210 protein-coding genes, 2 tRNA genes, 2 other RNA genes, 5 pseudogenes and 3 riboswitches (2 of these 222 cut by a window edge) are annotated in these 230,686 nt (G+C 55.5%); of the genes and pseudogenes, 108 read left to right on the forward strand and 111 right to left on the reverse strand.

Annotated features, from left to right (window positions below; translation table 11 throughout):
• A protein-coding gene (locus A7E78_RS08185; protein ID WP_235606720.1) for a TIGR03960 family B12-binding radical SAM protein crosses the window boundary here: on the reverse strand, positions 1–274 show its 5' end (the start). It extends 2,282 nt beyond the left edge of the window; 274 of the gene's 2,556 nt are visible here — the first part of the coding sequence; the start codon lies at positions 272–274; the stop codon falls past the left edge of the window.
• 207 nt (positions 275–481) lie between these two features.
• On the opposite strand from A7E78_RS08185, the gene A7E78_RS08190 reads away from it, so the two are divergent.
• From A7E78_RS08190 to A7E78_RS08220, 7 genes are all read left to right on the forward strand, one after another.
• Positions 482–1,204 (forward strand): phosphatase, encoded by a 723-nt coding sequence (locus tag A7E78_RS08190; RefSeq protein ID WP_072283764.1) that lies wholly within the window; start codon positions 482–484, stop codon positions 1,202–1,204.
• 76 nt (positions 1,205–1,280) lie between these two features.
• Positions 1,281–1,655, forward strand: coding sequence for a DUF4870 domain-containing protein (locus tag A7E78_RS08195; RefSeq protein ID WP_072283765.1), 375 nt, complete (start codon positions 1,281–1,283; stop codon positions 1,653–1,655).
• A 96-nt stretch (positions 1,656–1,751) separates the two neighbouring features.
• Positions 1,752–2,816, forward strand: a complete 1,065-nt coding sequence (locus A7E78_RS08200) for a branched-chain amino acid aminotransferase (protein WP_072283766.1) — start codon at positions 1,752–1,754, stop codon at positions 2,814–2,816.
• A gap of 273 nt (positions 2,817–3,089) precedes the next feature.
• Positions 3,090–4,361: an ammonium transporter gene (locus A7E78_RS08205; RefSeq protein WP_072283767.1), complete on the forward strand. Its 1,272-nt coding sequence runs from the start codon at positions 3,090–3,092 to the stop codon at positions 4,359–4,361.
• Positions 4,362–4,673: 312 nt separating this feature from the next.
• Positions 4,674–5,780 carry a class II glutamine amidotransferase gene (locus tag A7E78_RS08210; RefSeq protein ID WP_072283768.1) on the forward strand — a complete coding sequence of 369 codons (1,107 nt, stop codon included), beginning with the start codon at positions 4,674–4,676 and terminating at the stop codon, positions 5,778–5,780.
• Entirely contained in the window at positions 5,768–7,411 is a 1,644-nt protein-coding gene (locus A7E78_RS08215) for a glutamate synthase-related protein (protein WP_072283769.1), read from the forward strand. The genes A7E78_RS08210 and A7E78_RS08215 overlap by 13 nt, the downstream gene beginning before the upstream one ends.
• A 13-nt stretch (positions 7,412–7,424) precedes the next feature.
• Entirely contained in the window at positions 7,425–9,740 is a 2,316-nt protein-coding gene (locus A7E78_RS08220) for an FAD-dependent oxidoreductase (protein WP_072283770.1), read from the forward strand.
• 181 nt (positions 9,741–9,921) lie between these two features.
• On the opposite strand, the gene A7E78_RS08225 is transcribed toward A7E78_RS08220, so the two are convergent.
• The gene (locus A7E78_RS08225; RefSeq protein ID WP_072283771.1) at positions 9,922–11,598 is read right to left on the reverse strand and encodes a Na/Pi cotransporter family protein; all 1,677 of its coding nucleotides are present in this window, start codon (positions 11,596–11,598) and stop codon (positions 9,922–9,924) included.
• A gap of 673 nt (positions 11,599–12,271) precedes the next feature.
• Between A7E78_RS08225 and A7E78_RS08230 the strand changes: the two genes are divergently transcribed.
• Both A7E78_RS08230 and A7E78_RS08235 read left to right on the forward strand, forming a co-directional pair.
• Positions 12,272–12,535: a DUF211 domain-containing protein gene (locus tag A7E78_RS08230; RefSeq protein WP_072283772.1), complete on the forward strand. Its 264-nt coding sequence runs from the start codon at positions 12,272–12,274 to the stop codon at positions 12,533–12,535.
• Complete coding sequence (locus A7E78_RS08235) at positions 12,522–13,139, forward strand: VIT1/CCC1 transporter family protein (RefSeq protein ID WP_072283773.1); 618 nt, start codon at positions 12,522–12,524, stop codon at positions 13,137–13,139. Before A7E78_RS08230 ends, A7E78_RS08235 begins: the two co-directional genes overlap by 14 nt.
• Positions 13,140–13,296: 157 nt before the next feature.
• Here the strand turns inward: A7E78_RS08235 and rsgA are convergent, their stop codons facing one another.
• Positions 13,297–14,253 carry a ribosome small subunit-dependent GTPase A gene (rsgA, locus tag A7E78_RS08240; RefSeq protein ID WP_083552900.1) on the reverse strand — a complete coding sequence of 319 codons (957 nt, stop codon included), beginning with the start codon at positions 14,251–14,253 and terminating at the stop codon, positions 13,297–13,299.
• A gap of 12 nt (positions 14,254–14,265) precedes the next feature.
• Positions 14,266–15,495, reverse strand: coding sequence for a 30S ribosomal protein S1 (gene rpsA / locus A7E78_RS08245; RefSeq protein WP_072283774.1), 1,230 nt, complete (start codon positions 15,493–15,495; stop codon positions 14,266–14,268).
• Positions 15,496–15,698: 203 nt separating this feature from the next.
• Between rpsA and A7E78_RS08250 the strand changes: the two genes are divergently transcribed.
• Positions 15,699–16,034: a glutaredoxin family protein gene (locus tag A7E78_RS08250; protein ID WP_072283775.1), complete on the forward strand. Its 336-nt coding sequence runs from the start codon at positions 15,699–15,701 to the stop codon at positions 16,032–16,034.
• Positions 16,035–16,071: 37 nt separating this feature from the next.
• The gene (locus A7E78_RS08255) at positions 16,072–16,455 is read left to right on the forward strand and encodes a molybdenum cofactor biosynthesis protein MoaE (protein WP_072283776.1); all 384 of its coding nucleotides are present in this window, start codon (positions 16,072–16,074) and stop codon (positions 16,453–16,455) included.
• A gap of 42 nt (positions 16,456–16,497) precedes the next feature.
• Here A7E78_RS08255 and A7E78_RS08260 read toward each other — a convergent pair whose 3' ends face one another.
• The 27 genes from A7E78_RS08260 to A7E78_RS08390 form a co-directional block, all read right to left on the reverse strand.
• Positions 16,498–17,013 carry an RNA methyltransferase gene (locus A7E78_RS08260; RefSeq protein ID WP_072283777.1) on the reverse strand — a complete coding sequence of 172 codons (516 nt, stop codon included), beginning with the start codon at positions 17,011–17,013 and terminating at the stop codon, positions 16,498–16,500.
• Positions 17,014–17,168: 155 nt separating this feature from the next.
• Positions 17,169–17,660 carry an NUDIX domain-containing protein gene (locus tag A7E78_RS08265; protein ID WP_072283778.1) on the reverse strand — a complete coding sequence of 164 codons (492 nt, stop codon included), beginning with the start codon at positions 17,658–17,660 and terminating at the stop codon, positions 17,169–17,171.
• A 295-nt stretch (positions 17,661–17,955) separates the two neighbouring features.
• Positions 17,956–18,984 (reverse strand): LOG family protein, encoded by a 1,029-nt coding sequence (locus A7E78_RS08270; RefSeq protein WP_072283779.1) that lies wholly within the window; start codon positions 18,982–18,984, stop codon positions 17,956–17,958.
• An 11-nt stretch (positions 18,985–18,995) separates the two neighbouring features.
• Complete coding sequence (locus tag A7E78_RS08275; RefSeq protein ID WP_072283780.1) at positions 18,996–19,553, reverse strand: hypothetical protein; 558 nt, start codon at positions 19,551–19,553, stop codon at positions 18,996–18,998.
• Between the two features lie 54 nt (positions 19,554–19,607).
• Positions 19,608–19,990: RNase P RNA component class A (gene rnpB, locus A7E78_RS08280), an RNA gene on the reverse strand.
• Positions 19,991–20,040: 50 nt separating this feature from the next.
• On the reverse strand, positions 20,041–20,739 hold the full coding sequence (locus A7E78_RS08285; RefSeq protein ID WP_158516089.1) for a zinc ribbon domain-containing protein: 699 nt from the start codon (positions 20,737–20,739) through the stop codon (positions 20,041–20,043).
• 80 nt (positions 20,740–20,819) lie between these two features.
• A complete protein-coding gene (locus A7E78_RS08290; RefSeq protein WP_072283781.1) occupies positions 20,820–21,944 on the reverse strand; it encodes a Nif3-like dinuclear metal center hexameric protein in 1,125 nt (374 codons plus the stop codon).
• A 109-nt stretch (positions 21,945–22,053) separates the two neighbouring features.
• Positions 22,054–22,129 (reverse strand) — tRNA-Ile (locus tag A7E78_RS08295).
• 50 nt (positions 22,130–22,179) lie between these two features.
• Positions 22,180–23,940 (reverse strand): RNA polymerase sigma factor RpoD, encoded by a 1,761-nt coding sequence (gene rpoD / locus A7E78_RS08300; RefSeq protein ID WP_072283782.1) that lies wholly within the window; start codon positions 23,938–23,940, stop codon positions 22,180–22,182.
• Between the two features lie 73 nt (positions 23,941–24,013).
• Positions 24,014–25,831 (reverse strand): DNA primase, encoded by a 1,818-nt coding sequence (gene dnaG / locus A7E78_RS08305; RefSeq protein WP_072283783.1) that lies wholly within the window; start codon positions 25,829–25,831, stop codon positions 24,014–24,016.
• Positions 25,828–28,197, reverse strand: a complete 2,370-nt coding sequence (locus A7E78_RS08310) for an endonuclease MutS2 (protein WP_072283784.1) — start codon at positions 28,195–28,197, stop codon at positions 25,828–25,830. Before A7E78_RS08310 ends, dnaG begins: the two co-directional genes overlap by 4 nt.
• Positions 28,194–28,811, reverse strand: coding sequence for a CvpA family protein (locus A7E78_RS08315; RefSeq protein WP_235606721.1), 618 nt, complete (start codon positions 28,809–28,811; stop codon positions 28,194–28,196). Before A7E78_RS08315 ends, A7E78_RS08310 begins: the two co-directional genes overlap by 4 nt.
• A complete protein-coding gene (locus A7E78_RS08320; RefSeq protein ID WP_072283786.1) occupies positions 28,765–29,211 on the reverse strand; it encodes a GatB/YqeY domain-containing protein in 447 nt (148 codons plus the stop codon). Before A7E78_RS08320 ends, A7E78_RS08315 begins: the two co-directional genes overlap by 47 nt.
• 93 nt (positions 29,212–29,304) lie before the next feature.
• Positions 29,305–29,628 (reverse strand): phosphoribosyl-ATP diphosphatase, encoded by a 324-nt coding sequence (locus tag A7E78_RS15760; protein WP_072285094.1) that lies wholly within the window; start codon positions 29,626–29,628, stop codon positions 29,305–29,307.
• A 341-nt stretch (positions 29,629–29,969) separates the two neighbouring features.
• Positions 29,970–30,737: an imidazole glycerol phosphate synthase subunit HisF gene (gene hisF / locus A7E78_RS08330; RefSeq protein WP_072283787.1), complete on the reverse strand. Its 768-nt coding sequence runs from the start codon at positions 30,735–30,737 to the stop codon at positions 29,970–29,972.
• Positions 30,738–30,798: 61 nt separating this feature from the next.
• Complete coding sequence (hisA, locus tag A7E78_RS08335) at positions 30,799–31,530, reverse strand: 1-(5-phosphoribosyl)-5-[(5-phosphoribosylamino)methylideneamino]imidazole-4-carboxamide isomerase (RefSeq protein ID WP_072283788.1); 732 nt, start codon at positions 31,528–31,530, stop codon at positions 30,799–30,801.
• Entirely contained in the window at positions 31,531–32,151 is a 621-nt protein-coding gene (gene hisH, locus A7E78_RS08340; RefSeq protein ID WP_072283789.1) for an imidazole glycerol phosphate synthase subunit HisH, read from the reverse strand. It lies immediately after the preceding gene.
• Between the two features lies 1 nt (position 32,152).
• The gene (gene hisB, locus A7E78_RS08345) at positions 32,153–32,743 is read right to left on the reverse strand and encodes an imidazoleglycerol-phosphate dehydratase HisB (protein WP_072283790.1); all 591 of its coding nucleotides are present in this window, start codon (positions 32,741–32,743) and stop codon (positions 32,153–32,155) included.
• Between the two features lie 210 nt (positions 32,744–32,953).
• Positions 32,954–34,243, reverse strand: coding sequence for a histidinol dehydrogenase (hisD, locus tag A7E78_RS08350; RefSeq protein WP_072285095.1), 1,290 nt, complete (start codon positions 34,241–34,243; stop codon positions 32,954–32,956).
• Positions 34,244–34,268: 25 nt separating this feature from the next.
• Positions 34,269–34,931 (reverse strand): ATP phosphoribosyltransferase, encoded by a 663-nt coding sequence (hisG, locus tag A7E78_RS08355; RefSeq protein ID WP_072283791.1) that lies wholly within the window; start codon positions 34,929–34,931, stop codon positions 34,269–34,271.
• Positions 34,932–35,021: 90 nt separating this feature from the next.
• Positions 35,022–36,281 carry a UDP-N-acetylglucosamine 1-carboxyvinyltransferase gene (gene murA / locus A7E78_RS08360; protein ID WP_072283792.1) on the reverse strand — a complete coding sequence of 420 codons (1,260 nt, stop codon included), beginning with the start codon at positions 36,279–36,281 and terminating at the stop codon, positions 35,022–35,024.
• A gap of 26 nt (positions 36,282–36,307) precedes the next feature.
• On the reverse strand, positions 36,308–37,171 hold the full coding sequence (gene prmC / locus A7E78_RS08365) for a peptide chain release factor N(5)-glutamine methyltransferase (RefSeq protein WP_072283793.1): 864 nt from the start codon (positions 37,169–37,171) through the stop codon (positions 36,308–36,310).
• A 2-nt stretch (positions 37,172–37,173) separates the two neighbouring features.
• On the reverse strand, positions 37,174–38,241 hold the full coding sequence (gene prfA / locus A7E78_RS08370; RefSeq protein WP_072285096.1) for a peptide chain release factor 1: 1,068 nt from the start codon (positions 38,239–38,241) through the stop codon (positions 37,174–37,176).
• A gap of 45 nt (positions 38,242–38,286) precedes the next feature.
• Entirely contained in the window at positions 38,287–38,973 is a 687-nt protein-coding gene (gene thyX / locus A7E78_RS08375; RefSeq protein ID WP_072283794.1) for an FAD-dependent thymidylate synthase, read from the reverse strand.
• A 151-nt stretch (positions 38,974–39,124) separates the two neighbouring features.
• On the reverse strand, positions 39,125–39,331 hold the full coding sequence (gene rpmE, locus A7E78_RS08380; RefSeq protein ID WP_072283795.1) for a 50S ribosomal protein L31: 207 nt from the start codon (positions 39,329–39,331) through the stop codon (positions 39,125–39,127).
• A gap of 123 nt (positions 39,332–39,454) precedes the next feature.
• Positions 39,455–40,702, reverse strand: coding sequence for a transcription termination factor Rho (rho, locus tag A7E78_RS08385; protein WP_072283796.1), 1,248 nt, complete (start codon positions 40,700–40,702; stop codon positions 39,455–39,457).
• 427 nt (positions 40,703–41,129) lie between these two features.
• The gene (locus A7E78_RS08390) at positions 41,130–41,924 is read right to left on the reverse strand and encodes a hypothetical protein (RefSeq protein ID WP_072283797.1); all 795 of its coding nucleotides are present in this window, start codon (positions 41,922–41,924) and stop codon (positions 41,130–41,132) included.
• 190 nt (positions 41,925–42,114) lie between these two features.
• Here A7E78_RS08390 and A7E78_RS08395 point away from each other — a divergent pair, with 190 nt between their 5' ends.
• On the forward strand, positions 42,115–42,921 hold the full coding sequence (locus A7E78_RS08395; RefSeq protein WP_072283798.1) for a hypothetical protein: 807 nt from the start codon (positions 42,115–42,117) through the stop codon (positions 42,919–42,921).
• A gap of 2 nt (positions 42,922–42,923) precedes the next feature.
• On the opposite strand, the gene gluQRS is transcribed toward A7E78_RS08395, so the two are convergent.
• The gene (gene gluQRS / locus A7E78_RS08400) at positions 42,924–43,841 is read right to left on the reverse strand and encodes a tRNA glutamyl-Q(34) synthetase GluQRS (protein WP_072283799.1); all 918 of its coding nucleotides are present in this window, start codon (positions 43,839–43,841) and stop codon (positions 42,924–42,926) included.
• 225 nt (positions 43,842–44,066) lie between these two features.
• Here gluQRS and A7E78_RS08405 point away from each other — a divergent pair, with 225 nt between their 5' ends.
• Positions 44,067–44,498 carry an RrF2 family transcriptional regulator gene (locus A7E78_RS08405; protein WP_072283800.1) on the forward strand — a complete coding sequence of 144 codons (432 nt, stop codon included), beginning with the start codon at positions 44,067–44,069 and terminating at the stop codon, positions 44,496–44,498.
• 98 nt (positions 44,499–44,596) lie between these two features.
• Positions 44,597–44,704, forward strand: a riboswitch (SAM riboswitch).
• Between the two features lie 97 nt (positions 44,705–44,801).
• Entirely contained in the window at positions 44,802–45,923 is a 1,122-nt protein-coding gene (gene metX / locus A7E78_RS08410) for a homoserine O-acetyltransferase MetX (RefSeq protein ID WP_072285097.1), read from the forward strand.
• Positions 45,924–46,081: 158 nt separating this feature from the next.
• Here metX and A7E78_RS08415 read toward each other — a convergent pair whose 3' ends face one another.
• The 6 genes and pseudogenes from A7E78_RS08415 to A7E78_RS08435 all read right to left on the reverse strand — a co-directional run bounded on the left by A7E78_RS08415 (position 46,082) and on the right by A7E78_RS08435 (position 50,411).
• Positions 46,082–47,311 carry an NAD(P)-dependent oxidoreductase gene (locus A7E78_RS08415; protein ID WP_072283801.1) on the reverse strand — a complete coding sequence of 410 codons (1,230 nt, stop codon included), beginning with the start codon at positions 47,309–47,311 and terminating at the stop codon, positions 46,082–46,084.
• A gap of 127 nt (positions 47,312–47,438) precedes the next feature.
• Complete coding sequence (locus tag A7E78_RS08420; protein WP_072283802.1) at positions 47,439–47,639, reverse strand: hypothetical protein; 201 nt, start codon at positions 47,637–47,639, stop codon at positions 47,439–47,441.
• 275 nt (positions 47,640–47,914) lie between these two features.
• Positions 47,915–48,415 (reverse strand): NAD(+) diphosphatase, encoded by a 501-nt coding sequence (gene nudC / locus A7E78_RS08425; protein WP_158516090.1) that lies wholly within the window; start codon positions 48,413–48,415, stop codon positions 47,915–47,917.
• Between the two features lie 17 nt (positions 48,416–48,432).
• A pseudogene (locus A7E78_RS15765) lies at positions 48,433–48,786 on the reverse strand (NUDIX-like domain-containing protein); the annotation flags it as partial.
• 94 nt (positions 48,787–48,880) lie between these two features.
• On the reverse strand, positions 48,881–49,750 hold the full coding sequence (locus A7E78_RS08430; RefSeq protein ID WP_083552915.1) for a diacylglycerol/lipid kinase family protein: 870 nt from the start codon (positions 49,748–49,750) through the stop codon (positions 48,881–48,883).
• Positions 49,751–50,051: 301 nt separating this feature from the next.
• Positions 50,052–50,411: a hypothetical protein gene (locus A7E78_RS08435; protein WP_072283803.1), complete on the reverse strand. Its 360-nt coding sequence runs from the start codon at positions 50,409–50,411 to the stop codon at positions 50,052–50,054.
• A 322-nt stretch (positions 50,412–50,733) separates the two neighbouring features.
• On the opposite strand from A7E78_RS08435, the gene A7E78_RS08440 reads away from it, so the two are divergent.
• Positions 50,734–51,396: a metallophosphoesterase family protein gene (locus tag A7E78_RS08440; protein WP_072283804.1), complete on the forward strand. Its 663-nt coding sequence runs from the start codon at positions 50,734–50,736 to the stop codon at positions 51,394–51,396.
• An 80-nt stretch (positions 51,397–51,476) separates the two neighbouring features.
• On the opposite strand, the gene A7E78_RS08445 is transcribed toward A7E78_RS08440, so the two are convergent.
• Positions 51,477–52,700 carry a peptidase U32 family protein gene (locus A7E78_RS08445; RefSeq protein ID WP_072283805.1) on the reverse strand — a complete coding sequence of 408 codons (1,224 nt, stop codon included), beginning with the start codon at positions 52,698–52,700 and terminating at the stop codon, positions 51,477–51,479.
• Positions 52,701–52,947: 247 nt separating this feature from the next.
• Between A7E78_RS08445 and ybgF (A7E78_RS08450) the strand changes: the two genes are divergently transcribed.
• The 14 genes and pseudogenes from ybgF (A7E78_RS08450) to A7E78_RS08515 all read left to right on the forward strand — a co-directional run bounded on the left by ybgF (A7E78_RS08450) (position 52,948) and on the right by A7E78_RS08515 (position 68,690).
• A complete protein-coding gene (ybgF, locus tag A7E78_RS08450) occupies positions 52,948–53,616 on the forward strand; it encodes a tol-pal system protein YbgF (RefSeq protein WP_083552918.1) in 669 nt (222 codons plus the stop codon).
• A 67-nt stretch (positions 53,617–53,683) separates the two neighbouring features.
• Positions 53,684–54,691, forward strand: a complete 1,008-nt coding sequence (locus A7E78_RS08455; RefSeq protein WP_072283807.1) for a LysM peptidoglycan-binding domain-containing protein — start codon at positions 53,684–53,686, stop codon at positions 54,689–54,691.
• 104 nt (positions 54,692–54,795) lie between these two features.
• Positions 54,796–55,908 (forward strand): DNA-processing protein DprA, encoded by a 1,113-nt coding sequence (gene dprA, locus A7E78_RS08460; protein WP_083553207.1) that lies wholly within the window; start codon positions 54,796–54,798, stop codon positions 55,906–55,908.
• The gene (locus A7E78_RS08465) at positions 55,905–56,390 is read left to right on the forward strand and encodes a Smg family protein (protein ID WP_072283808.1); all 486 of its coding nucleotides are present in this window, start codon (positions 55,905–55,907) and stop codon (positions 56,388–56,390) included. Before dprA ends, A7E78_RS08465 begins: the two co-directional genes overlap by 4 nt.
• A gap of 105 nt (positions 56,391–56,495) precedes the next feature.
• Positions 56,496–58,922: a type I DNA topoisomerase gene (gene topA, locus A7E78_RS08470; RefSeq protein ID WP_072283809.1), complete on the forward strand. Its 2,427-nt coding sequence runs from the start codon at positions 56,496–56,498 to the stop codon at positions 58,920–58,922.
• A gap of 51 nt (positions 58,923–58,973) precedes the next feature.
• Positions 58,974–60,359, forward strand: a pseudogene (gene trmFO / locus A7E78_RS08475) (methylenetetrahydrofolate--tRNA-(uracil(54)-C(5))-methyltransferase (FADH(2)-oxidizing) TrmFO); the annotation flags it as partial.
• A gap of 164 nt (positions 60,360–60,523) precedes the next feature.
• Positions 60,524–62,458, forward strand: a complete 1,935-nt coding sequence (locus A7E78_RS08480; protein ID WP_072283810.1) for a sensor domain-containing diguanylate cyclase — start codon at positions 60,524–60,526, stop codon at positions 62,456–62,458.
• A 183-nt stretch (positions 62,459–62,641) separates the two neighbouring features.
• On the forward strand, positions 62,642–63,277 hold the full coding sequence (locus A7E78_RS08485; RefSeq protein WP_072283811.1) for a Maf family protein: 636 nt from the start codon (positions 62,642–62,644) through the stop codon (positions 63,275–63,277).
• 56 nt (positions 63,278–63,333) lie between these two features.
• Positions 63,334–64,020 carry a YggS family pyridoxal phosphate-dependent enzyme gene (locus A7E78_RS08490; protein WP_072283812.1) on the forward strand — a complete coding sequence of 229 codons (687 nt, stop codon included), beginning with the start codon at positions 63,334–63,336 and terminating at the stop codon, positions 64,018–64,020.
• Positions 64,021–64,102: 82 nt separating this feature from the next.
• Complete coding sequence (locus tag A7E78_RS08495) at positions 64,103–65,491, forward strand: sodium-dependent transporter (RefSeq protein ID WP_072283813.1); 1,389 nt, start codon at positions 64,103–64,105, stop codon at positions 65,489–65,491.
• Between the two features lie 11 nt (positions 65,492–65,502).
• Positions 65,503–66,144, forward strand: a complete 642-nt coding sequence (locus tag A7E78_RS08500; protein ID WP_072283814.1) for an HAD family hydrolase — start codon at positions 65,503–65,505, stop codon at positions 66,142–66,144.
• Complete coding sequence (locus A7E78_RS08505; RefSeq protein WP_072283815.1) at positions 66,138–67,415, forward strand: hypothetical protein; 1,278 nt, start codon at positions 66,138–66,140, stop codon at positions 67,413–67,415. The genes A7E78_RS08500 and A7E78_RS08505 overlap by 7 nt, the downstream gene beginning before the upstream one ends.
• Positions 67,416–67,881: 466 nt before the next feature.
• Entirely contained in the window at positions 67,882–68,217 is a 336-nt protein-coding gene (locus tag A7E78_RS14835; RefSeq protein WP_418361395.1) for an arsenate reductase/protein-tyrosine-phosphatase family protein, read from the forward strand.
• Positions 68,218–68,309: 92 nt separating this feature from the next.
• On the forward strand, positions 68,310–68,690 hold the full coding sequence (locus A7E78_RS08515) for a hypothetical protein (RefSeq protein WP_072283816.1): 381 nt from the start codon (positions 68,310–68,312) through the stop codon (positions 68,688–68,690).
• Between the two features lie 211 nt (positions 68,691–68,901).
• Here the strand turns inward: A7E78_RS08515 and A7E78_RS15770 are convergent.
• A pseudogene (locus A7E78_RS15770) lies at positions 68,902–69,078 on the reverse strand (transposase); the annotation flags it as partial.
• 189 nt (positions 69,079–69,267) lie between these two features.
• Between A7E78_RS15770 and A7E78_RS08525 the strand changes: the two are divergent.
• The 4 genes from A7E78_RS08525 (at position 69,268) to A7E78_RS14940 (ending at position 72,583) form a co-directional block, all read left to right on the forward strand.
• Positions 69,268–70,107 (forward strand): mechanosensitive ion channel family protein, encoded by an 840-nt coding sequence (locus A7E78_RS08525; RefSeq protein ID WP_072283817.1) that lies wholly within the window; start codon positions 69,268–69,270, stop codon positions 70,105–70,107.
• Positions 70,107–71,837 carry a DASS family sodium-coupled anion symporter gene (locus A7E78_RS08530; protein WP_072283818.1) on the forward strand — a complete coding sequence of 577 codons (1,731 nt, stop codon included), beginning with the start codon at positions 70,107–70,109 and terminating at the stop codon, positions 71,835–71,837. The genes A7E78_RS08525 and A7E78_RS08530 overlap by 1 nt, the downstream gene beginning before the upstream one ends.
• A 52-nt stretch (positions 71,838–71,889) precedes the next feature.
• The gene (locus A7E78_RS08535; protein WP_072283819.1) at positions 71,890–72,234 is read left to right on the forward strand and encodes a nucleoside-diphosphate sugar epimerase/dehydratase; all 345 of its coding nucleotides are present in this window, start codon (positions 71,890–71,892) and stop codon (positions 72,232–72,234) included.
• Positions 72,235–72,367: 133 nt separating this feature from the next.
• Entirely contained in the window at positions 72,368–72,583 is a 216-nt protein-coding gene (locus tag A7E78_RS14940; RefSeq protein WP_145924868.1) for a hypothetical protein, read from the forward strand.
• Positions 72,584–72,696: 113 nt separating this feature from the next.
• On the opposite strand, the gene proC is transcribed toward A7E78_RS14940, so the two are convergent.
• Positions 72,697–73,509, reverse strand: coding sequence for a pyrroline-5-carboxylate reductase (gene proC, locus A7E78_RS08540; protein WP_072283820.1), 813 nt, complete (start codon positions 73,507–73,509; stop codon positions 72,697–72,699).
• A 288-nt stretch (positions 73,510–73,797) separates the two neighbouring features.
• Between proC and A7E78_RS08545 the strand changes: the two genes are divergently transcribed.
• The 4 genes from A7E78_RS08545 (at position 73,798) to speA (ending at position 79,094) form a co-directional block, all read left to right on the forward strand.
• Positions 73,798–74,349 carry a helix-turn-helix domain-containing protein gene (locus tag A7E78_RS08545; protein WP_072283821.1) on the forward strand — a complete coding sequence of 184 codons (552 nt, stop codon included), beginning with the start codon at positions 73,798–73,800 and terminating at the stop codon, positions 74,347–74,349.
• Between the two features lie 94 nt (positions 74,350–74,443).
• A complete protein-coding gene (locus tag A7E78_RS08550; protein ID WP_072283822.1) occupies positions 74,444–75,643 on the forward strand; it encodes a saccharopine dehydrogenase family protein in 1,200 nt (399 codons plus the stop codon).
• 183 nt (positions 75,644–75,826) lie between these two features.
• Positions 75,827–76,981 (forward strand): carboxynorspermidine decarboxylase, encoded by a 1,155-nt coding sequence (nspC, locus tag A7E78_RS08555; RefSeq protein ID WP_072283823.1) that lies wholly within the window; start codon positions 75,827–75,829, stop codon positions 76,979–76,981.
• A 205-nt stretch (positions 76,982–77,186) separates the two neighbouring features.
• Positions 77,187–79,094: a biosynthetic arginine decarboxylase gene (gene speA, locus A7E78_RS08560; RefSeq protein ID WP_072283824.1), complete on the forward strand. Its 1,908-nt coding sequence runs from the start codon at positions 77,187–77,189 to the stop codon at positions 79,092–79,094.
• Between the two features lie 94 nt (positions 79,095–79,188).
• On the opposite strand, the gene A7E78_RS08565 is transcribed toward speA, so the two are convergent.
• The 16 genes and pseudogenes from A7E78_RS08565 to pilM form a co-directional block, all read right to left on the reverse strand.
• Positions 79,189–83,076, reverse strand: coding sequence for a LamG domain-containing protein (locus tag A7E78_RS08565; RefSeq protein WP_072283825.1), 3,888 nt, complete (start codon positions 83,074–83,076; stop codon positions 79,189–79,191).
• A gap of 24 nt (positions 83,077–83,100) precedes the next feature.
• Positions 83,101–83,505, reverse strand: a complete 405-nt coding sequence (locus A7E78_RS08570) for a pilus assembly protein MshP (protein WP_072283826.1) — start codon at positions 83,503–83,505, stop codon at positions 83,101–83,103.
• Entirely contained in the window at positions 83,502–84,305 is an 804-nt protein-coding gene (locus A7E78_RS08575; RefSeq protein WP_072283827.1) for a prepilin-type N-terminal cleavage/methylation domain-containing protein, read from the reverse strand. The genes A7E78_RS08570 and A7E78_RS08575 overlap by 4 nt, the downstream gene beginning before the upstream one ends.
• Positions 84,306–84,396: 91 nt before the next feature.
• On the reverse strand, positions 84,397–84,861 hold the full coding sequence (locus A7E78_RS08580; protein WP_072283828.1) for a type IV pilus modification PilV family protein: 465 nt from the start codon (positions 84,859–84,861) through the stop codon (positions 84,397–84,399).
• The gene (locus A7E78_RS15395) at positions 84,858–85,325 is read right to left on the reverse strand and encodes a type II secretion system protein (RefSeq protein ID WP_072283829.1); all 468 of its coding nucleotides are present in this window, start codon (positions 85,323–85,325) and stop codon (positions 84,858–84,860) included. The genes A7E78_RS08580 and A7E78_RS15395 overlap by 4 nt, the downstream gene beginning before the upstream one ends.
• A gap of 134 nt (positions 85,326–85,459) precedes the next feature.
• Positions 85,460–85,849, reverse strand: coding sequence for a prepilin-type N-terminal cleavage/methylation domain-containing protein (locus tag A7E78_RS08590; protein WP_072283830.1), 390 nt, complete (start codon positions 85,847–85,849; stop codon positions 85,460–85,462).
• A 211-nt stretch (positions 85,850–86,060) separates the two neighbouring features.
• Positions 86,061–86,588 carry a hypothetical protein gene (locus tag A7E78_RS08595; RefSeq protein WP_072283831.1) on the reverse strand — a complete coding sequence of 176 codons (528 nt, stop codon included), beginning with the start codon at positions 86,586–86,588 and terminating at the stop codon, positions 86,061–86,063.
• The gene (locus A7E78_RS08600) at positions 86,588–87,823 is read right to left on the reverse strand and encodes a type II secretion system F family protein (protein ID WP_072283832.1); all 1,236 of its coding nucleotides are present in this window, start codon (positions 87,821–87,823) and stop codon (positions 86,588–86,590) included. Before A7E78_RS08600 ends, A7E78_RS08595 begins: the two co-directional genes overlap by 1 nt.
• Entirely contained in the window at positions 87,795–89,579 is a 1,785-nt protein-coding gene (locus A7E78_RS08605; RefSeq protein WP_072283833.1) for a GspE/PulE family protein, read from the reverse strand. Before A7E78_RS08605 ends, A7E78_RS08600 begins: the two co-directional genes overlap by 29 nt.
• A gap of 111 nt (positions 89,580–89,690) precedes the next feature.
• A complete protein-coding gene (locus A7E78_RS08610; RefSeq protein ID WP_072283834.1) occupies positions 89,691–91,064 on the reverse strand; it encodes a tetratricopeptide repeat protein in 1,374 nt (457 codons plus the stop codon).
• A gap of 60 nt (positions 91,065–91,124) precedes the next feature.
• Positions 91,125–91,967, reverse strand: a complete 843-nt coding sequence (locus A7E78_RS08615; protein WP_072283835.1) for an ExeA family protein — start codon at positions 91,965–91,967, stop codon at positions 91,125–91,127.
• Positions 91,968–91,998: 31 nt separating this feature from the next.
• Positions 91,999–93,732, reverse strand: coding sequence for a pilus (MSHA type) biogenesis protein MshL (gene mshL, locus A7E78_RS08620; protein WP_145924869.1), 1,734 nt, complete (start codon positions 93,730–93,732; stop codon positions 91,999–92,001).
• A 42-nt stretch (positions 93,733–93,774) separates the two neighbouring features.
• Complete coding sequence (locus tag A7E78_RS08625; RefSeq protein WP_145924870.1) at positions 93,775–94,122, reverse strand: MSHA biogenesis protein MshK; 348 nt, start codon at positions 94,120–94,122, stop codon at positions 93,775–93,777.
• Between the two features lie 7 nt (positions 94,123–94,129).
• Positions 94,130–94,807 (reverse strand): type II secretion system protein GspM, encoded by a 678-nt coding sequence (gene gspM, locus A7E78_RS08630; RefSeq protein WP_072283837.1) that lies wholly within the window; start codon positions 94,805–94,807, stop codon positions 94,130–94,132.
• Positions 94,804–95,409, reverse strand: a complete 606-nt coding sequence (locus tag A7E78_RS08635; RefSeq protein WP_072283838.1) for a PilN domain-containing protein — start codon at positions 95,407–95,409, stop codon at positions 94,804–94,806. The genes gspM (A7E78_RS08630) and A7E78_RS08635 overlap by 4 nt, the downstream gene beginning before the upstream one ends.
• Positions 95,406–96,065, reverse strand: a pseudogene (gene pilM, locus A7E78_RS08640) (type IV pilus biogenesis protein PilM); the annotation flags it as partial. The pseudogene pilM and the gene A7E78_RS08635, both read right to left, overlap by 4 nt.
• A 718-nt stretch (positions 96,066–96,783) precedes the next feature.
• On the opposite strand from pilM, the gene mepK reads away from it, so the two are divergent.
• Positions 96,784–97,371 (forward strand): peptidoglycan L,D-endopeptidase MepK, encoded by a 588-nt coding sequence (gene mepK, locus A7E78_RS08645; protein WP_072283840.1) that lies wholly within the window; start codon positions 96,784–96,786, stop codon positions 97,369–97,371.
• 99 nt (positions 97,372–97,470) lie between these two features.
• Here the strand turns inward: mepK and A7E78_RS08650 are convergent, their stop codons facing one another.
• The 10 genes from A7E78_RS08650 to A7E78_RS08695 all read right to left on the reverse strand — a co-directional run bounded on the left by A7E78_RS08650 (position 97,471) and on the right by A7E78_RS08695 (position 107,784).
• The gene (locus A7E78_RS08650; protein ID WP_072283841.1) at positions 97,471–98,061 is read right to left on the reverse strand and encodes a GTP-binding protein; all 591 of its coding nucleotides are present in this window, start codon (positions 98,059–98,061) and stop codon (positions 97,471–97,473) included.
• 11 nt (positions 98,062–98,072) lie between these two features.
• Positions 98,073–98,570, reverse strand: a complete 498-nt coding sequence (locus tag A7E78_RS08655) for a roadblock/LC7 domain-containing protein (RefSeq protein ID WP_072283842.1) — start codon at positions 98,568–98,570, stop codon at positions 98,073–98,075.
• A gap of 158 nt (positions 98,571–98,728) precedes the next feature.
• Entirely contained in the window at positions 98,729–102,313 is a 3,585-nt protein-coding gene (nifJ, locus tag A7E78_RS08660) for a pyruvate:ferredoxin (flavodoxin) oxidoreductase (RefSeq protein WP_072283843.1), read from the reverse strand.
• Positions 102,314–102,449: 136 nt separating this feature from the next.
• Positions 102,450–103,055, reverse strand: coding sequence for a recombination mediator RecR (gene recR, locus A7E78_RS08665; protein ID WP_072283844.1), 606 nt, complete (start codon positions 103,053–103,055; stop codon positions 102,450–102,452).
• Between the two features lie 200 nt (positions 103,056–103,255).
• Entirely contained in the window at positions 103,256–103,570 is a 315-nt protein-coding gene (locus A7E78_RS08670) for a YbaB/EbfC family nucleoid-associated protein (RefSeq protein WP_072283845.1), read from the reverse strand.
• Positions 103,571–103,635: 65 nt separating this feature from the next.
• Positions 103,636–105,366: a DNA polymerase III subunit gamma/tau gene (dnaX, locus tag A7E78_RS08675; protein ID WP_072283846.1), complete on the reverse strand. Its 1,731-nt coding sequence runs from the start codon at positions 105,364–105,366 to the stop codon at positions 103,636–103,638.
• Positions 105,367–105,429: 63 nt separating this feature from the next.
• Positions 105,430–105,528, reverse strand: an RNA gene (gene ffs, locus A7E78_RS08680) — signal recognition particle sRNA small type.
• 207 nt (positions 105,529–105,735) lie between these two features.
• Positions 105,736–105,823, reverse strand: a tRNA-Ser gene (locus tag A7E78_RS08685).
• Positions 105,824–105,937: 114 nt separating this feature from the next.
• Positions 105,938–107,143, reverse strand: coding sequence for a two-component system sensor histidine kinase NtrB (locus A7E78_RS08690; RefSeq protein ID WP_072283847.1), 1,206 nt, complete (start codon positions 107,141–107,143; stop codon positions 105,938–105,940).
• Between the two features lie 26 nt (positions 107,144–107,169).
• Positions 107,170–107,784 (reverse strand): PAS domain-containing protein, encoded by a 615-nt coding sequence (locus A7E78_RS08695; protein WP_072283848.1) that lies wholly within the window; start codon positions 107,782–107,784, stop codon positions 107,170–107,172.
• A gap of 230 nt (positions 107,785–108,014) precedes the next feature.
• On the opposite strand from A7E78_RS08695, the gene A7E78_RS08700 reads away from it, so the two are divergent.
• From A7E78_RS08700 to A7E78_RS08745, 10 genes are all read left to right on the forward strand, one after another.
• Positions 108,015–108,482, forward strand: a complete 468-nt coding sequence (locus tag A7E78_RS08700) for a Fur family transcriptional regulator (protein ID WP_072283849.1) — start codon at positions 108,015–108,017, stop codon at positions 108,480–108,482.
• Positions 108,483–108,579: 97 nt separating this feature from the next.
• The gene (gene rbr, locus A7E78_RS08705) at positions 108,580–109,119 is read left to right on the forward strand and encodes a rubrerythrin (protein ID WP_072283850.1); all 540 of its coding nucleotides are present in this window, start codon (positions 108,580–108,582) and stop codon (positions 109,117–109,119) included.
• A 148-nt stretch (positions 109,120–109,267) separates the two neighbouring features.
• Positions 109,268–109,426 carry a rubredoxin gene (gene rd / locus A7E78_RS08710; RefSeq protein WP_072283851.1) on the forward strand — a complete coding sequence of 53 codons (159 nt, stop codon included), beginning with the start codon at positions 109,268–109,270 and terminating at the stop codon, positions 109,424–109,426.
• A 237-nt stretch (positions 109,427–109,663) separates the two neighbouring features.
• Positions 109,664–110,848, forward strand: a complete 1,185-nt coding sequence (locus A7E78_RS08715; protein ID WP_072283852.1) for an FprA family A-type flavoprotein — start codon at positions 109,664–109,666, stop codon at positions 110,846–110,848.
• 182 nt (positions 110,849–111,030) lie between these two features.
• Positions 111,031–111,133: riboswitch (TPP riboswitch) on the forward strand.
• Positions 111,134–111,179: 46 nt separating this feature from the next.
• Positions 111,180–111,983: a sulfur carrier protein ThiS adenylyltransferase ThiF gene (gene thiF, locus A7E78_RS08720; RefSeq protein WP_072283853.1), complete on the forward strand. Its 804-nt coding sequence runs from the start codon at positions 111,180–111,182 to the stop codon at positions 111,981–111,983.
• Between the two features lie 13 nt (positions 111,984–111,996).
• Positions 111,997–112,197 carry a sulfur carrier protein ThiS gene (thiS, locus tag A7E78_RS08725; protein ID WP_201257996.1) on the forward strand — a complete coding sequence of 67 codons (201 nt, stop codon included), beginning with the start codon at positions 111,997–111,999 and terminating at the stop codon, positions 112,195–112,197.
• A 28-nt stretch (positions 112,198–112,225) separates the two neighbouring features.
• Positions 112,226–112,996, forward strand: coding sequence for a thiazole synthase (locus tag A7E78_RS08730; protein ID WP_072283854.1), 771 nt, complete (start codon positions 112,226–112,228; stop codon positions 112,994–112,996).
• Between the two features lie 2 nt (positions 112,997–112,998).
• Positions 112,999–114,123: a 2-iminoacetate synthase ThiH gene (thiH, locus tag A7E78_RS08735; protein WP_072283855.1), complete on the forward strand. Its 1,125-nt coding sequence runs from the start codon at positions 112,999–113,001 to the stop codon at positions 114,121–114,123.
• Position 114,124: 1 nt separating this feature from the next.
• Positions 114,125–114,766 (forward strand): thiamine phosphate synthase, encoded by a 642-nt coding sequence (gene thiE, locus A7E78_RS08740; protein ID WP_072283856.1) that lies wholly within the window; start codon positions 114,125–114,127, stop codon positions 114,764–114,766.
• Between the two features lie 192 nt (positions 114,767–114,958).
• Positions 114,959–116,728, forward strand: a complete 1,770-nt coding sequence (locus tag A7E78_RS08745) for an SLC13 family permease (protein ID WP_072283857.1) — start codon at positions 114,959–114,961, stop codon at positions 116,726–116,728.
• A 51-nt stretch (positions 116,729–116,779) separates the two neighbouring features.
• Here the strand turns inward: A7E78_RS08745 and lipB are convergent, their stop codons facing one another.
• From lipB to A7E78_RS08760, 3 genes are all read right to left on the reverse strand, one after another.
• On the reverse strand, positions 116,780–117,415 hold the full coding sequence (gene lipB / locus A7E78_RS08750) for a lipoyl(octanoyl) transferase LipB (protein WP_072283858.1): 636 nt from the start codon (positions 117,413–117,415) through the stop codon (positions 116,780–116,782).
• A 63-nt stretch (positions 117,416–117,478) separates the two neighbouring features.
• The gene (locus tag A7E78_RS08755; RefSeq protein WP_072283859.1) at positions 117,479–118,363 is read right to left on the reverse strand and encodes a radical SAM protein; all 885 of its coding nucleotides are present in this window, start codon (positions 118,361–118,363) and stop codon (positions 117,479–117,481) included.
• Positions 118,364–118,371: 8 nt separating this feature from the next.
• Positions 118,372–119,568, reverse strand: coding sequence for a rhomboid family intramembrane serine protease (locus A7E78_RS08760; RefSeq protein WP_072283860.1), 1,197 nt, complete (start codon positions 119,566–119,568; stop codon positions 118,372–118,374).
• 190 nt (positions 119,569–119,758) lie between these two features.
• Between A7E78_RS08760 and A7E78_RS08765 the strand changes: the two genes are divergently transcribed.
• Both A7E78_RS08765 and A7E78_RS08770 read left to right on the forward strand, forming a co-directional pair.
• Positions 119,759–120,367 carry a trimeric intracellular cation channel family protein gene (locus A7E78_RS08765; RefSeq protein WP_072283861.1) on the forward strand — a complete coding sequence of 203 codons (609 nt, stop codon included), beginning with the start codon at positions 119,759–119,761 and terminating at the stop codon, positions 120,365–120,367.
• A gap of 24 nt (positions 120,368–120,391) precedes the next feature.
• The gene (locus A7E78_RS08770; RefSeq protein WP_072283862.1) at positions 120,392–121,048 is read left to right on the forward strand and encodes a fumarylacetoacetate hydrolase family protein; all 657 of its coding nucleotides are present in this window, start codon (positions 120,392–120,394) and stop codon (positions 121,046–121,048) included.
• Between the two features lie 24 nt (positions 121,049–121,072).
• Here the strand turns inward: A7E78_RS08770 and nfi are convergent, their stop codons facing one another.
• The 10 genes from nfi to polA form a co-directional block, all read right to left on the reverse strand.
• Positions 121,073–121,762 carry a deoxyribonuclease V gene (nfi, locus tag A7E78_RS08775; protein WP_072283863.1) on the reverse strand — a complete coding sequence of 230 codons (690 nt, stop codon included), beginning with the start codon at positions 121,760–121,762 and terminating at the stop codon, positions 121,073–121,075.
• A gap of 209 nt (positions 121,763–121,971) precedes the next feature.
• On the reverse strand, positions 121,972–122,421 hold the full coding sequence (locus A7E78_RS08780) for a hypothetical protein (protein WP_072283864.1): 450 nt from the start codon (positions 122,419–122,421) through the stop codon (positions 121,972–121,974).
• Positions 122,422–122,564: 143 nt separating this feature from the next.
• Positions 122,565–125,225 carry a pyruvate, phosphate dikinase gene (gene ppdK / locus A7E78_RS08785; RefSeq protein ID WP_072283865.1) on the reverse strand — a complete coding sequence of 887 codons (2,661 nt, stop codon included), beginning with the start codon at positions 125,223–125,225 and terminating at the stop codon, positions 122,565–122,567.
• Positions 125,226–125,294: 69 nt separating this feature from the next.
• Entirely contained in the window at positions 125,295–127,361 is a 2,067-nt protein-coding gene (gene glyS / locus A7E78_RS08790; RefSeq protein ID WP_072283866.1) for a glycine--tRNA ligase subunit beta, read from the reverse strand.
• An 86-nt stretch (positions 127,362–127,447) separates the two neighbouring features.
• Positions 127,448–128,317, reverse strand: coding sequence for a glycine--tRNA ligase subunit alpha (gene glyQ, locus A7E78_RS08795; RefSeq protein WP_072283867.1), 870 nt, complete (start codon positions 128,315–128,317; stop codon positions 127,448–127,450).
• A 121-nt stretch (positions 128,318–128,438) separates the two neighbouring features.
• Positions 128,439–129,215 carry a DNA repair protein RecO gene (gene recO / locus A7E78_RS08800; RefSeq protein ID WP_072283868.1) on the reverse strand — a complete coding sequence of 259 codons (777 nt, stop codon included), beginning with the start codon at positions 129,213–129,215 and terminating at the stop codon, positions 128,439–128,441.
• A 74-nt stretch (positions 129,216–129,289) separates the two neighbouring features.
• A complete protein-coding gene (gene mgtE, locus A7E78_RS08805) occupies positions 129,290–130,645 on the reverse strand; it encodes a magnesium transporter (protein ID WP_072283869.1) in 1,356 nt (451 codons plus the stop codon).
• 174 nt (positions 130,646–130,819) lie between these two features.
• A complete protein-coding gene (locus tag A7E78_RS08810) occupies positions 130,820–131,404 on the reverse strand; it encodes a YdbL family probable chaperone protein (RefSeq protein ID WP_072283870.1) in 585 nt (194 codons plus the stop codon).
• 234 nt (positions 131,405–131,638) lie between these two features.
• Complete coding sequence (locus A7E78_RS08815; RefSeq protein ID WP_072283871.1) at positions 131,639–134,884, reverse strand: translocation/assembly module TamB domain-containing protein; 3,246 nt, start codon at positions 134,882–134,884, stop codon at positions 131,639–131,641.
• A gap of 163 nt (positions 134,885–135,047) precedes the next feature.
• The gene (gene polA / locus A7E78_RS08820; protein ID WP_072285104.1) at positions 135,048–137,723 is read right to left on the reverse strand and encodes a DNA polymerase I; all 2,676 of its coding nucleotides are present in this window, start codon (positions 137,721–137,723) and stop codon (positions 135,048–135,050) included.
• Between the two features lie 18 nt (positions 137,724–137,741).
• Here polA and A7E78_RS14945 point away from each other — a divergent pair, with 18 nt between their 5' ends.
• The 18 genes from A7E78_RS14945 to A7E78_RS15050 all read left to right on the forward strand — a co-directional run bounded on the left by A7E78_RS14945 (position 137,742) and on the right by A7E78_RS15050 (position 156,067).
• Entirely contained in the window at positions 137,742–137,960 is a 219-nt protein-coding gene (locus A7E78_RS14945) for a hypothetical protein (protein ID WP_145924871.1), read from the forward strand.
• A gap of 84 nt (positions 137,961–138,044) precedes the next feature.
• A complete protein-coding gene (locus A7E78_RS08825; protein ID WP_072283872.1) occupies positions 138,045–139,031 on the forward strand; it encodes a hypothetical protein in 987 nt (328 codons plus the stop codon).
• Positions 139,032–139,380: 349 nt separating this feature from the next.
• Positions 139,381–140,244, forward strand: coding sequence for a type II secretion system protein GspC (gene gspC / locus A7E78_RS08830; protein WP_072283873.1), 864 nt, complete (start codon positions 139,381–139,383; stop codon positions 140,242–140,244).
• Between the two features lie 80 nt (positions 140,245–140,324).
• A complete protein-coding gene (gene gspD / locus A7E78_RS08835; protein ID WP_072283874.1) occupies positions 140,325–142,874 on the forward strand; it encodes a type II secretion system secretin GspD in 2,550 nt (849 codons plus the stop codon).
• Between the two features lie 16 nt (positions 142,875–142,890).
• Positions 142,891–144,588 (forward strand): type II secretion system ATPase GspE, encoded by a 1,698-nt coding sequence (gene gspE / locus A7E78_RS08840; RefSeq protein ID WP_072283875.1) that lies wholly within the window; start codon positions 142,891–142,893, stop codon positions 144,586–144,588.
• 2 nt (positions 144,589–144,590) lie between these two features.
• Entirely contained in the window at positions 144,591–145,802 is a 1,212-nt protein-coding gene (gspF, locus tag A7E78_RS08845) for a type II secretion system inner membrane protein GspF (protein WP_072283876.1), read from the forward strand.
• Between the two features lie 55 nt (positions 145,803–145,857).
• On the forward strand, positions 145,858–146,298 hold the full coding sequence (gene gspG / locus A7E78_RS08850) for a type II secretion system major pseudopilin GspG (protein WP_072283877.1): 441 nt from the start codon (positions 145,858–145,860) through the stop codon (positions 146,296–146,298).
• An 82-nt stretch (positions 146,299–146,380) separates the two neighbouring features.
• Positions 146,381–146,911, forward strand: a complete 531-nt coding sequence (locus A7E78_RS08855; protein WP_072283878.1) for a pilus assembly FimT family protein — start codon at positions 146,381–146,383, stop codon at positions 146,909–146,911.
• A gap of 7 nt (positions 146,912–146,918) precedes the next feature.
• Positions 146,919–147,293 carry a type II secretion system minor pseudopilin GspI gene (gene gspI / locus A7E78_RS08860; RefSeq protein WP_145924872.1) on the forward strand — a complete coding sequence of 125 codons (375 nt, stop codon included), beginning with the start codon at positions 146,919–146,921 and terminating at the stop codon, positions 147,291–147,293.
• 9 nt (positions 147,294–147,302) lie between these two features.
• Complete coding sequence (locus tag A7E78_RS08865) at positions 147,303–147,905, forward strand: type II secretion system protein GspJ (RefSeq protein WP_072283880.1); 603 nt, start codon at positions 147,303–147,305, stop codon at positions 147,903–147,905.
• Positions 147,902–148,816 carry a type II secretion system minor pseudopilin GspK gene (gene gspK / locus A7E78_RS08870; RefSeq protein ID WP_072283881.1) on the forward strand — a complete coding sequence of 305 codons (915 nt, stop codon included), beginning with the start codon at positions 147,902–147,904 and terminating at the stop codon, positions 148,814–148,816. Before A7E78_RS08865 ends, gspK begins: the two co-directional genes overlap by 4 nt.
• A gap of 6 nt (positions 148,817–148,822) precedes the next feature.
• A complete protein-coding gene (gspL, locus tag A7E78_RS08875; protein ID WP_072283882.1) occupies positions 148,823–150,214 on the forward strand; it encodes a type II secretion system protein GspL in 1,392 nt (463 codons plus the stop codon).
• Positions 150,211–150,750, forward strand: a complete 540-nt coding sequence (gspM, locus tag A7E78_RS08880) for a type II secretion system protein GspM (protein WP_072283883.1) — start codon at positions 150,211–150,213, stop codon at positions 150,748–150,750. Before gspL ends, gspM (A7E78_RS08880) begins: the two co-directional genes overlap by 4 nt.
• On the forward strand, positions 150,747–151,616 hold the full coding sequence (gspN, locus tag A7E78_RS08885; RefSeq protein WP_072283884.1) for a type II secretion system protein GspN: 870 nt from the start codon (positions 150,747–150,749) through the stop codon (positions 151,614–151,616). The genes gspM (A7E78_RS08880) and gspN overlap by 4 nt, the downstream gene beginning before the upstream one ends.
• 116 nt (positions 151,617–151,732) lie before the next feature.
• Positions 151,733–154,180, forward strand: a complete 2,448-nt coding sequence (gene lon / locus A7E78_RS08890; RefSeq protein WP_083552931.1) for an endopeptidase La — start codon at positions 151,733–151,735, stop codon at positions 154,178–154,180.
• Positions 154,181–154,286: 106 nt separating this feature from the next.
• Positions 154,287–154,520, forward strand: coding sequence for a hypothetical protein (locus tag A7E78_RS08895; RefSeq protein ID WP_072283885.1), 234 nt, complete (start codon positions 154,287–154,289; stop codon positions 154,518–154,520).
• 271 nt (positions 154,521–154,791) lie between these two features.
• Positions 154,792–155,757: a tryptophan--tRNA ligase gene (trpS, locus tag A7E78_RS08900; protein WP_072283886.1), complete on the forward strand. Its 966-nt coding sequence runs from the start codon at positions 154,792–154,794 to the stop codon at positions 155,755–155,757.
• A 133-nt stretch (positions 155,758–155,890) separates the two neighbouring features.
• A complete protein-coding gene (locus A7E78_RS15050; protein ID WP_158516091.1) occupies positions 155,891–156,067 on the forward strand; it encodes a hypothetical protein in 177 nt (58 codons plus the stop codon).
• Between the two features lie 272 nt (positions 156,068–156,339).
• Here A7E78_RS15050 and A7E78_RS08905 read toward each other — a convergent pair whose 3' ends face one another.
• Together A7E78_RS08905 and asnS are read right to left on the reverse strand one after the other, a co-directional pair.
• Complete coding sequence (locus A7E78_RS08905; protein ID WP_072283887.1) at positions 156,340–156,522, reverse strand: DUF4177 domain-containing protein; 183 nt, start codon at positions 156,520–156,522, stop codon at positions 156,340–156,342.
• A gap of 58 nt (positions 156,523–156,580) precedes the next feature.
• Positions 156,581–157,987: an asparagine--tRNA ligase gene (asnS, locus tag A7E78_RS08910; RefSeq protein WP_072283888.1), complete on the reverse strand. Its 1,407-nt coding sequence runs from the start codon at positions 157,985–157,987 to the stop codon at positions 156,581–156,583.
• A 275-nt stretch (positions 157,988–158,262) separates the two neighbouring features.
• Here asnS and A7E78_RS08915 point away from each other — a divergent pair, with 275 nt between their 5' ends.
• On the forward strand, positions 158,263–158,667 hold the full coding sequence (locus A7E78_RS08915) for a helix-turn-helix transcriptional regulator (RefSeq protein ID WP_072283889.1): 405 nt from the start codon (positions 158,263–158,265) through the stop codon (positions 158,665–158,667).
• Positions 158,668–158,861: 194 nt separating this feature from the next.
• On the opposite strand, the gene A7E78_RS08920 is transcribed toward A7E78_RS08915, so the two are convergent.
• Positions 158,862–160,448, reverse strand: coding sequence for a peptide chain release factor 3 (locus tag A7E78_RS08920; protein WP_072283890.1), 1,587 nt, complete (start codon positions 160,446–160,448; stop codon positions 158,862–158,864).
• 282 nt (positions 160,449–160,730) lie between these two features.
• On the opposite strand from A7E78_RS08920, the gene A7E78_RS08925 reads away from it, so the two are divergent.
• The 4 genes from A7E78_RS08925 (at position 160,731) to A7E78_RS08940 (ending at position 166,657) form a co-directional block, all read left to right on the forward strand.
• A complete protein-coding gene (locus A7E78_RS08925; RefSeq protein ID WP_158516092.1) occupies positions 160,731–162,797 on the forward strand; it encodes a TOL_0244 family TonB-dependent receptor in 2,067 nt (688 codons plus the stop codon).
• 149 nt (positions 162,798–162,946) lie between these two features.
• The gene (locus A7E78_RS08930) at positions 162,947–163,417 is read left to right on the forward strand and encodes a YfiR family protein (RefSeq protein WP_072283891.1); all 471 of its coding nucleotides are present in this window, start codon (positions 162,947–162,949) and stop codon (positions 163,415–163,417) included.
• Positions 163,414–165,498 carry a bifunctional diguanylate cyclase/phosphodiesterase gene (locus tag A7E78_RS08935; RefSeq protein WP_072283892.1) on the forward strand — a complete coding sequence of 695 codons (2,085 nt, stop codon included), beginning with the start codon at positions 163,414–163,416 and terminating at the stop codon, positions 165,496–165,498. The genes A7E78_RS08930 and A7E78_RS08935 overlap by 4 nt, the downstream gene beginning before the upstream one ends.
• Positions 165,499–165,979: 481 nt before the next feature.
• On the forward strand, positions 165,980–166,657 hold the full coding sequence (locus A7E78_RS08940) for a hypothetical protein (RefSeq protein WP_083552937.1): 678 nt from the start codon (positions 165,980–165,982) through the stop codon (positions 166,655–166,657).
• A 144-nt stretch (positions 166,658–166,801) separates the two neighbouring features.
• Here the strand turns inward: A7E78_RS08940 and A7E78_RS08945 are convergent, their stop codons facing one another.
• Positions 166,802–168,052 (reverse strand): diguanylate cyclase, encoded by a 1,251-nt coding sequence (locus tag A7E78_RS08945; RefSeq protein ID WP_072283893.1) that lies wholly within the window; start codon positions 168,050–168,052, stop codon positions 166,802–166,804.
• 593 nt (positions 168,053–168,645) lie between these two features.
• On the opposite strand from A7E78_RS08945, the gene A7E78_RS08950 reads away from it, so the two are divergent.
• The 3 genes from A7E78_RS08950 (at position 168,646) to A7E78_RS08960 (ending at position 171,279) form a co-directional block, all read left to right on the forward strand.
• The gene (locus A7E78_RS08950) at positions 168,646–169,293 is read left to right on the forward strand and encodes a YigZ family protein (RefSeq protein ID WP_072283894.1); all 648 of its coding nucleotides are present in this window, start codon (positions 168,646–168,648) and stop codon (positions 169,291–169,293) included.
• 119 nt (positions 169,294–169,412) lie between these two features.
• The gene (locus tag A7E78_RS08955) at positions 169,413–170,051 is read left to right on the forward strand and encodes a retropepsin-like aspartic protease (protein ID WP_083552943.1); all 639 of its coding nucleotides are present in this window, start codon (positions 169,413–169,415) and stop codon (positions 170,049–170,051) included.
• A gap of 100 nt (positions 170,052–170,151) precedes the next feature.
• Complete coding sequence (locus tag A7E78_RS08960) at positions 170,152–171,279, forward strand: two-component system sensor histidine kinase NtrB (RefSeq protein ID WP_072283896.1); 1,128 nt, start codon at positions 170,152–170,154, stop codon at positions 171,277–171,279.
• Positions 171,280–171,300: 21 nt separating this feature from the next.
• Here the strand turns inward: A7E78_RS08960 and A7E78_RS08965 are convergent, their stop codons facing one another.
• A complete protein-coding gene (locus A7E78_RS08965) occupies positions 171,301–172,230 on the reverse strand; it encodes a bile acid:sodium symporter family protein (protein ID WP_072283897.1) in 930 nt (309 codons plus the stop codon).
• A gap of 376 nt (positions 172,231–172,606) precedes the next feature.
• Between A7E78_RS08965 and A7E78_RS08970 the strand changes: the two genes are divergently transcribed.
• Together A7E78_RS08970 and A7E78_RS08975 are read left to right on the forward strand one after the other, a co-directional pair.
• Positions 172,607–173,104, forward strand: a complete 498-nt coding sequence (locus tag A7E78_RS08970) for a DUF1847 domain-containing protein (RefSeq protein WP_072283898.1) — start codon at positions 172,607–172,609, stop codon at positions 173,102–173,104.
• 39 nt (positions 173,105–173,143) lie between these two features.
• Complete coding sequence (locus A7E78_RS08975) at positions 173,144–173,530, forward strand: hypothetical protein (RefSeq protein ID WP_072283899.1); 387 nt, start codon at positions 173,144–173,146, stop codon at positions 173,528–173,530.
• A gap of 81 nt (positions 173,531–173,611) precedes the next feature.
• On the opposite strand, the gene A7E78_RS08980 is transcribed toward A7E78_RS08975, so the two are convergent.
• Positions 173,612–174,400: a DUF748 domain-containing protein gene (locus A7E78_RS08980; RefSeq protein WP_072283900.1), complete on the reverse strand. Its 789-nt coding sequence runs from the start codon at positions 174,398–174,400 to the stop codon at positions 173,612–173,614.
• 387 nt (positions 174,401–174,787) lie between these two features.
• Between A7E78_RS08980 and A7E78_RS08985 the strand changes: the two genes are divergently transcribed.
• From A7E78_RS08985 to A7E78_RS09000, 4 genes are read left to right on the forward strand one after another with little or no spacing between them, the layout of a single operon-like run.
• The gene (locus A7E78_RS08985) at positions 174,788–175,537 is read left to right on the forward strand and encodes an HAD family hydrolase (RefSeq protein ID WP_072283901.1); all 750 of its coding nucleotides are present in this window, start codon (positions 174,788–174,790) and stop codon (positions 175,535–175,537) included.
• A 47-nt stretch (positions 175,538–175,584) separates the two neighbouring features.
• On the forward strand, positions 175,585–176,664 hold the full coding sequence (locus A7E78_RS08990; protein WP_072283902.1) for a cache domain-containing protein: 1,080 nt from the start codon (positions 175,585–175,587) through the stop codon (positions 176,662–176,664).
• Positions 176,622–177,539, forward strand: a complete 918-nt coding sequence (locus tag A7E78_RS08995) for a diguanylate cyclase (protein ID WP_072283903.1) — start codon at positions 176,622–176,624, stop codon at positions 177,537–177,539. Before A7E78_RS08990 ends, A7E78_RS08995 begins: the two co-directional genes overlap by 43 nt.
• A 26-nt stretch (positions 177,540–177,565) precedes the next feature.
• Positions 177,566–179,140, forward strand: a complete 1,575-nt coding sequence (locus A7E78_RS09000) for a bifunctional ADP-dependent NAD(P)H-hydrate dehydratase/NAD(P)H-hydrate epimerase (protein ID WP_072283904.1) — start codon at positions 177,566–177,568, stop codon at positions 179,138–179,140.
• 325 nt (positions 179,141–179,465) lie between these two features.
• Here A7E78_RS09000 and cydB read toward each other — a convergent pair whose 3' ends face one another.
• Positions 179,466–180,494 (reverse strand): cytochrome d ubiquinol oxidase subunit II, encoded by a 1,029-nt coding sequence (gene cydB, locus A7E78_RS09005; protein WP_072283905.1) that lies wholly within the window; start codon positions 180,492–180,494, stop codon positions 179,466–179,468.
• 1 nt (position 180,495) lies between these two features.
• On the reverse strand, positions 180,496–181,839 hold the full coding sequence (locus A7E78_RS09010) for a cytochrome ubiquinol oxidase subunit I (RefSeq protein WP_072283906.1): 1,344 nt from the start codon (positions 181,837–181,839) through the stop codon (positions 180,496–180,498).
• A gap of 414 nt (positions 181,840–182,253) precedes the next feature.
• Here A7E78_RS09010 and A7E78_RS09015 point away from each other — a divergent pair, with 414 nt between their 5' ends.
• Positions 182,254–182,826, forward strand: coding sequence for a nitroreductase family protein (locus A7E78_RS09015; protein ID WP_072283907.1), 573 nt, complete (start codon positions 182,254–182,256; stop codon positions 182,824–182,826).
• A 99-nt stretch (positions 182,827–182,925) separates the two neighbouring features.
• Here the strand turns inward: A7E78_RS09015 and A7E78_RS09020 are convergent, their stop codons facing one another.
• The 9 genes from A7E78_RS09020 to A7E78_RS09060 form a co-directional block, all read right to left on the reverse strand.
• Positions 182,926–183,555, reverse strand: a complete 630-nt coding sequence (locus tag A7E78_RS09020; protein ID WP_145924875.1) for a LysE family translocator — start codon at positions 183,553–183,555, stop codon at positions 182,926–182,928.
• A 207-nt stretch (positions 183,556–183,762) separates the two neighbouring features.
• Positions 183,763–184,416, reverse strand: a complete 654-nt coding sequence (gene ribB, locus A7E78_RS09025; RefSeq protein ID WP_072283909.1) for a 3,4-dihydroxy-2-butanone-4-phosphate synthase — start codon at positions 184,414–184,416, stop codon at positions 183,763–183,765.
• Between the two features lie 94 nt (positions 184,417–184,510).
• A riboswitch (FMN riboswitch) is annotated at positions 184,511–184,662 on the reverse strand.
• 274 nt (positions 184,663–184,936) lie between these two features.
• On the reverse strand, positions 184,937–185,251 hold the full coding sequence (gene ppnP / locus A7E78_RS09030; protein WP_072283910.1) for a pyrimidine/purine nucleoside phosphorylase: 315 nt from the start codon (positions 185,249–185,251) through the stop codon (positions 184,937–184,939).
• Between the two features lie 96 nt (positions 185,252–185,347).
• Positions 185,348–185,659, reverse strand: coding sequence for a GIY-YIG nuclease family protein (locus tag A7E78_RS09035; RefSeq protein WP_072285108.1), 312 nt, complete (start codon positions 185,657–185,659; stop codon positions 185,348–185,350).
• 32 nt (positions 185,660–185,691) lie between these two features.
• A complete protein-coding gene (locus A7E78_RS09040) occupies positions 185,692–185,949 on the reverse strand; it encodes a TIGR03905 family TSCPD domain-containing protein (RefSeq protein ID WP_072283911.1) in 258 nt (85 codons plus the stop codon).
• A gap of 36 nt (positions 185,950–185,985) precedes the next feature.
• Entirely contained in the window at positions 185,986–187,272 is a 1,287-nt protein-coding gene (locus A7E78_RS09045; protein ID WP_072283912.1) for a TRAP transporter large permease, read from the reverse strand.
• 206 nt (positions 187,273–187,478) lie between these two features.
• Positions 187,479–187,973, reverse strand: a complete 495-nt coding sequence (locus A7E78_RS09050; RefSeq protein WP_072283913.1) for a TRAP transporter small permease — start codon at positions 187,971–187,973, stop codon at positions 187,479–187,481.
• Between the two features lie 20 nt (positions 187,974–187,993).
• Entirely contained in the window at positions 187,994–189,091 is a 1,098-nt protein-coding gene (locus A7E78_RS09055; protein WP_072283914.1) for a TRAP transporter substrate-binding protein, read from the reverse strand.
• 174 nt (positions 189,092–189,265) lie between these two features.
• Complete coding sequence (locus tag A7E78_RS09060; RefSeq protein WP_072283915.1) at positions 189,266–190,366, reverse strand: TRAP transporter substrate-binding protein; 1,101 nt, start codon at positions 190,364–190,366, stop codon at positions 189,266–189,268.
• 190 nt (positions 190,367–190,556) lie between these two features.
• On the opposite strand from A7E78_RS09060, the gene A7E78_RS09065 reads away from it, so the two are divergent.
• From A7E78_RS09065 to A7E78_RS09090, 7 genes are all read left to right on the forward strand, one after another.
• A complete protein-coding gene (locus tag A7E78_RS09065; protein WP_072285109.1) occupies positions 190,557–191,342 on the forward strand; it encodes a TatD family hydrolase in 786 nt (261 codons plus the stop codon).
• 287 nt (positions 191,343–191,629) lie between these two features.
• The gene (locus tag A7E78_RS09070) at positions 191,630–192,373 is read left to right on the forward strand and encodes a tRNA threonylcarbamoyladenosine dehydratase (RefSeq protein WP_072283916.1); all 744 of its coding nucleotides are present in this window, start codon (positions 191,630–191,632) and stop codon (positions 192,371–192,373) included.
• Positions 192,370–193,125 (forward strand): sulfite exporter TauE/SafE family protein, encoded by a 756-nt coding sequence (locus A7E78_RS09075; RefSeq protein WP_072283917.1) that lies wholly within the window; start codon positions 192,370–192,372, stop codon positions 193,123–193,125. Before A7E78_RS09070 ends, A7E78_RS09075 begins: the two co-directional genes overlap by 4 nt.
• Positions 193,126–194,045: 920 nt before the next feature.
• Positions 194,046–195,311 carry a porin family protein gene (locus tag A7E78_RS09080; protein ID WP_072283918.1) on the forward strand — a complete coding sequence of 422 codons (1,266 nt, stop codon included), beginning with the start codon at positions 194,046–194,048 and terminating at the stop codon, positions 195,309–195,311.
• 125 nt (positions 195,312–195,436) lie between these two features.
• Positions 195,437–195,607 (forward strand): hypothetical protein, encoded by a 171-nt coding sequence (locus A7E78_RS15055; RefSeq protein ID WP_158516093.1) that lies wholly within the window; start codon positions 195,437–195,439, stop codon positions 195,605–195,607.
• A 170-nt stretch (positions 195,608–195,777) separates the two neighbouring features.
• Positions 195,778–196,800 (forward strand): SHOCT domain-containing protein, encoded by a 1,023-nt coding sequence (locus A7E78_RS09085; RefSeq protein WP_072283919.1) that lies wholly within the window; start codon positions 195,778–195,780, stop codon positions 196,798–196,800.
• A gap of 354 nt (positions 196,801–197,154) precedes the next feature.
• Entirely contained in the window at positions 197,155–198,996 is a 1,842-nt protein-coding gene (locus A7E78_RS09090) for a UbiD family decarboxylase (protein ID WP_072283920.1), read from the forward strand.
• Positions 198,997–199,421: 425 nt separating this feature from the next.
• On the opposite strand, the gene A7E78_RS15060 is transcribed toward A7E78_RS09090, so the two are convergent.
• Positions 199,422–199,574: a hypothetical protein gene (locus A7E78_RS15060; RefSeq protein ID WP_158516094.1), complete on the reverse strand. Its 153-nt coding sequence runs from the start codon at positions 199,572–199,574 to the stop codon at positions 199,422–199,424.
• A 29-nt stretch (positions 199,575–199,603) separates the two neighbouring features.
• Between A7E78_RS15060 and A7E78_RS09095 the strand changes: the two genes are divergently transcribed.
• The 5 genes from A7E78_RS09095 to A7E78_RS09115 all read left to right on the forward strand — a co-directional run bounded on the left by A7E78_RS09095 (position 199,604) and on the right by A7E78_RS09115 (position 208,254).
• The gene (locus tag A7E78_RS09095) at positions 199,604–200,533 is read left to right on the forward strand and encodes a PLP-dependent cysteine synthase family protein (protein ID WP_072283921.1); all 930 of its coding nucleotides are present in this window, start codon (positions 199,604–199,606) and stop codon (positions 200,531–200,533) included.
• A 420-nt stretch (positions 200,534–200,953) separates the two neighbouring features.
• Entirely contained in the window at positions 200,954–201,373 is a 420-nt protein-coding gene (locus A7E78_RS09100; protein WP_072283922.1) for a MarR family winged helix-turn-helix transcriptional regulator, read from the forward strand.
• 62 nt (positions 201,374–201,435) lie between these two features.
• Complete coding sequence (locus A7E78_RS09105) at positions 201,436–203,877, forward strand: TolC family protein (protein ID WP_072283923.1); 2,442 nt, start codon at positions 201,436–201,438, stop codon at positions 203,875–203,877.
• 175 nt (positions 203,878–204,052) lie between these two features.
• Complete coding sequence (locus A7E78_RS09110) at positions 204,053–205,153, forward strand: efflux RND transporter periplasmic adaptor subunit (RefSeq protein WP_072283924.1); 1,101 nt, start codon at positions 204,053–204,055, stop codon at positions 205,151–205,153.
• Complete coding sequence (locus A7E78_RS09115; RefSeq protein WP_072283925.1) at positions 205,150–208,254, forward strand: efflux RND transporter permease subunit; 3,105 nt, start codon at positions 205,150–205,152, stop codon at positions 208,252–208,254. The genes A7E78_RS09110 and A7E78_RS09115 overlap by 4 nt, the downstream gene beginning before the upstream one ends.
• A gap of 414 nt (positions 208,255–208,668) precedes the next feature.
• Here the strand turns inward: A7E78_RS09115 and A7E78_RS09120 are convergent, their stop codons facing one another.
• From A7E78_RS09120 to atpD, 9 genes and pseudogenes are all read right to left on the reverse strand, one after another.
• On the reverse strand, positions 208,669–209,559 hold the full coding sequence (locus tag A7E78_RS09120) for a F0F1 ATP synthase subunit gamma (protein WP_072283926.1): 891 nt from the start codon (positions 209,557–209,559) through the stop codon (positions 208,669–208,671).
• Positions 209,556–211,067 carry an alternate F1F0 ATPase, F1 subunit alpha gene (locus tag A7E78_RS09125; protein ID WP_083552950.1) on the reverse strand — a complete coding sequence of 504 codons (1,512 nt, stop codon included), beginning with the start codon at positions 211,065–211,067 and terminating at the stop codon, positions 209,556–209,558. Before A7E78_RS09125 ends, A7E78_RS09120 begins: the two co-directional genes overlap by 4 nt.
• Positions 211,067–211,849, reverse strand: a complete 783-nt coding sequence (locus A7E78_RS09130; protein WP_072283928.1) for a F0F1 ATP synthase subunit B family protein — start codon at positions 211,847–211,849, stop codon at positions 211,067–211,069. The genes A7E78_RS09125 and A7E78_RS09130 overlap by 1 nt, the downstream gene beginning before the upstream one ends.
• A 3-nt stretch (positions 211,850–211,852) precedes the next feature.
• Positions 211,853–212,134, reverse strand: a complete 282-nt coding sequence (locus tag A7E78_RS09135; RefSeq protein WP_072283929.1) for a F0F1 ATP synthase subunit C — start codon at positions 212,132–212,134, stop codon at positions 211,853–211,855.
• On the reverse strand, positions 212,127–212,831 hold the full coding sequence (locus tag A7E78_RS09140) for a F0F1 ATP synthase subunit A (protein WP_072283930.1): 705 nt from the start codon (positions 212,829–212,831) through the stop codon (positions 212,127–212,129). Before A7E78_RS09140 ends, A7E78_RS09135 begins: the two co-directional genes overlap by 8 nt.
• Entirely contained in the window at positions 212,831–213,142 is a 312-nt protein-coding gene (locus tag A7E78_RS09145; RefSeq protein ID WP_072283931.1) for an ATP synthase subunit I, read from the reverse strand. Before A7E78_RS09145 ends, A7E78_RS09140 begins: the two co-directional genes overlap by 1 nt.
• Entirely contained in the window at positions 213,129–213,500 is a 372-nt protein-coding gene (locus A7E78_RS09150) for an AtpZ/AtpI family protein (protein WP_072283932.1), read from the reverse strand. The genes A7E78_RS09145 and A7E78_RS09150 overlap by 14 nt, the downstream gene beginning before the upstream one ends.
• Complete coding sequence (locus A7E78_RS09155; RefSeq protein WP_072283933.1) at positions 213,497–213,880, reverse strand: F0F1 ATP synthase subunit epsilon; 384 nt, start codon at positions 213,878–213,880, stop codon at positions 213,497–213,499. Before A7E78_RS09155 ends, A7E78_RS09150 begins: the two co-directional genes overlap by 4 nt.
• Positions 213,877–215,294 (reverse strand): annotated as a pseudogene (gene atpD / locus A7E78_RS09160) (F0F1 ATP synthase subunit beta). The gene A7E78_RS09155 and the pseudogene atpD overlap by 4 nt, the downstream one beginning before the upstream one ends.
• 304 nt (positions 215,295–215,598) lie before the next feature.
• Between atpD and A7E78_RS09165 the strand changes: the two are divergent.
• Positions 215,599–216,588 carry a beta-ketoacyl-ACP synthase III gene (locus A7E78_RS09165; RefSeq protein WP_072283934.1) on the forward strand — a complete coding sequence of 330 codons (990 nt, stop codon included), beginning with the start codon at positions 215,599–215,601 and terminating at the stop codon, positions 216,586–216,588.
• A gap of 382 nt (positions 216,589–216,970) precedes the next feature.
• Here the strand turns inward: A7E78_RS09165 and A7E78_RS09170 are convergent, their stop codons facing one another.
• Positions 216,971–217,474, reverse strand: coding sequence for a transporter (locus A7E78_RS09170; protein WP_072283935.1), 504 nt, complete (start codon positions 217,472–217,474; stop codon positions 216,971–216,973).
• A 1,147-nt stretch (positions 217,475–218,621) separates the two neighbouring features.
• Here A7E78_RS09170 and A7E78_RS09175 point away from each other — a divergent pair.
• The 12 genes from A7E78_RS09175 to ybgF (A7E78_RS09230) all read left to right on the forward strand — a co-directional run bounded on the left by A7E78_RS09175 (position 218,622) and on the right by ybgF (A7E78_RS09230) (position 227,925).
• Positions 218,622–218,942 (forward strand): cytochrome C, encoded by a 321-nt coding sequence (locus tag A7E78_RS09175; RefSeq protein WP_072283936.1) that lies wholly within the window; start codon positions 218,622–218,624, stop codon positions 218,940–218,942.
• Positions 218,943–219,033: 91 nt separating this feature from the next.
• Positions 219,034–220,488, forward strand: coding sequence for a pyruvate kinase (gene pyk / locus A7E78_RS09180; protein WP_072283937.1), 1,455 nt, complete (start codon positions 219,034–219,036; stop codon positions 220,486–220,488).
• Positions 220,489–220,556: 68 nt separating this feature from the next.
• Positions 220,557–221,243, forward strand: a complete 687-nt coding sequence (gene queC / locus A7E78_RS09185; protein ID WP_072283938.1) for a 7-cyano-7-deazaguanine synthase QueC — start codon at positions 220,557–220,559, stop codon at positions 221,241–221,243.
• Positions 221,244–221,246: 3 nt separating this feature from the next.
• Positions 221,247–222,059, forward strand: a complete 813-nt coding sequence (folE2, locus tag A7E78_RS09190) for a GTP cyclohydrolase FolE2 (RefSeq protein ID WP_072283939.1) — start codon at positions 221,247–221,249, stop codon at positions 222,057–222,059.
• A 7-nt stretch (positions 222,060–222,066) separates the two neighbouring features.
• Positions 222,067–222,408, forward strand: a complete 342-nt coding sequence (locus tag A7E78_RS09195) for a TIGR04282 family arsenosugar biosynthesis glycosyltransferase (protein ID WP_072283940.1) — start codon at positions 222,067–222,069, stop codon at positions 222,406–222,408.
• Positions 222,354–222,722 (forward strand): TIGR04282 family arsenosugar biosynthesis glycosyltransferase, encoded by a 369-nt coding sequence (locus tag A7E78_RS14840; RefSeq protein WP_083553212.1) that lies wholly within the window; start codon positions 222,354–222,356, stop codon positions 222,720–222,722. Before A7E78_RS09195 ends, A7E78_RS14840 begins: the two co-directional genes overlap by 55 nt.
• Before the next feature lie 201 nt (positions 222,723–222,923).
• Positions 222,924–223,595 carry a protein TolQ gene (gene tolQ, locus A7E78_RS09205; protein WP_072283941.1) on the forward strand — a complete coding sequence of 224 codons (672 nt, stop codon included), beginning with the start codon at positions 222,924–222,926 and terminating at the stop codon, positions 223,593–223,595.
• Positions 223,596–224,030, forward strand: a complete 435-nt coding sequence (gene tolR / locus A7E78_RS09210) for a protein TolR (RefSeq protein WP_072283942.1) — start codon at positions 223,596–223,598, stop codon at positions 224,028–224,030.
• 15 nt (positions 224,031–224,045) lie between these two features.
• Positions 224,046–224,942 (forward strand): TonB C-terminal domain-containing protein, encoded by an 897-nt coding sequence (locus tag A7E78_RS09215; protein ID WP_072283943.1) that lies wholly within the window; start codon positions 224,046–224,048, stop codon positions 224,940–224,942.
• Positions 224,943–224,946: 4 nt separating this feature from the next.
• On the forward strand, positions 224,947–226,233 hold the full coding sequence (tolB, locus tag A7E78_RS09220; protein ID WP_083552956.1) for a Tol-Pal system beta propeller repeat protein TolB: 1,287 nt from the start codon (positions 224,947–224,949) through the stop codon (positions 226,231–226,233).
• Positions 226,234–226,495: 262 nt separating this feature from the next.
• On the forward strand, positions 226,496–227,068 hold the full coding sequence (locus A7E78_RS09225) for an OmpA family protein (RefSeq protein ID WP_083552959.1): 573 nt from the start codon (positions 226,496–226,498) through the stop codon (positions 227,066–227,068).
• A gap of 68 nt (positions 227,069–227,136) precedes the next feature.
• Entirely contained in the window at positions 227,137–227,925 is a 789-nt protein-coding gene (ybgF, locus tag A7E78_RS09230; protein WP_072283945.1) for a tol-pal system protein YbgF, read from the forward strand.
• 189 nt (positions 227,926–228,114) lie between these two features.
• On the opposite strand, the gene A7E78_RS09235 is transcribed toward ybgF (A7E78_RS09230), so the two are convergent.
• From A7E78_RS09235 to A7E78_RS09245, 3 genes are all read right to left on the reverse strand, one after another.
• Positions 228,115–228,543, reverse strand: coding sequence for a fasciclin domain-containing protein (locus A7E78_RS09235; RefSeq protein ID WP_072283946.1), 429 nt, complete (start codon positions 228,541–228,543; stop codon positions 228,115–228,117).
• Between the two features lie 159 nt (positions 228,544–228,702).
• Entirely contained in the window at positions 228,703–230,208 is a 1,506-nt protein-coding gene (locus A7E78_RS09240) for a hypothetical protein (RefSeq protein WP_072283947.1), read from the reverse strand.
• Between the two features lie 91 nt (positions 230,209–230,299).
• Positions 230,300–230,686, reverse strand: partial view of a hypothetical protein gene (locus tag A7E78_RS09245; protein WP_072283948.1) — the final stretch only. The gene runs 1,059 nt beyond the window's last position; only the last 387 of its 1,446 coding nucleotides appear in the window; its start codon lies off the right edge, out of view; its stop codon occupies positions 230,300–230,302.

Raw genomic sequence — 230,686 nt, forward strand, 5'->3', positions numbered from 1 at the left:
AGGGGAGACCGTTTTTGCGCAACTCGGCGGCCATATCGGGCCAGGGCGCATAAACGCGTTCTGCAACGGCCCAATCGAGGCTGTTGACCGCATGGTAGAGCATCGGCAGACCGATATGGCTCATGCCTACTTCATAGACGTCGGGAAAGGCCAGGACAAAACTAACTTCTACTGACGCAAGGTCCTTGGATACCGTTCCGAGCTCGCCGCCCAAATACCGACTGGGCCGACTGACCCGGTCAAACAACTGATCTTGATTTGTATAATTCTTCAAAAACCGTCTCACTTCTAAATTATTTGCAAACAATGCTTGTAGCACAAAAAAGACCCATAAAACAATCTTTTCCGGCCAGCAGGCGAAGCTATATGCTCCCACTTCCGTCACCTTCAACCGGTCATCAGCACTCTATTCAAGATGGCACGGACCGGAATCTTTATGTTAAGATGCGGCTCAACAAAACCTGCGAAAGGAACCACAACCATGTCACTGACGGGAACCCCGGAAGCAGACCTCCACACACATACGATCGCCTCTGGACACGCCTACAGCACGATCAATGAGATTGCTGCTGAAGCGGCCCGGCGCCAATTGCGCCTGGTCGGCATGACCGACCACGGACCGGCCCTCCCCGGCGGCCCTCACCTCTATCATTTCAAGGCCCTGCGCTTTATCCCAAAACATATTGGAGAAGTACGCATCTTGCCCGGCGTCGAGGCCAATATTCTTGGCGAGGGAAAACTCGACCTGGAAGACCAGCAGCTCGCTCAACTGGACCTGGTACTAGCCGGCTTTCATCCCGGCTGCGGCTATGTCGGCCAAGGCCAGGGGGACAACACCAGGGCGGTCATGACCATAATGAACAATCCGCAGGTCAACGTACTCTGCCATCCCGGAAACCCGGAGTTTCCCCTCGACTATCAGGCCATCGCTCGCCACGCTGCCGCTACCGGAACCGCCCTGGAGATCAACAACTCTTCCTTTGGCATGAGCCGGGCCGGCAGCGCAGACAACTGTCGGAGTCTGGCCGGGTATTGTGCCCGATATGGCGCCCCCGTTGCTCTGGGCAGCGATGCCCATATCGCCCAAGGGGTCGGACAACTCGACCAGGCCCTGAGCGAAGCCCTGCAGGCCGGCATTCAGCCGGAACAAATCGTCAACCTTACCCTGAAATCCACCCTGGCCTTTCTGGGCCTGGAGGAGTAATTTCCAATCTAACCGTCCGCAGGACTATCGACGCAAAAACCTTTTTGCCGGCTAATCTTCACCAGGAGAAACCGTCATGACCGAGCGCAGCCACGAGGAAAGCAACTGGGCCACTTTCTGCCATCTCTCAGCCCTGGCCGGCTACCTGCTACCCCTCACCTATCCCTTCAGTTGCGTTTTACTGGGCAACCTGATCGGGCCACTGATTATCTGGCTGCTCAAAAAGGACTCTTATGCCTCCGTAAACCAACAGGGCAAAGAAGCCCTTAATTTTCAGATCAGCATCAGTATTTACGCTCTCGCCGCCTCGGCCCTTATCGTGATATTGATCGGCATCCCCCTGCTGATCGGGCTAGCGGCCTTCAATTTCATCATGATCATTATCGCCGCGGTTAAATGCAAAAACGACAAAGCATTCCGATATCCATTAAACTTGCGCCTGCTCAAGTAAGGCTGCCACGCGGCAAAAGCCCTTGCCAGGCGGGGAGCCATTATGCTAAAAATTGCAGCTCCCATTAAAATACAATCCCGCCCGGAGACTGGTACCATGGATTTGCAAATCCTGCCCCTGACAGAACGTAAGCCACCCATCGAGGACGAAGCCTCCCTGGTCTTTGGCCGCACTTTTACCGATCGCATGTTCGTCATGGAATATGACACCGGTCGCGGTTGGCATTCAGCGCGCATCGCTCCTTATGCCCCCTTTACCCTGGATCCGGCGGCACTGGTCCTGCATTACGCCCAGGAGATCTTTGAAGGGCTCAAAGCCTTTCGCCGCCCTGACGGTAATATCGCCCTGTTTCGCCCCCGGGACAACATCGCCCGCTTCAACCGCAGCGCCCGGCGACTGTGCATGCCCCCTGTCGATGAAGACTTTTTTCTGGACGCGCTCAAAGAACTCATTCGCCTTGAAGCCGACTGGGTGCCACGAAGCGAGGGAACCAGCCTTTACATCCGCCCGACCATGATTGCCACCCAACCGGTGCTGGGAGTCAAGCCGAGCGACCAATACCTCTGCTACATTATCCTTTCACCCGTTGGCCCTTACTATAAGGGCGGATTCAAACCGGTGCGCATCTGGATCTCCGACGAATACATTCGCTCCGCACCGGGCGGTACCGGCGAAGCCAAAACCGGCGGAAACTACGCTGCCAGCCTGCTGGCCGCAAGGGAAGCGGCAGAGCGAGGATTCGACCAGGTATTGTGGCTGGATGCCGTGAAACGCCAATACGTCGAAGAAGTCGGCAGCATGAATATCTGCTTCGTCTATGACGATAAGATCGTCACTTCGCCTCTGCATGGAACCATTCTCGACGGCATCACCCGCCGCTCCATCCTTACCCTGGCCAAAGAAATGGGCCTGGAAATTGAAGAACGGGCCATGTCTATCGATGAAATAATGGACGGAGCCAGCAACGGCCGCCTGTCCGAAGCGTTTGGCACCGGCACCGCCGCCGTAGTAAGCCCCGTCGGCCAGTTCACCTATCGAGATCGCACCGTCACCCTGAGCAACAACCAGGTTGGGCCCCTGACCATGAAATTCTTTGAAGCCTTGACCGGCATTCAGTACGGTCGCCAACCCGATCCCCACGACTGGGTCGAACTCCTCTGACCCAATTTATTCATGAGGGCCAGCCCCTCTTGCTTAATCTTCTCCCAGCCCCTGCCTTTTGCAGGGGCTTTTTGTTGTTACAATAGAGACTCGGCGCCTATTCTCTGTGCAGCAGTGCCTTTTTTTTGATCACGCCTTCAATAGGTAGATTTATAACCTACTGAAACTATGTGCATATTTTTTTCGGCACGGGGTTTGCTGCTGCCAACTTGAGCAACGCTGTCCTTCGCACCGGCAGCACAAACTGACATCCCCATCGGAGGAAAGAAAATCATGCACAAGCTTCTGGCGACACTGCCCGCCCTGTTCGGGCTCACCTTGCTACCAACCCTATGCCTGGCGGCGGAAACCGCCGACACTGGCGATACCGCCTGGATGCTGATCTCCACTGCGCTGGTCTTGATCATGCTCCCGGGACTGGCTCTGTTTTACGCCGGCATGGTCCGCTCCAAGAACGTCCTCTCCACTACCATGCATACATTTGCCGCCATGGCCATCATCGGCGTGCAGTGGGTGGTCGTAGGTTACACCCTGGCCTTTGGCGGCGCCGGCCCCTTCATCGGCAGCCTGGAGAACCTCTTTCTTAACGGCATCGGTCCGGACTCTCTGAGCGGAACCATTCCGACCTATGTGTTCGTCATGTTCCAGGGCATGTTTGCGATCATCACTCCGGCCCTGATCTCCGGCGCCATTGCCGAACGAATGAAGTTTTCCACCTACTGCGTGTTCATTCTGCTGTGGAGCGTTCTGGTCTACGACCCCCTGGCCCACTGGGTATGGGGCGAGGGCGGCTGGCTGCTGGAAATGGGCGCTCTCGATTTCGCCGGCGGCACCGTAGTTCATCTTTCTTCCGGTATCTCCGCACTGGTACTCTGCCTGTTCCTCGGCAAACGCAAGGGCTTTCCCCATGAGCGCATGGCACCCCACAACCTGCCCATGACCCTGCTCGGTGCCGGCCTGTTGTGGTTCGGCTGGTTTGGCTTCAATGCCGGCAGCGCCCTGTCCGCTGGCGGCGGCGCCGCCCTGGCTTTCACTACCACCCAGACCGCGGCTGCCGCCGCGGCTCTTTCCTGGATGTTGCTCGAATGGCTGCTGGCCGGTAAACCGAGCGCCCTCGGCGTGGCCTCCGGTATCGTCGCAGGCTTGGTCACCATCACCCCGGCCGCCGGCTTCGTCACTCCAGGCTGGGCCATTGTGATGGGCCTGCTCGGCGGCGCCGTCTGCTACGGCGGCGTCATGCTGAAACACAAACTCGGCTATGACGACTCCCTGGACGTACTCGGCATTCACGGCATCGGCGGCGCATTTGGCGCCCTGGCCACCGGGGTCTTCGCCACCGTCGGTGCCACCAGCGTTCTAACCGGGGACTTCCACCAACTTTGGGTTCAGTTCGTCGGCATCGCTGCCGCAGCCGCATACGCGGTGGGCATCACCACCGTCCTGCTGCTGATCCTCAAGGCCACCATGGGCCTCAGAGTGGAACACGAGGACGAAATTATCGGTCTCGATCAGACCGCTCACTCGGAAACCGGCTACAACCTTTAAGCCTTAACTACAAGGCCCGGCTCTACGTCTAGAGCCGGGCCTTGTGCTGTGTAACCTGAACACACCCACCTGAGCACTTTTACTCATCCAACCTTCTTGCCCTGCCACGTCCCTTAATAACCCTTCACTTCCCGAACAATTCATCAAGCCAGCAAGCTACTGTTTTATTTGTACTTTTTCTTACCAAAGCAAATATTTACGACAAATGCAAATTGTGGCACTCTGTTTGCTACTGTGTAACGGTCCGACAATAATCATTGGACGTAGTCCGCAACCTTGCACCACTAAATCGCTTCTTGGAGGTAATCGCTCATGTGTCGTATTGGAGCTCTCAAAAGCCGCCACTACATGCACCCGAGTAAGGCCTTGCTGCTCATGCAATCGCAGCAAAAGGGTCATGACAACTCGGGATTTGCCATGGTCATGCAGGATCTGGGGGGGATCTTTGAAGATTACAAACATCTTCCGACCCTGTCCCTGGCTTGCACCGACGAAGGTCTGAAAATCGCCGAAGACCTGCTGCACGCTAAAGGCTTCCGCCGCGTTCACCAGTGGGTTCCGGAGACCAACCCCCAGCCAGGCCTGGACATTGAGGCCATGCCCAACTACGTATTTGAAACCTTCGACTATCCGAAGGAGTACCAGGACGCCAGCGACAAGGAAAAGGGTGAACTGCTTACCGATACCCGCCTGGAACTGCGCGCCGCCATGGAAGAAGACGAAAAGGGCTTTGCCTACTCCTTCTGGCCCGATGTCATTACCCTCAAAGAGATCGGTGACCCGAGGGCCATCGGCACCTACTTCAACCTGTGGGAGCCGAACGAAGACTTCACCGCCAAGGTTATCACCGCCCAGTGCCGGCAGAACACCAACTACGCCATCGTGCGTTACGCCGCCCACCCCTTCTTCCTGCAGGGCTACACGGCGCTGGCCAACGGCGAGAACACCTTTTACCAGAAGAACAAAGAGTTCCAGAGCAGCCTGCATCGAGGCTATATCGGTTTCGAGTCCGACTCCCAGTGCTTTCTCTATTCCCTGCACTACGTGCACAAGGAACTCGGCTGGCCACTCCCTTACTACAAGCATGTCGTCACCCCGCTGCCCTTCGAGGACCTGGTCAAGCGTGAAGACAAGGCCCAGTTGCTGGCCATGCGCCAGTCCCTGGCGCACCTGGAGATCAACGGCCCGAACACCATCATCGGCGTTTTGCCCGACAACACCATGTTTACCTGTTGCGACGCCAAGAAACTGCGTCCGGTAGTCGTCGGTCGAGACGAAGACACGGTTGCCATCTCCTCCGAGGTCTGCGGCATCAACGAAGTCCTGCCCGACCGCAACTGGGAAGTGGACATTTACCCCAACGAACGTGAAATCGTGGTCATCGACGATAATTTGGAGGTCAAAAGATGGAAACAATAAAAATTAACGACCTCGCCTGTAACGATCTGCCGTGGAAGATTTCCTACGACCCGAACCGCTGCACCCTCTGTGGTTCCTGCATTGCGGCCTGCACCTTCGACGCCATCGGCCCGAAGATGGAACGGCGGCGGATGATCTTTACCGACAGCGAGACTCCGGAACCGAAAACCCGTTTCTCCGCTCAACCGATCATTGCCCAGCGCAACGTGATCAAAAACTTCTGCCGCGGCTGCGGCGTCTGTGAGCGAGTCTGCCCCAACAGTGCCATCAGCGCTTCGCGTAATCCCGACTCCCGGTTCAACGTGGTCTATCCGGCCGCAACCGGCTCCGGTCCCAAGCGTGGTGGCCGTAACAACCTGGAAGTCAAAGAGCGCACCCTCGACACCCTTCGCGTCGGTCGCATTTCTCAGATGACCGACCCGAGCCTCGATGCTCAGCGCCACACCTTCGACTGCCTGGCGCCCCTGGGTCGTGTGCTGCCCTCCAAAGCTCTGCCCTTTCAGCAAAGCGCTGAGGGCAAGCTGATACAGGACAGCCAGACCCCGCCGGTGCATTGGATCTATCCGGTCATCATCGGCGACATGTCCATCGGCGCCCTGTCCTGGCGCATGTGGGAAGCCATCGCCATGGCCGTCGCCTACCTCAACGAGGAATGTGGCCTGCCGGTGCGTATGTGCTCCGGCGAAGGCGGCATGCCGGTGCGGCTGTTGAAGAGCAAGTACCTCAAGTACATGATCCTGCAGATCGCTTCCGGCCACTTCGGTTGGAACCGTATCATTCAGGCCATGCCCGACATGGTGGAAGATCCTGCCGGCGTTCTGATCAAGATCGGCCAGGGCGCCAAGCCCGGCGATGGCGGTCTGCTGATGGCGGCCAAAGTTGCCGAGCACATTCAGGCCATCCGCGGCGTACCCCGCACCGACCTGTTGTCGCCCCCCAACCACCAGGGCCTGTACTCCATTGAGGAGAGCGTGCAGAAGATGTTCCTCTCCTTCAACGCTGCTTTCAAGTTCCGCGTACCGGTGGCTATCAAGGTTGCAGCCAGCGCTACCAGCGTCTCGGTCTTTAACAACCTGGTCCGTGACCCTTACAACATCGTCGGCGGCTTCTTCCTCGACGGTATCGACGGCGGCACCGGTGCAGCCCACGACATTTCCCTTGACCACAGCGGCCATCCGTCGGTCAGCAAACTACGCGACTGCTACCTTGCTGCCGTAGCCCAGGGTCGTCAGGGCCAGATCCCATTGTGGGCGGCCGGCGGCCTCGGCAAAAACGGCAACCTGGCGGCGGACGCTTTCAAGATGATGTGTCTCGGCGCCAACGGCGTTTTCACTGGCAAGCTGATCCTACAACTGGCCGGCTGCCTTGGCAACGACCTTGGTCGCTGCAACGCTTGCAATACCGGCCTCTGTCCGGCAGGTATCACCACCCAGGAACCAGTACTCGCCAAACGCCTCGATCCCGAGCGGGTAGCTGAGAACATTGTCAACTACTTCCTGGGCATGGACATGGAACTGCGCAAGCTCATGGCCCCCATCGGTAACTCTGCCCTGCCTATCGGCCGCTCCGACTGTCTGATTTCCACCGACAAAGCGGTAGCCGATCGTTTGCAGGTTCAGTACGTCTGCTAAGGAGATTCAAGCAATGGCAGCCTATATTAATGGTTTTGATGAAAACAATCAGCGTATCTCCACGCAGCAATTGCTGCAGAAGATCTACGCTGCCCTGGAGGCCGGCGAGACCGAATTTGAAGTTCTCTCGTCGGGCCATCACGATATCGGTGGACCCCTTTGGAGCGAAGACGGCAAGCCTCTGAAGTTCACGGTCAAGAACCCCGGTCAGCGGGTCGGGGCCTTCGGCCTCGCAGGCACCGAAATCACCATCAACGGTCCCGCTCCTGCCGACGTCGGCTGGCTTAACGCCGGCGCTACCCTGATCCTCAAGGGCGACGGTGGTGACACCACCGGCCACTGCGCCGCCAGCGGCCAGATCTATGTCGCCGGCCGGGGCGGTACCCGTACCGGTTCCCTGATGAAGCATGACCCGGCCCACAATCCGCCGGAGATGTGGATCCTGAAGAACACCGGCTCTTTTTCCTTTGAATTCATGGGCGGCGGCATCGCCGTCGTCTGCGGCTACGACGCCGAGGAGTTCGAATCGGTTCTTGGCGACCGCGGCTGCGTCGGTATGGTCGGCGGCACCATCTACGTCCGCGGACCGGTCAAAGGCCTGTCCAACGATGTCTGGATGCTCGAACTGGACGACGGGGATCGCCAGTTTCTTACCGACAACATGCCGGTATTTCTCGACAAGATCGAAAAAACCCAGCTTTTAGAAGAACTGACCGACTTCTCCCAATGGAAGAAGATCGTTGCCAAGACCTATGAAGAACGTCAGTCGATTGAGCGCATCACCATGCGTGAATTTCGCCTCGACAAATGGGTTGAGGGCGGTATTTTCGGCGACGTAGTCACCGACGACTACGATTATGTAGCCGGCTTTGTTAACACCGACGAGGGTCGACTGAAGATCCCTCATTGGCAGAACAAGTCCTTTTCCGCCCCCTGTCAGGCGGCCTGTCCGACAGGCATTCCGACCCAGGACCGTATCGCCCTGCTGCGCGAAGGCAAGACCGCGGAAGCCCTGGAACTGGTTCTGCGCTACTCGCCCTTCCCGGCCAGTGTTTGCGGCCAGGTCTGCCCTAACCTCTGCATGGACGCCTGCAGCCGGCGCTACCTGGACAAACCGGTAGCCATGCAGGAGCTCGGCCGCCTCTCGCAGGACGTCGAAGCACCTGAGATGCTGCCGGCAACCGGCAAGAACGTCGCCGTAATCGGTGGCGGCCCTGCCGGTCTGTCCGCCGCCTGGCAGCTTGGCCTGCGTGGTCACAGCGTAACCATCTATGAAGGCGACGAGGAAGTCGGCGGCAAGCTGCGCCAGGCCATTCCCAGCGAGCGTCTGCCTCGTGAGGTGCTGGGCGCTGAAGTCGACCGAATCAAGAGCATTGGGGTCAATATCGAAACCGGCCACCAGATCGAACAGGGCAATTTCGATGAGATTCGTGCCAAAGCGGACGCTTTAGTCATCGCCAGCGGTGCCCACAACCCGGTGGTCATCCCCTTTCCCGGCCACGAGCGGATGCTTAAGGGCCTCGAATTCCTCAAGAAAGTCAACGCCGGCAAGAATCCTAAAGTCGGCCGCAAGGTGGTGGTAATCGGTGCCGGTAACGCCGGCATGGACGTTGCTATCGCTGCCTACCACATGGGTGCCCAGCAAGTCACCGCAATCGACGTACAGCGCCCGGCCGCTTACCAAAAGGAGATCGATCAGTTCGAAGCCCTCGGTGGCCAGATTCAATGGCCGGTCTTTACCGAGAAGATCTCCGAAGAGGGACTGCACACCAAGGACGGTCGCCTTATCGAGGCCGACACGGTCATTATCTCCATCGGTGAACGTCCCGACCTCTCCTACGTGCCCCGTGAATGGCTCACCGACCGAGGCATGATGGACGTCGACGACTGCTGGCAGTCCAAGCAGGCTCCCGGCGTTTTCGCCCTGGGTGATACCATTCAACCCGGTCTCCTGACCCACGCCATCGGCAGCGGTCGCGAGGTCTCCGAATATATCGACGACTACCTGAACGGCCTTGAGCTGGTCGCCAAGCACAAGCCCGAAATGATTCCTCAGTCGAAACTGAGCAAGGAGTCTTTCCAGGCCCGCAACCGTGGCCGCTTCCAAATCATGGACGCCTGCGAAGAGGTTCATCGCTGCATCAGCTGCGGTACCTGTCGCGACTGCTCCATGTGTCTGGAAAGTTGCCCCGAAGGGGCCATCGCCCGCAAAGAGAACCTCGACGGTTCCTTTGAGTACGTATCCGACAAGCAATACTGTATTGGCTGCGGAATCTGCTCCGGCATCTGCCCCTGTGGTGTCTGGGCCATAGAAAAGGTTATCGTTTAAGACGATAACGAAAGTACAATTAGCAAAAAAAAGCGGCGGAACCGATCGGTTCCGCCGCTTTTTTATATTCTAGGATTACCCTGTATCGTTCAAATCATCAGGCAACAATCTCCAAACCCTTTTCTGCAACGATCAACTTGTCGGGGCAACCTGTGAAATATGCGGCCACCAATGGCTCACCTTACTGGACTTCAATCGACAGAGCCTCGTGAAGATTGACCGTATGGTTCTTAATCCGGCGCAAAGCGATAGCCATATCACTGAATATAAGCGCCGACAGGGCGCTGCAGGAGCCGGACTTCATCCGCACGAGGTGCGAATCACGAATTGTGTCGGCCAAATCATTGAGTCGGCGGGCTTCCTTCAACACTTCGCTGGTGCTGACTTTATCCTCGCCATTAAGACTCTTTCCTGCCAGGGTGAAAAAGGCTAAAACCTCGGTGTGGAAACCCTCCAAATCCTTCCAGGCGCCTTCGCTAAAATTAAGTTCATTCTTTTCGAGCCGCTTCAAATAGTTGCTGACCGAGAAGGCATAGTCCGTAATGGTTTCAAGCTCGTCGGCGGCACGAATATAGGCATACGCACGATCCGCTTGCTCCTGGCTGGCCTTGCCGGCTTGCATCAGGGAGGCGGTGAAAGTGGTGATTTCCTTCTGCATGATATCAGCTTCTTCTTCGATCGCTTTTATCTTCTGGCTGAAACGATCCCGCCCCTTAAGGTCAGGCTGCAGCAGGCTGCCGACATGTTGTAAAGCCTGGAGGACGTCCCCTACCATCCGTTTGAGCTCCTCGTGGACCATCGAAACGCCCATAGCCACTGGCATACTGCCAGGTGGTCCGAAATATTTGAATGGACCTTTTCCTGCCTTTCCGGTCTCCGGTATGACTTTGACAACCACTTTTTCTAAATACTGGATGAAAGGCAACATGATCAGGGTCGCCGCAACATTGAAAAGGGAGTGGCCGAAAGCAATATGGGCAGCGATGTAGGGTCGGCTCCCTTCACTGTTGACGTAATTGGCAACACCGGGGACCATGGCCTCCACCAGGCTAATAAAGGGGGAAAAGAGCGAAATAATGATTAGCACTCCCAGGACGTTGAACATGCTATGGGCCATGGCGGTGCGCCGAGCAGTGCAGGTGCTGCCGAGGGCGGCCAGCTGGGCAGTGATAGTCGTGCCGATATTCTCCCCAAGGACCAGGGCAATGGCGGTCTGCATCGGTATGGCCCCCGTCGAGGCGAGGGCTATGGTGATGCCGAGCATCGCCGAACTGCTCTGGATGACCATGGTCATCAGGCAGCCGATGGCAACGCAGCCGAGAAGGCTCGGCAGCGACTGGGCATCGAGGATGAGCATCAGGTTCCTGAACCCCTCGGCACTCCGCAATGGCTTGAACGCCCCGCTCATGATTTCCAGGCCGAAAAAGATCATACCCAGGGCGACCAGAACCTTGGCGACTCCCGAAATACGCTCATTTTTCGCAAAGAGCATTGGAAAGATACCGAGACCGACCAACAACAGGCCGTACTTGCCTATTTTGACCGCAAGGATCCAGCCGGTAATGGTGGTGCCGATGTTGGCGCCTAAAATGACTCCAATCGCCTGACTTAACTGCATCAGGCCGGCGTTAGCCAGACCGACGACCATGACCGTGGTGATGGACGAGGATTGGACGAAGGCGGTGACGCTGAGACCGACCAACACAGCCAAAAAACGGTTGGTGGTGACGGAAGAGATCGCCTTGCGGATAAGCCCCCCCGAAAGCATCTGCAGGCTTTCCGACAGGAATTTCATGCCGAGGATGAAAATTCCAAGCCCGCCCAGGACGGTGTAGGCCATTTTAAAAGGTTCTATCATTTTCTGGATCCCGTAAGTAGGGGTTAACGGAAGCGCACATTCTCAACGAAATTTCAACCCGATAGTTTTACGATTGACGCGACTTTTGTGCAAGCCTTTTTGAATGATTTTGTCAAGAATTCAATCGATAGGAGTGCCGGAAAAATTGGCGGGCCTTTTTTCTTCCGCAGGGATGCCGGCAGCCACAATTACTAACTAGCTTCCATCCGGAAACGGGTCTTTTCCCCAATCTCCGCGTCAATCTGCAGGTTTGCGTATCTGGCGTAGACAGCTACACCTCCGTACAAACGATCGATTTTCTTGCCCCTGGAGAAAACTGCTCGGCTCCCTTATGAAAACGACGCGGTGCCATCCGAAGTTTCCGGATGGGCACTATCGATTTAAGACAATGAGCTAGACGACATGTAATCGATTGTGGGCAGGTGTTACGAATTAATGTCTGCCCAGCAAAAAAGTCTTCAATAATATTGAAATTGAACTTGGCCTGGAACAAGGTAAGATTTATTAAGAAACTGGTGTTTTTTATTCAATCAATGCTTTGAGGGATAGCCTCTCACCGCATGGTTGACTATAAAAATACAGGTGGGCGTAGTTTTGTATTGACGGCAAGTAAAAGAACCTCAATTCGCTGTTTTTCGGCAATCAATCAGCAACCTCCTCTAGCTGGTGATTTATGCTTTTAATAAAAAGAATCGTGCTGGACGTACTAAAACCTCACCATCCTAACAGCATAGACTTTACTTTATCTATTGCCGAAAAATCGCCAGGTTCCCGTGTCGAATTGACCGTTACCGAAGTCGATGAAAAAACGGAAACTGTTGTCATAGTTATCGTAGGAGAAAACTTGCACTACGATACGATCGCTGATGCAGTTTCGAGCATGGGCGGGTCAATACACAGCATCGACAAGGTAGAGGTAGAAAATGAGCCTGATTAGGCGGAACACGTCGTTAGTTAGAGGTCTGTTTGAACAGCTAAAATTGTTGCTGAAGATTACTCGTTCGCAAAGAATCGTACGACGGTACTTTATTGTTAATGGTTTTGACGGTGCACTTACGATGCTTGGCATAATCACGGGTTTTTATGTCAGTGACCAAACGAACTTTCCAATTATCATTAACGCATGTTTCGGGGCTGCCATTGCTCTCGGAATGAGTGGCCTGACCAGTGCCTACATTAGTGAAACCGCAGAACAAAAAAAGGAACTTCATGATCTTGAGCAGGCAATGCTTAAGGACTTGGACAACTCCACTTACGGACAAGCTGCGCGCCTGCTCCCTTTTGTGATTGCAATAGTCAATGGCATTTCACCTCTGCTTATTTCATTGATCATTATTTCGCCAATATGGGTGGCGACTTTTCCTTTAGGATTGCCACTTGACGCATTGGAACTCGCCTTAATGCTGGCGCTATGCCTATTATTCCTGCTGGGCGTCTTTTTGGGGCGGATTAGCGGCACGTTTTGGTTGTGGTCCGGGGCACGAACACTTATTATTGCCGCTGCTACGTCGGCCCTCATTTTTCTTTTAGCCGCCTCCTGATCAAGACTGCGTGGCCGCAAAAGGCAAGTTTATCAGCCATAAGGGAAAAAGCTTGGGAGCTAGTTTCAGGCAAGAACGGAGGAGGGGATGGTTGTTATGTAAACAGAGAGGTTGATTGGGGCAAGAAGAAACACTGAAACAGCACTGACTTCCATTCTCAGTTCTTCCACTCCCTGCGGCGTGCCTCATCTTGTGCGTTTTCAATCTCAGACAGCAGGTCGAGGTAGGCCTGATACCGACCTTCCGCCAAAGCCCCCTTTTCCACCAGAGCGGTCACGGCACAGCCGGGCTCTGCCCGGTGCCGGCAATCGCGGAAACGACAGCGGACCATCATGGCCTGCTCAAAACCGGGGAAGTGAACAATTAATTCGTCAACAACTATATCGACCAGGCCGAAGTCTCGAAACCCGGGTGTATCGATCAGTTCGCCGCCACCGGCAAGGGAATGCAGCGTTGCCACGGTAGTCGTATGACGGCCAACGCCGCGGGCTTCGCACAATTCACCGACAGCCAGGCCCAAGTCGGGGCAAAGGGCGTTAAGCAGTGAGCTTTTGCCGACACCGGTGGTCCCGACGAAGGCTCCTCGATGGCCTTCGGCCATAAACTGGCGCAACAGGTCGAGCCCCACTCCCGCCTTGGCGCTAAGGCTAAACACCGGCAACGACGCACCATAGAGCGCCCGCAGCTCCGCGGTCAATTCAGCGGCACCGTCCAGGTCCTCTTTGTTAACAATAATAAAGGGTTGGAGCCCAGCCGCACGGGCCGCCACAATCGCCCGATCGACAAAACCGGATGGAGGCAAGGGCCGCGGAGCGACCACCACACCGAGGACATCGAGGTTGGCGCCGACCAGATGCACCGCACCGCGCCCGTCGCGACGGCGCAGTTCCGTATTACGGGGCCGCCGTTCCAGTACTTCGCCGCGAACCAGTACCGAATCCCCTACCACATGACCGGAGCTGCGCTTAACCCGCACTTGGTGTCGCTCACCGTCATCAAAAAGGACCTCTACGGCTACCCCGAGATGGGCGACAATCACCCCTTGGCGGCCTGGCGTTTCTGCCGCTCGGGGTGATTTGCTGCGACCGGTATTCTTTTTTGGTTTGCGGCTCAAAAGAATTCCACCTCAACGCTTTTTCTTCTGTTCCAACTTAGCCTTGAGCATATCACCGAGCGTGCCCATGGAACCGCTTCCGGTCGGTGCGTCCTCGTAAGAACTTCGGCTGGGTTCAGCTTCAACCTCCGCGGTCTCCTGACCCTCTCCAGCTACCGGAACCAGAGAGATACGGCGCTGATCGGGGTCGATTTTTTCGATGGTCACCGTCAGCTTTTGTCCGGCCTTGACGGCTTCCTGAGCATGTTTTAAGCGCCGCCCGCCGCCAAGCCGGGAGATATGCAGAAGGCCGTCGATACCGTCCTCCAGGGTGACAAAAGCGCCGAACTGGGCCACTCGCGCCACGGTGCCGGGGTAGCTGGCTCCCTCGACATAAATGGAACCGACCTTGGACCATGGATCGGCCAGGGTATCGCGCAATGAAAAGGAGAAACGATTGGCCTCCCAATCGATCTTCTTGACTGCCACTTCCAGTTCTTGATCGACCTGCAACACTTGGCTGATATCTTCGATGCGACCGTAACCAACCTCGGAGATAGGCAGCAGGCCTTCGATGCCGCCGATATCGATAAAGGCACCGAAGTCACGCAGAGAGGTTACGACTCCCTTGACCACCATACCTTCTTTCAGGGTTTCCTTGAGAGCCTCCCGTTGCTGCGCCCGTTCCTCTTCAAGAAGCGCCCGATGAGAAACCACTACGTTGCGCCCCTGTTCACCAAACTTTATAACTCTGAAGGGCCGACTGGTATCGATGACTTCTTCAGGCATCTCCTGGCGACGCAGACCGAGTTGTGAAAAGGGGCAAAAGGCCCTCACTCCACCGGCCAGCTTGACCTCGTAACCACCCTTGGTTTCCTTTTCGATACGTCCATCCACAGGAATACCGCTGCGCCAGGCCTCTTCGATCTGGGCCGCTCCGGCAACACCGGAAGCAAGACGGGTGGTGAAACGCCACTCACCGCCAGCACGGGAAACAAAGTATGCATTGAGCTTGTCACCGACCGCGACCGTCAGGTTGCCTTCTTCGTCCTGAACTTCGTTGCGATCAAGAATTCCCTCGCCCTTTTGACCTACATCCAGGAAAACGCACTGTTTGCCGATTTGCAGTACCGTCGATGCAACCTGCTGCCCGGGCTTCAGCTCAACGGCGCCGATCAAACTTTCTTCCAAAAGGTCGGCAAAGCTTTCCTCACCGTCTTGCTCTTCGTTGATCCCTTCAGGATCAAGCTTGTTGTCTTCCATGTCAGCCTCTTTAAGTGGGTTTATGAGTCACCAATGGATTTTATAGCCTATTCAACTGATACGAGCAAGCAACTAAGAGTCAACAACGGAAGCATTGACAATTTCAACCTTTTTTCAGCCAGGATCTTATTCCGCTAAATATGTTATTCTGAGAAAACTATTATGGGGATATCTAAAAAAAAGAGAATCGAAGGAACCGGCCCGTGAAAAAAATCATATTGTGTATTGCCCTGCTGGCCCTCATTCAAAACTGGGGGCGCATCAGCAGCTTATTTGAATCGGCGCCGGTCGTCCCGGCCAGCTCCGGCGCAACGATCATTATGTACAGCACTGACTGGTGCGGCTACTGTAAACAGGCCCGCGCCCTGTTTGATTCCGCTGACGCAGCCTATCGCGAATATGATATTGAAAAGTCTGCTGAAGGGCTTGAACAATACCAGATGCTGGGTGGTCGTGGAGTACCGCTTATTGTCATTAACGGAAAGCTCTTACGAGGCTTCAATAAACGGCAAATCTTACGGGAACTGTCCATCGAATAACTAGAATGCCATACCATGAGCATCACAAGGAGGTACCATGATTCAGGTTGTCGAAGAACCGATTCATCCAGGTGTTATTTACGACCTGCTCTCCAAGGATAGAGCGGGCTCGGTGTTGCTGCACTACGCGGTGGTCAAGGAAACCCCACACAATCAGGCTGCGACCACCGGTGTCAAATACCAGCGAAAGGGTGACATGGAAGAGGAAATGCAAGCCATTGCCGAGCATCTGCAGGACAAGTGGGAATTGGACGATGTGCTGCTGATTCGCCGGCTGGGCTGCCTGAAGGCCGGAGAAATCATCTCTTTGATTGCGGCCTCATCTCCCAACAGCGCCGATGTCTTTGCCGCCTGTCAGCACGGCATCAGTCATCTGAAAAAGATGAAGACTTTTTGCAAGGTTGAAATCGGAGCCTCCTAGTCCTTCTTCTCTGCAAGACACAAAGCGACCCAGGCACTTGTCTTAAGCCTTAATTTTAACCTTGACGTTATTGTTCGTATCTCGGCTCTGGCGAATCAATTCGTCATTGGCAACGGTTAGGGACGACTTGGATATTCTGTCGTAAAGAACCACGTTGACCGTTGCAGCCAGATTCAGGCATCCGATGGTTGGCACATAGACAACGGCATCGGCCTTGTCTATAACCTGCTGGCTGATGGTGCCGTCTTCCGGCCCGAAAATATAGAATGCCTGGTCCGGATGCTGGTACTCAGGCAAGGGGACAGCTCCCTCAACCAGTTCAACACAGATGATCTTTGACTCCTTGGGGACCCCTTCCAACAGACAGCATACACCCGTTAGGGGAATCTTCTTGCTGACGTCCTTCGTGTCGGTGTTAAACCGCGCTGCCCGAACATAACGTTCACCGGTATAAAATACTGCGTCTGCCTGAAAACAGCCCGCCGCACGCATGACGGCACCAACATTGGATGGGCTCTTGGGATCACTTAGGCCAATAGTTATTTTTGATTCGTTCATCTGTCTGTTCCCATCGGAAATGCCCCTCCGAATAATTAGGGCTTAAGGAAAAGGCCTGATCTTTCGATCAGGCCTTTTGTTTGTGTGATGCCTGGAGCCAAAACGTGAGGCACATTACCCGCATCTAAACCCTGGGTTGTTCCCCCGTCATTCAACTATAGGGAATGCCCGTTGTAAAATGCCTCGCCGGCCTGCGCATGCAGCTCAAAAGCCATACCGGTCAACTCTCGGCGCACCAACCGCTCAGTGGTTTCATCGGTCGCCTCAAAAGGCGGCAGCATTGCTTCCCCCCGGGGCTTGGCCAGGCCGAAAATCAATAAGGTACCATCGGGAGCGCTGCGCACCTGGAATTCCCGAATTTCAGCAGGATCGATCCGGAGATGGGTTTCTTCCAAGACCTCGCGGGCGCCAGCCTCCTGCCAAGTCTCACCTAGGTCGACAAAGCCACCGGGAAAAGCCCACTTACCCCGGCCCGGCTCGATGCCGCGACGAATTTGCAACAGGCCATCATCCACCGGCACCAGCATAACCACCACCGGCAGCGGGTTGACGAAACTCATGCGTCCGCAGTTACCGCAGGTGCGAGGCCAGGGCTGATCGACGGCAAAGGGATGACCGCAGTGGGAACAGTGCGAATTTTTGGTCACGGACAGACTCCTTTCGCTACGCAATGCATGGATCGACTTGACAAGTGCCTGGATTGCGAAAATTATCCCCTACCCGCCCCATACGATCTTTGACCGTAGTCAAAAACCGGCCTGACTCCAGCCGCCAGCGGCCCGCAAACACTTAAATTTCTGCCTTGGCAAAACTCAACAGATGGCTAAGCCAAAAATTCGACCTGCAAGGCGTAGCAGTTTTCAGGGGTAAAGGCATACATCGCGTATGTCGAAGTCCTGAAAAACTGCTGCAACGCAGCAGGGCGGACTTTTTGCGACGCCATCAAAAGCTATTGATCTGGCGGATAAAGGCCTTGAGCAGTCCGTAGCTACGGCGATTGAACTCAAAGGTCAAGCGGGGCAGGGGCAGCAGGTCGGGCTGGTCCTTTTCCTGGGGCAACGGTCCGGAAATCTGCAATCGGCTGCCCGGTTCCTTGATTTCAGGAAACTCGCTTTCCAGAATGGCCAACTGCTCATCGTTCAGCTCTTTATTCAGGCGAATCACCAGGGTATTACCGACAAATCGCATGGAGTGATAGACGCGGTAAAATTCGTCAATAATCTGCACAGCCTCGGAAGCACTGCGGGTTATCGAAAAGAGGCTGAAATCCTCGCCGGAGATGAGCCCTCGCTTGAGCAGCGGATCCTTGATAAACTCCAGCCACTTCTCCCAGTAACCACCGTTTTCATCATCAATAAGAACCAGGGGAATAGGCGGGTTCTTACCGGTTTGTATCAGGGTCAGGGTTTCCATGGCCTCATCGAGAGTACCAAAACCTCCAGGAAACAGGGCCACGGCTTCCGCCTCTTTGAGGAAGGCAACCTTGCGATTGAAAAAGTATTTGTAGGTAATGACATTTTCACTGGCGGACATGACCGGATTGGTCTCCTGCTCAAAGGGCAGGCGAATATTGACCGCAAAAGAGTTCTCGGGACCGGCCCCTTCGTTGCCGGCCTGCATGATGCCGCCGCCACCGCCGGTGATCACCATGTAACCACTCTCAACGAGAAGGCGGCTGAACTCGACACACTTGCGGTAAATGGGTTCGTCTGGCTCGGTGCGAGCCGAACCGAAGATGGTAACTTTCTTGCGCATTCGGTGAGGACCGAAAACCTTGTTGGTGTAGCGCATTTCCTTCATGGTCGTGCGCATGAGCTTAAGGTCGGCCAGGTAGTCGGATTCGCGGCCTGCCTTAAGAGAACTAATAATCATTTCCCGGATCATCGCGGGGTGATGAACTTCGGTCTGCCGCATAAGGTCGTCAATCAAGTCATCAAGATGACCGTTTTTACGGTCAAAGTGGATATCCATAACATTTCCTTTTATCGGTCAAACCGAACAGCAGGAGGTTTTAGAAAGGAGCGACCGGCCAAACTCTCGCCTCGGATCAGCAACCCGCGCAAACTGGAACCGACATAGCGCTGATCGAAATTCAGATAACAGCGCCGCAGCTGGCCCTCAAGTTCATGGAAGGCATCATACCCCGCTTCCCCAAGGGGATCAAGAATGCCTTCACAGATAAAAGTAATGCAGTTGAAAGGCCTGCGAGATACTTCAAGTCGACAACCTGTTGGGCCGAGGAAGGGACAGGGAAGGGTAAAATCAGCGACGGGGGGCAATTCCTCGGCAGAGAGAAAGGCCAGGAGGTTAACCAGGCTAAAATGATTCTTGCCGCAATCGCAACAGGCACCGAGACAGCGGCGGCAGACGGCTGGGCCGTCGCCGCGGCGAAACAAATCGTCGAGTTGCTGCTGCAGGCTTGCAATGCGTGACAATTCCCTGTCGATCCAGCTCCGTTCCACAGCGGGAAGCTGCGCGTAATCGGTGCTCACCGAGTCCAGATAACTTTTCCAGCGCAGCTCGGTTCGGTTTACTGTCATAGGGCTCCTGGAAAAAGAAAACGGCAACGCAAAGCGTGCCGTTTTAAATAGAGTGGCCGGACAAGGACGTAAGCCGGGTTCTGTTCTTTAATGCAGTCACCTGCAAAAAAGCGATGATCATTCCTCTAGGACCGCCGTTGCCGACGGCCTCCAGCAGCCAACCCGGGAGTCTCGAACGGACCGCTCTCAAACACTCCTCTATTCGGCCTTGCTCCGGATGGGGTTTACCTAGCATCCGGCGTCACCGCCGGACCTGGTGAGCTCTTACCTCACCCTTTCACCCTTACCTCCCTGCACCGAAGTGCAAAAAGGCGGTCTTCTCTCTGTGGCACTATCCCTGGGGTCACCCCCGGTTCCCGTTAGGAACCATCCTGCCCTATGGAGCCCGGACTTTCCTCCCGCCCGTAATACGGACCGGCGATCATCTGTCCTTCTCCGACCACCTTATTTTGATGGAATCAAAACAAATCATGAGATGGCTAAGCCATCAGTCTTCCTTGACCACGTACAACAAGCGGCTGCAGTGAGGGCAAGTCTTGATTTCCTGAGCCAGAAACAGGCTGTTGAACAATTGGGGCGGCAAATGCATGTTGCAACCGAGGCAGGTTCCGTTTCGCGCCTCGACGACGGCAACCCCGGCACGCCGCTCCATGAGCAGCCGATAGCGTCTCTGCAGGTCTCTCGACAAGGGCTTGATCTGACTATCCCGCTCCTTAACAAGGCCTTGACGGGTCTGTTCAAAGGACTTAAGAGCCTCTTCGATCTCGCCGCAACGAACAGATATCTGCTCTTCCATTTCAGTCAAGCTCTGCTGCTTCTCCGTCGCCTCTTCGGTCAAGGCAGCGATTTCGGCATTTTTTGCCTCGATCTGATCGGAAAGATCCTTGTTGAGTTTTTTGGCCGTATCGACTTCCTTAAGTACCGCCAGATACTCCTTCTGGGTCTTGATCTCGGGCAGACGCCCTTCGGACTTCTCAATATTGGCCTGCTCCTGATCGAGGGCCAGGCGCAATTGACTACGCTGCTCCTCCAGTTCGGAAATAGACCCTTCAAGGCTAGCCACCATCTCCCGAATCCGAACGACTTCGGCGTCGATCCCTTCGCGCTCGGTTTCCAGCTTGCGCTGATCCTGGCCTATGGCGTTCAGCTTTTGATCAAGTCCTTGCAATTCCTTCAGAAGTATCATCTGGTCTTCCACTATATTGCCTCCCATCTTTCTCCTTACACGCCTTTCTCGGGGCCCAAATGCCCGAAAAAAAAGAGGAATCAGACCGTCTTAAACGGATCTTCCTCCCCTTTCATCTCTAAAAACTCTATATTCAAACTTCGCGCCGTCGCCGCTTGTGCCATAGCCGTGGCCAGGTGACCGGCCATCAGACGCTCGGTAGCAAAATGGCCAGCGTCGATGAGGGCTAACCCCAGGCTGGCAGCGGTGCGAGCTTCGTGGTATTTGACATCTCCCGTCACCAGCACATCGGCTCCCTGCCGGGCGGCCTCTTTCAACAAGGAAGCACCACTTCCGCCACAAACAGCGACCTTGCTCACCGAGTCCTGTTCATTGCCCACAATCCGTAGGGCTTCGACCTGTAGCGCCTCTTTGACTTTTTCGGCAAAGCTTGCGAGGGTTGTTGCCTGCGCCAAGCGACCAATCCGCCCCAGGCCGATTTCCTTACGGCGATTGGCCAGAGGGAACAGGTCGTAGGCAACTTCCTCATAAGGATGAGCGCGAACCATGCGATCGATCACCCGATTCAGTAATTCTTTCGGCACCACCGTCTCCAGACGCAACTCCCGAACGCTGCTGCGTTCTCCGACCCGGCCCATAAAGGGGGAACAGCCTTCGTGAGCACGGAAGGTACCGATACCTTCACCACGGAAAGAACAACAGTCGTAATTGCCGATGGCACCGGCTCCTGCCTTAAACAGAGCTCCGGAAACCTGGTCCTCATAACCGGCCGGGACATAAACAACCAGCTTAACCAGCTGATCATCGCCACCCAACAGAGGCTCGCACTCGTTCAGTTGAAGCGCAGCAGCCAACCAGTCGTTGAGGCCGTTTCTGGCGCGATCCAAATTAGTATGGGCAGCGACAATTGTTATTTTCTGCTGTACCGCAGCAAAGAGAATACGCCCGGCTTCGTCGCCGGGAGTCAGATTCTTCAAGGGTTTGAAAATAAGCGGGTGGTGACATAACAACGCTTCAGCGCCCTGTTCAACAGCTGCTTGCAGCGCTTGCTCGGTAGGATCTAAACAAACCAAAACTTTGCTGACTTGAGCTCGGGGATCGCCAACCTGGAGCCCCACATTGTCCCAGGCTTCAGCCAGGGTCGGGGGGTAAAGGGCATTGAGAAGCCCTATCAGATCGTGAATGCGAGCAATGCGTTGTTTCATACTTTAGAGGGGTGTTAAAAACGAAGAGTGCAACAGTCTTCGTTGCACTCTCGGAACTTCGTTTTTTTGTTTAAAGAATTCTGAGTTCTGGACTCATCGCTGTTCCAATTGGTGGGCCCACCAGGATTCGAACCTGGGACCGACCGGTTATGAGCCGGTGGCTCTGCCAACTGAGCTATAGGCCCGAAAATTAGTATTTCAGTTTAGGATGTTGCCTTATGCCTGTCAAGGATTTTTAGGTCGTCTCAACAAAGCTTTTCAGGCGCTTGGCCCGACTCGGGTGGCGCAGCTTACGCAGTGCCTTGGCTTCGATTTGGCGAATACGCTCACGGGTGACGGCAAAGTCCTGCCCTACCTCTTCCAAGGTGTGGTCCGACTTCTCGCCGATTCCGAAGCGCATGCGTAAAACCTTTTCTTCCCGGGGAGTCAGAGTCGACAAGACCCGAGAGGTCTGATCCGAAAGGTTGCCGGTGATAACAGCTTCCAGGGGAGAGACAACCCCCTTATCCTCGATAAAATCGCCGAGTGAAGAATCTTCTTCCTCGCCGATAGGTGTTTCCAGACTGATCGGTTCTTTGGCGATCTTAAGAACCCGTCGAACCTTTTCCAGCGGTAACTCCATGCGTTCGGCAATCTCTTCAGGCAACGGCTCGCGGCCGATCTCCTGCACCAGTTGTCGGCTGGTACGAATCAGCTTATTGATCGTTTCGATCATATGCACCGGAATGCGAATGGTGCGGGCCTGATCGGCAATAGCGCGGGTGATGGCCTGTCGGATCCACCAGGTAGCGTAGGTGGAAAACTTATATCCCCGCTGGTACTCGAACTTGTCGACGGCCTTCATCAAGCCGATGTTGCCTTCTTGAATCAGGTCGAGAAACTGCAAACCGCGATTGGTGTATTTTTTGGCAATAGATACCACCAGTCGCAGGTTGGCCTCCACCAGTTCGGACTTGGCCGCCTTGGCCCGCCACTCACCCTTCTGAACCTCCTTCAAAGAGGCCAGCAACTCTGCCGGGGCAAACCCCGACTCTTCTTCGACCCGCTTGAACTTGCGCTGGGCGCTTTTAAGACGTTTTTCCACCACCAACAGGGTGTCGATAGGGGCATTGAGTTCCTCGGAAACCTGAAGGGCATCGTCGTCGCTTTTGCGCATGCGACGCAACAGCCGCTTGATCTCACGATAGGGGCGGCTCAGCTCCCCTTCGCAGGCACTGACTTCGGCCTGGCCCTTTTTAACCTGCTTTGCCAGCTCCTTGAGGCGGTCGACGATTTTGTCGACCTGATAATCCTTCAGCCGGATTTCCCGCATCAACTCGCCGGTGGCAACTTTCAGCTCCTGTTCCTCGGCCAGCAGGGACTGCTTCTCCTCCTTGCTCGCCTCGAGCTGCTGATCGCGCAAAGCCATCAGTTTCTCGTTTTTTTCCCGAATCTGAGCCATCAGATTGAGGGTGCGCTGACGTTGCTTCTCTTCGACCTCGCTGCCCTCTTCTTCTTCAAACTCCTTGGTGATCTCGGCCACACCGATTTGATCTTTGGCCAGCTTGTCGCCAAGGATCAATACTTCCTTGAAAGCGATCGGGGTTTTCATGATAACCCGGGTCACCTGGGCTTCACCGTCTTCGATGCGCTTGGCGATCTCAACTTCGCCTTCACGGGTCAACAGCGAAACCTGGCCCATCTCCCGCAGATACATACGTACCGGATCGCTGGTCCGACCGAGCACACCGGCCTCGTATTCGGTTTCATCGTCGTCATCGTCATCGTCGGAACCAGCACTGCCAGTTTCTTTCTTTTCGCTGACAGAAACCTTGCTTTCCGAGTCGACCACCTCGATGTCCATCTCCCCGAACATACTCATCATATCGTCGAGTTGATCGGAAGAAACCATCCCTTCAGGCAGGATGTCGTTGACTTCATCGTAGGTCAGATAGCCTCTTTCCTTACCGAGGTCGATAAGTTGCTGAACCTCTTCCATGCCGGTTTTCTTGGACATGTGCGTTTTTTCTCCTCTCGATTTCCGCTGACCGGAAATAAGGTCGTTACATATCTGTACAAAATGTCTGTATTTAACGTTGCTTGATCTTTTTCGAAACATCTAGCGATTCACGCCACAAATTGGCCAGCGCGACGCTGTCACCATCTTTCTCGGCCTGCTGAATCTGTGCCTGCAAGACCAGGTTGCGCGCCTTAAGCCGCTCCCGCTCCATCGCTTTCTTGTAATCTGCAAAGATGCGGACGGGGTCTTCGGCCAGAGCCTCATCGTCCTTTATAATAATACCCGATAGAATCTCTTTTTGGTCTTCGCTTAAGCTGTTCAGCACGCGGTCTTCATCCACGCGACCCTCGGCAGTGCTGTACTTAATGAGGGCAATGGCAATAGCTCGTCGGTCATCGTCGTTAAACAGGGTCTCCGGGGTCGCCTCTGCGACCTTGATGCGGACCTCATTGTTGATCTTCATTAGATGCAACAGCCATTCCTGAATCTTACATTCTCCGTCCTGGCCGACAACTGGTCGCGAAGAAGGTCTCTGTGGCGGTGAAACAGCCGTCGAAAAAGTCGCTTTTGGGGGAGATGTTGTCACCCTCGGCCGCGATATCGCCTTCTTTTTAAGCAACGCCTCATCAAGCCCCGTACGCTGAGCCAACTCCTTGAGGTACAGATCCCTTTCCAGTTCGCTCGGCAACAGACGTAATTTACTGAGAACCTCTTCAGCAGCCCGCGCTTTGCCCTCGATACTGTCGCCATGCAGGGCCAGGCAATGCTCCAGATAGACCTGCAAAACCGGGCGGGCCCGGTCAAAATAGACTTGCAACTCCTCGGGCGCATGGCTCGCCAGATAAGAATCCGGATCCTCATCGGCCGAAAGCTCAACTACGGCCGCTGACACCCCCTCGGCCAGCAGCACCTCCATAGCGCGAAAGGTCGCCTTGCGACCGGCTTTGTCCTGGTCAAAGAACAGTAGCAGCTTTTTACAATAACGCTTCAGCAACCGCGCATGCTCGGCGGTCAGGGCCGTGCCGCAAGTCGCCACGGCATTCTGAAAACCGGCCCGATAGAGGGCTAGCTGATCAAAATAGCCTTCGACGACAATTCCCGTCTCGCTGCGACGCATCGCATCTTTGGCCTGGTAGAGACCATAGAGAATCCGCCCTTTGTGATAAATCGGCGACTCGGGCGAATTGATGTACTTGGGCAAGCTGTCATCCAACACCCGACCACCAAAGGCCACCACCCGACCGCGGCTGTCCTGAATAGGAAACAGCAGCCGCTTCCGAAACAGATCGTAATCGCTTCGACCATCACGACCGGCACGCACCAGTCCAAGCATATCCCTGGCCCATTTGGGCTCAAAACCCTTACCGGCCAGATGGTCGGCCAACGCCTGCCAGCTATCGGGCGCATATCCCAAGCCAAAGGCGCGAACCGTTTCCCCTTCATAACCGCGATGACGCAGGTAGCGGCGTCCTTCCGCCCCCCGGGGGTCCTCGAGCAACTGCTGATGGTAGAAGGCGGCAGCCACCTCGCTGACCCGCAGTAACCGATCCCGATCTTGCCGTTGCTGCTCTTCGGCCGGAGTCAGCTGTTCTTCTTCAATTTCAACTCCAGCTCGTTCGGCGAGACGACGGAGCGCTTCGGGAAAACTCAATCCTTCCATTCGCATAAGAAAGGAAAAAGCGTCGCCACCCACCCCGCAGCCAAAACAGTGAAATATCTGCCGGGGTGCGTTGACATTAAAAGACGGCGTTTTTTCGCTATGAAAGGGGCAGAGCCCCAGGTGATTGGCCCCCGAACGTTTCAGTGGCAGATAGGAGGATACCAGCTCGACAATGTCGATACGTTCGCGGATCTCCTGAATCTTATCTTCACCAATTCGTCCCGTCATGCCCTTCTCAGCTGTGCAATGGTCACATTGTCGCCACCACGCGCCAGATCGGCGGCGTGAAAAGCCTCCACCTCACGATGGCCAGCCAAAAACTCCCGCACGGCCCGACGCAGAATACCTTCGCCGCAACCATGCACGATTTCCAGCTCAGCCAAACCTTGCAGCAGGGCGTCATCAACGAAACGGTCGAGCAGCACCAGGGCCTCATCCACTCTTTTGCCGACCAGCAGCAGCCGACTTTGCGGAGCGTCCCTCTCCACTCGATTGCGCACCTTGCCACCATCGCTCTTTCGCCGTGCAAACCGCCGCGGCTGAAACTGTTCCAGGGAACTCAGGGACAGACGCAACTTTTTCCCCTGCACGGATAATTCGGCCTCGTCGCCGGCAACCCGCACCACCTCGCCTTCGCTAGCCAGTGCAGGAATACGCAATAACTCCCCGACGGCCACATCTTTTGGCACAGCAGTGGACTGGGGCTTTGTTGCCGGAACAGGCCGCATCGCCTCCCGGACCTGCCGGAGCTCGCCGGTCAACCGTGCTTGTCCCGCAACATCAGGCGCTTCCTGCCGCAGGTCCTTGAACAGCCGTTTGATTTTATCTTCGGCCTCCCGAACCAACCCTTCACCACGCCGGCGGGCTTTGTCGAGCAAGGCCTGGCGCTGGCCCTCAAACTCTTCCAGCAATTGCTTACGCTTGGTCCGTTCTAGACGGGCCCGCTTTCGCAATTGCTCGGCCTCTTCCAGCCGTCGGGATAATTCCTGTTGCTGCTGATTGATCTTTTCGATCAGATCCAGCCCAGCCTTTTCGCCCTCACCGAGATAACCTTCGGCGCGCGACAGCAAGCTCTCCGGCAAACCGAGCCGGCGGGCGATGGTAAAAGCTTTACTCGCACCGGGGATGCCGTAATGTAAGCGATAGGTCGGCTGCAGGGTCCGTTCGTCAAACTCGACAGCGGCATTCTCCACCCTCGATTCCAGCAGGGCATAGCCTTTAACCAGGTTCAGGTGAGTGGTCACCAGCGTCTTGGCTCCGGCACCACGCAATTCATCGAGTACCGCCATGGCCAGCGCCGCACCTTCAGCCGGATCAGTTCCCGTACCGGCCTCATCGAGAAGCACCAGGGAGTAACGATCGGCCTGTTGCAGAATCTGCCGCATCCGGCTTAAATGTCCTGAAAAAGTCGACAGGCTCTGCTCAATACTCTGCTCGTCACCGATGTCGGCGAAAACCTCATCAAACAGAAACAGCCGACTGTCTGGCCGACAGGGTACATGCAAGCCGGAACGAACCATCAACACCAAAAGACCGGCAGTCTTTAACGCAACACTCTTGCCGCCGGTATTGGGACCACTGATTACCAGCGTATCTTTATCGGCAGGCAACAGCAGGTCGATGGCCACCGCCTGATCCGGAATCGGGGTGCCATCAGCCTCAAACAGCAGCAAGGGGTGACGGGCACCCTTTAGTTCAATGAGCGGTTTATCCACTAACTGCGGCGCGCTTCCGTCGCTAAAGCGGGCAAATCGAGCAGCAGCAGCGCGCAAGTCAAGGCGAGCCAGAATCTGCTGATTTTCCCGCAAGGCATCGCCCTGATGTCGTACACCGTCTGCCAGTCGACGCAGGATGCGTTCCAGCTCCCGCTGTTCTGCTCGCTGCAGAGCCTGCAGCTCGTTGTTTTTGTCGAGTACCGCGGTCGGCTCAACGAACAGGGTTTGACCACTGGCCGATTCGTCGTGAACGAAGCCCTTGAGACGACCACGGTGATCGGCCTTGACCGGCACCACATAACGTCCGTTGCGCTCGGTCACCAACCGGTCCTGAAAAACCCCATCATAGCGGTCGGACAGCAGCAGCTCTTCGAGAATCTTGCGTATCCGTTCCCGCAAGCGGCGCAGCTGATATCGCAGGTCGCCCAACTCAAAGGAGGCGCTGTCGAGAATCTCTCCTCGCGGGCCGATGCTTTCACCAATTTCGCGACGCAGGGCCACGCAGGGTTGCAGACCGGCGGCCAAACCCGATAAAAGGGGCGCCTGCGGCCGTTCGGCCAGATAGTTGCGGCAGTCGTGAGCCGCCTCAAGGCTGCTCTGCACTTCCAACAACTGTTCTGCAGGCAGCCAAACCCCCTCGGTACTCAGCTGACGCAATGCCGGCAGCAGGTCGCAGCAAGCGCCTACCGGCGGCCGACCAACCTGTTCCAACAACTGACACATCTCCCCCACCTCGGCCAAAGCCTCGGCAACCGCCGTTTTTTCCGGTAAGGGCTGCAATTCCAGGGCCAGCTCCCGCCCCGGTACCGTGGAGGTGAAACGCGCCAGCAGACTGCGTACTTTATCGTATTCGAGTACTCGCAGAGTTTCTTTACTCATCGGCTCCCTGGCGATTGAACACTGTTACCGGCAGCCGAAGGCTTGACCACCGGCTGCTGCGCCAACACCTGGCTGCCCTGATGGAGCAGGGTATCGCCAAACCGGACGAGTGGCGGCGCCAATTGGGACTGTTCGAATAAATCACGAACCGGCGGCGGCAGGGGGCTGAGGCTCAGGCTCAGGCCATACAAAACCAGGGTCAATAACAGTCCGCCCTGAACCAAACCGAACAAGGCACCGGCCACGCGGTTGAAACCGCCGAGAAAGAGCAGCTTGATGAAACGGGACAGCACAAACCCCAGCAAGCCGAAGAAAATCACCGTCAGCAAAAACAACGCAGCGAAAGAAATCACCACGCACAGCTGGCTAGGCCAGGTCACTCGTTCTATCAAGAGCTCCGCCAACGGTGCATGAAAACGCACCGCCAGAAAGAGGCCGCCGAAGAGACCGCACAAGGAGCACAGCTCCCGCAAAAGCCCGCGCCACAGGCCCTTGAGAACGAAACCGGCCAGCAAGAGCAAAATAGCGATATCGAACAGGTTCATAGGAATGCCGAAGGCGTCTGGCTCAACCGGCCAGGCGTTCCTTAACCAGAACGCTGGCTTTCTTGCCATCGGCCCGGCCCTGGGCCCGCTCACCGACCAGCTTCATCACCGGCCCCATATCACGCATGGAGGTAGCCCCCAGCTCGCCAACGATTTCGTCGATCAAAGCGACCAACTCCTCGTCGCTTAGAGGTTCGGGCAAAAACTCCTGCAGTATGGCCAATTCGGCTTCTTCCTTTTCAGCCAGATCCAGACGCTGATTGTCTCGATAGACCTGAGCCGATTCTTTACGTTGCTTGACCAGAGTACCGAGAATGGCAATAACCCCCGGATCATCGAGTTCCTCGCGGGTGTCGATCTCGCGATTTTTGATGGCCGAGCGAATCAGTCGAATAGTACTCAGGCGTTCGCTGGCCTTGGCCTTCATGGCCTCTTTCATGGCGTCGGTCAGTTGTTGTTTGAGACTCATTGGCCTGTCAATCCTTACAAGGTTGGAAAAGCACAAAAAGGCGACCGGAAAACCGATCCCCTTGCAATCGATATAACACCCTAGGCTTTTAGCCTAACGGGCGTCACTCTTCTGGCTGCGGCTGGCCTTTTCGGTCAGCCCGGAGACCCCGAAGCGCCTCCGCAATTCGGCATAGATGCGCTCCGGTGGCAAATCGTAATAACCGAGCAGCACCAACACGTGAAAAAACAGGTCGGCTGTTTCGGATACCACTTCTTTGGGATCGCCACCCTTACCGGCAACAGCGGTTTCCGTCGCTTCTTCACCAATCTTACCAAGAATTTTATCGAGCCCTTTGGCAAACAGCGAAGCGACATAGGACTGATCTGCAGACTGATCGCGCCTCTGCTGTACGATGCGATAGACCTCATCCAGGATATCGACTGGTGCCGCCTCGCCCTGCGGATCTTGCCAGAGTACGGTGGAAAAACAATCGGGAGCCTCCTGAATCTCAACGGACAATAGCAGGCAATCACCGGAACAGCTCAGACGTGCTTCGCGAACCAGTTCAGGTGCATCCTCAGACGTCACCACCGCCCCCTTGGAGCGGGAGTAGCGGTGCAGTTGGCCGCTGGCTTCGGTCTTGGCGAAAGCCTCGGCATTAAGATGCGACAACATCAATACCGCACCACTGGCGGCATCTCGGACCACAGCCGGCACCAGGCCGTTCTTATCGAATTGTATTTGCTCCAGAAGAGCCATGATTCCTCCCCGGCACTCTATAAGCGAGCAGGCACGCCGTGCTTAAGCAGATATTCCTTGCACTCGCGAATAGTATATTCACGGAAATGAAAAATACTCGCAGCCAATGCAGCACTGGCACCGCCTTCGGTCAAGCCCTCGCGGACATGTTCAAGGTTGCCGACCCCCCCCGAGGCAATAACCGGAATATGCACCCGGTCGCTGACAGTACGGGTCAAAAGCAGATCATATCCGTCCTTGGTGCCGTCGCAGTCCATGCTGGTGAGCAAAATCTCGCCGGCGCCGTAGGCCTCCATTCGTTCCGCCCAATCGATAGCGTCGATCCCGGTCGGGGTACGCCCGCCGTGGGTATAGACTTCCCAACGCTGGGGATCGGAATCAGGCACCCGGCGAGCATCGATGGCTACCACGATACACTGGGAGCCGAACCGTTCAGCGGCCTCGCGAACGAATTCAGGACGATAAACGGCAGCGGTGTTAATGGAAACCTTGTCCGCTCCGGCATTCAACAGTCTGCGGATGTCCGCAATCTCGCGAATACCACCGCCGACGGTGAGGGGCATAAATACCCGCTCGGCGGTGCGGGACACCACGTCGAGGATAATGTCGCGCTTGTCGCTGGACGCGGTGATATCCAGGAAGGTCAGTTCATCGGCACCCTGAGCGTCGTAGATTTCCGCTGCCTCCACCGGATCTCCGGCATCGCGCAATCCCACGAACTGGACCCCTTTGACCACCCGGCCGTCCTTGACGTCAAGACAAGGTATGATTCGTTTACTCAGCATTAGTTATCCTGCAAAGATAAGAATGGTTTACCGCCATTACAAGGGGCGCGAAGATTTTTAATCAGCGCCCACGCTTGGTCAAAGCCACCGCTTCGCGTAGATCAAGGCTGCCGGTATAGATGGCCTTACCGGTGATCACCCCGGTCACGCCGGCCGACTCGACCGTCATCAAACGAGCGATATCGTCGAGAGACGAGACCCCGCCGGAGGCGATAACCGGCACGCTGATGGCTTCGGCCAATTGGCGAGTGGCCTCGATATTCGGGCCCTGCATCATGCCGTCGCGGGCGATGTCGGTATAGATGATTGCTTCGACACCGTACCCTTCCATCTCTTTAGCCAATTCGGAGGCACGCTTTTCGGTCACATCGGCCCAGCCCCGCACCGCGACCAAACCGTCCTTGGCGTCGATACCAACCACAATACGGCCCGGAAAAAGCCGACAAGCCTCGGCCACCAGGGCCGGATTTTCCTTGGCCACGGTACCGAGAATCACCCGGCTGACCCCGAGCTCAAGATAAGCCTCGACGGTGGCCAGATCGCGGATACCGCCACCCAGTTCGGTCGGCATGGAAACCGCCTCGACAATGGCCCGGATCGCCTCGCGATTGCGGGGCACGCCGGCAAAGGCGCCATCAAGATCGACGATATGCAACAGTTCACCGCCCTGCTCCTGCCAGGACAGGGCCTGACCGGCGGGATCGTCGCTGTAGACGGTGTCCTTGTCCATGAGCCCCTGCTCGAGGCGCACGCAGCGCCCTTCTTTTAAATCGATGGCCGGAATAACGATCATTTACAATTCTCCAAAGTTTTTCAGAATGTGCAGCCCTACCTGCTGACTCTTTTCCGGGTGGAACTGGGTCGCCATGACATTGTCGTGCCAGATGCTGGAGCAAAAACGCTGGCCGTAGTCTGTAGTGGTGGCCACCACCTCCGGATTCTCGGGATCGACATAGTAGGAGTGAACAAAATAGACTGCCGACCCGTCCGCCACACCACGCAACAGTGGAGACGGTTGCTCGATGGAGATCTGGTTCCAGCCCATGTGTGGCACCTTGAGCCGTTCCCCCGCAACTTCCATATCCTCGGCGAAACGCCTTACCTTGCCGGGTATAATACCGAGTCCCTGATGGCAACCGAACTCTTCGCTTTCGGTGAACAATAATTGCAGCCCAAGACAGATGCCGAGAAAAGGCCGACCGGTGGACACATGGCTATGAATAGCGTCAATAAAACCGCCGTTACGAAGATTATCCATGCAATCCTTAAAGGCACCGACGCCGGGAAGCACCAGTTTATCGGCTCGCTCCACCACACGTGGATCGGCTGTCACTTCGGCACTGAAACCGACCTTTTCGAAGCCCTTCTGCACACTGCGCAGGTTGCCCATACCGTAATCGATGATGGTAATCATGCTATTCCAGCTTTCCTTTACTCGACATAACCCCGACAATACGCTCGTCGCTGCCGGTGGCTTCATCCAAAGCGCGGCCAAAGGCCTTGAAGATCGCCTCAATGATGTGGTGCAGATTGCTGCCGTAAGCCAGGTTAACATGCAGGTTGACACCGGCGTGGTTACAGAAGGCAACGAAAAACTCTTCGGTCAGTTCAACATCGAAATCACCGACCTTGGCCTTGGGCAGGTCAACATTGAAAACCAGACAGGGCCGTCCGGAAAAGTCGATATCGACCGTGGCCAGCGCTTCGTGCATGGGCATGGTACAACGACCGTAGCGGCGCATACTCTGTTTATCGCCGATCGCCTTTTTAAAGGCTTCACCGAGACAGATACCGAGATCTTCGACGGTGTGATGAGCATCGACCTGCACATCCCCTTCGGCCTGCACGGTGAGATCGAAGAACCCATGTCGGGTCAACAAGACCAGCATATGATCGAGAAAGGGCACTGAGGTAGCGACCTCCCCTCGGCCGGAGCCATCCAGGGACAGGGTCAGATGAATCCGGGTTTCTGCGGTGTGCCGATCGATGGTCGCGCTGCGTGGCATATCCTTCCCCCCATAGTGTTCGGTTAGGTCCGCCATCGCCAGCGGACGCCATTGAATCAACTAAGAATTTCGCAAGCCATAAGATGGTTAAGCAAAATTTTCAACCTGCAAGGCATAGCGGCTTTTCAGAGACAAAGACATTCTTACGGGATATCGAGTTCCTGAAAAACGCTGCAACGCAGCAGGGTAAGCTTTTTGCGACGCCATCAATTATTTATCGATACGGATCGATACCGACCTGCCGTGGGCAGCGAGCCCTTCCAACTCCGCCAGTGTGACGACCGCCGGGCCAATCCGCTGCAAACCTTCGCGGCTCAAAGAAATCAAGCTCGATTTCTTAACAAAATCGTCCACCCCGAGAGGCGAGAAAAAGCGCGCCGTGCCACCCGTCGGCAGGGTATGATTGGGCCCGGCCAGGTAATCGCCGGCCGCCTCCGGAGTATGGTGGCCCATGAAGATCGCGCCGGCGTGACGAATCGACGGCAGCACGGCAAAGGGATCGGCCACCGCCAACTCGAGATGTTCCGGAGCAATGCGGTTGCTGAAGGTGATGGCTTCGTCGAGATCGGCCGCGACAACGATCGCCCCGTAATTGGCCAGGGATCGCTCGGCGATTTCTCTTCGCGGCAACACAGTCAGCTGTTCAGCGAGGGCCTCTTTGACCGCTGCGGCAAAAGCGCCGTCGGTAGTGACCAGAATGCTGGCGGCCAACTCGTCGTGTTCGGCCTGGGACAGCAGATCGGCCGCCACGTGCCGGGGGTCACCGCTACCGTCGTTGATGACCAGGATTTCACTCGGTCCCGCAATCATGTCGATATCGACCTGGCCAAAGACCTGCTTCTTGGCGGTGGCCACGTAGATATTACCGGGACCGGTGATTTTGTCGACTCGCGGTACACTTTCGGTGCCGAAGGCCAGGGCCGCTACCGCCTGGGCGCCGCCGATCTTAAACACGCGATCGACCCCGGCCAGCCTGGCCGCCGCCAGCACGTGAGGATTGATCTCACCTTTGGGCATCGGTACGACCATGACGATCTCGCCGACTCCGGCCACCTTGGCCGGCAGGGCGTTCATCAATACCGAGGACGGATAACTGGCCTTTCCGCCGGGAACGTAGATTCCGACCCGGTCGAGGGGCCGCACCAGCTGGCCGAGCAGCATATCCGGCTCGTCGGTGGACAGCCACGATTCCTGCTTTTGCTTGCGATGAAAGGCTTCGATGCGATCAGCAGCCAGTTGCAGAGCGGCACGGGAGTCATCGTCGATTTCAGCCAGGGCCTCTTCCAGTTCCTCGGCCGAAACCTCGACGGTGGCTGCGCTGAGGTCCAGTCCATCGAAACGGACGGTATAGTCGAATAAGGCCCGGTCGCCTTCTTGGCGGACCCGGGCGATAATTTCGCCAACGACGTCCTCGACACCGGCCGGAGGTTCCTCGCCACGGGCCACGATACGCTCAAGGGCCGCTTCGAAGCTAGCATCGTCAAAGCGCAGAAATTCGATCATGCTCTCTCCCAAACGATAGTTTTTAACCGGAGATGGTCACTTCGTCACCGATCACCTTTTCCAGATCGGTGATAATGCGGCTGATCCGCTGATGCTTGGTCTTCAGACTGGCCCGATTAACGATCAAACGGCTGGTGATTTCAGCAATGGTTTCTACTTCGACCATACCGTTATCGCGCAAGGTGGCGCCGGTGGAGACCAGGTCGACAATGCGCTCGGCCAAACCCACCAGCGGTGCAAGCTCAATGGAACCGTAGAGTTTTATGAGCTCCACCTGCACGCCGCGCTCCGCAAAATAGCGCTCAGTGATGTTGGGATATTTGGTGGCCACGCGAATATTCGACCAGCTGCTCGGGTCTTCTTCCTCAAGCAGGGCCTTAGGTTCGGCGACCATCAGCCGGCAATAACCGAACTTGAGATCAAGGGGTTCGTACAGGTCCTTGCCCTGTTCCAACAGGGTGTCCTTGCCGACCACACCGATATCTGCGCAGCCGTATTCTACATAGGTCGGCACGTCAGTAGCCCGCACCGCCATAAAGCGAAACTTACTTTCGCGGTTCTCAAAAACCAGTTTGCGGCTATCCCCAGCCATTTCCGGACAGGTGATACCGATCTTGCCAAAGAGTTCCATCGAGTCCTGCATGATGCGCCCTTTGGGCAAGGCAAAGGTGATAAAATCACTCATAGGTTAACCCTCGGTGAATCGTGGATGGTTTAAAAAAACAACAACCGGAACGAAAGCAGTATCAACTTCGTTGCCGATATAAATCAGCGGTTACGATTCTTCTCTGACCCGCTCAATACGGGCTCCCAGCTGACGGAATTTGTCTTCGATACGCTCATACCCCCGGTCGAGGTGGTAGATCCGTCGAACCTCGGTCGTATTGTCCGCCGCCAGTCCGGCGAGCACCAGGCAGGCACTGGCCCGTAGATCGGTAGCCATGACCGGTGCGCCAAGCAGTTCCTTGACTCCCTTGACCGTCGCCTGGCCTCCTTCGATAGAAATGTCTGCTCCCATGCGTTGCAATTCGCAGACATGCATAAAGCGATTTTCAAAGACATTTTCACTGATCACGCTGGTGCCATTGGCCAACACCATCAGAGCCATGAATTGCGCCTGCATATCGGTGGGAAAACCCGGATGAGGTCGGGTCTTGATGTCGACCGCGGCAATGCGGCGCGGGCCCTTGACCCGAATCCCCTCTGCTTCTTCGAATACCTCAACACCGGCTTCGCGCAATTTGCAGATCAACGCTTCAAGATGCTCGGCTCGAGCACCACCGACCAGCACATTGCCCCGGGTCAAAGCAGCGGCGACCATAAAGGTACCGGCTTCGATCCGGTCGGCCATGACCGAAAAATCCATGGGCTGCAGCTCATCCACCCCTTCAATGGTGATGCGATCGCTGCCGGCACCATGAATATTGGCGCCCATGGAACAGAGCGCGTCAGCCAGATCCACGATTTCGGGCTCGCAGGCGGCATTTTCCAATACCGTGGTGCCCTTGGCCAGCGCCGCGGCCATCATCAGGTTTTCAGTGCCGCCGACGGTGGGAAAATCGAGATAGATATGGGCTCCCTTAAGCCGCTTGGCACGAGCCTCGACATAGCCATGATCCAGCTCGATCCTTGCGCCCATGGCTTCCAGCCCCTTGAGGTGGAGATTGATCGGCCGGGCTCCGATGGCGCAACCGCCGGGCAAACTGACCCGCGCGTGTCCAAGTCGAGCCAGCAAGGGCCCCAGAGCCAGTACCGATGCGCGCATGGTGCGAACCAGCTCGTAAGGTGCTTCAACACTCTGAATGGCCGTTGCATCAACGGTGCACGTATTGTCCTGGCGTTCAACCTGTGCACCCAGAGCCCCCAACAGACGCTCCGCAGTGGTAATATCCCTCAGGTTCGGCACATTGCCAAGACGATGAATTCCGGGAGCAAGCAAGGTAGCAAAGAGTAACGGCAGGGCGGAATTCTTTGCGCCGCTGACCTGAACACTTCCGGAGAGTTTCCGGCCACCATGAATAATGATTTTTTCCAAAAGTCTCTTGCCTGTCAAAAAAAGGTTTATGCTTTGGCAGTAACTGCGCAACGGCCTCCGACTACCCGTGCCACACCGGCATAATCGTTACGGCAGAAGACTTCAACCAATCCCGCTTGCGTCAGCAGTTGCTGTACCGCCTGAGCTTGACCAACACCAACTTCCAGCAACATCCAGCCGCCAGCAGTTAAACACTGCCGCGACTGAGCCGACAGAATTCGATAGCAATCAAGGCCATCACTGCCGCCAGCCAGCGCCAAGTGCGGCTCGTAATCCCGCACATCGGGCTGCAAAGACGCCAAATCCCCCTGGGGTATATAAGGCGGGTTGGCCACTATCAGCTCAAAAGGGCCGGTCGGCAAAGACTGAAGATCCCCCTGCTGAAAGGAAATCCGCTCGGCAACATTATTGGACCGAGCATTTTCTTTTGCCACAGCCAGAGCCGCATCGGAAAGATCGATAGCTACAAGCTGCGCACCTGGCAACTCATGAGCCAAGGCAATAGCTATCGCGCCACTGCCGGTGCCGACATCCAGAATACGGCTTTCGCTGTCGGCCCTTTGCAAGGCCTCTTCTACCAGCACCTCGGTATCGGGGCGGGGGATCAGCACTTCGGGCCTGACCACCAGCGGCAAAGACCAGAACTCACTGCGACCGAGAATATAGGCCACGGGTTCCCGCCGGGCACGTCGACCCACAAGTTGACGATAGGCGGCCAGTTCCGTCGCCTCAAGGGGGCGGTCGTAGTTGACATACAGGCCGACCCGGTCGAGTTGCAGGACCTCGGTCAGCAACAGTTCTGCATCAAGCCGTGCCCCTTCAATGCCCTGTTCCTGCAGGTAGCCGGCTGTCCATTGTAAAACCTTGAGCACCGTCCACGGCTCGGCCAAGATCAGGCCTCCTGGCCGGCCAGAGCCTCGCTCTGGCAATGGGTGCTGATGGCGTCAACCAGCTCGTCGAGACCGCCCTGCATAATATTGTCGAGCTTATAAAGAGTCAGCCCGATACGATGATCGGTGCAACGGCCTTGAGGAAAGTTATAAGTGCGAATGCGCTGGGAGCGATCGCCACTGCCAACCTGAGTCTTGCGATCAGCGGCCATTTGCGCCTGCTGCTCGGCCATCAGGCTATCGAGGATGCGGGACTTGAGCACCTTCATGGCCTTGGCCTTGTTTTTGTGCTGCGACTTTTCGTCCTGGCAGGAAACCACCACGCCGGTCGGCACATGGGTGATACGTACCGCCGATTCGGTCTTGTTGACATGCTGGCCTCCGGCGCCGGAGGCACGATAGACATCGATGCGCAGATCGGTCGGGTCGATATCGACATCAACATCTTCCGCCTCAGGCAGCACAGCTACGGTACAGGCCGAAGTATGAATGCGCCCCTGGGTTTCCGTTTCCGGAACCCGCTGTACCCGGTGAGTGCCACTTTCGTACTTGAGCCGGGAATAGACTCGCTGGCCGCTGACCATGGCGATGACTTCCTTCATGCCACCGGCATCGGAATCAGAACAGCTGAGAATCTCGACCCGCCAGGACTGGCGTTCGGCATATCGGCTGTACATGCGAAACAAATCCCCGGCGAACAGGGCTGCTTCGTCGCCACCGGTTCCGGCGCGAACCTCCAGGATAACGTTCTTTTCATCGTTGGGATCTTTGGGCAACAACAGCAGTTTGAGTTCTTGCTCCAACTCGGTACGCCGCTCTTCCAGTGCCGGCAATTCCTCCCTGGCCATTTCCTTGAGATCAGGGTCGCTATCCTGCAGCAACTCGCGGTGTCCGGCAATCTCATCGCACAACTGCCGATAATTGTCGAAGGTTTCGACTACGGGGGACAATTCGGCATGCTCTTTGGTCAGCCCCCGAAATCGATCTTGATTGGAAGCCACCTGCGGATCAGAGAGCAACCCCTCGACCTCGCGCAAGCGATCAACGACCTCTTCCAGCTTTTCAAACATGGGATCCACGACCAACGACTCCTTACACGTCCCCTGAAAATCTGATCAGAGTTCGGAAAACTCCCGCCGCACTTGATCAATGGCACCACAAGTCATAGCGCCTTCAGGGCAGGGTTTGGTCAGACAAGCGGGGCCCGCTCCGGCAAAGAGCAGAGGTGCGGCAATTCGTGCCAAACGCAACATTTCGATAGCCATAGCGCGGATTTCCCACTGGGCTCGACGGCAACAGCGCAAGTTGAAAAAATGCAGCAATTCTCGCGCGTTCATGGTCAGCACCAGCTTGGTCTGTGCGGCATTGGGCAGCACAAAGCGAGCATCCTCTGCCGGAACACCCGACTCAAGCATCTCACGATACAACTCATGCACCTCATCAAAAAGCCGTTCGTATCGCTCCAACAACTCGGGCCGTTCGGCAATTGTCGGTGGTACTACAGCAGCAAAACGTTCCTTGTGGGAAACATAACGCTGACTTTGCTGTGAAAAGGATGCTAGACGATGGCGGACCAACTGATGGGAGCAAGCACGACTAATCCCCTCGACACCAAAGGAAAAGGAGGCGTGCTCTAAAACAGACAGATGCCCCAGGGAGAGAATTTTTTCCAACAGCCGGGCACGCTCTTGCGGTCCCTGTTCCATCAACTGCTCAACAGAAGATGCTGAATAGCAAAGCCGGGCCGCCGCCGCCACCACCCGTTCGGGCTCGGGAGTATGCTGCAATAGCTGTACGAACATGGCTCCCCTCGGTCAATCAACGGCCCAACAGGCCGGAAGCGCTCCGCAGCAGGCCTCATGCCCGATGCGATAGAAAAAACTCGACAAGCCGCAGCGCACAGGCGCTGCGGCTCAATAAAAAAGAAACGGTCCCGGAGGACCGTCCCGGTACCTACTTCTTCTGGCCGTATTTTTTGCGGAAACGCTCAATTCGACCCGCGGTATCCATCAACTTCTGCTTGCCGGTAAAGAAGGGGTGGCAAGCCGAGCAGACTTCCGTGGTGATTTCGTCTTTTTTTGTAGAGCGAGTCTCAAAGGAAAAGCCACAGTGACATTTAACTGTGACCACATCATAGGCAGGATGGATTCCGTCTTTCATAACTCTTGTTCTCCTTGATGCCCTGGCTTTGTACAGGGCCTGATATTGTCAATAAGGCAAAAAGCGAAGCCTATTTGATACCACCTTAACATAATTTCCGCAAGCACTTTCTCTGCCCGCGAACTATTGATTCATGGAATCGAGGAACTCCTGGTTTCCTTTGCAGGCGGACAGTTTTTCCAGCAGGAATTCCATGCTGTCGACCACATTCATGTTGGACAGCACCTTACGCAGCAACCAGGTGCGCTGCAAAGTGGTCGTATCGAGCAACAGCTCTTCGCGACGAGTGCCCGACTTGTTGATGTCGATAGCCGGGAAAGTCCGCTTATCGACCAGGCGTCGATCAAGTTGCAGCTCCATATTTCCGGTCCCTTTGAACTCTTCGAAGATCACCTCGTCCATCTTGCTGCCGGTGTCGATCAGCGCGGTGGCGATGATGGTCAGACTGCCCCCCTCTTCGATATTGCGCGCCGCGCCGAAAAAACGCTTCGGCTTGTGCAGAGCATTGGAATCGACGCCCCCCGAGAGAATCTTGCCGCTCGGCGGCACCACGGTGTTGTAGGCACGGGCCAAACGGGTGATGGAATCGAGCAGGATGACCACATCCCGCTTGTGCTCTACCAGGCGACGGGCCTTCTCGATAACCATCTCCGCCACCTGGACGTGACGGGTCGCCGGTTCGTCAAAGGTGGAAGAGATGACTTCACCGTTGACCGAACGCTGCATATCGGTTACTTCTTCCGGCCGTTCATCGATAAGCAGGACGATAAGGTAGACTTCCGGATGGTTGGTAGTGATGGAGTTGGCAATATTCTGCAGCAACATGGTCTTGCCGGTACGGGGAGGCGCAACGATCAAGCCTCGCTGGCCCTTACCGATAGGAGCCGCCAGATCCATAACCCGCATGGAAAGGTTGTCCGGTTCGGTCTCCAGAACAATTCGCTCTTCCGGATACAGCGGCGTCAAATTATCAAACAGGGTCTTGTCCCGCGCCACGGCCGGATTCTCGAAATTGACCTCCGCCACTTTGAGCAGCGCAAAGTAACGCTCCCCTTCTTTAGGGGGACGAATCTGTCCAGCCACAGTATCGCCGGTACGCAGATTGAAACGGCGGATCTGCGAAGGAGACACATAAATATCGTCCGGGCCGGGAAGATAATTGGCGTCCGGAGCCCTCAGAAAGCCGAAACCATCAGGCAATATCTCCAGCACGCCCTCACCGTAGATGGCGCCCTTTTTCGCCGCTGTCGCATTGAGGATTGCAAAAATGAGATCCTGCTTGCGCATCCCCGAAGCTCCCTCCAGCTTCAGGTCCTTGCCAATCTGGACCAGGTCGGTGATTTTCTTTTCTTTCAACTCTTTCAGATTCATACATTCTCCTCACCCACAGGGGGTGCAACGAGCGGAATACCGGTTTTATCGCGGCGGCTTACCACGCTGTATTTCCGGCCATCCTTTTTCGGCTACATATACTTTCGGCTTTGACGGTCAATTGGATATCGATAGTGGAATGTCTGGTGCTAGAGGAAGGGGAATGATTCCTTGCCAAGCCCGGCCGCAATCAAGAAGCGAGCCGATATCGGCACTCAGAATACTCCGTTTCTATGTATACAATAATTACTTACGAATAATAGGATAGTCTGGAATATTTTCTTCGAAGGGGCTCGGGACAAGGACAGCCAAGGGCTGGAGGCAGTCCGATACTGCCTCCTATCTACCTCAGTAATAGAGCCCGTGTCAATCGATAATTTTCTTCAGGATTACCACCGGAGCCTCTGATTCGCACTTTCGCCCGCCATCAACGATCAGAACCGTTGTCCTTGAAGGGGTTCAGCAGACCGGGCTTCAACTCTTTTGCCAACTGGTCGAAAAGTTCCTGGTAAGGTTGCGGTAAAGCCGTCTCCTTCAGCCATTTGCGTCCCGACGATTCAAGATTCCGCTCCAACCCCGCCAGGGAAATGAAGCGGGTCGGGATTTCATCGCTCTGATTGTAATAGGCTTCATCAAAAGCGGGATATTGAAGATTCAGAAAAGCTTCGCCCCCCTGATACTCCCAAACGATCTCGCCAGAGGGCAACACCACCGCAGCCGTAGCCAGAATACTGTTGAAGGGAGCCTCCAGATAACTCAAGCGGGTCCTGTCCCAACGTTTTTCATTTCGCACCGCGCCATTAAGAACGACGACCAACAGTGCATCGGTAGTATTTTGCCGAGCCAACTCAGCGACTGTCCGAGCATTGAAACTGTAATGATAATAAGGGCCGCGACTCCCTTCCTGCAAAGACCGACCCTGAACCAGACTACCGAACAAGGCTCCTCCGTCGCCGGACACCGGACGCACATCAAAATAGCCTTTTTTCTTTTTAAGCATATCGACCAAATGCTGATTTTGGCCGACACTGGTGCGCCTTAGCAATTCACCAATTTCCTGAGACCGGGGGTGTTCGACATGTGAGTTAGCATCAACCAGCAAGGGAACGACTCCCAGGGTGCGAACCCGCTGTCGATATTCTTCTTTATCGACTTTGAAACTGCCAGCACCGCAAGCCGTCAAAGAAACTGTCAAAACCATCAAAAACAGAGCCCTGATCATGCGCCATATCTCCTCTTTTGCAACTGGAAAGCATTATACCACAGCCTTTACGATCGGCAGCGACCCCCCAACTATCATTTTAACGGGTCGCGGGCGACCCGGTTGACAGATTAGAACCACGGGGTATAAATTTCTAAAGATTACAACATCCTACAGCAAAATCCTTCAAATGTGTACAAAGGAGGCTCCCGTGCGCTTTTCTTTTTCAGTTCACAGCATTAGTGCCATTTTATTTCTATTGATCTTAAGTTCACCGGCGTCAGCCGAAAGCCTTGAACCCCTTGGTCTGCAGGACGCACAATTATTGCCGAAAAACCATGCGGAATTCCGCATCGGCCTGGCCTACTACGACGGCTTACACAACCAGTTCCAGAAACAAGATCTCGACCGGCGGATCGCCGAACTGCCAAGTTTGACCCTTAACCTCGGACTGGGAGAGCGGGTTGAGGCGCAACTGCTCTACAGCTACCTGCACCTGCGGGAAGACGGCCAGGACGACCGCTGGGGCAGCGGCGACCTGACTGTCGGTCTGAAAGTGCGACTATGGCAGGAGTCGTTGCGTGTTCCGGCCCTGGCCGTACGGCTCGCCACAAAACTGCCCAACGCCGACAATAAAGACGATTTGGGCACCGACGAAGCCGACATTTTCATCGACCTGCTCGCCACCCGGAACTACCCGCTCTTTTCGACTTATTTCAACCTCGGCCTGGCCATTCTCGGCGATCCGCGACCGGGCAGTGACAGCCAGAACGATACCATCCGCTATGCCCTCGGCATTAAAACACCGTTGATGAACAATGGACTGGCCGGCCTGCTGTCGATCGAAGGCATGGAAGATTCCATCAATAACCGCTGCGCCGTGCGCGCCGGCCTGCAATTGCCCGTCGGCAGCTGGGTGTGGGATCTGGGCGGCAGCGTCGGCATCGCCAGCAAGAGCGAGGATTGGGGTGTGCGCACCGGCCTGACTATTCCATTTAACCTTCCCGCTACTTGGTAAACTCAGCCATCGGCCACCTGGGAACCGGTCGGCACCTGCTGCAGAGCAAAATGCTTTACTCCCCAGGCCACAACTTCGGAGGCGGAGGCCCTTTGCAGGTCCTCCGGCACCGCCTGACCAAGAAAACGCAGTGCCCGCCACAAGGCCTGCGCCCGGCCTTCGGCTGTTGCGATAGCCGCCGCGCCATGGCGCTTGCTGATTTTTTCGCCGTCCGAGGCAAGTGCTAGCGGCAGATGAATATATTCCGGAGGCGAATAACCGAGGCAACTCTGCAAAAAGATCTGGCGCGGTGTCGAGGCCAGCAGGTCGGCGCCACGCACCACTTGATTGACACCGGATTCGGCATCATCCACGACCACCGCCAACTGATAGGCAAACAAACCGTCCGCTCGGCGCAAGACAAAATCCCCCACCACGCTTTCCAGCCGCTGTTCCCGAGCACCGAACACTCCGTCAACGAAACAAACCTGCTCCTGCGGTACGCGAATCCGCAAAGAGCGAGGTCGACGACCTTCAGGCAAGCCGGCCCGGCAAACACCCGCATAAACAGGACCCTCCTCGCCAACGTGGGGAGCGCTGGCCAGCACCTCCTTGCGAGAACATCCACAGGCAAAAAGCAAACCACTCTGCTGCAAACGGTCCAAAGCCGCCTGATAACGATCGGTCCGCCGGCTCTGATAAAGCACCGGACCGTCCCACTCCAGCCCACAGGCTTCGAGAGTCTGTAAAATATGGTCCGCAGCACCCGCCACCACCCGCGGCGCATCAAGGTCCTCGATACGCACCAGCCAGGATCCGCCACTCTGACGAGCCAGGCAGTAGCTGCCGATTGCCGCCACCAATGAACCGAAATGAAGAGGCCCACTGGGACTCGGTGCAAAGCGACCAACCACCCGCGGACTGTCCTGCGAACAAACCATACAGCCACCTTCCTTGTGATTTATCGAAATATGTCGCCCTTATGCTCGCCTGTCAAGCCCAGACCACCAAAACACCTCCTCCTCCCCCACAACAATTCACATTCATACCAAGCCTTATCGCGCCTTTTATCCGACCTGTCCTTCTTTGCCATTGACAAAGATTGCCTCGGCAGGTTATTGCTTACCATACAAGTCACCGATTAAAAGCAGGATTATGGAGGATTCGTGGTTATCACAAGGGCGACGGAATATGCCATTCGTGCAGTAATGTTTATGGCGATGCAGCCTTCCGGCACTACCGTACTAAAAAAAGATATCTGCCGGGAACAGGAGATCACCCCGGCTTTTCTCACCAAGATTCTGCAACCGTTGATCAAGAGCGGCATCGTCGGCTCTCACCGAGGCGTGCGGGGCGGATTTTACCTGAGCAAAAGCGCCGACAGCATCACCCTGCTCGACGTGATCAAGGCCGAGGAGGGGGATATCCACCTCAACCTCTGCCTCGAAGAAGCCGGGACCTGCCAACGGGAAGCCTACTGTTCAGTGCAGAAGGTCTGGCAAGAAGCCCGCGCCGGCCTGGTTGAGACCCTGGACAGCTATACCTTTGCCCGTCTAGTTGAAATGGCAGACCAGGGGCAGCCCCTCGACCTGCCTTGATACAGCACCAACCTGCCATACCGGCAAAGCAAAGGCGATTGACTTTCTTCCGGGGCTCCTTTAGAGTTACGAACCAAACAATTTAATATCAAGCAACATCTTTATCGAGAGTGGTGGAGGGGAAGGCCCTGTGAAACCACAGCAACCGATTCGCCGGAGGCGAATGCCAGGTGCTAATTCCTGCCCCGCATGGGGAGAGATGAGGGTGGAGCCGAGATCTGCATAGTATTCATGCAAGACATAAACGGCCCCTTCCTGCATTGCGCAAAGGGGCCGTTTATTTATTTGGAGACCGATAAAGCCTTGGATCAGTCGGTAGGAATCGTCACAACCGAATACGCAACCTTCGATGTCGAGTTGCCCTTGGAAAGCGGCCGCCTGCTCGGGTCGCCCCTGACCCTCGCTTACGAGACCTACGGCTGTCTCAATTCAAGCCGTTCCAACGCCATCTTGGTCACCCATGCCTGGACGGGCGACGCCCACGCCGCCGGCAAACACACCCCGGATGACCGCAAACCGGGCTGGTGGGACGACATGATCGGGCCGGGCAAGGTCCTCGACACCGACCGCTATTTCATTGTCTGCAGCAACGTTATCGGCTCCTGCGGCGGCTCAACGGGGCCGACCAGCATTAACCCCCGCACCAACCGCCCCTACCGGCTGAATTTTCCAGTAATCATGGTGCGCGACATGGTCCGCGCCCAGAAACTGCTCATCGACCATCTGGGCCTCGACTCCTTGCTGACCGTCATCGGCGGCAGCATGGGGGCCATGCAGGCCCTGGAATGGGGTGTCCTCTACCCCGAAACAGTGCGCTCCATCATCCCCATAGCCGGCACCGGGCGCACCTCGCCCATGGCCATCGCTCTCAACGCTTTAGCCCGGCAGGCGATTTTTAACGATCCGCTATGGAAAAAGGGGAATTACAAGCCGGAGCATCCACCAGCCGAGGGATTGGCTTTGGGCCGGGCCGTCGGCCACATCTCGTTTTTGTCCGACGCCTCAATGAACCTCAAGTTCGGCCGGCGTTTTTCAGCCAGGGACGGCATGTTCGACTTTTTCGGCCAATTCGAGGTGGAGCGTTATCTCGAATACAATGGGCGCAACTTTATCGACCGTTTCGACACCAACGCCTTTCTCTACCTGGCCAAGGCTCTCGACCTCTACGATGTGGCCTGGGATTTCGCCAATCGCGAAGAGGCTCTGTCCCGGATCGATTGCCCCTCGCTGTGGTTCGCCTTCAGCTCCGACTGGCTCTATCCGCCCCAGCAAAGCGAAGAGATGGTGACCCTGCTCAAAAAGCTCGACAAACCCGTTGAATATCATCTGATCGATTCCGATTACGGCCACGACTCTTTTCTGATCGAACCGGAAAAGTTCACCCCCCTGATCAGTGCCTTTCTCGATCGGTTAGCGACCTCCTGACCGTCCGGAACCAATCCGCCAAACACTCAATCAACCAGATGATTGTCCAGAATACAATGGCAGGTACTGCGCTGCGACAGCATCGGCGACGGGAGTCTGCAACAGGAAACGCTGTTGCAGACAGGCATGATTGAAACTTATTCGAGACGAGTGTTTTGCTATGCTTTACTCTCCAGATATTCCATTATTGCCGCCGCAGATTTTTTCGACAAGCTCACAGCCTCGGCAACGGTTTTTGCGCCTGTCACCACATCACCTGAAGCAAAAATGCCCTCGCGCGTAGTACGACCCACTTCGTCTGTAATCACCAGTCCGCTTTTGCCGATTTCAATTCCCTTAAGATTGCTTCTGGGGGCCTGACTCACGGCAATAATGACGGAATCGGCATAAATGAACACACCAGAGTCTTCAACTGTACGAAGGCTCTTTCCGTTTTCTTCAGTTTCCACAAACTCGGTTCGCACGCACTGCACGCCGCTGTCGGTAATCTCCACAGGGGCATGGAAGAAAGAGAATGAAACGCCTTCTATACGAGCGTAGTCATATTCATGCTGGGTGGCAGACATGGCATTCAACCCCCGCCGATACAGTATACTCACCTCTGTTGCACCGTTTCGCAGGGCGGTTCGGGCGGCATCCATGGCTACGTTGCCCGCACCAATTACCACAACCTTCCTCCCAAGCTCATAGGCTTCAGGGCTTTTGAGGTAGTTGATAGCGTAGTGCACATGGCCGAGAGTTTCGCCTTTAATGCGCAACGGGCGCGGGTTCCACACCCCGGTGCCGACAAACACGGCGGAATAGGCATCGCTGAGCAGGTCATCGAGAGTAATAATGGGGCCGACAAGCATGTTGGGGCGAAACTTAACGCCCAGTGCCAGTAAGCGTTTCTTCAATTTATCCAGCAAATCCTTGGGCAAACGGAAATCGGGAATGCCGTATCGGAGCACACCCCCAATCTTGTCTTTGGATTCAAAAATCGTCACATCGTAGCCGTTGGCAGCCAGGATAAAGGCAACGGTAAGCCCGGAGGGGCCAGAGCCGATAATAGCTATGCGGCCATCACGGCGAACTGCTGTTTTTCTCGGAATATACTGATCCAGATAGTAGCTGGAGATGTAATGCTCGATGTCACTGATTTGCACGGGGGAGCTTTTGCGGCCAAGCACACAGTGGCCTTCACAAAAGTTCTCGTGTGGACAGATGCTGGAACAGATGACCGACAACGGGTTGTTTTCGAACAGCATTTTGCCGGCTTCTTTCATTTTCCCGTCAAGAAACAGGCGGATCATGTCGCTAACGGCTGTTTGGTTTGGGCACCCTTTTGTACAGAGAGGCTCTTTACACAGCAGGCAGCGCCTTGCTTCTTCGATGATATGCTTACCCATGGTGTCGTACTCTCAAGGTGTGCCGCCAGCGCATAATCTTGCGGGGCAAAAATGTCTCACTTTTTTACATTACAGGGCATCAGAGTGCCTAATGCCCTGCCTTATGCCGCCAGGTACTGGAAGACGGTCAGCACTTCCCGGCTACCGCAACCAGGCTGACTCCTAGTTTTTTCTCCAGACTTTGTATCTTCTGCAGGTTTTCGCTGGACAGTTCCGTCATCGGGGTATCGCTGCAACTGAACGCAAGCAGTGGTGAGTGAATTTCCTGTTCCAGGTTGTTGATTTCCTGAAGGTCTTTTTCGGTTAATTTCGATAAGCTGCAGATCATGGCGTTACCTCCATTCCTTCTGGGTTACAGGGGGAAAACAGGCCTCTTTGAGCAGTATACAACACCGTAAGCATCCGATGCCAGTGAGGGCGGAGGTAACAGACGACCAGCCTTTCTATAGGGGGGGGACATGGTTCCCCCGGAACTAGACACCCCAAAAACACCACAGATACCTTGATTGTGCGGGCACAAAGAATCCGGCAGGGTGCATTCCAACGCAAACCATAGCAACATTCAACATCAGATCGAAATGCCGCAATTCCGAGAGCGACGCCTCAATCGAACAAAAAAGTATCCAGAATATATCGGGAGATACTGCGTAACGGCGGCATCGCCGGCAGATCGTCGAGCGGAAACCAACGGGCATCCTCCAGCTCCCGATAGTCGATCTGCAACTCGCCACCGGCATAATCAGCCACAAATCCGGCCATCAACTGACTGGGAAAAGGCCAGCATTGGCTGCCGACATAACGCAGGTTGGTGATATCAACACCTGTCTCTTCCTTAACTTCCCGGGCCGCTGCTTCTTCCAGACATTCACCGAAATGAACAAACCCCGAGATCAGGCTGTAACGCCCGGCCGGCCAATGGGCCTGACGGGTCAGCAACACTTCCCCCGGTCTCTTCACCAGGGTAATGGCACAGGGGTGAACATTGGGGAAGAATACCCAGCCGCACTTCGGACAGCGCTTGCCCCATTCCCCGGGCAGACGCTGGGCGTTGCCACCGCACTGGGGACAGCAACGACTGCTTCTTTCCCAATGCAGAATCTGCAATGCGGCCCCCCGAGAGACAGAGGCTCGATGGGAATCTGGCCATGCCAGTCCGACAGCTCCACGGCAACCCATTCTTCCGGCAGAGAAACCGCCTCATCCAATTCCAACAAGCGGCAAGGTTGTCCATCCCAAGTTCCGAGATACAAGGGATCACCCCCCTGGCGCACAATGCTACTCGGTAAGTCGCTGGGCAGAACAGGTTGTTTTGTCGGACCCCGCATCCACAGTTCGCCATCACGCAGCAACAGCCACACACCCTCCCCCCCGCCGGGGTCGGCATCGGGAGATTCCAGCCTGAAACGCTGCCGCAGGCATTCGGTATTGAAGGGCAAGTGCAACGGCGACAAATAGGAATCGGGTAACAAGTTCATAAAATTCGACCTTCCCTTTCAATGCAACCAGGACGGAGGACACACGACTCTCTGACAAAAAGGTTCTCGCCCCTCTCGTGTAGCCCCTCGACGATCAGTCCGTTGGATAGATCAAGGTCAACTCGCCAAAAACAGCACGAAAAGTCATTGGCAGGCGGCCGTGATAATCGCCATCGAGTTGAACCGCGGCTTTGGACCCGGCGAATGTGAGTTCTCGCCCCTTAAAACGCCAGACCTCTCTTTCGGTCAGGGGCCTGCCAAAAGCAACCTTGAGCATGCTGTACAAAAATCCGAGGCGCCCCCTGCGACGAAACAGGCAGACCTCCAAGGTATCGTCTTGTAACGACGCTTCCGGGGTAATGGAAAAACGGCCGCCGTAGTAGCGACCGTTACCGATAACGGCGGAACTTCCTTGATAGCGGCGACCCTGTTCATCGACGGCCTCAATGATCCCGGGTACAGAGCGCAGCAAAACCTTAAGAGAACTTACCAGGTAGGCCAACTTACCGACTCGGCGTTTCAACGGTAGACTAACTCCGGCGACCACCTCGGCATCGAAACCGATGCCGGCCATAAGCAAAAACCGGGTATCCCCAGCCAGACCGAGACACACCGGTCGGGGATGGCCACGCAAGGCCACGGCGCAGGCCTGCTCCACGTCGAAAGGAATACCTACCTCAAGAGCGAAGACGTTGGTGGTCCCGAAAGGAATGAACGCCAGCGGAATGGCTGACGGGGCCAATCCGTTGATCACCTCATTGAGAGTACCATCACCGCCGGCAGCTATAATGCGGTCGAAACCGGCCGATTTCGCAGCGATCGCGGCCTGCATGGCATCGTTGCGTTTTTCCGTCAGCACAAGATCAACCGTGGCGCCGGCGGACTGCAGGCAGGCGACCGCACAATCTATTTTATTTCGCGCATCACCACCGGCCACCGGATTGGCAATCAGTTTGATTTTCATTACGTTCCCCCCACTGCCAGCAATGTTTGATCGTTATGATTTCAACAGCAACCCCAGCGTACCAGCCCCATCAATATGCCGGTTCAAAGATAGGTCTGCAAGACATTTTCCCTGCCCCCAAAAGGGTGTCCCACCAATAGCGTTTTACGCCCTCGCCTCTTCATCTTGTGTTGAGTACGAAAGCAAAAACCCGCAAGTGAACAAAAAAAATCGCCTCATTATTTAAATGGGCGACTCAACTTAACGGATTCTTAGTTACTTTGAATGGGAAGGAACGAGGAAACACAAGGCCTGACGGGGGCTACCAGACCAGATGCAACTTGAGACCATAGGTCGGATTCAACAATTCATCGGCGGCTAAAACGATACTCAAAGGACTGGTTGGCAAAGCAACATGCACCCCAGCGAAAGCGTTCGCCTCGGTAAAGGCCCGCTCCCTCAAAAGAGCCGGTTCCAGCTCGGGTGGCACCTCGTTTTCAGTATCCGGAGCATAGCTCCCCGGATTGGCAGGAGCGGCGACCAGAGTCAATTCAACATTCTTTGTTGCAGATGAACGACCGGTATCGCTTGTGGCAGCGAGACTCAATTCGGCCGCGGAGGCGATCCCGGCAGCCATTGCCAAGAGTAGCATTATTTGGATTGTTGTCATAAGCTGTCTCATCGGTCTTTCCTTTCCCGCCGAACAGCGCAAGCTTGCTGATACCGGCTGCATTTCTTCCTGGCAACTGTTATATTCAACAAAGGTGCCAACTCGACAGCATTGAAGGCAAAAACAGCTGCCAGGCCTTTTGCAGAGAGGCTTCACGGCCATACCCGGTCAAAACTCAAAATAGAGAGCCTACGGAAAGTGTGGCATTTAAACCACAGTCCTGCTCGGCAGAGTCACCCATCAGGTCAAAACGCGAACATTTTTGACAATTCTCGACCACAGCCTGCGAATGCGAATTAACAATCGCTTACCGCAGACCTGAAACGACGGCAATATGACCATTCCAGAGCTACTAAAAGAGTCGAAAACAGGCAGGCTTCTGGCAGTAGGGGACATCCACGGCTGCCTCGACCTTCTGCAGCAACTGATGCAGAAGGTCGCTCCGCACGGGGACGATCAGGTTATCTTCTTGGGAGACTATATAGACCGCGGGCCCGATTCCCGCGGAGTGATCGACTACCTGCTCGACTTTCGCGAGCAATGGCCGAAAACAATCTTTCTCAAAGGCAACCATGAAGCGATGCTTCTCAACTTTCTAGATGGGCACGAGCGCCTGCGCTATCTGTTGAACGGAGGCGAAACCACCCTGTACGGCTATCGGGAGAAGGGACGATTGGCCATCCCACAGGACCATCTGCAATTTTTTCGCGATTTGCGCCTCTATTTTGAAACGGAGCATTATTTCTTTGTCCACGCTGGACTTCGACCGGGCGTTTCGCCACAAGACCAACAAGAGGAAGACCTGCTATGGATTCGCGAAGACTTCCTCAAGTCCGATTATCGCTGGGGCAAGACCATCGTGTTCGGTCATACCCCCATGCGCAAACCGCACCTCAAACCTGAGCGAATAGGCCTGGACACCGGCGCAATTTACGGCCGATGCTTGAGCTGCTGCGATGTCACTTGCCGCAAAATCTGGACAGCCCAAGCACAATAATAAGCTTAAAAATCATTTCGACTGACGGTTGCAAATCATTATTGACGACGCCGCAAAAGCTTCATGCGGTGGCTAAAGCATCATCCTTTCTTCGCTGCCACCTGCCGACGAAGCAAATCACCGGGCTGGGTACCAGTCGGCAAATGCATGACAATTTGAGAGTTGGGTTGCGCAACGGTCAATGGCTGCTCTTTTTCGGACGCCAAGGAACCGACACAAAAACTCCCCTGGCGCATTCCGGGGCCGATCAGCTCCAGCTCCTCGCCAGGGAAAAACCGATTACGTCCTTCGACAACACCTCGTCCATCCTCACTGACCGACCGCACCACACCGACAAAATCATGGCTGCGCCGATAGATGGAATCGCCGCTGTGGACCTGGGCGTTTCCGGCCTCGGTCAAAAAACCGCTGCCATAGGGCCTGTGACTGACTTTTTCCAATTCCTGCCGCCAGGAAGGGTCACAGCGGTAGCTTGCCGGATCGGCCAGATAACAGTCGAGGGCGGCCCGATAGACGCGGGTTACCGCCGCAACATAGTAACAGCCTTTCATTCGTCCTTCGATTTTCAAACTATCGACCCCGGCATCAACCAACTGGGGCAGATAGTCGATCAAGCAGAGATCTTTGCTGTTTAATATATAGCTGCCACGGGAATCCTCTTCGACAGGCATGTATTCGCCGGGGCGGGTTTCCTCCACCAAGGCATATTTCCAGCGGCAGGATTGAGCGCACAGACCACTGTTAGCGCTGCGATCAACCAGGGCTGCAGACAACAGACAGCGTCCAGAATAAGCCACACACTGGGCCCCGTGGATAAAAACCTCAAGCTCCGCGGTAGTCGTATCCCGGACTCTCCTGATTTCTTCCAGCGTCAATTCCCGGGCCAGATTGACACGTCGGACCCCGGCCGTCCTCCAAAATTCCGCAGCAGTGCCGCTGGTCGTATTGGCTTGAGTCGACAAATGAAGCTCGCGACCGGGGTCGACTCGCCGCACCGTGGCCAGCACGCCAGGATCAGCCACAATATAGGCATCGAGATCAAGCGCTCTCAACTCTTCCAGGTAATGGCTCAATTCAGCCTGTTCCGCCGGCCGAAGATAGGCATTTAACGTCAGGTAAAGTTTTTTCCCGGCGGCATGAACCAGGTCTTTGGCCTCTTTTAACTGGGCCAGTCCAAAGTTTCCGGCAAAGGCCCGCAGACCAAAGTGGTCCCCTCCCAGATAAACCGCATCGGCCCCGTAAGCCAAAGCCATTTCCAGTTTTTCCAAGTCCCCTGCCGGGGCCAGTAATTCAGGATGACGCATATACGGTCCTTCTCCTTATAAAAACCAATTGGGACCAGGATGTCCCCACAGGATGCCTTATTCATTTGGTGAACAACTTTTCTTCGGCATTCAAGGTATCACAAAAACCCCTCCCAGGGGAAAGACAGCGGATACTCCGAGCGCCCATTCCCCCCTTGACAAGTGCCTAAAAAGCCTATAATTTTCTAACCAATTAACCCACCCCTCAGGTTGCAGGCGGCGAACTGGCTGCCCGAACAGGATTGCAATGAATTCTAAATCACACTTCATAACAGTGCTGTCAACAGTCGTTTTTCTCGGCGGCTGCGCCATCCCGCCCCAGACTCAAAACAGCCCCAGCGTGCTAAAGGATATCGCTCGGCTGAACAACAGCCAGCAGCAACTGGATCACCGAATCGACCAACTGCAGCAGCAACTGCAATTGGTAGAAGCACGCCTTGAGGAACAACAAGCCACGACAGCCAAGTTACAGCAACTGGCAGCACAAAAGGGCACCGCAGGCTGGCAAAAGGCCGAACAAGCCTCCACATCCAAGCCCACATCAGCCCCCCAGGGTTCCCCGACAGAACTTTATTTGAAGGCTTTTGCCGATTATGCCGCTGGCCGCTACCAGCAGGCCATCAAAGGCTTTGAAGCCTTTGTCGACAACTATCCGGGCAATGACTATGCAGGGAATGCGCAATATTGGCTCGGAGAATGCTACTACGCTCTTGAGGATTACCAACAAGCGGCAACTGAATTTGAAAAAGCCGCCTATCAGTATCCTGAAAGCGGCAAAGCCCCTGAAGCCCTATGGAAAATGGTTCCGGCGCTGCGCCGCATGAATCAATTCGAACAGGCCCGGGATGCACTACAGCTGCTGCTTCGACGCTACCCGGAAAGTCCGGCGGCAGCCAGGGCAAAGGCTGGCAGCTGAAAACCACAGACCGATAGCCACCAGGTTACCAGAAACATACTACATGTTTAATTTATAGGGGGGTCCCATGACCATCTTTCAAAAAGCACTGTTACTCTGCTGTCTGCTGTTGCTGCCCCTTTCTGCTGCAGCCCAGCCTGAACCCCACATCTACACCATCAAGAAAGGGGATACCCTGTGGGGCATTTCACAACGTTTCATCAAAGACCCCTATTACTGGCCTAACCTCTGGTCTCACAACCCTTTTGTGACCAACCCGCACCTGATCTACCCGGGCCAGAAGGTAGCCATTTACGATGGCCGTATTGTTTTTCTGCCTGAGGTAATTGAAACCACCGAAACCGTTAAAACGGAAATGGCAGAGGAGCAACCTTTGCCAGAGCCACAGCCGGAACTGACCGTCAAAGCTCTTGGCAGCACCGAAGGTTTCGTCAGCCTCGGCCAACTGGAGGGCGCCGGAACTCTTATCGATGCCACGGACAACCGACTTCTCATGTCGGAAGGAGATCAGGTTTTTATTGAAATAGAAGCCCCAGAGGGCCTGCAGTCAGGCGATCTTTACACCTTGATCCAGATAGGCGACACGATCGAGCACCCGGTAACGGGTAAAGCCCTAGGCCACCAGACCTCCGTGGTCGGCCAGGTCCGAATTGTTGAAACTACCCCACCGGTAGCCAGCGCCGTCATCGTACGCAGCGACAAGGAAATCGTCCGCGGAGCCCGGCTAATTCCAAGCAAGCTGCCTCAGCAGGTAGTTACCTTGAAAAAAGCTGAGCAACCTCTGAGCGGCTACATTATCGGTGGCGAGGACGAGAAGCTGGCCCTCAGCCAGCTCGATACCATCTACGTCGATCTTGGATACCAGGACGGCTTGCAGGAAGGCAACATGCTTTATATCACTCGCCCCCGCAAACAAACCGAGGCGGCCCTGAAGGGTCATAACCTGGCTCTGCCTGATGCCCTGCTCGGGGCAGCCGTGGTGCTAAGCACCCATGCCGATACGGCAGCAGCCCTGATTCTCAAGTCGACCCAGGCCATCTATGCCGGCGACCGCGTCATCACCCCGGCCGAATAGGCGTCCATCACCAACTACGCTCCCCAGGGTGCGCAAAATACCATGACCGCAAAAAGGATTGAATAGCCGTTCAATCCTTTTTGTTTTACCCTCCGGCAACTATCATGACCAAAGAGCAACAGGATTGGCTGCGTCTGCATTTGACCAGCGGCCTCGGCCGCACCGGACTGATCCGCCTGATGGATGCCTTCGGGTCACCGGCAACAATCCTTGCTGCCGGCCCGGACGCCTGGCAGCAAAAGGCCGGAATTCGGCCGGTGGTGGCAGCAGCATTGCCGGCTCCTCATTCCCCCCAACTGCTACAGACCACCCAGCGCCTTGCTGAGTTGGGTGTTTCTATCATCACCTTCTGGGACCAACAGAACTATCCCTCCGTTCTGCGCACCATCTATGATCCACCTTCCCTGCTCTATGTCCTCGGTTCCCTTCCTCAGCAACAAGCCTTTGCCGTGGTCGGTTCCCGCAGCGCCTCTCCCTCCGGAAGGCGTCTGACGTCGGAAATCTGCGCTGAACTGGCAGCTCGCAATATCACCGTGGTCAGTGGCCTGGCACGCGGCATCGACAGCGCCGCCCACCAGGGCGCTCTTGAGACAGGACGCACCGTAGCAGTCCTTGGGTGCGGCATCGATGTGGTCTATCCGCCGGAAAACGCCGACCTGGCTCAGGATATTATTGCCCAAGGCGCAATCGTCTCTGAATATCCGCCCGGCACACCACCGCTGGCAGGACATTTCCCGGGCCGTAATCGTATCATCAGTGGTTTGGCCAAGGGAGTGCTGATTGTTGAAGCAGCCGAAAAAAGCGGTTCCCTGCTAACCGCTGATTTCGCTCTGGACCAGGGGAGGGAAGTCTTTGCAGTGCCCGGACCGGTCTACGCAAAGACCAGTAGCGGGACCAATCGATTGCTTAAAGACGGCGCCCATCTGGTTACCGAAGCGAGAGATATACTCGAGGTACTCTGGCCCGCCTCAGCAACAGATCTGCCAATCCTGGCCGACGACCCGTTGCCGGAACGGTTGAGCAGCAAACAGTTGACGGTGTATCAAAGTCTGGGCGAAGAGCCGCTCCACATTGACGAACTGGCCAGGAAATGCTCCTTGACAGCTATGGAGCTTTCGGCTATTTTACTGCACCTAGAACTCGAAGGTGGAGCAGAACAGCTCCCCGGAATGCGCTATATCCGTAAAAGAACCCCCAGGCAGCGCGGAGGTTTATGACCGGGAACCCACTGAAAGAACGTGTGCTGGCTATCGTCAGCATTATCGCCCAATATGTCGCCGAAGAGAATCGGCTTCCTTCCAGTAGCGACATTGTCGAAGACCTGCTGGCTTCAGGTTTCGAAGCCGAAGAAATCGATGCCGCATTTCTCTGGATGGAAAACTTTTCCTCTCAGCAAAGCGACGTTTCAGCCAACCCCGAACTAACTATTCCCAGCCAACGTATTTTTACTCGTGAAGAGTGTCAGGCCATTTCTTGCGAAGGTCGCGGTTTTTTGACACAGATACGGGGTCTGGGTATTCTTGATGATGCTTCCCAGGAAGACATCATTCAAAAAGCCGTTCAGTTGGACGAGGACGAAATGACCCTCGCCGACGTGAAGAATCTGACCGCGTTGACCCTGCTTACCAAGTCTCACAACGATTGGTTGCGAGAGGTCGATTGCTTCATGGATGACGACTGGACGCGGCTCTATCATTGACGTTGTCAGACGGGCTGCGGACTCTGCAGCCCGTTTCTGTTAGAGCCTTGTTCGCAATCTTCTTATGGCCAGGCAATTTATTGCCTACAACCAATTGAGGCGTTCATGGCTAAATCACTAGTGATCGTCGAGTCCCCCGCAAAAGCCAAAACCATCGAAAAATTTCTTGGGCCAAATTACAAGGTATTGGCTTCCTACGGCCACGTCCGAGCGCTGCCGAGCAAACAGGGATCCGTCGATGTCGAAGCTGAATTTCAGCCCCTCTATCATGTTTTGCCTGAAAGCCAAAAACAAATCGCACTGCTGAAAAAAGAAGCGGACAAAAGCGATGAAATAATCCTCGCAACTGACCCCGACCGCGAAGGTGAAGCTATCGCCTGGCACCTTCTGGAAGCCCTTGGGATCGATGAATCGGGAAAATCTCCCACGGTCAAGAGGGTGACCTTTCATGAAATCACAAAAAATGCGGTTCAGGAGGCGGTAGCCAATCCGGGCCACATCTCACGGGATCTGGTCGACGCCCAACAGGCCCGCTCCATTCTCGACTATCTGGTCGGCTTCAACCTTTCTCCTTTTTTGTGGAAAAAAATTCGCTATGGTCTCTCTGCCGGCCGCGTCCAATCGGTAGCCCTGCGGCTGATTTGCGATCGCGAAAAAGAAGTCCAGGCCTTTAAGCCCGAAGAGTACTGGACGATCGAGGCTGACCTGCAGACGGAAGCTGGTACCACCTTCCGAGCCCGCTTGCAAAGTGTCGACGGAAATTCTCTAAAAAAGTTCGACATCGCCAACGAAACCGCGGCCACTGCCCTGGTTGACGCCCTGACCGACCAGACCATTCAGGTCGCCAATATCAAGCGCACGGAAAAAAAGCGTCAGCCGTCAGCTCCGTTTACCACCAGTACCTTGCAACAGGAAGCCAGTCGCAAACTGGGATTCTCGGCCCGCAAGACCATGAGCCTGGCACAAAAGCTCTATGAAGGCATCGACATCGGCAACGGCGCCGAGGGCCTGATCACCTATATGCGTACCGATTCGGTCGCCCTGGCCGAGGTCGCTCAACAGGAAGCCAAAGAGGTCATCACCAGCCTCTACGGGGCGGACTATGCTCTGAAAAAACCCCGTACCTTCAAAAACCGGGCGAAGAACGCCCAGGAAGCTCACGAGGCGGTCCGGCCGACCACCATTGCCAACACCCCGGACAAGGTGAAGCCCCACCTCAGCTCCGACCAGTACCGGCTCTACCGCCTGATCTGGATGCGTACCGTCGCCTCGCAGATGGCCGCGGCTCAACTCGATGCGACCAGTGTCGACCTCAGTGCGGGTGAACGCTTCATCCTGCGCGCTTCCGGCCAGGTAATTCGCTTCGCGGGCTTCATGAAGCTGTACATCGAGAGCAGCGACGATGCCGAGGAAAAGGACGACGCGACCCTGCCTCCGCTCCAGGAGCAGGAGACCGTCAGTTGCCAGGAGCTGCTGCCGGAGCAGCACTTCACTCAGCCGCCCCCCCGCTTCAGCGAGGCCCGCCTGGTAAAAACTCTGGAAGAATATGGCATTGGCCGCCCATCAACCTATGCCTCCATCATCAATACGCTGACGGCCCGAAAATACGTGCGGCTGGAGAAACGGGTTTTCTATCCCGAGGATGTCGGCATGGTAGTCAGCGATCTTTTGTCCAACCATTTCAAGCAGTATGTCGACTACAACTTCACCGCGCAACTCGAGGAAGATCTCGATGCCATTTCCCGCGGCGAAACCAAATGGCAACCGCTTCTCAAAGAGTTCTGGGAACCATTCATCACCCTGCTGAAGCAGAAGGAAACCGAAATTTCCAAGCAGGATGTCACCACCGAAAAGACCGATCGGGAATGCCCCGAATGCAAAAAACCTCTGGTCATCAAGCTCGGCCGCGCCGGCCGTTTTATGGCCTGCAGCGGTTTTCCCGACTGCCGCTACACCGAGGCTCTGAACGGCGAGGCCAAAGAAGAACCGGTGATGTCCGACCAGAAGTGCGAAAAATGCGGCGCGCCCATGCTGATCAAAGAAGGCCGCTACGGTAAATTTTACGCCTGCTCCGCCTATCCGGCCTGCAAAAACATTCAACCCCTGGTCAAGCCCAAAGCCCTGGGGATTACCTGCCCAGCCTGTAAGGAGGGCGAACTGCAAGAGAAAAAGAGCCGCTACGGCAAGATCTTCTACTCTTGCAACCGTTATCCCAAATGCAAATATGCCCTATGGGATCTGCCCATTGAAGAGGCTTGTCCAAAATGTGAGTTCCCGTTGATTGTGGAAAAAGTTACCAAGCGGGACGGAACCTATCGCAAGTGCCCACAGGAAGAATGCGACTGGAAGCTGGTGCTGGTGCCGCCAGTGAAAAAAGCCGCGAAGAAACCAGCGGCCAAAAAGGCGGCCCCTAAAAAAACCGCGGCAAAAAAAACCGCAACTAAAAAGACCACCGCGGCAAAAGCTCCACCCAAGAAGAAGGCCGCCACTAAAACTAAAAAGGCAGCGGCGACCAAGCCTAAAAAGGACTGAGTATTTTCAACCGACCGGACCCCGAAGTCCGGTCGGTTTTACTTTACGGACCGGCACCGCCTGCGGCGTCGGCATAGGAATTCGAACGTGTCCATCACTCCAAAAGTTACCGTTATCGGAGCCGGCCTGGCCGGCTGTGAAGCAGCCTGGCAGGCCGCCCGCGCAGGCTATTCTGTCACCCTGTTTGAAATGAAGCCGCAGCGTTTTTCAGAGGCACATCAGTCCACCGATCTTGCGGAATTGGTCTGTTCCAACAGCTTTCGGGGCGCTGGCATGAACAACGCCGTCGGCTGCCTGAAAGAAGAACTGCGCCGTTGCAACACCCTGTTCATGGAAGCAGCCGATGCCACCGCGGTGCCTGCAGGCGGCGCCTTGGCCGTTGACCGGGAAGGATTTTCCGCCTACATCACCGAGCGTATCGCAAGCCACCCCCTGATCGATCTGCAACGACGGGAACTGACCGAAATTCCCGCCGAGGGTTTGGTAATTATTGCCTCGGGGCCCCTCACCTCTGCAGGTTTATCCAACGGGATTGCTCGCCTGACCGGCAGTGAACACCTTTACTTTTACGATGCCATTGCGCCCATTATAGAGGCCGACTCCATCGATTTTTCCATTGCCTGGCGGGCTTCCCGCTATGGGCGCGGCGGCGATGATTATGTCAACTGCCCTCTCAATCGTGACCAATACATGGCCTTTGTGGCCGCCCTTAAAGAGGCTGAAAAGGTACCGGGAAGGGATTTTGAGAAAATTATCCACTTCGAAGGTTGCATGCCCGTCGAAGAGATGGCCGCACGGGGCGATCAGACCCTGGCCTTCGGTCCGATGAAGCCGGTTGGCCTGCCTGACCCGCGTACCGGCCGCGACCCCTTTGCCGTACTGCAATTACGTCAGGACAACCTGCACGCTACCCTGTACAACATGGTCGGTTTTCAGACCAAACTGACCTATCCGGAGCAGCGTCGCATCTTCCGCACCATACCCGGTCTGGAACAGGCACGCTTCGCCCGCCTGGGAAGCATGCATCGCAACACTTTCATCAACGCCCCCCGCTGCCTGCACAATGGCCTGCAATACAAGGAGGACCCACGATTGTTTTTCGCCGGCCAGATCACGGGCGTCGAAGGCTACGTCGAATCGGCAGCCACCGGCCTGCTGGCTGGTCTTCATGCTACAGCGCAACTGAGGGGTCAGGCACCGCTGCAGCCACCGGCTACCACCGCCCTCGGTGCTCTGCTGCACCATCTGGCCGCGTCCAGCCCCGAAGATTTTCAACCCATGAACGTCAATTACGGACTCTTCCCTCCCCTGCAGGGCGCTCGAATGAAACGCAGTGAACGTCGATTGGCCATGGCCGAGCGTGCACTGACAGATATTGTTCCCTGGTGGCAAAAAGTGTCCACAACCTTATCCATCCCCCTGCAGCAAACCCCATAAAATGGCCCTCCGGAAAAAGGTTTGCTTTTTGCAGTGACCGATCAGGTTCGTATATCTTCACTATCGCGGGCATATGTCCTATACTGACCATCAGCTTTGACAGCTCGGTCAAGCGCCACACCAAATGGGATGTTGCCAGTCTCCCGTAATAAAGTAGGGATTTAATGTCTGCCCCTTTGACCACAACAGAATCCCCTGAGGCACTACTGAAACGGTTAGCCGCCGCACCGGAACTTGAGTCTTTTGAGCTGGCGCTCTACGACCGCCAATTTTTATTGTTGGCAATCAGTTCCCCCGAAGCAGCTTTATGCGGCAACCCGAGTAGTCCCTTTTGCAATCCCGTCTGCCATGCTCGACGGGCGGCCAAACTGGCGGCAGCCGAAGCAGAAGATCAACCGCGTCTGGTTCACTGCCCCGGCAGCCTGCAAAACTGCCTGGTGCCCTGTCGAAACACAAATGGCCAACGCATCTATCTTCTCATTGGCGGCGGCCGGGAACCACAGATTAACCTTCCCTACCTGGAAGAATTAGCCTGTCTCAACCAGGTGGAGGCTTTTCCCCTGCTGAAACAGTGGAACCTGTTGCCGCAGTTCAAATCATCGATACTGCTGGAGGCGGGACGAACAGCGCAATCTCTGTTTTTGTCCTACACAGCTCCTCCTCCCGAGAGCCACAACGACGCCCCCGCCCCGAGCGAAGCACTAATCGAGGCATTACTTCAAGCCGACGACGTCCTGGCTGCAGCTTCGGATTGGCAAACTCTGAGCGAAACGATCAACACCCTGCTGGAACCGGCCTTTGGACCCGGCTCCATCTGCTTATTGGAGCCCGGAGAGAACGAACCTGACCTGCGTTGTCTCGACAAATGGCCCGCCTCTCAGATAGAAGACCCGGAATTTTCATCGACCGAAGCAGACCCGTGCGAAAGATTACAAACCAACGACGTACAACTGACCTGTTTGCCCCTGCAGGGGGACAATGAATTGTTCGGCAGCCTGCTTTGCTGCGGCCCTGCCCTATCGGCCAGGGATATGCAAATACTCAACATGCTGGCAGAGCGCCTCACCTGCCGCCTGCAACAGTTGACAAACCCCAAATCTTCCCCGGGGGACTCCGACCTAAGCGACGGAGATTTCAACCACCTGCTGACCCTGACCGACCCCCAGGAACTCTGCCAACACATCCTTGAGGATGCAGTCAGCCTGGTTCCTGCAAATAAAGCCTCGTTGATGCTGCTCAACAGCAACGGCAGCAAACTCCATTTACTCGCCAGCAGCGGTATGAACCGGGCCATGGCTGCCGATCTCTGCGTCCCCTCAGACCAGGGTATCGCCGGCCAAGTGCTGAAAACCGGCCAAGCCCTTCTGGTCGAAGACCTGGAACAGGATCCCCGCATCAGCAATCTGCCACGCCCCCGTTTTCAATCAAAAACATTCCTGTGTTTGCCCCTGACAACAGGAAGTCAACATCACGGTGTCATCTGTCTGGCCGATCGACAAGACGAGCAACCCTTCAACCAACAGGACTTGGACCTTCTGACCCGGCTGGCCAGGTCCAGAGCACTGATTATCGAAAGATTGCATAATCGTCAGCAAGTTAATAAATTGCTTGGACAAGCCGCTCTGGACCCGAACACAGGGGTCTACAGCGCAAACATGTTCAAACGTCGCTTCACCGAAGAAGCCAGTCGAGCAACCCGCCTGCAGCAAGGTCTGGCCCTGCTCTTGTTCAAGGCCGACCAATTAGATGGAGCAAGTCAGCAGTCAACCCTCGACCTGGCTAGCCGTTTGAAAAACCTGGTTCGCAAGATGGACGTACTCGGCCGTCTCGATAAATACCTGTTTGCCGTGCTACTGCCTGACACTGCCAACGAGGTGGCTCTGTCTATTGCTAACCGTCTGCATAGCCAAAAAGACGATGAAGGAAATGACCTGCCGAGCATTTCCTGTGGCATCGCCCTCTATCCCAACAACGGTGCGTCCTTCGACACATTGCTGCAATCGGCAAAAGATGCCCTGGTTAGAGCCCACCAACAGGGCGGCAACAGGGCGATGCCCTGTCAAAGTTCAGCCAATAACGATAAGATTGTTTTTCTTTAGCATCCTGGCGGACTTGACGGGTCTAAACGCATTTTCAACAAATCTCGCATTAATCTCTTTTCCTGCCAGCGACTTCTGAATCAACCCCCTCTTTTCTTGTAGGATTGTCTCTGCTATAAAGGCGGTCAATAAACTGTCCGGCAAACTTCACAAACTTTCTTTTATGCCTATCAGGAAGGTCCCATGTCCCCTGCTAACGAATCGCCCCTCTATGACCCTGAAACTCCCCTGCTAATTCTGGCCTCAGCCTCGCCGCGCCGAAAAGATCTCCTGTCCTCCCTCGGCATCGACTTTCAGGTGGTACCGAGCCAGGCCGCGGAAACATTGCTAGCCAATGAATCGCCCCGGCAACATGTGATGCGCTTGAGCCGGGAAAAAGCCCTGGAAGTTGCCCGTCGCAAGGAGGTTCCGGGACGCTGGTTTCTCGGCAGCGACACCGTGGTGTTGCGGGACGAAACCATCCTCGGCAAGCCGGCCGACGCGAGAGAAGCCTCGACCATGCTCCACTCCCTTTCGGGGCGTAGTCATCAAGTACTGTCCGGTTACGCCATTTACGACCGCATCACCGAGAAGATGGAGGTCGAAGCGGTAACCACCCGGGTCCGGTTCAAGGAGTTGACAGACCGGGAGATCGCGGGGTACATTGCCACCGGCGAGCCCTTTGGCAAGGCCGGTTCCTACGCTATTCAGGGCATCGGCGCATTTATGATACCGGCCATCGAGGGCAGCTACAGCAACGTTGTCGGCCTCCCCCTATGCGAAGTAGTGGCCGCCCTGGAACGTCTCGGCGCCCTGCGCCTGTTTGCGAACGCAGAGTGAGCACTTCGCCCTAGCCGTAGCGGTCCACCCTTTTCCTTACAGATTCGGAACCGACCATGAACATTCAGGACAATCTAGCCGCTATCAACGGACGTATTCTGCAAGCCTGCCAACGGGCCGACCGTGACCCCAATGAGGTTCGCCTGGTGGCAGTATCTAAAACCAAACCGGCAGCCATGATCGAAGAGGCGGCAGCAGTGGGCCAGCACCTGTTTGGCGAAAGCTACGCCCAGGAGTTCAGCGCCAAGTTCGACCAACTCGGCACCGCTGTCGACTGGCATTTCATCGGCGGCCTGCAGACCAACAAGGTCAAATACCTGCGAGGCAAAGTCAGTCTGATCCACTCCGTCGACCGCCTGTCTCTAGCCCGGGAGATCAACCGCCAGTGGGCCAAGGTCGACCAGGTTGCCAACATTCTCATTCAGCTTAATCTCGGCGCTGAAGCGAGCAAGTCGGGCGCCGGCGAGGCGGAACTGGAACAACTGCTGAGACAGGTGGCGGAATTGCCCAACCTGCATATTCGAGGGTTGATGGCTCTACCCCCCTATCTCGACGATCCTGAAGAGGTCCGCCCCTATTTTCGGCAACTTCGGCAACTGTCCGAAGCAATGAAAGCCCGCCAAATTCCAGGCATCGAATTACAGGAACTATCCATGGGCATGAGCCACGACTTTGAAGTGGCCATTGAAGAAGGTGCGACCCTGGTCCGGGTCGGCTCGGCGATCTTCGGCACCCGTAGTTAGGAGGCTGTCGAACTTGCCATGAACCGACTGCAAAGTTGTCTGATCGGTCCGCTAAGTCCGACACCCTCCTGGAAGGCAAACCATGAGCAATCAGCAACCTCGGGCCCTGTGGGCCTCCCGTCTCGGTTTTATTCTGGCCGCTGCCGGCAGTGCCGTCGGCCTTGGCAATATCTGGAAGTTCCCCTACATCACCGGTCTCAACGGCGGCGGAGCCTTTGTCCTCGTTTACCTGGTCTGCATTGCCTTGGTAGGCCTGCCGATCATGATGGCCGAACTGATGATCGGTCGCCACACCCGGCGCGACGCGGTCGGCGCCTTTATTCAATTGGAAGGCCGCCGTTCTTTTTGGCTGAGTGCCGGCTGGGTCAGCGTCGGAGCGGCCTTTATCATTTTATCTTACTATTCGGTGGTCGCCGGCTGGACCCTCGACTACGTCTATCGGGCCCTGATAGGCAGCTTCAGCGGCCAGCCCACAGAGGTGGTCGAAGGACTTTTCAGCGGCCTGATTGCTGACGGTCCACGCCAGATCGCCTGGCATCTGCTGTTTATCGTCCTCTGCCTGAGCATCGTTATCGGCGGGGTCCAGAAAGGCATCGAGCGCTGGAGCAAGATTCTTATGCCCCTGCTGTTCGCCCTGCTTCTGCTGCTTTTCGTCAACGGCATGCTCAGCGACGGCGCACGGCAGGGTCTGGCCTTCATGTTTCGCCCCGACTTTGCCAAACTGACTCCCGGTTCCGTCTTAGAGGCGCTGGGACACGCCTTCTTCACCCTGTCCCTGGGAATGGCGGCCATGATCACCTACGGCTCTTATCTCAGTCGCCAGGAGAACCTCTTCGCCGCCGGATTGCGCGTGGCCCTGCTCGACACCGGGATCGCCCTGATGGCCGGCCTGGCAATTTTTCCGGTGGTTTTTGCCGTCGGTCTGGAACCGGCCTCCGGCCCGGGCTTGATTTTCAAGACCATTCCGGTGGTCTTTTCCCAGCTCCCGGGAGGATACCTGTTGGCCATCCTCTTTTTCCTGCTTTTGTCCTTTGCCGCTCTGACCAGCGCCATTTCCCTGCTCGAAGCCCAGGTCGCCTATCTGATTGATGAACGAGGCTGGGGCCGGCCTAAAGCCACCGGATTTCTCGCCGGCCTGGCTTTCGTGGTAGGCATCCCTACCGCTCTGTCGTACAACAGTCTGGGCGATTGGCATCTCATCGGCGAGCGCTCCTTCTTCGACTCGGTCGATCTTATCGCCTCTAATTACCTGCTACCGATCGCCGGTCTGTTGATCGCGCTCTACGTCGGTTGGTTCTGGAAAGGAACCGAAGAAAAGGAAGAGCTCATGGCCGGTGGCGCCGGCTGGACCTACCCCGCCTGGCATTTTTTGATTCGCTATGTGGCACCTTTGGCGGTGGCGGTTATTCTTTATTACAAGATGGAGGAGACAGGCGTTCTAGCCTGGTTTGGATCCTGGTTTAAAGGATAAAGGAGGGAGCTATGCAACCAGATACTTTCCTGTTTGACCTCGACGGCACGCTGATCGATTCCCTGCCCGATCTAACGACTGCCCTCAACCTGTTACTAAGCGAACTGTCCCTGCCCCCTCTGCCGCGAGAGACCGTTGCCCAACTGGTCGGCGATGGTGCTACCATGCTGGTCCGCAGAGCATTGCCGGAAAAGGCTTTCTCCGCCCAACAAGTACAGCGTTTCTTGAGTTTATATCAAGAACACATGTTGGATGAAACCCGCCTCATGCCGGGCATCGACGACTTTCTCATGAAGCACCAGGGTGAAAAAATGGCGGTGGTCACCAATAAACCCTATGATCTTACCCTGGCTATCATCTGTGAACTCGGCCTCGATGCCTTTTTCTGCGCCATCATCGCAGCGGACGGCAAACTACCGAAAAAACCCCACCCGCAACCGGTCCTGCGAGCTCTGCGCGAGCTGGAGAGTTCCTCGGAAACCGCGGTAATGATCGGCGACCACCACACCGACCTGCGGGCCGGTTTGGCCGCCGGGGTCAAAACTTGTTTCTGTGCCTTCGGCTACGGCAACGACGATGGTTTAGCTTACGACTATCGGGCTGAAACAAGCAGCGACCTGCTACGCCTGTTCCCTGCGGAGAACCCTTGGTAGATTCTGAGCCTCGCCTCTCCCAACGGGAGATCGCTTTCTTTTTTTTCCCGCTGCTGCTCAATGTGCAGTTGATGAGCCTCTCCCATTCCCTCATCAATGCCGCCCTGGCCCGTCTCGCCCAACCGGTCCTCACCCTGGCCGGTTTTTCCGTCGCGATCGTGTTGCATCTGTGCCTGGCCTCACCGGCCTACCAGAACCACACCATTGCCATCGCCCTGATTCGCGGTCGCCGTTCCCTGCTGGGAGTCGGAGTCTATGTTGCAACCATCGCCCTTTATGTTTCGCTGCTGTTGGCCCTGGTCGCCTATACCCCTCTCGGCAAGCTGGTTTTTGAACGGTTGCTCGGCGTCAGTCCCGCTATTGCAGATGAGGCCCGCTCGGTGCTGACCATCCTGACCTTTCTGCCTTTTTTTACCGGCCTGCGCGGCCTCTGCCAGGGCATCGTGATTCGCGCCCGGCGCACCGGCCTGGTTTCTCTGGCCACCTTGATCCGGATTCTGTCGCTGGTCGGTTTCCTGTTGCTCGGCCGCCACTGGTTCAGCGGGGCTGCCGTCGGCGCCTTTGGCCTGCTGGGCTGCATCGCAGTGGAAACAGCCATCATGATATGGTTTGCCTGGAAAGCCTACACTCCATGCTCGACAGAACCGGAAAAAGGTCTGATAGCTATCTTCCGTTATGCCTTACCCCTGTCCTTTTCTTCGGCAATGCAGCAAACCGTGCCCCTTATGATCAGTGCCATTATCAGCCGCCTGCCCGACAGTGCTCTTGCTCTGGCGGCCTTTGGCATCATCCGCGGCTTTATCTTTTTACTGGCCGGACCGATGCGTAATCTGCAACAGGCCTACCTGACACTAATCAAGGACCGTACGGACTATCAAACCTTGACAGCATTCTACTGGCGGGTCGCCCTGGGCATGGGACTGATTACCCTGGCTATCGCCTACCCTCTCAATGGCATGGTGTTGGGCAAGGCCATGGGCCTGAGCTTCGATCTGCGCCACTATATAGCTCTGCCCCTGGCATTCTGTGCCCTTTACCCGGCTATTTCAGGAATTATCTATCTCTATCGCGGCGCGTATTCCGCCAATCACCGCACGGCTTTTCTCAGCTGGGCGACTCTCTGCAAGGTCGCTTATCTCTGTCTCTGCTGGCTGCTTCTGGCACTCACGTCACTAACCGTTCCCGGCGTCGCCCTGGCGATCTTTCTGCTCCTGTCCTGCGAGCTCTGCGAGGCCTGGTATCTGCGTAGCCGCCTGAAATTCCTTGCATAACAATTTGTGCCTGCCTACAATACTCAAGGGGCTATCGATCTTATCATGCACCGGCTGCAACATCGTCTGCTCGGCTCATATTCCTGGGAATTCTCGGCAGATAGCTCTGCTATTCGCTCTCAAATTCTCGGGTATCGGTTCTCGAACAGGCAATATTTCTCTTTGGTCCGTTAAGTCCGACACCCTCCCGGGAGGAGGCAATGAAAAAAAAACATCCTTGCCCCGACTGCCGGCGATGCCTGTGGTGCACTGACACTCGCTGCTCCGTTTGCCTGCGCGAATCAAAACCGTGTCAGCGGAAACTTTCCCAGGCCGAACAGATCGCCCTTTACGAAAGCATCAACCGCGTTCACCAACAGCAAAAAACGGAGGTTCGCATGAAAAAGCGCGCTCTGTTTCTCTGCACCGACAACTCTTGTCTCAGCCCTATGGCTGCAGCCCTGATAAATTTTGATTTTGGCGACAGATTGGAGGCCGTTTCTGCAGGCTTGACCACCCAGGACCACCCCCCCAAGCCACCGCGGTTATGGCCGAGCTCGGGATCGATCTCGACTCACAGGTTTCCAACTGCCTCAGCCGCTATGAACGGGAACCCTTTGATTACGTCATCACCCTGAATACCGAAGCTGAGAAAAACTGCCCCCTCTACTTCGGTGGCGTCAAACGGCATACCATGAGGTTCACCGATCCGAGCCAGGCCAAAGGCAGCGAAGAAGAGATCCTGGCCGAATTTCGCAAGACCCGCGACGCTCTCCGTCAGCAGCTAGGTGACTTCTTCCGCCGGCAGCTGGCCCAACAATAACCTGGCGGCCATTAAATTTGCTGTTCACCGTAGTCCTCGGTTTCCTTCGGCAAACCAGACCGGCCGCCCCAACTTCGGTAACGACCTCCATAATGAATGCTCCCAAGGAATTACCCGCTTCCGTCATCAACGCCATTTTTGTTCTTGGCCTTTTTTCCTCCATCTGCTTCCGCGTACTGCTGGTCGCCGACGCTCTCTACCCACCCTTGTTTCGCCCCATCTGGTATGGCGGCGTCCTCGGCTATTGCGGCTTCTTTCTGCACCGCTATCGCATCACCCGCAAACGCAAGAACGCCATCCGCGGCATGGACCTGATTGCCAAGGTTAACCAGAACAGCCTCGGAACGGAGGATCAGAAGGCCGTCAGCTATATCCTCTCCTCCATCGATCACAGCAAGGAAGGTCTCAATTATCTGATCATCTTTGTCCTCTCGGCTTTGGCCATCGCCGCCGACCTCTACCTTAGCTACTGACGCGGCTCGCTTTACCGTCTCCAGATAAAATAACGGTGCTGCCTCCTATGAGGCAGCACCATTTCGGCAGGCAAGGTGATTAGGATTTACTTTTCGGGGTCGGCGCCTCAGGGTGAGGCGCCTTGATAAAACGGTTTGAAAAGTCTGCCGAAGCCTATTCACCTCTCAGCGGAGAGTCAAAGGGGCAGGGGATTTTGCTGAAAGATCCGTGCTTGCCAGGAAAGGTCTCATCAGGTTCTTCGCGGAATTGGCGCATCCATTCATACAGCGCATTGGGATGGATCTCCAGATCCGCAGCTACATCTTCACCTCTCTGATCGCTATCGGTCACCAAGCGTACCTTTTCGACCTTAAATTCACAGGTGAAACGCCTTTTTCTCGAAACCATGGCACCCTCCCGTTGCTGTTTTAGCAACTTTTCGAACTTCCCAAAATTTCTGGGGAAGGTCACAAGTCTGGTCATCGCCCCTCCACCCGCCAAGCTCTCATTCGCTGTTTATTTTCAGGCCTCTATCTGTTGGCGAAACATTTTGCTGCTACAGTATAAAGACTATTTTGCCATGGAAGGAGGTCGCCGATGCCCTGGAATTCGGATTTCTGGACGGAACATGTGGGTAAGATATTGGTTACCGACATTATGAAGTGGCTGCCGATGCTGGGGGCCGCGCTGGTACTACTGTTGGTCGGTTGGCTGGCGGCACGCCTGGCCCAATTTGCGGTTGGCGAAATCCTCAAGCGGCTAGGTCTGGACCGGCTGGGCGAGAAGGCCGGCGCTGCCCGTCTGCTGCAAGATCTCAGCATGGACGCTTCCGTTTCACGGTTACTGGCCCGGCTGATCTACTGGCTGGTGCTGCTGGTGTTCGTGCTGGCGGCAGCTGAGAGCCTCGGCCTGCAGGGGATGAGTACCACCCTGCAAAGTGTGGTCGACTATCTGCCCAAAGTGCTGGCAGCCATGCTGATCCTGCTGCTCGGCGGCCTGATCGCGCGGCTTGTGGGCAATACTCTGGGTGCCATGGCCGACCGTTCCGGCATACGCGGTGGGCTGGCCCTGGGGCAGGCCAGTCGCTACATTATTCTGGTTTTCGTCGGCGTGCTGGCCCTGGAGCAGCTAGGCGTGCAGACCGCCCTGCTGGTAAGCTTCGCCACCGTCCTGATCACGGCTCTAATGCTGGCCCTGGCCCTGTCCTTCGGCTGGGGCAGCAGGGAGCTCGCCCGCTGCATCATGGCCGGCTTTCACCTGCGGGAAGTCTTTCTGGTCGGTCAGATTTTGCAGGTGCGCGGCCACAGAGGTCGACTAACGGCCATCGGTCCGATCAAAACGATGCTTGAAACAGAGCTGGGCCGGGTTTCTCTGCCCAACTACGTCTTTACCGAAGAAGAGGTGGTGATCCTGCCCGAGGAAGAAAGCGATGGCTGATGAACAAGCAGCATATCCGCATAAGAGACTACGTCGAGGGCAAACTCAGCGCTGAGGCCTCCCGGGAAGCCGAGGCCCATCTGCTCGACTGTAGCCGCTGCCGGCAAGCAGTGGAAGAGCTGCAGCAGCGCCGTACCGCTGGTCGCAAAGGAGGCGGACCCGGCCGTATTTTGAGCCGTTTCATCGGCGGCTTGCTGCGCGGGGAGCTAATCATTGTTGACCCCCTGCTGGAAAGGCTGCGATTGGTCAGGCCGTTCGGGCCGCCGAAAGCCGCAACAAGCGACGAGCCGCTGCGCGTGCTGCGCCCGATCGTTCTCAGCGGGGTCAGCCGGTTGTGGCGATTCATCGGCCGTTTCGGCCTCGTGCTGTCGTTGACAGCGGGAGTCCTTTTGCTGCCTCGGCCCGAGGGACTTTCCGCTGCCGGCCAACGGGGTCTGGCCGCCTTTGTCTTTACCGCCGGCGTGTTGGCTCTGGAACCGGTGTCCCTGCCCATCGCCGCACTTATGGTACCGGTCGCCTTGGTGGCGCTAAGAGTCGCCGACACGTCCCAAGCCTTTGAAACCTTTTCCCGTCCGGTGGTTTTTCTGATTCTGGCCAGCCTGTTTCTCGCCGAAGCCCTTCGCAAACACGGCTTGACCAGGCGCCTGGCGCTACTTGCAATCGTTGCCTCGGGGGGCGGCACCGGCGCCTTACTGCTGGGTTTGATGAGTATCTCTGCGCTTTTTTCCATGTGGGTAGGAAATACCGCCACCGCAGCCATGCTGATCCCGGTGGCCCTGACCATTTCCCGCGAGGTTTCCGATAGAGACGAGGCCGCCGACCTGCTGACACTGCTTGCTCTCGGCATTGCCTACAGCGCCAGTTTGGGAGGCATGGTCACTATCCTGGGGGCCGCAGCCAACGCCGTTGCCTCAGGCTTTCTAAGTAAAATCATGCCTTGGACCTTTCTCGACTGGCTGAAATACGGTCTGCCGGCCTTTGTGGTAATTTTTCCGCTGACCTGGCTGCTGCTGTTCAAGCTCATGCCGGTGGCGATCACACGACTCGATGTATCGCCCGCCCGGGGCCAGGTTCGGGATATGGGCCCGATGAATCGAGTGGAGCGGGAAATCCTCATCATGCTGGTCGTCACAGCCTGTCTGTGGATCGGCGGGCCTTTTCTGGAAGCCTCTTTGGGACTTCCTCCGACCCTGTTTTCCGCAGCCTTGGTAGCGGTGATGGCCGTTTGTTATTTGGCGATTCGGGAAATCATCGACTGGGAGGACCTCAAGGGGATCAGCTGGGGCATCTTTCTGATCATCGGCGCCGGACTCAGTCTGGGTGAAGCGCTGGTCCGCTCGGGCGCCACCGACTGGTTTGCGCTTCTGATTGCCCCGCTGGTAACCGGCTCGTCGCTCTTTATCAGCCTGATCCTGTTGGTGACGGTCTCTGCTCTGCTTACCAATCTGCTGAACAATACCACCATCGCCGCAGTATTCGTGCCAGTGCTGATCACCCTGGCAGCGGACCAACCGGCTCTGAACCCCTTAATGCTGGTGTTGCCCGTAACCCTGGCGACTACCTTCGGCTATTCGCTGCCCTCGGCCTCCGGCCGCATGGCCCTTTTGGCCGCTACCGGGATCGTACCGAGGGGTACGATGTTGCGCTGTGGCCTCGTCATAACTTTAGCCAGTTCTCTGGCGCTGGCTGTGCTGTTCTATCTGCTTGCAGGGATCGGCTGGTTCGGGTGAAGTCCAAACCCAGCCTTTTCAGCGCAACCTTCCACAGGTACAAGGAGAAACGATGCGAGTTCTGGTGATCGGCGCCGGAGTTACCGGGGCCAACGTATTGAAACAACTGCAGAAAAATCCCGCTATCGAAATCGTGACCGCCGATCCTCGCCAAGAGCACCACGCGGTTAAAGAGGGTATCATCGACAAGGTCGACATTCATGAGGTCCTGACACCTCTCACCTTGAAAACCGTGCTCGACCGGACTCGGCCCGATCTGGTGCTACTGGCCATGGCCGCAGAAGACATGGGACTGGGCAAGGCGCCGGGCATCGAAATCCTGGCTGACGCCCTGAAGCAAGAGATTTCGGCCCTGAGCATGGTGCCGGTGATCGAGGTGACCCGAGTGCGTCGCTAAAAGTTTGTCGGACCACGCGGGGCGAAGCGAAAATTTGCATGTTTGAGAACAGATTTCAGTTCATTTGGAGAGACTGGAAGGGCAAGCCTTTGCTAGACTTTTCTCATCTGTTTTCGTGTATTGCTCATCACCGATGCCCTCTATCCGCCCCATTTTCGGTCCTCTGGTACGGAGGGGTACTGGGCTTTTTCTGCACAGTTATCGTATCACCCGCAAACGCAAGAACGCCATCCGCGGCATGGACCTGATCGCCAAGGTTTACCAGAACAGCCTCGGAACGGAGGATCAGAAGGCCGTCAGCTATATCCTCCCCCCATCGATCACAGCAAAGAGGGTCTCAACTATCTGATTATTTTTGTCCTCTCGGCTTTGGCCATCGCCGCCGAGCGTTTTTTCCAAAAAAAACGCCGCCCTGTTACGGGCGGCGTTCATGTTTAGCTATAATCTGCTTCGGGATCGAAGTCACTTACGTCCCAACTCCCGGGAGCGTTGCGCGGCCCGACTAACGGCCTCCATCAAGGCAGCCCGCAAACCTTTTTTCTCCAAGGTCTTCACTGCCTCAATGGTCGTGCCCCCCGGAGAACAGACCTTGTCCCTCAGTACCGCCGGATGCTCGCCGCTTTCCATAACCAACTTGGCCGCACCAAATACAGTCTGGGCGGCCAACTCCAGCGCAGCATCCATGGTCAGACCCTGTTGTACGCCGCCTGCCGCCATGGCTTCAATTACCGTATAGACATAGGCCGGGCCCGAACCGGACAGACCGGTCACTGCATCCATCTGCCCCTCGCTGACTACCTGCACTATCCCCACCGCTTCAAACAGTTGCCGGGCCGTCAACAGATCGTCTTCCCCGGCATGACTGCCACGACAGATCGCGGTGGCTCCGGCACCAACCAGAGCCGGGGTGTTGGGCATCACCCGAATAACTCGCGGAGAACCATTTAAGTATTCTTCCAAAGTCTGGCTGGTCACACCGGCAGCGATAGAGACTAATAGTTTCTTCTGGTCCAGGGCCTTGGCGATTCCAGGCATCACCAGCGGTACAATCTGCGGCTTAATTGCCAGAACCACGACTTCGCTGGCGGTCACCACCTCGGCCACATCGGCCCTTGCATCGATACCATAGCGCTCAACCAACTGCAGGCGGCGATCTTCAACAGGTTCAGCAACCAGAATATCGGCGGCCGGAAAAGCTCCCTCGATAAGTCCCTTGATCAGAGCTTCCCCCATGTTGCCACCACCGATGAAACCGATTTTTCCGATGGATATCATAGTCTACGAATCCTTTCCTAAAAGGCTGCTGAAAACAGCTACTTGAGATATCTGCCGAATGCAAGTAAATATAATTATTCGGCCAGTGTCAAGAAGAGCCAGCCTTTTTGGCTGAAAAATGAAATCTTTTCGTTGGAAACGACCGGTTCTCAAGGGTTTTTTCACCAATATTTTTTTGTTGACAGCCTTACCGTTTGAAGAGTATATAGCACTCCCTACTAAACAGACTGTTTAGCAATGGTAAACTTAAATCGCTTCCTTATGGTTTGAATAGCGTTGGAGCCTGCCGTGAAGATCGGACAAAAACTGAGAAAGTTGCGCATGGCTGATTCCCTGACCCAGGAAGAACTGGCCAGCCGCGCCGACCTGACCAAGGGCTATATCTCGCAACTGGAGAATGACGCTACTTCACCGGCGATCAGCACCCTTAAAGACATCCTCGATGTCTTTGGCGTATCGATATCCGAGTTTTTTGCCGAACCCCATGAAAGCCAGGTCGTCTTCGGCAAGGATTCGACGGTCATCGCCACCGAGGAAGACGGCATCCGGGTCGAACTGCTGGTACCCGGAGCGCAAAATCGCACCATGGATCCCGCCCTGATCACCCTGCAAGCCGGCGAAGCCATGGAAGAGCAGTCCCTTCACGAAGGCGAAGAGTTCGGCTTTTTGCTCAGCGGCCGCATTGAACTGACCCTGGATGACAAAGCCTATATGGTAAAGAAGAACGAGTGCTTTTTTTTCCCGTCTGACCAGCGCCATGCCGTTAGAAACATCGGCAGCGGGGTGGCAAAAATTTTGTGGGTAGTTACTCCGCCCACCTTTGAATACAAAGGCAAATAACGTGCTGCTTGCTCCGTCGGCAACCATCGCCGTTGGCGAGGCAACATTACAGGGATAACACTTTCAGGCAAATTATTTAAAGAGGAACAGAACCATGAGCAAAGTGCTGATTATTGGTGCAGGTGGCGTAGGCCGGGTGGTGGTTCACAAATGCGCTCAGGCCAAAGAGGTCTTTACCGGAATCACCCTGGCGTCCCGGACCAAGTCCAAATGCGACGCCATCGCTGCGGAGATTCCCCACTTTCCCATCAAGACCGCCCAGGTCGATGCGGACAATGTCCCCGAGCTGGTGGCTCTGATCAAGCAGGAGCAGCCCCAACTGGTGCTCAACGTGGCTTTGCCCTACCAGGACCTGACCATCATGGATGCCTGCCTGGAAACGGGGGTCGATTACCTCGACACCGCCAACTACGAGCCTCTCGATACTGCTAAGTTCGAATACAGCTGGCAGTGGGCCTACCACGAGCGGTTCAAGGAAAAAGGTCTGATGGCTTTGCTCGGCAGCGGCTTCGACCCCGGTGTAACCAACGTCTATACCGCCCTGGCGGCCAAGAAGTACCTCGACGAGATCCACGAGATCGACATCATCGACGCCAACGCCGGCGATCACGGCCAGGCCTTTGCCACCAATTTTAACCCGGAGATCAACATCCGTGAGGTGACCGCTCCTTGCCGTCACTGGGAAGAGGGTCAGTGGATCGAAACGCCGCCGCTGAGCACCAAGCACAGCTTTGATTTTCCTGAAGGCATCGGACCAATGAACATCTACCGCATGTACCACGAGGAGATGGAGTCTCTGGTCAAGCATATCCCGACCATTAAAAAGGCGCAGTTCTGGATGACCTTCTCCGACAACTACCTCAAGCATCTGGAGGTCTTGCAGAACATAGGCATGACCCGCATCGACGAGGTCGAATACCAGGGCCAGAAGATCGTCCCGCTGCAGTTTCTGAAAGCGGTGCTGCCCGACCCCGGCAGCCTGGGAGCCCTAACCAAGGGCCGCACCTGCATCGGCGTTATCGCTCGCGGCATCAAAGATGGAAAACGCAAACAGGTATATGTTTACAATATCTGCGACCATGAAGCCTGCTACCAGGAGGTCAACTCCCAGGCCATCAGCTATACTACCGGCGTCCCGGCCGCCGTCGGCGCCATGATGATGCTCACCGGCAAATGGCGCGGCGACGGGGTGTTCAACATGGAACAGTTCGACCCCGAGTTGTTCCTGGAAACCCTTGCCCCCATGGGCCTGCAGACCCAGGTCATCGACGGCGGCGACTGGCCGGAACTGTAATGGTTTGAGAGTAGAAAAAAACTAAATCATTATCACGCGCGTTCGCTTCGCTCACTAAAGCCGCAAAGACCGCAAAGAAGGGCAAAACCTGTCTTCTTGGCGTCTTTGCGGCTTGAGCGACTGCAAGGAGCGGGCGTGAGATGGCTTTAAGGCCCAGGGGCAAGTTTTTTTTGAGGCAATAAAATGACCGGCATCGACATCCCGAAAATCCTGGAACTGGCCCCCTCCCCGGCCTACGTCATCGATCTCGGCCGCCTGCGCCACAACCTGGCCATCCTTGACCAGGTACAGCAACGCAGCGGCGCCAAGATCCTGCTGGCCATGAAAGCCTTTGCCCTGTGGCCGCTATTTCCGCTGATCGGCGAAACGCTCCACGGGGTCTGTGCCAGTTCCCCCTGGGAGGCCCGTCTCGGCCGCGAAGAATTTGGTCGTGAAGTACACAGTTTTGCCGCCGCTTTCAAAGAAGCGGACATTGTCGAACTGCTTGGTATCTCCAACCACCTGGTATTTAACTCCTTTAACCAGCTGGAGCGGTTTCGCCCCCTGTGGCAGAAAGAACAGGGGCGGGTTTCAGTGGGACTGCGCATCAATCCTGAGCATTCGGAAGGGCATACGCCCCTTTACGATCCCTGCGCACCCGGTTCCCGACTGGGTATTCGCCGGGCTGAGTTCAATAATCAATCCCTTGACGGAGTCGAAGGGCTGCATTTTCATACTCTGTGCGAGCACCTGTTTGATCCGCTTGCCCGCACGGCCAAGGTTGTTGAAGATCAGTTCGGCGAATTTCTGCCGCAAATGAAATGGCTCAACTTCGGCGGCGGTCATCATATCACCCGCGAGGGCTATGACATCGATGGCTTGGTAGAGTTAATCCGCTATTTTCAGGAAAAATACAAAGTACAAGTCTATCTCGAGCCTGGCGAGGCGATCGCCATCGGTACCGGCCTGCTGGTCAGCGAAGTGCTGGATGTGGTACATAATCAGCTCGATACTGCTATTTTGGATGTTTCAGCCACTTGTCATATGCCGGATGTACTGGAGATGCCCTACCGACCGGACATTCACAACGGATTCGATGCCGGCGAAAAGGCCTGCAGCTATCGCCTCGGCGGGCCATCGTGCCTGGCCGGCGACGTGATCGGCGACTGGTCTTTCGAACAGCCCCTGTCCCCTGGAGACCGATTGGCATTTCTGGACATGGCCCACTACACCATGGTCAAGACCACCACCTTTAACGGCATTCAGCACCCGGCAATCTGCACCTTTGAGCCGGAAAACGGGGAGCTGAAGGTGCTGCGCCGATTCGATTATGAGGATTTCAAACGACGGCTTGCTTAGAAGTTTACATCCGAAAAACTCTCTCACCGCAGAGTGCGCAGAGGACGCAGAGAAAAAAAGAAACAGAAAAACCTGAAATTTTGATTTCAGACCTTTCGATTTTCCTCTGTACTCTCTGCGCACTCTGCGGTAAATGCTTTTTGCCTTAAGCAGGAAACTGATAAACGTTCGAAACGTCTAACAACCATCCGAATTGGTGATGTCTATGAAACGCTGGTCGATTAAGAGCTCTGCAAAAATCTACAATCTGCCCAACTGGGGAGAAGACTTCTTCTCCATCAACAAGAAGGGCCATATCTGCGTTCATCCCTCACCGAGTTCCAAGTATTCTATCGACTTGCGGTCTCTGGTCGACGACCTTATCAAGCGCAACATTCAGCCGCCGATCCTGCTGCGATTCATGGACGTACTGCAGGGGCGCATCGCCGCAATCAACCGGGCCTTTAAAAGCGCGATTGCCGAGTACGACTATCCGGCCCAATACCAGACCTTTTTCCCCATCAAGGTCAACCAGCAGCGCCAGGTGGTCGAGGCCATTGCGCACTTCGGCAAAAAGCACAACATGGGCCTGGAAGTCGGCTCCAAGCCGGAGTTGGTAGCGGCTATTTTCTTCGCAACCGGGGAGAAACTGCCGATCATCTGCAACGGCTACAAGGACAACGATTTCATCGAGATGGTCCTGCATGCGACGCGCATCGGTTACGACATAACCATCGTGGTAGAAAAGCTCTTTGAGCTGGAAAAGATCCTGGCCCTTTCGAAGAAGGCCGGCATCATTCCCAAGCTCGGCATTCGGGTCAAGCTTTCCTCCCGCGGTACCGGCAAATGGGCCACCTCCGGCGGTGACGATGCCAAATTCGGCCTGAAGATCTCCGAACTGCTGGCAGCGGTGGAGATCCTGCGGGAGCATGATTTGCTCGATACTGTGAAGCTGCTGCATTTCCATATCGGCAGCCAGATCACCAAGATCGACAAGATCAAGAACGCTTTGATCGAAGGCAGCCGTATCTATGTCGAGATGCGCAAGATGGGAGTCGGTCTTGAGTTTCTCGATATCGGTGGCGGCATGGGAGTCGACTACGACGGTTCCAAATCGAGCGATTTTTCCAGCGCCAATTACACCATCGAGGAATACGCCAACGACGTCGTCTACCAGGTAAAGAATATCTGTGACGAAGCCGGTGTAGTCTGCCCGAACATCATTTCTGAATCGGGACGGGCCACAGTGGCCCACTATTCGGTACTGGTCACCAACATCCTTAACACCAACACCCAGAATGCCCTCCCCGATTTTGACGAAATCCTCGAAGGGGCCGAAAAGCTGTCACCAACGGTGGAAAAACTGGTCGGCATTTACAAGAGTCTCGACCGCCACTCCCTGCGGGTCGATTATCACGATACGGTGCAGTTGATTCAGGAGGCGGTGAGCCTGTTCAACCTCGGTTACCTGAATCTACACGACCGGGCCCTGGCCGAATGGCTGTGCAGTAAAATCTTCATCAAAATCAACGGCATCGTGGAACGTCTTAAAACCGTCCCCGATGAGCTGTTGGAATTTCAGCAGAGCCTGCGACAGACCTATTTCGCCAATTTTTCACTGTTTCAGTCACTGCCCGATTCCTGGGCCATCGACCAGCTGTTTCCCATCGTGCCGATTCAGCGCCTGAACGAGAAGCCGGAGATCATGGCCTCCATCGCCGACATCACCTGCGATTCGGACGGCGAGATCACCAGCTTTGTCGGTGAGCAAGGCCGCACCGAGCATCTGCCCATCCACAAGATCGAAGCGGACGAAGACTACTACATCGGCTTCTTTCTGATCGGTGCCTATCAGGAGATTCTCGGAGACATGCACAACCTGTTCGGCGACACCAACGCCGTCCATGTCAGCTTTAACCGTAAGACCAACTATAAGATCGACACAGTGATCAACGGCGATGCCACCTGGGAAAGCCTCAAATACGTGCAGTACAAAGGACCTGAGATCCTCAAACACGTCCGCGATACCCTTGAAAAGGGCGTTGCCTCGGGCAAGATCAGTTTTGAAGAGACCAGTCAGTTTCTGGCCCTGCTGGATAAGTCGCTGGTTTCCTACACTTATCTTGGCGAATAGTCTCCCTGCAAAAGATCTAACTTTTTAAATAAAAGAGGCGGGATCCTGCAGGAATCCGCCTCTTTTATTGTTTTACCCATTAGTGGACCAACCCTTAACGGTAGGTTTCCCGTAGATAGATCACGTTCGGACGCCCCCTGAAAATACCAAAGGTGGCCCGTCCCTTTGGATCGTCATCGTGGCTACCGTCGCCGTCCCAGTCGAAGCGCAGCCAGTCGAGGGAACTTAAATCAACGGTCACGTCGATAAAGCCATCATCGCCCGGAGCGCTGAACCTCAGGTTGGCGTCGCCGACCAGCAGGGGGCTTAGCAACGAGGCACTGCTGCTGCCGGTGCCGACTGCAATGGGGATATTGGCTGTCACCTGAGTGACACCGTTATTCAGGCTCAGCTGCGTTAGATCCAAGCTGGTGCAGTTATCGTCGCTATTGAGAACAAAGGCGGTTCCGTTGTAATATTCGGCCCTGAGAGGCATGGCCAGATCGAGCAATTCCGAGCCGTAGGCATTATTTAAAATCAAACGCCCCCATCGCATCTCCTTGCCATTATCGAAGCTGATGCCATTGCCAGCCGATGCTTCTCCAAAGCGCACCGGGTTGCTGGTGGCGGCAATAGCATCCCCGTCAACAACGTTAATTTCCAGGCTGATATCGGCATCGTAAGGTGCCATGAAAGCCCCCCGGTCCATCCTCAAACCACTACCGGCGCTGAAAGTCAATAACCCCACACCACCACCGAGCTCGGTCACCGACGGGTCGCCCGCAGGCACTTGAGAGACATCGATACTGCCAGTGGCGGCATCATAACTCTTACCGCTTAACGTACCAGAAGACAGTTTCCACCAGTCACCGGCATAGTTCTGCGTGACTCCATTTTGCAGATTCTGAGCCGTAACGGTAATCACCGGGGCCATTACATAATCAAAGGACTGACCTAGATAGGTAAAGCCGCCGCTATTACAGGCGGTGCCAAACTGCGGGGTATTGGGGCTGGCCAAAAAATGATGGGGGGTGAAACGCCCCACAGGGTCGCTGTTGCCGGTGACATCAAGATCACTGCCAAGGTAGTTAAGCACCTCGGCACCGATAGTGACCGTACCTACTTCACTGTAACTGATGTCATCAACCAGTGCTAGACCACTGCTATAATCAACAGCGCTCAGTGGCCCACCGGTGAGAGTGCCAAGAATACCTGTAGCTGGAGTAAATGGCGCCATAGCCGTCAGAGTGGTGTCTGCAGAGAAATTTTCCGTTACCGTCCCGTCACTGCACACTCCGGCCACTTCGACAAAGAAATCTTCTCCTGCCGCCCAGAAAGGGGCGCCGCTAAAGCTGTTGTTGTCCAAGGGCGTAGTGCCGTCGGTGGTGGCGGCAACCCGCAACCGCTCCGGTGCAACGATGAAACTATCGCTGCCGGTCATAACCAATCCTGCTTCATCACCGCTGCCGGCAAAATAGGCCGACAGGTTTAACCGTCCGGCATCATCGTAACGGATATCCAAGCTACTTTCGGCTTGACTGTCAAAGACCAGATCAACAGGGGTACCGGGGGATGCCCCGTTGATGGTGCTTCCATTTATCTGCAGGGCCTGCGTGCCGCTGGCCGGCTGCTGGTAATCGGACCAGAAATTCACTTGGCGGGTGGTATTGGCAAAGCTGTAATCGCCAATGCAATGCTCGCCGGTGGCGTCAGCCCGCACCGCAGCGATGGTGATATCCGCTTCGGTGGTACAAGCCGTGTGATCGGGCACCTCAAACAGGAAGCCGGCTTCATGGAAAACCAGATCGCAACTTGCGCTGCCCCCACTGTTAACGCATTGTTGCGATTGGGCCGCTGAAGGATTGCCGGTCGCTGCAAGAGTCACGGAACCCGGCGTGGTATGGCGCAGGCGGAATACACCGCTGCCGCCGTTGAGGGTCTGCACATCGCCGCCTACCCAACCGGACGGCGACAGGGTGATGGTAACCGGGTCGGTATAGAGGCTGTTGCAATCCGCATCGGTGCAAGCGCGTACCGTCACCGCCTCGGCGGCACAGGTCAACGCCGAACCGTCGTGGATGATCTCAAAATGATCGATGGTCGTTCCACAGAAAATCTCCGCCCGCAGGCTGCCGTCCAGATTGCGCCCCTGGCTCTGCAATTGGTAGAGGCTATCAATTTGAGTCTGGTCGAGGACCTCGTCGAAAACAATAAATTCATCCAACGGTGCCCGAAAGCCCTCTTCCCCGCCGGATATTTCAAAGGAAGTACCGAGGTAATGCAGGTTGCCCTGCGCCTGCAGAGGGACCTGATCCCGGTAACTGCCGTCGACATACAACAAAGTCGTTCCCCCCTGCCCCAACAGCACCAGATGATGCCAACCATCGGCCAAGGTGCCGAAGCGAAAACTACCGGTGGCAATACTGGAATTGGCCCATCCCCCCCAACGGTAGTTGTTTCGGCTGTCGAGCCATAATAGATCGTGGCCACCGCCGGCCATAGCTCCTAACACATGGTAACGGGAACCATCTACATTGGTGAAAGGCATGCGGAACCAGGTGCTCACCGACCAATCGCCGTTCATGGGCACATCGTTGCCGGTGATAAAAGATTCGGTGGACTGGTCCAGTTCCGCTGCGCGGCCGACCTTTCCGCTTGCTTCGCTGGCCACTCCCCCTTGGGCAACAGCAGCGTGACTACCTTGGGTGTCCACCGCCAGAGCACCGGCGGCGGTATAATTGCATTCATCAAAACGCCATTCCGCCAAAGGAGCAGGCAGCGCACAGGGGTCGGCCTGGTTCATCAGATCGCTGATCTGACTGGTAGACAAGGCACCGGAATAGACCCGCACCTCATCAATAGCGCCATAAAACCGCCGGCCGGACATCTCCCCTCCACCGGTAGCCTTATCGCTACCAATATAGAAGGGATCGCTATTTAGCGGCAGGCTGGCGCTGAAGGGCCGACTGGCGACTTGGCTGCCGTTTAGATAAATCCGCATTTGCCCGGCGGCCCGGGAATAAACAAAGGCAACGTGCTGCCAGACTCCCGGTTGTATCAGGCCGGCAGAGGTTGTAAGGCTGCCACTTCCCCACCACCACATAATGGAACCGTTACTTTGAACGTGGAATTCGTAGTTGGTATCTTTGGAGAGAAAGCTGTACAAGTTGTCATGCCCGGCCACGCTCAGGCTGTCTGGGTGAACCCAGGCCATAACCGTCAGTTCATCGGCAATATCGAAATCGTCGTTGTCAGGCACCTGCAGAAAACCGCTGCCGGCCAAATACACACCATCGCAGACCTTGGCCCGGCCATAGGTCACCGTCCCCTGGCTGGTGCCGGTGTGGCCGTTGCCGCTGCTGTCGGTGACATCGCCTTCCAAGGCGTAGTAGGCGACCAGTTCGATCGGCCCGGACTGGTCGTCATTGTCATAACCCTCAGTAGGCTCGCCGTTGGCCCCCGGACTCCCCAGCTCCACCCAAGGGCCCTTCCCATCAGGGTCGCGGTAAATCCCCTTGGGACTGGAGTGCAGTTGACCCGTTGCGGTGGGATACTTAAAGCTCAAACAATTCGTTGATTGCGCATGATAATCGTTAACCGAAAGGTAATCGACCGCCTGGCCACCCTGATCCCGCAATACAATATCCATCCCGCCATTTTTTTGCAGATTAACGTCCGCACTGTTGACATTGACCCTAATCCAATCTGGATAGATCTCTTGATATAGGATCTCCCCGAAGGAAAGAGAGTAATCGTGGCACCCAGCATTATTATTTTTTGCGCAAAGGCGGAGCGACCAGTTCTCATAAACCGATGAATCCAGGGGCTCCAACAGCCGCACTTCCACCCACGTTTCACTCCCCAGATCATAGATCTCGTTAATGGTCGCCTTATTGACGTAATCAGAACAATCGTCGGCCTGAGCGGGCTGTACCAGGAGACAACACCATACCAATAAGTACGAAGTGAAAAGCCGTATCAGCACTTTGTCGAAATTATCCATGATCCCTCAATAAGGCGAACAGGCTCAAGGTAGGACATCAGTCACCCGGGCGGTCAGTTGCCGAGATATATAATGGGCATCACCATAACTGCCCCATTCGGCCAACGAGCTTATGCGGAACACGGTGAAGCTCCGCCCCCCCTCGTTAAAGGCAGTCGATTCACAGGTAACAGTCACAGTGTATCCGTCTACCTGGAAACTGCCGCTGACGCAAACGCCGCTGTTCAGGTCCCGGTTAATACCCCACTCCAGGCCGCTGCGCGCTGCATGATAAGCTCGCGCCCCCTGCAGAGCCATGACCGTGGTGCGACTCTGTACCCCGGCGGTGAGCACCATGTAACCACCAATGGCAGACAGAACCACCAGAATAAAAATCGCCGTCACCAGCGACATGCCGCCCTGATTACGCAGTGCTCGCATGCCGTTCATGGCGCATTCTCCACATGAATTTGGTGCAGCAGAGTCACCGATTCGCCATCTTCGGTGATCTGCAACCGCAGAGTCACCAACCCGGCGCGCTGAGCGGTGCCGGGCTGATAGGTAAAGTTGCATTGGCTGACGTTGTTGGCCATGAGGGCGGGGGTGCCGCCGGGAGTGTTTGATTGGATTGCCGAAATGCCGTAGCCGGTATAGCGGGTCAGGGTGCCGGCCCCAGTGTCACAAATATAGCTGACCGGCTGGTCAACGATAAAAAACCGTTGAAAGGGGGAGGAACGGGGAAATTGAAAGGGCGGATCAAGGATGACCGAATTGACTGTACTGCCGGCCCCGACTCCGGCACGATTGTCACCGAAATAAGCGTTACCGTTAGTGCCGGCGCCAGAGAGATTATAGACCACAATACTCTGGCCAGGGGTGGGGGCCGTGTCGAGATCGCCCAGCGCTTCGAAATCTGTGTCGAAACCGGTAAAGTCGAGCGTGTTTCCTGGCCCATAAGCCCGGTAGCGACCGCCGTCTACGGTATGCAGCAGTTCCAAAGCGGTACCAGCACCATTGATGCGCACGCTGTTGGGCAGCGCCTGACGAACATCACGCTGCATACGACGCAGTGCAGTCTCCGCGCTGTCGACCAGTCTGGCGCGGCGCGAAAGATCGAGAAAACCCTGAATCGGTTGGACGATGAACATGCCGCCGAGAGCCGCCAGGATGCCGGTCACCACCAGCACAACCACCAGTTCCACCAGGGTGAAACCGCAGGACGTTCTATGGTGTGAAAGCGAATACCGCATGGGGCCTCATTATGGCTGCAGGTAAACAGGTTGAAAACCGCAAACTTTTAATCGTCGACTGCCTTCAATTTATTGACCTGTGTAGCGATTCTTAATAGCTGGTCCGGTAACCGCTCAAGCTCATATTGATACCGGTCGAATGCCTGACGGTGACAGTGATTTTTTTGCTATTGGTGTCACCGATACCGTTCAGGGCAGTGCTGGCGACCGTCACATCGACCGTATAATTATGCAAGCCGTTGATAGCGGTATCGGTCTGATCCCGCGCTCCGTTGTCACTCAGGCCGTTATAGTCATCGACATCGTCAAACAACGCCCGAGTGCTTTCGGTGTCAATACCGTCGGGATCGGCAAAAGGTTTCAGGAGAATTTCTTCCAGGTACGACTCAGCGATGGCCAGCGCCTGATGTTGCAGCATGGGATCGGCGCTGTGAGTTACGGTGTAGTTGATGGCCAGCAACACCCCGCCGAGAGCGATACTCACCACCACAATAGAGATAATCAGTTCGATCAGGGTAAACCCCCGACTTTTACGCAAACGGGAAGATATCATCATGACGCATCCACATAGCCGCTTTCACCGACAATAGTGAAGGAACGACCATCGATAGTTACCGTCACCCCGCCGGGAGTGGCGCGACCAAGAGCATCAAATATTATGCTGAGAGAACTGGGGGAAAGGGTAGTTCCAGACGGCGCCGAACCGGCAAAAGCACCGCTGCCTGCTGGCTGAGACACAGTCCGATTAAAAGCGCTACTATGATCAACACAGGACTGCCGCTGATGCAGAGCATAACTGCCACTGGTAATACTCAACCGCACATCGCAGCCGCTGGCGACCGCCAGCTTCTGAGCATAACGGGCCGCCCCCGCCACCTCGTCATAAAAGCCACGGCTCGTAAAATCGGTGGCATCGAAAAAACGCGGCAAAGCCACCGCCGACAGAATGCCGAGCAAAAGAATAACTGTCACCAATTCGACCAGGGTGAACCCGCGGTTATGGGAGTCAATACGATTCATTATTAACCGACAGCCCTGTTGAACATTGAGAAAAATCTATTCCATGCATAGAACCCGGAGATTCCGTCTCGCAAAGCAAGCTAAAACAGAGGCCCTTTCCTGGGAAAGGGCCTCTTACCAGTGCAAGGTAAACTTTAGGGAGCGGGGGGGATGACGATGGTAGCGATACCTACAAAAGTATCAGTCTCTAAGGAACCGTCCTGGATAACAGTACAGTCCGACGGGGTGCCCAAAACAAGAGGCCCTGGGGTGACAGTGTATCCATCCGGAACCCCACCATCCATCAAAGAGCCAATATCATCACAATTATCAACATCTTCGCCCTTGGCTCCGTTTGATGCAACAAAACCGGCATAATTGATAGCCATCGCCGAACCCATGGCACCAACCACGCCGGACAAAGCGGCTTCCTCGGCTTCTTCCCTTAAATCGATAAACTTCGGTACTGCAACAGCTGCAAGGATTCCCAACACCACAATAACCACCACTAACTCAATTAAAGTAAAACCATTCTGATTCTTCATTTGCTCTCTCCTTTGTTCTCCGAAATCTAGGTTGATAATACGAAGGTTGTCTCGCCCTCTTCGCTTAGGCGGGAATCCATAACCTTCAAAACACACTTACTTTTCAAACAGTCCAGCAATTGACAGACTTCGTGTCTCAGACGCAAAAACTCCGTCTGATGCATGCCAAATATATAACTTTTCCCAGAAGAAAACTCTTTACAGGTCCAGTCTAATTTGCCAGTTTCCATCGATACGGCTCACATGCATCGAGTCGCAATGGTGAGCCGGCCGATTGACCTGCCTCTGCTTGGCGAAGACACAAACGAATGCGCGCCGGACCGGATAATGGGCTTTCAAAGCCAACCACACTGCGCAAACGGTAAATCAGCGCCCCCTGAGCTTGATCGTAGTACCATCGGCCCGGAGCAATCTCATTGGGATCCGCATCCGACCGTTCACCGAGATAGCCATCAGGTTCCAGGCCCGTCTCCGCCTTAAGCAGCGCAACGGGGTTACCGCCCGGCCGGACCTCCGAGCGCACTGATTCTTTTTTGTTTGGCAATACGGATGCCAACAGCACCGCAGCCCGCAAATTGTCCACAGTCGCCTGCACACTGAGACGCTCGGTTTCGACCTGCAGATACCTCACTTTGCGCAGAAACACTCCTATCAGAATCAATACAACACAACTTAATATTCCCCACTCGAACAGTCGCAAGGTCCAGCTTTTGTGGTGTAAAAGGCCTTTGGGTTTCATCAGCCCCCACGCATGACAGTCGCCATATTCCACATGGGCAAGAAAACACCAAGCGCCAGCACCAGCACCATGGCGCCGATAAGTACGATCAGAAGCGGCTCGATGGAGCTTGCCAAACGACTGACATCATATTCAACCTCGCGCTCATAAAACTCGGCAACCTCAACAAGCATGGTATCCACCGAACCGGTCTCTTCACCGACGGCCAGCATCTGCAACACCAGAGGGGTAAACATCTCGCTGGTGGCGGCACTGCGGGTCAGGGTATCGCCCCGTTCGACACTGTGACGCAGACGTCCGAGTCGTTTTTCGACAAAGGCGTTACCTACCGCTTGGGCGGTAAAGGCCAGAGACTGGATGAGCGGCACCCCTGCGCCGTAGCCCATGGCGAACCCCCGGCAAAAGCGGATCAGGGTAGCGCGATGCAGAATGCTGCCGATCACCGGCAAACGTAACTTAAAACGGTCCCAAACCAACCGCCCGTTTTCGGTGCCGAGATAGGCCCGCCAGGCAAACAGGGCTGCCACCCCGGCGAGCACCATGGCCCACCACCAGCTAACGGCAAAGTTGCTCACTCCAAGGATGATTCGAGTCGGCAGCGGCAGAGCCGCACCCGCTCCCTGATAGAGCTTCTCAAAGGCGGGGATCACAAACAGGGTGATAACAGCCATGGCGATGGAGATAGCCACCACCACAAAAGTCGGATAACGCATGGCCGAACGAATCTGGTCGGCGGTCTCCTTCTCCCGGATCAGGTAGCGGGATATCTGCAGAAAGGACTCTTCGAGTTGCCCCGAGCCTTCTCCGACCTGAACCATGCTGGACAGCAGGGGCGGAAAGACTTTGGGATGGCGCCTTAAGGAGCCGGACAGATCCCGGCCGCTCTCCAGGTCCTCGGCCACTGCCTGCAGAGTCGTTGCCATAGCAGGCTTTCTTATCATCTCTGACAAACCGCGCAACGCCCTGAGCATCGGCACCCCGGATTTGATCAGGGTATACATCTGCCGGCAGAAAAGGATCAGGTCATCGATATCCACCCGCCCTTGCCGGGCAGATGCCAGACGCGCAACAACCTGCTCAAAGGGCGACACGCCGGCTTTGAGTTCGTTGATCGCCACCGGAGTCGCCCCGTTGGCCAACAGCTGGTCGGCCGCACCGGCGGCTGAAACAGCTTCCAGACGCCCCTCCAGCAACTGTCCGGAGTGGCTACGGGCTTTGTACGAAAACTGCGCCATCGTCGTTTATTTCATCGTTGGAAAGGGGGTTTGTCAATAAGTCGAGGTCAACATTTGCATCGACCTGGCCGGCGACCCGCAATACCTCTTCCATGCTGGTGATACCGCTCCGAGCATAATCAAAGGCAGCCAGCGTCAGCGGCTTGAAGCCAGGCTGAAGTCGGGCCAGTTCGGCAAAACCGGCAGCATCTCCCCGACGCAGGGCGTCCGCCAACAAGGTATCTATTTCGAGTAATTCAAACACGCCGATACGTCCCTGGTAGCCACTGTTGTGACATTGATGACACCCGGCCCCCCGCTTGAAGGAGAGCTGTCCGGCACCTTGGCCGACAACCTTATCCAACCAGTTACGCATCGACTCATCCAAAGGATCGTCTTCGATGCAAGTGTCACAGATCCGCCGCACCAACCGCTGGGCAAGTATGGCTTGCAGGGCGCTGCCGACCACGAATCCCTCGGCCCCCATATCGAGCAGGCGTAAAGCGGTGCTGACCGCATCGTTGGTGTGCAGGGTCGACAACACCAGGTGACCGGTCATGGCAGCCCGCAGGCCAATCTCGGCGGTTTCCTGATCGCGCATCTCGCCAACCATGACCACGTCCGGATCCTGACGCAGGGCAGCGCGTAGCACGCGGGCAAAAGACAAACCGATCTTTTCGTGGGTCTGCACCTGGTTAACCCGCGGCAAGCGGTATTCCACCGGGTCTTCGACAGTAATGATCTTTTTTTCGCTGCGGTTCAGTTCGTTTAAGGCACCGTACAGGGTAGTCGTCTTACCGCTGCCGGTGGGACCGGTGACCAACAGCAAGCCGTGAGGCCTTCGCACCAGGGATCGGAAGCGATTGAGCAGCTCCTCGGGCATCCCGACCTTCTCCATGCTGAGCAACCCGCCGGATTGATCGAGAAGACGCATAACCACCGATTCTCCGTACTGCAACGGCATGGTGGATAAACGCACATCGATGGAGCGACCCCGTACCTTGATATTAAAGCGGCCGTCCTGCGGCAGGCGTCGCTCAGAAATATCGAGGCCGCTCATCAGCTTGAGACGCGACACCAAGGCGCTGGCAATGCGTTTTTCCTTCATCACCTGCTCATGCAGCATGCCATCTATACGCTGGCGCAGGCGCAGTACCGTTTCGTCCGGCTCGATGTGAATATCCGAAGAACCAACCTGCACCGCATCCTCGAACAGAGAACGCAGCAACCGAACCACCGGCGCATCTTCCAGCTCGGCATCGGACAACAGGTTTTCAAGGTCGAAGGCGCCGTCGGCTAACTCTTCATCAAGTTCACCGGCCAGGTTGATGATCTCATCAGTACGGCGATAGACCGTATCGATGGTCGCCAGCAGGTCGGCCTCGCGCACCACCGCCTGCTGGATCGGCCGTTTCAGCAACTGGCAAAGCTCATCGTAGGAATAAATGTCGGTGGGGTCGGCCATGCCGACCAGCAGGCCGCTGGCATTGTCCTCGAGAACCAGGGCACGATAGCGACGAGCGTGAATCTCTGACAGCGACTGAACCGCCTCAGGGCGATACTGGTAGTGCTTGAGATCGACGAAGGGAACCTTGAGCTGCTGGGCGAGAAATTTCAGAAAGCCGCTCTCGCTAATATAGCCCAGCTCGATCAGAGTATTACCGAGCTTGGTACCGCGTGTTTTCTGGGTGGCCAGCGCGGTCTGCAGCTGATCTTCACTGATAATATCGTGCCCCACCAGCAGTTCGCCGATGCGGATTTTTTTGGGTATCGCCATAAACACTACATCCTGTTGTGATACTTGGAGGGTGCCGGACTTATCATGAACCGACTGCAAAATGTTCTGATCAGCCCGTTAAGCCTGACACCTTCCTGCCTGCAACCCCGGTCAAGGTTGCAATACGGTCAATCTTTGCCGTACATAGTTGTTTAGTGCAGGGCTCAGGCCCCGGCCAGCCAATGCTGCCCGGTAAGCAACGACAGCCTCGCCTGGAGACCCGGCATGTTCGCGAGCGATGCCCAGGCCCATTAGCCAGAGGCCGTTATCCGGCTGGGTAGTGAGCAGCGCCTGATATTCCTGTGCTGCCGCCTGATATTGGCCAATACGCTGGTAAATAGCACCTAACAAGGCATGCAACTGCGGAGCGGCCAGCGGCGACCGCGTTGGAGCGTCCAGCAGGAGGTCACGAGCCTTTTCCAGCGCACCTTGGGTCATCAACAATTCAGCGTAACGCAACCGCATGATCAACTGCGTCGGGTCGAGACGCAAACCTTCAGCCAGGAGATGACCAGCCTCAGCCTGGCGTTGTTCGCGGAGATATTCGCTGACCAACGCCTGTCGGGCCTCCAGATGAGCCGGGTGCAGCTCCAGAGCCTGTAATAATGAAGCGGCACCGTCTTGATTCTGTCCTGCCGCCAGAGCCAGCTGCCCTTGCCGATAAGCCTGTTCAGCCAAATCTTTGGCGGAGGGTTTGACCGTTTTTTGAAACGGTGTCCCGGGAGGCTCTGTCGATGCGGTTTGTTGGGAAACTTCCCTGCCGGGCTTCGGATCGTCCGCTGCCTTATTTGCTACTGAACCGGCCTCCTCTGCATCGGAAGAAAGCTGATTTTCCAGTGTACCCAGAGTCTCTGCAGGAGCTTCCGGGTACAGGTCCAGCAGCAAACGATAACCGGTTCCGAGTGCCTGCATGGTAGCGGAAAAATCCCGAATAGTTACAGACGGCATCGATATCAAGCTAACGGCCAATCCTGTGTCTTCTTGCCTGGTTTGCAGTCCTGCCAGCCAACGACCTTGAGTTACAGTCGGTAACTCGGCAATCTGTCTTACTGCCACCAAGTCGATATGGAGGCTGCGACGATCTTTCGCCAGAGTAAAATGATAAATTGGCGGCCGATCAAAATCAGCTTCAAAGTGAATAAACGAATCGACCTCCCGCAGCCGTATAGCATTGAGAGAAACGGCATCCGACAAGGGCCCAGTGCCGTTTTGGCTGTCCGTTGCCCCCTGCGCTACGGCAGGTTCGTTGTTTGGCGATGGTTTCGCTGAACTATTGTTTGTCAGCGGCGGCAACGCCGTCTTTTCAGAAGCCTGAGACCAGAACAAAAATCCAGCCAGAAGCGCTGCAGCCAAAACACCACCAATCAGCCAAGGCAAGCTTCGCCAGCTTGAGGGATTGACCCGCAGCACAGACACCGACTGTTCTTCGCCCCCCCCTTGTTGGCGTGCTTCCAAGTCCTTCAGCATCTGATTGATCAGACTCATGGTGACGGTTCCCTGTCTTTTTGCGCAGCACCTAGAAAAACATGAAAGATTCGTGCCTACTTAGAAAAAGCGCCTCAATCCCAAAAAGCCGCCGGAGCACACATCTTCCGTATCCCGAGCCGCAGCCACTACCTGGGTGCGACCAACTTGTTCGGCTCCCCGCCCGTAGGTCGCCAGCAACGCCTTGTGCCCCAACACATTAATGAGACGGGGAATACCGCGACTGGACCGGTGGAGCTTTCTCAAAGCAAAGCGGCTGAACAAAGGCTTTTGACAACCTGCCGTCTTCAACCGGTGCGAGACATAGCCACAGGTACCGTCCAGGTCAAAGGGGGATAATCGATAGCTGAAAGCCAAGCGCTGCCGGAGCTGGCGCAAGCCGCGTCCAGCCAGTCGCTCATCAAGTTCCGGCTGACCGAACAGCACGATGTGCAGCAATTTGCGTTTGCTGGTCTCTACGTTACTCAACAAGCGAACCGCCTCCAGTCCGGAATCGGACATGGACTGGGCTTCATCAATACAGAGCACCACACGCCGACCGCTGTCAGCCACACGCAAGAGATGTTCCACGATACGGTTGAGTAGACTATGCAGGTCGGCCCATTGCAACTCGGCTAACCCCAGCTCGGTTGCTACCGCGCGATAGAGATCCAAGGGCTCAAGCAGAGGGTTGGGAAGATAGGCCGTTACGTAGAGATCATCCAGAGCGTCGAGCAGAGTACGGCAGAGCAGAGTCTTGCCGGTGCCGACCTCACCGGTGATCTTGATAAAGCCTTCACCGCCCTGAAGCGCCACCAACAGCACATTGAGGGCCTCCTGATGCTCGGAATAACGGAAAAAGTAGCCGGGATCAGGAGTCAGGGAAAAGGGCAGTTCGGAAAGTCCGAAATGCTCAAGGTACATCAACCCTCCAAGGGAAATTCATCGATTTGACTTACTGTGCCGGCCGGGCAAAAGGGCCACCGCGCCACTCATCATTAAGCTGGCTGCCTAGCCGTTCAAAACTATCCGTGGACTCCTGCAAGGCCTGTCTCCAGGTATCATCGCCGACTACCATAGGGCGCAACAGAATAACCAGTTCACTTTTGCGACTGGTCACTTGGCTGTGACGGAACAAGGAGCCCACACCGGGCAATTGGCCAAGCAACGGGATCCCGGCGGTTTTTTTGCTCGACAGATTCTTCATCAAGCCGCCAATGACAACCACTTGACCGCTTTCGGCGCTGACGATGCTGTCCGACTCCCGCACGGTACTGAATGCCAGAGGCAGGGTCTGTGCCTGACCGGCGACGGTAATGGTCTTCTGTTGGTCGGTCACCTGGCTGATGGTGGGGTGAACATGCAGAGTCACCCGACCGCCGGCATCGATCTGCGGCGTCACATCGAGAGCGATCCCGGAAAAGAAGGGGGTCAGGGTGATATCGGGACTGGTGGTGGTGGCGGTGCCGGTCACCGTATCGCTGGAAATGTCGGTAACAAAAAATTCGTCGGAACCGACTTTGATCACCGCTTTTTGATTGTTGACGGTTGCAATCCGGGGGCTGGAAAGGACCTGCACGTCGCCCTGAGTTTCGAGCAGTTCGATAAAAGCGGCAAAATCGTTGAAAGTCAAAGCGGCGCTGAAAACTCCGCCGAACGCGGAGGCGGTGCTCCCTTCAATCATCTCCGTCGGATTGAGGGGGCTGAGGATACCGCTATTCCCTGCAATATCGGAAACGCCGGAATCGCCGAAGATGGTGCCGCCACCGGTCTGGCTCAAGACTACGTCGCCGCCGGTTAATAGCGACCAGTTAATGCCACTTTGGAAGCCATCGTTGAGCTCGACCTCGAGAATTTTGGCCTCAAGAGTGACCTGTCGCTGCAGATTGCCCTGAATAGCCGAGAGATAATCGGCGACCTGACGCAACTCGGGGGGCAGCGCCCGTACCACCACCACACTGGCCTGAGGCTGAACGATAACCCGCCGGCCGTCCTCCTGACCAACCATGGTCCGCAGCGCCGTAGTCAGTTCCTGCCAGAAATCGTTAATAGACTCGGTACCGACCTCGCTGCCGGAGACAACGGAACGCTCTCTGTTGCCGCTATTGCTCGAACCTGAATCATCGTCATCATCGCTATCGTATTCAGAAACCTGTCCCGAACTGACCCGGGTCTGGGAAGAACCACGTCGTACCAGGTTCAGATAGTTGACATGGAACAGCTGAGTTTGTATTCCGCCCCGCATCACTTGAAAACCCGTTGCGGTCTGGCGGTAATGATAGCCGTAGACGTCGCGCAACACCTCCATAACCTCCGGAATGGTGACATTCTTCAGGGCGAGGCTAACTTCACCCTCTAACCCCGGCTGCACGACCATGTTATAGGGTGTTCCAGTGACCAGGCCCATGAAAAAATCACCGGCCGGGATCTTCTCTGCCGCAACATCAAAACGGGGTTCTTGAACCACCGCAGGTGCCAACTCAGCCTCGGCCCCAAGTTTCGGCAACAGAGCCTCGGCAACCTCGGCGGGGAGTTCTGGAGGCACGGAGGCACCTTGTGGCGGCACCAGGTGTTGTTCAAAGTCGCTGATAGGCTCTTCTGCCCTGGGTCGCTGCGCGCAGGCCGTAAGAAATATCAGGCCCAGCACTAGCGCGCTTCGCCAAAAGGGGACATAAAGATGCTGCATCATAGCTAACGTATCTCCCTGCTCATCTCAGTTGAGCAATTCATATCAATCTTTTTCAGCAACGGCAGTCACTTTAGGTCGTTTGGGCAGAAGCTTCAGCACAAAGTCTCTGCCGCCTCGTCGCAACCGAACCTGGCCCGGCTCAATAGCCACCACTTTTGCACCGCTGATTCGATCTCCCGCCGACAAAGGCCGACCGTTGATTACGGCCACCCGTCGCTGCGGAGCAATCAGGATGGACCCCAGTTGCAAGCCCTTTGACGGAGCGTCTCCTGAAGCAGCCGGTTCAACAAACCGCTGCGGGGGTCGGGTCGGGTCCGGCAAAGAGGCCGTGTTGCCCTTGTCGGCAGGCATCAGCATCGCCAGCATCCCGGCGCAAACAAAGACTGCCACCTGTCTCCTAAACACCGATCCAGTCCTCCTTCAGACTCAGAGTATAGACCGTCACGGTTATCTTCGTCTGCGGGTATTCCTCAACGGATAGCGCCAGGTCCTGCCAGTAAACCTTGCGTGGCAATTGTTCCAACGACCGCAGATAAGCCAAGGCATCTAAATAACTTCCGGTCAGTTCAATGCGCACCCGATGACGATACAGATTACGTTGCCGCACCTTTTCGACTTGCGAATCAACAGCTGGCTGCTTAAGCAGCGGCTCACTTGGAAGATTCTCCAACCGGGTCAGGTTGAGTTGGCGACGACGCGTAAGCATCTCCTCCAGTACTGTTACCATTTGTTGCGGACTGATAAGCTCTCCGGTCAATAATTCCAGGCGCTCATCAAGCCGGTCGATCTCTTCCTCCAACATCACCTTTTGTTGGCGATTGTTTGCATCGGGATCTTGCGCGGCACCCGCAACCATTGCTGCCTCTTGCTGATCAAGAGCGGCAACCGTTGCAACGGCTGAACTAATTTGGGTTTCCAATGCCTGCCGGTGCATAACCATCGGCTCTATCAGCAACACATACCAGAGCAATATCAGCACAGCCAGAAATGAAACAGCGAGCAACAACCGCTCCCGAGGGGCCCGGGCATCCAGCCAGCGGCAAAGATCGCTCACAGAACTCCGCAAAGAAGTCATTGGGCTTCCTCCAGAGTACTACGCAAAATAAAATCGACGGCCTCGTTCCGTTCTTCTGAACGGCTCATAACCAGGCTGGCAAATTCAAGCCCGGCAAAAGAAGCCTGCCGGCTCAGGCGCTGCACGTAGCGAGGCACTAATTCCGCGCGAAGGGCACTTCCTTCAAGCACCAGGGAATGACCTCCTTCGGCCACTGCGATATCTCGCAACCAGACCCCCTCCAGGTCTTCCCGGGCCAGACCTTGCAAGTGTTCAGAAAAACCGGAAAACTGATCAGGGGAGTGATCCGCCAGCAGGGTCAGCAGAGGCAATCGAGCCGCCCTTTCAGCCTTCAGCTGAGCCACCTGGCGGGCCAATGTTTCACTATATTTTCGTGTCGAATGGGTTTGTTGCAGCTCCACAATCCGCTCCTGAGCGGCCTGCTCCTGAACTTTAATGTCAGCTAGATGGCCCTCGGTACGCCATAGTTGCCAACGAACAACGCCATAACCAAGCAACAGGAGTCCAATACCAACACCGACAGCCAGCAGCAGGCGGCATGCTGCAAGGGGCGACGTCCTGACAATAACTGTCGACTGATAAAGGTTGATCTGCTGCGTCATAAACTCACCGTTTCCATACGCAAGGCGGCACCGATGGCCAACAGGCACTGCTCCGGCTGGTCGGGCAGCATCTGGCAGTCAAGCAATTGTGCAACGTCAAGTGGCTGCACCGCCATGCCGAGAGCTTCTCCAAGACTAGACATAAGATCGGTAGAGGAAAACCCCAAAGGAGCCAGTGTCAGGGAGCTGATGGCTGACTGGGAAAAGTTACTGTCAAAAAAGTCCAGAGAACGTTGAATCTCCAAGGCGACCGAATCTACCATATCCTGCCAATAGGGAGCTTCTGGGCGCAAAGCCTCGACACCGATATTGATAGTACGGGCCAGACACAGTTTTCCTGCACGGCAAATAATTATCTGTCCGGAGTCCACGCCAAAATACAACAGCGCCACGCCCCTGTCGGCGTTGGGTAACAAATTAGCTATGTTGCGAAGAACCAATTCAGGGATATCGATAGCCTGCAGTTTCAGTTTAGTTTCTTTAAACAGTGCAACTTTCTGTCGAAGCAGATTCTGCCGAGCCACCACCACATAGGCCGTACGAGCTCCTTCGCGCTGGGTATCGCGCGGCACCTGAAAAACATCGACCACAGCCTCTTCAATGGGAAAGTCGATAAGGTCGCGGATCTGCCATCGAACGGCGTCCCGCAATTCGTTATCCGGAACTTCGGGGGGGCAACCTGTAACATCTGATAATCATCGCCCCCCAGAGAAAAGACTGCGCGAGCGGCTGACAAACCAACTTTTTTTAGCCAATCCTGCAACAGGGAAGCCTGCTCGCCAATCCCACCGGACAAATACTCGCATTCTTTGAGATGTGGAGCGTCATCCCCCTGCGACACAATATGGGCAACGGCAAGACCATCCGGCCCCTGACACACACCGACAATACCCCGTGAAAAAGATAGTTTCTCAGAAAGGAGCTTCATGTTGCTGACGGCCTCGCTTGACCTTAAATGAATCTTGGACGACTCGAAGGATTGATGCTTGGCGACCCGAAAAGACGCGTTAATTAAATTGCTGAAATTCTAGGTGTTTTCATTTCCTTAATCAAGGGAAAAAACAAACCGGAACCCCGCGAAACAATGTCATTTTGTAGGTCTTTTGTAAATTTTTGTCAACAACTTGACCAATGTTCAACGGAAACGAGATCGTCGCACATGAGAATCGGCCATAGCTAGTTCCCGCCCGGACAACCACCATGTTGCATATCCCTCCCCGGCAACATATAATAGGTCGCTGTAATCAAAAGCACTGGCAATCGATATCGATTCCTGATATTGTGCAAAGGCTTTTCTGGCATGGACATTGCTTTTCTTCTGGGAAGCATATTTAGCTTGCCCTGCCAATCAATTGAGAGACAAAGAGTATTTACATGCTTACAACAGATTCCCAATGTTCCACCAGCAAAGGCTCAACCTTCAACCGTCGCACGTTACTTAAGGCCGGCCTGATCGGCTTGGCCGGACTGGCCCTGCCGACTCCCGGCCTTGCTCTACTCACCGGACCCGCCGACAGAGAGCGTAGCCTTTCGCTTTACAACACCCATACCGGCGAAGGCCTGAAATCAGTAGTTTATTGGGCCGACGGTGACTACCTACCCGAGGCCCTCAAGGACATCAATTTCCTGTTGCGGGACCATCGCACAGACCAGGTCAAGCCAATGGACCCAAAGCTTTTCGACCAGCTTTATACCCTCAACACCAAACTCGAAAACCGCAAACCCTTCCAGATCATTTCCGGCTACCGTTCTCCAGAAAGCAATCGCAAGCTCCGACAAGCAAGCAGCGGAGTGGCAAAAAAGAGCTTTCATTTGGCCGGACAGGCTGCCGATATTCGTCTCCCAGGTTGCAACCTATCACAAGTAAGACGGGCAGCCCTTAATTTGCGGGCTGGCGGCGTAGGCTATTACCCAAAGTCAAATTTCATCCATGTTGACACCGGGCCGTGTCGCAGCTGGTAGCACACCCAGACCGCCCCGGTTCAATAAGTTAAAAAGCGAGAGGCCGCTCCCTACAGGGGAGCGGCCTCTCGCTTTTTAAAAAACCATTTTGCGCCGAACCTAACCGGCACCTTTTTTTAATTCGATCAAGATCTGCTTGGCGACGGCTTTGAGGGTTTCAAAAACCCCCTCTCCAGTCAAAGCACAGGCCTTGAACTCAGGAACCATGTTCGGGTTGAGAAAACCCTGCAGTTCGTCAATAGGCGACAAGTTAGGCAGATCAACTTTGTTGTACTGAACCACAAAGGGCAGGTTCTCCAACTGGTAACCATGCTCCTCAAGGTTGTCTTTAAGGTTTTCCATACTTTCTATATTGGCATCAAGACGCTCTTCCTGACAGTCAGCAACAAACACCACGCCATCGACCCCTTTGAGGATCAACTTGCGCGAAGCATCGTAGAAAACCTGCCCGGGAACAGTATAGAGGTGAAAACGAGTTTTAAAGCCGCGAATATCACCCAGAGCCAGCGGAAGAAAATCGAAAAACAGCGTCCGTTCCGTCTCGGTGGCCAACGAAATCATCTTCCCTCGAGCGTCCGGTGCTGTGCGATTGTAGATAGTCTGCAGATTGGTGGTCTTGCCACACAGGCCCGGCCCGTAATAGACAATTTTACAATTGATTTCGCGGGAGGCATAGTTGATGAAGGACATGAGGCTACCCGTCAGCTAAAAAGATTATCGATATCGTCGTCGCTTATTTCGGCGAAAGGATTTTGCGGACCACCTAGTGAACCGACCGACTCCGACTTGCGGGTGAGCTCACCAAAAACGCTCCCTAGAGCATCGCTGGCCTTTTTGACCCGCAGCCGAACCAGACCAAGAGAACTGCGATGATCGAAGATAACCACCAGAATGACTCGACCGGCCACAATGGAGATATGAATATTATCCTTCTCTCCTTCGTGAAAAAGAATAGAAAATTCTTTTTCCCCGATAAGCTTGGCCAGACCGCCAGTGGCAGCGATATTGCCAGCTGTCAATGAGGCGAGGCTGGTCGTATCGAGGTGCTCGGTCTCCCCAGTCGCCGCCATCAACTGCCCATTGCGATCAACTAAAAAAACCGCCTTGGCATTAGATTCGCGCAACAATTTGTCAGCGAGGTTGACGATCTGCTGAAATTCCTCGTCGTACATAACCAGAGAGGCTTGAGATCCGAACATGCCCTATCTCCTATATAGTTTCGATACCAAAGGATTTTATAGCATCAACCTTCTAATCTAGCAAGGACTTTCCAACCGGCGGCCAGCGACCCTCCCACATGAAAAGCCCCCGGCGGAATATTCCGCCGGGGGCCCTTATCTTACCGATTCAACTAATGCTATTTGTTGCTACCACCACAATCGGCTGACATTTCAGACAGCTTACGGTAGAGATCGAAACGCCTCTTGCAATTCAGAGTCGCCTCTTCCATCAACGGGCCGGCCTCTTCAGGCTTAACCTTCTTCAACACCCGATAGCGGTTTTCGCCATAGGCGTATTCGTCGAAGGCGATAGTCGGCTCTTTGCTATCCATCTGCAACGGGTTTTTGCCCTCTTTGACCAAGCGGGGATCAAAGCGGAACAGGGGCCAGTGACCGCAGTCGACGGCCTTCTTGCAGGTGTCGACTGCCGTGGTCATGTCGATGCCGTGAGCTATGCAGTGGCTGTAAGCCAGGATCAACGACGGACCATCGTAGGACTCGGCCTCCATAAAGGCCTTGACCACCTGAGCCGGGTTGGCCAGGGAGACCTGCGCGACATAAATGTTGCCGTAGGTCATGGAGATCATGGCCAGGTCCTTCTTTGCCATGCGCTTGCCGCCGGCGGCAAACTGGGCCACGGCAGCCAGCGGGGTGGCCTTACTGGCCTGGCCACCGGTATTGGAGTAAACCTCGGTATCGAGGACCAGAGCGTTGACGTTACGGCCCGACGCCAGTACGTGGTCGAGGCCACCGTAGCCGATGTCGTAAGCCCAGCCATCACCACCGATCAGCCAGACCGACTTCTCGATCAGGTAGTCAGCTACCGACAGCAGTTGCTTAGCGGTGTCACTGGTGCAGCCTTCGAGGATCGACTTCAGCTTGTTGACCTTCTGGCGATGGATTTCGATGGCCTCTTGGGTCGACTGATCGCCTTCCTTGATCTCGGCCATCAACTGCTTCGCTTCGCCGCACTTGTCGTTGGCGCAGGCCAGCAGTTTGTCGAGCAGTTCGTAAGCGAATGCCTTGAACTTGTCGGCAGCGAGGCGAATGCCGTAACCGAACTCGGCGGTATCCTCGAACAGGGAATTGTTCCAGGAGGGGCCGAGGCCGTCCTTGCGGGTGGTCCAGGGCGTGGTCGGCAGGTTGCCGCCGTAAATGGACGAACAACCAGTAGCGTTGCCCATGATCAGGCGATCGCCGTAAAGCTGGGACAGCAGCTTGACGAAAGGCGTCTCGCCACAGCCGGCGCAGGCGCCGGAGAACTCGAAGGTCGGCTCCAGCAGCTGGCTGCCTTTGACCGTAGCGCGGTTGAGCAGCGCCGGATCGGTTTCAGGCAACTCGAGGAAAAAGTCCCAGTTGGCCGCTTCTTGCTCACGCAGCGGTGCCTGGAATTCCATATTGATGGCCTTGTGCTGCGGATCTTCCTTGCTCTTGGCCGGGCAGTTATGGACACAGGCGCCGCAACCGGTGCAATCCTCGGGCGCCACTTGCAGGGAGTACTTTTTACCCTCCATGCCTTTACCGCGGGCTTCACAGGACTTGAAGGTCTCCGGCGCGCCGGCCAGCTGGTCGGCATCGTAGATCTTCATCCGGATGGTGCCATGAGGGCACATGAAAGAACAGATGCCGCACTGCACGCAGAGCTCAGTGTCCCATACCGGAATATTGTCCGCGATGTTACGCTTTTCGTACTTGGCGGTATCGACGGGAAAGGTACCGTCAGCAGGCATGGCCGACACAGGCAACTCGTCACCAAGCCCGGCGATAATCTTGGCGGTGACGTTCTTGACGAACTCGGGAGCCTCGCCTTCGACCGCTTCCTTCATGGCGATGGCGCTATCGGCCGTAGCCGGTACCGCTACCTGCTCGATGTACTCCAAGGCGGCATCGACTGCCTGGTTGTTCATGGCAACAACCTTCTCGCCGGCCTTGCCGTAGCTCTTTTCGATAGCGGCGCGAATCTCGGCCACTGCCTGATCCTTGTCAATGATGCCGGAGATGGCAAAGAAAGCGGTCTGCATCAGCACGTTGATGCGGGCGCCGAGACCGATTTCGGTACCAAGGCGGACACCATCGACAACATAGAACTTGAGCTCCTTGTCAATGATGGTCTGCTGTACTTCGCGGGGCAATTGTGCCCAAACCTGGTCCTTGTCGTAAGGGCTGTTGAGCAGGAAAGTCGCTCCCTGCTTGGCCTTGCCGAGCATGTCGTATTTCTCGAGGAAGGAGAAGTTGTGACAGGCCACGAAGTCCGCCGCATCGACCAGATAAGGCGAACGGATCGCCTCCTTACCGAAGCGCAGATGGCTGACGGTTACGGTGCCGGCCTTCTTGGAATCGTAGACAAAGTAGGCCTGGACCTTGTTATCGGTGGTGTCACCGATGATCTTGATGGAGTTCTTGTTGGCACCGACGGTACCGTCGGAGCCGAGACCGTAGAACATGGCGGCGTAGCCTTCGCTCGGCACCTTGAAGGTCGGATCGAAGTCGAGGCTGCTACCGGTCACGTCGTCGTTGATGCCGAGGGTGAAGTGGTTCTTCGGCTTGGCCTGGGAAAGATTATCGAACACCGCCTTGACCAAGGTCGGGGTGAACTCCTTGGAACCGAGGCCGTAACGACCGCCGACGATGGTCGGGTATTCGGCCAGCTCGACCAGTCCGTCGCTCATAGCTTCGCCGATGGCAGTGCGAACGTTCTGATAAAGAGGCTCACCGATAGAACCAGGCTCCTTGGTCCGGTCCAGGACGGCAATCTTCTTCACTGAAGCAGGCAACGCCTTGGCCAAGGTCTCGGCCGGCAAAGGCATGAACAGACGGATCTTGAGCAGACCGACTTTCTCACCCTGAGACACCAGATAATCCACCAGTTCATGGGCGGTATCGGTACCGGAACCCATCATGACGATGACCCGTTCGGCGTCGGGAGCACCGACATAGTCGACCAGGTTGTACTGACGACCGGTAAGCTTGGCGAACTTGTCCATCTGCGCCTGGACGATTCCCGGCACCGCTTCGTAGTACTTGTTTACCGTTTCGCGGCCCTGGAAATATACATCCGGATTCTGGGAAGTACCACGAATCTTGGGGCGCTCAGGAGACAGACCGCGCTCACGGTGAGCCTGCACCAGTTCATCACTGATCATGTGGCGCATGTCGTCGAAGCTCAGTTCTTCCACTTTCTGAATCTCGTGAGAAGTACGGAAGCCGTCAAAAAAGTGCAAGAAGGGGACTCTCGACTCCAGGGTCGCCGCCTGGGCGATGAGAGCGAAGTCCATGACCTCTTGCACGTTATTGGAAGCCAGGAACGCCCAACCGGTAGCCCGGCAGGACATAACGTCGGAATGATCGCCAAAAATAGACAGCGCCTGGCAGGCCAGGGCGCGGGCCGAGACGTGGAACACGGTCGGGGTCAGCTCACCGGCAATCTTGTACATGCTCGGGATCATCAGCAGCAGACCCTGCGAAGCGGTAAAGGTAGTGGTCAGAGCACCGGCCTGCAGCGCACCATGGACCGCGCCGGCAGCACCGCCCTCGGATTGCATTTCCACCACATCGGGAACAGTGTCCCAAATGTTCTTTTCTCCGGCCGCACTTTTGAGGTCGGAGACTTCGCCCATATTGGACGAAGGGGTAATGGGATAGATTGCGATAACTTCGTTAGTGGCATGGGCAACGTGTGCCGCTGCCGTGTTACCGTCAGTGCAAATCATCTTGCGTGACATTTGTACCTCCTAAATTTGCTTGTATTTAGAGACTGCTTATAAAATACCGTTTAAAAGTTTTGATCCGTTCCTTCATTGAAAACAAAGGAACCTGGCACTCAGATACCGAAACGGTAAATGATCACCACCCATCCCCTCAAATGGACTGGCGACCTTCCACTGCTCGATTAACTGTTGCCTCATCGACATATTCCAGATCGCTCCCCAAAGGTATGCCGTGAGCCAGTCGGCTCACGTTAATACCAAGGGGACGGATCAGGCCGGCCAAGTAATGCGCCGTTGCCTCGCCTTCAACGCTGAAGTTGGTTGCCAGCAATACTTCCCGGACTGAACCATCAGCAAGGCGAGTCATAAGTTCAGCAATTTTGAGCTGCTCGGGACCGATCCCGTCAAGAGGCGATAAAGCCCCATGCAGCACATGGTAATGACCGCGAAAAGAGCGGCTACGCTCAACAGCGATAAGATCTTGAGGATCTTGCACTACGCAGAGCAATGTTTCATCCCGGGCAGGGTCCGTGCAAACGGGGCAGGGATCCTCCTCGGTGTAATGGAAACAGATTGAACAAAAACGGGTCCGCGCCTTCATCTCCCGAATCGCTTCAGCCAAAGCTTCAGCCTCCGCATCCGGTTGCCGCAATACGAAAAGGGCCAATCGAGTCGCCGTTTTTTTTCCAACCCCCGGAAACTTGGCCAGTTCGGCAACCAGGCGATTAAACGAAGGGTTGATTTTCCAATCTATCATAACTTTTTAGCCCGTTTCAAGATTTTTCAAATAACGTTCTATTATATTTTTTGGATAAAAAAATTTTCTTAACAGCGCCCCCACTCTGCGCTCGCAGGGACAAGGAGCTCAACCTCGATTACAAACCGGGTGAACCAGCGCCCAAGCAGCTAAAGCCCCTCAAACACCGGTCCGCACACCCCGGCAACAGCTATCATCAATCACATAAGACCGGGAATATTCATACCGCCGGTAATCTTGGACATCTCTTCCTGAGCCATGGCCTGACTCTTTTTGATTGCCTCGTTAACAGCGGCCAGCACCAGATCCTGGAGCATTTCGACATCTTCCGGATCGACCACGCTCGGCTCAACCTTGAGATTCACCAACTGCTGAGCGCCGTTGACCGTGGCTGTCACCATACCGCCACCCGCCGAAGCCTCTACCTCACGGGACTGCAGCTCTTCCTGCATACGGGCCATCTTCTGCTGCATCTGCTGGGCCTGCTTCATGATATTTCCAAGACCTTTGGCCATTGTATTCATCCTCCTCGTTACGTTTTACTCAAAACCCTGCGAACCGTCCCTGGCTACAGAAAAGGTTACTCCTGCGGGTTCTCCTTGTCTATCGGCTTAATCTCTATAATTTCTCCACCCAGAATTTCCTGAGCCGCCTGAACGACCGGATGATCCCGAGCCTCTTTCTCCAACTTCTCTCTACGACCCGTTTCCTGCGAACGTCGCTCTTCCGCCAGCGAAGGAGGAACTCGGCCGCCATGACCGTCGTCTACCGCCACAATACGAACATTCAGAGACTGCTGAAAAAAACCTTCAGCCAGCTTCTGAAAGACCGTCGCTGTTTCGCTATCTTTCATCTGTTCCAGATGAAAAGAACCCGATACAAAGCCAACTTCCAGATCAGGAAGAGCAAAACACACAGGCCGCCCATGCTCCAGAATACTGCCGATGCGCGGCCGCTGTTTGCGAATATGCGCTACCAGCTCCGGCCAACCGCCCTGAGCCGCAGCGGAGGACGCTCGCGGCGGCCCGCTCACTGCAGCCGGCTCGACTGCCGTGGGCTCAGCCACAGGCATGACCTTGGCCGGCGGCAGCTCTTCCCCATGAAACGACTGCGGGCTCGCTGCGGACGCCGGGACAGCGACCGGGGCGACAACGGGACCATTACCGGCCAGCCGCCGCTCCAGATCTTCAACCTTACGCAACAAGGCACCGATATCCTTGCCCGGCGGCAGATGGGTCAGTCGCACCAAAGTCATTTCAAGGGCCAAACGCGGAAAGGTGGAGCCAGCCAGCTCAGCCTCGGTCTTGACCAACAGAGTCAGAACCCTCTGCAGATCTTCAACAGACCCCTGATCGGCCAATTGCTGCAATTGAGCCAGCTCATCAACCGTGGTATCCAGCAAATCTCCCGGCTCTTCTACGACCTTGATCAGAACAAGCGCCCGAAAACACTCGACCAACTCCTGACAGAACTGGCGAAATGAATGGCCCAGATCATCAACCCGGCGCACGCTGTCAAGCACCCGACGGCTATCGTGTTCAACGACTCCCTCCACCGTATCGAGCAGCAACCGGCGATCGACCATGCCCAGCAGGCCCTGAATCTCTTCGTCAGCTACCTGGTTGCCGCAAAAGGCAAGAACCTGATCGAGGGTCGACAGCGAATCACGCATACTGCCCTCACCCCGCCGGGCAACCAGCGCCAAAGAACGGTCAGAAATCTCGATTTTTTCAGAGTCTGCAATTTCCCGCAATCGAGTCGTCACTGCCGGCAATGAAATCTTGCGAAAGTCGAAACGCTGACAACGGGACAAAATAGTAATGGGGATTTTATGCGGCTCGGTAGTGGCAAAAATGAACTTGGCGTGATCCGGCGGCTCTTCCAGAGTCTTCAACAGAGCGTTGAAGGCGTTGATGGAAAGCATATGCACTTCATCGATAATGAAAAGCTTAAAGCGGGAATGAGCAGGCAGATAACGGATATTTTCCCGTAACTCTCGGATATCATCCACACCGGTATTCGAGGCGCCGTCGATTTCGAAAACGTCCTGACCCTGGCCTGCGGTGATCTCCACACAAGAGGGGCACTTCTGGCAGGGTTGCGGCGAGAGGCCTTGTTCACAGTTGAGCGCCTTGGCAAAAATCCTTGCCGCCGAAGTTTTACCGACACCACGCGCACCGGTGAACAGAAAGGCGTGATGAACACGCCCGGAATTGATCGCATTGACGAGAGTCCGGCTGACATGCTCCTGACCAACCAGATCCTCAAAACTCTGGGGCCGGTACTTTCGAGCCAGAACCAGATAAGACATTGGGCTCAAAGACCTCCACATCCGAGGGATTTAGCAGCTACAAAAAAGATTGCCGATACAAGTGACAGCCAGGCACCCCCGCGGCACACGGCTGAGGCCGTTACCGCTGCTCCCTCCCGGGCCTGACGGAGTTTACGGCCGTCCGTTGCGCGGGACCCGGCTGTCACTTCTATCGGCAATGGCCAGCGGCCCTTGACTTATAAAACTGGCGGAGAGGGAGGGATTCTCCCACTCTGTCGCCGACTTCACGTCGGCTCCGGCGTAGGCTCCCCTGCACTCGCTGACGCGGGCATCCCTGCCCGCTCTTCTGACATTAGGTCAGCGCTCGTTCCGCTTCGAATCCCTTAAGGACCCGTTGTTGTTTTAAACTGGCGGAGAGGGAGGGATTCGAACCCTCGGTACCTTGCGGTACACACGATTTCCAATCGTGCACCTTCGGCCTCTCGGTCACCTCTCCGCAGGTTGGGCAGAATACAACAAAGGTTTATTGCTGTAAAGCATTTTTGACAGCTTTTTTTAGCCGCGGACAAACTTCGGCATTACAGCCGTAAAAGGACTTTAAAAACACGATTCAACAGGCTCCCGAAACAATACTCGGCAGAAAGACCCTAAACGTTGTCCCGGCGCCAACCTGACTTTCAACCGACATAAAGCCTCCGGTTTGCGCAACAATGCCGTAGGCCGTTGCCAACCCCAGACCGGTACCCTTGCCCTTTTGCTTGGTGGTAAAGAAAGGCTCGAAAATATGCGGCAGCACGTCCTCCGTGATCCCCTGACCTTCGTCGACCAACTCCAGCACCACATACTGACCCGGCTTTGCATCGAGAAATGCCTGAGCTTGCGCGCCATCGAGAAGCAGGTTAGCCGTAGAAATAGTCAACTGCCCCCCCGCCGGCATGGCGTCCCGGGCGTTAACTACCAGATTCAGAATCACCTGTTCCAACCGACCCGCATCCGCCATAATCGGGGCAATGGCCGATCCGGGCGAAACAATCAGTTCAATCTCGGCACCGAGTAATTGCTGCAACATGTCCTTAAGGCTGGCAACAAGCGCATTAACATCCAGCTCGACAGGTTGCAGCCGCTGCCGCCGACTGAGAGCCAACAGCTGATCGGTCAATGCGGCGGCTCGCTCACCCGCCAGATTGATCTGCTCGGCGCAACGGACCTGTTGCGGGTCGACCAGCATGCCCTTCAAGGCATCGCTATAACCGATAATGGCTGTCAAAAAGTTATTAAAATCGTGTGCAAGACCGGCGGCAAGCCGCCCCACAGCTTCCATTTTCTGGGAATGAAGCAACTGATCCGCCAAACCCCGTCGTTCCGTATCGTCAAGGAGGTAGCCGCGGACCTCGATCAGTTCACCCCGGTCATCGAAAATACCCACGGCATTCAGTATCAGATGCAACACTCGTCCATCCGGCGCTTGAGCCTCCAAAGCAACACGGTCTATCTTGCGTTCCTGCCGCAATCGCTCCAACAAGAACTCTCGCCCCCCGGGATCGGTGTGGATATTCCGCATATCCAGACCCAAGGCCTCTTCGACCGAGCCGAAGCCGAATATCCGGGCAAAGGACGGATTACAGGCCAACAACCGACCATCGACCCTTGCAATAAAATCACCGGTCAGATCGTCTTCGAAAAACTGTCGATAGCGCTCCTCGCTCTCTTGCAGGCGGGCCATAGCCTCCTTGCGCTCAGTTATATCAAGGATGGCCCCGACCAACCCTCCCAGGCTTCCGTCAGGCTGATTGAAGGTCGCCTTATGAAATATCACCTCTTTAATGTCGCCATCGGTGAGTTCTAAGGTACTTTCGTAACACTGAACCCCCCCTGACGGAACAGTTCCTGGTCTTTTGCATAATATATGTCGGCCATTTCTTTCGGTGCCAGGTCGTATACCGACTTGCCGACTATCTCCTCCCTGGTACAACCGAGATATTGCTCAAATGTTTTATTACATCCCAAATATCGGCCGGCAGCATCTTTCGAAAACATGGGAACCGGGATGACATCTGCAAGTGTTTTTAAATAGGTATACTGCTGAGATAAACGCATCTGCATCTTCTTGCGCTCGGCAATATTGCAGATCTGCTCCGCCACCAGAAACACTTCGCCCCGCCGGTCGAAAATGGGGAAACAGCGAACCTCGACATGACCGATACGGGGGTTGAATTTTTCCCGCACCAGGGTCTTTCCACTTCGAAAAACCTCCAATACATGACAATCATTACAGGGCCGACCCTGATCAGGATAAAACAGGTTGTAGCAGTGCGCCCCCAAGCGCCGAAGGTGCTCCGGCACATACTCATAACCACCGCGCCAATTGCACATTTCAATTCGTAGATCCCGATTGATCACGGCAAGAAAATCCGGAATCTGCTCAAAAATCTTTGTCAACAACGAGGCGTTCTTCATCACAATCTCCTGCCAGAACTCCGAAGGGCAGACAAGCCCCCCATACACACAAACAGGCTAGCAGTATTTATCAAAACAATCGCTTACTAGTAATAACCGACCCACCCATCCAAAGCAACAGAATGCTTGGAACCCATCCACTCTCAAACAAGCAACCTCTTTTGCGCTTGTAAAATTAAATGCAAAGAAACTAATTGACACAAAGTACCATCTGGAATATATTCCCACACATGGCCGAAAACAATCCAAGCATCAATAACGAAAAAGTTCAGCAGATGGAGGCTATCTGCCGTGACCGGGGACTCAGCCTGACCCACCAGCGGCGGGCACTGCTCCATGCACTGAGTCAACGCACAGATCACCCTACGGCTGACCAGCTCTTTGATGATCTCAAAGAAAATATTCATGGATTGTCTAGAACGACAATCTATCGAATCCTGGAAACCTTTGTCCGGGTCGGCCTGGTGGTCAAGATAAGCAGCCCGCAAGCCAAAGCACGCTTCGACGCCGACACCAGTCGCCACCACCATGTAAGCTGCGTTCAGTGTGGTGCAGTGGCCGACTTGCCCGTTTCTGGTTTCAATCTGCCGAGTTTCCCTGAAAACCACCCTTCGGGTTTTCGGCTTTACGATTACTCCATCACTTTTAGCGGACTTTGTCCCCGCTGCCAACACAGCAGCAAACAATCATCCCAATAAGTCAACATCGACACAGCCGATTTTTACAGGTGGGCAGACTTTATTGCCCGAATGAACTTGTTTGACCAACCATCCATTCAACTTAGGAGGAACGACCATGGCAGAATTAAAAGGGAGCAAAACCGAGCAGAATCTTTTGGAAGCCTTTGCCGGCGAATCTCAGGCACGCAACAAGTACACCTACTTCGCGGCTGTCGCCAAAAAAGAAGGTTATCAGCAGATCGCCGCCCTGTTCGAAGAAACAGCCAACCAGGAAAAAGCCCATGCCAAGCTGCACCTGAAAGCCCTGGAAGGCATCGGCGACACCATTGCAAATCTTAAAGAAGCGGCTGCCGGCGAACACGAGGAATGGACCGAAATGTACCCTCGCATGGCCAAAGAAGCCCGCGAAGAAGGCTTTGTTCAGTTGGCCATCATGTTCGAGGGCATTGGCGCCATTGAGAAAGCCCACCAGGAACGCTACCAGAAACTGCTCGAAGCCGTCGAGGCCGGCACCGTATTCGCCAAACCGGAACCGACTTCCTGGGAATGCCGCAACTGTGGTCACCACCTGATCGACACGGGCAAGGCAGCTGAGCTTTGCGCAGTGTGCAAACATCCCCAGGCCTTCTTTGAGATCACCAAAACTAATTTCTAATCGCTGTTTTATGCGATCAACTCCAGCAGGGCGGACCGACGCAGTCGGCTCGCCCTGCTGCAAAACAAGCGTTGGAAAACATTGAATAATCGTTTATGATAGCAACGGTTAACGAAGATCGAATCTCACCATTAAAAAGGAGAACCCCATGGACAAGTATGTTTGCCTAGTTTGTGGCTATGTTTACGATCCTGAAGTAGGTGACCCCGACAACGACATTGCGCCCGGGACCGCCTTCGCCGACATCCCCGAGGACTGGGTTTGTCCCATTTGCAGCGCCCCCAAAGACCAATTCGATAAAGAATAACTCAGATTCAGTTCGGCCCCTGCGGATCCTTAACGGAACGCAGGGGCCGAATCCGTTTTGATACATTCGTAAAAACTCGCAGGCTGGCTAAGCAAAAATTTCGTCCTACAAGGCTTGGTATTTTTTCAGGGGTGAAGGCATACATCTAGTATGTCGAGGTCCTGAAAAAATGCCGCATCGCAGTAGGGCGGACTTTTTGCGACGCCATCCGTTTCGCGGCTCTGGAAAGGACTCGCAATGAAAGCGCTACAAATCGCCGAAGGCATTTATGACGTCGGTGCCACCGATTGGAATGTCCGTGATTTTCATGGTTACTCTACGGACAAGGGCTCTACCTACAATGCCTTTTTGATTATCGACGAAAAAATTACCCTGATCGACACGGTGAAAGAAGAATTCACCGAGCAGATGATGGAGAAAATCGCTTCGGTGATCGATCCGAAAAAGATTGACTATATCATCAGCAACCACACCGAAATGGACCACTCCGGGGCCCTGCCCCGCGTCGTACATAGAATCGGCAAAGACACACCGGTTTACTGCTCGAAGATGGGCCTGAAAAACCTCTCCGCCCATTTCGGAAACAAGATCAACTTTCGCGCGGTTGCCGACGGTGAAGAGTTGTCTCTTGGCAAACGCACCCTGCAGTTTTTCGAAACCCGCATGATTCATTGGCCGGACAGCATGTTCAGCTATCTCAAAGAGGACAAGATCCTCTTTTCCAGCGACGCATTCGGCCAGCACTATGCTGGCCCAGAGCACTTCGATGACCAGATCGGCGAGGCGATCATGCCCCACGCCAAGAAATATTTCGCCAACATCCTTTGGCTTTTTGCGCCGATGATCAAAGGATTACTGACCAAGTTGAACGGGCTCAACCTGCCCATCGAAATGATCTGCCCCGACCACGGTATTCTCTGGCGCGACAATCCGGCGAAAATCGTAGAAACCTATGCCGAATGGTGCGAACTGCAACCGCAACAGAACAAAGCCCTGGTGATCTACGACAGCATGTGGCACAGCACCGAGGCAATGGCCGATGAAATTGTTGCCGGACTGACCGCCGAAGGCATGGTGGCGAAACCGATGAATCTGCGCCATTGTCATCGCAGCGATGTGGTCACCGAAGCCTTCGATGCCAAAGCTATCGTGGTCGGCTCTCCGACACTTAACAACGGGCTATTTCCGACCGTGGCCGACTTTTTAACCTACCTCAAGGGGCTCAAGCCCAAGAACAAGCAGGCAGCCGCCTTTGGCTCCTACGGCTGGAGCGGCGAAGCCCCCAAGCTGGTGGCCGAACAATTGGCCGGCATGGACCTGGAAATGGTTGAAGACCCGCTGCGAGTACAATACGTTCCAGACCAGGAAGGATGCGAGAGCTGCTATGAATTCGGCCGCCGCATCGCCCAGGCAATGAAGTAAATACTTGTCTCGGAGGCTGTCGGGTTTTCCATGTAACGACAAGAAGGCCGCTCCTGTTTGGGTGCGGCCTTCTTGCTTATGCAACCGACCTAAGCGACCCCTTGACTCCAACGGGCCCTGTTGATACTTTTAAAGAGCGTTGGTGCTGTTCGAATGTAGCGGCGCGACAATCAAAAATCCATGCAACGCCCTAGGGGAGTTTCTAACTGAGAGCCCGGCCACAGCGGGCAACCCTTTGAACCTGATCCGGGTCATTCCGGCGGAGGGAAGCGGCGCGAACTCCGGGGTTTTCTTCGGTCAAGGTCGCCATGCGCGACCTTTTCTTATTATTATGCAAATAGTACTCAACGAACAACCACTGGAAATTACGCCCGACACACGCTTGCACCAATTGCGGGACCGGGTTCAACCCAACGCGGATGTGCTGATCCGAAACGGTCATGCCGAGTCGGGTGATCCGCTATTAGCCGAAGGCGATATTCTGGTCTTTATTGAGCGCGGCCGTATCCCAACCGCTAAAGAACTCGAAGCGCAACTCGTAGCTCGCCATAGTCCCGGAGTCCATAAGCGTCTAAAACAAGCCACGGTCGGCATCGCCGGTCTCGGCGGACTCGGTTCGCCGATAGCGGTGGCACTGGCCCGCAGCGGTATCGGCCGCTTGATTCTGGTGGACTTCGATGTCGTCGAACCGTCCAATCTCAACCGCCAGCAATATTTTGTCGACCAGCTTGGACAGCCCAAGGCCCATGCCCTCAAAGACACCCTGGCCCGTATCAATCCTTACGTGACGGTGGAGGCCCACGTCCTGCGTCTGACCCCAGAAAACGTTTCAGAGTTGTTCAGCGAGGTCGATGTACAGGTCGAGGCCTTCGATGCCGCCGAGCAGAAAGCCATGCTGGTCGAAACCTTTCTCAGCCAATGTCCCGGTAAGCCACTGGTGGCCGGCTCCGGGATGGCAGGGTTTGGCCCGTCCAACAACATTGTTACCCGGCGCGCAGCTGGCAATCTCTATCTGGTTGGTGACGGCGAAACTGCCGCGGCCCCCGGTACCGGCCTGATGGCACCGCGGGTCGGTGTCGCCGCCCATCATCAGGCCAACGCTGTGTTGCGTCTGTTGCTGGGTGAAGAACCGTAATAGAGGAACAATTATGATCACCCTGACCGTAAACGGCCGCCCACAATCGTGTTCTGCCGCAAATATCCACGAACTGCTGCAGGAGCTGCAACTTGCCTGCAGCCAGGTGGCGGTTGAACTCAATCGAAACATCGTACCCCGCGACAACTTTGAACAAACTCCCCTGCGCGATGGCGATGAACTGGAGATCGTCCGTTTCGTCGGCGGCGGCTGAGCATTTTAGAGAAATTATCGAGGAAATTATGGACAAATTGACAATCGCCGGCCGCAGCTTCGCCTCCCGTCTGATGGTCGGGACCGGAAAATTCGCCTCAAATGAACTGATGGCCGCGGCTCTGAACGCCTCCGGCAGCGATATCGTCACCGTCGCCCTGCGTCGCGTCGATATCGACAAGCCCGATGACGATCTGCTGGCCCACATCGACCGCGACAGGTTTCTGCTGCTGCCCAACACCAGCGGCGCCCGAGACGCCGAAGAAGCGGTGCGTCTGGCGCGCCTGGCCCGGGCCGCCGGCTGCGAACCCTGGGTCAAGCTTGAAGTGACCCCCGATCCCTATTACCTGCTGCCCGACCCCATCGAAACCCTTAAGGCGGCGGAGATCCTGGTCAAAGACGGCTTTACCGTGCTGCCCTATATCAACGCCGACCCGGTGCTGGCCAAGCACCTGCAGGAAGTCGGCACCGCGACGGTCATGCCTCTGGGCGCCCCCATCGGCACCAACAAGGGGGTCCGTACCCGGGACAGCATCGCCATTATCATCGAGCAGGCCATCGTGCCGGTGGTGGTCGACGCCGGTCTTGGCGCGCCCTCCCATGCCGCCGAGGCTATGGAGATGGGCGCCGACGCCGTACTGGTCAACACCGCCCTGGCCGTCACCCCCGATCCGGCCCGCATGGCGGCCGCATTCGCTAAAGGAGTTGAGGCCGGACGCGAGGCCTACCTGGCCGGTCTCGGTGCTATCAAAGATCAGGCCGAAGCCTCCAGCCCCTTAACCGGCTTTTTGCGAGATTGATCGTGACCTTTCTAAACGAATTCAATCAATGGACTCCAGAGCGGGTGCAACAGCTGATCGATGCTGCCGGTCCCGCCCAGGTCGAACAGGCCCTGGCCAACGAGCATCTGCGCCTGATGGACCTGGCGGCGCTGCTATCACCAGCCGCCGAAGGCTATCTCGAACAATTGGCCCAAAGAGCCCATCGCCTCACCCAGCAGCGCTTTGGCAAGACCATTCAGCTCTATGCGCCCCTGTACCTGTCTAACCTCTGCTGCAACAGTTGCCTGTACTGCGGTTTTAACGCCGACAACCAGATGGAGCGCCGCACCTTAAGTCTCGACGAAGTGGAAGCCGAAGCCCGCATTCTGCACGAAAGGGGCTTTCGCCACATCCAACTGCTGACCGGCGAAGCGCCCGGCGCGGTCGAAAACGCCTATCTGGCTGCCGCGGTGCAGAAGATACGGCCGTTTTTTTCTTCCATCTCCATTGAAGTCTATCCCATGGACGAATGCGGTTATGCGCAGATGGTCGCCGCCGGTGTCGACAACCTGACCGTCTACCAGGAGACTTATGAGCGCAGCCTCTACGACGAGCTGCACCCCTACGGACCCAAACGGGACTTCGACTGGCGGTTGAACGCCGCCGAAAGGGGAGGATCTGCCGGATTGCGTTCCATCGGCATCGGTGCCCTGCTCGGCCTGAGCGACTGGCGTAAAGAGGGATTTTATGTCGGCCTGCACGCCCGCTACCTGGCCAAGCACTTCTGGCGCAGCCGGATCAATATCTCCTTTCCGCGCCTGCGACCTGCCGACGGCGGGTTCAAACCGCTGGCACCGGTTTCCGATGCGGCACTGGTGCAGCTGATCTGCGTCATGCGCTTGCTGATGCCCGACTCGGCGCTGGTGCTGTCGACCCGGGAGAGTGCCAGCCTGCGTGATCACCTGCTGCCGTTGGGCATCACCCAGATCAGCGCCGGTTCGTCCACCTCGCCAGGGGGCTACGGACAGCAGGCTGAATCGAGTCAACAATTCGCCATCGACGACGACCGAGACGCTGAAGAGATCTGCTCCATGCTGCGGGCCCAGGGATACGATCCGGTATTCAAGGACTGGGATCGGGCGTTTCTCGACAACTCCAATCGCTGACATGCACCGACCGAACCCCATCGACTTCAGTCTCTACCTGATCAGCAGCATGCAGGCCCTGCCGCAAGGCCGGGACCTGCTGCAGGCTATCGAGCAGGCCCTGCAGGGCGGAGTGGATGCGGTACAGTTGCGGGACAAGAATCTACCGACCAGCGAACGCCTGGCTCTAGCAAAGGAGTTACGCACCCTGACCCGCCGTTACCGGGCACGTCTGCTGATCAACGGTTCCGTCGATATCGCTCTGGCCGCCGAAGCCGACGGTGTCCATCTCGGTACCGCCTCACTACCGATTGCCGAAGCACGCAGCCTCCTTGGCCCAAAAAGGTTAATCGGTTACTCCGCCCATGGCCTGGAAGAACTGTCCCTGGTCGCCGAGCAAGGAGCCGACTTCGCAACTTTCAGCCCGGTTTTCTTCACCCCTTCCAAAGCGGCCTACGGCTCCCCTCAAGGACTGGAGCAACTGACCAGGGCCTGCAACACCAGCCCCATGCCGGTCTTTGCTTTGGGAGGCATCAACCTGAGCCGCATCCCAGACGTTCGTCAGGCGGGGGTTCAAGGGATTGCCGTTATCTCTGCAATTCTAGCCAGCAGCGAGCCTCTGCGGGCCGCCCGGACCCTGAAAACCGCTCTTACAGAGAATTAACACCCAGCCCTTTCTGAATCAGCGATTGAAATCACTGCTTTATTCTAAACGCAGTCCTCTTGGCTCCAAGTTCTTGAAAATACTTTTCCCTTTAACGCCAAAGCTCATCTTGCGGAACTTCTCCCAGTCCGATAATATTTAACTACCTGACTCCATTACTTTCCTCGCGGCGCCACAGGAGCCTCCCTTTCCATGGAAATCGTCCTGGTTCTGCTGATTCTGCTGATGGCTGTGGTTCTGTTTGCCAGCGAATGGCTGCCGATAGACCTGACCAGCCTGCTGATTCTACTGGCTCTGGCAACAACCGGACTGGTGTCGGTGGAAGAAGCATTTTCCGGTTTCAGCAACCCTGCTGTTATTACCGTAGCGGCGATGTTTATTATCAGTGCCGGCATCTCCCATACCGGTGCCATGAGTCGGGTCGGCGAACGCATGATCCGCCTGGCCTCTGACAGCGAATCGCGGCTGGTCGCCGTCATCATGGCCACGGTTGCCCTCTTTTCCGCCTTCATCAACAACATCGGCGCTACTGCGGTACTCATGCCGGTTGTCACCGGCATCGCCCGTAAACTCAACACCAGCCCTTCCAAGCTGTTGATGCCTCTCGCCTTCGGCTCTCTTCTCGGGGGCGTCTGCACACTGATCGGTACTCCACCGAATATCCTTATGAACGCCCTGTTGCAACAGTACAGCGGCGAATCCTTTGCCATGTTCGATTTCGCCCCCATCGGCCTGGTAATTGCCGTAAGCGGCATTCTGTATATGGTTTTAGTCGGCCGCAAACTTTTGCCCGTACGCAAGGCCGGCAAGTTAACCGAAGAATATCAGGTTAAGGAATACATCACCGAGGTTGAGATCCTGGCTAAATCGCCCATCATAGGCCAGACCATTGCCCGCAGTCGCCTGACCCAGGATTTCAACCTGAAAATTCGGGCCATTATTCGCGGTCAGCAAAAAATTCCGCAACCGCACGGCAACAGCAAACTGCGAGAGGGAGATGTGCTGTTTCTGGAAGGGAACCCGGAAGGGATTCTGAAGGTGATGAAAGCCAAAGGGCTGGAGTTGATACCGGAGCGGGACAATCCGCCACCGAAGAAGGACACGGAAGAGATGGTCGTGGTCGAAGCGTCACTGACCACCAATAGCGATCTGGTCGGACGCACCCTGAGCCAGGTTAGTTTTCACGAAAGTCACGGTCTTAACGTCCTGGCACTGTGGCGCCAAGGCGCACCAGTGGTTCGGCAAGTCGACAGGGTCATTCTCAAGTTTGGGGATGTTTTGCTGCTGCAAGGGCCCCTCAAGAGGGTTTTGCATCTCGGACGGGGTCACGGCTTTCTGCTGCTGGGCGGCGTGCCACCGGTTCCCTACAGGCCGCGAAGGGCGCCTCTGGCTCTGTTTATTTTAGTGATGGTCATTCTCCTGGCTGCCTTCGGTGGCCTGCCAATCATGCTCGCCGCCAGCCTCGGCGCGGCCTTCATGGTCTTGGCGCGCTGTCTGACCGTGCAGGAAGCCTACGAAAGTGTCGACTGGCGCATTATCCTGCTGATCGCCGGCACCCTGCCCCTCGGGCTGGCCATGGAAAACAGCGGCGCCGCCCAACTGATCTCCGAGCAAGTGCTCAGAGTGGTCGGCCCCTTTGGCCCGTGGGTGGTGCTGGCCGCCTTCTTTTTACTTACATCCATGCTGACCGAGCTTATGAGTCATGCGGCGACAGCAGTTCTCATCGCACCGATCGCCTACCATGCCGCCCTGGAGCTGGGAGTCGATCCCAAACCTTTCTTCATGGCCGTCGCCATCGCTGCTTCCTCCTGCTTCATGACCCCTGTCAGCCACCAATCCAACGCTCTGGTAATGGGACCGGGCGGCTACCGTTTCTTCGACTACACCCGGGTCGGTGCTCCCCTCAATCTGCTGATCTGGATATTCGGCTCTCTGCTGATCCCCCTATTGTTTCCATTCTGAATAAACCGCAACGACGATTCTGGCCCCCAACAACTCATTCCGCACCAGGATTCATCCACCGCTACCAGCATTTAAAGGCAACCAGCGTTGGAGCAAATTCTGAAAATGGCTGGCGGTACGATTTTTAACCCTCTCCATATCAAGAGAGCGAGCTCCCACCAACATCAGGGAGACCATGGCGCAATCGACAATTCCACAGGGATTGATTCGCTTGAATCCTTCTAGATCATTGCAAACGTTCAGGGCAAATCCATGCATGGTAATCCAGCGCCGGGCACCGGCACCGATGGAGGCGAGCTTGCCCTTTTCGGTCCAGATTCCTGTCGCCCCTTCCCGACGCCATGCAACAACATTGAAATCGGCCGCCACTTGGATCAACACTTCTTCGAGGAAACGTAGGTAGTGGTGTAGGTCACGCCGCCGACGGTTCAAATCAATGATGGGATAACCAACCAACTGCCCCGGACAGTGAAACGTCACATCCCCACCACGGTTGACGGCTATCGTCTCCACCTTCGGATCCAGAACGTTGTGCAGGTTTCCGCTTCGCCCAACGGTATAAACGGGGGGATGTTCAAGCAACAGCAGCGTCTCCGGTGCTCGGCCGGCATACACTTCGACAGCTAATCGTTCTTGCAGTGCGTAAGACTCAGCATATGCCAGAGAACCAAGATTTTTAACTTCCAAAGATATTCTCCTTGAACCAAGCACCTACCCCTGAGCAATCTCCGACAATCCTGTCTGACCACCCTATAAACTCTCGGCATAACCAGGCAAAGCATCGTACCAGTCACGGTCTTGGCGAGCATATGTCAGAGCCTCATCCACTTCGTTCTTTAACCGCTGGCGGTCTTTGGGATAGCTACCTGCCAACTGAAGTAAATTGGAAACGTGGTTGGAACGTAAAATAGTTCGTTCGGGTCGCAGATGCCCGAGCATTTCGCGAATTTCCTCCAACATCTCGCCCTGGGTAAGGGGAACAATACCGCGTAGGAAATCATCGTTATGGCGACTGAAGAGAGTCAACAGGGAGAAATATTCGGGCGACAACTCCGTCACCCAGCGGGCTGTCGCCTGAGCATGTTGACGACTGCGTTGCTTCCCGGCGAGACCAAGAATGGCTGTCACGGAAAGTTTGAGCCCGGCCTGACGGGCCTTGCGGCATTGACCCAACATTGCCTGCGCGGTGTAGCCCTTGTTAACCGCCTCCAGGGTAATGGGATCACCGCTTTCAAGGCCGAAATAGAGCAGGCGCAACTTGTGGTCCCGCAATTGCGCCAGATCTTCTGAGCTTTTTCCTGCCAGACTTTGGGGGGAGGCATAACAAGACACCCTGGTGAGTTGCGGGAAGGCTTCGCCCAGGGCAAGAAGTATCTCGGTGAGCCCGGCAACAGGATAAATCAGGGCATCGCCGTCCGCGAGAAAGACTCGTCGAATGCTGGCTCGATGCGCAGCAGGCACAAGGTTGATCTCCCGTACAACCTCTTCCACCGGGCGCAACTGAAAGCGTTTGTTCTTATACATGCCGCAAAAGGTACAACGGTTATGAGAACAACCAATGGTAGCCTGAAAAATCAGACTATTGGCCTCGCTTGGCGGCCGGAAAACTGGCTCATGGTAATGAAAATAAATCATTCTTTAGATCAATCCGATTCACCGGCATCCAGCCGACGCAGATATTCCCGCGCCATACGCGCGGTTTCTGCGGTAGTAGCGGTATCGATAGAGGCAAGAAAATACTGGCGGGCGCTGAGCTGACCCCGCGGCTGGTGAAGCATGGCTTGACCCGCCCCCAGATAAGCATGATCGATCTGCATGCTTGCAGGACGTTCGGCAACAAAGCGCCGAAAGACTTCCAGAGCCTGTTCGTAATGTTTCTGAGCCAGCAAATAATCTCCGATGGCCAAGACCGCTTCCGGTGCTACGGCCAGGCGCTCTGCCTGGCTGTCAAGCCCCAGATAGAGGTGAGCAGCCCGACCATAATGACCGGCCTGCAATTCCTCAAAAAGGATAGACGCCGGGTCCTGTTTCACTGCTCCCCCAGCGAAGGATGGGCGAGAGGGCGGTCCTGAATCAACAGTGTCTCCCTGCCGAATCGCCTGCACTCCCTGCCATCGGTTGAAGCCCCAAGCCATAGCCAAACCGAACACAAAACCACCGATATGGGCTCCATGGGCCACCCCCGAAGCGCGGCCGCCGTTGATCAAAAAGGGAATCAGATTGTCCAGCACCAGATAGAAACCGAGCACCAGGCGGGCGGGAAGATAAAAGGTGTTCATCAATAGGGGGAACAGAAAGACGAAGGTTTTGACCTGGTTGCGGGGAAACCAGAGGAAGTAACAGCCGAGTACGCCGGATATGGCGCCCGAGGCACCGACCAGGGGAATCTGCGAATCGGGTACAAAGAGTGCAAAAAACAGTGTAGCCGCCGCCCCGGCCGCCAGATAACCGAGCAGGTAGCGAACCCGGCCGAGGCGTTGTTCGACGTTATCGCCAAAAATCCACAAAAACAGCATGTTGCCGGCCAGATGCATCCAGCCGCCGTGTAAAAACATCGAACTGAACAGAGTCAGCAGGCTCGCCGAACCGGGCCGAAAACCGTAACGAAATACCACCAGGTCGTAGGCAGAAACCTGTTGCAACACCTGTTCGGCGGAGACATAACCCCGGGCCCCCATGGCCTGCAGATAATCGAGCAGCAAAGGATCGTTCAGGTCCGGACGACTGAAGCTGAGGGGCAGGGTCAAAAATAGAAACACACCGATGTTGATCGCAATCAACAGGTTGTTGATGTAGGGGATGCCAGGAGGGTTGGGGGTATCTCCGTAAGGCAAAAACATGGCGGCTCCTTAACGGGCATGATATAAGTAGTTCTTGTTCGAAAACCTGCCTAGTGTTCATCCGGAGGTTCTGGAAAAACACAAAATGCTGCGATTACCCACCGCAGCCCGGCTTTAATGGTATCACATAGTCTGCTGAAAAGCAGTCCGTTCTCAACCTGCCACATCGACCGCTCATCCGGAGGTTTTTTTGAGCCTGCTATATGCCCTTGATCTGATCGGCACTGCTGCCTTTGCCGCTTCCGGCGCCTGGGCCGGCATTCGTCGCGATATGGACCTGTTTGGCGTAATGGTTTTGGGACTGGTCACCGCCATTGGCGGAGGAACCCTGCGCGACCTGCTGCTGGGCGACACTCCCCCCTTTTGTCTGCAGGATGAAATCTACCTCTACATCGCTATCGGCGTATCTCTGGCAACATTTTTTCTGCATCGCCGCATGGATCTGCTGCGCCACCCGTTGCTCTATTTCGACGCCGTAGGCCTCGGCACCTTTGTCGTCATCGGTACCGAGAAGGCTTTACAATTTGAAACCGGTGCCCTTAGTTCCGTACTGCTAGGAGTGATGACCGCTACCGCCGGCGGCATGATCCGGGACATGCTGGCCAATCAGGTGCCGCTGATTTTGCGCAAAGAGGTCTATGCGTCGGCCTGCCTGGCCGGAGGAGTGCTACTGGTGGCACTGCATCACATCGCAGCACCGCGGCCCGTCGCTTTGCTGTGTTCTGCCGGGCTGGTCATACTGGTGCGGCTACTGGCGATCCGTTTCGATTGGGCTTTGCCCAAGGCTGGGAGCAGGTAATTATTTTGTAGGGAAGGATGGGTCGTGCATCGGGTACTTCTATTGGGATCGCAGAAAACCTACCGGGTCGGCAAGATCCTCTGCGTCACCCGCAACTACCGGGCTCACGCCGCGGAGCTGAACAATGAGCCGCCCGAACAGCCGGTGTTTTTTCTCAAACCGTCCAGCAGCATCATCGGTCAGGGCGAAACAGCGGTAATCCCCCCCTGCAGTCAAAATTGCCAACACGAGGTGGAACTGGCCGTACTGATTGGCAAGTGGGGAAAGAACATTCCTCCGGAAACAGCCATAAGCCATGTTGCCGGCTATGGCATCGCCATCGACCTGACTCTGCGGGACCTGCAGCAGGATCTCAAAGCTAAGGGACTGCCCTGGAGCATGGCCAAGGGCTTCGATACCAGCTGCCCCCTGACCGACTTCCTGCCGGCCTCACAGGTTCCCGACCCTCAGGCCTTGGACCTTTCTCTGTACGTCAACGATGAACTACGCCAGCAGGGCAACAGTTCTGAGATGATCCATTCCATCCCGAACCTGATCAGCGCCGCCTCGGCCCTCTTTAGTCTCGAAGAAGGTGATATCCTGCTAACCGGCACCCCGGCCGGAGTCGGTCGTTTGATCAGCGGCGACCTACTGAAAGCACAAATCTCCCAAATCGGCACTCTGACCATCAATATTCGCTAGGAGTCTGTTTCGCCCCTAACCCGATTAATCCTGCCCCTCCCTTGCCTGCCGGGCACAATTAGCCAGATGATGCGCCAGACGAGTCGGTTCCGGTAAACGGTACCGACCGCCGCATTGCAGGGACAATTGAACGGCGCTTTGGACACTGATCTTATGACCGGGAGATATGTAGAGGGGCTTGACGCCACTACGGGTGGTCAATACCGCACCGATTTCATCTCCGTCAAGGAGCAACGGCACACGATCGCCGCGCTGACCGCCAACAATCCCGTGCTCGCCGCATAAACGGCTCTTGGCGCAACCGACGGTGGGTAGATCGAGCCACAGACCTAGATGGCTGGCCAGCCCTAATCGCCGGGGGTGGGCGATGCCCTGGCCATCGACCAGCACCGCATCGGGGATCTGCTGCAGGCAGCGAAAGGCCTCGAGGACTACCGGCAGTTCCCGAAAGGATAGCAGACCGGGCACATAGGGAAAGGTCGTCCGCCGACAGGCAGTCACTTGCTCAACGACCGTCAGGTCGGGCAGACACAACACCACGACTGCGGCGAAGAACAGCTCACCATGGCGTTGATAAGAAACATCGACCCCAGCCACCGTTTTCAGCAAAGGCGGCAGATCCTCTTGCAGACTGATTTGGCCTGCCAGCCTCTTCTGCAGGGCGATGGCCTCCCGGCTGGACAGGTCCCAACCATGGAGCTCGCTGAAATGCACAGCTTCCCCCTTTAACCTTTAAGACACGCCTCTAAAACCCCGACCAAACAGATTAAATCATGCACCACGAAGAACACAGAGGACACGAAGAAAACCTGTAAATCTTCATCCCTGAATAAATTAGCTCCCCTTCGTGCTCTTCGTGGCCTTCGTCGTAATCATCGTGTTTCCCATTGTCTTAGTCTGAGCGAAAGACAATGCCCAACGGATTATAGCTTGCAACGCAAAGCCTTGGTGCCACAGGCGAACAAAATCTCCACCTTGTTCGGCTTGAACAGTGCCTTGACCACCCCCACACCGAACACCGGATGATCGACCAGATCATTGAGCTTAAAGGAACGTTCCATATTGTAAGGAACAGTCAAACCGGGGTCGGCCTGACCGGCCGTTTCCTGCCACTCCTCCTGCAACGCTTCCCGAAGACGGTCCGCCGCATTGCGCCTGGGTGCTTTCGGCCCCTTTGGCGCGGCCGTGGTGGCTGTTTTTGCAGCTTTTACCTTCCTGGGCGGCCGATAATTATGATCGCCGCCGCAGGTATTACAGCGCACACGAGCCGGTTTTTCTTCAACCATGGCGATAATAGTGTGATTGGTAATTTCCTTGCAGCGGGTGCAGCGAGCGTCAATATGATCTCCGGCTTGTTTCTCTGTATTAACCATAGTTCCTCTTTGTGCAAATGAAAAGCCACAGGAAATGATTTTCCTGCGGCAGCGAATTGTGTTGCTGCGACACCGTGAAACAGCGATAGAAAAGCCCCCGGGAATCCCCGGGGGCCTGGGTGTCTCAGTAGCGTTGGTTTCGACTATTTTTCCAGTAAAGCAGCGTGGGCTGCCGCCAATCGGGCAATGGGCACCCGGTAGGGGGAACAGGAAACGTAGTCGAGTCCGTTGTCGTGGCAGAAGATGACACTGTTGGGTTCACCTCCATGTTCGCCGCAGATACCGAGCTTGATACCCGGCCGGGCCTGGCGACCTTTTTCGCAGCCGATCTTGACCAGCTGACCTACACCTTCCTGATCGAGGACCACAAAGGGATCTTCGGCCAGCACTTCGCGATTAACGTAGAAAGGCAGGAATTTGCCGGCATCGTCGCGAGACAAACCGAAAGTGGTCTGAGTCAGGTCGTTGGTGCCAAAGGAGAAGAATTCGGCCTCGCCGGCAATTTCATCGGCGGTCAAGGCGGCACGGGGCAGCTCGATCATGGTGCCGATCAGATACTCGACCTGAATACCGTAGCGGTTGATCACTTCTTCGACAACGCGCACAGCATTGGCCCGTAGAACTTTGAGCTCGTTGACGTGGCCAACCAGCGGAATCATGATCTCCGGTACGATCTCATACCCCTCATTCTTGACCAACTCGCAAGCCGCTTCCATGATGGCCTGAACCTGCATGTCGTAGATCTCGGGGAAAGTCATGCCCAGGCGGCAACCGCGATGACCGAGCATGGGATTGAATTCGTGGAGGAATTCGGCCTTCTGCTTGAGGAGCTGAGGCTGAACCTGCATTACAGCAGCCAACTCATCGATATCCTTGTCCGTATGAGGCAGGAATTCGTGCAGAGGCGGATCGAGCAGGCGGATGGTGACCGGCAGACCCTTCATCTCACGGAACAGACCGAGGAAATCGCCCTTCTGCATGGGCAGGATCTTGGCCAAGGCCCCCTTGCGGCCTTCGACATCTTCGGACAAAATCATTTCCCGCACGGCCATGATACGGTCATGCTCAAAGAACATGTGCTCGGTACGGCAGAGGCCGATGCCTTCGGCGCCGAATTGACGGGCGACCTGGGCATCCAGAGGCGTATCGGCGTTGGTACGCACCTTGAGACGACGGAACTTGTCGACCCAGCTCATGAGCAGACCGAAATCGCCGGTCAGCTCCGGTTGTACGGTAGGCACCGAACCCTTCATAACCTCGCCGGTAGAACCGTCGAGGGTAACGATGTCGCCTTTTTTGAAGACTTCACCGCTGTTGGTTACAAACTGCTGAGCGGCATAGTCGACTTTGATACCGCCACAACCGGCCACACAGCACTTGCCCATGCCGCGGGCAACTACCGCCGCATGAGAGGTCATACCGCCGCGAGCGGTAAGGATCCCTTCGGCGGCGTGCATGCCGTGAATGTCTTCGGGGCTGGTCTCGATACGCACCAGGATTACCTTCAGGCCGAGCTTTTTGGCCTCTTCGGCATCTTCGGCCGAGAAGACGATTTCGCCTCCGGCAGCGCCGGGAGAAGCCGGCAAACCGGTCGCGATGACATCTTTAACCGCCTTGGGATCGAGAGAGGGATGCAGCAACTGGTCGAGCTGACCGGGAGCAACGCGAAGCACCGCCTCTTTTTCGTCGATCAGGCCTTCCTGAACCATGTCTACAGCAATTTTGATAGCCGCCTTGGCGGTACGCTTGCCGCCACGGGTCTGCAACATGTAAAGTTTGTTTTTCTCGATGGTAAATTCGATGTCCTGCATATCCCGGTAGTGCTTTTCCAGGGTCTGCTGAATATCCATCAACTGCTGGTAGCAGTCGGGCATCACCTCTTCCAGGGACGGCAAAGATCCGTCGCCGCCGGCCTTATTGATAGGCTGCGGGGTACGAATCCCTGCCACCACGTCCTCGCCCTGCGCATTGAGCAGGAATTCACCGAAGAAATGGTTGTCGCCAGTCGAGGGGTTTCGGGTGAAGGCCACGCCGGTAGCGCAGCTGTTGCCCATATTGCCGAAGACCATGGCCTGCACATTGACCGCGGTGCCCCACTCGGCGGGGATGCTGTTAAGCTTGCGGTAGGTAATGGCCCGCGGATTCATCCAAGAACCGAACACGGCATTAATAGCCCCCCACAATTGCTCCTTGGGATCGGTGGGGAACGCACGACCGAGGGTTTCCTTGATTTTATTTTTGAACAGTTCAACCAACTGCTTGAGGTCGTCGGCGGTCAGGTCGGTGTCGAGTTCGACATCGCGTACTTCCTTCATGTGTTCCAGAAGATGTTCCAGTACCGAACCGCTCATCCCCATAACGACATTACTGTACATCTGGATAAAGCGCCGATAAGAGTCGTAGGCGAAGCGAGCGTCACCGCTCTGCTCAATAAGACCCTGTACCGTATCGTCGTTGAGACCGAGATTCAGAACGGTATCCATCATGCCGGGCATGGAGACCCGACCGCCGGAGCGAACGGATAGCAACAGCGGGTTTGCGCTGTCGCCGAACTTCTTATCCATGGCCTTTTCAAGCTGCGTCAGATTCGCTTCAACTTCCGCTTCCAGGCCTTCGGGATAGCACCGATCATTTTTGTAAAACTCGGTGCAAAGCTCGGTCGTCAAGGTGAATCCGGCAGGCACCGGCAAGCCGATAGCGGTCATTTCCGCCAGGTTGGCCCCTTTTCCCCCGAGCAAATTTTTCATCTCCGCAGTGCCCTCAGTTACGCCGGCACCAAAGAAGTAAACATATTTGACCGCCATGAACCTGTCCTCCTGAATATGGGTTAGTCGAGTCTGTTTCCCGACAAAATCTACATTATTATTGGGTCGTTAATCGGCAAGTTTGGAAAAATCGGCCACCTGTTCAAGCAACCGGGCAACTGCCGTCAGCAGCGCCAGACGGTTGGTCTTGACCCGTTCATCGTCGGCCATGACCATGACCCCGTCAAAGAAGGCGTCGACCGGCGCCCGCAGTGCGGCTACGGCCTGCAGGACATCACCATACTCGCCCTTAGCCACCAGTTGCCGGCACTCTTCGGTCGTCTGCTGCACGGCCTCGAAGAGGCCTGTTTCACAATCTGCCTCGAAAAGCGAGGGATCGATCGCAGCATCCACGCCGCCCTTGATTATATTACCAACCCGCTTGAAAGCAACCACCAACTGCTGATAATCATCACGGCTGCGGAAAGCGGCCAGTGCCTCAACGCGGGCCAGAGCTTCACCTGGCTCGTCGAAGGCGATACTGAACACCGCATCGACCACGTCCTGCGGGTGACCCTGGGCCACCAACTGGTGGAAGAAACGCTGACGGATAAAGGTTTCAACATCGGCAGCAACCTCCTCCGCCGGCCGATTCAGCTTGGACTCCAACAAGGCGACGCTTCGTTGGATCAAAGCCGGCAAGGAAAGGTGATAACCCCGCTCCAGCACGATATTCAAAATCCCGAGCGCGCTGCGTCGCAAGGCGTAGGGATCAGCGGTACCGGTGGGTATCAGACCGACTCCGAAACAACCGCAAATGGTATCGATTTTGTCGGCAATGGAGACAAAGGCCCCAACGCTATCCGAGGGCAGTTCGCCACCAGCCTGTATCGGCAGGTAATGTTCGTGAATGGCCAGGGCAATCCGCTCGTCTTCCCCTTCCAGACGGGCGTATTCTCGCCCCATGACCCCTTGCAGCTCAGGAAATTCGTAAACCATGCCCGTTTCCAGATCGCACTTGGCGAGCAAGGCCGCCCGCTCGGTCAGGGCGACAGCCGCTTCATCGAACTGTTTGGCAAGGTCTGCCGCCAACTCTTTAAAGCGCATGACCTTTTCGTAGCTGGTGCCGAGTTTGGCCTGATAAACAACATTTTTCAGAGCATCGAGACGGCTCTCCAGGGAGACCTTGCGGTCTTCGTCCCAGAAAAACATGGCATCGGCCAGACGGGCGCGTAACACCCGCTCATTCCCCCGGCTCACCACCGCCGGATCCTCGACTTTGGTATTGGAAACGGTAATAAAACGCGGTAGCAAAGCCCCATCTTCATCGACCAGAGTGAAGTAGCGCTGGTGTTCGCGCATGGTGGTAATCAGCAACTCGCGGGGCAAAGCCAGGTAGCGCTCTTCAAAAGACCCGGTTACGGCCAGTGGATATTCGACCAGGTAAGTGACTTCGTCAAGCAGCGCCGAATCGGGGTTAAGACGGCCGCCGGCCTGCTGAGCAGCCTGTTCTACACCTTCGGCGATCATGGCACGACGTTTAACGGGATCGGCAATAACAAATTGAGCTTCCGCCGCCGCCAGATATTGCTCGACGTTTTGTACCTCGAAAGCTTCGGGTGCCATGAATCGATGCCCCCGGGAGATCTTACCGCTTTCAAGGTTGCCATAACTGAAAGGCACTACCGCCCCGTCGAACAGAGCAACGATCCAGTGCATAGGCCGGGCAAAACGAATATCGAGATCTTTCCAGCGCATCGACTTACGAAAAGACAGGCTGCCGATCAGGCGCGGCAAAATTTCAGGTAACAGTTCGGCGGTTGGCCGCCCTTCCACTACCTTGGAAAGATGCAGGTATTCGCCTTTATCCGTTTCGACCCGGGACAGGTCTGCGACTTCGACCCCGTTGCTACGGGCAAAACCGAGAGCCGCCTTGGTCGGATTGCCTTCGCTATCGAAAGCCACCTTGACCGACGGCCCGGCCACGTTGAGTTCCTGGCGTTCCTGATGCAGGGACACGCCGCTGACGGCAATAGCCAACCGGCGTGGGGTGGCAAAGGTGCGAAGATCCTCAAAAGCAATGCGGGCTTTCTCGAATTCCTTCGTCAACAGCCGTTTAAGGTCGGCCATGGCGACCGGCAAAAAACCGGCCGGAATCTCTTCGGAACCCAGCTCCAGGAACAGTTCAGCAGACATAGGGGATGCTCCGTCCTTCTTCTACTAAAAGAACAAACCACGGAAAGGTTTGATTCCGTGGTGCAATTAACAAAAAATCCGTCCCGCTACCCTTTAAGGAGCGGGAATCCCATCTTCTCCCGCAGGGCAACATACCCTTCGGCACAGAGACGGGACAGAGTACGAACCCGCCCGATGTAGTGGGCCCGCTCGGTAACCGAAATCACCCCGCGAGCATCGAGCAGATTAAAGGCATGGGATGCCTTGAGTACGAAGTCGTACGCAGGAAAAACCAGTTGTTTTTCTACCAGCCGGGAACATTCCTTTTCGTACATATCGAACGATTTGAACAACATCTCAGTGTCAGCCACCTCGAAATTGTAAGTCGAAAATTCAACTTCGGTCTGATGGTGGACGTCGCCGTACTTGATGCCCGGCGCCCATTCCAGATCGTATACATTATCGACTCCCTGCAGATACATGGCGATCCGCTCGCAGCCGTAGGTAATTTCCGATGACACCGGTTTCAGGTCGATACCGCCCACCTGTTGAAAGTAGGTAAACTGGGTAATCTCCATACCGTCCAACCAGACTTCCCAGCCGAGTCCCCAAGCACCGAGGGTCGGAGATTCCCAGTCGTCCTCGACAAAACGGATGTCGTGCTGGGACGGGCTGATACCGAAGCTTTTCAGGGAATCAAGATAGAGTTCCTGAATGTTCATGGGCGACGGTTTCATGATCACCTGAAACTGGTAATAGTGCTGCAACCGGTTGGGATTTTCACCGTAGCGACCGTCGGTAGGACGCCGCGAAGGCTCGACGTAAGCGACCTTCCAGGGCTCGGGACCGAGGACACGTAAAAAGGTGGCCGGATGGAAAGTACCGGCACCTTTTTCCAGGTCATAAGGCTGTTGAAGGATACACCCCTGGCCGGCCCAGTAATTTTGTAGGGAAAGAATGAGTTCTTGAAATGTCACAATGCCTCCAGGCTTTTGCCGCCGGCCGGAACGTAAGCGGCTCTTAGGCAGCGGGGTTATCAGGGGTGCAAAGGTAGCTTTTTTTACCGGCTCCTGTCAACCCAAATTGGCCCCTGAAAAGCTAGCGAATAGCCGCCACGCGGGCCTTGCCAACCAACATCTGTTCCATGAAGGACAGAGACTTGGGCGGTCGGCTCAAGTGCTGGCGAAGAGCATCGGCCAACACCTTGCCCCCCTCGGTTAAAGTCCGTTCGCTAAACCGGAACCCTTCAAACAGAGTCAGCGGCGATTGCAGAGAGCGGCCCAGGGTTCCGAAGGTCATAACCGAAACCTTCAGGGGAACCGATGGCGAAGCGCAGTCGAGACACAGACAGCCGCCAGCTTTTGCGGAAAAGGCGGCCTGATCTCCGTCAAGGGCAACATTGCAGGCGGCGCAATGCAGAAAATGAGGAGCATAGCCGGCCAGGGCCAGCAGCCGCAACTCAAACAGCAACCGAGCCTCCAGAGACAGTCCTTTCTTTGCCAGATGATCGAGAAAGGCTTGCAGCAGATGAAAAACCTCGGACTGTACCTGTTGCTCTCCAAACAATCCTTCTACCAGCTCGCAACCGTAGGAGGCCAGAGCCAGAGCCCCGATATCCTTGCGCAATCCGCTGCGCAGATCGATAAGTTCGGCCTCTTGCAAGAACACCATGTCGCTGCCGGCCTTATCGGTCCAATGCAAGCGAACCTGAGAAAAGGGTTCAAGGGCGGTACCGAACCGCTTGCGGCTCTTACGGGCGTTGCGGGCAAAACCTTTCAGCAAGCCCTGCTCCAGAGAAAAACAGGTGACAATACGATCTGCGTCTTTGTAATCGAGATGGTGGAGAATAATAGCTTCGGAATTCTGTTGCTGCATAAAACGACCTTCTTACTTTCTTTGTTGCCTGAACTTTCAAGGCGGGCCAGTCGTACGACCTTCACCGAACCGACTTAATGGAGATGGGAGATAAACAGCGTTGCGGTACCGAAATAGATCAGAATGCCGGTAATGTCGTTGGCCGTCTGTACAAAAGGACTCGATGCGATAGCCGGATCGATCCCGACTCGCTTGAAAAAGGTCGGAGCCAGGGCCCCCATGCTGGCCGCCACGGTCATGGCCGAAATCATCGCCAAACCGACGACCAGGCCCAGAAACGGGTTGCCATGCCATATTAAAGCCACCAGCCCGACGGTAATTCCGCAGACGGCACCCATGATAATGCCGACTCGAAGCTCCTTGAGAATAACCTGCCGCAAGGAGGATAAATCGATGCGCCCGGTGGCAAAGCCGCGCACTACAATGGTTGCCGATTGACCGCCAACGTTGCCGCCCATGCCGGTGATAACCGGGATGAAAGTAATCAGGGCAATCACCTCACTGAGAGTGGCTTTAAACTGCCACATCAGATAGCCGGTGATAACACCGCCGAACAGATTGGTAATCAGCCAAGGCAGCCGCAGCTGGGCGACCTTAAAAGATTTATAACCGTACAGCAACTCTTCTTCGCTGGCACCGGCCATCTTGTAAATATCTTCGGTGGCCTCCTCGCGCATGACATCGATAACGTCGTCAACGGTAATCAGGCCGACCAACTTGTTCCATTCATCGACTACCGGAATGGCAAGAATATTGTATTTGGCGACCAACTGCGCCACCTCTTCCTGGTCCTTATCGGTGCGCACATTGATCACATCGGTGACCATCACATCTTTGAGCTGAGTAGCCGGCGAGACGGTCAGCAACTGGCGCAAAGACATGACCCCAACCAGATGGCCATGGGCGTCGGTCACATAGACATAGAAAACCATCTCCACATCTTTGGCCTGCTGCAGATCAGCGATAGCCTGCTGCACGGTAGTTTCCTCGCGCAGGCTGAAGATTTCCGTGGACATGATGCCGCCGGCGGTATCTTCGGCATATTGCAGCAACTGCTCGATCTCTTCCGAATGCTCATCCTGCATGGTGGTGAGGATCTCTTCGGCGATCTCCTCGGGCAGGTTACGGATGATCTCGACGGCATCGTCGTAGGGCATCTCTTGCAGCACTTCGGTGATGGTTTCGCGACCGATCTGCTCCAACAAAAATGCTCCGGTGCTATGTTCCAGCTCCGAAAGCACACTGGCCGCCATTTCGGTATTTTCAATGAGATTGAACAGAATCTGCTGTTCTTTGGGTACCAGGTAAGAAAAAAGGTGGGCAATGTCCGCCGGGTGAGACTTGGCCAGCACTTTGCTCAGGTTGGGGTAGGCTCCGCGCCGGACCAGGCGCCGCACGGTATCAAGGAGCATTTGCAGTTTCTGGTCCATCTGTGACTCTCCTTGACAAGGGTAAGGGACTATAAACGCGTAACTTTAGCACCCACTGTACAATTCTGTCAACGGAGCAGATTTATAAAACAACATCGGCAGCGGTACAGAAAACGGACCGCTGCCGAAAGATTGTAGAAAACCTTCAGAGACCTATAAGCCCTGCGAATTTTTTTACTTACGCTGCCAAACGCCGCTAGCATCCTGCAAGTACCAGCCACGGCGGGCCTGCTGGCGCCAGGACTCGGCAAAGATAGCCTGTACCTCAGCGGCCTTGTCAGGAAAATCATTGGCACGGGCGATTTCTTGATAAAGCCGCAAACGATCGCTGTTTTCTTCGCCGACCAAGCGTTTAGCCTGGCCGCGGGAACGAAGATCCAGACCGGCTAGATCACGAATAGCCAGCAGGCCATCCGCATTGAGACCGACCTGCCCGCCTTGCAACAATGGCTGCAGCGCGGCTTTCCGCTGCTTCATCGCCTCTTTGATCGCACGAATCTCCGGAGTACTGACATTGATGTCCTGAGCGGCATAAACCGTTGTCGGACCCAGCAATCTCAACCAACTACCGACATCGGGAGCGGGCCTGGTTTCGGACGGCGGCTCGGCGGGCTGCCCATTGCGTTCGCCCCAGACCTCATTGACGATACGGTCAGCGGCGTTGCGCACCTCTTCCGCCGGAAAATAGATATTGATGGTAACGCAGGACAGCAGGGCACAGACAGCCGTTATGGAAAAGATCCAGCTGAGCTTCTTCATTGCGTTTCTCCCCTCGACTAGCAGATTAATCTGAACTTACCTAGTGTCCAGTGCGGGTAGTTGTATCAAATAATTCTGAGATATTTTTGGTCCTGCCAAGGCGTCGCCAATGCAGGCCTAGCCATGCGCTAAGTCAAATTGGCGCAACGCAGGCAGGGCCGAAAAGGGCCAGAATTGGAAGATAGAATTAACCGCACGGGGCACTTGTCACTATAAACCCGACTCCGGGCAAAATCAATCGGCCCGCTCGATACGTTGCAACCGTTTGAGCATCTCTGAAAAGGAGATGGTCGATGGCGGGGCGATGATATCTATCTTGGGCGGCAGGACACCACCGTAGACAAGGTAGCGGTCCGTATTCGGGAGAGCGGTGCCTCTCAGATGAAACACGTCCCGATTCAGGTCGCAGGCGATACCGATTTTACGATAGCGATAAAAATCGATAAAGCGATAGATTCCCCTTGATAAGGCTGCCGAAAGGCCGCCCTGACTCAAAATCGACAGATTGCTCAAAGCCTTGACACTGATGTTGCGGCGGCCTTCAAGACGGCTCTCGACAACCGCGGTAAATTTGGCCGGCGTGGTTCCGAACAGTCGCAGATCGCGAACATAACCGTCAACGATGCCATTCATGTCACCGAAGGAGAAAGCCCGGGTCAGCTGGTAGAGGTCGATGGCCTCGAAATCGAGAGCGGCAGTGAGTTGGGGATAGCTGAAATCGGAGATATCGAGGCCTATTTCAGCGATGCGAATGCGACCGCCCAAAGCATCGATACGTGCTTCCCCGGCAGAACTGAGGAGCCCCCCCTGGTAACGGATGCGGCCGAGATCGGCATCGAGTCGACCGGCCATGGACACCAATCCGAGATCGCTTGTCAACCGTTCCAGGTCGACGCCATCGATGGTGAAATGTCCGGTCAGCAACAAGTCTTCCTGATCAGTGCCAAGAAGCAAGTCGGCTACAGCTATACGGCCTTCAGCCACCTGCAACACTACAGGGACCTGAAATCTGAAGCCGTTGCGCTGCGAGACAAAGTGCAGCGGTGTCTCGGCCAATTGTGCCGGCCCCAGTTGCAGCCTCCTGAACCGCAACTCCCCGTTTCTCGGTAAAGAATCAGGCTCCGTCGAGCCCGCCCCAAAGGCGAAGCTGAAGGGCAGCCTGCCCCGCAAATCTTCCAGCAATAAATCAGCTGCGGGCAATTCCAGGGATACCTGGCGGGGCAGAATTTCGCCTTGCAACTGCCAGCCGCCACGGTTATGCACTGTGAAATCGGCCTGCAAACCACCGGAAAGTTTTGCTGCCACCAGGGTCGGTTGACTTTCAGCCAACAGACTCCGAAGCAAATCGGCAGCGGGACCGGCCAATTTTGGCAACAACAATCCCCCGGACAGATGAATTTCGTCGGAAGATATCAGACCGATGCCTTGCAGCGTGGCGATCTTTCCCAACCGAAGGCTCCATTGCTCGGCCTCCAGCCGTCGAGGGACAGAATGCCAGTCCAAGCGAACCTCCACGCGGGTCGGCAAGTGCGCCAACTCGGCATAGTATTGCCCCCAAAGCGCTTCGGCTACCGCAAGGTCTGCCTGCAGCACCGCCCGCAACGGTTGCCCGGCGCGGCCATTCAACTGCCCCCGGACGGCGATCCGGGCACCGGCAAAACCCGACAAACCATCCTCCGACAGCCATTCCAAATCCCGCAGCTCCAGAGCACCGAGCCGGGCCTGCCAGCGTTTGGCCTGCCAGTCGGCGGAGCCGTTCAGAACCACCCCTCCGGATATGTGTCCAGGCCCCTTCAGTTGTGCAGCAGCGTTCACTTTATTGAGACTCAGGCGCCCTTTCTGAAAACGCAGCCGGGTGCTGCCGCTGAGGCTAGCTATATCCAGATTTTCTCCGGCCAAGCGCCGACCCTTGAAACTAATTTGGCCGGTCACGAGCCCACCGGGACCGCCGTTAAGGTGCAATCGGCTTGAGCCGCTATCCAGAGACAAGCCAGCCCAGACCATTCGACGGCTGCCGAGACTGGCCGACATGACCCACTCGCCTGACATTCGGCGCTTCAATACTCCCTTTCCGGAAAACCCGTTCAGACCCTGCAAAGCCTCCGGCCGCAGACGCGGCCCGAGAAGCGGTCGCCAATGAGACCAGTTTGCAGGCAGTATTTGCAGTTCAAGACGCCCTAAACCGCCCTCGGCAATGAGCAGTTCGCGGTCCTTTATCTGCAATCGGGCTTGCCCCATAAATTCTTTACCGGCAGACCGAATATCGGCTCTCAACCGAAGAGGCGCCAGATCCATCAAGTATTTTTTATTCTGGCGAACTCCAGACCGGCCTTTCAGTTCGACCTGAACCCGCACATCTTTTTCCTGAGCGGAAAAATCGGCCTCCATGTTGAAACCACCGGCAATGCCCAGAGCCGGCCCACCGAGCAACTGGGTCTTGAGGCGCCCGGGTTCGGCAACGGGTAAGGACAATTGCCCCTGCAGCACTCCCGCACTCCAGTTAGCGGAAAGCTTGCCGGGATTGTCACCAGCGAGCAGAAAAGTCCCCTGCCCTTGCCAGCCGGCCTTTGCGGCGCCCAGCTTGAAATCAAGCTTACCAAACGGAAGAGTCAACCTGTCTTTTTGAATGAGGGCCGCAGCCAATCTCAGGGAGAACTGTGGCCCTTCCTGTTCGTTCAAGCGGAAAGAGAGTTCAGCATCCCGCAGGGAAAAGTCCCAATCGGCAGGCAGGATTGAAGGCAGCTGCAAGCCGGAACGGAGCCGCTCGTAAGAAGCCCGATCGAAGCGCGTCAAATGGATCCGACCGTTGCCTCCCACAAAACCTTCAGGGGGCACCGACAGGGACAAATCTTCGGCCAGCAGAGGGCGGCCGTCCCAACTGAAATCATGCAAATCCAGATGCAGGCCTTGCTGCCAGTCCGCACCACCGGCCAATTGCAAAGAAATGCCATCGTCTTCCCCCAACACCCCCTGTAACCGGAAGTTGTAAATGCCCTCCTTGCGCAAATCGATTTTCACCTGACGCAGGCTCAGCAACCGTTCGGCCAGGCGGTAGTCGATACGGCCGTTGCGCAACATGAGCCGGCCAATATTAAAAGGGGGATGAGCGGGAAAGCCATTGCCGGAAGGCGGTGAGGAGGTTGGCGCTTGCAGAAACAGAGTCGGAGATTCGATTTCGAGGGCGCTGAGGCGGCCCTGAAGCAAATCTTTCAGTCCCAGTTCGAGGCGCACCTGCGGCACCTCGACTCGATAATAATCGGGTCGCTGCACATGCAGTGTATCGACTTGCAATACACCTTTTTGCCAATTTAAGCGACCGATAGACACCTCGGCCGACAATCTCTCGGCAGCCAGAATGGCCAGGCGAGGACGCAGCAGATCATTGAGCAGGGGCTCGGAAAAAACGTAAAGCCCCGCCACCAACGCCACAAGCAATAGCGCCAGCGTACCCAGGAGATATCGACAGCGAAGCCATTTCATAGGCGAACCGGACCGACAGGCCCTTGCGCACCGACCCGTCAAGGACTTCTCAAGAAGAAAGCAAACCAGTCAAAGCGTTGTGAAGCGCTGATTCATCTAATTGTACAGTGTCCAAAGGGGTCTTGTTGTTGGATTGTTCGACATTTCCGGCCAAGAGACCCTTTTAGTGAGCTTCCCGCCAGTTGCGGCCGGTGCCCACATCCACCAGCAATGGAACCGACAGGCTTGCAGCACCTTCCATCTCTTTCCGCACCAGGGAACGCACTGCATCCAATTCTCCTTCGGGAACATCAAAAACCAGTTCGTCATGAACCTGCAGAACCATGCGGGTCTGGAGCTTCTCCTGCTGTAAACGACGAGAAATGGCGACCATGGCGATCTTGATGATATCGGCGGCGGTGCCTTGAATAGGATAGTTGATGGCATTACGCTCGGCATAGCCCCGCACCGCGCCGTTGCGGCTGTTTATTTCAGCCACCGAGCAACGACGGCCGAAAAGAGTGTTTACATACCCCTGTTGCCGACCTTCTTCCTTTTTCGCCTCCATGAACTCCAACACCTTGGGATAGCGGGCAAAGTAGCTGTCGATATATTCCTGTGCTTCTTTACGGCCGATCCCCAGGGACTTGGCCAGACCGAAAGCACTCATTCCGTAAAGGACACCGAAGTTGATGGTCTTGGCACTGCGGCGCATCTCCGGCGTGACCAGCTCAAGAAAGACACCGAAGATCTCGCTGGCGGTGCGGGTATGGATATCCTCGCCCTGGGCAAAAGACTCCTTGAGGGCCGGCTCATCGGCCATATGGGCCAGAATGCGCAACTCGACCTGCGAGTAGTCGGCGGCCAGCAACAGGTTGCCCTCCGCCGGCACGAAGGCCTCGCGAATCCTCCGTCCCTCTTCGGTGCGGATCGGAATATTCTGCAGGTTCGGCTCACTGGAAGAAAGCCGGCCGGTAGCCGTCACGGCCTGGTTGAAGGAGGTATGAATGCGCCCGGTATCGGGATGGACCAACCTGGGCAAGGCATCGCAGTAGGTACTCTTGAGTTTGGCCAGGGAGCGATACTCGAGGATACGGGCGGCGATATCGTGCTCCTCCGCCAGCTTGGTCAATACTTCCACGTCCGTCGACCAACCGGTTTTGGTCTTTTTACCCCGGGGCAGATCGAGCCGTTCGAAGAGTACCTCGCCAAGCTGTTTAGGCGAAGCGACATTGAAGGGCCCACCGGCTATGCGGTGAATTTCTTCTTCCAGGGTCCGCATTTTGCCTTCCATCTCCTTGGACAGATTGTTGAGGAATTCACTGTCGATGCGAATGCCGGCCCATTCCATATCGGCCAGTACCGCCAGCAGCGGCATTTCGATTTCGTCAAAAAGCTGCTGCTGCCCGGACTCAACCAACTGTGGCGCCAGCTTCTGCTGCAAACGCAAGGTGATATCAGCATCTTCGGTGGCGTAGGTCAGAGCTTTTTCAATCTCGACTTCCTCAAAGCCAATGCGATTACGGCCACTGCCGCAGACCTCGCTGTAGCTGATGGTCCGATAGCCAAGCAGGTCGCCGGCCAGATTATCCAGAGAATGGGACTTGGCCGCCGGATTGGCCAGGTAGGAAGCCAGCATGGTGTCGAAGCTCAAACCGGCCACTTCGAGCCCGGCCCGGCGCAACACCAGCAAATCGTATTTACCGTTCTGAGCCACCTTGACCCGCTTTTCATCTCCCAACAGCGGCTGCAACCTGTCCAAGACCATCTGACAATCGAGCTGCTCAGGGGCGCCGAGGTAACGATGTCCGACAGGGACATACCAACCCTGTTCCGCTTCGATGGCAAAGGACAGACCGACCAGGTCGGCCCGCAGGGGATCGAGAGAGGTGGTTTCCGTATCGAAGGCCACCATTTCGGCTTTCTGCAACGCCGCAAGCATGTCGTTCAGCTCGGCCTCGGTCAACACCAGGCGATAACCTTCGCCACTGGCGCGCTGGTCGCTGGAAAACTCCTGCAGCAACTTATGGAATTCCAGCTCCTTGAACAAGCCGGTTAGCTTCTCCCGGTTTGGCTCGCTGATCATCAGCTGTTCATAGTCGATTTCCAGGTTCAAATCGTCGACCAGGGTGACCAGCTGTTTCGACAACAGGGCCTGCTCACCGAACTGGCGTAGATTCTCCTGGCGTTTCTTGCCCGAGACCTGGTCGATGTTGTCCAACAGATTCTCCACCGAGCCGAAATCCTGGATCAACTGGCGAGCAGTCTTCTCGCCGATACCCGGCACCCCCGGCACGTTGTCGGAACTGTCACCGGCCAGGGCCTGCACCTCGACCACCTTGTCCGGTGTGCCGCCGAAACGCTCGGCGACCTCCTCCAGACCAACCACCTGATCCTTCATGGTATCGAGCAGCCGAATCCGTTCGTCGACAATCTGCATCAGGTCTTTGTCGCCGGTGACAACCGTCACGGCCATCCCCTCGGCCGCGAAACGCCGGGCCAGAGTAGCGATAATGTCATCCGCCTCGTATCCGGCCAGTTCCAGGGCCGGCATATTAAATGCCTGCACCAACTCCTTGATCAGAGGAATCTGCGGCCGCAAGTCCTCGGGCATGGCGGATCGATTGGCCTTGTATTCGGGATAAATCTCTTTACGAAAGGTCGGACCCTTGGCGTCGAAGATGACGGCCAGATGATCGGGCTGTTCCTCCCGTACCACTTTAAGCAGCATATTGGTAAAGCCAAGAACGGCATTGGTCGCCAACCCTTTGGAATTGGACAACTGACGTATAGCGTAATAAGCCCGATAGATATAAGAAGAGCCGTCGATGAGATAAAGGCGCTGAGCCTGGTCGGTCATGTATTCCTCCGGCAAATAATGAAGATACTGGCGCACATTATTCCACAGGCGCAGAAAAATACCAAGCAGCCACACGGCATACAATATTCAAGCTTTTACAACAAAGGGAAAAAGGCTCTTCAATCAGGCGGAAAATCTCTTTCGGCAGTTGCTAAATCTATTGAAGTGCTCGTAAGTCATGGTTTTATTTGCAAGTTAACCAGCAAAATGTTAAAGCTCATGGTTCACGTTCTGTAAATACCAATTAAAAGGGGTTTCATACCTGCACCAAGCAGAAAGCGACCCTATTGCCATTGATCGCTTACTGAAGGGGCCGACACATTGAATTACAGGGTTTTTTGTACCTTATTTCTATTTTCGTTGATGGGTTTGGGGCTCGGAGAAAGCAACTGCGAAGCACAAACGGTTTTTTTCCAGGGAGCTGAGCTGCAATTGGGCAGCGGCTATCGCAGCGCTGAGCTGGACTGGAACATTGCCCACCCCAGCGGCAGTCCCGATGTGCTCTCCGAGCTCGAATGGGATGAATTGGATATATTTCAGACCGAGGCCAAAGGCCAAACCTGGTTCGGTTCGGCAAAATGGCCCAAGCTCTCCCTTTACCTGAAGGGCTCGGCTGCCTACGGCTGGGTTGTCAACGGCGACAACCGGGACAGCGATTACGCCGGCAACAATCGTTCTTCAGAGTTCTCCCGTTCGGAAAACTGTGGCGACGGCGGGAACACCCTTGACCTGAGCATCGCCGCCGGCCCTCAGATCAAACTCTGGCAAGGCAAGCTCGCAATGGCCTTTCTGGTCGGCTGGTCTTACCACGAGCAAAACCTGGAAATCAGCGACGGCCAACAAACGTTGAGAGATGCAGGACTGGCGGCATCCATCGGCGCCAATCCTCCGCCGGCAGTTGGCCCCATCTCTGGTCTCGACAGCAGCTACGATACGAAATGGTGGGGTCCCTGGCTCGGCACCGACCTGACCTGGCAACTGAACGAGCGGGCGACCTTGGGTGGAGCCTTCGCCTGGCACTTCGCCGACTACGAAGCCAAAGCCGACTGGAATCTGCGGGACGACCTGGCCCATCCGGTCAGCTTTCGCCATTATGCCAACGGCCACGGTCTGACCCTGGGGCTGGGACTGGAATACCAGTTGAGCGACACCTGGCTGCTCGAACTCAGCTACGACTACCAGGATTGGCAGGCGGATGACGGAAACAGCTACAGTTATGCCGCCGGTGGTGGCCGCAGCAAGACCCGCCTCAACGAGGTAAACTGGCGCTCCCATTCGACACTGCTCAGCCTGGGCTATCAGTTTTGATGGTGTCGCAAAAAGTCCACTCTACGTCGTTACGGCGTTTTTTCAGGACCTCGACATACTAGATGTATGGCCTATTCCCCTGAAAAACACCAGGACTTGTAGAACGAATTTTAGCTTAGCCATCCATAGTAAGTTTTTGCGAATGCATAAACTAACCGCGCATTTGATATGTACCTGGACAAGAAGCTTATCCTTACGTATTAAAAATTCGGCTTTTTTCTTTTTTAGCCTTCAAGCCATTGATTTAGCAAGTATACTTGATAGGGCAAAACCCAATATTCAATCGGCAACATTCTAACCAGGGGGTTGCGCAGGCCAACCGAGCCCTGAGCGCAGTCGAGTCATCGCCATGCTGGCTAGTGTACACAAATATTTCTGGGTCTGTTACCTGGTGCTGCCGCTCCTATTCGGGGCCGCTATTGGCCATTTAACCGCAGTGAGTACCGATATCTGGCTCGCCAAGCCTTTATCCGGAGCTTGGGAAAAGAGCGCCGCCCCGGCGCCCAAGGCAACCAATCTGCCTTTGAGCGCTTATGAATTGATACTACAACGCAACATATTCGATTCCCGGGGGCCGGCAACCGGCTCTTTGCAGGGGGCCGCTTTAGCCGATTCGGCAGAAGCCACCGCTCGCAGGGCTAACTTGACGCTGTTAGGCACCATGGTTGCAGGTGCTCAATCTTCTGCGCTGCTTTCCGTCGAGCAGGAAACAACCCTGCTGCACCTTGACGAAGAGCTGCCAGGTGGTGGCCGCATCAAACAGATCGACCGAAAGCGGGTTCTGATCAGCTGGCCCGACGGTTCCGAGCAGGAACTGCTCGTCAGCGATGAGGCTCCAACGGTCAGCGCCAAACCGAAAGTCAGCAACGGCCAAGGCGTTCGCGCCGCCGGTGAGAATCGTTGGCTTATCAGCCGCAACGAGATCGAGAAAGCCCGTGCCGACATGAATCAACTGCTCAAGTCGGCGCGCCTTGAACCGAAAATTGTCGGCGGAGTAACTCAAGGGTTTCTGGTCCGTATGGTGCGCTCCAACTCGCTGGTAGCGAAGCTTGGCATCAAACGGGGGGATCTGATCAAAGAGGTCAACGGCGTGCCTCTGGACAGTCCGGAAAAAGCGCTACAGGTATTTCAGCAATTACGGGAAGCGAAAAAGGTTTCCGTCAATCTGCTGCGCAGGGGAGAACCCCTCACCTACAGTTATGAAGTTGATTAATTCGTCAGAGGCTTAACCCGGTTGATCCGGTTATAATTCCTATAAATTTCATTTCCCGCAAAGGGAAGGAGCCCGGTGAAATGTTACTTTCATCATTGAGGCCGAAAGCCGACCGCACCCGACTGCTGCACACGCTGTTACCGCTACTGGCAGCGATGCTCGTGAGCCTTGTGATATTACAGCCTCTGGCGGCCTGCGCCGAGGAGCTGTCTGCTGAAGCATTGCCAGCAACCGAGGGACCGGCCGCTACCCTGGTTGAAGAAGCCCGGGTCAACCCGACTGGCGCCACCTTGATCACCGATGGTCAGATCGTCAAGTACCGCTACTTTGCCCTGCCCAGCCCGCCACGCCTGGTGGTCGACATCTACGATGTCGAACCTGCTTTTACTGAACGGGAGTTCGCCATGCAGGGCGCCTTCAGCCAAATGCGAGTCGGCATTTACCCGGACAAGACCCGGTTTGTCTTCGATGCTCCCCATGCCGTGCCGGAACATACCGTTGTCTCTACTGGCGAGGCCCTGGAAATCCTCTGGAGCACCGTTGACGGTTCAGCAAAGGAAGATCTGGCTATCGACAATGCTGCTAAAACGGACCCCTTTGCCCTGCCTGCGGAAGCCACAGTCAACGGGCCAGCCGCTGCGGTCCGCAGCAGTGCAGTGACCACCAAGCCAACCGAAGGGAGCGATGTCTCTCTGGACTTCACCGACATCGAGCTTGCCGATCTGATTAAAACCATCAGCGAATTGACCGGGCGTAATTTTGTCTACGACGACACTGTTAAAGGCAAGGTCACAGTCATCACCCCGGAAGGCATGTCCCGGGCCGAAGCCTATCAACTCTTTCTGACGGTCCTCAGCGTTAAAGGCTTCACAGTCATCCCTTCAGGCAAGGTCCATAAAATCATTCGCGACAAGGACGCCAAGGAGACCAACCTGCCCCTTTTGGCTGACGGTCGACAAACAAGCGGCGAGCAATTCGTTACCCGCTTGGTACGGCTGCAACATATCGATGCGGAAACCATGGCCAACAGCGTGCTGGCGCCGTTGATCCCCAAAACAGGCAATATCGTTTCTTATCCGCCGGCCAATACCCTGATCATCACCGACAGTGCCGCCAACATTGAGCGCCTGGTAAAAATTATCCGCCGCCTCGACGTACCCAGCTCTGTCGACCGCCTGGAAGTCATTTCTCTGGAATTTGCCAACGCTGAAGAAGTCGCGGAAATCTGCCAGACCGTTCTCAGCCAAACCGGACCCAAGGCATCCTCAGGAAAAAACGGCAAGTCTGCCCAGCAGGGAGCCACCAGCCAGGTGCTGCCCTATCCCCGCACCAATTCGTTGCTGGTAATGGCAAGCGAAGAAGATCTGCAAACGGTCCGCCAGCTGGTCAACCGCCTTGACCAGAAGCCGACCGAGGACCGATCGCCGATCAATGTCTACTACCTGGAGAACGCCGACGCTGAAAAACTGGCGGAAACGCTCACCCATATCGTTGCCGGCAAAAAAGGGGTGGTTCGCAACGGCCGCAGTCAGTCGGGTTCCACCTCCTTGAGTGAAGACCTCAGCATCACCGCCGACAAACCGACCAACGCCCTGATCATCAACGGCAGCCCGGAGGACTACGAACAGGTTCGGGAAATCATTGCCCAACTCGATATCAAACGGAAACAGGTCTATGTCGAAACCCTGATCCTTGAACTTTCCATGGATGCCACCAAACAACTCGGTGCTTCCTTGCAGGGTGCCTTTAAAGTCGGCGATGGAGTCGTAAACATCAGCACCAACCAAGGCCTCGGCCCGGCCTCACTGAGCGATTTCACCGCGTCCGATGACAGTACCTTGCCCAGCGTGCTCGGCCAAGCCATCGACGGCATCCTTCTGGGCGGTCTGTTCAGCCCGATCAGCGTGGAAGGCGCGGACGGCAACGTGATCACCATACCAGCCTTCTCGGCCCTGATCGACCTGTCGAAAACAAACAACGACGTCAACATTCTTTCGGCCCCCCGCCTGCTGACCTCGGACAACGAAGAAGCCGAAATCATCGTCGGCGCCAATGTGCCGATCATCACCGAACGGCTCACCGACACCGGCGGTAGTGACAGTCTGGCCCAGAGTGTTTCCGTGGAGCGGCAGGACGTCGCTCTGACTTTGCGCTTTACTCCGCAGATCACCGAGGGGGACCTGGTGCGGCTCAATGTCTTCCAGGAAATCACCGGCATCGCCCAAAACCAGATCGGCGATGTCGATTCCATCGGCCCGACCCTGACCAAGCGGCTGTTGCGCAATACGGTGCTGGCTGAAGATGGTCAGACCGTGGTCCTTGGCGGCCTGATTCGCAACGACGTTCAGGATATCGAGAGCAAGGTACCGCTGCTCGGCGATATCCCAGTGCTCGGTTGGCTGTTTAAGCACAGCACCAAAATCGAAAGCAAGGTCAACCTGCTGATCTTTATTACTCCGCGCATCATCAAGGACAAGGACGATCTGGCCGCCGTAACCCGCCGGAGCAGCCGAGCCATGGAAGCCTTCCGGCCTGAAGGGGCTCCGCCGCTGATTCCGGCTGAACTGCTCGGCAACGACCTGCTCTATGCTCCCATTGAGAGCAACGATTCGTCGGCGTCGACCCGCTAACCACAAGCAGTTATTTATGAGTATCTGGAAGCCACTCGGCGAAATTCTGCAGCAACAATGCAGCGTCCCGGCCGCAGCTATCGAGCAAGCGCTCACTGCTCAGCAGCAGAGCCAGCTGCGTCTTGGCGAATTGTTGATTCAGGCCAAAGCCATCGACTCAGCTACCTTGGCCAGGGCCCTTGCCCTGCAACTGGATCTCCCTTTTTGCGATCAGATCACCGAGCCGGCCGAAGATGAACTGCTGAAACTTATTCCCATCGCCTTCGCCAAAGAGCACCGCATTTTTCCCATTAAACGCAACAACGGCCGTCTTAAACTGGCAATTGCCGACCCTCTGGACGGCCGCGTCCTTAACGACCTGACCACCCTGACCGGCTGCCAGCCGGATATCGTCGTAGCCAGTGCTGAAGAGATCCTCCAAGCCATCAACCGGGGCTACGAGCAGCACGCCGACAAGGCGCAAAACGTGGCTGAAGAAATCAGCGACAGTGATAGCAGCGACCAGCTCGGCAAGCTGGAACCCGCCGACCTGCTGGACGCCTCCGACGAGGGTCCGATCATCCGCTTCGTCAACAGCATGCTGACCCAGGCCTATAAGGAACGGGCCAGCGATATCCACATCGAACCCTTTGAAACCGACCTGGTGGTTCGCTATCGCATCGACGGCATCCTGTATGAGGTATTGCGGCCGCCAGCCAAGGCCCAGGCAAGCATCAGCAGCCGTATCAAGATTATGGCCAACCTGAATATCGCCGAGAAACGTCTCCCCCAGGATGGTCGTTTCGGGGTACGTATCGCCGGTAAAGATGTGGATGTGCGCGTCTCGACCCTACCCACCGCTTTCGGCGAACGAATCGTGCTGCGTCTGCTGGACAAGTCCACCAACGTTCTGACCCTGGAAGAGATCGGCATGGGCCCCGTGCTTCTGCGGCAGGTTCACAGCATGATTCGCAAGAGTCACGGCATCTTCCTGGTCACCGGCCCGACCGGATCCGGCAAGACCACCACCCTTTATGCCGCCCTTTCCTTGCTCAACAGCCGGGAAAAGAACATCATCACCGTCGAAGATCCGATTGAATATCAGCTCGAAGGGGTTGGTCAGATCCAGGTCAACCCCAAGATCGAACTGACCTTCGCCGCCGGACTGCGTTCGATCCTGCGTCAGGACCCCGACATCATCATGGTGGGCGAGATTCGCGATACGGAGACAGCGGAGATTGCCGTTCAGTCGGCCTTGACCGGCCACATGGTCTTTTCCACCCTGCATACCAACGACGCCGCCGGCGCTCTGACCCGATTGGTGGAAATGGGCATCGAACCGTTTCTTGCAGCGTCCTCCATCGTCGGCGTTCTGGCCCAGCGACTGGTGCGCAATCTCTGTCCCCACTGCCGCGAGACCTACCAACCGAGTCCCGAGCTGTTACGGGAAGCCGGACTGTCGCAGGAACTGCCGACGGGAAGCATGCTTTACCGTGCGGTCGGTTGTGATCAGTGCATGGACATCGGCTACCGGGGCCGCAGCGGCATCTATGAGTTACTGACCATCGATGAAAAAGTGCGTGACCTGTTGCTGCAGAATCAAGACGCCGGCGCTATCAAGCGGGCAAGCCTGGCAGCCGGCATGACCTCGTTGCGCGAAGCCGGGATCGCCAAAGCCCTGGCCGGTGAAACGAGTATCGAGGAAGTCTTGCGCGTCACACAAGAGGAGACCTGATCGTGCCCCGCTTCGAGTACGGCGGATTCGATTCCAGCGGTGCCAAGATAACCGGAACCCTTGAGGCTCCCGGTCGGCGGGCCGCTCTGGAAACCCTGCGCAGCCAGGAGATTTTTGCCACCGAGGTGCAGGAACTCTCCAGCAAAAGCCCCCGCGCCTCTTTCCGCTGGCAGCGCCGACGCATTCCTCTGCTGGAGCTGGCCGCTGCCACTCGTCAGCTGGCAACCCTTCTCGGGGCGGGATTGCCCCTTGATGAGGTATTGGCCTCCGTCGCCGAACAAATCGATCGGCCGGCCCTGGCCCTGGCTTTAAACCGGGCACGTGAAGAGGTCGTACAAGGTTCGTCCTTGTACCAGGCTCTAGAAGCTCAGGGACAAATTTTCTCGCCCCTCTACGTCAACATGGTGAAAGTTGGGGAAAGCAGCGGCACTCTCGACCAGGTACTCACCCAACTGGCCGACTTGCAAGAGAACCAGGCCCGTACCCGTAGTCGCATCAGGGCGGCCCTGACCTACCCCGCTCTTATGGGCCTGGTCGGCAGCGCCGTACTGCTGCTGCTTTTCGTTTTTGTCGTGCCGCAAATCACCCGCATGCTGGACAATCTCGGCATGGAATTGCCTTTGATGACCCGCTTGTTGATCGGGACCGGCAACCTGCTCTCCAGCAGCTGGTGGCTGTTACTGCTGCTGGCCATCCTGGCGGTTATCTTCCTGCGGCGCTACGCCCGCAGCGAAAAGGGTTCTCTGGCCCTGCATCGCCGTGCCCTGCAACTACCCCTTATCGGACGGCTCAACCTTTTTACCGCCACCGCCCGGCTCAGCCGCACCCTGGCAACCCTGCTCCAAAGCGGCGTGCCCCTGCTCACCGCCCTGGACATCGCCCGGGGCCTGATCAGCAACAAAATCCTGCGGCGGGCGCTGGCCGATACCGCCGTCAGTATTCGCGAAGGCGAAGGGCTGGCCGCCCCCCTGCAACGGAGCGGGGTCTTTCCCCGCCTGCTGGTACAAATGGCGGCAGCCGGTGAAAAGAGCGGTCAGCTGGAGAAGATGCTCTTGCGAGCGGCGCAAAGCTATGAACAGCAGGTGGAATTATCCATCGCCGCCCTGCTGCCGTTGCTGGAACCGCTGATGATTCTGGTCATGGGCAGCGTGGTCGGAGTCGTGGTCATGGCTATCCTGCTACCCATCTTTCAAGCCAGCCAGGGCATGGGTTAGCAGCACGTTTAAGGTTTCGGGTATAATTCTAAATAGCAGGCAAGGAGTTGAAATAATGAATCGACATATCGGCAAATGCCAACGGGGATTCACCCTTATCGAAATCCTGGTAGTGGTCACCATTCTCGGCATTCTCGCCGCGATCGTGGTCCCGCGCATCCTCGAACGTCCGGAGCAAGCCCGGCGCACCAAGGCTACCGTAGACATCAAGGGGATTGAAGAGTCCCTCGGTCTGTTTAAGCTCGACAACGGCTTTTACCCCTCCACCGAGCAGGGTCTGCAGGCCCTGGTGGTGAAACCCGAGACGGGACGCATCCCGGGTCGCTATCCGGAGGATGCCTATCTGAAGAAGGTCCCCATCGACCCTTGGGGCAGCCCCTATATCTACCTGTCTCCGGGTGTGCATGATCGATACGATATTATTTCCTATGGCGCCGACGGCGAACCGGGAGGCGAAGGAAACGATGCCGATGTCAATAGCTGGGAGCTGGATTAGTGTTTCGCGCGGCTGTTCCTGACTGCCCATTCTGGCCTTTTGGGGCATTGCATGCGTTAGCAGCGCCTTGACAGCACACAAAATGACTCAGAATTCATTGTCACGCTCAACCACACGGGGCACTGGCCACTCCGGATTCACCCTGATCGAACTGGCGGTGGTCACCCTGCTCATCGCCCTGTTTGCCGGATTGACCGTACCACTGCTTAGCGGTGGAGGAGCAAGGGATTTACGGTCGACGGGTCGCCGCATCAGCGGCATGACACGCTGGTGCTATAACGAAGCCGCTCTTACCGGTCTGGAGCACCGGTTGGTGTTTGATCTACAACGCCAGGTATTTTTCGCTCAACGCCTGGAAGCCGATGGCGAACTGATCACCCTGGCAGGCCCCGGCCGGGAACGGTCACCGGCCGGAGAGGCCAAAATTAAAGACATCAGTATCAGTGGCCGCGGCAAGTTCAGCAGCCAGACGGTAACAACGCGCGTCTTACCCGCCGGCTGGCTGGAGGAAACGGTGATTCACCTGGAAGCGGACAATAAAGCCGAGTCGACTGTGCGCCTGATGCCTCTCACCGGGATCAGCGAAACTTACGACGGCTACCGGGAGTTTTAATAAGAGCGTGAAACGGCCTCGATACAACACTGCCCCAGGGGGATTTACCCTGCTCGAAGTGATGATCGCCCTGGTCATTGTGGCCACCGCGCTGATGGCGTTGCTGTCTTTGGGAAATCGCTCCATCGACGTCCATGATCGCCTGCAGAAGACCACGCGTGCGACCATGCTGGCCCAGTACAAAATGGCCGAATTTGAAAGTTCCGGCTTGCCTGAAGAGAAAGATGCTGAATCCTTTGCAGCACCCTTTGAAAATTATCGCTGGCACTTTACCGTCGCCGAGACACCCCTGCCATCGATTATTGAGGTGAAAGTAATTGTCGCCTGGGGCAACGAACAGAACAATGAGGCGGTCGACCTGACCTCCTTTCTGCTGCAATAAGAGGAAGCCATGACCGACAAAGGCTTTACCCTCATAGAAATGCTCATCGCGGTAACGGTCAGCGCCCTGTTGTTGACCACGACCTATGGTATTGTCAGTTCGGTCAGTCGCACCCGCGACCGCCTCAGCAGCGACGGCGAAAGCTTTCATTTGGCTCGCGTGATTAACGAACGCATGGCGAGGGAGCTGCGCGGCGCCTACTACAGTGCTACATCCGCAAACAGCCTTTTCGCCGGTGGCCAGGACGAGAACGGTGCCACTTTCCTGCAACTGGCGACTACTGCCGCCACCCCCGCTTCCGGCGGCAGCGGCATTGTTGTGGTTCGCTACCGATTAGCCGAAGAGACGGATGGTGAAAAAGTCCTGCTACGGGACGAGTATCCGCTCAATAATCAACCGGCCAGCGAAAGACCGGAAAAACGATTGGCAGCCGGAATTGAAAATCTGCAATTGCGATTTCGCCGTGGAACAGATTGGCAACCGGAATGGCGCAGCTCAGAACAAGCCGGGCTGCCCGATTTGGTGGAGCTCACCTTGACGGTCAAAGGGGCCGACGGATTGTTGCCCTTTTTGACGGCCATTGAGCTGGCCCCCTTACAGAAAAGCCTATGAATCGCCTGCGAGAGGAACAGGGCACGGTCCTTTTATTGGTACTGGTAGTGATTACTTTGCTCACCGCCCTGCTCAGCGATTTCGCTTTCTCGACCCTGGTCGACTTGCGCCTGGCGGAAAGTTTTCGCGATCGAACTAAAGCCTATTATCTGGCGAAGGGCGGGGTTCGTTTCGGCCGTATGCTGTTGCAAGAGGACAACAATGACCATGATAGCCGGGATGAAACCTGGGCCCAGGCCATCAGCGGCTATCCGGTGGGCGACGGCGTCGTCTCCATCAGCATCGAGGATCACGACGGCCGTCTCAACCTCAACCGATTGGTCACCAGCCAGGGCAACACCGATGTTGTGATCAAAGAACGCCTGATTCGCCTTTTTGAAAGGCTGGAAATTAACGAGGGCGCCGATCTGACTGCGGCCCTGATCGACTGGCTCGACCCGGATGACGACCCCGAAGATCTGGGAGCCGAAAAGGATTATTATCTGGGGCTGGCGAACCCTTACCAGGTTAAGAACAGCGCCTTCGACGAGCTGCCGGAACTGCTCAAAGTCCGAGGCTTTTCTCCGGAGATTTATAAACAACTCGCTCCCCATGTCACCATCTGGGGCGACCGGCTGGTTAATGTGAATACGGCCAGCCGAGAGTTGCTGCTGGCTCTGGCCGCCGAAATGGAATCGGAGGCGGCAGACGCTATCATAAACGCCCGTCAGCAGTCGCCCTTAACGGCGATTCGACAGCTCAAGGATCTTCCGGAAATGGAACAAAGCTATGGTTTCATCTTCCGGTACATCAAGGTCAGCAGTTCCAGCTATCGCGTGACGGCCTGGGCCGAGACCGGCGCCGGTATAAGTACCCTGAAGGCCGACATTAAAAAGGACGGAAACCAAATCCTCTATTTTAAGGTTGATTGACCGCTCATGGACAAACGATTTATCGGCATCGACATCGACCGGGGCTGGGTACGGCTGGCCATTGCCGGTCACGACACAGACGGCCCGCACCTCCTCGCGACCGACAAGCGCCCTTGGTCCGACCAGGAGGAGCTGCGTCAAGCTCTGGGCGAATTAACCGGGGACACCCGCATCTACGGCGACCGACTGGCTGCGGCCCTGCCTGCCGCTGCCGGGTTTTCCCGCTGGCTTGATTATCCTTTTGCCGATCCGAAAAAAATCGAGGAGGCCCTCCAGTTCGCTATGGCCGCACAGTTGCCTGTCGCCGATCAGGAGTGCATGATTGTGACCCATTTCCGGCAACCGGAAGATGAAGGCTGCCGGGTGGCCGCCAGCGCCGTGCCGGAAGCGGCAATAGCGGCATTTTTAGAGCCTTTCGAGGCCGAGCAAATCCCCCTGCAGCTACTCGATGTGGCTCCCTTCGCCATGCCGCCGGCTCTGGCCGAGCGTGAGGAAATGGCTATCGTGGTCCTGCTGCGTGAGGAGGAAACCGTTATCGCCCTGTTGCAACAGGGGCATACTGTTGACTATCGACTCTTTTCACAGATTCCCAACGGTCCGGAGCGATCTCCCTGGCTGCTACAGCAGAGCCGCATGTTGCAAGCCCAGCACCGATTAGGCGGGCTCCCCCTCTACCTAATCGGCTCCCAAGCAGACCCGATCCTTGTAGAAGGCTTACGCCAGCTGGGGCAACAAGCGGAAATCCCCGAATGGACGCTGGAAGGCCAACCGGTGGCCGCCGAATTTCTGCCGGCAGTGACTCTGGCCTGGCGTGCCCTGCGCTCTGATCGGGAAGACGGCGGCAACTTCCGCCGCGGCAACTTTGCTCTCAAGGGAGAATGGGCGGCGCTGAAGAAAAAAATGTTGATAGCCGGTGCCATCCTGGCCCTGACCCTGGCCATCGCCGGCGGTTCCGCGTGGCTCGGGTACGCCCACAAAGCGAAACGGGTCGAAGCCCTGCAACAACAGTTAACGACCCTTTTTCGAAACACTCTGCCCAAAGCTCCAACCATCGTTGATATTCCTCTGCAGATGCGTCAGGCCATCGGACAGTTGCGCAACAGGGGGCGACTGCTCGGAGTCGACAGCAACGATTCAGCCCTGGCCGTCTTGCAGGAAATATCTGTTCGTATGCCCAAAGACATCCGCGTGGACATCGGCCACTTTAACTACAGTGCCGACGGTCTGCGCCTGGAAGGCTCCACCGATTCCTACGATAATATCAACCGCATCGCCCGCAACCTGGAACAGTCGCCTCTGTTCAGCGAAGCCCAGATCAGCGACGCCAAGACCAGCATCGACAATAAAGGTATCGATTTTCGGCTCAACCTCACCTTTATCGGGGGGGGCAAACCATGAACCTGAATCAATTCAAACAGCTCAGCCCGCGAGACCGAGTGACACTGTTGGCAGGCGCTTTGATCGTCGTCGTGTTGCTGTTCATCTTCGGCATCGTCGCCCCCTATCGAGCAGCCCTTGAGCGACTCGACAAAAAAATTACCTCGAAACAACGGCAACTGGTTGAAGTTCGCCAACTGAGCCAGGAATACCAGCAATTGCAACAACAGCTCACCGCCAGCGAACAACGGTTGGCTGATAGCGGGGATTTTTCGCTGCTATCCTTCGTTGAAGCAACCAGTATCCGCCTGGCCGGGCGCGACAGCTTGACCGCCATGCGGCCGCAACCTGCTGCCACCCTGGAAGGCTTTCGTGAAGAAGCGGTCGAAGTCAAACTGGAAAAAATTCGCCTTAACCAGCTGGTACAACTCCTGTTTGCAGCCGACAGCGCACCGGCGCCGATGCTGGTCAAATCCATGCGCATCAAGCCACGCTTCGATGACCGCGATCTGCTCGACGTGACGATAACCTTTGCCAGCTATCGGAGGAGTTCATGATCGGCACAACATCTTTGCGGCGGCTATTCGACCAACGCCTCGGCTGGTGGCTGCTGGCTCCGGCACTGCTTATTATCGCCGCACTGATCAGCTTTTACTGGGCCTTTCCCAGTCGTACCTTAAAAGCCCGCCTGGAACTGGAACTTGCTCAGGTCTACGGTTTACAGGCGCAACTTTCACCACCGAAACTACTCTTTCCCCCCGGCCTGTCCTGCAGCCAGCTTGATTTATCCTTTGCCGAACCGTACAACCGTTCTCTGCCTTTACGAAAGGTACGAATCTCGCCCTTGTGGTTTTCATTGCTGGGCGACGCCCCTGGCCTGCGCTTTCGCGCCGACCTGAATGGTGGCACCCTCAACGGAACCTCCCGCCGTAACGGCCAGACTAACCTTCTGGCCGACGGGGTAACCGTACAGGAAACGTTGCAGGTCAATGGTGGAGCGTCACTTCAGGGAGTAATACAGAACAGCCGCTTCAACGGCCGGCTACCGCTACAACTACCGGGCGCTAAAAACCTTGACCTGACCCTCAGCCGGATACGGCTTTCCGGCTTGGAGTCCTATGGTGTAAAAGACGGCAGTCTCGATCTTGGTCAACTGGTATTGCAAGCCGAAGGACAGGACAAGACCCTGCGTTTGAAAAAGCTATCCCTGCAGGGCGGTGTTTTAGAAGGCAGCGGAAAGGGAACCATCATGATCGGGGCATCACCGGCCACCAGCCGGCTCAATCTGACCCTCGAACTGCGGCCCGGGACCGGTCTCGACCCGACATTGAGCGAACTACTATCGTTAATCGGCAGCAGCGCTCCAAATGGCAGCCGCCGCGTGCGCCTGTCAGGCAACCTGCAGCAGCCGACCCTTCGTTAAGCAACTACGACATCCGCACAGATAATGTCCTACACGACCTAAGCGGTTGACATTCCTGCTTGCAATGCTTAGTTTGCCGTTATCCTATTACGGCATTTTCAAGGAGAGGGAAACCTATGAGCGACGAACAGGAAACACCTGAAAACATTCCCCCTGTTTTCGATAGTGCAGACGGCCTGACAGACCCCGAAGAAGGGCATGACGAATTTGAAAACCAGGATGCCCTGGTTTTGGCAAGCGATGCATTGCCGCCAACCCTGCCCATCATCTTGCTGCGACCTCGGCCTGCCTTTCCCGGCACTCTGGTACCCATGGTGCTAAGCGGGAAACAACAGCTGGCCATGGCCCAGCGGGCCTCCGAAAGCCCGACCAAAACCATCGGTTTTGTACTGGCCAAAGACCCGGAAGAACCCGATTCCGAAGAGAATATGTATCAAGTCGGTGTGGTCGGCAAGATCATGAAGGTCTTGCACACGGACGAAAACAGCATTCATCTGCTGATGAACTGCCTGGAGCGGTTCAGTGTCGATGAGGTTCTATCCTCCAAGCAGGGACTGTTTGCCCACGTCACTTACCATTTTGCTACCGAGTTGTCGGTCAACGCCGAGATGCAGGCCTATTCCATGGCCATCATCACCGCCCTCAAGGAGCTGGTGCAGATCAACCCCCTCTACTCGGAGGAGATCAAGCTGTTTCTCAACCGGCAGAGCATGGATGATCCGGGTCGGTTGTCCGACTTCGCCGCCAACCTCACCTCCAGCGACGGGCCGGAGCTACAGCAGATTCTCGAAACCTTCGATGTTCGAAAACGCATCGATAAGGTTTTGGTGCTATTGAAAAAGGAGTTGGAAGTCTCCCGCTTGCAGACCAAGATCTCCAAGCAGATTGAAGCCAAGGTCTCTAAACAACAGCGGGATTTTTTCCTTCGCGAACAGCTCAAAGAAATCAAGAAAGAGCTCGGGTTGGAAAAAGAAGGCAAGACCAGCGAAATCGAAAAATTCCAGAAACGCTTGCAGAAACTGATTCTTACCGAAGAAGCTCAAAAGACCATCGACGAAGAGATCGAAAAACTTCGTCTATTGGATCCGTCCTCACCCGAGTACACCGTTTCCCGGAACTACCTCGACTGGCTGACCATCCTGCCCTGGGGCAAGTACGGCAAGGATTCCTACGACCTGGCCCGGGCCAGAAAAGTTCTCGACCGGGATCATTACGGCCTCAAGGACGTCAAGGACCGGATTCTCGAGTTCATCGCCGTCGGCAAAATGAAGGGCGATATTTCCGGTTCGATCATTTGCCTGGTCGGCCCCCCCGGGGTCGGCAAGACCTCCGTCGGTAAAAGCATCGCCAGTGCCCTGAATCGGTCCTTCTATCGTTTTTCTCTGGGCGGCATGCGGGACGAAGCGGAAATCAAGGGGCATCGCCGAACCTATATCGGCGCCATGCCCGGCCGTTTTATTCAGGCCATGAAAAGTGCCGGCACCGCCAATCCCCTGCTGATGCTGGACGAGATCGACAAGATCGGCGCCTCCTTTCAGGGTGACCCGGCCTCGGCTTTACTCGAAGTCCTCGACCCGGAGCAAAACGCCACCTTCCGCGACCACTACCTGGACGTTCCCTTCGATCTGTCCAACGTGCTGTTCGTAGCTACGGCCAATACCCTCGATACGATTCCGGCTCCCCTTCTCGACCGCATGGAGATCATCCGTCTGTCCGGTTATATCCTCGAGGAAAAACTGGAAATCGCCCGTCGCTACCTGATCCCCAAGGCCTTGAAAAACCACGGCCTGAAAAAGTCCCAGATCACGATACGTAAGGACGCTCTACGTACCATTATCGACGGCTATGCCCGTGAAGCCGGTGTGCGCTCTCTGGAGAATTTGATCAAGAAAATCATGCGCAAAGCGACCATGGCCTTTGCCGAGGGGCAAACGGAGCGCATCACCATCGGCAAACAGAATATTGAGGAATATCTGGGCAAACCGATCTTCACCAAGGAAGAGCTCTTCGAAGGGGTCCCGGGGGTCGTTACCGGGCTGGCCTGGACGGCTATGGGCGGGGCCACCCTGCAAATCGAAGCGACGGCTATGCCGAGCAAAAACAAGGGTTTTAAGCAGACCGGACAACTGGGCAACGTCATGGTCGAGAGCAGTGAGATCGCCTATTCCTATGTGATGGCTCACCTCCAGGAATACGGGATCGATGCGGATTTCTTCGACAAACACTTCATCCACCTGCACGTGCCGGCTGGTGCCACGCCCAAGGACGGCCCTTCGGCCGGGGTTACCATGACCACCGCCCTGCTGTCGATGATCTCCGGAAAACCGGTGGTGAAAAAACTCGGCATGACCGGCGAGCTGACTCTTACCGGCCGCGTACTGCCCATCGGCGGCGTGAAAGAAAAAACCATCGCCGTACGCCGGGCCGGTCTGACCAAGATCATCTTCCCCGAAGAAAACCGTAAAAACTTTGACGAACTGCCCGATTATCTAAAAGAGGGACTCGAAGTCCATTTCGCCCAGGATTACCGGGACGTCTATCGGGTCGCTTTTGGCGAGGTTTGATGGCGGCGCAAAAAATCCCGCCTATGCCTTGTAGGTCGATATTTTTGCTTAGCCATCTCAGCCATGAACGTCTCCCAACATCAACCAAGGAGGAAATACCCCGATTATGACCCCAGAAGAACTTAAAGAGGCCGTACTGGCCCTTGATAACGAAGCCAGAAAAGCCTTTCTTCTCGATGCCCTGCCGGAACTGGCCAAAGACGCTATGCAGGACCAGATGTTTTTGATGCAGCTCTTCCCGATCTTCGTCAACCTGCTCAAGGAGAGCGGCATCGAACTGTCCCAGCTGTTGCAGATGGCCAGCATGTTCGCTCCAGCCGGTGGCGCCGACCAAAACTGATTTGGCCGTTGACGGACCATTACGGACCTGATAACGTAAGCGACCATGTTTACTCTGGATATTCTGCATATACTTTACTATTGGTGGCGCCGGCTCACAGTTTGATCCGGTTCGCGCACCCAGAACGACAGTTCGCCGTGAACCATAAAGGTTTGCGGTCTTTACAACAAGAAAAGCCGCGGCCTTCACTGCCCGCGGCTTTTTTATAACTGCTCTATAACCTGGACCGGGTTATTCATGAGGCATCCGGTCTTACGACGAGGTACCGAACATGCGTGTTCTTTCCGGCATTCAGCCTTCCGGCTCCCTGCACCTGGGCAATTACTTCGGCATGATGAAGAAGATGATCGACTACCAGGAGCATCAGGAGTTGTTCTGCTTCATCGCCAATTACCACGCCATGACCAGTCTCAGCGACGGCAAAGCTCTGGCAACCGGCACCCTGGAGGCAGCCGCCAACTTCCTTGCCCTGGGCCTCGATCCGGAGAAGAGCGTCTTTTGGGTGCAGTCCGACGTTCCCGAAGTACAGGAACTGACCTGGATTCTGTCCAACTTCACTCCCATGGGGTTGCTGGAACGTTGCCACAGCTATAAAGACAAGATCGCCAAGGGGATCGCCGCCAATCATGGCTTGTTCGCCTATCCGGTGCTGATGTCCGCCGATATCCTGCTGTTTCAGAGTGAAACGGTGCCGGTGGGCAAGGACCAGAAACAACACGTCGAAGTCACCCGCGACATCGCCATCAAGTTCAACAACCACTACGGTGATACTTTCACCTTGCCGGACCCGGAGATCGACGACCAGGTGGCCACGGTGCCGGGACTGGACGGCCAGAAGATGAGCAAAAGTTACAAAAACACCATTGATCTGTTTCTCGACGACAAGCCGCTGCGTAAGCAGATTATGCGCATTGTTACCGACCCAACCCCGGTGGAGGAACCTAAAGATCCGGACAATTGCAATGTCTTTCAGATCTATCGGCTGTTTTTGGACAAAGAACAACAGGCGGCCTTGCGCCAGCGGTATCTGGCGGGTGGACTCGGTTACGGAGAGGTCAAGCAGGAGCTGTTTGAGACAGTGCGAGACTTTTTCGCTCCCTACACCGAAAGACGCAAGGAACTGCTGGCCGACAAGGAGGCCTTGCGGAAAATTCTGGCCGATGGAGCGCAGAAGGCCCGCTGGGCCGCTTCGAAAACCCTGCGCAAGGTGCGAAAAAAGACCGGCCTCATTTATTAAGACCGGTCCGGAAGATAGTAAAAAAATAGACGGCTGCCGATAGATACTCGGCAGCCGTCTTTTGTTATAGTGATAGCAGGTACAATGGATACTTTATAGGAGAAACCCTTCGCTGAACCGATGAGGAGGCCCCATGAGCATCTATCGCAAATGGTATTGCACCTGCACCGGCAAACCCGTCGAGCTCGGTTCTGAAGAATTACTCGAAGACGAACCTCTGGAGCCGACCTGCGAAATCTGCGGCGCAACGCCCTCTTCCGATCCCAAAAAGACCATCATCTACCGAGAAATCGAAGACTGGGACGACTGATGGCGTCGCCATCATATAATTCTTTCTGGTTATGCACCTTATTCACGTTGCCCCCAATTTTTCGAAAACCGATGCACTGGGGCAAGTGGACAACCAAATTGAATTTTTACCACGAAGGACACGAAGAACACGAAGAAATACTTATAAAACAAGCTATTGTGGTCTTCTATTGCTTTAGCTTTATCCTTCGTGCACTTCGTGAGCTTCGTGGTTCAAGCTTTCAGGTACTGTTTTTGGGCTAAGGACCTAGTTTTTGAAACAAGAAATCTGTCTCAATCGGTTGCGCTGCTCTGACGGGTGAAAAGCACGAATGCCATGGCCGGCCGTTTGCTGGCCTCGCGCATAGCGAACTGGATGCTTTCGTAATGCCAGCCGGCTGCGGTCCACTCGTTGAGGATCTCTTCCAGAGCTTCGTCCGTCACCAGGCTGGTTTCGACGACCTTGTATTCCACCATCGGTAATTCCCTTCAACATAAGGCCCATATGACTTACAGGTCCTATGAAATTTAAACATCAGAATCGCGCGTTGCCCGGTGTACGGGGAAAAGGGATCACGTCGCGGATGTTCTCCATGCCTGTGACATACATCAGCAACCGCTCAAAGCCGAGGCCGAAACCGGCGTGGGGACAGCTACCCCAGCGGCGACTGTCGAGATACCACCAGAGGTGTTGCGGATCGATGCCGCAGGCCGTCATCTTTCCTTGCAGAACGTCCAGACGCTCTTCCCGCTGGCTGCCGCCGATGATCTCGCCAACCCGGGGCACCAGCAGGTCCATGGCCGCCACCGTCTTGCCGTCGTCATTCTGGCGCATATAAAAAGCTTTGATGTCGGTCGGATAGTCGGTAACAAACAAGGGCCCACCGACCACTTCTTCAGTCAGGTAGCGTTCGTGCTCCGACTGCAGATCCGCCCCCCAGGCCACCGGAAATTCAAAACTGCGGCCGGCCTTTTCGAGCCGCTGCACCGCTTCGCTGTAACTCATCGTCTGAAACTCGGCGGCAGCCAACGCCTCGAGTTTATCAAGCAGCCCCTTTTCAATTCGCTCATTGAAAAAGACAAGATCCTCCCCACACTCCTGCAGGGCAAAGGTCACCAGGTAGCGAAGAAAGTCTTCGGCCAGGGCACAGTCCTCGGCCAGGTCGGCAAAGGCCATCTCCGGCTCAATCATCCAGAATTCAGCCGCATGACGGCTGGTGTTGCTGTTTTCGGCACGGAAGGTCGGACCGAAGGTATAAACATCGGAAAAGGCGCTGGCAAAAAGCTCCCCCTGCAACTGACCACTGACGGTCAGACCGGTCCGGTCGCCGAAAAAGTCCTGACTCCAGTCGATGTTACCCTCACTATGCGGCGGCGCTGAAGCATCGAGAGTGGTGACCCGAAACATCTCGCCGGCTCCTTCGCAATCGTTGGCGGTAATGATTGGTGTATGGACGTAGAGGAAACCTCGTTCACGGAAGAAATTATGAATCGCAAAGGACAAAGCGCTGCGCACGCGAAACACCGCGCCAAAAGCGTTGGCCCGGGGCCGCAGATGGGCAATAGAACGCAAAAAATCGAAGGAATGACGTTTCTTCTGTAGTGGGTAATCGGCGTCGCTGCTCCCTAGCAACCTCACCTGCCGGGCATGCACCTCCCAACGCTGGCCGGCTGCCGGGGACGCGACCAAAGCTCCCTCCACCTCCAGACAAGCGCCGGTACCGCAACGCACCGCTGCCTCATAGTGTTCAAGTTCGGGACTGAGCACCACCTGTAGCGAGGCGAAACAAGAACCGTCATTCAGTGCGATAAAGGCCACCTCCTTGCCGCGCCTCACGGTACGTGCCCAACCACGCACGGTAATTCGATCCCTGGCACCCTCAGCAGCCAAGGCCTCCTTGATGCGGGTACGAGTTTGCCGCCTGCCGATAAAATTATTCATTCCATTCAACTCCTGGTTGCCTGTTCGATCGGTATTCTGTCCAAAAGAACATCATCTATTTATCCCAGGGCACAGAGTAAATCAAAAATGCGGATCAAGTCGAGAAGGTATCACAAAATTCCCGATTGTAATCGCGATTTTCCCGGCGGTGAAGAAACAACTTGAAGACAGATGGTAGCCATTGCTAGCTGTTGCAAATGCTTGCTCTCTGGTTTAATCTGGCAGCGCTAGTGAATGCTTATTTTACCGTTTTTCCTCATCCGGAAAGGATCCTTATGCCTCGAGGAGCTTGTCGCCAGGGCCGGGGACGTGGCCCGCAGGGCGGCGACTTCGGCAATATTCCCCGCTTTATTGAGCCGGTGGTTCTGTTGTTGCTTAAAAAACTCGGCAGCGCTCACGGCTACCAATTAGCCAGTGAGCTTCCCGAGCACAGTCTGACCGGCGCGGTCGTCGATCGCGGCGCTCTCTACAGAACCTTGCGCCAGCTCGAGGTTGGAGGTCACGTGACCTCCGACTGGGATGTGTCAGGTCACGGCCCGGCCAAGCGTCTCTACCGCCTGACTCCGGGCGGTGAAAAATTTCTGCAACAGTGGACTCGGATGATCGAACAAATGGCGGGGGCCATGGGTGATTTCGTCACAAAGGTACGGGATCTCGACCAACAGGGTGATAAAAAATAACAATATCCACACAGCAACAGAATAAAAAAAGGACGGCTCGCAGGCCGTCCTTTTTTTATTCTGTCAACTGTAATACCGCACCAGCCTCGATCACTGTGCGTCACGGCTCTTTTTAATTTAACGCAGCCCCGGTCAAATCCGTCATTTTCTCAGTCTCTAATTGTGATGCTCTCGTAAAAATTTTTGCGGCGCCATCAATTATGCTCGCGCGTCTTGTGAAAGACGATCTCCGGCCACTGTTCGATGGTGTGCCCCAGACGCCATTCGCTGGAGGCAAGGAAGGCCAGCCCCCCCTCGGAGTCTTTGGCCAGGTTCGCCTGGTTTTTCTTCTCGAACTCTTCGAATTTTTTATCGTCATCGCATTCCACCCAACGGGCGGTGGCGTAGTCGATTCCTTCATACAGAGCATCGACACCGTACTCGGTCTGCAGCCGGGACATGATAACATCGAACTGCAGCACTCCGACGGCGCCGAGGATGTAATCGGTATTGATCAACGGCCGAAAGAGCTGCACCGCCCCTTCTTCGGCCAGCTGCTTCAATCCCTTTTCAAGCTGTTTGGTCTTCAAAGGATTCTTCAATCGTACCCGACGGAAGTGCTCAGGCGCAAAGCTGGGAATGCCGGTGAATTTCAAGGCTTCCTTGTCGCTGAAGGTATCCCCGATTTTGATCGTACCGTGGTTATGAATACCGATAATATCTCCGGGGAAGGCTTCCTCGACATTGGTACGATCCTGGGCCATGAAGATAGTGGCATTTGCCAGCGTCACATCCTTACCGATGCGATGGTGTTTGACCTTCATGCCGCGCTTAAAGGTACCCGAGCAGACCCGCAAAAAGGCGATGCGGTCACGATGGGCCGGATCCATGTTAGCCTGAATTTTAAAGACAAATCCGGAGAAAGGATCTTCGTAGGGGGAAACCTCACGAGTCAGTGTCTGGGCAGGGCGAGGTGCCGGCGCCTGCTCGACAAAAGCCTCAAGCATCTCCTCGACCCCAAAGTTGTTGATAGCGCTGCCGAAAAAGACCGGCGTCTGATTGCCTTTGAGGTAGTGTTCCGGGTCGAAGGGATTGGCCGCCCCCTCCAACAATTCGATATCCTCACGCAATTCATCGGCCTGACTACCGAGAAGTTCATCGAGACGCGGATCGGACAGATCGTCAATCACCACCGCATCCTGAGGGCGGGTTTCCTGCCCCGGGGTAAACAGGCTAAGGCGCTTGCGATAGAGATTATAGGTACCCTTGAAACGTTTGCCCATGCCGATCGGCCAGGACAAGGGCGCGCATTCGACCTGTAAGGTTTCTTCGATATCGGCCAGGATATCGAGAGGCTCCAACCCTTCACGGTCCAGTTTGTTGATGAAGGTCATGATCGGCGTGTTGCGCATCCGGCAGACTTCCATCAGCTTTCGGGTCTGGGTCTCGACCCCTTTGGCGTTGTCGATAACCATCAGGGCGCTGTCGACAGCGGTCAGCACCCGGTAGGTATCTTCGGAGAAGTCCTGGTGACCGGGGGTGTCGAGCAGATTGACCTCGTAATCGTTGTAGTTGAACTTCATCACCGAGGAAGTAACCGAAATGCCTCGTTCCTGCTCCATGGACATCCAGTCGCTGGTGGCGTGCCGAGCCGCCTTGCGGGCCTTGACCGCACCAGCCATCTGAATCGCACCGCCGAACAGCAGCAGCTTTTCGGTCAGGGTGGTTTTGCCGGCATCGGGGTGACTAATAATGCCGAACGTGCGCCGGCGGTCAACTTCCTTACGGTGGTTCTTGCTCACTTTACAACCTCTGTTGAAATATTCCGCTGATAAAAAAACCGGGCCAAAAGGCCCGATGAACAGTGGATCATACCGCAAAACAAGGCAAAAGGTCAATGGGTGGAAACAGCCAGCAACGCTATCGCGACCGCCCTTCCCCGGGCGGAAACCGCTTCAGACGTTCCCGATTTCAATAGTGCAATTTGACAGGAGCCCACTTATCAACTAGACATTTAAGTGTCACCAATGAACCTTTCCTATTGCAGCGCAGGGAATTGCACATACTTGACTTGGGAAAATATCATGGTCGTAAAAATGTTTGGCGCCGACTCGGTTCAACCACAAACCCGTCTGCTCTTTTACACCCTCACGGTTCTGTGTTTGGTGTTATTGGGACTGCCAGCCAAAGCCATGACCACCCCAGCCATCAACAACCCGTCCACGGAGGCTCTGCTGAGTCTCAGCATCGAGGAACTGCTGCGCCTCGAGATCACCTCGGCGGCTAAAAAACCACAGGCCATCAGCAATACGGCCGCCGCGATTTTCGTCATCACCCAGGAGGACATCCGCCGCTGCGGGGCCACCAGCATTCCCGAGGTGCTGCGCCTGGCGCCAGGCGTCAATGTGGCGCGTATCGACGGCAATAAATGGGCCATCACCGTCCGCGGCTTTAACGGCCGGTTCGCCAACAAGCTGTTGATCCTCATGGATGGCCGAAGCGTCTACACGCCGCTCTTCTCGGGGGTTTACTGGGACGTGCAGGACACCCTGCTGGAAGATGTCGAACGCATCGAAGTGATCCGCGGCCCGGGCGCCACCCTGTGGGGTGCCAATGCGGTCAACGGCGTGATCAACATCATCACCCGGCACGCGGAAAAGACCCACGGCCTTCTGGTCAAGGGAGGCTACGGTAGCGAGGAACGAGGATTCGGTTCCGTTCGATACGGTGGCCAGGTGGGCGCACAGGGCAACTACCGGGCCTATGTCAAATACTTTAACCGGGATGGTCTCGATGCCATCGGCGGCGGCGAGGCGGCCGATGACTGGAGCGCTTTTCGCGGCGGTTTCCGCTACGACGGCAAACTAAGCTCCAGGGACACCCTGACCGTTCAGGGCGACGCCTACAGCGGATTCGAAGGGCAGACCAACGAAGAATACAGCCTGCTTCCGCCCGAATTTCGCACCGTATCCGATACCGACACCGATTTTTCAGGCGGCAATCTGCTGCTGCGCTGGCAACGGTCCCTTTCCGCTGAATCCAACCTGGCACTGCAGGCCTATTACGATCACACCCGGCGGGATGAAACAGCCCTACTGAAAGAAACCCGCGACACGCTGGATATCGACTTCCAGCACCGATTCCCCCTTGGGCGACGCCAGGAGGTCATCTGGGGCCTGGGCTACCGGGTCAATTGGGACGACATCGATCCGAACGAGCCGTTAATCATCTTTAACGATAACGACGAGACGGATCACATGCTCAGCCTCTTCATCCAGGACGAGATTGCCCTGAAAAACGATTTGTTGAGACTGATTCTCGGCACCAAGCTCGAACACAACGACTACACCGGTTTCGAACTGCAACCCAATGCCCGCCTGATCTGGACCCCCAATAAAAACCACTCCGCCTGGGCCTCCGTGTCCAGGGCGGTGCGTACCCCATCCCGGGTCGAGGAAGACGGCAGGATGTGGCTCTACTTGATGCCGTCAACACCGCCCGGGGTCATCGTCGCCTACGGCAACCGCGATTACGACAGCGAAGAGTTGCTGGCCTGGGAACTCGGTTACCGGGTCATGCCGACCTCGGTGTTTTCCCTGGACCTGGCTTTGTTCCTCAACATCTACGACAATCTGCGCTCTTTCGAGGCCCTGGCTCCTGACTTCTCCACGCTGCCGGAGGGCTACGTAAGAATTCCCGGAATTATTGACAACAAGCTAAAGGCTAAAACCTGGGGCTTCGAGGTGGCCAGCGACTGGCAGGTAGCCGATTTCTGGCGGCTTCAAGCGAGCTACAGCTATCTGCAGATGGATGTCGACACCGGCAGGGGCAGCCACGATACGGACAGCATCGACCTGATGGAGGGGACCAGTCCCAAACACCAGCTTTCCCTGCGCTCGTCGCTGGACCTGCCGCGCCAGGTCGAATTCGATCTCTGGCTGCGCTGCGCGGACGAGCTCGAATCCCTGGACATCAGCGGCTACCTAACCCTGGACCTACGCCTCGGCTGGCAGCCTTGTCCAGGCCTTGAGTTGGCCCTGGTCGGTCAAAATCTGCTGCAAGATAGCCACCAGGAATACGACCCGGAGTTCCAAACTCCGGCCTCAGAAGTGCCTCGCGGTATTTACGGCCACGCGGTCTGGCGCTATTAACCCGGGGCGAACCCATCAGGACAAAACGTGGTACCCAATTTATGAACCATTGCGTTTGGTCTAAACATATAGCGTTCTGGGCGGTTGTAGGGCTGGTTCTCCTCACCATACCGGTCACCGCTCGGGCTCAGTTTGAAAAAGAGCCGGTCATGACGGCCCTGCTGTATAATGTCGCTCGGTTTGTCACCTGGCCGGAAGGCTCCTTTGCAGATCAGGACGCCCCCCTGGTTATTGCCCTGCAGGGCGACGGTCCTCTGCAACAGGCGATCGCCAGCCTCAGCGGCAAACAGATCGAGGGCCGGACCATCATGATTCAGCGCCTGGCGTCAAATCAGCTTCCGGACCGGCATCAACCCTGCCATATCCTGTATATCCCTCAGAGCCCCTCGCAGACCCTAACAAACACCATGGAAGCGGTAGCAGGACAACCTATTCTAACTGTCAGCGATATGCAGGACTTCTCTCGCAAAGGGGGTATTCTTCACCTGGAGGGAGCCCAGAATGTCAGCTTTTCGCTTAACCTGGACAGTGCACAAAAAGCCGGTCTGGTCCTCAGTTCCAAATTGTTTCGTCTGGCCAACCTGGTCATCAAGGACGGGCAGGAAAGGGAGGGACCTTGAACTTGCCGGCAGCGGATATCCGTAACTGGTCCATAAAAAACAAGCTCAAAGCGGTGATTGTTCTTACCAGCCTTGCGGTGCTTCTGGTGCTGTTTCTGGTCTTTGCGGTGAACCAGCGCAACTTTCTGCGCAACTCCCTGTTACAGGAGATGGATGTTCTTTCCCGCAATATCGCTAACAACTGTGCGGCATCGGTTATTTTCAACGATCGTCCCACCGCCGGAGAAACCCTCGAATCTCTGCAAGCCAACCCGCAGGTGATCGCCGGCATCATCTACGATGCGGATGGGCAGGTTTTTTCCAGCTATTACAAGCAGCAGACCAACAACTCGCCCATGCCCTATCCACCTGATTTGCTCCTTAATGCCGGACATCTTTTCTCCGGCCGTCATCTAGACATCGTGCAGGACATCGGCCACGGTCGCGAGCACCTCGGCATTCTGCACCTGCGGACGAATCTGGACAAAATCGAAACGACCCTGATGCGATATATCGGTTTCGGCTTTTTAGGCCTGGGTGGTGCGTTCATTCTCGCCTGGCTGCTTGCCGACCGGCTGCAAGGGATTATTTCAAAACCAATCGAACAGCTGGCAACCGCCATGCGCGCGGTTTCTAAAGAACGGAACTATCGACGACGGGTCAAGATGAACCGTCAAGACGAGCTCGGCAGCCTGATTGAAGATTTCAATGAAATGCTGGTGCAGATCGAGATTCGTGATCAGGAATTGCGCAGCAAACAGAACAGACTCGATTATCTGGCGCACCACGACACCCTCACCGACCTGCCGAACAGGCTTCTATTTCACGACCGTTTACACCATGCCATAACCAAGGCCCGCCGTATGCAGGCAAAACTTGCCTTATTGTTTCTCGACCTCGATCGGTTTAAAACCATCAACGATTCCCTGGGCCATGAAGCGGGGGATCGGCTTCTGCAGGAAGTCGCCAAACGCCTGACCGGCATTATGCGTAAATCGGACACCCTGGCCCGACTCGGTGGCGATGAATTCGTTATCGCTTTGGAGCATAATACCGAAACGCATGAAATTATCACCGTTGCTCAAAAAATTCTCGATACTCTCTCTGCTGCTTATTTCATTAACGCTGAAGAGCTGTATATCACTGTCAGCATCGGCATCAGCCTCTTTCCAGCCAATGGCCTGACAGCTGAAACTCTTATGAAAAATGCCGATGTAGCCATGTACCGGGCCAAAGAAAAAGGCCGTAATAATTTTCAGTTTTTTACTGAAGACATGAACAAACTGGCCAAGGAGACCTTATTTCTGGAAAACAATCTGCGTAAGGCCATTGATAACCAGGAACTGGCCCTTCACTACCAGCCACAGGTGGAGATTGTCAGCGGGCAAATAATCGGCATGGAAGCTCTGGTCCGCTGGCATCATCCAAAGCTGGGAATAATCCCGCCCAACAAATTCATTCCCATGGCCGAAGAAACCGGCTTGATTATCCCTCTCGGCAAATGGGTGATTCACACCGCGTGTCACCAAAACCTGCAATGGCAGAAGGCCGGTCTTTCTCCTGGCAAGGTTGCCGTTAATATATCTCCTCGCCAGTTTCGTCAAAGCGATTTGGTAAAAACAGTCGCGCAGGCCCTGGCTGCTTCGGGCCTGGAAGCGAAATGGTTGGAACTTGAAATCACCGAAAACGTTCTGGTCGATGACCTCACACCAACTATTGCAGTAATGGAAGATCTTAATACCATGGGGGTCAGCCTGGCCATCGACGATTTTGGCACGGGCTATTCTTCATTGAATTACCTGCACCGTTTCCCCCTTTCCAAACTTAAAATCGATCAGTCTTTCGTGCAGAGCATAGGTGAACCGATGGGCAAGCATGCCATTGTTGAAGCCATCATTGCCCTGGCTCGTGCCCTGGACCTGGAAGTTATTGCCGAAGGGATCGAAAACCAGACTCATATTGCTTTTTTGAAAAGACACGGCTGCCGCTACGGGCAAGGGTTTTATTTCAGCAAACCCTTGCCGCAAAAAGCTTTCGAACAGTTTCTGTTGCGAGCTCAGCAGCCGCAACACACACACCCTGAAAATCCCCTTCGTAACTGATCTGCCCAAAAGCAGGCTCCATTCCCCTTTAAAACGGTACTCAACAGCCAATCGACCGGAACAAATTCAGCTCTCGCAGGTCGTTGCGCCTAATCCAAAAACAATTAAAAAACAAAAAAAAGGTTGACAGCCACCGCCGCCACATCCTCTATGAAAATGCGACGGAAAAAATTTGTCTGCCAGTCCTCTATTCTCGCCCCGGCGTTAGCTTCTTTTTATGCAAAAAATGTTTTAACCGCCGTTAAATAGCCACAACGGGAGCGATCTGCAAAACGCCAACGATTTCTCTGCTTCAATAGTATTTTTCTTTGGTAAACAACTCCTTGATATTTTTTGGATTTGTCCAACATGCTTTTAAGTTAATCGCAACGAGGACGAAACTGGCGTGGGTATTGCGTATACACAAAGCAACAGACCGCCACATGAATAAGATTTTGACACCTCTGTTGCCGGCAAGGTGACGCCAGAAAGGAATACCCGAATGAACGCCAAAATTACTCGCAACCTTTTCTTATCGGTCTTGCTACTTATTCTGACCGCTGCTTCAGCCTTTGCCGATACCGGTGACTTCGCTCTAGGTATCAAAGCCAGCACCCTGGGTGCCGGTGCCGAAGGGGTCGTCGGCCTGCTGCCTTCGCTGAATCTGCGAGGCGGTGCCAATGCATTGAGTGTCGATTTTGACATCAATACCAGCGATATCGATTACGATGTAGATGCCGACCTGCTGAATTTTCCGATTATGCTTGACTGGTACCCTTTTAAAAAATCGGGTTTTCGTATCAGTGCCGGAGCCTTGATCAACAAAAATGAAGCCGACATTGAAGCCTCATCCCAAAGCAGCTATACCCTTGATGGCACGACCTATACGGCGGCCCAACTTGGCACTTTAAACGGTAAAGTCGACTTCAACGAAGTAGCGCCCTATGTCGGTATAGGTTGGGGAAATGCCCTCGGCAAAAGCACACGCTGGTCCTTCAGCTGCGATTTCGGCGTGGTTTTCCAAGGCGAGGCCAATGTCGACCTTTCTGCCACCGGCCCGATTGCCTCGGACCCTACCTTTCAAGAAGATTTAGCCCGGGAAAAACGGGAACTGGAAGAGGAATTGGAGGATTACCAATACTATCCTGTCATTGCCCTCGGCATTACCTACAAATTCTAAAACACAGAGGCTCTAAAACAAAAGAGGCCCGGGCGTTTCGCCGAGCCTCTTTTGTTCTGAACGAAGCTCTCAAGTCTTGGCGGCCAGGACATAGCCTTATCAATCTTGGCAACAGAATAAGACAACAAAGTCTATTTATTGCGGTCAACAGACCAGACGGTTGCGGCCACTCTCCTTGGCCTGAAAAAGCAGGGTGTCGGCTTCATTGATCATCGCTTCGAGACTGGCACCCGGCTCCTTTGTAAGACCGATACTGACGGTCAAACGAATCGCCTCCGTACTGCCGGGAACCTCGAGGGAAGACAGCTCCAGGGTTCGTCGAATCGATTCGCAACACACGGCGGCATCCTCGCTGCCCTGGGGCAACAAGGCACAGAATTCCTCCCCGCCCATTCGAACGATAACAGCCTCGGCAGGCAGAGATTTCCGCAATACGCCAGCCACGTGCTGGATAGCCAGGTCTCCTGCGTCATGACCGAATCGGTCGTTGATTTTTTTGAAATGGTCGATATCGAACATGGCACAAGCCAGGGCCGCCCCTGTCTCGGCAGCCTGCTGCCAGACCCGAACGCCATTATCGAAAAGATGGCGCCGATTGGGGAGCCCAGTCATGAAATCGGTAACCGAAGCCGACCGAATGGCGGCAATATTTTCCAGGTTTTCGATATTCTGGCTGACCCGGCAGTAAAACTCCTCGGTGAGAAATGACTGCTTGATCATGAAATCGTTGGCACCGCATTTAAGGAAGCGCGCCGCCATGACATTGTCGCCCCGGGCCGATATGCCGATAATCGCCATATCGTCCTTGGACCATTGTTTACGCAAGTTCTGGGTTAGTTCAAAGCCATCCATATTCGGCATGTGAAAGTCAGTAATCACCAGCTTGATCTGCGGATGCTCCTCCATAACTTGCAAAGCCTCACGCCCATCAGAAGCTTCAAAAACCTTATACCTGTGGATGCGCAAGAGAGCCGCAATGGTTTCCCGGGGCAAGGCCGAATCGTCGACTATCAGCACCTCGGTCTGGGGATTACGTTCCAGGCGTCTCAACAGGGCCACCAGGTAATCCAGACTCTGCACCCCTTCTTTCAGGACATAATCGACAACCTTTTTCCCCCAGATCTGGTCGCGGACTTCCTTGCTGACCACGCTGGTAAAGACAATGACCGGGATATCGTACCCAACCAGTTGATCAACAATTTCTCCTTGCGGTGCATCGGGCAGATTAAAATTGACGATAGCTGCCACAAAATCGCTGGCATCGTCCTTGACCAACGTAATAGCCTCGGCCATGGTCGTTACCCAACGCACCTTGGCGCCGGTTTCGAGGGCCAGTTTGTTTTTAAGCATTCGGCCGAAAAAACTGGAGTCTTCAACCACGAGAATTTTTTTCATCTTGTCTCCTGCTATGATGCGGTAAGGTCCGGTTACTTTTTTTCGCTTCGGCCTTTGCAGGTGAGTATTGAGAACCACAAACACCATGCTGACCGCCCTTCACCTCGAGGATTCCTCTTAGGGACGCCTTTTAGTGCAAAAGCTGGTCCAACAATATATAACAGCCACCCACATTGCCCCACTTGACGAAATCCAGGAAAGCATCCTTCGCTAACCCCCTCAATTCGCCAGACGGGGGTAGAAGCTTCATCTCCATGAGGATCTACACTAAAATCCCTAGGTTTAAGCCAAAACTGTGGCATGCCCCACCGGAAAGGTCACCATTTGTGTGGCATGCCACGCCTTTAGGGTTAAGGATGAAAAGGGTGTAAAGGTCCACCATATTTTCGAAGTTTCCGAGCTTTCTCTCAGCCAGTTGGACGGATGGCTTCCCCCTTCACCCAACAGACCCGCCCTGGTCTGGAGCGATCATTTTTTCAACCTGATTCGCCTGATGAAATGGTGACGGCATAGCGCTCTTGATTGTACAACCGCAGGGAGTTACCATCAGGGGATCAGCAGTTTCAAAACCTTTCCCTTTACATGCTGGAATCATGTCGAAATCTGTTTCTTATCTGATACCCGTGGGGGCCGTTTGCGTCGAACAGGAAGTCAAACGAAGTCGTTTTATTGCCCGACTCGGACGAGCTGCCGACCGCCCGGCGGCGATGGACTTTCTCCATACCGCCCGCAGAGCTGATAGCTTAGCCCAGCACCACTGTTGGGCCTTTATTGCCGGCAACCCGGCAAAAAGCGATGTTCTCGGCATGAGCGATGACGGCGAACCGGCCGGCACCGCTGGCCGACCGATACTCAGCGCCTTGCAATACAGCGGCCTCGGCGAAATAGTTGCCGTGGTCAGTCGTTACTTCGGGGGCATCAAGCTCGGCACCGGCGGTTTGGTGCGAGCCTACAGCGGCGCGGTCCAACAAGCCCTGGGGGAACTGATCAAAGAACCCTTCGTCGAACGGATCGACAACCTGATCAGCCTGCCCTTTGCTCTCGAAGATCCGGTCCGACGCTTGCTGAGCGAACTGCAAGTGGATATCACTCAGGCAGATTATAGCCATGAAGTCACCCTGACGGTGGCCATAGCCAGCGGCCAGCTTGTCGAATTGGAAGAAAGACTTTCCAATTGCTGCCAGGGACGTTTCAGAATGCGACGGGCAAAACAAACCACTATAGATAATAGCGGAAGCTAGCTCCCATCAGTCTGAGCTGCCGATTCTGCGGGGTGCGTTTTTCTGGTAAAATATCTAAGGAGCGAGTCTTTCTGACGAAATAACAGGATTATTGCACAGGAAGAGAGGATACAAGGCGAATGCGAGGGAGAGACCAAAAGTATTCAACCACGAAGCTTTCGCGGCCATTATCAAAACAGAGCATGCTCTGTCTGGCCCTGCTCCTGGCAGGACTACTTGCTTCTCCGCACACAAGCCATAGTGAAATCCACAGCTATGAGGATGAACACGGCACCGACATATTTGTCGACGACGCTTACCTTTCCCCCACGGAGCGCCAGGACCTGCAGAAAAAAGTCCTGGAATCTGAAAAAGCCAAACGTAAATCTCTAACGACTTCAGTGAAAGTTTACGGCAACCAGGTCGTGGTGCCGGTAGAAATCAGCGACGGCCAGCGCCAGGTCAGCGCCCGCTTGTTGCTCGATACGGGTGCGTCACAAACCGTCTTCCATCACCATGTCGTGGCGCCCCTGCGAACTAAACATCTCGGGAAGGGCTGGTCACGACTTGCAGGGGGGCAGCTTATCCCTACCGACAGGGTCCGTTTGGAGGTCTTGACTGTCGGCCCCTATACCTGGGAAGCTCCTGCCGTCTCCTTGATCGAACTCAGCGGCCCGGACGCTCCCTTCGACGGTCTGCTGGGCATGGATTTTCTCAGGCAGCACCAGTACCGCATCGATTTTCAACAGCAGGTCATTCACTGGCAGTCTTCTAATTGATTGCCGGCATCTGGCCACGACCTTATTTTTAGGATAAAGTTTAAAAACCCCCAGTTACAACAACGTTCGTAAAAGAGGCCCTATAGGGAAGGGGCGCCTCATGCCGAAACTGCCGTCCAACATTGATGTAAACGACCTTTATTACCGGCTGTTCAGCCATTTGCCCGATTGTCTGGTGGTGATTGACCGGCAACACCGTGTTGTCCTGTCCAACTGGCGCGGCGGTTTTGAAGATGTTCCTGTTGATAAACGGGAGGGCATGCCCCCCTGTGCCGCTATCTTTCATCCGGATGATGACATCCCCTTTAACACCTGCCCGGCCACTGAGGTCTTTCGTAGCGGCCGGACGACCAATCGCGAATTCCACACCTCCCCTATCGGCACCTTCGAGTGCCGCGCCTTTCCAATTTTTGACCAGACCGGAGACGAGGTCATCTACGTCGCTCTGCAGATTAGCAACGTTTCCGAGCGCAAAGAATTGGAAAAACAGCTCACCCTCTGTCAGAGGATGGAAACCGTCTCCTGCATGGCGGCCGGTCTGGTCCACGACTTCAACAACCTGCTCACCGTAGTCGGCGGTTTTGGCCGCATTCTGCACCAGGCCCAAACCGAACCTAATCTGCAACAGGCCGCGCAGGCCATTCTGGATGCCGAACAGCGCGCTAGAGCCCTTTTAGATCGGCTGATGATGATCGGCGAGGGCCATCACGACCAAGCCGTGGAACTTAATCTCAATAACCTGATCGGCGATCTGGAAAGGCTGCTGCGAAGCATGCTCGAACCAAAGGTCGAGCTCGACATCCAACTCGATCCGGCCCTGACATCCATTCATGGCAAGGCCGACGAACTGGAACAGGTCATCCTTAACCTGGCGATAAATGGCCGCGATGCCATGACCCATGGCGGGCGACTGACCATTTCCACGGCCAACCAACTACTGCCATGGGGCATCGACAGTACCGGCAGCATCCTCCCTCCCGGCCCCTACGTGGTGCTGACCGTTACCGACACCGGGCACGGCATGGATGAAACCACTCGGGAGAAAATCTTCGAACCCTTCTTCACCAACCAGAAGAGCCACAAAGGAACCGGCCTCGGCATGACGGTCGTCTTCAGTATCGTCAAACGCCACCTCGGTCACATCTCGGTTGCCAGTAGCCCGGACGGCGGCACCACCTTCGAGATCTATCTGCCTCACAACGATAAAAACCCGCCAGCAGACCTTTGATCACTACCCCGTTTCATCTGCTCAATCCGCCGCACCCTTCACTGGAGCGGTCGGGTCCCCGATCACCTTGCGCAGTACCAGCACCTGCAAAAAAAACGGCACGCTGTAAGTCGCAGCAAAAGTCGCTTCGGCAGGGCCGAAAAACTGGGCGCTGAAGGCTAGGATCAGGATGTAATTGGGGAACAAAGTACAAACCAGAGCCGTGGCGCGAAATTCCGGCTTGGTACCACGGAATAGCAGCGGCCCGGCGAGCAAAACCACCGTTACCAGCAGGGTTCCTGCCGCCATTGCCTCCAGTGCCAGGGCGGCATTGTGCAGAAAGTAATGGGAGTAGCGGGAGAAAACCCCGAGGTTGGTCAAGGCCACCGCCAGCAAGGACAACGGGTAGCTGCGCTGCAGCAACCAGTCGGCGGGGCGCGGCAACCAGCGAATGCAGGCCCGGCCGGCCAGCGCCGGAACAAAAACCATCAACGCCAGCATTTGAATCATGGCCCCGACCCCCACCTGCAGGTACTGCCCGACCAATCCGGACACCAGGGGTGGCAAGGTAAATGGCATCAACAGGGAGGAGAGGATCACCACCGCCGCCGTCAGGCCCACATCGGCTTGAAACAGGCGCGCAAAGAAGGGCGCCAGCACCGCCGTAGAAGCTCCGGCCACCAGCAAGGCTGCCAACCGGTAGTCCGGCCAGCAATAGTGATAGAGGGCGAAAGCCGCCACCGGCAACAGCAGACACTTGACCGTCAACAGACGTAGAGTGTCGAGAGGGGCGTTCCTGGCACAACGGAATACCTGACCTAAGTCAACCGCCAAAAAGGACAGAAACAGCAGAAACATCACACAAGCCATGGGCACCGTCTTGAACGGCGCCGCCAGTTCCGGCAGTAGAATGCCAAGTAACATGGTGGCGTAAGTAATAACTAGCAATAGAGCGTCTTGCTTACGAAACATAGTCCTCTCGATTGAAGAGTTCAGGTTATTTCAAAACAGCCGGCAAGGAATGACTCGGTACTATGCAGTCAACTCTCAGCAAAGGCAAGAACTAACTAGCACCGCAAAAGTAGCATTTCGCCTTGCTCAACACCTGGCTGGCTTGGTACTTTTCCTAGAAAGGCCGTCCCTAAACTTCTACTCGAAGGTCCTCGCAATTCTGTTCCAACCGATCCCCAAGCCAACCTGTCAACGAATGGCTGGTTCAATAAGAGCTTTGCCATCTGATATCGCCGCAAACCCTTGACATTTACCATCTGAATGATCAAGCTGTTGACAGCTAAATGACTGACAAACAATTACCTAGCAACCAGATATCAGTTCACACGAGGGACATGTGAATCACAGCGCTCTAGCCACAACCGACCAGGAAGCAACGGAACAGGATTGCCTGGCTCTATACGACGAACAGGACCGGCAATTAATGAAGCTGGCGTCGGCCGCAAAAAACCGGAGCATTGACCGGGCAGAAGAGATTCTACGTTTTGCAGAAACAGCGGGATGGAAGCGAATCGGCATAGCCCATTGCGTTGCCGTGGCAAAAGAAGCGGCCCTTCTCGAGCAACGCCTTGGACAGACCCTTGACATAACACGGGTCGACTGCAAGGTTTGCCGCATCCCGGCCGATGCCCTGGTACCAGGTGATCGCGGCACCTCCTGCAATCCGATTGGCCAGGCCATTCTGCTGGCTGAAAAGGGTACCGAACTCAACATTGCCATGGGCCTGTGCCTTGGACATGACCTGCTGTTCTCCAAGCACTCCAAGGCGCCGGCAACTACCTTGGTGGTAAAAGACCGGGTTCATAGACACAATCCCATCGCCGCACTAAAGTAAAGAGTAAGTGTTTTTATCCAATTTTTTTCAGGAGGAAAAATGAAGACCTGGCAAATCTTTGCCGCTGTTTTGCTATCAGCTACCCTGTCTGTGGGTAATGCTCAAGCCGACACCCGCGGCGTTAAACGCTTCGCTTGCATCGAAATGCGCTGGCTGGTACCCGATGGAAGCGAAACCGTCAGCATAGAATTTGTCCAAAGAGGAGAATCCTTTGCCCGGCTGACTATCAGCCCGCAAGAACGCTTTCGGCAGTTTAATTTCTCTACCGATGCAATCCTCGCCGAAGGACGGATGCGCTTGCACCTAGACAAGGAACAAAATAAGGGGATTCTCAATCTCGACAGCCTCAGCTATCGTTGTTACGGACCTGCGGAACAAGCCTTTTCCGGTCCTCTAATGGAATTCGATCTGCCGGTAAAGCCCTAAAGTATAATGCTCTATCTTTGTCATTAAAAAGGCCGGTCCAACCTGGTGGTTGAACCGGCCTTTTTCTTAAGACAGCTCGCCTTATTTATTAAATAGCCCCTTGAGTTTTTCCTTGGCGGCCTCAACTTCTCCAGCGGCTTTTTCTCCCACCTGCTCTACAGCTTTTTGACCAATTTGCTCGGCCCCGCCCTGCAGATCCTGCAGACCCTTGCTAAGCACACCGCTCACATCCGGAGAGGAAATCTTGCCGTAGAGGGCGGCAAAAATTTCACGGGCGGCCTCTGCCGGAGAAACACCGTCCTTTTTCTGACCGACATTAGTCAATTTAATCTCCGGTAATTTGGCACTGATTTCCTGGCCCGCGAGGCCTTTCACAGCCAGATGCACCTGGCCATCACGAATAACCAGTTCACGGATCAAAAGCTTTTTACTACTCTCGCCGCTGTCGGCAGAAGCCTTAGAGCTTCCTCCCCCTGCCTCCTTGGCAATATTTCTTTGCAACGCCTTGAAATTATCGCTTCCGGCACCCTTTTCGTAATAGATATCCGGCCCGACGACTTCAATACGTTCAATAATGATCGTTTCGCCGGTCAAGGACTTCTCATCGACATCGACATAAATCGACTTGACGGCCACGGCATGAGGAGAATTGAACCCCTTCGGGTTACCGAGCAGAAATTTCTGCAAGGTAACCTGACCGGACAAGAGGCTCACATCGACATCCCCCAGGCGCAATTCGGTGCCGGTAATCTTCGGACCCTGGGTGTTGACAGCCTTTTTGATGAGCGGTCCAAGATTGGACAGACCAAAAATCACCACCACTGCGGCAAGAACAACGACCGCAGCAATAAAAAACCACAGCTTTTTCATAATGACGAATCTCCTTGTTGATACCGATTGGTGGGCCCTGTTGCGTAACCCACGGGCGAGCATTACGGACTTGCTCTTTTAACAAAACTTGTTTAGCAAGAAAGCACCAAACCTGAAGCCATGGCGCTTGGACAAAACAACCCAGGCAGCCGCCCTGCCAGGTGACGATCTATTCATCTATACCTTATCCTCTTTGACAGCGTAAATCAATTGGCGGATCATAATGTCTACTGCAGCCAGAAGCGCTATCGGCTCCATCAACAAAATCTTGTACTCAACCAAACACTACGGCTCGGCGATAAGCGTTGCCCAGTCTGTTATCCGCCACCCTTTCGTGTCATAATAAACGGTCATTATTCTTTCAGTCTCTCATTACAGGATGTTGTCATGGTCAAAGCTGTTTTCTGGGATAACGACGGAGTCTTGGTCGACACCGAACATCTCTACTTTGAGGCCAGTCGCGATGCCTTGCGACAAGTCGACATTGAGCTGAGCATAGAACAATTCGCCCACATAAGCCTCGGCCTTGGGAAAAGCTCCCTCTGCCTCGCCTCCGAGCAAGGCGTCAGCGACAGAACCCTGGAGACTTTGCGGCAGCACATAAACCAACGCTACGCCGAACTGTTGCAAAACGGCGCCGCCCCCATGGCCGGCGCTTCGGAAACCCTGCAAGCCCTTCACGGCAAGGTTGCCATGGCCATCGTAACCAGCTCCAGACGAGAGCATTTTGATCTCATCCATCAAAACAATGGTCTTTTGGGGTTTTTCGATTTTATTTTGACGCGAGAAGACTATCAATACAGCAAACCCAACCCCGAGCCCTATCTTAAGGCACTAAAGATCAGCGGCCTGCAAGCCGAGGAATGTCTGGTGATTGAAGATACTCGCCGCGGATTTGAAGCCGCCCGGCAAGCCGGCCTGCGTTGCGTGGTCTTGCCCAACCGATTGACCCCTAACAACGAATTCAACGGTGCTTTTCAAGTCATCCGCAAACTACAGGAAGTCCCCCCCTGGTTCTGGGAGAAATCTCTTCCGCGCCGCTTCCGCTGCCCCCTGGCTAAACTTCCGGTACAGTCGGAAAAAAGCCAAAGAGGTTTACATTTTTCCATGAAAGAACTAATATTCTCCAATAGTTGATATCCTGGCAACAAAGATTCTTCCCTCAGTAACAGGCGGTCATAATCGTGGACAACACCACTGCCAAAAACAACGACCTTGTCCCTTTCCACGCTCGGCACAACCTGTTAATGCTGGTTTTGCTATTCACTATCTTTCTGGCTTTCTGTTTTCTGCTGGTTCAGAACTTCCGTGTAAAAACAAAAACGGAACAACAGGTGCTGCAGAATCATTTTTCTGAGCGGGCCAAATCCATCGACGGTCTACTTGGGAATATCCGTAGCCAGGTGCGCACCCTGCAACTCGGTGCGGAAGCCGATCTGGCCAACCGAGCCCGACACCAGGGCCAGCCAGTCCCATTGGCCTTTGGTGAGTTGAACGACAACTCTGAAGGCAACTATTTCCATCTGGACGACTTCCGTCCTCTGTTCAGCGAGGAAATGGTCGGCAACCTGACAGGCATGGGCAGTATCGAGAAGCGCAGTCCTGATTTTTATCGGGAAATGCATATGGCTCTCGATCTTAATCACCGCTTTCATGCTATTCACGAAAACTTCACCGACCTTGCCTGGGTTTACTACCTCTCCAAGAACGATTTCATCAATATTTACCCTTGGGTCTCGGCCGCTGATTTTCGTTATAGTTCCCGGCTGAAAGAGCACGATTTTTACCAGCTCGGTTTGCCGGAGCAGAACCCCACCCGACAGACATTCTGGACCCAAGCTTATCTCGATGAATATGGGAAAGGGCTGATGACCACCTGCTCGGCTCCGGTCTATGATGGAAAGCGCTTTCTGGGCATCGTCGCCATCGACCTGACCACCGAGTACTTTTCCTCTTTGGTTAAAGACTTCGAGACCGACTCTGGCTCACTGCTGCTAACCAACAAGGAACAGCAGGTTCTGGCACATCCGAATCTCATCAATACCGCCAGCGCAAGCCCCCCCACCTTACAAGAAACCTTACCGGACCAATTACTAGAGGCAGGGACCGATCTTGAATCTCTTCCGGCCTGGCAACTCAACAAACTCGGTTCCTGGTCCGTATTGCGTGCCCCTTGGAAAACGCACCGTGGCAAATTGTTTTTTATCAGCAGCGGCCATCCTTGCCCAAGGCCTTCGTCGCCCATCTGGGTGGCGGAGCGCTGACTGCCTTGCTGATGTTGCTTGGCATGATCAGCACCATGGCCTTTCTTAATCACTGGCATATTGTCTGGCCATCGGAACAGATGCTCCGTTTTATTAACGCCCTTGATCGGCGCAAAGCCCCGCTAATTGATTCCCGCATCCCCGTTGTATGGCGGCCCCACTTCGCCAATATCGAAAAGATCTTTCGCGACAACCAGGCCCTGGCCGAAGAGAACCGACAGCAAATCGAAATGCTTGATCAGCGAGTCAAGGAACGAACTATCGAACTGGAGCGTCTGAACCTGGCTTTACGCGAAGAGATCGAAGAGCGTTCCAAAGCTGAAGGAGCTCTGCGACTGGTGAACCAGAAGATGCAGGAACTTTCTCTGGTCGATGGCTTAACCGGCATACCCAATCATCGAAAATTCGATGAATACCTGAATTTTTGTTGGAGCCAGATGTTGCGGGAGCAGTCGCCTATTTCGATCATCATGTGTGACATCACCTACTTAAAGCAGTTCAACGACACCTATGGTCATCAAGCCGGAGACCGTTGTCTGCAAGAAATTGCACAAGCCATTCAGGCATCGCTGCAACGGCCTACCGATATGGTCGCTCGCTACGGCGGCGAAGAGTTTTTCATTTTGCTGCCCGGTACCGACCACGCCGGCGCCAAACGGGTGGCAACCAGCATTCAACAGACTCTCGCCAACCTGCAAATCCCCCATTCCGGCCCCTTGTCCGACTCCTGCGTGCGCTTCAGCCTGGGCATGGCAACTTCGATACCGACCCATGGCGGCTCTCCCGAATCGTTGATGGAAGCTGCCGATCAATCCTTGTTTCGGGCCAAGGAAACCGGCCGCAACCGGGTTGTCGCTCTGCCCGTCAAACGCTGACCCCAGTTCCTTTTGGAGAGTTTTCGATGAATGTCAGTACCGTCAACCAGATGCGGGCTATGGACCGCGCCGCCATTGAGCAATATGGCATTGCGGAAGAATTGTTGATGGAAAACGCCGGTCAGGCGGCCTGCACCGTTCTTCAGAGCATGGCCCCCATCGCCGGACGACGCGTATTGATTTTTTGCGGTCTCGGCAACAATGGTGGCGACGGACTGGTATTGGCCCGCAAGCTTCACTCTCTGTCCGCCAAGGTTCAGGTCTATCTGCTGGGGGATCCAAACCGATTCACCGGCGCGGCGCGACTCAACCTTGACATCGTCCGCCGTCTGCCCCTGAATATGAGCCAGCTCAACGCCTGCGACACTCTGGCTGATGAATTAACCGACTGCGATACGGTTGTCGACGCCCTTTTCGGCACCGGCCTGAGCCGCGAAATCAGCGGTTTGCAGGAACAGGTCATCGAGCTGATCAACAACAGCGGAAAACCGGTATTGAGCCTCGACATCCCTTCCGGTGTGGATGGAGACACAGGCCAGATATTGGGAACAGCTGTTCAGGCCACAGCCACCGTAACTTTCGGCCTGCCTAAAATCGGCAACCTGCTCTATCCCGGCTTTGCCCTTTGCGGCACCTTGCATGTCAGCCACATTTCCTTTCCTCTGGCCCTGACCGAGGACAAACAACTGCAGGTAGCGATCAACCATCCGCCCCCCCTGCCACCCCGGGATGTTACCGGCCACAAAGGCAGCTTTGGCCAGGCCCTGTTCATCGCCGGTGCCGCCAGCTACTTGGGTGCGCCGCGCTTCGCCGCCCTGTCCTTTCTCAAGGCCGGGGGCGGCTACAGCCGACTGGCGACACCAGAGACTATCGTCCCCTATTTGTCCATGCAGGCAGGCGAGGTGGTCTTTGTGCCTCAATTGACGACCCATTCCGGAAGTATCGCCCTGAGCAACCGCGCTGCCCTGCTTGAACTTGCCGCCAGCCAGGATTTCGCGGTGATCGGTCCCGGCCTCTCCCTGGACCCTCAAAGCCAACAATTGGTTTGCGAATTAGTAGCTACCCTCGATATTCCACTATTGATCGACGCTGACGGCATAAGCGCCCTCTGCGCCAAACCGGAAATTCTGCAACAGAGAACCGCACCGACGGTACTCACCCCCCATCTCGGTGAAATGGCCCGGCTGACCGGTTACAGCATTACCGAAATCGAACAGGATAAAATCGGCATATTGCGACAGGCGGCAGCCAAACTGCAGGCGGTCATCGTCCTCAAAGGCCCTCATACCCTTATCGGAACCCCAGACGGCCAGATCTTCATCAACCTGTCCGGCAATAGCGGCATGGGCTCTGCCGGCACCGGTGACACCTTAACGGGGACCATTGCCGCCGCGTTCTGTCTCGGCCTTCCCTTTGTTGACGCCGTTTGTAAAGGGGTATTGCTGCACGGCCTGGCTGGCGATCTGGCCGCCGAGGCTCTTGGTGAGGACGGCATGACCGCCGGGGATATTCTCGATTACCTTCCGACGGCTTTGCAGATGGAACGCAACGGTCTTCCGGCCTCCCTGGCCCTTCGATATAGCGGCCCCCTGCCAGTCTGAATCCAATCATTGTTCCGTTTTCCCATTACACTCCCTGCGTTTGGCGGCAATTACAGGGGCGGTAAAAGGCGTGAGGCGTAATCCAAAAATATTGCCCATGTACCTGAACCGAAGTGTTACCTATATATACGAACCGTACCTGGCAGCCATTTTTTGCCTACTTTTTGTTGGCTTGAACAAAAAGCAGGGCGACTGGCGGACCGCGACCCGCTGGCCTTGCTCTATCGATGGCAACTAATCACAACCCGCTTCATTCCGAAAAACAAAAAGGCCGATGGCAACACAACAGTCGCCACCGGCCCTTTTGAATCAACTTGCAACATGGTCAATAGGCATGATCATCCGCGGTCACCTCTTCGACAGTGACCGGCGCTCGGAAGATTCGATACGTCCAGATCTTATAAGCAATGACAATGGGCACGAAAACAAAAGCCACCACAGTCATGATTCCCAAGGTATAAGGACTCGACGACGAATTAAAGATGGTCAGACTCGACGCCGTATCAAGGCTGGAAGGAATCAGGTTGGGGAACAACCCAACCAGGGCGGTCGCTACCACCAGTAGAATAGTGGCACAGGAGGCGGCGAAAGCCTTAAGCAACTTGCCGCGGCCGAGCATGATACGCACCACGATCAATTCCAGGGCCGTCAACAGCGGCACCGCCCACAATGCTGGCTGAGCATAGTAATTGTCATACAGGAGGGTAGCCTTAGCAGTCGCGGCCAGGAAGACAACGGCGATCAGCAGCACCACCGGCCAAAGCATTTTGGCGGTGCGCCGGGCGCGCTCTTTGAGCTCCCCGGTCGTCTTGACCGACAGGTAGAGGGCACCGTGCTGCAGAAATAGCCCGACGAAGAGCAAACCGGTGAGCAGGCCGTAAGGATTGAGCAGGCCGATCAACGAGCCGTGATAGCCGGAGGCATCCATGGCCAGGCCGCCGAAGATATTGCCAAAGGCGACTCCAAACAGCAGGGCCGGCAAAAAGCTGCAGACTAAAATAGCAATGTCCCAGCCCTTCTTCCAACCGAGGCCGTCCATCTTGCCACGGAACTCAAAGGAGACACCGCGCACGATGAGCGAAAAGAGCAGAATCAGCAGGGCGCTGTAGAGATAGCTGAACATCAGGGCATAGGTAGTGGGAAAGGCGGCAAAAGTGGCGCCGCCGGCAGTAATCAGCCACACCTCGTTGCCATCCCATACCGGCCCGAAGGTATTGATCACCACCCGCTTTTCCGCATCGTTACGGGCGACAAAGTTCATTAACATGCCGGCGCCGAGGACAAAACCATCGAGCATGAAATAGACCGCCCACAATACTCCCCAGAGCACGAACCAGGTAATTTGCAGCTCCATGTTACGCCTCCTTCAGTATCGGTTGGGCCGCCGGGCTTTCTTCAGGACCCTTGCGGGAAAACTTGAACAAAAGATAGATATCGATAAACCCAAGGGCACTGTACAGCAGGGTGAAGCCGATCAGGGAAACCACCACCTGGGTGGCATTGATGGCGGTGGACACGCCCTCCGAAGTACGCATCACGCCATAGACCAACCAAGGCTGACGTCCGACCTCGGCGACCAGCCAGCCAAGCTGAATGGTCAGATAGGGTATAGGGATGAAGTAAATCAACAGACGCAGAAACAGCCGCTGCTTGTCCAGGGTGCCGCGCCAGACAAAGAACGCTGCCAGAACCGAGGCCAGAACCATCAGGCCACCCAACCCGACCATGGCTCTAAAGCTGAGAAATACTGGCAGAATGGGTGGCCGATCCTCCCGGGGAATGTCATTAAGCCCGACAACCTCGGCATCGAGATCTCGATAAGCCAAGTAACTAAGCACTCCCGGCACATAGGCAGCTTCGACGACGTTGCGCTCCTGCTCGGCATCGGGCCAGGCAAGCAAATGAATGCCGGCGTTGGTGCCTGTTTCCCAGTGAGCTTCCATAGCCGCCAGTTTGGCCGGCTGGTAGCGGGCCACCACCTCGGCCTGATAATCGCCGGTCAACAGCGACAGGGCGATAGCGACCAAACCAAAGTACGCGCCCATGCGAAAGGAGCGGCGGAAGAATTCCGGTTTACTGCCCCGCAACAGGTGCCAGGCAGAAATGCCCATAACGAAAAAGGCCCCCACGGTATAGCAGGAAACCACCGTATGGTAAAACTTCCATACTCCGTAGGGATTGGTAAACATGGCGCCAAAATCGACCATCTCGGCACGGCCGTTGCGCAGCACATAGCCGACAGGATTCTGCATCCAGCCATTGGCCAGCAGAATCCACAGTGCCGACAGATTGCTGGAGATCGCCACTATCCAGATCGACAGCAGGTGAACCTTTTTCGAGACCTTGTCCCAGCCAAAGGCCCAGACACCGATAAAGACCGATTCGAGAAAAAAGGCCGCCGTCGCCTCAATGGCCAGCGGCGCGCCGAAGATGTCGCCGACATAGCGGGAATACTCGGCCCAGTTCATGCCGAACTGAAATTCCAGAGTGATGCCGGTAACAATTCCAAGAGCGAAGTTGATCAGGAACAACTTGCCCCAGAACTTTGCCATACGCTTGTACATCTCGTCGCCGGTGCGCACATAGCGGGTCTCCATCCAGGCCACCAGCAGTACCAGCCCCAGAGTCAGGGGCACAAAAATAAAATGAAACATACTGGTCACGGCGAACTGTAACCGGCTCAACGCCACCACATCCATAGCAATCCCTCCTTGCACAAAACGGTTGAGGTTGACACATTCCGCAGCGGTCCGACGGGTACAGAACCGCTTCTTCGGCAAACCTTAACAGAAAACAATTACCTTTTCAGTAACAAATTTCTTCAAAGACCCCGATAATGACCGAAATCATGGTAGCTGCGGCTATATTACAGGAAAGCATTAACCAGTTTGACGGACTGTTTTGATGGCTCTGGTACAATTTACGATATGCCAAGACGCAGCAAGAATTGAGAACAGGCAGCTCTTGACTCCAGAAAGAGAAAAATATAAGGTTCTTTAGTTTTAATTTTTTAACTAACAGAAACAGGTTGCCGCAGGTTCAGATCCTCACCAAAGCAACCAGCGAAAAAATTAACTGACGCATAACAGCGCACACATTTACGGAGCTTGACTATGCAAGTCTTCGAAACCCTGATAAAAAGCCGCATCAGCTGCCGCAACTTTTCCAGTCAGGAGCTGAAACAGGAGGAAATCAAAACCCTTATCGATGCCGCAACCTGGGTTCCGAGCGGTTCCAACAATCAGCCCTGGCATTTTGTAGTGATCACAGGTCAGGACAAGCTGCGCTCCTATTCGGATGCGGCTAAAACGGCTTGGCTGGCGACATTGGAAGACAACCCCCACATGCACCAATACGAAGAGTATATTCGCGATCCGGATTACAATATTTTTTACAATGCCCCTGCACTGGTCATTGTCTACGGCAACCGGGAGTCTTATTGGCATGTGTACGACTGCAGTATGGTCGCCTATAACTTGCACCTGCTGGCCGAAGAAAAAGGCCTGGGCTGCTGCTGGATCGGTTTTGCCCACAACATTCTGGCAGAACCGGCGGTGAAAAGGGGGCTGGGAGTTCCAGAGCAATACGAGCTGGTCGCGCCGGTTATTCTCGGTCACCCCGCTCAAGCAAGAAGCAGCGAAAGCAATCCCAATCCCCGCAAGAATTTTTATATCAATTGGCTCTAGGTGTGCCCTTATATGGTTTAGTCGTAAAATAGTCGGTCCCCCCTGGAATGTTTCCAAGGGGGACCGTTATCGTTTGGCATTGATTGTTAAGCGGCCAGACTAACGAGCATCCGGCCAGGCAAGACGTAAACCAAGCAGCACCAGCACACTGCCGGCCATCTGGCCCAGACGCCCCCCGACAGCAGGTTTTTCCCGCAGCCACCCCCCGATCCAGCCGGAGCAGAATCCGACCAGACCGAAACAGACCATGGTCAAGACCACGAACAGTGTGCCGAGCAACAACATCTGCAGGACCAGGGAACCGCGCTGCGGATCAAGAAACTGGGGAAAGAAGGCGAGAAAAAACACCGCCACCTTCGGGTTGAGAATATTGGCCAGAATACTCTGCCAAAAGATCGTCCGACCTTGCAAGGGCTTTAACCCGCCTCCCCCGGCCAATTCGGTTTTGCTGCGAAACATGCGGATGCCGAGATAGATGAGATACAGGGCACCGGCATATTTGACCAATTGAAAAGCCCGAGCCGAGGACGCCAGCAACGCCGAAAGGCCGACCACTGCGAAGAAGATATGCACAAAATTGCCGAGGCTGAAACCGGCGGCGGCAGCCAGGGCGGCCTTGCGCCCCTGGGCCACGCCACGAGTCATGACATAGATGATGTCGGGCCCCGGAGTGAAGATCAGCACCACCGAGGTCACCGAAAACAGCATCAACTGAGTTACCGATATCAATTCATACCCTCCTGTGCCGAACTCACTCTTGGTTCCATCCAAAAAGCCCCGAATAAACAGTACCGAAGTTTCTGATTTGGAAACGAGCAATTTTTCGCAAGGTCAAGGAAGTCAAGCGGTTGCACGGAGGCGTAGTTTTCTACGCCGCACACGCAAACGCGCAGACTGACGAAGAGATTGCGGAAAAGGGCCGTTTCCAGGCAGAAACTAGCTGGCTTTACGCTCCATCGCAATCCGATAGTTCACCAAATCAGCAACGGTCATTACCGGCAAATAGCGCCGCTTGGCAAAATCGACTATCTCCGGCAGACGCGCCATGGTCCCGTCGGGATTGGTCACTTCGCAAAGCACGCCACAAGGCTTGAGTCCCGCCAGGCGCATCAGATCCACGGTCGCTTCCGTATGACCTTCCCGTTCCAGCACCCCACCGGGGCGAGCCCGAAGAGGAAACACATGGCCGGGCCGGCAAAGATCGGCCGGCTTGGCATCGTCGGCGATGGCTGCCTTGACGGTGGTTACCCGATCGGCGGCGGATACCCCGGTGGTCACACCCTCAGCCGCTTCGATGGTGACGGTAAAGGCGGTCTCGTAAGCACTGGAGTTGTCCTCGACCATCATCGGCAGTTCCAGTTGGCGAACCTTCTCATCGGGCAGACAGAGACAGACGATACCGCTGCATTCGCGAATCAACAGGGCCATCTGCGCCTCGGTCAAGGACTCGGCAGCGTAGATCAGGTCGCCTTCATTTTCACGGTCTTCGTTGTCGGAAACCAACACACCACGGCCGGCACGCAGGGCCTCCAGGGCCCGCTCTACCCGCTGGATTGAATCGCCGAACTGACTTAACAAGGATTGACTCATGGGAACACCCTTCTTCCATTCAGGAAAAAATCAGAATCAGGGCGTGAACAGGCAAAAAGCAGGGGCCGGGGAGAACATGGCGGGTTGCTGGCTGCCCCATTCTCTTTCGTCCGGACTATAACCGTCGGCTCTGGAATCACACCAGATCTGCTGACCTCCTTTAACGACAAAAGGAGCGCTCGCGGGCTCCCCAGAGCAACCTGGGATACCGCCGGTGGGGACTCGCACCCCGCCCTGAGAATAAGCGAGTGAACTGTAGAACGTCCAAGGGCCCGTTGTCAACCACCATTCTATTATTGTAAAGATGGGTGGCAGACAATAAAAAAGGCAGTCGCCTCGCAAAAGACAACTGCCCCGAAAACTCTGGTGGGTTTCCGAGTCGGAAACGAGGGATTTTTCGTCGTGGCAAGAAAATCAAGGGATTGCGCGGAGGCGTACATCATCGGTACGCCGTACAAGCAAGCCCGCGGATTGACGCCGCCACGGCGGAAAAGCACCGTTTCCGGACGGAAACTAGCTGTTAGCGCATATACGAGCAGCAATAATCGGTGGGCTCTTTAACCTTGGCGACGAAAAAGGAGCCGGCCGGAACCACAAAAGCCTCGCCTCCCTTGAAGGTCTTCCATTCGTTGTCGCCGGCCACCTGCACCTCAAGTTCACCGCTCAAAATTTCCATAGTCTCCTGAGCATCGGCGTTAAAACGGTATTCGCCGGGCAACATCATGCCTAGGGTCTTTTCCGTGCCATCCTCAAAGCGGACAGTGCGACTAGTGACCATTCCGTCGAAATAGACATTGGCTTTCTTGATTACCGAAACATTTTTGAATTCACCCACTGGAATCTCCTTGATCGATGACTTTTATCCATGGCTTTGGCCATGGATTATACCCAACTTAAAAAACAACTTGATTGTTATTTGGTTATCTATTGTTCACTCTTCCACACTCACCGCGGCCAATCCCAGAATTTCCAACAGATCGCTACGACCAGGACTCTTGGCAACCAGAAGTTCCTTGCGGGACTTGGGCAATCTTTTGATCCGCAACTCGGCCCTCAATGCCAGGCTACGGCACCCCACTTCGCAATCATAGACCAACTCCAGGGATTTACAACTGCGGGTAAACTTGCCGCCGCGACTGGAACGGCCACGATGTTCGCTGATCCGGCGTGAGAGATCCGTAGTAATCCCTGTATACAGGGCGTTACGTTCGTTGCGCAATAAATAAAGAAACCAGCGCTGCATATCCAGGGTCAATTCGTTTCAGCCGACACTCTTCAAGAAGCCACTTGCAAATGAGATTCGGCCAGGGCCGTGGCCAGCTGATCGGGGCAACTGGTGCCCTTGGCACCACATTCAATCCCACGCAAGCGTTCGATGACCTCGCTCACTGGCTGGCCTGCAACCAGAGCGGCCACACCCTGAGCATTGCCGTGACAGCCACCGGAAAAGTAAACATTTTTTACCCGTTCACCTTCAAGTTCTATCGTGATGGCACTGGCACAGGTACCGTGAGTCTGATAGTCAATCTTCATGCTCAGTCCATTTCAAGCGAAGACGCCCCTGTGGCATTAACCGCCATAAAACAGCCGCGGCAGCCACAACACCAGATCGGGACAATAGGTCAGCAACAACAGGATTGCGATCTGAATCACCAGAAAAGGCAATACCGACCGGGCGACGTAAATCAGATCACGGTGAGCCACGGCGCCGGAAATATAGAGGCTGACACCCAGGGGCGGCGTGCAGTAGCCAATGCCGAGATTCAAGGTCATCAGCAGACCAAAATGCAGGGTATCGATGCCGAACTGCGCCAGCAGCGGCAAAAAGATCGGTGTCAGAATCAGGGTGGCAGAGATGATATCCATGAACATGCCGATCAACAACAGCAGGATATTTACCGCCAGCAAAAAGACCCAGGGGCTGTGAATCTTGGCCACCACCAGCTTGGCCACCAGATTGGGAATCTGCTGAAAAGTCAAATACTCGCCGAACACAGAGGCTCCGGCCACTATCACCAACAGGCTGGCCGAGGTGACTGCCGAGGAGACCACCACCTGCTTGACGTCCCGCACGCGCATATCTTTGTGAATGACGATTTCGACGAAAAAGGCATAGAAACAGGCCACCACCGCCGCTTCGTTGGCGGTAAACAGCCCGGAATAGATGCCGCCGAAAATCAGTACCGGCAACAGCAACGCCCAGGCGCTCTCCTTCAGCACTGCCAGCAATTCCTGCAACGACACCCTCTTAGAGGTGCGGGTGTTGCGGCGCCGACAGAAGAACCAGGCGTAGAGGGACATGGCGGCCATGATCAGCAACCCGGGCACGAACCCGGTCAAAAACAGTGCCTCCAGCGAATCGTTGGAAATCATCGAATAGAGGATCATGGAGATGGAGGGCGGGATAACTACCCCCAACACCGGAGCGGTGGTCATGATGCCGACGCTGAAGGAATGGTCGTACTCATGCTCAATGAGGGCCGGGATCATGAAACCGCCGATGGCCACCACCGTGGCCACCGTGGAACCGGAGATGGCTCCGAAAAAACCGCAGGCCAGAACCCCGGCCATGGCCAATCCGCCAGGCAGAAAACCCACCAGGGCATTGGCGGTCTTTATCAGCTTTTCAACGATGCTGCCGGTGGTCATGATATTGCCGCAGAGGACGAAAAAGAGCACCACGATAAGGGCGAACTTGTCCATGCTGCGATACAGCACCTCGACCACGATCTGCGGATCGATGCCGGCCAGGCTCAGCCCGACCAGACCGGTGAAAAACAATGCCATGAAAACCGGAACGGTGGTTGCCAAAGCACCGACCAACAAGGCAAAAACAATTAAATAACTGATATCCATAAAAGGTACTGTTCCCGTAAAGCAATAACTGTATCTGGGTTTTCACCAAGCTCTAGTGATGGCCCGCCACGGTCAAAATCTTTCACCACGGAGGACACAGAGGAATTCCGCAAAATCAACAGTCTTCTCTGTGACCTCTAGTGGGCGGAGCAAACGGATGGTAAACAGAATTTGAGCCAAACGTAAAACCGGAAACCATATTCAAGCTATTCAGCCGGAAGGCCACGCCAATCCTCAATTAACACCAGCAAGGTGCGCAAAATAAGCATCACCCCCATCAGGGGCAGCACCGCATAAAAGAACCACTCGGGAATCTCCAGAGTAGCGGTACGGGCGAAAGGATCGTTCCAGGCCGATACGGTCATGGTCCAACCATAGCGCACCATAAAGACGGCAAAAATCAGCACCGCCAGATGACTGAAAGCCGTTAAAGGCTTTTTCAGCCCCTTCACCATCTGCGGCAAAGCGTCGATTCGAATCAGTGCCCGCTTGCGCACCGCCGCACTACAACCAATGTAAGTGGTAAAAAAGATGACCTTTTTCACCACTTCATCGGACCAATAGAGGCTAATCGGTGTCAATTTGCGCAACACCACATTGGCCATGGCGACCAGCAAGGCCACTGCTACCGCGATAAAAAGGGACCAGTCCTCGACAAAACCGAGAGACCGGTCCACACGTTTGAGCATTTTCTGCATCATTTCAGATCTTTCCGCCAACTTCAGTTACCGAGGCGCTGCTGCACCTTCTGCAGGTACTCGACACCAATCTTTTCACCCCAAACTTTATAAACCGGTGCACTCATCTCAATCAGCTTCTGCCGATCGGTCTCGGCCAGCTGAAAAAATTCGACTCCCTTGGCTTCTGCCGCGGCAATCTGCTCCTGTTGTTGATCGCGAGTACGGGCTCTACTGGCAGCACTCTCTTCAGCGATGGCTTCCATCAGGATCTGTTGCAGGTCAGCTGGCAGACGCTCAAACCAGGCCTTGTTCATCAGGTGAATAAACAACCCCTGAGCATAATCGATCTGAGTCAGGTAACGAGCCACTTCAAACTTGCGGGTCAAGTTGCAAACGATGGGAGTGTGATCAAGACCATTAATAACACCGGTCTGCAGCGCTTGAGGCACATCACCCCAGGGCATAACGGTGAACTTTAATCCCCAGGCCTTGTAGATATCCGCATTAACCGGCGCCTGTGCGATACGGAAGTTAACCTTGCGAGCATCCTCCAGGTTGCGCACCGGCTCCTTGGTCGCCCAGCCGTAAGAACCGTAACCGGTCACGTCGACAACTTTCAACCCCTGGCCCAAAGCGCTGTTGCTGAATTCGCTGAACAACTCCGGGTCGTTGCGGAAGGCATCCAATTTGTCGAAACTGTCGACCACGAAGGGCAGGTTGACAATGCCCAGGGTGTCGGCCACGTTCGCCGCCGCCACCGAAGAACAGAGCATGCCCTGAATCGCTCCGAGTTTGAGCTTACTGAGCACGGCCTTTTCCTGACCGAGCTGGGACAGGGGCCGGAAATCGACATAGAGCCGACCGCCGGAACGCTCCCAGACTTTGTCCCGCAGGCGATAACCGAAGGAGACCCCTTCGATAGCCGGGTGGGAAACATTGGACAACAGGTAAGTATATTCAGCACCGCTTGGATCAAATTTGGGTTGCCAAGCCGCCAAAGGATCCTGCTTAGCCGCCTTTTCAGCGGCGGCTGGCTTGGCCGGCTCCTGTACCTTCTCTTCGCTTTTCTTTTCGCCCGGACATCCAACCAAAGCCGCAACCATCAGCAGCCCGCCCAACAGGATACATAGTCGTTTCATTGTCTAATCCCCCTAGTAACGAAGTTAACTGAAATCGTCGATGACCTGAACGACCCTCGTCGAAATATTAAATCCTCACAAACTCAACCGTTTAGCACTATCGCAGGAGAATAACGACCGGCCGGCCGCCGGTCAAGGTTTATATTAGAAAGCGGATGCACGGAAGACCCGCAATCAATCAGTCCCCAGAGCATCCCGGACTCGCGTTAAATAATCCTGCCCGATCTTTTGCGCCCAACTATCGTAGACCGGCTGCGAAAGCTTGATGAGTTGCTGACGATCGGCCGGGGCAAGTTGAAAGACCTGAACCCCGCGATTTTGTGCTGCGACAAGCTCCTGTTCCTGCTGATCCCGGGTCAGAGCCCGTGCCTTGGCGCTTTCTTCTTTGATGGCCTGCAACAGGATGGCTTGCAGATCGTCCGGCAAACCTTCCAGCCAGCGTTTATTGAGCAAATGGATATAGAGTCCTTGAGCATAGTCGAGCCGGGTGAAATTATTGGCGAAGTTGAACTTTTTGGTGATACTGCAAACGATAGGAGTATGGTCGAGACCGGTGACCACACCGGTTTGCAGAGCCTGAGGCACATCGGGCCAGGGCATAACCGTAAATTTAAGATCCCAAGCCTTGTAACTGTCGATATTTACCGGCGCCTGAGCTACTCGAAAATTGACCCGCCGAGCCTCTTCAAGAGTTCGAACCGGCTCCTTGGTAGCCCAGCCATAGGTGCCGTATCCGGTAAAGTCCACCGCAAGGATACCCTGTCCGGCAGCAGCATCGCGGAAATCATCGAATAATGCAGGGGTATTTCGGAAAGTTTCAAGTTTTTCAAAGCTGTCGACGACAAAGGGCAAATTCACCACGCCGAGCTTGTCGGCTACGTTAACGGCCGCTACAGACGAACAGAGCATGCCTTGCACCGCACCAAGTTTGAGCTTCTTGATGACATCTTTTTCCCCTCCCAGTTGGGCCATGGGGCGAAAGTCGACGTACAAACGACCGCCAGAGCGCTTCCAGACCTTGTCGCGGATATGGTAACCGACGGCAATCCCCTCAATGGCCGGGTGGTCGACATTGGAAAGGATATAGGTATAGTCAGCTCCCTTCGGATCAAAAGAGGGTTGCCAGGCCGCCAAGGGGTCTTTCGCTACTTCCTTCGCCGCCGGTGGCGCTTCCTGTTTAGCCGACAGATCCGTTTCTTGCTTGCAGCCTGTCAAACCGCACAACACCACCAACAATCCCAGCCCCACCATCAACATCTGCCGAAAGCACTTCATTCCCACCTCCATCGATTTAAGTACAACTATTGCCACGTCATTGTGGAACAGCGCCTGGCAGCATAAAACAGCCGCCGTTATCCAGTAAAGAACATTTCATCTTTGCTTGCTGCAACCACCACCCAAGTTCGACACCACAGGGCCTATGCGCAGCTTCCTTCTGTTTAATAGCTATGCTAGCATGGGCTCTATGCAAGCCCATCGCGAGGATTTTTTCGACACCCATGTGCATCTCGACCGCCTGCCTGACGAGCTCGATCCGGCCACAGAGATCGGCTGTGCCCAGCGAAAAGGCATCGGTCGTTTTCTGCTGCCCGGCATCGAGCCGCAAAACTGGCCGGGGTTACTGGAAATAGCCACTACCCTTCCCGGCTGCCTGACGGCTCCCGGGGTTCACCCCCTGGCAGCCCACCTGTGGAACGACGACATCGCGAGCCAACTCAGGACGCTGGTCGACCGGCCACAGGTAGTCGCCATCGGGGAGATCGGCCTCGACGGCCACCTTGAGCACCCGGTGGCCGAAATCCAGGAACAGGCCCTGCGCGGCCAGTTGCGCCTGGCCCGGCAGGCTGGACTTCCGGTGCTGCTGCACTGCCGAAAGGCCAACGGCAGGCTGCTGGATATTCTGCGCCAAGAACAGGCAGCCGATTATGGCGGCATCTGGCACGCCTTTTCCGGCAGTCAGGAAACTGCCCTTGCCGCTATTAAATTAAATTTTGCCATCGCCTTCGGCGGCCCTCTGACCTGGCCCGACGCCCGCCGTGGGCCCGAAGTGCTAAAAGCCCTGCCTGCCGAATGGATCGTACTGGAGAGCGACGCGCCGGATCTGGCTCCGCACCCACATCGCGGCGAGACGAACAGACCGTCCTATCTCAGCCTGGTTGCCGAACGGGTTGCAAACTTGCGGGGCTGGAGCCTGGCGGAAACTGCTAGCATTACCACGGCCAACGCCTGCCGGGTACTAAGATTGAAGTGAGCGCATTGTTTGTCGATAATCTTAACCCTGCCAGGAGGCATAAGACCTTAAGGCAACAAGCCTTACACCACGAAGGACACGAAGATCACGAAGGAACCCAGCCCCGTCAATAGGCAGGTTGGGCCCTCTTCGTGTACTTCGTGCTCTTCGTGGTAAGAATGCCTTGTTTTTAACAAACTGATCGCTAGACTTTCGCAAGAGCTTAAGGCCTATACATTCCAAGCAATTTCCGCAATACAGCAAGATTTCGATAGTATTAATCCACACAAGGAGCCAGCTTTACAGATATGGAACATCACCGCTTTGAACGTCTAGAACTGCTGGTCGGCAGCGACGGCCTGCAACGGTTAAAAAATGCCTCCGTGGCCGTAGTCGGGGTCGGAGGGGTCGGCAGCTACACCGTCGAGGCCCTGGCCCGGGCCGGCATCGGCCGTCTCACTTTGATCGATTTCGACCGTATTGCCCTCAGCAACATCAATCGCCAGATCCATGCCCTGGAGCAGACCGTCGGCCAAACCAAGGTGGAAGCTATGGCAAAGCGCTGCCTGTCTATTAATCCGGAAATCGAAGTTCGGCCCATCGAGGCCTTTTTCAGCGCCGACACCTCTGCCGAACTGCTGGACGGCGGCTACGACTACCTGTGCGACTGCATCGACAGCATTACCGCCAAGCTGCACCTGATTGAAAGCTGCATGAACAGTTCCATCCCCGTCATCTCGGCCATGGGCGCAGCCAACAAGCTCGACCCTACCCTGATCCGGGTCGGCGACCTGGCCCGCACCCAGAAGTGCCGCATGGCGCGCATCATGCGCAAAGAACTGGGCCGAAGGGGCATCCGCCGGGGGGTGAAGGTGGTCTACTCCCTGGAAGAATTCCGTCCCCTCGCCGCAGAGATGCCGCAAGGGGATGGCACAGACGACGACCATCGGCCACGCGTCACCCTCGGCAGCTCTTCCTACATTCCGCCCATATTCGGCCTGACCATGGCCGGCGAAGTGATTCAAGAACTGCTCGGCGGGGATCAGACGTGACCGCCACCTTTGCCTGGCAATGCGGATTTCTGGCGTTGATAGGCCTGCTGGCCGGATTCATCAATGTTCTGGCCGGCGGGGGTTCCTTGTTGACCCTGCCGACGTTGATCTTTCTCGGCCTGCCCGCGGCCACCGCCAACGGCACCAACCGCATTGCTATTCTCAGCCAGAACATCTTTGCCGCCTCCTCCTTTCGTCGTCACGGCGTACTTCCTCTTCGCCTCGCCCTGCTCTGCACCGTCCCGGCCCTGGCAGGCAGTTATTTTGGCGCCAACCTGGCCATAACCATCGACGAGCAACTCTTCCAGCGCCTGCTGGCCGTCATCATGATCGGTGTCCTGGTTTTTAACACCCTCGACCCCATGAAACGCTGGCGCTGCGCAGAGCTACATCTCAATCGCTGGCGCATTGCCGCATTGCTGCTCTGTTTTTTTGCCATCGGCGTTTATGGCGGTTTCGTTCAGGCCGGTGTGGGCTTTCTGATCATCAGCGCCCTGCTGGCCCAAGGCCTTGACCTGGTACGAATCAATGCGATCAAGGTATTCGTTGTCGGCATTTTCACTCTCGTCGCCCTGGCGGTCTTCATTCAACACCAGCAAGTCAACTTCGGTCTTGGTCTGGCCCTGGCCGCCGGAAACTCCATCGGCGGCACCATCGCCACCCGCATGGCGATAAACAAAGGGCACGATTGGATTAAAAATGTCGTCTCCCTTACCATCTTATGCTTTGCCATCAAACTACTGCTTGCCTAATTCGTTCAGCACCCTTCAAATTCACTCGTAAAAACAAGGCAGTAACAAAAAATTATTCCCCACCGACCTTTGCATTCCCAACATCTCTGGTATAATCGACAACAATTTGACCAATCGACACTTACGACCGCCAAAAAACTATAATCTTTTTTAGAACGATATTTGATATTTTTCACCAAACAGGGGAGCGCAGCTCAAACCATTCCCTCCAGGTGACATTGGGGACAAATATCAAAACCGTGAAACACCCGGAAAAACACTGAAGAAAAAAACATCCTGTCAACCAAGAGGAAGGGGCATAGCCAATAATTTTAAACCCTTCCACCCCTTGCCGGATGACACCTGTTGATATCCGGCGTACTGACATTGGCCCCTGGACATACCGGAGACAGCATAACAACTGTTCTATTTTGGCGCTTTTTGTATTTTTTGCGCACATTTTGCACCAGCAGCCTTTTTGAAAAACATGGAACTTTGGCGTCTTTTTGACAAAATACCCTAGGGTTTCAAGTAGATATGCCCATTGCAACAATTCTGGGCACATGGCACCGAAATTGCCCTTGTTAAAACAGCTGTTTATTTATAAAATGCAAAGCAATCTTTTCCCGAAAGGAGGTGCGCTACCCAAACAGGCAAACTCCGTAAAATGACCAACCGGTTCCCGTGTCACACCCCGGCCGGGAACCCGCGACTTTTGGTATGAACTGATCTCGACTAGCTGCCGTACCCGGGAAAAAGATGCCCCCCAAGCTCTTTTTCTGGTAGTTCAGCAGAACAGTTCCCCACCCGAGAGTCGGCAAAGAGAGAAAAAGATGGAGGTTTTTGGACCGGACTTCGAAAGAAGTTCTGCAGGCGACCCATCCCACCGCTTGCACATTCGACAAACCGTGTATATCTATGTAATCAGGAGGCTACACAAGATGAGATTTACTAAGATTTCTGTACTGGCCCTTTTGGCGGCCATGATGTTCTTCGCATCCACCGCATCCGCAGCCATCGTAATCGGCGGCGCAGACGGCTGGTCCTTCAGCACCGACGGTATGGTTAACCTGTTCGCCACCTATCAGAGCGCCGACGATACCCCTGCCGGTGTCAATACTGGCTACGCCATTGACCAGGACGGTTTCCGTATCAAAAACGGTTTCTTGCCGAACATCCTGGCCTTCAACATCAAAGCCCCGACCATGAAGGGCCTGGACATGGGCGCCCGCGTTGGCTTCTACCCCGGGTCCGCCCACGAAAATGGCAAGAACGCCCGTTTCGACAGCCAAATCGACCTGCGTGAAGTCTTCTTCACCATCGACGGCGACTTCGGTCAATTCATGATCGGTAAAGGCCTGAGCTTGTTCATGGGCCAGAACCTGCTTACCGAGCAAACCCTGATGGGCGCCGGCCGCCTCGGCACCGCCCTCAACGCCGGACTGGGTGTAACCCTCGGCCGCATCGGCTACGGCTACCTCTACCCCAACTTCAATGCCCAGATTCGCTATACCACCCCCGACATGGGCGGTTTTAAGGCAGCTGTTGCCCTCTATGACCCTAGCGTTATCAATGGTGGCGGCGGCGGACAAAATGCCGATGGCACCCTGGTTACCACTGTGTCTGCCAGCGAAACCAAACTTCCCCGCGTGGAAGGTGAACTGTCCTACGCCGGTACCTACGGCAACGGCAACACCCTCAAGCTTTACACCAACGGCATGTGGCAAGAAGCCGACTTCACTACCGCATTAGCAGATGGCACTGACGACGTCACCGCATGGGGCGTCAGCGGCGGCTTCGTAACCGGCATGGGTGGATTCGAACTGTCCGGCTCCATATTCACCGGTGAAGCCCTCGGTACTGCCACCATGCTTGACACCGACTCCCTTGACGCAGCCGGCGAAGAACGCGAAACCTGGGGCTACATCGCCCAGCTGACCTACACCATGGCCAACGAAGGCAAGACCAAGTTCGGTGTCAGCTACGGCGCCAACGAAATGGACGAAACCGACGCTGATAAAACCGATCGACTAGATAACGACGCTGCCTTCCTCGAGTCCCAGTCCATGCTGACCTTCATGGTCACCCAGGACATCACCTCCAACCTCAAGCTCGTAGGCGAAATCAGCTTCTTGGAGCATGAGTGGCAGAACGGCAAAGACTGGAACGCTGAAATGTTCTCCGTCGGCACCTTCTTCCTCTGGTAAACAACACTGCTGATATTTGAAGCAGAAGGGGACTTGCAAGCAGGAAATCAGCTGTTACCATGAAACCATGCTTACTGTAATTCCGACAGTTTGAATCAAAAGTCTCGAACGAAAGGATGACCATCATGCGTAAACTGGTTGCACTGACAACATTGGTTCTGGCCCTCGCGGCATTTGGTTGCACGCCAGCCAAAAAGATGCCCAGCGACAAGACCCTGATCAAATGCACGACCTGCGGTGTGGAATTTACCGTAGAGGAAGGCATGAGCGCTTATGAGTCGGCCCACGGACATTAATAAGGCTGACCTATAAGGTGTTTATCAAGCGGGCCGGGAAACCGGCCCGCTTTTTATGTCGATACCATCCCTGAAATAACCAAAAACTGTTTGACCTGCAACGGGTTCAACCTTATTATCTTGTAGTTGTCTGATCGCTACCTATTTCAATTCAATCGAAGGAGACCTCAATGGGGCGCAAGGCTGTTTTTGGCAAGTGTAAGGCGCTGTACGGGCGCACGATTCTGGCCGCTGTTCTGGCTCTGATCCTTTCTGGCTGCGGAGCCACCCTGCTGGGTGGCAACAAGGCTGAAATCAGCTCTGTTATCTGGAAGCACCGCGACCAATTTGTACGCATTGAATCTCAAGACCGCGGCAATACCACGCCCCCTGCCAATGATCACCCGGCGAATCTCTCCACCGAACAAATTCAGAACATGCTCGGCTCGCTGAATGTGCAATTTGAGGGCAATGAAAAGCCAGTGTCAGTCTTCACCTTCAAGGAACTGGAGATTCTGGGCGAAGCTATTAGTAGTGGCCTGGCCCAGGCCGGTCCCCGCGAAGATGTGACCTTCGCCATTACCGGCATTCACCGTGATTTTATCTCTTTCAACTCAGACCGTGCCGTCTCCACCTATCGCGTCTTTGTTGAAAATGGTCAGTTCAACCTGATTATCGGCACCCTGCATGAAGAGTACATTGAAAACACCGAACGCCGCCTGTACCCCCTCGTCCCCGGAACTCGTAAATACACTCCGCCGAATCCTCGAAGAATAATCAAGACCTGGCAGGTAATGCCCGAGGCGGGCCTGGAAACAAAAACCATCGACGGCCGCGAGCGCCACGACTGGCTGGTACTGAATACCGACCCGGAACTCTGGAAATCCGCCATGGCTGAGAAAAAGGAAGCCAAGGAAACCGCCAAGGAAGCCTTCCGCGAAGCCAGCCAAGTACGAGAAGAAAGCGCACAGCTTGAAGTTGAACAACAGAAGCTGCGTAGCGAATTGCAGGAAATGAAGCAAACCATCGAGCAGATGAAGCAGGCTCCCGCAGCCAGCGCACCTGCCCCTGTTGCCGCCCCTGCACCTGCCGCACCGGCCGGTATAGATAAGATCGAGCAGCGCCTGCAGATTCTGCAGCGACTGAAGTCCAAGGGCCTGATCAACGAGCAGGAATTCCGCGCCAAGAAGCAGGAAATCCTCGACAGCATCTGATCGTCTTCATCGAGCAATTGAGATCAAGGAAAAGGGGGCTTTTGCCCCCTTTTCTGTATTAAACTTGTCTTGTCCTGCACCGATCTTAAGTTTCCTCAATCCTTCGAAAGCCGGCGAACTGATGCAATTGGACTATCAAATTGAATTTTTACCACGAAGATCACGAAGTCCACGAAGGACAAAACCATAAGGGCTTGTTTTGTTGGCACTTCTTCGTGATCTTCGTGTCCTTCGTGGTTCAAGCTTTTAGATTCAGCTTTTTTGCCACAAGGGCCTAAAAGCACAAAAAGGTCGAAGAGGAAATCTAATCGTTCTCCGCGGTAAATTGCCTAGACCTTCAACAGGAATCAACCCATGGGCTACAGAAATCTCTCCGAATGCGTGTACGATCTGGAAAAAACCGGCCAACTGATCCGCATCGACACCGAGCTCGACGCCAATCTGGAGATCGCCGCCGTACAGCGCCGGGTCTATCAATCTGGCGGCCCGGCCCTGCTCTTTACCCGGGTCAAAGGCTGCTCTTTCCCCATGCTCGGAAATCTGTTCGGCACCCTGGAGAGAACTCGGTTTCTATTTCGCGACACCCTGCCAGCGGTTCTGCACCTTCTGTCCCTGAAAACCGACCCAATGCGGCTGATGAAATCCCCGGCAGCTTGGCCCGGGACCCTGCGAGGCACCCTCAACCTGCTGCCTCGCAAAGTATCCAGGGGGCCGGCACTCGACTGCCAAACCCGCATTGAGAATCTACCCCAGCTCGTATCGTGGCCCAAGGACGGCGGGCCCTTTATCACCCTGCCACAGGTCTATTCGGAAAGCGTCAGCCGACCCGGTTGGCGCCATTCCAATCTCGGCATGTATCGCGTGCAACTGGCCGGCAACCAATACCGCCCCAACGAAGAGGTCGGCCTCCACTACCAGATCCACCGCGGCATCGGCTGCCACCACACCGAAGCCTTGGAGCAAGGCAAGCCTTTCCGCGTCAACATCTTCATTGGCGGTCCGCCGGCCCTGACCATGGCAGCGGTCATGCCCCTGCCCGAAGGCATGCCGGAGCTCTGCTTTGCCGGCCTGCTCGGTGGACGGCGAGTTCCGCTGATCTGTCAGCCCGGCCAACTGCCGGTGCCTGCCGAGGTCGACTTCTGTATCAGCGGCACGGTAATCCCGAACAAGACCCTGCCGGAAGGACCCTTTGGCGACCATCTAGGCTACTACAGCCTGCAGCATGATTTTCCGGTCCTGGCAGTGGACCGGGTCACGCATCGGCGCGGCGCCATCTGGCCCTTTACCAGCGTCGGTCGACCGCCCCAGGAAGACAGCACCTTCGGCGCCTTTATTCACGAACTGACCGGACCGCTGATCCCTGAATTAGTGCCCGGCGTAAAAGCGGTACATGCCGTCGACGCCGCAGGTGTCCATCCGCTGTTGCTGGCCATCGGCAGCGAACGTTATGCTCCCTTCGCCGAACAGCAGGCCCCGCAGGAGCTATTGACCCAGGCCAGCGCCCTGCTTGGAACCGGCCAACTTTCCCTTGCCAAATACCTGTTCATCGTAGCCGGTCAGGACAACCCACAGCTGGACATTCATGATGTGCCGGCTTTTTTCAGTCACCTGCTGGAACGGGTGGACTGGCAACGGGATCTGCACTTTCACACCCGCACTACCATCGATACTCTGGACTATTCCGGCAGCGGGTTTCAGCAAGGCTCCAAGCTGGTGATCGCAGCAACAGGTCCGGTGCAGCGGCAATTGCCTTGCGAACTGCCTGGAGACCTCTTTCTTCCGGCCGGGTTCCGCAAGCCGCGTATCGTGCTGCCCGGAGTTCTGGTTATTGAGGCCCCAGCCCACCACGCCCCTCGCGGCGAGGCCGATACAGCAGCACAGTCCTTTTGCAACGCAATCGACCCGGAGCAAAGTATCAATGGTTTTCCGCTGATCGTATTGACGGATGACAGCGACTGGACCGCCCGGAATCTGAACAACTTTCTCTGGGCCACCTTTACCCGCTCCGATCCGGCTGTCGACAGTTACGGTATCGGCGCGCATACAGTCTCTAAACATTGGGGTTGTAGCGGATCATTGGTGATCGATGCTCGGCGCAAGGGACATCATGCGCCGGCACTGGAAGATGATCCAGTGATTGAAAAGAAGGTGGATGCTCTTGGGGCGCCCGGTGGACCGCTGCATGGGGTTATTTGACGTTATTCGGTATGCCCGATGCCGTCAAACCATAAACCATAAACCATAAACCATGAACCATGAACCATGAACCATGAACGGCGGGTCGCGGCCCGCCAACCGCCATACTTTTTGTCCAAGCCAACAAAAAGTATGCAAAAAATGGCTGCCACTGCGTGGGGCATGCTGTCACGAATGTTCGGAGAAGGCTAACAAACCTTGAGACATCTCACCGAGTCTTCAATTTCTTTGGCCGGCCCCTCTTCCGAAAGCTGGTTACTAAAACGATCGATCTGTTTCTCTTACCAATAGTGGTCGAAGGGGCTGTTGGGTTTTAAAACCAACAACGCATATGCAATGTCATCAGGCCTCCTTCTGCTGTTCCCGCCTGTGCGCTGGCCAATCACAGGGGAGGTAACCAGGAAGCGAGTTCCCTTTTTAGGTTTCTACGCAGGGGAATCGACACTGCAACTTTCGCGGAGTGGTCGAAGGGGCTGCTGGGCTTTAAAGTCAACAACAACTGAAACCACGGCAATAAAATCGCCGTTGCCTTCTCCCTCCCCCTTGGGTAAGATGTCGCGGTTATCATAAATCAACATGGCTTTCGCCGTGCCTCGAGGATAGAACCATGAAAATCATCGACAACAAACACAGCCTGTGGTCCGCTATCGGCAATACGCCGCTGGTGGAACTGAGCCAGATGCACGACAACCCCAAGGTTCGGATTCTTGCTAAGCTGGAAGGCAACAATCCAGGCGGCAGCGTTAAGGATCGGCCTGCCAGCTTTATGCTGCAAAAAGCTGAGGAATCGGGAGCTTTGCGACCGGGTAAAATCATTCTCGAGCCGACCTCCGGAAATACCGGTATCGCTCTGGCCATGATCGGTGCCGCCAAGGGTTACCGGGTAAAATTGGTCATGCCCGGCTGCGTCAGCAGCGAACGGCGGGCGGTGCTTGAGGCCTACGGTGCAGAAGTGATTTTGTCGCCAGCGGCCGAAGCGACAGATGGGGCCATCCGCATGGCGCACCGGGTTCTTGCCGAAGAACCGGACAAGTATTACATGCCAAACCAGTACGCCAACGAGAACAACCCCCTTTCCCACTATTACACCACCGGTCCGGAAATTTACGCCCAGACCGAGGGCAAGATCGACATGTTCGTCGCCGGCATGGGCACCTCCGGCACCCTGATGGGCATGACCCGCTACCTCAAGGAAAAGGATGCGCGCATTCAAGTGATCGGCGTCGAACCAATTCTGGGTCACAAGGTGCAGGGCCTGAAAAACATGAAAGAAGCCATTGTCCCTGCCATCTATAAAGAATCGCAACTTGACGGCAAAATCGTCATCGACGACGAAACGGCCTTTGAAACAGCCCGTCAACTGGCCGTCAAAGAAGGCGTTTTTGCCGGCATGTCGAGCGGTGCGGCGGTAGCCGGGGCTCTGCACATGGCAAAGCAACTGGATCAAGGGACTATTGTCACCCTGCTGCCTGACCGGGGCGACCGCTACCTGAGCACCACCCTGTTCCGCTCCACCTGCGCCTGCTGCCCGCCCTGATTCAGGCTTTAGAGCAGCAACTGTCTTTCAGCAATATTTCTTTAAGCCCAAAGCTTTCACCACGAAGGACACGAAGAGCACGAAGGTAACCACAAGACCGGCTTGCCTTTTCTTCGTGTGCTTCGTGATCTTCGTGGTAAATATCTGCCCCTCCCCCTAACTCTTCGAATCAACACTGCCCCCACCAACCAACATTGACGGTCATGCAAAAATTTCGACCTCCAAGGCTTGGTGTTTTTTCAGGGACGAAGGCATATCTCTAGTATGTCAAGGCCCAGAAAAAACTCCCTAACGCCGCAAGGCGGACTTTTTGCGACGCCAACAGCATTATTTTCCGCAACAACCAACAACCCGATTGACAAACATCTCGACTAGTTAGATAATTCGTTCACCTAACTAACTAATAAGGTGGCATCCGCTATGACCAAAAAAAAGAGAATGAGTGACATCATCGAAACCGTCGGTCAAGCACTGGTCAACGCCAAGGTAGAAAAATTGCGCAAAATCGGCGCTCCCGAAATCAACCTGACCCAGTTTCAGTACATCAGCGTCATCAACCAGAACGGTGACCTGAGCTTTACCGGCCTGGCCCAGGTCCTGAATCTGAGCAAACCGGCGGTCACCTCGATTATCAACAAGTTGATCGAGCAGGGCTACGTCTACAAACGCCAATCGGAAAAAGACCGGCGAGTTTACCACATTCATCTGACCGAAGAAGGCAAGCAGGTGGCCGACGCTTATGAAGAGTCGCGGCGGGAATACGTCGAGGGCATTCACGGACGCCTGACCGATAGCGAATTCAATCGGTTGCTTGAATTGATGGAAAAGGCTCTGCACTGATACTTTTTTGATTTTATTAGCTTGGCAGACTGCCAAAGCCCCCCCTGAAAGGATAGCTCGCCATGGCCAGTCCACCGAAGTTCAAAACGGCAGTGCCAATTTTCTTCAGCCGCCCTGGACGCTCTTTCTTTCTGGCAGCTTGCCTTCTGGTTCTGCTGCTCGTCGCTCTTCCGGCGGCCGCCGCCCCTCTGCGCATCGGCGTCGTCCTGGATGGCCCCTGGGCCGGAAACGCCCCGCTGCTGGATCTGTTCAAGTCAGAGGTTATTGCCCTGACCAGCGGCGAATTCCCGGTCAACTTTCCTGACGACAAAACAATCACCGCCGACTGGACCATGAGCGGGGTTAAAAGAGTGGCCGACAAGCTGTTAAAGGATCCGGAAGTCGACCTGCTATTAGCCATCGGCGTTCTGACATCTCATGATCTGGCCCATCGCGGGCCGCTTCCCAAACCGACGGTGGCACCCTTCACTGTTGACCGCGCCATCCAAGGCTATCCGTTGCAGCAATCGGCCAGCGGAGTCCGCAATTTTTGTTATCTGGCCCCACCCTCACCGATACTTCGGGACATGCAGGTATTTGGCGAGCTTCTGCCCTTTCAGCGCCTGGCGGTCTTGACTAATCGCCCTTACCTCGATGCCATCCCCGCCCTCACCGATGAACTCGCTGCCAACCTGGCCGGAAAAGGCATCGCAATGACCTCTGTCGCCGTCGATTATTCAGCGCAGGCTGCCCTTGCGGCGCTGCCGAAAGATATCGATGCGGTTTACGTCACCCCCCTGTTGCGCCTGCCACAGACTGAACTTCAGATATTGATAGATGGACTCAAGGCCCGGGGATTGCCGAGCTTTTCCTATTTCGGCCATAGCGAAGTGCAGCAGGGCATCTTGGCCGGCGCCGCGCCGAAGTCGGATTTTCCGCGCCTGGCCCGGCGCACCGCCCTGACCATCCAAAGCATCCTGCTGGGCAAAGACCCGGGCAAGCTGCCGGTCTTTTTTTCCCAGGAAGACCGTCTGAGCATCAACATGCGCACCGCCCGAGCCATCGGATTTTCCCCGACCTGGGAGCAGCTTATTGAGGCGGAACTGATCGCTGAAGAAACCAATGGTCCGACCCGGATATTGACCTTGGCGGAAACCGTCAATGAGGCCATGAAACTTAATCTCGACCTGGCGGCAGCCGATCGTCGCATCGCCGCCGGCGAAGCCGAGGTCCGCAAGGCTCGGGCCGCACTGCTGCCTCAGTTGGCGGTTGTCGCTAACGGTCTGCTCCTCGATGAAGATCGAGCGGAAGCCAGCTTCGGCAGACAGGCCGAACGGTCGGTAACCGGGACGCTGGTATTGGAACAATCCCTCTATTCGGAAGCACGGCGGACCAATTACCATGTGCAGGGACAACAGCAGGAGGCCAGGCTGCAGGAACGCCGGCAACTGCGCCTCGATATCGTCCAGGCTGCCGCCACCGGCTATCTCAACGTGCTGCGCGCCAAGACTCTGCAAACGATCCAGTCCAATAATCTGCAAGTGACCCGGTCAAATCTGACCTTGGCCCGTCGTCGCCAGACGGTGGGATTTAGCGGGCCCGCCGAAGTCTACCGTTGGGAGAGCCAGCTGGCACGGGACCGCAAAGCAGTCGTACAGGCAGCAACCCAGCGCTCCCTGGCTGAAATCGCCCTCAACCGCCTGCTGCAACGCCCTGCGGAAGAGGCCTTCACCACGGCGGAAATCGATCTTGGAGCCCCCGAGTTTCTGGTTTCCAATCAACGCCTCGCACCATACCTGTCCACACCGGCTGCCTTTACCCGCTATCGTGACTTCATGGTCGAGGAAGGGTTGACCGAAATCCCGGAGTTGAAGCGTATCGACCGGGCTATCGATGCTCAAGAACGTATCCGTCTGGCAGCTCGGCGGTCATTCTGGACCCCGGAAGTCTCCCTTCGAGCCGACCTCAGCGAACAACTCTACGAGGGGGGTGCAGGGGTTGACTCACCTTTCTCCGACATCCTTCTGCCCATCGAGATACCCCAGGCTAACGACACCGACTGGAGTGTCGGTCTCAATCTGACATTGCCGCTATTCACCAGCGGAGCCCGTACTGGGGAGTTGCAGCAGGCCAATGAAGAACTGGCACGGCTTTATCTCGAACGTCAGGCATTCTCAGACCGTTTTGAGCAGCGAATCCGCTCGGCATTACAGCGCGCACGGGCCTCTCACACGATTATCGGCTTATCGAGTCAAGGGGCGACAGCCGCCCGCAAAAACCTCGATTTAGTGACGGATGCCTATTCCCGAGGCCTGGTATCGGTTATCGAATTGATCGATGCCCAAAATGCCGCGCTGGTCGCCGATAGCCTGGCGGCCAGCGCAGTCTATGACTTTTTTATCGATCTGATGGAAGTACAGCGCGCCGTCGGTCGCTTCGATTTTTTCCTCGGCCCTCAACAGAGGGAAGACTGGTTTGGTCGCCTGGAAGAATTTTGGCGACGAAATGACACTGCAGCCCCTTGAACCAACAAAAAATGTTTAGCAAGTACTTATAGGAATGGCTAAGTAAAAATTTTTCCCTACAAGGCGTAGTGGTTTTTCAGGGGTGAAGGCATACATAGAGTATGTCAAAGTCCTGAAAAAACGCTGCAACGCAGTAGGGGGAGATTTTTTCGACGCCATCAAGGAGACATACCTCATGATAAGCCGCAACCTGCTGGCGTTACTGCTGCCCCTGTGTCTGCTCGCCTGCGGAAGTGAACCCGCCCAGCAGCCGGAGCTAATCCGGCCGATCCGTTATCAGAAAGTCAAACCGGGAAGCAGCCTGCTGAAACGGACCTTTTCCGGCATGGCCCAGGCGGGCGTGGAATCACGGCTCAGTTTTCGGGTCTCCGGTGCCGTAGAAGAAGTGGCGGTCCAGGTTGGAGATAAGGTCAAAAAAGGTCAACTGATCGCCCGCCTCGATGCCACCGACTATCGGCTTCAGGTACAGGAGGCGCAGGCGGCCCTGGCCAATGCGCGAGCCCAGGCCCGCAACGCCGAAGCGAATTACGAGCGGGTGAGGGGGCTGTACGAAAACCGCAACGCTTCCCGCAACGATCTGGATGCTGCCCGGGCCGCCAACGAATCGGCCGAGGCGCAGGTTCGGGCCAGCAAGACACGCCTGGAACTGGCCCGTTCCCAACAGGCCTATACCCGACTTACCGCCCCCAGCGCCGGCGCCATCGCCAGCGTTCCCATCGAGATCAACGAAAACATCGCCGCTGGCCAGATGGTGGCGCTGCTGACCTCCGGTGCCCTAACCGAGGTCGGTTGCACCGTACCGGAGAGCCTTATCACCCAGATCAAACAGAAGATGTCCGTCGAAGTTTTCTTTGACGCTTTGCCCGAACGGAAGTTTTCGGCCACGGTGACCGAAGTCGGCGTCGCGGCCACCGGCCAGGGGACCACCTTTCCAGTCACCGTACGACTTGAGAAAAGCTCGGGGATGATCCGTCCCGGCATGGCAGCGACCATTATTTTCCTCTTGCCTAAAGCCGGCAACAACAACCCGGTTCTCGTAGTTCCAGAAGCTATCGGTGAAGATCGCAAGGGGCGCTTCGCCTTTGTGGTCGAATCCGGCAAGGACGGGTTGGGGATCATTCATCGGCGGGCCGTTACGGTGGGCGAACTGACCTCGGAGGGTCTGGAAGTTCTCAGCGGACTGCAAGACTCTGATCTGGTCGTTACCGCCGGTATCAGTCGCATTCACGAAGGACAACAGGTTCAAATTCTCGCCGGCAACGAGGTACAGCCATGAATCTGACCCGCTCCGCTCTGGAAAAAAACCGGGTAACTCTGGTCGCCCTGCTGGTTGTCGCCCTGGCCGGTCTGTTCTATTTTTCCACCCTGCCCCGTGCCGAAGATCCCGGTTTCGTGGTGCGAGTGGCCCAGGTGCTGACGTATTTCCCCGGAGCCAGCCCCGAGCGGGTTGAGCAACTGGTTACCGACAAGCTGGAAAAGGTCATACAGGAAATCCCCCAGATCGACTACATCGAAAGCGAATCGAAACCGGGCGTTTCGGTCATCTGGGTCAACATCCTTGAGCGTCACAAAGAGATGCGCCCTATCTGGGACGACCTGCGACGCAAGGTTACCCGGGCTACCGGCGAACTTCCCGACGAAGTGGTCGGCCCCTTTGTCAACGATGAGTTCGGCGACATCTTCGGTATTATCGTCGCCATCAGTGGGGAAGATTTCAGCTATGCCGAACTCAAGGAAATGGCTGACGATTGCCGCAATGATCTATTGCTGAATCCACACATCGCCAAGGTCGACATTCAGGGTATTCAGCAGGAACGGATTTTTGTCGAATATCAAAACGCCCGACTGGCGGAACTTGGACTATCCCCCTTTCAGCTCAAAGGCATTCTTGAAGCCCGCAACATCATTATTCCCGGTGGCGAAATCTTTACCGACCGGGAACAGATCGTCCTTGAGCCGACCGGCAACTTTGATTCGGTGGCCGACCTCAAGCGTACGGTCATCACCTTGCCCGGCCGGGATGGAGTCGTCTACCTGGAAGACATTGTCGACATTCGGCGCGACTATATCGACCCGCCGACCAGCCGAGTCCACTACAAAGGTAAACCGGCCTTAACCCTGGCCCTTAACCTGCGCGAAGGTGGCGACATGCTGGCCCTTGGCGATGACGTCAAACGGGCTCTGGAACGCTTCCGCCAGGCATATCCCGTGGGCGTCGATTTCGACATCGTGGCCTTTCAGCCCGAGCACGTGAAACGCAAAGTCGACGAGTTTGTCACCAACCTGCTGCAGGCCATGGTCATCGTGCTGGTGGTGATGCTTATTTTTCTTGGGTTGCGCACCGGCCTGGCGGTATCCAGCCTGATTCCCATGGCAATGATCATGGCTTTACTGGTGATGGGCCTGCTCGGCATCGGCATCGACCAGATGTCCCTGGCAGCCATGATCATCGCCCTGGGCATGCTGGTCGACAACGCCATCGTCATGTCCGAATCGGTCATGGTTTTGATGGGCGAGGGCAAATCGGCCGTCGAAGCGGCCATCGAGTCGGCTCAGGAGTTGAAAATTCCCCTGCTGACCTCCTCCCTGACCACGGCCGCGGCGTTTCTACCCATCTATCTGGCCAAATCATCGACGGGAGAATACACTGCCCCGCTGTTTAAGGTGGTCACCATCACCCTGCTCTCGTCCTGGCTCCTGTCGCTGACCATGACCCCGCTCTTTTGCGTCTATTTCATTCGGGTCAAGAAGAACACCGAACAGGGCAGCTACAACAATACCTTTTATCGCCGCTATCGCGGTTTCTTACTTTTCATACTACGCAACCGGTTGCTTACCCTGGTCACTGTACTCCTGATTTTTATGGTGGCCATGGCCAGCTTCCGTTTTGTGCCGAAGATGTTCTTTCCGCCCCACAACAAACCGATCTTCAGCGCCGAACTGCGCCTGCCCGTCGGCACCCCGTTGAAACGCATGGAAGCGGTGGTACAGCAAATCGAAGACTTCATGCAGGCAGAAATGATGGCCGATCCGAAACAGGACAAGGAAGGCCTGGTCAGTTGGGTCAGTTACATCGGCTCCGGTGCTCCCCGCTATATGCTGCCCTACTCCCCCGAGGCACCAAGCCCCGAATACACCTATATGCTCATCAACGGCAGCAGCCGCGATCACAACCTGGCCGAGATGATTCCGCGCCTGGAACGCTACTGCCTGAACAATTTTCCCGATCTGACACCCAAGATTCGCCCGCTGATTCTCGGCCCACCCATCGAAAATCCCGTGGAAGTGCGACTTTCGGGCAAGGATACCGACCGCCTTTTCGATCTGGCACAACAGACCAAGGAGCAATTGGCCAATATTCCCGGCAGCCGCAATATCACTGACAACTGGGGCGCCCGGACTAAAAAGCTGGTAGTACAGATCAATCAGCCACGGGCGTTGCGGGCCGGTCTTACCAGTCGGGACATCGCCGTATCGCTGCAGACGATTCTGAGCGGGATTCAAACCACCGAATATCGCGAAGAGGACGAGTTGATTCCCGTCACTCTGCGCTCAGTAGCAGCAGATCGCAAAGACATCGGCAAACTGGAAAGCCATAACATCTACGTGCAGCAGACCGGCCAATCGGTGCCTTTGAAACAGGTAGCCGACATCAATATCGCCTGGCAGCCGGGAAAAATCATCCGCCGCGACCGGGTTCGGACCATTACCGTGCAATCCAACATCGACAGCGGCGCCAATGCCATCGCCATCGGTCAGCAAATCGATGGCTGGCTCAAAGAGCAAAGCCGCAATTGGCCCTTTGGCGACAAATACCAACTCGGAGGCGAGATCGAAACCTCCGGGAAAGCCAATAAATCGATCGCTGTCAATCTGCCCTTGACCACATTACTGATCTTGTTGCTGCTGGTTGGACAGTTCAACTCGCTGCGCCGACCGCTGATCATTCTACTGACCATCCCCCTGGGCATGATTGGAGTAACCTTCGGCCTCCTGGTAACCGGCTCCTACTTTGGCTTTATGACCCTGCTGGGCATCATTGCTCTGTGCGGTATCGTCATCAACAACGCCATTGTCCTGATCGATCGCATCAATATTGAAATCGACGAGCACGGCCAAGACCCGGCCACAGCAATTCTTGAATCGGCCCAGCGCCGCCTGCGGCCGATTCTGCTCACCACAGCCACCACCATGGGCGGCCTTTTGCCCCTGTGGCTGAGCGGCGGGCCCATGTGGGAGCCGATGGCTATCTCCATCATCTTTGGTCTGCTGTTTGCCACCATTCTGACCCTTGGCCTGGTACCGGTACTCTACAGCCTCTTATTCCGGGTCAACTTTCGTAACTTTACCTATCGGTCGCCCGACGGCCGGATCTGATTTGGTGCGATTCCCTTTTAGGTATCCATAAAAGAGATTTCCGAAACGACAGGGCCCCGGCAACAGCCGGGGCCCTGTTCTCATAAGGAGCAATCTCATTCAGAAGGTTAGTCTCCCTTTCAGCGGGAACCACAGAGGACAACATATCGGCATTTCATATACGGTGTTGGTTTTAAACCCAGCAGCCCCTTCGACCACTGTTGGCAAGAAAAGCAGACCGAGCGTTTTAGCAATAACCTTTGAAGGAAGGGCCGCCCAAAGAAATTGCTGCTACCGTAAATGGCAGCAGGGCTATTAGCCTTCTCCTTACCTACGCGAACGCATGCTCCACGCAGTGGCAGCCACTTTTTGCCTACTTTTTGTTGGCTTGGACAAAAAGTAGGGCGGCTGGCGGGCCGCCACCCGCCGGTTCTGTCAGCCAGGTCCCTGATCATCAACCAAAGCCTCAAAACCGGCAATCACATCAAACAACTCTTCCGTCACGCTGTTCTGGCGCAGAGCGTGATAATCCGCGCGAAAGTCCGCACGCATCTCTTCAATGTTTTTCTCGGCCCGTTGCATAGCCGCCAACCGCGCCGCGTTCTCCGCCGCCAGGGACCCGGCAAAGGCTCCAAACAACGAGACAAAAAGATACTCGGCGATCAAAGCGGCAAACAGGGGCTGCCAGGGTGGAGAGTAGAGAGGAAGACAACGACCCGGCCACCGTTGGCCGCTCATGGTGGCGAGCCACTGATCATCGGGGGGCAGCAAATCAACCTGCAGCCGTTCATAATGAGTCGCCCTGGCTGGCGCATTATGAAACAGCAGCAAACGGGTTTCGCCGTGCTGGCTGCGCCTGGCTTCAAAACGTAGCAGCACCTCCTGCACAGCCCCGGTGATGGCCTGGGCCGAGGTGGGAAGACGAAAGACTTCCTCCGCCTCTTCTAGACGCTGAGCAAGCCCTGCGGCCACCTTTTCACCCACCGCCCAAACCGTGCAGCGATCATCCTCCCGACGCCTCTGGCGATAAACCGTTTCGACCCCGTCGAGTACCAACTCATTGAAACGGCCGACCATCCCCTGATCCGAACCAAAAACCAGCAACACCGTCTGACGGGGAATTTTAATCGACCCAACCAACGGTCGATCACGCAAAACGGCTTGCAAACCCATTTCCACGGTCCGGTAATAATCGTCCAGAGAACGTAGCGACCGTTCATATTGATGAATATTAACCGCTGCCATGGTCTTCATGGTACGCACCACGGTATAAAGATCGTCGGCGCTGCGAATGCGCCGATGCAGCTCAAGCAGGGCCTGACTCATAGTATTTCCTTCAGGGAATCAGCGGCAATCTTCTGCAAGGCTCGCAGATCATCTTCTTCGAGTTTTTCGCCCCCCTCGATTCGGGCCGAAATCTCCGGCAGCAGCGCCAACGCCTCGCAAACCTGGTTTTCGGCCCGGGCCATGTCCGATTCGGCAATTTCATCGAATAGACCACAATTGACCGCATGCAAAACCATCACCTGCTCAACGGCGGTTCGCGACGCACACTGGCCCTGTTTAAGCACGGCCCGTACCCGCCGACCGCGGTTCAACAGCTGGCGGGTCGCATCATCAAGCCGGGTCCCGAAGCGGGAAAAAGCTTCCAACTCCGTAAACTGGGCGTAGGCCAGACGCAAATCACCGACCACCGCGCGATAAGCGGGCAGTTGAGCTTTGCCGCCAACCCGTGAGACCGAGCGGGTAATATCGACGGCCGGCAGCTGCCCCTTCTGAAAAAGTCCGGGGGACAGATAGATCTGACCGTCGGTGATGGAAATCAGGTTGGTGGGGATATAGGCGGCAAGGTTCTGTGCTTCGGTTTCGATGATCGGTAAGGCCGTCAGGGAACCGCCTCCACCCTGCTCCTTGAGGCGGGTGGCCCGTTCCAGCAATCGAGAATGGATATAGAAGATGTCACCGGGGAAGGCTTCCCGGCCAGGGGGCCGGCGCAAAAGCAGGGACAGCTCGCGATAGGCCCGGGCATGACGGGTCAAGTCATCGTAGACCACCAGAACATCCCGCCCCTGCTCCATAAAATATTCGGCAATGGTCGTCGCGGCATAGGGGGCAATATATTGCTGCCCCGGAGGGTCGTCCCCCTCGGCAACCACCACCACGGTATAATCCATTGCCCCCTTTTCCCGCAACTGCGCTACCACGGAAGCGACACTGGACGCCCGCTGGCCGATAGCGCAATAAACGCACAACACCCCTTTGTCGTGCTGATTAATGATAGTATCGACAGCCACGGCCGTCTTGCCGGTCTGGCGATCACCGAGAATTAGCTCGCGCTGACCGCGACCGATGGGAACCAGGGCATCGATCACCTTGATGCCGGTAAACAACGGTTCGGACACCGGCAGCCGCTCCATGATCGCCGGCGCCGATCGTTCCAACGGTCTCCGCTCATGATAGGGGAGAGGGCCAGCTCCGTCCCGGGCCTGCCCGAGAGGATCGACTACCCGGCCGAGGAGCCCCTCACCCACCGCCACATCGAGCACCCGGTCGGTTCGGACCACCTCGTCACCAGCATGCAAGGCATCGTAATCACCGAGCATTGCCACCCCGATCCCCCGGCTGTCGATATCAAAAGCCAGCCCCAACACGCCACCGGGAAAAGCCAGCAGCTCTTCGCTGCGAACCGTATCGAGACCTTGAACCCTGGCAATACCACGGCCGACATAGACTATTTTCCCTACCTGCTGCAATAACAACTGCGGCCCCATAGTGGCCATGGTCTGGCGGAGAACTTGGAGAGTTTCATCCAGCAGAATGCTGTAACTGCTCATCAACTCCTCCCGGTATCCCCTGCAGCAGCCTCTATCTCTTCGAATTGCCTGTCGACCTGCTGCTCCAGTTCATTAAAGTAACTGTCCACTCCCCAGGATAATTTCAAGCCGCCAAAGATCAGTTCGATGCCGAGGGGCATCTCTTCTTCGGTACGATAGCTGATAATCAACTCCTGGCCGAGGACCCTGCGCAGTTCGTTTTCGAGATTGCGACGGATATCTTCGCCCAGAGCTACCGCGCTTCGCACAAGAATTCCGGATTTTTCCGCAGCCACACGACAGTTCGCCTGCTGGGTCTCGCCCAAGGCCGAGAAACGGGCGATAAAACGCTCTGCCAACAGGGTAGTCAGATCGCAACCGGTTAGATCGTCGAGGGATTTACGGGCAATTTGCAATACCTCGCTACCAATGCGTTTTTTCAGTTCAGCCATGAACATCTGCCGGTCCCGACAGACGGAAGCCTTCCAGGCCTTCGCCAGTTCGGAGGCTTCAGTACGCCCTTGATCAATGAGTTGCTGACGGTGCAAAGCAGCTTCTTCCGCAGCCTGGCGCAGACCTTCAGCCCGTCCTTCTTCGAGCTCCCGATTGAGGCGCTGATATTCGGCGGCCTCTTTTCTGGCTGTTTCCTGCTCTTGATGGGCCTCCTGCAACCGGCTTTCGATTCGGGCTTCACGATGATCCATTGCCTGGATGATCGGCCCGTAAAGGAACCGTTTCAACAACCAGATCAGCAGCAGGAAGTTGACCGCTTGGGCTGCGACGGTGAACCAGTCGATGAGCATGGGCTAGCCTCCCGCCGACTGGCCGAGAAAGTGCTGCCAAAAGGGGTTGGCAAAGATGAGAATCATGGCCACGACAAAACAGTAAATGGCCGTCGACTCGACCATCGCCAGCCCGACAAACAGGGTGCGGGTGATGGTGTTGGCTTCATCAGGCTGCTGAGCCAGGGCACTAAGGGCCTGAGCCAGAGCCCGCCCTTCACCAAGAGCCGGGCCGATGGCGCCGATGGCAATACACAATCCGGCCGAGACGATTGAGGAAACGGCCACCCATCCGAGACTATCCATGTGAACCTCCTTGTCCGGCACCCTCCCGAACCAGTTGCACCTTAGCTGCCGCGGCAATATAGACCGCTGCCAAAATGGCAAAGATATATGCTTGAATGACGCCGGTAATCAGCCCGAGTAATTGCATGACCACCGGAAAAAACAATGGCGTTACCGACAGCAGAATGCCAGCAATCATGCTGCCGCTCATGATGTTGCCGAACAGTCGCACCGCCAGAGCCAGAGTACGGGACAGTTCGCCGAGGATATTGAAGGGCAGCATAAAGATCGAGGGCTGGATATACAGCCCGAAAAAGCCGCGCAAGCCCCGCCGCCGAATCCCCCACCAGGGCACAGCTACAAAAACGCTGATCGCCAGGGCCGCGGTAGTCGACAAAGAGCCTGTGGGCGGCCGATAGCCCGGAACCACCGCCAGCAAATTTGCAAAAAGCACAAAGACAAACAGGGTGCCGAGAAAGGGCAGAAACTCCCTGGGTGGAGACAAGCCCATGTCGGCAATCTGCTGCTCGATCCCAGAGACAAGCACTTCCAGCAGGTTCTGCCAGCGGCTGAGTTTTCCGTCATCCCGCAAACGCCGGGTCACCAGCACTGAACCGACTGTCAGCAAAAGCATATTCAGCCAGGTCAGAACAATAGTGATGTTGAGCTTGGCGAAACCTGTCTGCCAGAGGATGATGCTGTCGGGGCTGAGTTCCATCACGTATCCTGTTTGTCGTCACGAACCGGTGGCGCTGTTTGCGTCCGCTTAGCAAACAACCACAACTGACGGGACAGCATAAAACCAGCGCCGGCAGCCAATAAATCCTTAGTGCCCCCGGCCGCCAGCAGATAGAATCCGGCCAGTACCAGTGTTAACCGAAACAGCAGACTCAAAGCGTAGAAACGGTAGGGCGAACGGACTCTGGGTAATCGGCGAACGGTCAACCACAGCCCGGCAAAAAAAATTGCTCCCAATGCTGCCCCGGCCGCCAGTGCCATACCTAATCCTGTCAAGTCAGTCCCGGTCATTTCGATCCTCCTCTTGCGGTTCATCACGATCCCTGGTGATTTCACTGCGCTCTCGGCTCACCCAAACCCAGGCATTGAGGCAGCCAAGGGCCATTCCGATTACCAACAGCATCAGGGTCCAGGAATAGGGGCCCGGCCAGCGCCGGTCGATCCAGACGCCCAGGGCCGTCAGGCTCACCGTCGGGACAGCCACCGACCAGCCGACCAGGCCGAACATGCCGAGTCCGAACCAGGACGGTCGCTCTCCCTGTTGTCTTGCCCTTAGAAATCTACTGCGCCGGGCAACCAGACGGCGACGAAACTGTTCCTCTGCCAGGGGCTTCCCCCCCCGACGTCTTGGTTGCTCATCAGGACTCATTTCAACTCCATGAAACGCCGCAAGAAATCGGCTTCCAACCGGGTCATGGCCGACCGGACCATGCGCTGCTGATCGTCCAGGACCCCAAAACGTTCATCGACGATATTCAGTAAATCTTCCAGGCTTGGCCCAAACACAGCATTGCGCACCGAAACGGTAACCTGGGCACCGTATTTAACCAGCACTCCCTGGTCGATGGCGACAAACCCTTCAACACCCTCCTGTTGCTCCACAAAATAGAGCAGCCCTGCCACCAGGGGGGCAACAAAATCGATGTGCCGTGGGCGCAAGCAGAAAGAGCCGTTTTGTCCTTCGGCCGTCAGGCTGGAAATTTCCCGTTCCAGCAACACCTCAGTCGGTATCAGAACCTTAAGATTCATGGTTCCGCCTGTTGAGATTGTTCCATCTCCTGCAAGCGCCGGGCAGCCTCGTCTATCCCGCCAATCATGAACAACAGCTGTTCCGGTGCTTCGTTGAATTCATCATTAAGAATCCGTTCGCAACCGCTCAAAGCCTCTTCCAGGGCGACGCTGCGACCGTCGAGACCGGTGAACTGTTCGGTGGTATAAAAGGGCTGGGTAAAAAACCGCTCCAGGCGCCGCGCCTGCAACACGGTTCGGCGGTCTTCCCAGGACAATTCCTCAAAACCAAGCATGGCAATGATATCTTTCAGCTCTTCGTATCCGGCCAAGGTCTGTCGCACGGCTCGCGCAATCTCATAGTGCCGCTCTCCCACCACGGTTGGGGTCAGCATCTTGGAACCGGAGTTCAGTAGATCCACAGCGGGATAAAGACCCTCCCCGGCCCGTTTACGGGAGAGAACGATGGATGCCGAAAGGTGGGAAAAAGTGTGCACCGCAGCCGGATCAGTAAAATCATCCGCCGGCACATAAACTGCCTGGATCGAGGTGATGGCGCCCCGCCGGGTGTTACCGATACGCTCCTGCAGTTCAGCCAGTTCGGTCGCCAGCGTTGGCTGATAACCGAGCCGCGAAGGCATCAGACCGAGCATACCCGACAGCTCCATCCCTGCCTGAATAAAACGGAAGATATTATCCACCAGCAGCAACACGTCCTGGCCGAGATCGTCGCGGAAGTACTCGGCCATGGTTACCGCCGCCAGACCGACCCGAAAACGGGCGCCGGGCGGTTCGTTCATCTGGCCGAAGACCATCACCGTATTGTCCAACACTTCGGATTCCTGCATCTGCCGATACAGTTCTTCCCCCTCCCGACAGCGTTCGCCAATGCCGCAGAAGATCGACACGCCTTCGTGCTGGCCGACCATGTTGTGAATCAGTTCGGTGATCAATACCGTCTTGCCCACCCCGGCGCCACCGAACAGACCGGCCTTGCCGCCCCGCTCCAGGGGGCCAAAACATCGATAGCCTTGATGCCGGTAGAGAATATTTCCGTTTTGGTGGCCCGTTCGGCCAGGGCGAGGGGGCGCCCGTGTACCGAGCGTCGAATACAGTTGGCCGGTTCTTCCCCGCAATCGATTGGCTGGCCGAAAACGTTGAATACCCGTCCCAGGACGCCTTTGCCCACCGGCGCGGTCAGGGGAAGCCCCGTTGCTGTTACCTTGGATCCCAGGGCCAGACCATGAGTCGTGGTAAGGGCCGTACCCCGCACCAGGTTATCCGTCAGGTGAAGTGCCACTTCGAGAACGATCTGTTCCCCGTCTCCTGCCAACAGCAATGAATTGAGGGCCGGCAAATTCTTCTCGAAAAGAACATCTACCACTCCACCTCGAATCGCGACGACCTGGCCGCAGCAGGTTTGATCCCCGGTCATGGCCTGTTCCTTCTTTGCTGCAAGTGATGATCTGATGACGACTCGGTAAAAAATGGTTGCAGACAACTTAAAAGAGACAACTGAATCAGCTAACGATTCAACCATTTCAATTCTATCAGGCCAGGCCAAAAAGCAAGTCGTGACACCTGACCGACGGCAGTGACCTTGGCGGTCAACCGGAGGCGGGTTTATTCATACCGAACAAGAGAACGTACAGGCTTAAAAAATCCATCGCCCCCTTGAGGGAACAATCCAAACGTGCTACGTTGGCAACGCTTTTTAACGCTATTGCCAGGAGAGCAGGATGACAAATACACCACAAACCATGATTCTCGGTAGCGGTCGTGCCGTACCGGAGAAAATTCTTACTAACGCCGATCTGGAAAAAATAGTCGACACCAACGATCAATGGATTGTTGAGCGGACCGGAATTCGTGAGCGGCATATTGCCGAAAAGGGTGCCCCCCTTTCCGAACTGGCCGCTGAAGCGGCCCGCAAGGCCATTGAAGACGCCGGACTCGAAGCGAAAGATATAGATCTGATCATTCTCGCTACCGTCACTGGCGATATGAAATTTCCGGCTACAGCCTGCTTCATTCAAGAACTGATAGGCGCCAAAAACGCTGCGGCCTTCGACATCTCTGCGGCCTGCTCCGGTTTCATTTATGCTTTACAAATCGCCGACGGCATGTTGCGCAGCCAAACCTACCGTCATGCCTTGGTGATTGGAGCAGAAATTCTGACCTCAATGGTCGATTGGGAGGATCGCAATACCTGCGTGTTGTTCGGAGACGGAGCCGGAGCTGTCGTTCTCGGACCAAGCCAGGACGAACGCGGCATTATCTCTACCCACCTTGGCAGCAACGGGGCCCACCACAACCTGCTGTACAATGCCGGTTGCGGTTGCATCAACATGCCGACAGTGGAAAACGTACAGCAAAAGATTCACACCCTGCACATGGAAGGCAAAGAAGTTTTTCGCCATGCGGTGGTTGCCATGAGCAAAGCGATTAAAAACGCTCTTAAGCAAGCCGATATGACCAGCGATCAGCTCGATCTGGTTATCTCTCACCAAGCCAACCTGCGCATCATCGAGGCTCTGGCCAAGCGACTTAAGATCAGCAGCGAACAGACCTATGTCAATGTCGATCGATATGGCAACACATCTGCCGCCTCCATACCTATCGCCCTCGACGAAGCCCGACGCAACGGTGTGGTTAAAGAAGGATCTTTGGTCGGCCTGGTCGCTTTCGGGGCCGGTTTCACCTGGGCCGGCGGAATTATTCGGCTCTGATTTAGTACCCGTTTTAAGCTAGACGCTCAAAAAGAAAGCCCTTTGCCAACCAGGCAAAGGGCTTTCTTTTTTGCTAAATCTGGTTATGCACTTTGCTCAAATTGAAATTTCACACCCTTCCCTCTCTACAACAGAATAATCAGAAGCATTCGGTCCACGGAAAACACGGTATGGTTTGAGACTTTTTCAGTGTGTTCCGTGTATTCCGTGGACCAGGAAGGGTTTTCTGTGAGCAGTCCCCTAGAGGCAAATGCACAACCAGATTTCTCAAATAAAAACTTCTGGCAAAACTCTCACCCACCCCACTAAAAAAGGAGCCGGTGCAAAGCACCGACTCCCTAAAGATAAACCACGGGGAGTAATCCCCGCTATTCAGCTTTTATTAGAAAGGCATGGGCCACAGACCCAGAACGGCAAAAGCCGGGATCATCAAACCGATGAATGCCCAGATGATCAGCGAGTAAGCCAGCAGCTTGGCGCTGAACTTGCCGTAGCAGACCAGGAATACTTCCAGAGTCAGAACGGTGTAACCTACAGAGCAGAGAGAGAAGTAGGTGAACTGACCTTCGGGTCCACGGAACAGGAAAATAAAGAAGAAGGAGATGATCATGGCGACCAAGCTGACGTTACCGACAGCTTTCAAGTCTTCCAAACCGGCCAGCAGGGCATAAGCCACAGTACAGTACAACAGACCATGAGCAAACAACAGTGCGCTAACCGCGCCATTACCATCGATACCATGCAGGAATGCACTTACGACAACGCAGGCACCTACGAAAGCAGTAACGGCTCCGGTGCCTTTGGCATCACCGTGTCCCAGGTACAGAAAGGCTACGGGCAACCACATCGACATGATAAGGATAAGTGTTGGTGCTGTTAAGTTCATTTCGTCTTTCCTCCCATACAGTTGTTAAATAAATACAGCGCTCCTAATCCAATACAACGGCAGACCCTGACCGATACCGACTATCCAACCGCCTCCTGCCGCCTACCGTCCCCTGACCGTTCGCCCTCCCAAGCGGCAGATCAAATAAAGACTAAAGAGACAGCAACGGTCCGAAAAACGACACCGGACAAAAGCAGCAAACCATCCGTCCAATCGCAAAAGCGATCAATAAACAACACAGAAAAGGGGCTTGTTTATCTTCCGCAAACATCGCAGGTTTATATCCTGTACCCGGTAAGGACACCACCTGCACCCCAACAAAAGGATGTTACTGCCATTAATACTGCTGGCCTGCTTTGAACATTTCGAGCAGCCGACGCCTCAAGCACCGCACCAGATTGCACCCCACGTGACGCAACACCCAAACGATTACTCCCTATCGGGACCAACTTGGAGGTTACGCTTTTCCACTGGCAGGTAACTTTTCGACTCCGGCCTACCGAAAATAAACCATTGTTTTATGTGCTCGGAATATCGATGCCACAACCACCAAAAAAAAGCAAGCGGTTAATTCACATTGTTCCCTCTTCTTGCCGAAGAAATAAACCACATTTTCACAAAATTGCAAGCGCGCAATCCTGTTGCACACCGCCTAAACCTGGAGCGCAATGTAACGGCCGGCAGGTCTGCCCCTGCCTGAAAGCCCTTATCAGTCAGTTCGCAACACCGTAAACATATCAATACAATATGTATTTCCCCCCTCTTTCAGCCCCTCTTTTCCCAGCTGCTGACTTGTTTATCCTTTAGACATCTCACTTCAACCCTCAACACAAAACCACAACAGAAGTTCTCCCAATGAAACAACGGCATAAAGAAACGATAAGACATTGTTTCATTGCTTTGCCAGCGAACCAAGATCTGCATCCTTTGGCGGCCATCTTTTACTTGCCAACCAGACAATAAATAAAACGATTCTGGTATTAATTTAAACAAAGCCTTAAGGCAGCGACGTCCCCTATTATTCGGGCTATCCAACAGCCTCCCGAAGTACAGCATTTTTTGTTTGCAGCTTTGCCATTTGCCTGATATACGGGCTATGTTATAGTTTCACCTGAATTTATTATTTTTTATGGAGGTTTAGTTCAGCATGAAAATATTTATTTTTACCGCACTCACGGTCATCGCCCTATGCGGATGCGCCATGTTCACCTCCTGGAAGGCCATTCCGCCTCCGGGGGGCTGTGACCAGTGCCACACGGTGCCCATCAGCGCTAATTGGACCGTTGCCTACACCCCTGCCACCCTAAGCGACGAAAGCGGCAAGTATTCATGGCAGACGGAAGAATCTATCCTGCCGGAACAGGAATCACCCATGCAGCAACAAAAAGTTTCCGGGGAACCCTGTTTTCGTTGCCACCGCGGACCGAGCAAGGCGCACACGGAACGCATGGGCCGCTACCACCACTAACACCATCATCTGATTTCATAAAAAGGGCCCTCCTTCCGGCAGGGTCCTTTTTACTTTCACCAACCCGGGACTCTCATCGCAGGATAATTCGATGCCCATTGTCCGCCACACCAAGATCATTGCCACCGTCGGTCCGGCCTCACAGTCGGAAGAGCAACTGTTAAAGCTGATGGAAGCCGGTGCCGACATTTTTCGTCTGAATTTTTCTCACGGTGATCACGCCAGCAAAAAACTGGTTATTGAACGCATTCGGCGCCTTTCGCAACAACGGCAACGGGCAGTGGCCATCATCGGAGACCTGCAGGGTCCGAAAATACGTATCGGAAACCTTGTAAACGATGGGATAATTCTCGCCGATGGCCAGGAAATCATTCTTTCGACCAGAGAACTGGTGAACGACCGGCAGCGAATTCCGGTTCTTTTTGACGGGCTGGCCAAAGAGGTCGAGCCCGGGCAACCCATTCTCCTCGACGACGGACTGATTGAGCTGGAGGTTCTCGACACGACCTCCAACGAGGTTCGATGCAAAGTTCGCAGCGGCGGCCTCTTGAAAAGCCGCAAGGGTGTCAATTTACCCGAAACCCGTCTTTCCCTACCGGCCTTCACCGAGCAGGACCGAAAAGACATCGCCTTTGCCATCGGCGCAGACCTCGACTATCTTGCCCTGTCCTTTGTTCGCACTTCTCGGGACGTGCAGTCGCTGAAAAGCCATCTCTCCAGCCTGGGAGCCGACCTGCCGATCATCGCCAAGATCGAAAAACCCCAAGCTTTGGCTGATTTCACAGGGATTCTTGAAGTGTCCGATGGCATCATGGTGGCCCGAGGCGACCTGGGGGTTGAAATCGGTCCGGAACAGGTTCCGCTGATCCAGAAGCAGATTATCCGTCAGTGCCGCGAAGCGGGAAAACCGGTGATTACCGCCACCCAGATGCTCGAAAGCATGGTCACCCAGCCGAGACCGACACGGGCTGAAGCTTCCGATGTGGCCAACGCAATTCTCGACGGGAGCGACGCGATCATGCTCTCTGCGGAAACAGCTGTAGGGCAATACCCTGCAGAGGCCGTTGCTTTTATGAACCGCATGGCACAAAGGGTTGAAAATGACCTTACACTGCACGATACGATCTTCAACTTCTATCCCGCCGACAGTGGCTCAAGCAGCCTGTCCGATGCTATAGGGGAAGCCGCCTGCCGTACCGCGACCAGCATTGAGGCAACGGCCATTCTGGCCTTCACCCAGACTGGCGCCACCGCCGCCCGAGTGGCCCGCTACCGTCCGAGCAAGCCCATTTACGCCATTACCCCCTCGCGCAGCGTACGCCGCAGACTGACCCTTTATGCCGGGGTTCGCTCCCTGCAAGTCGATTTCCAGGGAGACACCGAGGCCCAAATCCGCTCACTGGAAAAAGCCGTTCTTGAGGCGGGCGTGCTGAAGCGAGGCGATCTGGTGATCATCACCATGGGCAGCCCTTTGGCCGCCCACGGCACCACCAATCTGATGAAAGTTCATCGACTGGGCAGCAGCTCTCACGAACCGGCCGATTGAGGACATCTTGACCCCGCACCCCCTGCTGGCTTATGCTCCACTTCTCAAACGACAGAGAAAGGCAGACCATGAGCAAAAAAGCGATCATCCTCTACAGCGGCGGGCTCGACTCGACCACCTGCCTGGCCATTGCCCAGAGCGAAGGCTTTGCTCCTTACACCATGAGCTTCGATTACGGTCAACGGCATACCGTGGAACTGGCCAAGGCCGCTCAATACGCCCCCCAGCTCGGCGCCGTGGAGCATCAGCTGGTGAATATCGATCTGCGCCGTATCGGCGGCAGCGCACTGACCTCCGACCTGGATGTCCCCAAGAACATTGTCGACGATGGCATCCCCGTTACCTATGTACCGGCCCGCAACACCATCTTTCTCTCCTTTGCCCTGGCCTGGGCGGAGGTTCTCGGGGCCTTTGACATTTTTATCGGCGTCAACGCCCTCGACTATTCGGGCTATCCGGACTGTCGACCGGAATATATCGCCGCCTATGAAACCATGGCCAACCTGGCCACCAAGGCCGGCGTCGAAGGCGAGGGGCGTTACCGCATTCACACCCCGTTGATCGATCTTACCAAAGCCGAAATTATCCGCAGGGGCCTCGATCTGGGTGTCGACTACGCCCTGACCCATTCCTGTTACGATCCGACGCCGGACGGCCAGGCTTGCGGCGCCTGCGATTCCTGCCGTTTGCGACTCAAGGGCTTTCGCGAAGCCGGCATCGAAGATCCCGTACCCTACGTTCAGAAAGAGCAATAGACCATGAACACCATGCGCGACATGCAGATGGAGCGGGACACCCGCAATATCCCCATCGACAAGGTAGGCGTTAAAGACGTCAACTATCCCATCGTGGTGATGGATAAAAACAAGGACCAGCAGCACACCGTGGCCCGCATCAACATGTACGTGGATCTGCCCCACCACTTCAAGGGCACCCACATGAGCCGCTTCATTGAGATTCTCAACCAGTACCGCGGCGAAATCACCATGCGAAATATGGGCAGCATCCTGCAGGACATGAAAGACCGCCTGGAGGCGAGCTGTGCCCATCTGGAAATGGAATTCCCCTATTTCATCGAAAAGGAAGCCCCGGTCTCAAAAGCCCGCAGCCTGATGGAATACCGCTGCCGACTGAGCGGCACACTCGATGATCACAAGGATTTTGTGCTCGGCGTCGAAGTGCCGATGACCTCCCTCTGTCCCTGCTCTAAAGAGATCAGCGAACGCGGCGCTCACAACCAGCGCAGCGCGGTGCGGGTCGAGATTCGCTCGGACAAATTCGTCTGGATTGAGGACTTGATTTCCTGGATCGAAGACTGTGGCAGCGCTCCGGTCTATTCTCTGCTCAAACGGGAAGACGAAAAAGCCGTCACCGAACAGGCCTACGACAACCCCATGTTCGTCGAGGATATTGTGCGCGCGGTCACCGAAAAGCTCAAGAGCGTCGAGAGCATCCTGTGGTTCCGGGTCGAATGCGAGAACTTCGAATCGATCCACAACCATTCGGCCTACGCCCTGGTCGAACATCCTTCGGCCTATCCCGTCCCTCTCGACACTCCGGACGAAAACTGACCCCCCCATGGCCAACCAGGTGCTGGGAATATTTGCCAAACAACCTGTCGCCGGCCGGGTCAAGACCCGGCTTTGCCCGCCCCTGAGCCACCAACAGGCGGCAGAACTTTACCGCATCTGCCTGCAGGAAACGGTCTCTGCCATGGCCAGGGCGCCGGCCGAACTGGTGCTTTTTTTTGATGGTGATGAGGCTTTTTTTGTTGAAACCTTCCCCGGCCTGCGCCTTATTCCTCAAAGTAACGGCGGACTGGGGCAACGCCTCGACCGCGCCTTCGTCCAGCTCTTTGCCGAAGGATGCGATGCCGCAGCCCTGATCGGCTCCGACAGTCCGGACCTGCCCATCCCCTGATCTGCGCTGCCTTTGCCGCGCTCAACGACTGCGACCTGGCCGTCGCGCCGGCCCGGGACGGCGGTTATGTGCTCATCGCCCAGAGCAACCACAACCCCGGCCTGTTTTCCGACATGCCCTGGAGCAGTGCGGACCTCTGGAAGGCCACCCGGCAACGGGCGGAACAGCTCGGCCTGTACTACCACGAGCTTGATACCTGGGAAGATCTCGACGACCTCGCCAGCTTGTTGCGTCTGTGCCGACGCGCCCCCGATTCTCCTACGGCTCAAATGGCTGGCCGCATTTTTGCACCTTTCCCTACTCATTCCACTTGAGCCCAACACCCGATACTGACAGCCCCAAAACTTTTGCCCGGCAGCCCCCCCCTGCAAGGCAGTTGACTTGCTCCGCCAGAATGGCCGATAATCATGCTCGATTTCAGGAGTTTGGCGAGAACATGAGCCGGCCAGAGGATTTCCCCGTCGGCTCATGGAAAACCGACAGATTTCTAGCCAATCATTTAAAGGAGGAACACCTTGGAACTGATTTTCAATGCCGGCCCAGTAGTCAAGCTGGTCATGTTGATACTCGCCTACTTTTCCGTGGTCTCCTGGGCCATCATTTTCTTCAAATTTCGCGTTATCCACCGTGCCACCCGCGACTCCGCGCAATTTCAGAATTTTTTCTGGGCTAAAAAACGCTTTGATACCATCAACCAGGGATTGAAAAACTACAAACATTCACCCCTGACCGTGCTGTTTCGCGAGGGATATCAGGAACTTCTGCGCAATCAGAGCGATCGGAATGTCGACGAAGAAAACCTCTTTACCACCGATCTGGGCCAGAGCGAAAATGTGGGCCGCGCCTTGCGCCGCGCCACCACCCTGGAGCGGCAGCGTCTGGAAAAATTTCTGACCTTTCTGGCCACCACCGGCTCCACGGCCCCTTTCATCGGCCTGTTTGGTACCGTCTGGGGCATCATGGACTCTTTTCAAGGCATTGGCCAGACCGGCAGCGCTTCACTGGCGGTCGTCGCTCCCGGCATCTCCGAGGCCCTGATCGCTACCGCAATCGGCCTGGTAGCTGCGATCCCTGCGGTCGTCGGCTATAACCACTTCGTCAACAAGGTCAACCTGTTGACGGGTGAAATGGACAACTTCAGCCAGGAATTCCTCAATATCGTCGAACGCATGCTGCGGAGGGGATAGATGGAAGTCGGTCAACGGGACGGCAGCAGCCGCAGCACCCTGTCGCAAATCAACGTCACCCCCTTCGTGGACGTCATGCTGGTGCTTCTGATCATCTTCATGGTCACGGCACCGATGCTTGAACAGGGGGTCGAGGTCAACCTGCCGGAGGTAGCCGATTCTCCCGGACTGGAAGCCAGCAAGGAACCACTGATCGTTACTGTCACTCGCAGCGGTGCCCTTTCCATCGGCCAAACCAAGGTAGAAAACGTGGCAAAGCTGATGCCGGTTCTAAAGCAGATTCTTAAAACCCGCAAAGAGAAGGAGGTCTTTCTGGAAGCCGACCGCGACGTTCCCTACGGCAAGGTGGTGCAGGTCATGGCCGCCATCAAGGGAGCCGGAATCAACAAGCTCGGCATGGTATCGCAGCCGCCCGAGTCGCCGGCCAAACGCTAGATTTCCAGAATCGCCATGGTTGAAAATCACTTTCAACGTCGGGGCTCAGACTTTCATCCCGACCCTAAACTCGGCCGACTGGTTCTGCTTTCGCTGATCCTGCATCTGGTATTGGTGTTGGTTTTCTCCGGCGCTCTCAGTCACCACTCCCCACCACCGAAGCGCCCTGTCTATTACGTCGACCTCACCCAACTTCCGGTAGCCAATCCTCGTGCCGGTCGCCCCGATGGACAGAGCGGGGCTCCCAAGGCCACCCCCAAAAAAGCTCCGACACCCGCGAAAAAAACAGTTAATAAGACAGTGGCCACGGCCAAAAAGGCTGTAACGCCAACGCCGGCCAAGAAAGCTGTAACGACCAAAAAATCGGCGGCCCGCAAAACCGTAGCGAAGAAAGATTCGGTCGCTACAAAATCTGCCGCCGCCAGTCAGGCCAAAGCCGACAGCAATGCCAGTTACCAGACAGCCATGAGCGCCGTGGAGAAGATACGCCGCAAACAAGAGATGGCGGCCCTCAAGGAAAAGCTCGCTGCCATGGCCAGCCACGACAGTCGAACCGGGAGCTCAAGCGGCGGCGGTTCAGCCGGCGGCACTTCATCCGCTCCCCTTGGCATGCCCGACGGAACCGGAGATCAAGCCGGGGTCAGCCAGGAGCTTTGGCTGCAAGAACGGTTGACCAAAAACTGGAGCCTGTCCAAATATCAGGTCGTGCGCCGCGATCTGGAAGCGCGGGTGGCTATTACCTACAATGCCCAGGGTGCTCTGACCGGCAAGACGTTTAAAAAATCATCCGGGGACAAACTCTTTGACGACTCGGTTACCCGGGCCATTCTCAAGAGTCGGCAACTGGAATTCCAACCTGGCAGAAACCTTGAAGTGGTTGTTATCTTTAACCTCAAAGACCTGATGGATTAAACCGATGCGCCTTTTCGCCTTGTTCAGCCTGCTGTTTCTGCTCTTGGCCGCACCAGCGGCAGCCGACATAGAGATCAGCGCCCCCGGCCAGCAGACCATCCCGCTCGCAGCCACCAAACTGTTGGCCCAGGGAATGGTTCCGGCGCAAATCGTCGACGACTTTGACCAGACCCTGAACGATGATTTGCTGTTGTCCGGGCTGTTCAGGCTGGTTGCGCCTGACTCCTTTCTGTCCGATGCTCGCAGAATCGGCCTCAAAAGCAACCAGGTCGATTTCGGCCAATGGCGACTGTTGGGGGCCGAGGTGGTGGTTAAAGGCACCTGTCGCCTGCAGAATGGCAAACTGGTCGTCGAAACCCGCTTGTTCGATGTCGCTCACCGGCGACTACTGACCGGGCGTCGCTATGTCGGCTCTCAAAACGATGTGCGTCGTATGGCCCATCGTTTTGCCGATCAAATATTAAAAAGCCTGACAGGTACCGAGGGACCCTTTAACAGCCGCATCGCCTACATCAGCAATCAAAGCGGCCATAAAGAACTGTACCTGATGGACGTTGACGGCCGCAATGGAGTGCGCCTCACCAATCACCGCTCCATCGTACTCAATCCCGACTTTTCCCCGACCAGTAAAGAGCTGCTGTTCACCTCTTACCGGGCCGGGAACCCCGACCTGTATCGCAAAGAAATCTATTCGGGACGGGAAGCCAGCCTCTCTGCCCGTAAAGGACTCAATATTGCCGGCCGTTTTCGCCCCGATGGCCGGGAAATTGCTCTGACATTATCCAAAGAGGGTAACTCCGACCTGCACCTACTGGGAACCGACGGCAGTCACAACCGGCAGGTGACCAAACATTGGAGCATCGATGTCGACCCGAGCTGGAGCCCTGCCGGTGACAAACTGGCCTTTGTCTCCGACCGCCAGGGCAATCCACAGATCTTTATCCTCGACATCTTTTCCAAACAGGTCAAGCGACTGCCCACCGCCGGCAAGTACAACGCCACCCCGGCCTGGAGCCCTAAAGGGGACCGCATCGCCTTTAGCCGCCTGGAACAAGGCCGTTTTGATATTTACACCGTCGCCCCGGACGGCAGCGACGAACGCCGGTTGACCTTTGGACCAGGCAACAACGAGCACCCGCGCTGGAGCCCCGACGGCCGCTTTATCGTCTATTCATCCAACCAGAGCGGGGCCAAGGCTATCTACATCATGCGCGCCGATGGCAGCGGCGCCACACGCATTTCACCGGCGGGTGGCGATTGCAGCCATCCTGCCTGGTCGGGCCGCTGGTAAGCATTAATCCATTCACAATACCTGCGTAGGATGGCTAAGCAAAAATTTCGTACTGCAAGGCTTTGTGGTTTTTCAGGGGCGAAGGCATACATCAGGTATGTCGAGGTCGTGAAAAAACGCCGTAACGCGGCAGGGCGGACTTTTTGCGACGCCATCAAAGATTGTCTTTCAAATTTGTTTCTGTATAATGAAACCGTTTAAAGGAGGCCAATAATGGCTTTCCCTTATACACAACAATCAAATCACAAAGGAGCGGATCAAAATGAAATCTATTTCTAAAACAAGCATGTTGCAATGGGTCTTGCTGCTCGCCGCCACTATTCTGCTCAGCGCAGGCTGCGCCAAGAAACCAGCCGCTACCACCACCGCGGTTCCGGACACTACCGTCACTGAAGAAATGGGACAAGACACCATGCAAACCGGTGGCATCGATGAGATGGCCATGGGCGAAAGCACCATTGAAGAAGGGGCTTCGGAATTTGGTGTTGCCACTGCAGCGGTCCCTGCCCTGCAGACCATCTCTTTCGAATTTGACCAATATACTCTAAGTGCCGCTGCTCAAGATGTTCTGGTCAGCAACGCCGCTTACATGCAGGCCAACCCCGGACAAAAGGTCCGCATTGAAGGCTATTGCGACGAACGGGGTTCCGACGAATACAACTTGGCTCTCGGCCAACGACGAGCTCTGGCCGCCAAAAACTTCCTGGTATCTCTCGGCATCGACCCGCTGCTTCTCTCGGTCATTTCCTACGGCGAGGAGCTGCCCCTCGATCCTTCAAACACCGAGGAAGCCTATGCTCTTAACCGGCGGGCCGAATTCAAAGTCGAACGCTGATTAACTCTGTCTGACATCGGCCGCAGAGCGAATTGCCTGCGGCCGAACTAATTTAAGGAGAAGTGACCGTGATCATATGCAAAAGACTCTTGCCGATACTGGCATTGGTCGCACTGCTGGCCGGCTGTATCCCCACCCAACGGCAGCTGACCATGGAACGGGACCTGGAAGAGATGAAGCGGCGGCTGGCCGCCTCGGAGCGCGCTTTAGCCAGCCAGCAAAGCCGCCGCGGCGACGAAACCAGCAATCGCCTGGAAGCTCTCAGTCGACGGCAGGCCGAACTGCAGGCCAGTCTCGACGCCTTGCGACTCGAGCAGCAGGCCCTTAACGGTCGCCTGGCCGATCTGTCTCAAGCCGATAACGAATTGCGGGACGAGCTATCCTTGGTTCGCGACGATCTCGGTCTGAAAATCTCCGCCATTGAAGATCAATTATCCAAACCTGACGCGAAAAAACAAAACCCATCAACGGCACCGGTTGCAGAATCCCCCGAAGACCTTTATCGCCGTGCCGTCGCCATGATTCGCAGCGAAAAACGCTATGCAGAAGGACGGGATCTGTTACAGCGCTTTTTGCAACAGCAACCCCAGCATTCCCTGAGCATCAATGCCAGCTACTGGGTCGGCGAAGCCTATTACGGCGAAAAAAAATATGAGAATGCCATTCTGCAATTTCAGGATGTCATCGATAAAAACAGCGACCACCCCAAAGCTGCGGCCGCCCAACTGAAACAGGGCATTACCTTTCAGACCCTGGGAGATAATCAAAGCGCTAAAGCCATCTTCAGCAAACTGGTCGAAACCTTTCCACTTTCGGCCGAGGCTAAAGAGGCTAAGAGACGCCTGGCTGCGATGTAACAATTGCTGACCTATTAATAGCCAAAGCTTTCACCAGAGAGGTCACAGAGGATTTCTAAAAATTCCATAGATTTACTCTGTGTTCTCCAGTGAGCAAAGCGAACGGGTGGTAAAAAGAGTTTTGCTGCACACAAAAAGGGCGGTCATTTGACCGCCCTTTTCTTTGCTGTATTTCTCTTGTCATACGGCTCAAGCAGTCGTCTCGTACCAACCGGAGTGAGCCGGAACAAAGACATTATCCACAATATGAATCACGCCATTGCTGCACTCGATATCCCCTTGGACAATGTGAGCATTATCGATCATGATCTCGTTTTCATCGAGATAGACCGATAAACTCTTGCCGCATTCTGTGATCAGAGTGAAGATGTTTCTCGCATCTAAGGTCGCCTGCAAATTGATGCCGCTGACCAGATGATACTCGAGCTTGGTTTTAAGCTTGTCGATATCTTTGAGCAGTTCATCCATGTTTCGCTTGGAGAAAGCTTCTTCGTTGGGAGCAAAGAAGGTAAAAGGCCCGGCAGCCTTAAGGCGCTCGGCAAAACCGGCTGCCTCGATAACTTTCGCGAGAGTTTTCAACGAATCATTAGCCGCGATGGTTTCCATGATATCCGACATTCCCTACCCCTTTCAGCAAAAAGTCTCCCCAGAGTTACCTGCCTGAAATTCCCATTATTATTAATGATAACTATCTACCAATAATAGTTCCACCGTAAAAAAAATCCAGCTAAAAGTGAGATTTTACAGCCATTCCCTACCTGAACTTTTTACAGAGGGTTAACGGCCACCTTGAATCAACAGGTGGGCTGCCCCTTTACCATCCTCCCTGTCATTAAGTAATAAAATAACAGCAGGATGCTTTCCGGGGCGTTCCAGTAAAGCAAAATCAAGGATGTAGGCATCAACTCCGGGAAAAGGTTCTTCTAGCAACAGCCTGTTGTCCTGGGGCACAACGCGTACAATCCGGTCTTGGCCGGAAGGCTTGCCCACCAGAGGTAAGCCGGCACTACGACCGCGCCGCACCGTATAGACCGAACCGTCCCCGGCAACAGCCTTGCGCGAAGGCAGAGCATGATATTCCTCCCGCACCAAATCTTCCTTTGAAAACCCAGAGCGGTATTGGGGATTTTCCAATGAAACAGCCACTTGGGGTCCTGAAAAGTCTCCCAGATCCTGAAGCAGCAGTCCTCCAGGAAGAGGCCGACCGTGCTTTCGATCCACCAATTGCAGCCGGCCCTGTTTGTCATTGCCAAGGGCCAGCCGTTGATCTAACGGGGTAGTGGCATAAATGGTGCCCCCCCAGTCCAGAGGCTTGTCGCCAACTGTCCATTCGCCTGCCTGCTGACCGAGACCCAACACCGGCCCCTTAAAAGGCGTGTAAGGACCGCGCTTCTGCAACGCTGCCTGCTGGCCGCTCAAACGCAGATAGCCGCTCAGATCAGCAACCAGGGGCTTCATGTCGGCAGCGAGCAACCAGGCATGGAGTTTGGAATCGGTTCCCTGGTAGATTCCCTGCACGTCTTCCGCCCACAAAACTGCCAACTCTCGGGTACCATCATCATCCAGATCGGCAGCATCCAGATGCAGAGCCCGCTTGGTTCCTAATTCCGGGCTGAATTCTCCAACCGATTCCAGACCGAACTCCCCCAAACGATAGTGCACCAGTTTTTCATCGTAAAGCAGCCCCAGTTGCAACCCCTTGATTTCCTCGCCAGCCAGCAGAGCCAAGTTGCGAGGCTGGCCGGAGAGAGCTAGCGGACCGTACAAGGGACCGGTTACGGATTCCCGCCGAACCACAGTAGTTGCGCCCGATGGCACTGGGGTTACAGCCGCAGAAGGCACCGTAGTAGCAGCTACGGCTACCGGTTGAACAACTGCAGGGGGCACCATTTGCGAAACAACCGGCTCTTTGACTTCGACAGCCGAGGGTAAGGCCTGAACACTTCGGCGTTCAAAGGCAATAATGGCCCCATCCTCGGCCCGCCGCAAAGCCAGTATCTCATTGCCGTCGGTGATGCGAAGGTCAAGCATTAGACCTGATTTGGCAACCGCTTTCGCTTCGACCGGCAAGACGGTATAACCCTCGCTCAACAGATCCTCCAGCAGATCCTGAACCAACGGAGACATGAGTGGATCGGCAAGGGAACTGCGCAAAAGCACCTGTTTTTCTCCTTGCCAGCCCTGCAAAGACCGCTCAATATTCGGCCAATCACCGGCAAAGCCAGTCATCGGCATCAACAAAATTGCCACAAAACAGCAGATCGCTTTTCTGAATCGCTTCATGGTAAGTCCTTTTCAACAACCCGTGGTCATCCATCTTAAAGCTACGGGGCGCCCTAAGGACACCCCGCATAAAACACTTATCGATGGCTGCTTAATAAGACCAGGCCAGAGTTAAGGTATTGACGAAGGCGGTATCATCGCCGTATTGATCTTCAATTCCGTCGCCAGGAATGAAGGTCGAGAAAAGATAATCAATGCTGAAGTTTTTCGATATAGCGTAGAGCAACTGCAAATCGAAAGTTGTGCCAGCATAGTCGTCAACATCTGCACCAAGATTGTCCGTTTCATCGTACCAGATGAAGAACGCCTGGGTCTTGTACATCAGCTTCGGCACCAAAGCCGAAAGATCACCTCGGGTACCCACAGCAATCAATTTCTGACCGGGATTATCGCCACTGCTGCCGTTGCCATTCCCGCCGTAGCGATTGCCTGTGGTAGCCCCCCCTGGCGTATAAGAATAGAGGGTAGCGCCGTAACT

The organism is Syntrophotalea acetylenivorans, from assembly GCF_001887775.1.
Lineage (GTDB): Bacteria > Desulfobacterota > Desulfuromonadia > Desulfuromonadales > Syntrophotaleaceae > Syntrophotalea_A > Syntrophotalea_A acetylenivorans.

Bases quoted from the DNA above. Each gene is read 5' to 3' on its own strand.
- A7E78_RS08550 (WP_072283822.1), top strand. From the start codon at position 74,444: ATGAGCAAAGTGCTGATTATTGGTGCAGGTGGCGTAGGCCGGGTGGTG.
- A7E78_RS14940 (WP_145924868.1), top strand. From the start codon at position 72,368: ATGCCCTCTATCCGCCCCATTTTCGGTCCTCTGGTACGGAGGGGTACT.
- A7E78_RS08755 (WP_072283859.1), bottom strand. From the start codon at position 118,363: ATGATTTATTTTCATTACCATGAGCCAGTTTTCCGGCCGCCAAGCGAG.
- A7E78_RS09010 (WP_072283906.1), bottom strand. From the start codon at position 181,839: ATGGATGTGGTGGCGTTGAGCCGGTTACAGTTCGCCGTGACCAGTATG.
- A7E78_RS08260 (WP_072283777.1), bottom strand. From the start codon at position 17,013: ATGAACGAATCAAAAATAACTATTGGCCTAAGTGATCCCAAGAGCCCA.
- A7E78_RS09095 (WP_072283921.1), top strand. From the start codon at position 199,604: ATGAAAATCATCGACAACAAACACAGCCTGTGGTCCGCTATCGGCAAT.
- A7E78_RS08320 (WP_072283786.1), bottom strand. From the start codon at position 29,211: ATGAGTCTCAAACAACAACTGACCGACGCCATGAAAGAGGCCATGAAG.
- A7E78_RS08255 (WP_072283776.1), top strand. From the start codon at position 16,072: ATGATTCAGGTTGTCGAAGAACCGATTCATCCAGGTGTTATTTACGAC.
- A7E78_RS08925 (WP_158516092.1), top strand. From the start codon at position 160,731: ATGGTCGTAAAAATGTTTGGCGCCGACTCGGTTCAACCACAAACCCGT.
- A7E78_RS08715 (WP_072283852.1), top strand. From the start codon at position 109,664: ATGAAAGCGCTACAAATCGCCGAAGGCATTTATGACGTCGGTGCCACC.
- A7E78_RS15055 (WP_158516093.1), top strand. From the start codon at position 195,437: ATGCGTAAACTGGTTGCACTGACAACATTGGTTCTGGCCCTCGCGGCA.
- A7E78_RS08565 (WP_072283825.1), bottom strand. From the start codon at position 83,076: ATGGATAATTTCGACAAAGTGCTGATACGGCTTTTCACTTCGTACTTA.
- dprA (WP_083553207.1), top strand. From the start codon at position 54,796: ATGACCAAAGAGCAACAGGATTGGCTGCGTCTGCATTTGACCAGCGGC.
- A7E78_RS15060 (WP_158516094.1), bottom strand. From the start codon at position 199,574: ATGTTGATTTATGATAACCGCGACATCTTACCCAAGGGGGAGGGAGAA.
- A7E78_RS08605 (WP_072283833.1), bottom strand. From the start codon at position 89,579: ATGGCGATACCCAAAAAAATCCGCATCGGCGAACTGCTGGTGGGGCAC.
- A7E78_RS08430 (WP_083552915.1), bottom strand. From the start codon at position 49,750: ATGAAAATCAAACTGATTGCCAATCCGGTGGCCGGTGGTGATGCGCGA.
- A7E78_RS08190 (WP_072283764.1), top strand. From the start codon at position 482: ATGTCACTGACGGGAACCCCGGAAGCAGACCTCCACACACATACGATC.
- A7E78_RS09080 (WP_072283918.1), top strand. From the start codon at position 194,046: ATGAGATTTACTAAGATTTCTGTACTGGCCCTTTTGGCGGCCATGATG.
- proC (WP_072283820.1), bottom strand. From the start codon at position 73,509: ATGATATCCATCGGAAAAATCGGTTTCATCGGTGGTGGCAACATGGGG.
- A7E78_RS09130 (WP_072283928.1), bottom strand. From the start codon at position 211,849: ATGCTCATCGACTGGTTCACCGTCGCAGCCCAAGCGGTCAACTTCCTG.
- topA (WP_072283809.1), top strand. From the start codon at position 56,496: ATGGCTAAATCACTAGTGATCGTCGAGTCCCCCGCAAAAGCCAAAACC.
- thiE (WP_072283856.1), top strand. From the start codon at position 114,125: ATGCACCGACCGAACCCCATCGACTTCAGTCTCTACCTGATCAGCAGC.
- thyX (WP_072283794.1), bottom strand. From the start codon at position 38,973: ATGTTCGTACAGCTATTGCAGCATACTCCCGAGCCCGAACGGGTGGTG.
- gspM (WP_072283837.1), bottom strand. From the start codon at position 94,807: ATGACTTCTTTGCGGAGTTCTGTGAGCGATCTTTGCCGCTGGCTGGAT.
- tolB (WP_083552956.1), top strand. From the start codon at position 224,947: ATGCGCCTTTTCGCCTTGTTCAGCCTGCTGTTTCTGCTCTTGGCCGCA.
- A7E78_RS09040 (WP_072283911.1), bottom strand. From the start codon at position 185,949: ATGAAGATTGACTATCAGACTCACGGTACCTGTGCCAGTGCCATCACG.
- A7E78_RS09170 (WP_072283935.1), bottom strand. From the start codon at position 217,474: ATGAACTTAACAGCACCAACACTTATCCTTATCATGTCGATGTGGTTG.
- A7E78_RS08420 (WP_072283802.1), bottom strand. From the start codon at position 47,639: ATGATCTGCAGCTTATCGAAATTAACCGAAAAAGACCTTCAGGAAATC.
- A7E78_RS08650 (WP_072283841.1), bottom strand. From the start codon at position 98,061: ATGTCCTTCATCAACTATGCCTCCCGCGAAATCAATTGTAAAATTGTC.
- dnaX (WP_072283846.1), bottom strand. From the start codon at position 105,366: ATGTCTTATCTGGTTCTGGCTCGAAAGTACCGGCCCCAGAGTTTTGAG.
- A7E78_RS08535 (WP_072283819.1), top strand. From the start codon at position 71,890: ATGCGAGTTCTGGTGATCGGCGCCGGAGTTACCGGGGCCAACGTATTG.
- A7E78_RS08955 (WP_083552943.1), top strand. From the start codon at position 169,413: ATGCGAGGGAGAGACCAAAAGTATTCAACCACGAAGCTTTCGCGGCCA.
- A7E78_RS08570 (WP_072283826.1), bottom strand. From the start codon at position 83,505: ATGAACGGCATGCGAGCACTGCGTAATCAGGGCGGCATGTCGCTGGTG.
- glyS (WP_072283866.1), bottom strand. From the start codon at position 127,361: ATGTCTGCTGAACTGTTCCTGGAGCTGGGTTCCGAAGAGATTCCGGCC.
- A7E78_RS08580 (WP_072283828.1), bottom strand. From the start codon at position 84,861: ATGATGATATCTTCCCGTTTGCGTAAAAGTCGGGGGTTTACCCTGATC.
- A7E78_RS09070 (WP_072283916.1), top strand. From the start codon at position 191,630: ATGGAACATCACCGCTTTGAACGTCTAGAACTGCTGGTCGGCAGCGAC.
- A7E78_RS08655 (WP_072283842.1), bottom strand. From the start codon at position 98,570: ATGTTCGGATCTCAAGCCTCTCTGGTTATGTACGACGAGGAATTTCAG.
- A7E78_RS08210 (WP_072283768.1), top strand. From the start codon at position 4,674: ATGTGTCGTATTGGAGCTCTCAAAAGCCGCCACTACATGCACCCGAGT.
- A7E78_RS08285 (WP_158516089.1), bottom strand. From the start codon at position 20,739: ATGATACTTCTGAAGGAATTGCAAGGACTTGATCAAAAGCTGAACGCC.
- A7E78_RS08610 (WP_072283834.1), bottom strand. From the start codon at position 91,064: ATGAGTCTGATCAATCAGATGCTGAAGGACTTGGAAGCACGCCAACAA.
- A7E78_RS08530 (WP_072283818.1), top strand. From the start codon at position 70,107: ATGAACAAGCAGCATATCCGCATAAGAGACTACGTCGAGGGCAAACTC.
- A7E78_RS08525 (WP_072283817.1), top strand. From the start codon at position 69,268: ATGCCCTGGAATTCGGATTTCTGGACGGAACATGTGGGTAAGATATTG.
- A7E78_RS08485 (WP_072283811.1), top strand. From the start codon at position 62,642: ATGTCCCCTGCTAACGAATCGCCCCTCTATGACCCTGAAACTCCCCTG.
- A7E78_RS08915 (WP_072283889.1), top strand. From the start codon at position 158,263: ATGCCTCGAGGAGCTTGTCGCCAGGGCCGGGGACGTGGCCCGCAGGGC.
- A7E78_RS08595 (WP_072283831.1), bottom strand. From the start codon at position 86,588: ATGAAACCCAAAGGCCTTTTACACCACAAAAGCTGGACCTTGCGACTG.
- A7E78_RS08810 (WP_072283870.1), bottom strand. From the start codon at position 131,404: ATGAAGAAGCTCAGCTGGATCTTTTCCATAACGGCTGTCTGTGCCCTG.
- thiS (WP_201257996.1), top strand. From the start codon at position 111,997: ATGATCACCCTGACCGTAAACGGCCGCCCACAATCGTGTTCTGCCGCA.
- A7E78_RS14840 (WP_083553212.1), top strand. From the start codon at position 222,354: ATGCGATGCCGCAGCCCTGATCGGCTCCGACAGTCCGGACCTGCCCAT.
- ribB (WP_072283909.1), bottom strand. From the start codon at position 184,416: ATGAGTCAATCCTTGTTAAGTCAGTTCGGCGATTCAATCCAGCGGGTA.
- rpmE (WP_072283795.1), bottom strand. From the start codon at position 39,331: ATGAAAGACGGAATCCATCCTGCCTATGATGTGGTCACAGTTAAATGT.
- folE2 (WP_072283939.1), top strand. From the start codon at position 221,247: ATGAACACCATGCGCGACATGCAGATGGAGCGGGACACCCGCAATATC.
- hisA (WP_072283788.1), bottom strand. From the start codon at position 31,530: ATGATCGTTATTCCGGCCATCGATTTAAAAGAAGGGCGCTGCGTGCGC.
- A7E78_RS08670 (WP_072283845.1), bottom strand. From the start codon at position 103,570: ATGGCCAAAGGTCTTGGAAATATCATGAAGCAGGCCCAGCAGATGCAG.
- hisB (WP_072283790.1), bottom strand. From the start codon at position 32,743: ATGCCACGCAGCGCGACCATCGATCGGCACACCGCAGAAACCCGGATT.
- ybgF (WP_083552918.1), top strand. From the start codon at position 52,948: ATGAATTCTAAATCACACTTCATAACAGTGCTGTCAACAGTCGTTTTT.
- gluQRS (WP_072283799.1), bottom strand. From the start codon at position 43,841: ATGGTTTGTTCGCAGGACAGTCCGCGGGTGGTTGGTCGCTTTGCACCG.
- A7E78_RS09000 (WP_072283904.1), top strand. From the start codon at position 177,566: ATGAATGTCAGTACCGTCAACCAGATGCGGGCTATGGACCGCGCCGCC.
- rd (WP_072283851.1), top strand. From the start codon at position 109,268: ATGGACAAGTATGTTTGCCTAGTTTGTGGCTATGTTTACGATCCTGAA.
- rbr (WP_072283850.1), top strand. From the start codon at position 108,580: ATGGCAGAATTAAAAGGGAGCAAAACCGAGCAGAATCTTTTGGAAGCC.
- recR (WP_072283844.1), bottom strand. From the start codon at position 103,055: ATGATAGATTGGAAAATCAACCCTTCGTTTAATCGCCTGGTTGCCGAA.
- A7E78_RS09145 (WP_072283931.1), bottom strand. From the start codon at position 213,142: ATGACCGGGACTGACTTGACAGGATTAGGTATGGCACTGGCGGCCGGG.
- recO (WP_072283868.1), bottom strand. From the start codon at position 129,215: ATGCAGCAACAGAATTCCGAAGCTATTATTCTCCACCATCTCGATTAC.
- A7E78_RS08495 (WP_072283813.1), top strand. From the start codon at position 64,103: ATGAGCAATCAGCAACCTCGGGCCCTGTGGGCCTCCCGTCTCGGTTTT.
- A7E78_RS09015 (WP_072283907.1), top strand. From the start codon at position 182,254: ATGCAAGTCTTCGAAACCCTGATAAAAAGCCGCATCAGCTGCCGCAAC.
- pyk (WP_072283937.1), top strand. From the start codon at position 219,034: ATGCCCATTGTCCGCCACACCAAGATCATTGCCACCGTCGGTCCGGCC.
- A7E78_RS08315 (WP_235606721.1), bottom strand. From the start codon at position 28,811: ATGGCAAGAAAGCCAGCGTTCTGGTTAAGGAACGCCTGGCCGGTTGAG.
- A7E78_RS08515 (WP_072283816.1), top strand. From the start codon at position 68,310: ATGAATGCTCCCAAGGAATTACCCGCTTCCGTCATCAACGCCATTTTT.
- gspN (WP_072283884.1), top strand. From the start codon at position 150,747: ATGATCGGCACAACATCTTTGCGGCGGCTATTCGACCAACGCCTCGGC.
- A7E78_RS09120 (WP_072283926.1), bottom strand. From the start codon at position 209,559: ATGAGTCAGGCCCTGCTTGAGCTGCATCGGCGCATTCGCAGCGCCGAC.
- nspC (WP_072283823.1), top strand. From the start codon at position 75,827: ATGACCGGCATCGACATCCCGAAAATCCTGGAACTGGCCCCCTCCCCG.
- A7E78_RS09140 (WP_072283930.1), bottom strand. From the start codon at position 212,831: ATGGAACTCAGCCCCGACAGCATCATCCTCTGGCAGACAGGTTTCGCC.
- A7E78_RS09065 (WP_072285109.1), top strand. From the start codon at position 190,557: ATGCAAGCCCATCGCGAGGATTTTTTCGACACCCATGTGCATCTCGAC.
- A7E78_RS09060 (WP_072283915.1), bottom strand. From the start codon at position 190,366: ATGAAGTGCTTTCGGCAGATGTTGATGGTGGGGCTGGGATTGTTGGTG.
- A7E78_RS08700 (WP_072283849.1), top strand. From the start codon at position 108,015: ATGGCCGAAAACAATCCAAGCATCAATAACGAAAAAGTTCAGCAGATG.
- A7E78_RS08235 (WP_072283773.1), top strand. From the start codon at position 12,522: ATGAGCCTGATTAGGCGGAACACGTCGTTAGTTAGAGGTCTGTTTGAA.
- A7E78_RS09090 (WP_072283920.1), top strand. From the start codon at position 197,155: ATGGGCTACAGAAATCTCTCCGAATGCGTGTACGATCTGGAAAAAACC.
- A7E78_RS09215 (WP_072283943.1), top strand. From the start codon at position 224,046: ATGGTTGAAAATCACTTTCAACGTCGGGGCTCAGACTTTCATCCCGAC.
- tolR (WP_072283942.1), top strand. From the start codon at position 223,596: ATGGAAGTCGGTCAACGGGACGGCAGCAGCCGCAGCACCCTGTCGCAA.
- trpS (WP_072283886.1), top strand. From the start codon at position 154,792: ATGCGTGTTCTTTCCGGCATTCAGCCTTCCGGCTCCCTGCACCTGGGC.
- A7E78_RS08940 (WP_083552937.1), top strand. From the start codon at position 165,980: ATGAACGCCAAAATTACTCGCAACCTTTTCTTATCGGTCTTGCTACTT.
- A7E78_RS09135 (WP_072283929.1), bottom strand. From the start codon at position 212,134: ATGGATAGTCTCGGATGGGTGGCCGTTTCCTCAATCGTCTCGGCCGGA.
- A7E78_RS08695 (WP_072283848.1), bottom strand. From the start codon at position 107,784: ATGAAGAACGCCTCGTTGTTGACAAAGATTTTTGAGCAGATTCCGGAT.
- A7E78_RS08275 (WP_072283780.1), bottom strand. From the start codon at position 19,553: ATGACAGTAAACCGAACCGAGCTGCGCTGGAAAAGTTATCTGGACTCG.
- A7E78_RS09240 (WP_072283947.1), bottom strand. From the start codon at position 230,208: ATGAAGCGATTCAGAAAAGCGATCTGCTGTTTTGTGGCAATTTTGTTG.
- A7E78_RS09100 (WP_072283922.1), top strand. From the start codon at position 200,954: ATGACCAAAAAAAAGAGAATGAGTGACATCATCGAAACCGTCGGTCAA.
- cydB (WP_072283905.1), bottom strand. From the start codon at position 180,494: ATGGAGCTGCAAATTACCTGGTTCGTGCTCTGGGGAGTATTGTGGGCG.
- A7E78_RS08415 (WP_072283801.1), bottom strand. From the start codon at position 47,311: ATGGGTAAGCATATCATCGAAGAAGCAAGGCGCTGCCTGCTGTGTAAA.
- ppdK (WP_072283865.1), bottom strand. From the start codon at position 125,225: ATGGCGGTCAAATATGTTTACTTCTTTGGTGCCGGCGTAACTGAGGGC.
- A7E78_RS08230 (WP_072283772.1), top strand. From the start codon at position 12,272: ATGCTTTTAATAAAAAGAATCGTGCTGGACGTACTAAAACCTCACCAT.
- A7E78_RS08270 (WP_072283779.1), bottom strand. From the start codon at position 18,984: ATGGATATCCACTTTGACCGTAAAAACGGTCATCTTGATGACTTGATT.
- gspK (WP_072283881.1), top strand. From the start codon at position 147,902: ATGAATCGCCTGCGAGAGGAACAGGGCACGGTCCTTTTATTGGTACTG.
- A7E78_RS08195 (WP_072283765.1), top strand. From the start codon at position 1,281: ATGACCGAGCGCAGCCACGAGGAAAGCAACTGGGCCACTTTCTGCCAT.
- polA (WP_072285104.1), bottom strand. From the start codon at position 137,723: ATGACCGACCAGGCTCAGCGCCTTTATCTCATCGACGGCTCTTCTTAT.
- A7E78_RS08945 (WP_072283893.1), bottom strand. From the start codon at position 168,052: ATGAAAAAAATTCTCGTGGTTGAAGACTCCAGTTTTTTCGGCCGAATG.
- mgtE (WP_072283869.1), bottom strand. From the start codon at position 130,645: ATGGACCAGAAACTGCAAATGCTCCTTGATACCGTGCGGCGCCTGGTC.
- dnaG (WP_072283783.1), bottom strand. From the start codon at position 25,831: ATGACGGGACGAATTGGTGAAGATAAGATTCAGGAGATCCGCGAACGT.
- A7E78_RS08730 (WP_072283854.1), top strand. From the start codon at position 112,226: ATGGACAAATTGACAATCGCCGGCCGCAGCTTCGCCTCCCGTCTGATG.
- rpsA (WP_072283774.1), bottom strand. From the start codon at position 15,495: ATGGAAGACAACAAGCTTGATCCTGAAGGGATCAACGAAGAGCAAGAC.
- A7E78_RS08310 (WP_072283784.1), bottom strand. From the start codon at position 28,197: ATGAGTAAAGAAACTCTGCGAGTACTCGAATACGATAAAGTACGCAGT.
- A7E78_RS08445 (WP_072283805.1), bottom strand. From the start codon at position 52,700: ATGCGTCATCCTGAATTACTGGCCCCGGCAGGGGACTTGGAAAAACTG.
- A7E78_RS08600 (WP_072283832.1), bottom strand. From the start codon at position 87,823: ATGGCGCAGTTTTCGTACAAAGCCCGTAGCCACTCCGGACAGTTGCTG.
- A7E78_RS15050 (WP_158516091.1), top strand. From the start codon at position 155,891: ATGAGCATCTATCGCAAATGGTATTGCACCTGCACCGGCAAACCCGTC.
- A7E78_RS08760 (WP_072283860.1), bottom strand. From the start codon at position 119,568: ATGTTTTTGCCTTACGGAGATACCCCCAACCCTCCTGGCATCCCCTAC.
- A7E78_RS08435 (WP_072283803.1), bottom strand. From the start codon at position 50,411: ATGAGACAGCTTATGACAACAATCCAAATAATGCTACTCTTGGCAATG.
- A7E78_RS09225 (WP_083552959.1), top strand. From the start codon at position 226,496: ATGAAATCTATTTCTAAAACAAGCATGTTGCAATGGGTCTTGCTGCTC.
- A7E78_RS08980 (WP_072283900.1), bottom strand. From the start codon at position 174,400: ATGAAAAAGCTGTGGTTTTTTATTGCTGCGGTCGTTGTTCTTGCCGCA.
- A7E78_RS09050 (WP_072283913.1), bottom strand. From the start codon at position 187,973: ATGATGCAGAAAATGCTCAAACGTGTGGACCGGTCTCTCGGTTTTGTC.
- asnS (WP_072283888.1), bottom strand. From the start codon at position 157,987: ATGAATAATTTTATCGGCAGGCGGCAAACTCGTACCCGCATCAAGGAG.
- A7E78_RS08895 (WP_072283885.1), top strand. From the start codon at position 154,287: ATGACCCCAGAAGAACTTAAAGAGGCCGTACTGGCCCTTGATAACGAA.
- A7E78_RS08200 (WP_072283766.1), top strand. From the start codon at position 1,752: ATGGATTTGCAAATCCTGCCCCTGACAGAACGTAAGCCACCCATCGAG.
- queC (WP_072283938.1), top strand. From the start codon at position 220,557: ATGAGCAAAAAAGCGATCATCCTCTACAGCGGCGGGCTCGACTCGACC.
- A7E78_RS08635 (WP_072283838.1), bottom strand. From the start codon at position 95,409: ATGACGCAGCAGATCAACCTTTATCAGTCGACAGTTATTGTCAGGACG.
- nifJ (WP_072283843.1), bottom strand. From the start codon at position 102,313: ATGTCACGCAAGATGATTTGCACTGACGGTAACACGGCAGCGGCACAC.
- hisH (WP_072283789.1), bottom strand. From the start codon at position 32,151: ATGATTACCATCATCGATTACGGTATGGGCAACCTGCGCAGTGTGCAG.
- A7E78_RS09115 (WP_072283925.1), top strand. From the start codon at position 205,150: ATGAATCTGACCCGCTCCGCTCTGGAAAAAAACCGGGTAACTCTGGTC.
- A7E78_RS09085 (WP_072283919.1), top strand. From the start codon at position 195,778: ATGGGGCGCAAGGCTGTTTTTGGCAAGTGTAAGGCGCTGTACGGGCGC.
- A7E78_RS08575 (WP_072283827.1), bottom strand. From the start codon at position 84,305: ATGCGGTATTCGCTTTCACACCATAGAACGTCCTGCGGTTTCACCCTG.
- A7E78_RS08490 (WP_072283812.1), top strand. From the start codon at position 63,334: ATGAACATTCAGGACAATCTAGCCGCTATCAACGGACGTATTCTGCAA.
- gspE (WP_072283875.1), top strand. From the start codon at position 142,891: ATGAGTATCTGGAAGCCACTCGGCGAAATTCTGCAGCAACAATGCAGC.
- rho (WP_072283796.1), bottom strand. From the start codon at position 40,702: ATGAATCTGAAAGAGTTGAAAGAAAAGAAAATCACCGACCTGGTCCAG.
- gspL (WP_072283882.1), top strand. From the start codon at position 148,823: ATGGACAAACGATTTATCGGCATCGACATCGACCGGGGCTGGGTACGG.
- rpoD (WP_072283782.1), bottom strand. From the start codon at position 23,940: ATGTCCAAGAAAACCGGCATGGAAGAGGTTCAGCAACTTATCGACCTC.
- A7E78_RS09105 (WP_072283923.1), top strand. From the start codon at position 201,436: ATGGCCAGTCCACCGAAGTTCAAAACGGCAGTGCCAATTTTCTTCAGC.
- A7E78_RS09165 (WP_072283934.1), top strand. From the start codon at position 215,599: ATGACAAATACACCACAAACCATGATTCTCGGTAGCGGTCGTGCCGTA.
- A7E78_RS08290 (WP_072283781.1), bottom strand. From the start codon at position 21,944: ATGAAACAACGCATTGCTCGCATTCACGATCTGATAGGGCTTCTCAAT.
- A7E78_RS08855 (WP_072283878.1), top strand. From the start codon at position 146,381: ATGACTCAGAATTCATTGTCACGCTCAACCACACGGGGCACTGGCCAC.
- A7E78_RS08205 (WP_072283767.1), top strand. From the start codon at position 3,090: ATGCACAAGCTTCTGGCGACACTGCCCGCCCTGTTCGGGCTCACCTTG.
- A7E78_RS15395 (WP_072283829.1), bottom strand. From the start codon at position 85,325: ATGAATCGTATTGACTCCCATAACCGCGGGTTCACCCTGGTCGAATTG.
- gspC (WP_072283873.1), top strand. From the start codon at position 139,381: ATGCTGGCTAGTGTACACAAATATTTCTGGGTCTGTTACCTGGTGCTG.
- A7E78_RS08865 (WP_072283880.1), top strand. From the start codon at position 147,303: ATGACCGACAAAGGCTTTACCCTCATAGAAATGCTCATCGCGGTAACG.
- speA (WP_072283824.1), top strand. From the start codon at position 77,187: ATGAAACGCTGGTCGATTAAGAGCTCTGCAAAAATCTACAATCTGCCC.
- A7E78_RS08905 (WP_072283887.1), bottom strand. From the start codon at position 156,522: ATGGTGGAATACAAGGTCGTCGAAACCAGCCTGGTGACGGACGAAGCT.
- hisG (WP_072283791.1), bottom strand. From the start codon at position 34,931: ATGAGTGATTTTATCACCTTTGCCTTGCCCAAAGGGCGCATCATGCAG.
- mshL (WP_145924869.1), bottom strand. From the start codon at position 93,732: ATGATGCAGCATCTTTATGTCCCCTTTTGGCGAAGCGCGCTAGTGCTG.
- A7E78_RS09195 (WP_072283940.1), top strand. From the start codon at position 222,067: ATGGCCAACCAGGTGCTGGGAATATTTGCCAAACAACCTGTCGCCGGC.
- A7E78_RS09235 (WP_072283946.1), bottom strand. From the start codon at position 228,543: ATGTCGGATATCATGGAAACCATCGCGGCTAATGATTCGTTGAAAACT.
- A7E78_RS08455 (WP_072283807.1), top strand. From the start codon at position 53,684: ATGACCATCTTTCAAAAAGCACTGTTACTCTGCTGTCTGCTGTTGCTG.
- A7E78_RS09155 (WP_072283933.1), bottom strand. From the start codon at position 213,880: ATGAATCTTAAGGTTCTGATACCGACTGAGGTGTTGCTGGAACGGGAA.
- A7E78_RS09150 (WP_072283932.1), bottom strand. From the start codon at position 213,500: ATGAGTCCTGATGAGCAACCAAGACGTCGGGGGGGGAAGCCCCTGGCA.
- lon (WP_083552931.1), top strand. From the start codon at position 151,733: ATGAGCGACGAACAGGAAACACCTGAAAACATTCCCCCTGTTTTCGAT.
- gspD (WP_072283874.1), top strand. From the start codon at position 140,325: ATGTTACTTTCATCATTGAGGCCGAAAGCCGACCGCACCCGACTGCTG.
- A7E78_RS09035 (WP_072285108.1), bottom strand. From the start codon at position 185,659: ATGCAGCGCTGGTTTCTTTATTTATTGCGCAACGAACGTAACGCCCTG.
- thiF (WP_072283853.1), top strand. From the start codon at position 111,180: ATGCAAATAGTACTCAACGAACAACCACTGGAAATTACGCCCGACACA.
- gspG (WP_072283877.1), top strand. From the start codon at position 145,858: ATGAATCGACATATCGGCAAATGCCAACGGGGATTCACCCTTATCGAA.
- A7E78_RS08780 (WP_072283864.1), bottom strand. From the start codon at position 122,421: ATGGTTAATACAGAGAAACAAGCCGGAGATCATATTGACGCTCGCTGC.
- A7E78_RS08390 (WP_072283797.1), bottom strand. From the start codon at position 41,924: ATGATCAGGGCTCTGTTTTTGATGGTTTTGACAGTTTCTTTGACGGCT.
- A7E78_RS09175 (WP_072283936.1), top strand. From the start codon at position 218,622: ATGAAAATATTTATTTTTACCGCACTCACGGTCATCGCCCTATGCGGA.
- A7E78_RS08965 (WP_072283897.1), bottom strand. From the start codon at position 172,230: ATGTTTCGTAAGCAAGACGCTCTATTGCTAGTTATTACTTACGCCACC.
- A7E78_RS08930 (WP_072283891.1), top strand. From the start codon at position 162,947: ATGACGGCCCTGCTGTATAATGTCGCTCGGTTTGTCACCTGGCCGGAA.
- A7E78_RS08465 (WP_072283808.1), top strand. From the start codon at position 55,905: ATGACCGGGAACCCACTGAAAGAACGTGTGCTGGCTATCGTCAGCATT.
- A7E78_RS08440 (WP_072283804.1), top strand. From the start codon at position 50,734: ATGACCATTCCAGAGCTACTAAAAGAGTCGAAAACAGGCAGGCTTCTG.
- A7E78_RS09055 (WP_072283914.1), bottom strand. From the start codon at position 189,091: ATGAAACGACTATGTATCCTGTTGGGCGGGCTGCTGATGGTTGCGGCT.
- A7E78_RS08985 (WP_072283901.1), top strand. From the start codon at position 174,788: ATGGTCAAAGCTGTTTTCTGGGATAACGACGGAGTCTTGGTCGACACC.
- mepK (WP_072283840.1), top strand. From the start codon at position 96,784: ATGCTTACAACAGATTCCCAATGTTCCACCAGCAAAGGCTCAACCTTC.
- gspM (WP_072283883.1), top strand. From the start codon at position 150,211: ATGAACCTGAATCAATTCAAACAGCTCAGCCCGCGAGACCGAGTGACA.
- A7E78_RS08815 (WP_072283871.1), bottom strand. From the start codon at position 134,884: ATGAAATGGCTTCGCTGTCGATATCTCCTGGGTACGCTGGCGCTATTG.
- A7E78_RS08615 (WP_072283835.1), bottom strand. From the start codon at position 91,967: ATGTACCTTGAGCATTTCGGACTTTCCGAACTGCCCTTTTCCCTGACT.
- A7E78_RS08745 (WP_072283857.1), top strand. From the start codon at position 114,959: ATGGAAATCGTCCTGGTTCTGCTGATTCTGCTGATGGCTGTGGTTCTG.
- A7E78_RS09045 (WP_072283912.1), bottom strand. From the start codon at position 187,272: ATGGATATCAGTTATTTAATTGTTTTTGCCTTGTTGGTCGGTGCTTTG.
- A7E78_RS09125 (WP_083552950.1), bottom strand. From the start codon at position 211,067: ATGAGCAGTTACAGCATTCTGCTGGATGAAACTCTCCAAGTTCTCCGC.
- hisF (WP_072283787.1), bottom strand. From the start codon at position 30,737: ATGCTGAGTAAACGAATCATACCTTGTCTTGACGTCAAGGACGGCCGG.
- A7E78_RS08975 (WP_072283899.1), top strand. From the start codon at position 173,144: ATGAAGACCTGGCAAATCTTTGCCGCTGTTTTGCTATCAGCTACCCTG.
- A7E78_RS08220 (WP_072283770.1), top strand. From the start codon at position 7,425: ATGGCAGCCTATATTAATGGTTTTGATGAAAACAATCAGCGTATCTCC.
- A7E78_RS08215 (WP_072283769.1), top strand. From the start codon at position 5,768: ATGGAAACAATAAAAATTAACGACCTCGCCTGTAACGATCTGCCGTGG.
- A7E78_RS14945 (WP_145924871.1), top strand. From the start codon at position 137,742: ATGAAGATACTGGCGCACATTATTCCACAGGCGCAGAAAAATACCAAG.
- A7E78_RS08950 (WP_072283894.1), top strand. From the start codon at position 168,646: ATGTCGAAATCTGTTTCTTATCTGATACCCGTGGGGGCCGTTTGCGTC.
- A7E78_RS08480 (WP_072283810.1), top strand. From the start codon at position 60,524: ATGTCTGCCCCTTTGACCACAACAGAATCCCCTGAGGCACTACTGAAA.
- A7E78_RS08590 (WP_072283830.1), bottom strand. From the start codon at position 85,849: ATGAAGAATCAGAATGGTTTTACTTTAATTGAGTTAGTGGTGGTTATT.
- A7E78_RS08225 (WP_072283771.1), bottom strand. From the start codon at position 11,598: ATGATAGAACCTTTTAAAATGGCCTACACCGTCCTGGGCGGGCTTGGA.
- A7E78_RS08500 (WP_072283814.1), top strand. From the start codon at position 65,503: ATGCAACCAGATACTTTCCTGTTTGACCTCGACGGCACGCTGATCGAT.
- prfA (WP_072285096.1), bottom strand. From the start codon at position 38,241: ATGTTTGAAAAGCTGGAAGAGGTCGTTGATCGCTTGCGCGAGGTCGAG.
- A7E78_RS09110 (WP_072283924.1), top strand. From the start codon at position 204,053: ATGATAAGCCGCAACCTGCTGGCGTTACTGCTGCCCCTGTGTCTGCTC.
- A7E78_RS08960 (WP_072283896.1), top strand. From the start codon at position 170,152: ATGCCGAAACTGCCGTCCAACATTGATGTAAACGACCTTTATTACCGG.